The following is a 230,686-nucleotide window of genomic DNA, read 5'->3' on the forward strand; positions in this document are numbered from 1 at the left end:
CCCTCCGCAAGGCCGGCTGCCTCGCCGAGGGCTTCTGGCTACGCGATTTGTTAGAGAACTTCTGGCGACCTACTTAGAGGCGGATGCCGAAGTGCTCCGCCAGTACCCGGGCGCGAGCGTCCTCGCCCTCCACGGGGTGCTCCTCGCGGGTGGTGCCCCGGGTGAGGACGAGGGCGCCTTCCTTGAGGGTGACGCGGCCCTCCCGCGTCGCCCGGGTGCACAGGCGCCCCCGCGTGAAGATGGACTGGGGCGACGTCTGGTGGTGGTGGCACATGTCCACGAAGTCCCCGAGCGCGCGCGGGACGAGGGACAGGGAGTACTGCGGCTGCCAGCCGGAGTCGTCGCGCCGCAGGAGCATGAGCCGGTCGCCCTCGGGCGCCAGCCGGAAGTCGCGGCCGGCGCGTGTCTGCACGCCTCTCTCGTCCAGGCGCAGGGGCTCGAGGAAGCTGTCGCCGAAGCCCACGTCGACGAGCCACGTCCCCTCGCGGTCCTCCACCTGGAGCGTCAGGTGGTCGAACTCCGGGCCGAAGGTGCCGTCCCGGGGCTCGGTGGCTACGCGCGCGGACAGCGGCGTCACGCGCAGGCCGCGCGCGGTGAGCAGGCGGGAGAACAGCCCGTTGAGCTCGTAGCAGAAGCCGCCGCGCCGCCGGACGACGACCTTGTCGAAGAGCGCGTCCGGGTCCAGCTGGATGGGCCGGCCCAGGTGGATGTCCAGGTTCTCGAAGGGCACCGACTCCAGGTGGGCGCGCTGCAGCTCGGCGAGCGATGCGTGCGCGGGGGCGCCGATGCGTTCGAGGTAGCGGGCGGAGTCGAGCATGGCCCCATGTCTAGCGCGCTCGCGGGGCGCGCGCACCGTCTGCCCGCGTGGAGCGGGCTCCCTCTTGAACACGAGGGAGCCCGCACGGGCCCTCAGCGGGTGGGCGCCGCGGTGACCTGGGGCAGCTTGCCGATGAACGCGCGCACGCTGTCCTGGTGGAGGCGGTTGGACTCCACGCACAGCCGCACGGACTCCAGCGCCCGGGCGTAGGCGCGCGGCGCGCCCTCCAGCTTGTCGACGCGAGGCCCGAGGAAGGCCTCCATCTGCGCGCGGCTGGTGTCGTCGCACAGCGAGCCCGTCATCGCGATGAGCCAGCCCAGCTCATCCGAGCGGACGCGCGAGGCCAGCGCGTCGAAGTGCTCGCGGTAGAACTGCCACGCCACCGCCCGCGTCTCCGGCCCGCTGAACGCGCCCGCGAACAAGGGCCGCGCGTCGCGCACGTCGAACTCCGTCATCGCCAGCGTCAGGTTCTGCTTCACCAGCTCCGGGTCGCGGAAGGCCGACAGCGCGTTGATCATCTGGTTGCGCTCGTTGCGGTCCTCCGCCTTGCGCGCGCGGGTGAGGAGCTGCTCGTGGAGCGCGCGGTCGGAGTTGCGCGCCGCCACCGCCAGCGCCACCGGCACCGCCTCCGGGCTCACGCTGTCGCGCTGCGCCAGCCACTTCGTCACCAGGGCCTTGGCCTCGCGCGTGAGCGTGGGCTCGTCACCCATCATCGTCGCGAGCGACAGGAACAACGAGCGCGTCTGCTTCACCTCGTCGCTGTCGCCCTTCGCCGGCTGCCAGCCCAGCGCCCGGGCCCGCGCTCCGTAGAGCTTGCCCACCCAGGCGCGGAAGCGCTGCCGCTCGGCGGGCGTGAGCGAGTCCTCGCCCACCAGGTGCAAGAGGCGCGCGCCGCTCAGCGCGATGCCGCGGTCCGGGTCCTTCGCCGTGTCGTTCACCAGGGACAGCACCTCCCCGAGCCGCACGTCGCCCCGCTGCACCGCGCCCTCGATGTCCGCGAAGAAGGCCAGCCGCTCGGGCACCGTCAGCGACTTGCTGGCCACGCTGTTCACCTGCTGGAACTGCCGCAGCGTGTAGCTGGCGCGGTAGTAGCCCATGCCGCCCGCGTTGAGCAGCACCCACTGGGGGCAGCTCTTCATGGGCAGCTCCATCTCGCCGGTGCGCTCGGAGAGCAGCTGGCAGGCGCGCACGTCGCCCGCGCGGTCCCCGGCGCGCACGCACACGGGAACGGACCAGGTGGCGTCCTTGGACGCGGTGGAGCCCGCGGGCAGGAAGCGCTCCTGGGACAGCTTCAGGCGCGGCGCCTTGCCCGCGTCGCACACCAGCTGCGCGGAGATGTGGGGCGCGCCGGGCTGGTCGATGAAGTTGCGGAAGGAGCGCGCGACGTCGGGGCTCGCGGCCTGGGCGAGCGTGGCGGCGAAGTCATCCGACGTCGCCGTGCCCCACTCGTGCTTGCGGATGTGCGCGCGCAGGATGTCGCGCATCGTGTCCTCGCCCAGCCACGACTCGAACATGCCGATGATGGCGGAGCCCTTGGCGTAGGTGGTGGAGTTGTCGAACGAGCCGATGACCTCGTCATGCGTGTTGGCGGGCTTTCGCACCGGCAGCGCCGCGGCGAGCGCGTCCGCGCTCATGGCGCCCGCCAGCGCGTTGGTGCTCGCGTCCCGGCCGAAGCCCCAGCTCGGGTCGAACCCGTCCATCTGCTTGCGGTCCAGCCACGAGGTGAGCGACTCGTTCAGCCAGATGTCGTCCCACCAGCGGCAGGTGACGATGTTGCCGAACCAGTAGTGCCCCAGCTCGTGGCCCGCGATGTTGACGTACCACTTGCGCCGCTGGAGCGTCTCCTCGCCGGGGCGGATGAGCGTCAGGGGCTGCCCCAGGGCGACCAGGCCCGGGTGCTCCATGGTGCCCCAGTAGCGGGGCACCACCGCGACGTCGAGCTTCTCGTACGGGTACGCCTGGTCGAAGAAGTCCTCGAGCACGGTGACGATGCGCGGGGTGACGCTCGCGGCGTACGCCGTCTCCGCGCCGCGGCCCTTGGGGACGACGAAGCGCAGCGGCACCCTGTTGCGCCCGGTGGTGCCCGCGTCCACCACGTCGAACGGGCCCACCACGAAGGCGACGAGGTAGCTGGGCATGGGCTTGCTGTCGCGGAAGGTGATGCGCTGCAGGCCGTCCGGCAGCGTCTCCTTCGCCTCGATGGCGTGGTTGGCCAGCGCCACGTCCTCGGCCTTCACCGTGAAGCGCAGCTGCCAGGGCACCTTGAAGCCCGGCTCGTCGAAGCACGGGAAGGCGCGGCGCGCGTCCACCGGCTCGAAGAAGGTGTAGAGGTAGTTGTGGCCGCCCTCCTCCTGCGAGTACAGGCCCCGGCTGCGCTCCTTGTCGATTTGACCCGTGAAGGCGATGACGATGCGCGCCTTGCCCGCGGGCAGCGTCTCGGGCAGCAGCAGGCCCAGCCGGCCCTCGCTCGCGGTGACGGGCCTGGCCTCGAGCGCGCGGCCCTGCGTCTCGATGCGCGCGGAGGTGACCTCCAAATCCTGTCCGTGCAGCCAGACCTGGCGCACCGGCTCGCGCACGTCCACGTCGATGGTGACGGTGCCCGAGTGGGTGGACTCGGTGGAGATGAGCTTCAGGTCCAGCAGGTAGTGCAGGGGCTGGACGGTGTCCGGCAGGCGCAGCGCGGGGGGCTGGGCCTCGGGCCACTCGGGCGCCGCCGCCACCGTGGCCTCGGGCTTGGACGGCCCGGCGGACCCGGTGGCGTGGGTACAGTGGAGTGAGAGCAACGCGGGGACGAGGAGGAGGGAGTGCCAGCGCATGCCGCGAGGCTATCGCGCCCTCGACGATTGGCCACCGCGAAGCTTCCGTCCTGGATTCCGCGTGAGACAGGCAACGAACACCTGTCCCACGTCCGGACACGGAATGCGGGCCTGTCTCAGAAGCGGACGAGGAACGCGTCGTAGCTGCCCGCGTTGGTTCCGCCCAGGCTGCCGTAGGTGGAGCCCGTCACGTAGGCATTGCCGCTGGTGTCCACCGCCACGCCGCTGCCGACGTCGGGCAGGTGGGTGCCGACGACGCGCGTGCCCAGCTTGGTGCCCGAGCCGTCGTAGCGGGTGAGGAAGGCGTCCTGGCTGCCGGCGTACGGCTGGCCGTCCAGGGCGTTGGCCGTGTAGCCCGTGACGTTCACGGTGCCGTTGGCGGCCACGGCGACGCTGCTCGCGTAGTCGGGCTGCGCGCCGCCGAGCAGGCGGCTCCACTGGCGGTTGCCCACGGCGTCATAGCGGGCGAGCACCACGTCGATGGTGCCGGCGTTGGTGTGGCCGTCGATGGCGCCGAAGGTGTCGCCGACGAGGTAGGCGCCGCCGTCGGGGCTCACCGCCACGCCCTTGGCGTCATCGAGCTCGGAGAGGTCCAGCTGGCGCACCCACTGGGTGGCGCCGAGGATGTCCAGGCGCAGCAGGAACATGTCCGTGCCCGTGGGCGTGGTGGCGCCGTCGAGGCTGCCGCTCGTCTGGCCCACGACGTACACCTTATGGTCCGGCGTCACGGCGATGCCTCGCGCGATGTCGCTGCTCGTCGAGCCCAGCTGCCGGAGCCAGTACGGGTTTCCGGCGGAGTCGTAGAGGCCCACGAGGGCGTCGTAGTGGCCGGGGTTGCCGCCGTTGGCGAAGCTGCCGCCGGTGTAGCCGGAGAAGTACAGCGTGTCGTCCGCGCCGATGGCCAGGCCCGTGCCGAAGTCATCCATCTGCGTGCCCTGCTGGCGCACCCAGAGCTGCTGGCCCTGCGGGCTGTACTTGGCGATGAAGAAGTCATAGCCGCCGGCGTTCGTGTGGAAGCCCATCGAGCCGTACGTCCGGCCCGTCACGTACACGTTCCCCTCGGAGTCGGTGGCCGCGGCGGCGGGGCGGTCATCCTCGGGCGTGCCGAACTGGTGCACCCACTGCAGCGCGCCCGCGGTGTCGTACTTCGCGACGAAGACGTCGTTGCCGCCGGCCTTGGGCTCGGGGCCGAGCTGGCTGGTGGTGTTGCCCACGACATAGACGGCGGTGCCCGCGACGGCGACGGCGCGGGCCTGCTCGTCGAGGTTGGCGCCGAACTGCCGCGTCCACGAGGGCGCGGGGACCTGGGCCTGGACGGGGGCGGGGAGGCCCAGCGCGCACACGGCACCGGCGAGGGCGAACGAGCTCAACACGGGGAGCTTCATCACGGACTCCGTTTCGAAGAGGGGGGAAGCGAGCCGTGAAACGCGACGCGAAATGTCTCGTGACACGGCACTGATGCAAGAACACGGGACGGAAAGTCGCGGAAGATGGGTAATGAAAGACACGCGGGGTCCGCGCTGAATCCGGGCGTGAGTTGTCGTGGACCCGGTTGCAGTTGACGCGCTGTGACAGTTGCTGCGTCAGGTGGTGTTCAGGTCACGGTGAAGGCGCGGGCGAGGGTGAGGACCTCGACGCGGGTGGCGCCGGCGTCCAGGAGCGCGGTGGCCGCGGCGCGCGCGGTGGCGCCGGTGGTGAAGACGTCATCGAGGAGGAGCACGTCGTGCCCCGCGAGGTCGTCCGAGGCGACGAAGGCGTCCGCGACGTTGTCGGCGCGCTCGGCCTCGGTGAGGCCCACCTGTCGTTGGGTCTCCCGCGTGCGCGTGAGCAGCCCGACGGGGGCGCGCAGGCCCAGGTGTTTCGCCAGCGCGCCCGCGAGCAGTTGGGCCTGGTCGTACTTGCGCGCGTGGTAGCGGCGGGTGTGGAGCGGCAGCGCGACGACGAGGCGGGGCGCGCGGGTGAGGAAGCGGTGGGCCTCGGCCGCGAGCATCTCGCCGAGGGGCGCGGCCAGCTCCGGGTGGTCTTCGTACTTGAAGCGGTGGACGGCGCGGGCCACGGGGCCTTCGTGCGCGAACGGGGCCCAGGCGCGAGAGAAGGGTGGGGGAGCGGCGCGGCAGCGTGGGCACAGGCCGGCGGGGAACGGACCCGGCTCCGCGCAGGTGCGGCAGCACACGGGCGGCAGGCGCTCCACGGCGGTGTCGCAGGGCTCGCAGAAGAAGGCGCCGGGACCTGGGAGGACCTTCGCGCAGGCGATGCACGCGGGAGGGTAGAGCACGTCCAGCAGGGCCCTCAGCATGGGCGCGCGCTCGTGGACGCCCGCTGCGTGGAACCCCTGCTCCCGACTCGTGTCGTCCCCATCCCCATCGCCCGTTCCCCCACCGCCCGCTTGGGAACGCTAGGCGGCGGTGGAGGGGAGCGTCGAGTGGATTCGTGGGGCCCGGAGGGGCCGCGTGCTCAGGGCAGCACGCCCTGCCGGTTCATCTCCTTCGACTGCGGCAGGTTCATCACCTTGCACAGCGTGGGCGCGATGTCCGCGAGGATGCCGGGGCGCAGCTTCTGTCCCCGGAACGCCGGGTGGATGAGGTGGAAGGGCACCGGGTTCAGCGTGTGCGCCGTGTGCGGCTCGCCCGTCACCGGGTCCACCATCTGCTCGCAGTTGCCGTGGTCCGCCGAGATGGCCATCACCCAGCCGTTGCGCTCGCACGCCTTGCCGAGCACGCCCAGGCACTCGTCCACCACCCGCACCGCCTGCATCGCCGCGTCCAGCCGGCCGCTGTGCCCCACCATGTCCGGGTTGGCGAAGTTCGCCAGCGCGAAGTCATACGTCCCCGAGTCCAGCCGCCGCACCAGCTCCGCCGTCACCTCGCGCGCCGCCATCTCCGGCTTCAAGTCGTACGTCTTCACGTCGCGCGGACTCGGCACCAGGTGCCGGTCCTCACCCGGGTAGACGACCTCGCGCCCACCGTTGAAGAAGAACGTCACGTGCGCGTACTTCTCCGTCTCCGCCGTGCGGAACTGCCGCAGCCCCTGCCGCGCCAGAATCTCCGGGAAGATGTCCTGCGGCTGGTCCGGCGCGAACGCCACCGGCAGGTCGAAGGTCTCGTCGTACTGGGTCATGCACACGTACCGCCCCAGCCGGAGCCCGCCCCGGTCGAACTCCTTGAACGTCGGATACGCCAGGGCCTGCGTCAGCTCCCGCGCCCGGTCCGCGCGGAAGTTGAAGAACACCACCGTGTCCCCATCCTGGATGCGGCCCACGGGCGTCCCATCCCCGCTCGCCATCACCGTGGGCTTCACGAACTCGTCCGTCACCTTCTCCGCGTACGACGCGCGGATGGCGCTCAGCGCGTCCGGAGCCTTGGGGCCGCGCGTGTGCACCAGCGCCTCGTACGCCAGCTGCACCCGGTCCCACCGCTTGTCGCGGTCCATCGCGTAATAGCGCCCGCTCACCGTGGCGATGCGGCCCGTGTGCGTCTCGTGGAGGAAGCGCTCCAGCGCCTCCACGTAGCCCAGCGCGCTCTGCGGCGGTGTGTCACGCCCGTCCAGGAACGCGTGCACGTACACGTGCGGCACACCCCGCTCCCGCGCCGCCTTCAGGAGCGCGTACAGGTGCTCCATCGACGAGTGCACCCCACCCGGCGACACCAACCCCAACAGGTGCAGCGCCTTGCCGTCCGCCTTCACGCCGTCCATCGCCGCGCGGAGCACCGGGTTCTGCGCCAGCTCCCCCGACTCGGCCGCGCGGTTGATGCGCACCAGGTCCTGGTAGACGATGCGACCGGCGCCGATGTTGGTGTGGCCGACCTCCGAGTTGCCCATCTGCCCCTCGGGCAGACCCACGGCCAGCCCCGAGGTCTGTAGCTCGGTGAACGGGTAGGGGCTCGTCAGCTTGTCCAGGTTCGGCGTGCCGGCCAGGAGGATGGCGTTCGCCTCTCGCTCGTGGCGGATGCCCCAACCATCCAGGATGCAGAGCAATACCTTGTGCGCGGGAGTCATGCCCGAACCCTAACCACGCACCCGCCGGACGCGGAGGGGAAAAACGCGCTGCGACTCCAGGGCCGGCTTCTTCCCGCGGGCCCGCGCTACTCCTCGTGGGAGCGCGTCTTGTACGTCAGCACCGGCGCCAGCGTGGCCACCACCTTCACCAGCCCCGCCTCCACCAGGTCCGTCACCACCCGGTCGATGGCCTTGTACGCCTGCGGCGCCTCCTCGAAGAGCAGGTCCTTGTTCTCGCAGACGACGTGGCTCTTGAAGCTCGTCCGGGTGAGCGACTCCGCCGTGAAGCGCTCCTTGATGCGCTCCCGGGCCGCCGTGCGCGTCCACTTGCGCCCTGCGCCGTGCGCCAGGCTGTACGCGCTGCCCGTCCCATCCCCCACCGGCGCCACCAGATAGCTCAGCGCGCCACGACTGCCCGGAATCACCACGGGCCCCTCGTCCGCCGGCGCCGCCCCCTTGCGATGCAACCACCTCAGGGCCCCGTCCTCGCGTCGTGGGGTGACGCTGTTGTGGCAGACATCCAACACTCGCCGCGCCGGAGCGCCGATGCCATCCAGCACCCTGCGCGCCACCAGCGCCCGGTTGGCCCGGGCCCACGCCACCGCGTGGTCATGCCGCGCCAGGTACGCCCGCGCCTCGTCCGAGTCCGCCACCAGCCCGCCCGCCGCGTGCCGGTCCACGTGGGCCCGCAGAATCGCCTCGCCCAGTCCGCGCGAGCCCGAGTGCACCAGCAGCAGCAACCGGTCCGCCTCCAGCCCCAGCTCGGCGAAGGCCCGCGTGTCGTGCACCGCGTCCACCCGCTGCAGCTCGGCGAAGTGGTTGCCGCCGCCCACCGTGCCCAGCGTCCCCTCGAAGCCCGAGGGCTTCACCCCTTGCTCCGCCAGGAACCCCTCCACGTCACCGTTCCAGGGTCCCTCCACATCCAGCTTCGAGGCCCAGCGCTCGGCCTTCGACTTTCGCGCCAGCATCCCCACGTCCCACAACCCCATCCCACAGCCGATGTCGTTGCCCACCAGGTAGGGATAGAAGAGCCCCTCCGAGGTGAAGGCCGCGCCCACCGGCGCGCCCTTGCCCGGGTGCAGGTCCGGAAGTCCCACCGCGGCCTTCATGCCCGGCAGCCGCGCGACGGCCTCGAGCTGTCGCACCGCCTCCCCCTCCACCCACGACTGGGGCGAGGCGATGACGCGCACGGTGGCGGCGGGGGAGGGAAGGGAGGTCTCGGTGCTGGCGGTGCTCATGGGGCCCGTTGACGCCTCCTGTCCGACGGCCCTGACGCCAGCGCGCAAGGGGGCCAGGGAGGCCCGCCTGCCTACTTGTGGTACGGCTCACCCTTGAGGATGGTGAAGGCCCGGTACAGCTGCTCCACGAGCACCACGCGCGCGAGCCGGTGGGGCAGCGTCATCTTGGACAAGGACAGCGTCAGGTGGGCCTGGGCCCGCACGCTCTCGTCCAGGCCCTCGTCGCCGCCGATGACGAAGAGCAGGTCGCGCGAGCCCGTCTGCGCCTTGCCCACGTAGCGGCCCAGCTCCACCGAGTCGATGAGCGAGCCGCGCTCGTCCAGCGCCACCAGCCAGTCCTGCGGCTTTCGCTTCGCGAGGATGGCCTGGGCCTCCGCGGTCTTGGCGTCGCCGGGCTTGAGCTTCTTGCCGCTCGCCTCGGCGAGCTCCACCAGCTCGAAGCGGGTGTAGTGCCCCAGCCTCCGGGCATACTCCTGGACCGCCGGCTCGAAGAGGCCCGAGCGGTCCTTGCCGATGGAGAGCAGGCGGACCTTCAGGACACCTTCTCCCGGGCGGCGTCCGCCCAGAGACCCTCGAGGTCGTAGTGCGCGCGCAGGTCCGCGAGGAACAGGTGCGCCACCACCTCGCCGTAGTCGAGCAGCACCCACTGGCCCGTGTCCACGCCCTCGGTGCCCAGCGCGCGCTCGGGCGCGTCACCCTGCTTGAGCTGCACCTGGACGTTCTCCGCCATGGCGCTCACCTGGCGGTCGCTCTCGCCGGAGGCGATGACGATGTAGTCCGCGTACGACGTCATGCCCCGGACATCCAGGATGACGACGTCCAGCGCCTTCTTGTCGATGAGCAGCTGCGCCATGCGGCGCGCCAGGGCCTGCGCCTGGGGGTTCTCCGCGGGGCCCGTCTTCTGCTGCGGGGCGGCTGGCAGCTTCGCCTTCTTCTTGGGCCGCAGCGGCGTCTTGCCCGTCGTCTTCTTGCGCGCCGGGGCCTTGGCCTTGGCGGGCGCCTTGCTCGCGGCGACCGTCCTGCCCGTCGCCGACTTCTTGCCGCGCGCCGGCGCCTTCTTGGCCGCGCTCTTCTTCTTGGGGGTCGTCTTCTTCTTCGTTGCCATGTGCGGCGCACCCTACCGCACCCTTGGCAACACGCCATGGGTCCTCTAAGGGTCCTGTCCATGAGCGACGCCCGGCTGGAACAGTTCAAGAAGATGGTGGCGGACTTCCCCGACTCCCCCATGAGCCACTTCTCCCTCGGCAAGCTGTACTTGGACCGCAAGCAGTACGCCGAGGCCGCCGCCGCCCTGGAGCAGGCGGTGCGGCTGGATGGGACCTACGCGGCCGCCATGGTCTCCCTGGGGGACGCGCTGTCGGGCGCCGGGCAGTCCGAGCGCGCCCGCGAGGTGCTCACCCGGGCGAAGGAGCACGCCCTGGCCCAGGGACACCCGGGGCTCGCCGAGGAGATCGACGAGCGCATCTCCGACCTGGGCTGAGCCTCAGTCGCGCCAGGTGACGCCCACGCCGAACACCTGGCGGGAGTAGCTCAAGTCGTTGCGCGGCAGCCGCGTGCTCCACAGGCCCCAGGACAGCTCCAGGTCCACGCGCTCCGAGACGGGGCGCGCGAGCTTCAGGGACAGGGAGTTCTGCCCCTCGTCCTCCTCCACGAGGATGATCTCCGGCGACAAATAGATGCCGTCCGGGTAGCGCGTCACGCCCAGCGAGCCCTGAGCCAGCAGCGTCATCCGCCAGGGCAGCCGCACCCCGGCGTTCGCCGACACCCGGTGGCGCAGCACCGTCTCCCCGTAGCTGTTGGAGGAGACCTCCTGGTACGTGTAGCGCAGCCCCAGGGTCAGCGGCCCCCGGTAGTTGTAGCCGAAGCCCGCGGTGAGGGCGCCGTCCTCGCGCCGTCCCGGGGAGCTCTCCACGCCCGGGCGCGGGCGCGCCAGCGGCCCGTAGCGGCGCGCGCCCCAGTCGCCGAAGACGGACAGGCTGTGGCGCCGGTCGAAGCGGTAGCGCCCCAGCACCCCCAGCTCCAGCCCGCCGAAGTTCGCCGTGGGGTCCGGCCGGTAGACGAACCTGCGCGCGCCCGCGCGCACCCGCAGCGCCAGCCGCACGTCCGGGGCGTACTCCGCGAAGGCGCTCGCGCCCAAATCCGAGTACGCGCGGGTGCCGCCCCGCCGGTCCTTCGCGTGCCCCTCCGCGCCCAGGCCGAACTCCGTGCCCAGCGCCAGCGAGGCCTCGAGCGCGCCGGCCTGGATGAGCGTGTCCTCGTCGGAGAAGCCCGCGTACTTGCGCGCGCCCAGCTCGTAGCGGCCGACGAGCTGCGTGCGCTCGAACGTCCCCTTCCCCTCGGCCGAACCCAGCACGCTCAGCGCCGGGTCCACTCCGGGCGAAGGCGTGCTGCCGTCGGTGAAGTCGCGCGGGGCGTTGGTGTCCGCCAGCAGCCGCAGGGTGCCCTTGAGCGCGCCCTCCCACTCGGCCGCGGACGCGGGGCGGGCGGTGGCGAGCACCAGGAACACCAGGAGGGTAGGGCGGACGCGGGACACGACGCGGGGCACCATACCCGGCCTCGTGCCTGCACGCCCCACTCGCGGGAGGACGGGCCCGGCCGGTTGGCTGGCGACGGTGACGACACGGCTCGCGCCCGGTACATTGCTGGAATGCGCCCTGCCTCACTTCTCGCCGCGGCGGTCGGCCTCGGGCTGGCCGCCTGCGCCCAGTCGACGTTCATCACCGAGGTGAGGGGCGAGACGACCGTGCCCGCGAGCCTGCCGGGCGGCAGCACCGAGCTCAACGCCTTCCCCCCCATCAGCAGCTTCGCGGGGATGGACTTCGACCAGAACCAGGACTTCAAGAACCAGGGGCTCTCCAAGAGCGAGGCCACCTCCGTCCACGTCGACTCGCTCTCGCTCCAGATTCTCAGCCCCAACGACGTGGACTTCACCTTCCTGGACAACGTGGAGTTCTTCGTCCGCGCCGGAGACCGTGAGTCGCGCATCGCGTGGAAGAACGACCTGTCCCGTGGCAGCCCGCGCGCGCCCAACCCCACGCTGCGGCTGGACCTGGCGGACGTGGAGCTGCAGCCCTTCGTCGCCGCGCCCACCATGAGCATCATCATCCGCGGCAAGGGCCGGACGCCCGAGCGCGAGGTGCGGCTGCGCGCGGTGGTGCGGCTGGAGGTCGAGTCCGGGCTGCTCTAGCCCGAGGGCGGCCCTACTTCGTCAGCTCCTGCGCGCGGCGCTCCAGCGCGCCGGCCCGGCCATCCAGCTCCCCGGCCAGGGCCTCCAGGCGCCTGGCCTCGGCCTCCATCGCCGTGAGGTCCACCGGACCTCCGGCGGCCAGGTCCTGGGCGCGCACCCCGTCCACCAGGGGGCGGCGGTCCGTGGCGCGGACGGACATGGGCTCGGGGCGGCCCGTGGTGGGCGTCCCGGGGGTGTCCGGCATGGAGGGCTCCGGGGGCGCGCCCGTGCCCGGGTTGCCCGACATGGGCGGCGCGTCGCTGTCGCCGCTGGCCTCCTGGAACAGGCCACCGCCGCGGTCGCTGGGCTCCACCCGCAGGCTCCGGTCCGAGCTCATCCTGAGCCGCAGCCGCCGGTCCTGCTCGTCGAACATCGACTCCTCGCCCAGGAAGTCGCTCATCCGGCGGTCCAGGTCGCGCTCCTCGCGTGCCTCGGTGATTCGCGCGCGCATCAGCTTGAGCCGCTCGCGCACCTTGTCCTCGGCGTCGCGCAGGGTGTCCGCCTGCTCCAGCAGGTCCTCCGGGTCGTCGCCGCCCGTCGTCGTCCTGTCCAGCGTGGGGACCTTGGAGGCCGGCAGCGCCAGGCGCACCGAGTCGCGCTCGGTGCGCGTGGTGCGCATCACCTCCAGCAGCGTGGCTCGCTGGGCGCGGTCCACCGTCTTGTCCCAGGCCGTCATCAGCCGCCCGAGCTCCTCCGACAGCGCCTGGTGCAGCGCCACGTGCGCGCGCTCCGACTCGCCCTCGGCCGTGGACACCGCCTGCGCCAGCTGGGTGAGCGAGCCGCTCAGCTCCTGCGAGCGCCTCAGCGCCGTCTCCAGCTCCGTGCCCGTGGTCAGCCGCCCCTGGGCACGGGCCTTCAGCGCCTCGATGCGCTCGGCCACGCCCTGCAGCTCGTCGCGCAGCGTCTGCTGCTGGGTCCTCAGCGCCCGCGCTTCCGTCCTCGCCACCTGCGCCCGCGCGCGCGCCGCCTCCAGGCCGGACGCGGCCCAGGCGGGCACGCCCACCAGCAGGCACAACGCGAGGACGAGGGAGCGGGGGTTCATCAACACGCCCCCAGGAGCAAGGCGGATGCCAGCCCCGTGGCGCCCCCGTGTCCCCGCCTCGCGCGAAAAGCGCTGGGATTCCAGGCGTCTGGGCGCGCCGGGTGGGACGGGGTGGGGAGGGGGGGCCGGTGGAAAGTCATGGGGCGTGGGCCTGGGGTCACGGATTTCCGAGGATCACCCCTCCTCGGGCGCGGTGCCCTTGGGGAGGAAGCCATACTTCTCCAGCTTGTAGTACAGCGCCGACGTCTTGATGCCCAGCAGGCGGGCGGTCTCCGTCTTCACCCCGCCGGCCTTCTCGTAGGCGCGGGCGATGAGCTGCCGCTCCAGGTCCTCCAGGATGTCCGGCAGGGGCCTGTCGCCGTGCGGCACCGGCAGCCCCGCGTCCATGCGCGGCGTGCCGCCGGTGAGGTGGCCGGGCAGGTCCTGGGCGGTGAGCACCTCCCCTTCCGCGAAGACGAGCGCCTGCTCCACCACGTTCTCCAGCTCGCGCACGTTGCCGGGCCACGCGTGGCGGGCCAGGGCGCGCAGGGCGCCCTCGTCCAGCCCCGTCACCCGGCGGTTGACGCGCACCGCGTGCTTGGCGACGAAGTGGCGCGCCAGCGCGGCGATGTCCTCTGGGCGCTCGCGCAAAGGCGGCAGCACCAGCGGGACGATGTGCAGCCGGTAGTACAGGTCCTCGCGGAAGCGGCCCGCCTTCACCTCGGCCTGCAAATCCCGGTGCGTGGCGCTCACCACGCGCACGTCCACCTTGAGCGTCTCCTCGCCGCCCACGCGCTGGATCTCCTTCTCCTGGAGCACGCGCAACAGCTTGGTCTGCACCGCGTGGGGAATCTCCCCGATTTCGTCGAGGAAGAGGGTGCCGCCGTCGGCCAGCTCGAAGCGGCCCAGCTTGCGCTTCACCGCGCCGGTGAAGGCGCCGCGCTCGTGGCCGAACAGCTCGCTCTCCAGCAGCGTCTCCGCCAGCGCCGCGCAGTGCACCACGACGAAGGGCCCGTCCTTGCGCGGGGACTGCTGGTGCAGCATGCGCGCGATGAGCTCCTTGCCGGTGCCGCTCTCGCCGCGAACGAGCACCGTGGCGTCGCTCATCGCCGCCTTGCGCGCCTGGGAGAGCAGCTTCTGCATGGGCTCGCTGTCGCCCACCAGGCTGCCGTGCGTCAGGGCCGCGTCCGCGTCGTGCGCGGCGGTGCGCCCCTCCAGCTTCTCCACGCGCCGGCGGGTGCTCGCCAGCTCCAGCCCCTTGTCCACCTTGGCGCGCAGCACGTCGGGCGTGAAGGGCTTGGTGATGAAGTCGTAGGCGCCCTCCTGCATGGCCCGCACGGCCGTCTCAATCGTGCCGAAGGCCGTCACCACCATGACGACGGCGGAGGCGTCCAGCGCCTTGAGGGCCTGGGTGACGGCGATGCCGTCCATGCCGTCCATCTTCAAATCCGTGACGACCAGGTCGAACGGGGCCTTGCGGTATGCGGCCAGCCCGTCCGCGCCGCCGCGCACCGCGGACACGGCGTGCCCGGAGCGCGTGAGCGTGACGGTCATCCCCTCGCGGAGGGTGTCGTGGTCGTCGATGACGAGAATGCGCGCCATGCAGGTGCTTGCCCTCAGGTCCTCATGCCAGCGGGGCCGGCCGCCCCGGGTGCGTCCGCATGAGAACACACCCGGCCAGAACCCTACACCGCCCCGGGCGGGCCGGCCGCTTCCAGAAGGCGCTGGCGTGTGAGGGCCCGCCGGGGATACGTGGTCGCGCATGGAATCCCAGAACGCCCACGCCCTGCGGGAGCTCCTGGCGCGCCACGTCCCCGGGGACGACAAGGAGCGCCAGGACCTGGAGCGGATGCGCCACCACGCGGCCACGCTCGCCTCGCCCTTCTCCCGCGCGCAGGCCACGGCGCACTTCACCGGCAGCGCGGTGGTGGTGGACCCCCGGGGCGAGCGCGTGGTGATGGTGCTGCACGGCAAGCTCCACCGGTGGCTGCAGCCGGGCGGACACGCGGACCCGGCGGACGGCGGCGACATGGAGGCCACCGCCCTGCGCGAGGCGCGCGAGGAGACCGGCTGCCGCGTGGTGCTCCACCCCACCGCGCCCCGCCCGCTGGACGTGGACGTCCACACCATCCCCGCGCGCCGCGACGAGCCGGAGCACCAGCACCTGGACGTGCGCTACCTCGTCGTGGCCGAGGACCCGGAGTCGCTCGCGCACGACCCCCACGAGTCCTCCGGCGCGCAGTGGCTCACCTGGGACGAGGCGCTCGCCCGCGCGGACGAGGCGCCGCTCCAGCGCATGCTGGAGAAGGCGCGCCGCCAGGTGGCCCGCACCCCGTGACGGCGGGCGCGAGTCGCCGTCGGTCGGAGAGACAGGCCCGCTGTGGGGCACGCGACGCCTCCAGGTGCCCCCGGCTGAAATCTGAAACAAGGCGGTGAGAAAAGCGTCGGGCGACGACAGTCGCGTGGCCCCGTGGAGGTGCTGTCACCACTATGGGGCCGCCCTGGCGGGTGAGGGGGGCCATGTCGGTCTGGAACCCGCCGGGTGCAGGAGCCTCGTGCCGCCATGTCGTCTTCCGAGCAGGAAGTGCGCAGCCTCACGTCTCGTGTGCCCGTGCGTCGCTATGGGCCTCCGCCGCTGAACCCGTCGGCGCATCCCCGCTGGCTCGAGTCCATGCTGGATGCGACCCGCCGGGACTGGGACGCGGCGTGCTGGCCTCCGCTGTTCCGCGCCACCGCCGAGGGCCGGCGCCCGCCGTTGGTGTACTGGCGCCGCGTGCTGTCGCAGTTCTTCCTCATCGTCGAGTCCTTCCCCAAGTACATGGCCCTGTCGCTGGCCAAGACGACATACGGCCGCTCCGAGGGGGACGCGAGCATCCGCCGCTGGCTCCTGCAGAACCTGGCCGTGGAGGCGCGCCACGCGGAGTGGTTCATCGACTGGGTGCGCGCGCTCGGCCTGGAGCCGGAGGCGCTCTTCCAGGTGCGGCCGCTGCCGGAGCTCCAGGCGCTGCACGCGCACCTGCGAGACACCTGTGCCCGGGGCACGCTGGCGGAGGGCATCGCCGCGTCCAACTGGGCCATCGAGGGCATCACCGGCGTGTGGACGCGCGACGTGGTGGAGCCCTTCCGCGCCTATGCCGCGGACGGCGCGCGCATCGACGCCAGCGCGATGATGTGGCTCAAGGCGCACGCTCGCTATGACGACCTGCACCCGGTGGAGGCGCTCGAAATCCTCAAGCTCTGCACGGACCCCACCGGGGACGAGCCTGCCCGGGTGCTCGACGCCACGCGCAAGTCCCTGCGCCTGTATACCTCCGCCATCCGCGCCTGCTGTGTGGATTGAGGCTGAAATCGCCGCGTCTGTCTTCTTGCTCAACCTTTCCGGGGGAGGTTGATTTCCAGATTGTGTATGCCTTTCGACGAGCGCCCGGCTGACGGGAGTGCAATGTCTGGAACCGGGCGTGCGCCGCTCGCTTTCGTCTCGACGACGTGCGGAGAATGGGGTCGTCCGCCATCCCTCCATTCCTGGACTCACCGCGTCCCCTGGCCGGAGGCGCGGGAAGGCAATCCCGCATGAGCATCGAAGATTCGTTGATTCGCGAGTATCGCTGGCGCGCGCTCAGGGTGTTCATGTCCTGGGTGGTCCCCGCGGCGCCCATCGCGGCGTACCTCAACGGCATGTCCATGGGCGTCGCCGGGTGGGAGGGCGTGAGGGCGGTGGCGTGGGTGCTGCCGCCCATCCTGGTGGGCCTGGGGATGCTCTACCCCGCGCTGCTGATGCGGTGGATGGTGGGCAACGCGCTGCGCTCGCGCGCGGGCGACAAGCCGGGTGAGCGACTGGAGCGCATCCTGCGGCTGCCGTGGCGCGTGGCGGTGGGGACGTCGTGGGTGGGGTGGACGCTGGGGGGCTTCTGGTTCAGCCTCCACGTGTGCCTGACGTGGCACAAGGATTTGTCGCAGGTGGTGCTGGGGACCATCATCGGCGTGTGCTGTGGCGTGCTGCTGGGCTTTCCCATCAGCGTCTCGCTGGAGCGGATGTTGTTGCCGCTGGCGCTGGAGGAGCAGCGCAAGCACGCGACGGTGGCGCTGGCGGGCGGCGGCTTCTCGTGGCCCCGGCAGGCGTGGTTCCTGCCCTTCACCTTCGGCGGCTCCATCATCTCCGCGCTGGTGCTCAGCGGCTGCGTGGTGGTGGTGAAGCTGGAGGCCATCCGGGACACGCTGGCGCTGGAGCTGGAGTCGGAGGGCGCGCGGCGCTCGGCGCGGATGCTGATGGAGCTGGGCGGGGTGCTGGCGGGGGAGCTGACGTTCAGCCTGGCGTGGGTGGGCGGGCTCCTGCTGCTGCCGGGCATCACCATGTGGATGCTGGCGCGCAGGCAGGCGCGGGCGGCGGACGCGGTGGGGCAGGCGATTGAGTCCGTGGCGGCGGGGCGCGTGGTGGCGCCCGCGTGGGTGTCCACGGACGAGATGGGGGACCTGGCCGAGGGCATGAACGCGGTGCTGGCGCGGCTGCGTCAGCTTCCCCTGACGCTGCAGGCCTCGGCGGCGCGGCTGGGAGAGGCGGGCGGGCACCTGCGCGCGGCGAACGACGCGCAGCAGCAGAGCCTGTCGAAGCAGTCGGCGGCGCTGCACCAGGCGCAGGTGACGTCGGAGGAGATACGGCGCACTTCGAGCATGGCGGCGGACCGGGCGGAGGCGGTGCTGCAGGTGGCCCGGCGCGCGGAGGCGCTGGGGCTGCAGGGCGAGGCGGCGGTGGAGAAGAGCGTGGCGGGGCTGGCGGACATCCGCGGCGCGGTGGACGGCATCCAGCAGCGGCTGGACAAGCTGGCCCGGAGCGCCTCGCTGATTGGCGACATCACGGAGACGGTGAAGGACCTGGCCGCCCAGTCGCACCTGCTCGCGGTGAACGCGGCCATCGAGGCGGCGCGCTCGGGGGAGCAGGGCAAGGGCTTCGCGGTGGTGGCCCGCGAGGTGCGGGCGCTGGCGGACCAGTCGCTGCAGTCCACGCGGCGCATCCGCGACGTGCTCCAGGACGTCAGCGTGGGCATCCAGGACGCGGCCCGCATGGGCGAGCAGGGCGTGCGCACCATCGGCACGGGGCTGGACCAGATGCGGGCGTCGGGCGACTCGCTGCGGGCCTTGTCGCTGATGTCGCAGGAGAACTCGGCCGCGGCCCGGCAGATTGCCGCCGCCGTGACGCAGCAGAACGCGGGCATCTCGCAGATCTCCATCGCCGTCTCGGACCTGTCGCAAATCATGGACGAGACGATGAAGCGCCTGGAGTCCACGCAGGAGGCCACGAGCACGCTCGCGCAGGTGTCCGGCGAGGTGGGGCAGATGGCGCGTCAGTTCAACGAGGCGGGCTGACGGCGCCCAACGGCAGCGTCAGGGTGAAGGTGGTGTCGCCCGGCGTGGACGTCAGGTGCAGCTCGCCCCCGTGGGCGCGGGCAATCTTGCGCGCCAGGGGCAGGCCCAGGCCGGTGCCCTTCTCCCGGGTGGTGAAGAAGGGCTCGAAGATGCGCTCCTTCTGGAGGTCGGGCACGCCCGCGCCGACGTCGTGGACCTGGATGGCGTAGCGCCCGTCGCGCACGGCGCCGTGGATGCGCACGTGGCCTCCGGATGGCGAGGCCTGCACGGCGTTCTTCACCAGGTTCAAGAGGGCGGCGGTGAGCAGGCTGCCGTCGGCCTCCAGCAGGGCGGGAGAGGCGTCCACGTCCAGGACCACGTTCCGGGACTGGGCCTCCGCGGAGGACAGCTCGCTGACGATGGACAGCAGCGCGGGGGCCTCCACGGGCGCGCGGGCCAGGGGCTGCTCGCGGGCGAAGGCGAGGAAGTCCTCGACGATGCGCTGCAGGAAGGCCACCTCGCGCTGGATGCGCTCGACGTGCGCGCGCGCGTCCTCGTGGGCGCCGGCGCGGAGGTCCTCCTGGAGCAGGCCGGAGAACAGGGCGATGCCGCCCAGGGGGTTTCGCACCTCGTGGGCGACGCCCGCGAGCATCATCTTGAGCTGTCTGTCCCGGCCCTCCAGCGCGCCGCGCATCTCCTCCAGCTCGCGCGCGAGCACGCCGATTTCGCGCGTGGGCTCGGGCGGCACGGGCGTGGTGAGGTCGCCCCGGCCGATGCGCAGGGCGGAGTCCATCAGCCGGCGCAGGGGGCGCGCGAGGCCCCGCGCGGTGAGCAGCGCGACGACGGCGAGCGCGGCCAGGGCGAGCGCGCCCATGATGGCGAAGGTGCGCGACAGCCGCTGCAGGGGGCCGAAGAAGGCCGCGCTGCCCTCCACGCCCACCGCGCCCACCACCTGGCCCGCCAGGGTGATGGGGGCATAGCCCGTCTTGTAGAGGCGTCCGTCGGAGCCGGTGAAGAGCACCTGGCTGGCGGCGTGCTGGCCGGCGAAGACGCGCGCCAGCTCCAGCCTGTCGCGCGCGAGCTCCGGCACCTCCGCGCCCACGGGCAGGCCGCCGCCCACGTCCGCGCGGACGCGGCCCTGGACGTCGACGGCGAAGACGCGGCGCACGTTGCTGGCCTCGCGCACGCCCTCGAGCAGGCGCACCACGTTGCGCCAGGTGCGGGTGCCGCCCACGTCGTCGCCGGGTTCGATGGTGAGCATGCGCTCGCCGTTGAGCTGGCTGGCGGTGGCGGCGGCGATGTTGGAGAGGCTGGTGCCCAGCTCCTCCTCGAGGATGGCGCGCGCCAACTGGTACACCGCCGTGCCCGTCACCGCGAGGATGAGCAGGGTGGGGACGAGGAACGCCGCCAGCAGCCGCGTCGACAACAGGTGCGGGACGTCCCGCCAGCGGAAGGTGTCTCGGCGCTCCGGGCTCATGCGTGGGCCGGACTCTAGCCGAGCCCTGCTTCGAGGGCCCTTCCTCCTCTGCTAGAAGGCGGAGCACCGCATGTCCTCTCCTCTTTCGACCCGCGCGCGCGAGGGCCTCCTCATCCTGGGGGCCTCGGTCCTCGGGACGCTGCTGTTCTTCCATCGGCTGCTCGCCTCGGGGGGCGTGTTCTGCGAGCGGGACATGCTGCGCGTGTACGCCCCGACGCGGGAGTACTGGGCGGCGTGTGTAAGCCAGGGCGCGTGGCCTGGCTGGTATCCCTTCAACGCGCTGGGGCAGCCCTTCGCGGGCGCCACCGTCACGGGCGCGTTCCACCCGGCCAACGTGCTGATGCTGCTGTTCGACGGCCCGGTGGCCCTCACGGTGATGGTGCTCGCGTGTTATCCGCTGGCGGCCACGGGCACGTACCTGTTCCTGCGGGCGCGGCGGGCCAGCATCGAGGCCTCGGTGCTGGGGGCGCTCGCCTTCACGCTGAGCGGCTATCTGGTCAGCCTCACCAGCAACCTGCTGTACCTCCAGGCCGCGGCCATGCTGCCGTGGCTCCTGCTGTTCTCCGACGCGGTGCTGACCCGGGCCTCGCGGGCGGCGGCGGGCGCCCTGGGGGTGACGTTGGCGCTGGTGCTGCTCGCGGGCGACCCGCAGGGCTTCACGGTGGGCGGCGCCACGGTGGCGCTGGTGGTGCTCCTGGGGCCGCTCGGCGAGGGCGTGTCCCGACGGCGCGCGGTGCTGGTGGCGGGGGCGGGGCTCCTGCTCGCGGTGGTGGTGTCCACGGCGCAGCTGTGGGCCTCCGCGTCGGTGTTGCCGGAGACCTTTGCGCAGCGGCGCACCGCGGAGGCCGCGCAGCTGTGGTCCGTGCATCCGCTGCGCGTGCTGGACCTGGTGGTGGGCAATGTCCTCGCGCTGGAGCCGCCGCTCCGGGGCGCGGTGGCCCAGGGGTTGTTGGGCCTGGGGACGGCGGACTTCTGGGCGCGCTCGCTCTACGTGGGCTTGCCGGTGGTGTTCCTGGCGGGCGTGGCGGCGTGGGCGCGGCGTCGGGAGCGCTGGGTGCAGCTGGCGCTCGGGTTCGTGGGGCTGGCGGGACTGTTGATGCTCGGCCGGCACACGCCGCTCTACGGATGGGTCTACGAGCTGCTGCCTCCCTGGAGGGCCTTCCGCTATCCGGAGAAGCTCACCGTGCACGCCGCGTTCTGGCTGGCGGTGCTGGCCGCGTGGGGCGCGGACGTGCTGCTGGGGCGCACGCGGGACGAGCGTCGACGCACGGCGTGGGGCCTGCTGGCCACGGGCGTGGGGGTGTTGCTCCTGGCCATGACGGGGACGGGGCTGTGGCTGGCGGAGTCCTTGCGCGGGCTCTACGCGGGGCCCGCCGAGGTGTGGCGGGAGGTGTCGCGACAGTTGGGCGAGCGACTCACGGTGGAGGCGGCCTGCATGGCCGTCACCTGCATCGCCATGGGCGGCGTGGCCCTGTTGCGCGTGCCCTCGCGGCGGGTGGGCGTGGCGTGGGTGGCGCTGCTGGCCGTCGACCTCGGGCGCGCCACGGAGCCCGCGTATGTCTCCTGTGCGCGGAGTCTGCTCGATGCGCCGCCACCGTTCGTCGAGACGCTCCAACAGCGCGTGGGGGAGCCGTTGCAGGGACGGGCGCGGGTCTTCACGGCCGCCGGCATCGCCCTGCCGGAGACGATGGAGGGGCTGACCCCGGACGAGACGCAGGTGGCGGGCGCGCGCGTGGTGCTGGCGGCGGACTCGGCCGCGTCCTGGGGCGTGGAGAGCGCGAACTGGTATCTGCCCGCGCTGTCCGCCCGCGTGGCGGACCTGCTCAAGGACCCGCAGCCGTGGTGGAACCGCTTCGGACCGCTCGCGGGCGTCGGGTACTTCGTCGCCGACGAGCAACAGGTGAAGGCCCGGGGACTTCAGAGCACCGTGCTCGCCACGAGCGAGCCGTTCCGCGTGGCGCTGCTCGCGCACCCCCGACCGCTGTCGCGGGTGTATCTCGCCGCGCCTCGCTGCGTGGCGAGCGCGGAGGAGGGACTGGCGCTGCTCTCCTCGCCCGGCTTCGTTCCCGGACTCCAGGCCGTGGTGGAGTGCCATGCGCCGTTGCCCGTGCCACCCGAGGGTGAGCCCCTGGGGGAGGCCAGGCTCGAGCGATACGGCGTGGACGAGGTGGAGGTGACGGTGCAGGCGAAGCACCCGGCGGTCCTGGTGCTGTCGGATGCGTACTTCTCCGGCTGGAGCGCCACCGTGGACGACGTGCCGACGGAGGTCCTCGTCGCCAATCACGCCCTGCGCGCGGTGGCAGTCCCGCCGGGGGCCCACCGCGTGGTGTGGCGCTACTCACCGCCGGGCGAGGGCGTCTCGATGGCGGTGAGCGGCCTGGGGTTCCTCGTGTGCCTGCTCCTCATGGTGCCCTGGCCGCGCCGCCCGCGGCCTGCGCCCGGAGTCACGCTCCCCGGGCGCTCACCCACCCCTCACTGACACGAGAACGTGTACGAGCCGGGGGTGCTCCAGGTGCCGTCCGCGTTGATGTTGCGCACGGTGTAGCCGCTGAACGGATAGGGCGAGTTCCAGCAGTCGCTGGCGCGCACGTCGTTGCGCACGGCGGCGGACAAATCCCAGTTGCCCCGGCGGCGCAGCTTCTCGTACGCGGCCACGCGGTCGATGGCCTGCAGCCACGTGGCGTCCGCCGCCAGCACGTCGCGGCGCTTCTCCAGGAAGCGCTGCAGCCACGAGGACTCGGTGATTCCGTTGTAGCCCACCGCCGGTGCCACCTGGGCCGTGTTGCCCAGCGCGTTGTTCGCCGCGCGCACCAGGCTCTTCACCCCCGACTCGCCGTGGTTGATGTACGCGTCATACAGCGCCATCTTCGACAGCGCGCTCGTGGCGCCCCACTTGTTCGCCTCCGCCATGGCCGGCGTGTAATAGAACTGGTCGCTGACCTGGTCCTGGCACGCCTTGAAGTCCGCGCGCGTGGTGGTGTTGTTGTAGCTGGCGGCCCAGTCCGCCCGCCAGTTGCCGATGACATCCAGCTCCGACGTGGATGGCTGCGATTGCCCCGTGGACAGGAAGCGGTTGTTGATGGTCGTCAGCCCCGGCATGTACTTGGCCATCAGGTTGCCATTGGCCGCGCTGCGCCGCGCGTTGTAGCACTGGATGACCTGGATGGCGTCGCCCGTGCCCGTGCAGAACCCCGCGCGCCCGCTGGTGTACCCGCGCCCGTCCTGGATGTTCTCCGAATACGCATACGCGAGCACCGGCGTGTCGTTCTCCCAGATGCTCGTGAGCCCCTCCGACACCTTCTTCTGGTTCTCCGTCAGCCCACCTCCCGGAGGAGGCGGCGTGCTCCCGCAGCTCGGGTCGCTGATGACGATGTTGCTCGCCGTCCACGACGTGTTCGAGTTCGTCGAGTAGTAGAACGTGTAGGACGCGTTCACCCCCACCGTCAGCCCCGAGGTGCGCGAGTACGTGCACGTACTCCCGCTCTGCGTGTGCGTCCAGCCCGGCTCGTCGTGGTCGCACGTCACGCCGCTGGGAACCCCGAACGCAATCGTCGGGCTCGTCATCGCCGCCGCGCCCGTGTTCTTGAAGACGATGGTGCCCCACCAGTCCGCGCCCACGTACGTGTTCGTCGTAATCACATACGCGCAGGCCGCGAGCCCCTGCTCCCCACGGGCCTCCTCCACCGGCCCACCTCCCACCTCCGCCCCACCACACCCCACCAGGGCCCCCGCCCACAGCAGGGCTCCGCACTTCATCCACAGTGAATCATTCCGATGACGACCCATGGGCGCTCTCCTTTGCGCGGTGTCTTCCTTCAGCTACCTCCGAAAGAGCGGAAAGTCAGTCAAAACCGGCTCGACGCCCGCTTGCCTGCCCTGCGAACGGACCGGCCTCCGTTCGAACGCGAACCGGCGTGCTTAGGTTTGCGCCAGACACATCAGTGCGACCCGAGGAGGAAGAGATGTCTTTGGAAACGATTCTAGTGTGGGCGGTCATCGGCCTCATCGCCGGGTGGTTGGCGTCGGCCGTGGTCGGCGGGGGCTACGGGCTCATCGGCGACATCGTCGTGGGTGTGGTGGGAGCGTTCCTGGGCGGCTTCATCTTCCGTGCACTGGGAGCGGGCACGCCCTTCGGCGGCCTGGCCGGGACCATCTTCGTGGCCTTCATCGGAGCGGTGGTGCTGCTGCTCATCCTGAGAGCCATCCACTCGACACGCGTCCGACGCACATGAGTGGGCGGCTTCAGGTGCCGCGCCAGCCCTCGAGGGCGGTGACGACGGCGGCGAGCACCATGAGGCCTCCCACGGCCTGAGCCACGCGCGCGCTGGCGGAGGGACGTGACTCCAGCCAGCCGCGCGCGCGGTCCGCGACCAGGGTGATGGCGCCGTACACCGCGCCCTGGGTCAGCGCGATGATGGCCCCCAGGACCAGGGCCTGCAGCCACAGCGGCCCATACTCCTTCCGCAGGAACTGGGGGAAGACGGCGAGCATGAAGACGTAGGCCTTCGGGTTGAGCAGGTTGGTGAGCGCTCCCCGGCGGAACGTGGCCAGGGCGGAGCGCTGGCCGGCCTGCGAGGACGGGGAGAAGGTGGACGGGCTTCGCACCAGCGCCACCCCCATCCACGCCACGTAGAGCGCCCCCACCCAGAGCAGCACGTTGAACGCGGCGGGCATCACCGCGAGCAGCACCGCCACCCCCGTCGCCCCCACCGCCACGTGACACACGCCGCCGCAGATGATGCCGCCCACCGCGGCCAGCCCCGAGCGGCGTCCTCCCACCAGGGAGCTGGCCAGGACGAAGGCCATGTCCAGCCCGGGGAGGATGACGATTCCGGACACGAGCACGAAGAACAGCCAGAGGTGGGACGTCTGCGTCATGGGGGCGCCCTCCAGGGGAGCGGGGAGGGCGGCACCGTACGGAGCATGTAGGGCGGAATCGGCCCTGATTCGAGCGCGCCTGGCGTTAGGTTCCCGACCTATGTCCCGGCCCACCACGCGCGTGCTCACCGTGCTCGAGTTGCTGCAGACCCATGGGCGGATGAGCGGCTCGGAGCTGGCGCGGCGGCTGGAGGTGGACCGGCGCACCGTGCGCCGCTACATCCTGAAGTTGGAGGAGCTGGGCATCCCCATCACCGCCGAGCGCGGCAGGGACGGCGCCTACATGCTGGTGGCGGGCTTCAAGCTGCCGCCCATGATGTTCACCGAGGACGAGGTGCTGGCGCTGTCGGTGGGGCTGCTCGCCTCGCGCGGGCTGGGCCTGGCGGAGGCGGCCCCCGCGGTGGAGAGCGCCCAGGCGAAGCTGGAGCGGGTGATGCCCGCGACGCTGAAGCGGCGCGTGCGCTCCGTGGACGAGTCGGTGACGCTCGACATCTCCCGCGCCCGCGAGATGGCGGACAACACCGCGCTCGTCGCCCTGAGCTCCGCGGCCCAGCTGCGCAAGCGCGTGCGCCTGGGCTACCGGGGCGCGCGCGAGGAGGACACCGAGCGCGACTTCGACCCGTATGGCCTCGTCTGGCGCGGCGGGCGCTGGTACGCGGTGGGCGTCTGTCACCTGCGCGAGGATTTACGCACCTTCCGGTTGGACCGGGTGCGCGCGGTGCTCCCGCTCGACGTCCACTTCACGCGGCCGGACGGCTTCGACGCGCTGGCGCACGTGGAGGCCGCGGTGGCGTCGCTGCCGCGCGCGTTCGCCGTGGAGGTGCTGCTCGACACGGACCTGGCCCGGGCGCGCCAGCACCTGTTCGCCACGCTGGGCGTGCTGGAGGCGGTGCCCGGCGGCGTGCGGCTGTCGGGGCAGACGGATGACCTGGACTGGTTCGCGCGGGAGCTGTCGCGGCTGCCCTTCGCGTTCCACATCCAGCGCCCCGACGGGCTGCGCGCCGCGCTGGAGGCCCGCGCCCAAAAGCTGCTGGCCCTGGCGCGCGGGGGTGGCTAGCGGGCCTCCTGCCGCTGCCGACGCCGGAACTCGGCCACCTTGGCCTTGTTGCCGCAGCCGGACATGGAGCACCAGCGCCGCAAGCCCGAGCGCGAGGTGTCCACGAAGAGCAGGCCACAGTCGCGCTGCTCACACGTGCGCACGCGCTCCGCCAGCTCGCCGCCGAGCAGCTCCGCGCCGTCGCGCGCCACCGTCACCAACAGCCCCCGGATGTCCGCGCCCGCCCAGAACAGCCCGCGAGGCCCCAGCTGGGGCGCGGGCGGCGGCTCCGCGGCCCAGCGGTTGAGGATGGAGCGGTCCCTCGCGGAGAAGTTCTCCCCGCGCGCGCGGGCCAGGGCCAGCCGGTGGAGCGCCTCGCGCAGCTCGCGCGCCTGGGCCAGCTCCTCCGCCGTGGGCTCCTGCACCTGCGCCGCCAGTCCCGCGGCGATGAGCCACCGGCCCAGGTCCTTCGGCGTCTGGAGCAGCTCCTGGGGCGTGTCCTTCAGCCGCCCCGCCAGCGTCGCAGGCAGGTCCAGCGACACGCGCCCCGCCCGGAACGCGAAGCCGTCCCTTCGCTCTCCCTTGGAAATCGGCGGGGAGGGGGGAGCAGCGCGTTGCCTGGCGACCATGGAGAGACCTCGAGGAGGGGGGAACCGCAATGGCAAACTACCTGGAATGCGCGCCAACGCACGCGTGAAGTTGGTAACCCTTCCATGGGGTTTCATTCCGACGCATGCATGGTTTTCACCCCGTGTCTGGCTTCGGAGCCAGGCGCGCGCGGGTCACTAGAGGAGATGCGCGAGGGCGCATGCACGCATCGTCCTGGTGCGGGCGCGCGCCGTCACCCCGTCGTCATCGGCTCCAGAGGAAGTCGACGAGCACGAGGTAGTGCGTGGAGGCGGCGGCGATGACCATGAGGTGGAAGACCTCGTGGTAGCCGAAGACGGCGGGGCTGGGGTCCGGCCACCGGCGCGCGTAGACGACGGCGCCCACCGCGTAGAGCAGGCCGCCCAGGAGGAGCCAGGTCGCGCGAGTCGAGCCCACCACCGAGGGCAGCCGCAGCATCACCGGGGCGGAGAGCGCGCCCAGGATGACGTAGAGCACCGAGCGCACGCCCCGCGTGCCGGAGATGCCGAGGAGCGACAGCCCCGCGCCCGTGAGCGCGCAGCCCCACATCACCCAGAGCAGGTGCCGCGTCCACGCGTCGGGTGCGTCCAGCGTGGCCAGCGGCGTGAAGGTCCCCGCGATGAGCAGGTAGATGGCGGCGTGGTCCATCCGCCGCAGGCGCTGGTACGCGGCCGGGCTCCAGGTGGGCACGTGGTAGGTGGCGCTGGTCCCGAACATCAGCACCAGCGACAGGCCGAAGACGCAGTCGGCGAAGTGCTGCAGGCCCTTGGCCGGCGCGAGCGCGAGCGCGATGAAGCCGCCCAACGCCGCGAGGAATGCGAGCGCGTGCGACACGCCTCGCAGCCGGGGCTTCACCTCCGCGACCACGGCGCGGAGCTCGGGAGGGACGATGGACGCCATGCCCCCTGTCCTAGTCACGCCCGGTCACCGGCGCGTCAGCGCCCCGGACATCCCGTCCACCCGTGGACGGCGGTCCCGCCCCGAGCGTCGACTGCTCCGCACTCGAAGGGCCCCGCGACGTCCAGGAGCCCACGCCGTGTCCATGGCTCCGACGCGAAGCGTTGCCCGTGCGCGCGGGCGGTCCGCGAGCGCTCGCCCGTCCGTCTGGGTTTGGGTCTTCGATTTGAGAGGAATTGGCCGCGCCCCGCCGGGCTGACTGCGCTTCCCAGGGAGTCTGTTCTCTCTCTGGAGAGGCGGGCTTTTCAATGTTTCATCCGGGTCGATGTCCACCCATTTGAAGCGTTGAGAGGTTTTGGGCATACCCTGATGTGTCGAATCCGTTTCGGGCCGTCCAACGCCAACTCCCTCGTCCACGGCCCGGGCCTCATCGCCCATGAATCAGTCGCAACCGCAGGTCATCGAAATCAACCTCGAGCGTCTCGAGCGCATCCGGGACGTGCTGGCGATGATTTCGCTCGGGGAGTTCAACCCGGACGAGCATCTCATCGCGGTGGAGAACCATGACGTGTTCTCCTCGTTCGAGGACACCATCAACCTCTTCGCCCGCCAGCTCCACGCGTCCGTGCAGGAGAGCGAGCAGTCGATGCTCAAGCTCGACGCGGCCCGGCGCGAGCTGGAGGAGAAGCTCTCCACCATCGAGAAGCAGCGGCTGGCCATCCGCGACTTGTCCACGCCCATCATCGAGCTGTGGGAGGACGTGCTCACGCTGCCCATCGTCGGGGTGGTGGACACGCAGCGCTCGCTGGAGATGACCGAGCGGCTGCTCCACCGCATCTCCCAGGGCAAGGCCCGCTGCGCCATCATCGACATCACGGGCGTGGAGGTGGTGGACACCTCCACCGCGAACCACTTCGTGAAGATGGTGAACGCCGCCCGCCTGCTCGGCACCTACTGCGTGGTGACGGGCATCAGCCCGGTCATCGCCCAGACGCTCACGCAGATTGGCGTCGACCTGCGGGACGTGAAGACGCTCGGCAGCCTGCGTGACGGGCTGAAGGAGTGCTTCCTGTACCTGCGCAACCACACCGCCCACCGCGCTCTCGACGCGGGCGGCCGGTAGCCCTCCGAACCCTCTTTCCGGAACCCAGACTCACATGTCCCAAGTCACCCACGAGCCCGGCGTCACCGTCACGGGCGCGAGCGTGGCCTCCATCGTGGAGGCCATCCAGTCGTTCACCGTCCTCGTCAACGCCCTGCTGGACGTGATGAAGGTCCCCGCGCGCGGGGCGGGCGCCGAGCGCGCCATCGACGTGACGGCCTGGTACCCGCTGGAGGACTACCTCCAGGCGTACCGGAAGATCGACTCCCTGCTGGGCGGGCGCGGCCTGGAGAAGGTCGGCTCGATGATTCCCAAGAACGCCGTGTTCCCCTCGGACATCACCGACATCCACAAGGGGCTCGCCTCCATCGACATCGCCTTCCACATGAACCACCGGAAGAACGGCCGGTCCATGTTCAATCCCCTCACGGGGGAGATGGCGGACGGCATCGGTCACTACTCTTACAGCGCCGTGCCCGGGAAGAACGAGGGCCACGTGGTGTGTGGCAATCCCTATCCGTGCCGGTTCGACCAGGGCCTCATCAAGGGCATGGCCCAGCGCTTCATGCCCCACGCCGTCGTCACGCATGACCCGGACCAGGGCTGCCGTCAGAAGGGCGGCGCCTCCTGCACCTTCATCGTGACCTGGTAGCGGAAGGACACCTCCGCCGCGCCCCCGTCGGGAACGAGGGCGCGGCGGCTTGCAGGCAGGAGGTGGTTCCTAGTTCGGGCCGCGCAGGGGCAACAGCGCCCGCACGCGCGCATCCCTGAGGAACAGGCCGCCCCAGGCGATGACGCCCAGCAGCACGGGGATGAGGAACGAGTCCCCCTGCCGCACGTGCGTCACCGTGGCGCCGCCCAGGTAGCCCGTGACGAGGATGGCCCCCAGCACCGCCGTGCGCGGCACCGCGTAGAGCAGCGCCGAGAGCAGCTCCGCGATGCCGATGGGCACGAGCACCGACGCCGGGAAGCCCGACTTGGCGAAGCCCTCCACCACCTCCGGGGGCTGCCGCAGCTTCATGGACGCGCTGGCGACCAGCGCCAGCACGACGAGGCCGGAGAAGACCCGGCCCGTCCAGAGGGCCCAGGGTTTGGAGGCGGGGACGGCGGTGGTGGCGGCGGTCGTCATGGGGGGACGGCTCCTGATGGGAGTGGGTTCCGAAAGGTTCGTCGGTTACAACCCGTAACCGGCGCTCGTGTAACGGGGGCCCGTTTCGTCCGCAAGAAGGCACATCCATGTCACCACCTCCCGCCAAGCGTCCCCGCTCGAAGAATCCCCATGGCGCCACCGAGTCCTGTCTGGCCGTGCGCGACGTCCTCACGCGCGTGGGCGACAAGTGGAGCGTGCTCGTCGTGGGCAGCCTGGGAGACGGGCCGCTGCGCTTCAGTGACTTGAAGCGCGGCATCGAGGGCATCTCCCAGCGCATGCTGACGCTCACCCTCAGGGGGCTGGAGCGGGACGGGCTGGTGACGCGCACCCAGTACCCCACGGTGCCGCCCCGCGTGGAGTACGCGCTGACGCCCCTGGGGCACACGCTCTTGGACCCCGTCCAGGAGCTGGCGAAGTGGGCGCTGCAGAGCCGCGCCGCCATCCAGACGGCCCGGGGCCGCTATGACAAGAAGCCCAAGCCACCTCCTCCGACGGGGCCCACGCGGAGGTAGGGCCCGTCAGTCGAACATGGCCCGGAGCGCGTCGCCCAGGGTCTCCACGCCCACCACGCGCAGCTTCGTGGCCTCCATGCGCCGGGCGCTGCCCGCGGGCATCACCACCCGCTTGAAGCCCATCTTCGCCGCCTCGATGAGCCGGGGTTCCACCTGGCCCACCGCGCGCACCTCACCCGCCAGGCCCACCTCGCCCAGCACCAGCGTGTGCGGGTCCAGCGGCCGGTTCTGCAGGCTGCTCACCAGCGCCGCGCAGACAGCCAGGTCGCACGCGGGCTCGTTGAGCTGCATGCCGCCCGCGACGTTGACGAACAAGTCACACCCGACGAGGGGAATCTCCTCCTTCTTCTCCAGCACGGCGGCGAGCAGGGCCACGCGGTTGCTGTCCACGCCGATGGCGGTGCGCCGCGCGGTGCCGTAGCCGGTGGGGGCCACCAAGGCCTGCACCTCCACCAGGAGGGGGCGGGTGCCGTTGAGCGTGCTGGTGACGACGCTGCCGGACTTGCCCGCGGGGCGCTCCGACAGGAAGAGGGCGGACGGGTCCGAGACCTCCACCAAGCCCGCGCCCTTCATCTCGAAGACGCCAATCTCGTTGGTGGAGCCGAAGCGGTTCTTGTGCGCGCGCAGGATTCGGAACGGGTGGCCGCGCTCGCCCTCGAAGTAGAGCACGGTGTCCACCATGTGCTCGAGCACGCGGGGGCCCGCGATGGAGCCCTCCTTCGTCACGTGGCCCACGATGAAGGTGGGCACCCCCGTGCGCTTGGCGTAGGCCATCAGCCGCCCGGCCACCTCGCGCACCTGGGTGATGCTGCCCGGCGCGTTGCCCAACTCCGGCAGGTACATGGTCTGGATGGAGTCCACCACCAGCGCGCGCGGCTGGAGCGATTCGGCGGCGGCCAGCACCCGCTCCGCGTCCGTCTCCGCGAACAGGTGGATGGAGTCGCCCTCCACGCGCAGCCGCTCGGCGCGCATCTTCGTCTGGCGCAGGCTCTCCTCGCCGGAGACGTAGAGCACCGCGCCCTGGCGCGCGAGCCGGTCCAGGGCCGCGAGCAGCAGCGTGGACTTGCCGATGCCCGGGTCGCCGCCCAACAGGACGACGGAGCCCGCCACCACGCCGCCGCCCAGCACCCGGTCGAACTCGGCGATGCCGGTGCGCTGGCGCACCTCCGCGTCCCCGCTGACGTCCTTGAGCAGCATGGGCTTCGCCGCGCCGCCCGAGGCGCCCCAGGCCGGGCGTTTCTCGTCCTGCTTCGCCCCGGCTTCCTCCAGGAGCGAGCTCCATGCGCCACAGTCCGGGCACTTCCCCAGCCACTTCGCCGTCTGGTACCCACACGCCTGGCAGGTGTAGTGCGTCTTCGCCTTCGCCATGGGTCGGGTGTGTATCGCACTACCCTGACGTCGCCACGGGCGGACGAGCAGGCACGTCTGGAGAGCAGGCAGGCTTGGTGTCAAGACCCATGCCGTCGAGTTGTACGTTGGGGAGGGGCGACCCAGCTTCATTCCCACGGGCGGCGCGAAGGGCGCTGACCCTCGCACAAGCCGGGTGGGCGCCACACCGTGCGCCCCCTTCACCACTCACTGTGAGGTCGTGTCATGGGGATCATCGCTTTCCTGGTCATCGGTCTTCTCGCCGGTCTTCTCGCTCGGGCCCTGATGCCCGGCAACCAGTCCATGGGTCTGGTGGCCACGACGCTGCTGGGTATCGTCGGCTCCTTCGTGGGTGGCTTCATCGGCTCGCTGTTCCGCAGCGACGGCCGCGTCTTCGACCTGCACCCGTCCGGTCTGCTGTTCTCCGTGCTGGGCGCGCTCCTGGTCCTGTTCCTGGTGGGACTGGCCGGCCGGCGCCGCGTCCACGTCTGACGCGAGCCCGCATGACATGAAGGGTGGAAGGCCGGCGCTCCAGGGTTCTCCTCGGGCGCCGGTCGTCCGTTCGGGGGTGGGAGGGCAGTCGTCAACCTGTTCTCGCTGAGTGGTTGACAAGTCTCCGCCGCCCGCGCACGTTCGCGCTCCTCTTGCCGTCTGTCGAGGAGCCCATGTCCGACGTCGCCACCGAGTCCTTCCACGGCCATGCCCACCACGCCGAGCCCGCTCCCGAGGGAGTGGCGGTGCGGCACGACTGGACGCTGGCCGAGGTGAAGGCCGTCTACGCGCTGCCGCTGTTGGACCTGGTCCACCGGGCGCAGACCGTGCACCGCGCGGTGTTCCAGGACAACAAGGTGCAGCTGTGCTCGCTGTTGTCCATCAAGACGGGCGGGTGCTCGGAGGACTGCGCGTACTGCCCGCAGGCGGCGCGCTACAAGACGGGCGTCAAGGCGGAGAAGCTGATGGCGGTGCCGGAGGTGCTGGCCGCCGCCCGGAAGGCCCGCTCCGCGGGGGCCACGCGCTTCTGCATGGGGGCCGCGTGGCGCGAGGTGAAGGACGGCCCGCAGTTCGACAGCGTGCTGGAGATGGTGCGGGGCGTGCGCGAGCTGGGGATGGAGGCGTGCGCCACGCTCGGCATGCTGACGGACAGCCAGGCCAAGCGCCTGAAGGACGCGGGGCTGTCCGCGTACAACCACAACCTGGACACTTCCGCCGAGCACTACGGGGACATCATCTCCACGCGCCTGTATGAAGATCGGCTGCGCACGCTGGGGCGGGTGCGGGACGCGGGCATCTCCGTGTGCTGCGGCGGCATCATCGGCCTGGGCGAGTCGGTGGATGATCGCTGCAACCTGCTGCGCACGCTGGCCAATCAGGATCACCACCCGGAGTCGGTGCCCATCAACGCGCTGGTGGCGGTGGAGGGCACGCCGCTGGCGGAGCAGCCCCGGGTGGAGACGGTGGACATGGTGCGCACCATCGCCACCGCGCGCATCCTGATGCCCCAGTCGATGGTGCGGCTGTCGGCGGGCCGGCAGCAGATGAACGAGGAGGCGCAGCTTTTGTGCATGATGGCGGGCGCGAACTCGCTGTTCTTCGGCGAGAAGCTCTTGACCACGGGCAACCCCGAGTACACCCAGGACATGGCGCTCCTGGAGAAGGCCGGCATCCGTCCGCTGGAGCCCCGGCAGGACCGGTAGGGTGAGTGGGCCGTGAGTGATTCGACGCGCGACGTGGCCTCGGAGTGGGCGCGCGAGGATGTGTCGGCGCTGCAGGCGCGGGGACTTCGGCGCGGGCTGGAGCCCCTGGACTCGGCGCAGGGGCCGGTGGTGACGGTGGGGGGCGAGACGCTCGTCAACTTCTCGTCCAATGACTACCTGGGGCTCGCGGCGTCCTCGGCGGTGAGGGCGGCGGCGATTGCCGCGGTGGAGCGGTACGGCGTCGGCACGGGCGCGAGCCGGCTGGTGGTGGGCGACACCCTGGCGCATCACCGGCTGGAGGCGCGGCTCGCGGCGTTCGAGCGGGCGGAGGCGGTGCTGCTGTTCAACAGCGGCTACGCGGCGAACACGGGCATCCTCCCCGCGCTGGTGGGACCGGGGGACGCGGTGTTCTCGGACGCGCTGAACCATGCGTCCCTGGTGGATGGGTGCAGGCTGTCGCGCGCGAAGGTCATCGTGTACCCGCACGCGGACGTGGAGGCGCTCGCGGGCGCGCTCGCGTCGACGACGGCGCGGCGCAAGCTGGTCGTCACGGACACGGTGTTCTCCATGGATGGGGACGTGGCGCCGCTGCGTGCAATCGTGGAGGCGTGTGAGGCGCACGGCGCCGCGCTGATGGTGGACGAGGCGCACGCGACGGGGGTGCTCGGCGCGCGGGGCGCGGGGCTGTGCGAGGAGCTGGGGCTGGAGTCGCGGGTGGCGCTGCGCATGGGGACGCTGAGCAAGGCGCTGGGAGGGCAGGGGGCCTACGTGGCCACGTCGCGCGTGGTGGTGGACCTGCTCACGAGCCGGGCGCGGCCGTTCATCTTCTCCACGGCCTTGCCGGCGGCGCTGTGCGTGGCGGCGGAGGTGGCGGTGGACGCGGTGGAGAAGGACGTGGAGCTGCGCGAGCGGCTGTGGCGCAACATCCGTCGCTTCGCGGAGGGGCTGAGGGGCCTGGGCCTGCGCGCGGAGGCTCGCAGCGCGGTGTTCCCGGTCATCCTGGGCGAGCCCGGGCGCGCGCTGGACGCGGCGAGGCGGCTGCGCGAGGCGGGGGTGCTGGTGAAGGCCATCCGTCCGCCCACGGTGCCCGAGGGGACGAGCCGGCTGCGCTTCTGCCTGTCGGCGGGCCATACGCTGGGGCACGTGGACCTCGCGCTCGAGGCGCTGCGGCACGTGGGCGTGCATGACCGTGGCACGTCGTGGTGAGGGCCTCGGGCCACGCCTCTCGCGCGCGGCGCGCCCGCGGACCAGACGCCCTCGTCATTCTGTACGTCGCGCGAGCGTGCCTCGGTCCGCGGCGGCCTTCGCGCGAAGGCCCGGGGATGATCCACGGAGACAACACCGCATGAGCCGACCGTTCCAGATTTTCGTCACCGGCACGGACACGGGGGTGGGCAAGACGCAGGCCTCGCGCGCGCTCCTGTCCCTCCTCGCCGACGCGGGCCTGTCGCCCCAGGGCTTCAAGCCCTATGAGTCCGGCTGCGCCTCCCTGCGCGCCCCCGCCGACGCGCTCTCGCTGCGAGAGGCCGCCGGCAGCACGCTCCCGCTGGATGTCCTGTGTCCGCACCGCTTCCGCCTGCCCGTGGCCCCGGGCGTGGCCGCCGCGCGCCTGGGCCGCGAGCCGGACTGGAAGACCACCCTGTCGGCCTGGAGGCAGCTGAAGGGCGGCCCCGCCGTGGTGGAGGGCGCCGGGGGGCTCTTCGTCCCGCTCGACTCGCGCCACGACGTCATCGACCTCATCCAGACGCTGCGGCTGCCCGTGCTGCTGGTGGCGCGCGCGGGCCTGGGCACGCTCAACCACACCGCGCTGTCCCTCCAGGCGCTCGCCGCCCGGCGCATCCCCGTGCGCGCCGTGCTGCTCTCGCGGAGCACCTCCACCCGTGACGTCTCCGAGCGCGACAACCGCGCGCTACTGCAGGCGCGCCACGGTGTTCCCGTGCTCGGGCCGGTGCCGTTCGAGCCCGACGCGCGACGTCGGCACGCCGCGTTCCGGCGCGCCCTGCGTCCTCTGATGCCGTGAGCGCCGGGGCCGAGAATTCGGCCTCCCGCGCGTTCGGCCGGACAGACGGGTGCTACAGGTCGCGCAAGTTTTCGGGTGACGCGGCCGTGAAATGGACGGGCCGATTTTTCCGCGCGAGAAAGCCGTCACGAATGGCGGACATCATCGACCTCACGTTCCTCGCGGACGTCCGACGCTTCTTCCACAAGCTCATCGACCAGAGGGGGCTGTCCTACTTCCTCCAGAAGGACGGGGCTCGGCTGTTCCACATCGAGCCCACCAAGGTGGAGCTCGTCCTCCGTACCGCCCTGCGAGCCAGGGACCCGGAGCTTCCCAGGCCTCATGAGAAGGCCATCGAGCACTGCCGCAAGGAAGTGCGTCGCGAGCTCATCCGCCGCGTCGCCAACGCCATGCTGCAGACGGGGCTGTGAGCCGCTTCTCCCTCCGCTCGGACTTCTCCCGCACCCCGAATCCACTGGCGGAAGCGCTCGCCGGGCTCCGCGCCCAGGGCCTCCCCCCACTGGACCTCACGGTTTCAAACCCCACCCGCGTGGGGCTCCCGGCGCCCGACGCCGGCGTGCTCCACCCTCCCGGCGCCTTCGACTACGCGCCGGAAGCACTCGGCCTCCCCTCGGCTCGCGAGGCGGTGGCCGGGTACCTCCGCTCCCGGGGCACCGCCGTCTCCCCGGAGCACCTGGTGCTCAGCGCGAGCACCAGCGAGTCCTACGGCTGGCTCTTCAAGCTCCTGTGCGAGCCGGGTGACGACGTCCTCGTCCCCGCGCCCTGCTACCCCCTCTTCGAGCACCTGGCGCGTCTGGAGGCCGTCCAGACGCGCTCCTACCGCCTTCCGCTCGCGCACGGCTTCGGCCTGGACGCGGGCGAGGTGGAGGCGGCCCTCGGCCCGCGCACCCGCGCCGTGCTCATCATCAACCCCGGCAACCCCACCGGCCACTTCCTGCACGAGGGCGAGCTCTCCGCGCTCGCCGACGTCTGCGCGCGCCACCAACTGGCCCTCATCAGCGACGAGGTGTTCGCCGATTACGCCTGGGCCCCGGCGCCCGGCCGCGTGACGACGGTGGCCGGCCGCGCGCTCCCCATGCCCACCTTCAGCCTGTCCGGCCTGTCCAAGGTGGCGGGCCTGCCCGGCCTGAAGCTTGGGTGGATGCACGTGGGCGGGCCCGAGGCCGCGCGCGACGAGGCCCTGGCCCGCCTGGAGTGGGTGGCCGACACGTACCTGTCCGTGGCCACGCCCGTGCAGCTCGCGCTGCCCCGACTGCTCGCCCATGCGCCCGTGTTCCAGGCGGCGCTGCTCGAGCGCGTGCGCGCCAACCGCGAGCACCTCCTGCGGGCCCGCCCCCCGGGCGCGACGTGGGACGTGCTGCCCGCGCACGGCGGCTGGAGCGCGGTGCTGCGCATTCCGAGGGAGCCCGGCGAGGAGGCCACGTGCCTCGCGCTGCTGGAGGCGGGGGTGCTCGTCCAGCCCGGCTACTTCTACGACTTCGGCGGGGGCGCGTTCCTGGTGCTCTCGCTGCTCTCCCCGCCCGAGGACTTCCTCGCCGCCCTGGCGCCGCTGACGCGGGTGCTCGGGGCGACGGGGTAGCACGCTCCCTCGGCTGGGGGAGCGCTCCTTCCAGGCACCGGCGCTTCTTCAGTCCTCGGCCGGAGCGATGAGCTCCACCGTCCTGACGCGGGTGCTCGGGGCGGCGGGGAAGAGCGCGCCCTCGGCTGCGGGAGCGCTCCTTTCACGCACCGGCGCTTCTTCAGTTCGCGACCGGAGCGATGAACTCCACCGTCCATCGCCGCCCTGACGCGGGTGCTCGGGGCGACGGGGTAGCGCGCTCCCTCGGATGAGGGGGCGCTCCTTCAGCCCAGGCTTCTTCAGTCCACGGCCGGAGCGATGAACTCCACCGTCCATCGCCGCCCTGACCCGGGTGCTCGGGGCGACGGGGGCGCACGCTCCCTCGGCTGCGGGAGCGCTCCTTCCACGCACCGGCGCTTTCAGTCCGCGGCCGGAGCGATGAGTTCCACCGTCCATCGCTGCCCTGACGCGGGTGCTCGGGGCGGCGGGGTAGAGCGCTCCCCCGACCGAGGGAGCGCTCCTTCAACCCGGGGATGCTTCAGTCCGCGGCCGGAGCGATGAGCTCCACCGTCTGGAAGGCGCCGTCGACAATCTGGAACAGCTCGTACTCGGACGGCGCCTCGCCCGTGGCATCGAAGTCCAGCGGGCCGCTGGCGCCCTGCACGTTGATGAACTTGCCCGCGCTGATTTCGCCGCGCGCCTCGGTGAAGCGGCTGAAGCCCAGCGCGTAGGTGGTGGCCGGGGTGGCCGGAGGCGGCGTCACCTTGGCCAGTCCCTGGGCGATGCGGTCGCCGGTGATGGGCTGCGGGTTGTTGACCTCCGCGCCCGCCGCGTACGCCGCGCCCAGCGCCACCAGGTACATCGAGTCGTACGCGTGCGCCGTGAAGGAGAACTGGCCCGGGTCCGTGCCGTTGTAGGCCGTGCGGAAGCGCTCCTTGAACGTCGTGTAGACCGCGTCACCCGGGCGCGCCTGCGCGGGCGCGGTGCCATAGGCGCCCTCGACGATGCCCTTCGAGGTGCCCAGCGACGTGATGAGGTTCGAGTCCTTGCTCGCGTCCGTGAAGAAGTAGCGCTGGGTGGTACGGCCCTGGGCGGCGGCCTGGGTGATGATCTTCGCGTTGTCCTCGGAGAAGCCCATCATCACCGCGATGCTCGGCGCCGGGTTGGTCGCCAGGTGCGTCACCGCCGCGCTGACGTCGCCGTTGCGCGCGTAGAACGCGGAGGAGGGCGTCCGGCCGTTGCTCACCCGGCCGAGCACGGTGTCGAACAGGCCCTGACCGTAGGCGTCGTTCACGTAGACCAGGCTCACCGTCGTGGTGTCGGCGAAGGGGCGCTGGTCCCCGCTCACCGCGCGCACGTTGCTCACCAGGTCCGCGATGATGCGGCCCTGCAGCCGGTCCGACGGCGCCGTGCGCCACACCAGGCCCGCCTCACCCGACGCCGCCGTCTTGTCGCTCAGCGTGGCGATGTCGGGGCTGGTCGCCGTGTGCGTCATCAAGAGCACGTTGCGCGGAATGGTGATGGTGCTGATGGCGATGGTCTGCGCGCTGCCCGAGGAGAAGATGGCGGGCACGCCGCGCTCGGTCACCAGCCACTCGGCCTGCTCGCGGGCCCGGGCGGGCTCCGAGCGCGTGTCGCAGATGAGCAGGTTGAACCGCCGGCCGCCCACACCCTCGCGCTGGTTGATCTCCTCCATCGCCAGCTTGAGCGCGTTGAGCGCCTGCCGCTCCGACACGTCCTCTCCGGTGGACGTCGTCAGGGGCAGCGCCGCGCCCAGGATGATGGGGTTGCCCGTGGTGGGGCCCACTATTTCGCCGCAGCCCTCCGGCTGGGGCAGGCAGAAGCCGCCCGCGGAGCAGACCTGGTTGGTGTCGCAGTCCGCGCTGGTCTCGCACTCGTCGAGCCCGCCCGCGGTGGTGAAGCTGCAGCCGGCCAGGAGCGCCGCGCAGCACGACATGAGTCGCAGGGTCTTCATCAGAAGCTGACCTCCAGACCCGCGCCGGTGCCACGAGGCGCCAGGGTCATCCGGACCTCGCCTTCCGCCGGGGGGCCGTCTTTCGGATACAGGATGATGGCGGTGATGGCGCCGGCCAGGCCCACGCCGAAGCCGATGTCCGCGAGCAGCGCCTTGGTCTTCGTGTTGTCCGCGAAGGTCTGCTTGGTGTCCTCGGTGCGCGCCGCGTCGAACTTCTCGCGCTCGTCGCGCGCCTGCAGGCCGAACAGCACGCCCGCGCCCACGCCCAGCACCGCCACGCCGCCCACCGCGTAGGCGGCGATCTTCTGGCGCTGGTAGGACTTGATGGCCCGGTCCAGCTCCGCCTGGCGCTGGCGCAGGTTCTCCTCCTCGGCGCGCTGCGCGGCGAGCTGCTCCTCCTCCGCGCGCTTCTTCGCCGCCTCCGCCTCGCTCTGCAGCTTCAGCCGCTCGGCCTCCGCGGTGGCCTGGGCCTGGTTCTCCTTGTCGAGCAAGAGCCGCAGCTTGTCGATGCTGCGCGCGCTGCGCTTGAGCAGCGCCGGGTCCGTGCCCTCGGTGTTGCCCACGTATTGCTGGTACCAGGAGAGCGCCTCGCGCAAATCCCCGGCGTTCTCCAGCGCCACGGCGATGTTGAAGATGAGCCGCGGGTTGGGCTGGGCCTCGTGGGCCTTCTTCAGCGCGTCCGCTGCCTCCTGGTACTTGCCGGCTTGATACAGCCGCTCGCCTTCCTTGATGAGGGCCGCTGGATTCTTGGCGCGCTGGGCGAACGCCACCGGGGGCGACAGCGCGAGGGCCGCCGACAATACGAAGACCAGTCTCATGATGAACACGAGACTAGCGCGCCTTCGGCCCCGGGGCGAAGAGGGTGACCTCACACCTCGTGAAACGAGGTCGGGGCCGCTTCCACCCCCAGACTGGGAGAGGGAGCGACCCCGACGGGTGCTTCAAGGCGCTACAGCCGACGGGCGCCTCAGTGCTCCAGGCGCGAAATCAAGAGCTTGCGCTGGAGCATGAGCGCCTCCGGCGCCTTGGTGCCCAGCTGCTCGAAGAACACCTCCTGGCTCTTGAGCTCGGTCTTCCACTCGTCCTCCTTGATGGAGGTGGCCTCGGCGACGGCGTCCGCCGACATGTCCAGGCCCTTGAGGTTGAGGCCCTCGTCCTGACGGGGCACCCAGCCCAGCAGCGTCTCCTTGGTGGGGACGCGGCCGTGCACGCGGTTCACCACCCACTCCAGCACGCGCATGTTCTCGCCGAAGCCCGGCCACAGGAACTTGCCGTCCTTGTCCTGGCGGAACCAGTTCACCTGGAAGATCTTGGGCAGCTGCGGAATGGTCTTCTGCATGTCCAGCCAGTGCTGGAGGTAGTCGCCCATGTGGTAGCCGCAGAAGGGCAGCATGGCCATGGGGTCGCGGCGCACGACGCCGACCTTGCCCGTGGCCGCCGCCGTCGTCTCGCTGCCCATGGTGGCGCCCAGGAACACGCCGTGGGTCCAGTTGAAGGCCTGGAGCACCAGGGGGACGGTGCTGGAGCGACGGCCGCCGAAGATGAGCGCGGAGATGGGCACGCCCATCGGATCATTCGCCTTGGGGCTGAGCACCGGGTTGTTGGACATGGGCGCGGTGAAGCGGCTGTTCGGGTGCGCCGCCTTCTCCGTGCTGCCCTTCTTCCAGGGCCGGCCCTGCCAGTCGATGAGCTCCTCGGGGACCTCGCCGTCCTTGCCCTCCCACCACACGTCACCATCCGGCGTCAGCGCCACGTTGGTGAACAGCGTGTCCTTGGAGATGGTCTCCATGGCGTTGGGGTTGGTCTTGTTGTTGGTGCCCGGGACGACGCCGAAGTAGCCGGCCTCCGGGTTGATGGCGTACAGCCGGCCGTCCGGGCCCGGGCGCATCCAGGCGATGTCGTCGCCCACCGTTTCGATCTTCCAGCCCTTGTACTCGGCGGGCGGAATCATCATCGCGAAGTTCGTCTTGCCGCACGCGGACGGGAAGGCGGCGGCGACGTAGGTCGTCTCGCCCTTGGGGCTCGTCACGCCGAGGATGAGCATGTGCTCGGCCAGCCACCCCTCCTCGCGGCCCAGGAAGCTGCCGATGCGCAGCGCCAGGCATTTCTTCCCCAGCAGCACGTTGCCGCCATATCCCGAGCCGAAGCTCCAGATGGTGTTGTCGTGCGGGAAGTGGCAGATGTAGCGGCGGTCCGGGTTGACGTCGCCCGTGCTGTGCAGGCCGCGGTTGAAGTCGTCGCTGTCGCCCAGCATGTCCAGCGCCTGCTGACCCATGCGCGCCATGATGCGCATGTTCAGCACCACGTAGATGCTGTCGGTCAGCTCCACGCCAATCTTCGTGAAGGGGCTGCCGATGGGGCCCATGGCGTAGGGCACCACGTACATGGTGCGGCCCTTCATGCTGCCGGCGAAGAGCTGGCCCAGCTTGTGGTACGCCTCGTCCGGCTCCATCCAGTTGTTGGTGGGGCCCGCCTCCGCCTTGTTCGGCGTGCAGATGAACGTGAGGTGCTCCACGCGCGCCACGTCGTTCGGGTTGGAGCGGTGCAGGTAGCAGCCGGGCCGCTTCTGCTGGTTCAGCGGGATGAGGATGCCCTCACTCACCGCCTGCTCCGTCATCCGCTTCTTCTCGGACTCGGAGCCATCGCACCAGACAATGCTGTCCGGCTGGGTCATCTTGGCCATCTCGGCCACCCAGGCCAGCAGCGTGGGGTTGTTCGTGGGGGCCTTGGAGCCCTCCGCCGCCACTTGCGTCGAAGCCATGGAAGTTTCCTTGTGTTCTCTCAAGATAGGGGCTCCCCGTCCTGGTGAAGTAGGGCACGGCCCCTACCAGCGGGAGAGACGACAAAACTTCTGGAAGGGGCGCCTAAAAGCAACTGGCGTCCGACGATGCCCCGCCCCACCAGGCACAATCTCCTAATTCCTCTTATCAGCGCTCGGTCATCTAGTAGTTGACGACACGGTGCGGCAGGGGCTCGCCGCCCCGGCGGACAGGGCACAAGTTGGCGGCCCCCACTGGTTTTCCATGACCATCGCCATCGTCCTGGCCGTCGTCCTCGTCGCGCTGGTTCTGTTCACCATCGATAGCATCCCCATCGAGGTCAGCTCGCTGGTGGTGGTGTGCCTGTTGGCGCTGACGGGGGTGCTGACGCCCCGGCAGGCCTTCGAGGGCTTCAGCAACGACACCGTCATCTTCATCTTCACGCTGCTGGCGATGACGCAGGGGCTGGCGTCGACGGGCGTGGTGCAGCTGGTCGGGCAGCGGCTGGCCTTCTTCGCGCGCTTCGGCCACCAGACCTTCGTCCTGGCGATGATGGTGGTGGTGGCGGTGTTCTCGTCCGTCATCTCCAACACGGTGACGACGGCGGCCTTCCTGCCGGTGGCCATCGGCGCGGCGAACCGGGCGAAGGTGCCCAAGAGCAAGGTGCTCCTGCCCCTGGCGTACGCGTCGATGCTGGGCGGCATGGTGTTCCTCTACGGCACGTCCACCAACCTGGTGATGTCCGCGGCGCTCGAGCGCATGGGGATGCGGCCCATTGGCGTGGCGGAGCTGGCGCCGGTGGGGCTGCCGGTGGCGGTCATCGGCATCCTCGTCGTGGTGCTGCTCGGGCCGCTCCTGCTGCCCTCGCGGGTGGGCAAGGGGAGCGCGGACGAGTGGACGCTGCGCGACTACCTGACGGAGGCGGTGCTGCCCGCGGGCTCGCGCTACCTGGGCAAGCCGCTGGCCGAAATCACGGAAGGGCTGGGCCTGCGCGTCATCGGGCTGCTCCGCGACGGGAAGGCCACGTCGGCCACGCCCACGCAGGTGCTGAGCGGCGACGAGCGGCTGCTGGTCGAGGGCTCGCGCGAGGACATCCTCCGGGTGAAGGACCTGCAGGGCATCGAAATCCGTCCGGACCTGCGGCACGCGGACGAGGCGCAGCTCGACGAGGACACGGCGCTGGTGGAGGCCGCGGTACCGCCGGGCAGCCCGCTGGTGGGGCGCAGCCTGAAGGAGGCGCTCTTCGTGGAGCGCTACGGCCTGGTGGCGCTGGCCCTGCACCGCCACCCGAGCCTCCAGCGCGTCACCAAGCTCCAGCTGTTGGGCCGCACCTTCGGCGAGCGGCGTCTGTCGCTGCTGCCCCTGGCGGTGGGGGACGTGCTGCTCTTGCGCGGACCCCGCGAGAAGGCGGCGGAGCTGGCGGACGGGCTGAGCCTGACGGTGCTGAGCGGCCACGAGTACCAGCCGCCGCGCTACGGCAAGGCGCTGCTCGCGGTGGTGCTGTTCCTGTGCGCGCTCGCGGCGGGCTCGCTGGACATCCTGCCGCTGTCGGTGGCGGGGCTCACCGGCATGCTGGCGATGATCGCCACCGGCTGCATGGACGCGCGCAAGGCGTTCCGGGTGGACTGGCGGGTGGTGCTGCTCATCGGCTCCATGATGGCGCTGGGGCTGGCCATGGAGGTGAGCGGGGCGGGGAAGTTCCTGGGTCAGCGGGTGGCGGAGCTGGGTGACTTCGGCGGGCCGCGCACGGTGCTGGTGGCGCTGATGCTGCTCACCATCGTCCTGTCCGCGCCCATGTCCAACCAGGCCGCGGCGCTGGTGGTGCTGCCGGTGGCCGTGAACGCGGCGGCGCAGCTGGGCGTGGACGTGCGCCCCTTCGCCATCGGCGTGACGCTGGCGGCCAGCTGCTCGTTCATCACGCCGCTGGAGCCCAGCTGCGTGCTGGTCTACGGCCCCGGGCACTACCGCTTCACGGACTTCTTCCGGCTGGGCACGCCGCTCACCCTGCTGCTCGTGGTGGTGCTGACGGTGGCGGTGCCGTGGGTGTGGCCCTTCTGAGGCGAGGGCGTCAGTGGATGGCCGCGCGCACGCCGATGTCCTCGAGCACCCGCGCCTCGTGGTCGAGCATCCACTCCATCCGCTCGCGCACGGGCGCGTCGTCGCCTCCGGACGCGGTGACGGCCAGCCGGAAGAACAGCGACTGGTGGCCATCCTCGGACTGGGCCAGCTCCCCGTAGAAGCGCGCGAGCGCCGGGTCCGTCAGCCCCTCGGCGAGCAGTGACAGCCGCTCGCACGAGCGCGCCTCGATGATGGCGGCGACCAGGAGCCTGTCGGTGCGCCGCTCGGCGGCCGGGGTGCGCACCAGCTTCTGCAGGCCTTGGGCGTACGGGTCCCCGGCGTCCTTGGTGAGCGTGAGCCCCCGGGCCTCCATGAGGTCGAGCACGCGGGCCAGGTGCGCGCTCTCCTCGCGCGCCAGCCGGGCCATCTGCGCGGGCAGCCCCGGCAGGTCCGGGTAGGCCTGCAGGAGCGACAGCGCGTTGGCGGCGGCCTTCTTCTCGCAGTGGGCGTGGTCCACCAGCACGGCGTCGAAGTGCTCGAGCGCCAGCGGGAGCCAGCGCGGGTCCGTGGCCGAGTGGAGGATGACGGGGCCCTCTCCGGAGAGGGGGCGGCGGGAAGGCGTGGGACGGCTGCTCATGGAGGGCGCGGACTGTACGGCATCGCCCCCGGCCCGGGCGAGCTACTCCACCAGCACCAGCCGCCACGTGCGGCCGGCCAGGTAGCCGACCTTCCGGGCGATGCGGGCGGTGCTCTCGTCGCGCTCGTCGATGCGCATCGTCAGCCGGGGCAGCGAGGACAAGAGGTGCCGGGAAATCTGTCCCAGGCACAGCGTGGCGTGGCCCTTCTGGCGCTCGGAGGGCAGGGTGTAGAGGCCCTCCAGCTCCGCGCCGTACTGGGAGCGGCTGCCGATGTCGACCTTGAGCACCAGCGCGTCGTTCTCCTCCAGCACGTAGGTGCGCTTCTGGCGCACGCGCTGGACGACGCGGGCCTCGTAGCCCCGGGGGTCCTCGGAGAGCGGGTCTCGCTCCATGGCCTCGCGCACGTAGCCCTGCGCCAGCGGCAGCAGGCGGGGCAGGTCCTCCTCGCGCGCGAGCCGCAGGAGCGGGTTGGTGAAGGGGCCCAGGTCGTCCGCGGACACGCTGAACAGCCGCTGCGTGCGCGACAGCCGGGGCTTGCCGGGGGACAGGCTGCGCAGGAGCGCGTCCACCGAGGACTTGTCGCCCACCGCGGCCTTCAGGCTCAGCGAGGAGGCCAGCGCGTCCGCGATGACGCTCGTGGCGCTCGCGTCGCTGGCGCTGGGCACCACGAGGCCGCCTTCTCCGCCCACGAAGACGGCGGCCGTCAGCAGCTTGTTGTCGAAGCGGCCGTAGAAGGCGAAGGGGATGCGGCCCCGGGCGGCGATGCCGAACTCCTCCAGCAACCCCAGGAGGTAGAGGTTGTGGACCGGGTCCTTCGAGAGCAACGCCCGCAGGGCGTCCGCGTCCTGGGGGCCAAGCTGTTCGACGGAGACGGGCATTGAGGTGGGGGCGGGGGCCTTGCGACCTTACTCCAACGGTACGCGGAACTCGAAGGGGTACACCACCGTCGCCCGGCCCCCTCGGGACGGGGTCTTGAACCCGATGTCCAGGAGCGAGTCCACCACGCACGCCTGCACCATCGGGTCCGGGATGGTGCTCGCCAGCACTTCGCCCTTGTCCATCCGCCCCTCGCCCTCGCCGCGGGACTCCAGGTTGAAGCGCAGCTTCACGGCTTGTGGGCCCCGGTTTCGCTGTGCGGCATCCTGGAAACATTGCTGCACGAGCGGAGTCACCGCCTTGAGGGCGGCCTCGATGTCCTCGGGGCGGAAGTCGCCGTGGATTTCCTCGAGGGTGAACTCGCTCTGGATGACGCGGCGCTTGTCGGGCTGCTCGGGGACGGGCACCTCGGACTGGGGCGAGGGGAAGGCGGGGGGCGGCACCACGGGCGGCGGGGTGAGGCGGGGCGGCGGCGTGGGGGCCGGCGGGGGCGCCTGGGCGACGGGCTCCTCGGGCGGCGGTGGGGGCGGGGTGGTGGGTTGGGTGAGCCAGTAGGCCAGGGCGGCCAGGAGCAGCAGGAGGCTCAGGCAGACCAGGGGCAGGGCGAGCCAGCGGGTGGTGGAGCTCTGGGACATGGCGCACTCGGGTGAAGCGGGCGCGCGAGGATATGCCGACGCCGGTGCTCCGTGGGGCCCGCATGGCGCGGAGGCTGGCCGGGGAGCCCGGGGCTCGTGGCGACAGGAGCGGCGGTGGCCTGGGCGCTGAGGCCCCTCGTGGCGACAGGGGGCTCATGGCGACGGGAGCCGGGGCGCGGAGGGCGGCCCCGGCTCTCCTGGAGACTTCAATCGCAGGAGCGCTGGTCGGGCTTGCCGTCGGTGCACTGGCCCATCGGGGCGAAGCGCGACTCGGCCTCGGTGACGACGTCGTCGACGGGGCGGGCGCACTCGTTCTGGGCGAGCGTGCCGCGCACCTCGAACAGGCGCAGCACCTCGGCGCAGCGCTGCTGGAAGGACTTCACGCCCTCCTTGAAGAGCGGGCGCATGACCTGCGGCGAGAACGCGTAGCCGCTGGCGGTGGCGAGCTGCGACTCGGGCCGGAACATCCACGACGAGCGCCAGCTGGACGCGACCTGCTCGAAGCGGGCGGGGCCCAGCCACATGCTGGTGGCGGCCTGGAGCGAGCGCGGCTCGGTGGGGACGAAGCCCGTGCCGGTGCGGCGGCAGTAGGGCTCCGTGGCGGTGGGGTCCTCCACCTGGGCGAGCCGCAGCGCGCAGACGTTGTACTCGGCGAAGCGGCGGCCCACTGCGGCGAGCTCCGCCTGCTGCACCTCGCCCACGCGCGGCTGGGCGACGAACAGGTCGATGGTGCGCATCAGCGTGGTGACGGCGTTGTCCGGGGGCGGCACGGGCGTGGACTCGAGGTTGCCGGTGGAGATGACCAGCACGCGCTCGGCGCCGCGCTGCACGGCCTGGAGCACGGGCAGGCCCGAGCGCACGCCGCCATCCAGGAAGGTGCCCGCGTGGCGGCCCTTGCTGGAGGGAATCCAGGGGACGGGCTCGGCGAGCACGGGCTCGACGATGGAGGCGAGCACGGCGTTGATGAGGCCGTCCACGCGCTGCGCCTCGGTGGCGGTGGGCGGGAAGTCCGCGGGGTCCTGGTCGCTGACGCCGTGGACGTCACCGGTCTCGAAGTCCACGGAGACGGAGACCAGCTCCGTGCCGTTGGTGAGCTGCGCGGGGACGACCATGGCGCGCAGCTTGTTCTCGATGCCGTCGAAGCGGACCAGTCCCTTGAGGTCCGAGGCAATCTTCCAGACCCACGTCGAGTTGACGCAGTACAGGTCCGACTCCACCGAGCACGTGTAGTTGCCCAGGAGCACGTCGCGGGCCTTCTGCTCGTACCCGGGCGTGTGGAACAGGTCGACGAGCGTGCTGATGAGCGCGCCGGTGCTGGAGCCCGCGGCCAGGTCGATGCGCGCGTCGCCGCAGCCCTCGGGCTCGGGCTTGCCGCGGCACTGCTCGAGCACGCCGAGCAGGCGCCACAGGATGCCCGCGCTGAAGGCTCCGTTGGCGCCGCCGCCGCTGAGGACGATGGCGTTGGAGGGGCGCCCCAGCTTGCGGCTCCAGCGGCGGGCGCTCACGTACTGCGCGGCGGACTCGGCGCCCTCGCGCAGGCCCTGGTTGAGCAGGCTGGGGTTCACTGGGTCCGAAAGCGAGTCACCCAGCGCGGCGAGCGACGCGGCGATGCCCATCGCGTTGCCGAGGAAGCGCTGCGCGTCGACCTCCGCGGCGGTGGGCGCCGTGGGGTTGACGCTCCGGGGTTGGGTGGGCAGGCCCCAGATGCCTCCGGGGACGGTGGCGCGCAGGAAGGTGTCGTAGCAGGTGGCGTTGCTGCCGCCGGCGTGGGCGCGCAGGCACTCCACCTGCTCGACGATGGGGCGGGGGGCGCTGCCGAGGGCGGACATCCACTTCGCGACCTCGGCGGGGTCGGCGTAGGCGTCGACCAGGTGGGAGCGCGTCAGGCGGCCCACGCGCTCGCGGAAGGAAGGGGGAAGGGGAGGCGTCTTCGGCTCCGAGGGCTCGTTGAGCGCCTCGAGGATGTAGCCGGTGCGCAGGAAGCAGCCGCCACTGAGGGTGGCGAGCAGCACGAGACACAGCAGGGACGTCCGACTTCGGTTCACGAGCTTCCCCCGTCATGGAGCGTGACTGGGGGCCTGGAGGTGTGAGGGCGCCCCCCTGATGACGACTCGCGAGCAGGTTACCGCAGGAGGCCCACGGGGCAGCGCGTCGTCGTGCGGGGGACGGCGCATCGTGCGGTGCCTGGTGGACGCGAGCGACGCCCTGGCGTGGAGCGATGAACATCTCAACCCCGCGCCATTCCGGAGTGCGGACCGGCCGAGGGGCGGCGCGAGCGAGTCGTGCTCCGTGTGGCGCGGGTGCGCGCGAGGGCCCGCCGACCGACTTCGCGGGGGCCCTGCGTCACGCGACGCTCCGTCGGGCACGGTTCGCCGCCGTCAGGGCCTTGTGCGGGGCGAGCGCGCCTGGGGCTCGTTCTCGTGGCGAGATGGGGACGACGCGAGGCCCACCCCCGTGAAGGAGTGGGCCTCGCGTGTGCCGCAAGGGCGCTTCGTTGCCTTACGGATACACCTCACGGCGGGTCGTCGTTCCCGGCGTGGAGATGGCGCCCTCGGCGTAGACGCGCTGGCGCTTGCTCACGCCCAGGCCCGCGCCGAGCACGGAGGCGATGAGGCCCAGCAGCAGCGCGCCGAAGATGCCCCAGAAGACGCGGCCGGACTTGTCCGCGGCCACGAGCGCGCCCTGCTGCACCTGCTGGCCGACCTGGCCGACCTTCGTCTTGGCGGCATCGATCTGCACCTGCACGCGGTTGGCGACGTCCTCCGAGTCCTGCCGCGACAGGCGCGTGTTCTCCGCGATGGAGCTGACGAGCAGCTCGCGGTCCACGTTGCCCGTGCGCACGCCGGTGGTGACGATGTCCTTCGTCGCGGCCTCGAGCTGGTTGGCGGTGATGGCCGGCTTGCCCTCGGCGCGCAGCCGCTCGTTCACCGGACCGAGCGCGTCGTTGGCGTCGAGGCCGAAGGCGTTGGCGACCTGGTCACCCTGGGAGGCCGCGCCCGCGACGGCGGCGCCCGTGGCACCCACCACGCCGGTGGCGGTGCGCACCGCGGTGCCGACGATGGTGGAGATGACCATGCCCATGAGGGCAACGCCCGCGATGGTCGTCAGGCCCCACATCACGGCGCCGTGCATCGCGCCGCCGCCCTTGTCCACCACGCCCGCGGTGCGGGCGGCGACGAAGCCTCCCGCGAAGAGGGCGATGAGCGGAGCGATGAGGCCCCAGATGCCGGTGCCGATGCCCGCCGAGCGTGCACTGCCTGGGTTGCTCGGATCGACGGACGACAGTCCGAGCGCGAGGCCCAGGGAGTACAGGAGGATGAGCACGCCGAGCGCGACGAAGGTGCCGCCGAGGATGGCGCCCCAGCTGAGCTTGAAGGGCGTTCCCGCGCTGGCGGAGATGACGCCGGGTTTCTCTCTTTCCACGATGGTTGTTGCCATGGGCCGGGCCTCCTGCCGCGGTGAGCACCCCTGAAGCGGGCTGCTCGGGTTCCGCGGCAAACATGGGCATCGTCGGGCCGCGGACGATTCCACGGCTCCAGGACGCCTCCTCGGTGAGAGGGAGACGGCGGGGGCTCACCGCAGGTCGAGTGCCTTGAGGAGCACGGCTTCCTTCGCCACCACGGGCGAGCGGGGGAGGGCTTCGATGGAGAAGGCGCGCAGCAGCTCTTCGAGTGTCCTGGGGGTACCGTCTCCGAGTCCGCTCCACGCGGCGAGCAGGCCCAGCACGCGCTCGGGTGCGACGCCGCGCTCGCGCAGCTCAGCGAGGGCGAAGGCACCCTCGCGCTTGGCGAGGCGCTTGCCGTCCTCTCCGTGCACGAGTGGGACGTGGAGGAAGTCGGGCGCTCGTTTCGCCAGGGCGTCGTAGAGCTGGAGCTGGCGGGGCGTGGAGGAGAGCAGGTCGTCGCCGCGCAGCACGTGGGTGATGTCGGAGGCCGCGTCATCGACGACGACGGCGAGCTGGTAGCTGGCGACGCCGTCGTTGCGGCGCACGACGAAGTCACCGACCACGGCGTCGACGTCTTGGGTGTAGGGGCCCATCAGGGCGTCGATGAAGTGGACCTCTCCGGGACGGGCGCGGAAGCGGATGGCGGGGGCGCGAGTCCTGGCGCGCTCGGCGATTTGCGCGGAGGTGAGGTGGGCGCAGGTGCCGGGGTAGCGGGGGCCTTCCTCGGAGAGGCCGTGGGGGGCGCTGACGGCGCGGGCAATCTCCGCGCGGGTGCAGAAGCAGGGATAGACGAGGTCTTGTTGTTCCAGCGTGGCGAGGGCCGCGCGGTAGAGGTCGTCGCGCTGACTCTGGACGAGGGGTGTTTCATCCCAGTCGAGGCCGAGCCAGCGCAGGTCCTGCATCAGGTCGTCGACGTACTGGGGCTTGCAGCGAGCGCGGTCGAGGTCCTCGATGCGCAAGAGGAACCGCCCGTTGGCGGCGCGAGCCTGGAGCCAGCCGAGCAGCGCGCTGCGGATGTTGCCCAGGTGCATCCGGCCCGTGGGGCTGGGCGCGAAGCGTCCTCGGAAGGTGCTCATGGACGGACGAGCGGCTTGCGGATGGCATCCGCGGGCTTGCGGACGGGGGCCACGGGCTTCGCCGCATCCGCGACAGGCACGGCATAGACCGTCTGTGAGGTGCGTGTGTTGCGCGAGGCGCCGGGAGTCGGTGAGAGCGGAACGGACTCGGCGAGTCCCGCCTCCACGCCGCGCGAGGCGAGCTGTGCCGCTATCTCGCGCAACGGGTCACCCGCGTCGAGCAACTCCAGGTCCATGGCGATGCGCGGCAGCCTGCGTGGCGAGGTGTCGCCGGGCGCGAGGACGAACGCGTCGAGGGCGAGGCCCGAGCCCATGCGGGACAGGGTGCCGAGCACGACGAAGTCTGCGCCGAGGTCGCGACCGAGCTTCGACGCGGCCTTGATCGCGGACGCATCGAGCTGATTGTTGGAGAGGGACATCGCCAGCGACGCGGCGGGGCCATCGCCTGGAGGCATGAGGAGCACGGGCACCTCGCGCTCTGCCACGGCCTCCGCCACGCCCGCGACGCTCTCGCCCGAGGGAAGCGTGGCGCGCCACAGGTGCGCGCCCGGAGGCACATGCAGCACGCGCACTGGCGTGGTGCCGACGGCGATGCCATCGAGCGTGACCTCGACGCCGGAGGGGACGGACTCGAAGCGGAGCGTGGCGCGAGGCTGCGCGGCGTGGGTGGTGCGAACGCGCTCGACGGTGTGCGCGAAGAGCGGGGACGTAGCGGCCAGGGGGAGGGGACGCCCAGGCGCGATGGAGAGGGCGTGGGTGAGGGCCTGGGTGGCCTCGTCATCGCGGCCGACGGCGTAGCGCACGGCGGCGCGCAGGGCGTAGGTGTCCGCGAGCTCCGCGCCATCCGTGAGATGAACGGCGTTGTCCGCGTAGGCCTTGAGCGCGCGGCCGAGCGCGGCGTCTGCGCGGGAGAAGCGACGGGCGGCACGCGCGGTGGTCGCCTCCTGCACGGCGGCACGCGCGGCGGCGAGCGCGTCGACCGTGGTCTCGGCGGGCGGGGTCGCGGGAGTGTCGACGAGCGCCAGCCCCGCGGTGCCATGGAGCTCGGAGGCGAGCCGCGCGGCGAGCCGTGGGCCAGCGCGTGCGGGGACATCACCGGAGATGGCCTGGAAGGGCAGCACGGCCACCTTCTTCCGAGGCACGCGCGGCTGCGCGGCGAGGGAAGAGGCGCCCAGGACGAGGCAGAGCAGGAGCGCGAATCGCTTCATGGTCGGCAGTGACTCCGACCGTGTTCCTAGCACGGAGCGGAGTCCCGTGCCGCCGGCCCCTCCTGCCCGAGAGGGCTCCGGGAGAGCCGATTGCTTACTCGACGCGGAACGGGAAGTCCCTCGGAGAACGGTTGCCACGAGGAGGCATCCAGGATGAAGCACATCATGGACCCGAGGGCTGGGACCTGACGGGCAGAGACAATGGTCGAGGCTTCAGTCCATGGCGCTGCTTGAACGCGGTCCATTCGAGCTGTAGCGCCTGGAACCGCTGAGCGTTCATCTCGGCGCGGAGTACTCCCGGCTTGGGGACAAGCTTGGGAGGAGGATGGGGCGTCTCTCCATGCCTTGCCCGCATGAGGTTGAAGGCGGTGAATCCCCAGGGAGGCATCTGCCTGTCGAGGATGATGGTTTCCAGGACGCGTGTGGCCATCTGGTCGAAGTTCCGGTGCGGGACCTCTCGGAGAAGCATGAGCGTCATCACGAACGAGAGGTCCAGCGACGGCGCGCTCACGAAGTCCTGTGCCACTTGTCCGAGCTGTGCCGATGTGAGCGGAAGGGATGACGCGCTGGGAGGCATGAAGGCGCCGTACTGGAGCAGACTCGCCCTGGGAATCAGGTCATGCAGCCCGTCCCAGCGCGTCGCTGGAAAACGTGCGGCGAGCACGTGCCAGTCCTGTCGTGCTTTCGTCCGGACGGGTGACGTCTCTGGAAGCGATGCGGTGAGCGCATGTGCCTCCCGTGCGGCCTTCACGACCCGCCGGTACACATCCAGTTCGGGCGCGTTCTCCAAGGGGCGCACGCCGTAGGACATACCCACTGTCCACCATTCGCCCTCTTCCTCGAAGAGGAACGCGAGCACCCGCTTCCCGGTCGTATAGCTCGCGGGGGCTGGGCAAATGAATGCCGAGGAGGAGGGCACTTCGATCGTCATTCCTGGCCGGGCCGCGCCCATCAGTGACTCCAGGACCTTCAGCCGTGCGATATCTCCAGGGTCATCTGCCCAGGTATCGCCAGCGCGTCTCGGGGCCATGCGGACGCTCTCCACCTCCACCCAGACGATGCTGTTCGCTTCCTGCGTCAGCGACCAGAGTGTCCGCGGCGCAATGGGATAGGCGCTGGCCAGGGGGGCATGGAGCCACAGCACGAACACCAAGAGCCGCAGACGCACCATGTCGACCTCGCGGACGGTGCAGGGGCTCGAAGCATCTCGAAGCGCTCGCCGCGAAGGTCCATGGCCTGACCATCACTTCGCGGCGATTCCGTCACGCCTGTACACCCCACCGGCGTCGATGGCGCTTCCCCCCATTCGTCATCCGGAGAGAATGTCCGCACCCGGCCGCCCGTTCCCGGGCGGGAGTCTCGATGCGCTTCATCCACTGTTCCGACGTCCACATCACCGACGACTACTTCGCGCTGCCTCTGCACAAGCTCGGCTGGCGCCGCTGGGTCGCCCTGGCCGAGCTCACCGTCGGCGGCCGCGCGAAGCGCTACGCCCGCGCCCCTCACGCCCTCTCCGCCATCGCCCGCGAAGTCGACCGCCACACCGCCGACCACTTCATCCTCTCCGGTGACCTCACCGCGTACGCGCTCGACAGCGAGTTCAAGGGCGCGCGCCAGGCCCTCGGCCCCCTCGCCGACGACCCGAGCCGCTGCACCATCATCCCCGGCAACCACGACGTCTACACCCCCGGCAGCCACCAGAAGGGCCGCTTCGCCAGCCACTTCGGCCACCTGCTCCACAGCGACCTTCCCGAACACCGCCGCGAGGGCGCCTTCCCCTTCGTGCGCCTCGTGGGCTCCGAGGCCGCCGTCGTGGGCCTCCTGTCCGCCCGCGTCCCCGCTTCGCCCGGCCTCTCCTTCGGCGTCATCGGCGACGCCCAGCTCGACGGCCTCTCGGCCCTGCTGAAGGACCCCCGGTTGGACGGCCGCGCCATCCTCGTCGTCGTCCACCACGCGCCCCTCACGCGCAAGGGACGCGCCGACCGCTGGCACCACGGCCTGCGCGACGCCCAGGCCCTGCTGCGGCTGCTCCCTGGCCCCCGCCACGCCGTCCTCCACGGCCACATCCACCAGCGCTACCACCACCCCGCCACCGCCGAGCGCCCCCACATCTTCGGCGCCGGCTCCTCCACCGAGGCCGGCCACGAGGGCTACTGGCTCATCGAGGTGGCCCACGGTCAGGTCGTGGGCGGCCAGCCCCACACGCCGCCCCTGTGACAACGCCGCGTCCTCGGCGGTAGAACCCGCCTCATGACGCATCCGCTGGCCACGGACCTGAGCCTCGAGGAATACAAGACGCTGCGCGCGCTCCACCGCGCGGTGGATGACCTCCTCGAGGAGAGCCTCCGCGCGCGTGAGAACCTCACGCAGACCTTCCGCCGCTGCTTCCCGCCCATCCTCGCGCTCACCGGCGCCCGCGCCGTGGCGCTGACCACGCGCGACGAGGACCTGCGCACCCGCACCTGGCAGGAGGGCGACTGGGGCGGAGACTTCCCCGGCCCGCTGCTCGACGGCGCCCCCGGACCCCAGCGAATCGGAGACGCGACGCTCGTCACCCAGCCGCTCGACGTCGCCGGAGACCCCGTGGGCTCCTTCGGTCTGCTCTTCTCCGGAGACCACACGTCACCGGAGGCCTCCGCCCGCGCCCTGCGCCTGCTCGACACCATCGCCGAGCAGCTCGACACCGTGCTGTGCCTGGTCCACACCGCGTCGGAGAAGCACCAGCTCATCATCCAGTGCAACGCGCACCTGGCCAACCCCGTGTTCGAGGTGGGCATGGACCAGGCGGTGCTCACGCTGGCCCAGCGCGTGCGCGTGCCCTCCTTCCTCCTGCTCTACCGCGACGCCGTGCGCCCCCAGGTGCTCCACTACCGCCTGTACCGCAACGGCCACCTGGAGTTCGAGAGCGGCGAGCAGCCCAGCCAGGACGTGGAGCGCGCCCTGCGCCAGCACGGCCACCGCCTGCTGTCCGAGGAGGTCTCCGCCCTGCGCCAGCTGCTCCCCGGCCGCACCACCGAGGCGGTGCTCATCTCCGGCTCGGCCTCCAGCGAGCCGTTGGGCAAGATCGCGGTCGCCTGCGACGAGGGCTTCTCCGCGTACACGATGGACCTCTTGCGCGTGCTGGCCTCCACGCTCAGCCAGCGCCTGCTCGACTACAACCGCGAGCGCATCCACCTGTCGCAGTTCTTCCCCACCAGCATCATCGACGCGCTCCTGCAGGACCCCAACTACGCGCAGCACCTGCGCGCGCAGGACCAGGAGGTGGGAATCCTCTTCGCGGACATCAACGGCTTCACGCGCATCTGCGAGCACGGCTTCGACAGCCCGCGCAACATCGGCCGCTTCGTGGACGAGTGGAGCGCGCGCGCCGTGGACTGCATCTGGGAGCACGGCGGCGTGTTCGACAAGATGGTCGGCGACTGCGTCATCGGCCTGTTCGGCCCGCCCTTCTTCAAGTCCAGCCGCAAGGAGCGCGCCGAGGCCGCCGTGCGCGCCGCGTGTGACATCCAGGCGCTCACCGCCAGGCTCGGCGCGCGTGAAGAGGTGGCCGCGCTGTGCGAGCGCGTGAAGCTCCCGGGGCTGGGCGTGGCCGTGGGCGTCAACCTGGCCCACGTCAACTGCGGCCTCTTCGGCCCCAACCGTCAGTACACCGCCTTCTCCAGCGGCATGAACCAGGCGGCGCGCCTGCAGTCACTGGCGGGCTTCCGCGAGACGCTCGTCATGGCGAGCGCCCGGGACGTGCTGGTGGACTCCACCGAGCCCTTCATCCAGGGCCTGCGCTTCGGCGCGCTCACCGAGACGCCGGTGAAGAACGTGGCGCAGCCCCTGCGCCATCACCGACTGGACAGCCTCACGCCGTGAGGTGCGAGGCCGCGTAGCGCCGGGAGAAGTGGATCCACCGGCGCTCGTCCACCTCCACCTGCCACTCGGAGTTGGGCGTGAGCGGCAGCCGCTCCTTGAGGAAGCTCTCCAGCTGGTCCGCCGCCTTCACGGGCGTGAGCCCCGGCGCGCGGAAGGCGATGTGCAGCAGCACCTCCAGCCCCGCGGAGACCTCCACGCACGCGCTGATGCGCAGCGGGCCCACCCGGCGCTGGTAGAGCGTGTTCTGACCCGGCCATACGGCAGGGTCCGTCTCCCGGCGCGCGGCCGAGAGCCAGTTGGACGGCTGGAGGATGAAGTCGAGCAAGTCGCTGCTCGCTTCTTCCGTCGTCGAATGCTCCTGGATGGAAAGCATCGCCCACCTCCCCGGGGAAGCCGATGGAAAGAATGTGCCCACGGCCATGGAGCGTGCAAGAGCCCCCCCGCGGAAACCTCGCGGGTGTCCTCCAGCGACACAAGATGAGGGTGTGGGTCCGGAGCTCGGCACAAGGCCTCCGGCGGCGCGACGTTAACGGGCGCGGCTGACATGCGCGCGCGAGCGCGTCACGGGCTGGTGGGAAGTGAACGGCGCGAGCGTCGCTCCACGGCGGACTTGAGCTGACCACAGCCCGCGTCGATGTCGATGCCCCGGCGTTGACGCACGGTGCTGGGGACACCGTGCGACATCAGCACGTCCTGGAAGGTGCGCACCGACTCGGGGCGGCTCGGCCCGCCGTCGTAGCCCACCGTGGGGTTGAGGGGGATGACGTTGACGTGCGCGTCCATGTCACCCAACAGCGCGCCCAGCGTGTGGGCGTGCTCCACCGTGTCGTTGCGGCCCTCGATGAGCGTCCACTCGAAGAAGATGCGGCGCTTGCGTCGGGCGATGTAGTAGCGGCACGCGTCCATCAGCTCCGCCAGCGGCCAGCGTCGTCCCGCGGGCACCAGCGCCGCGCGCTCCGCGTCCGTCGCGCCGTGCAGGCTCACCGCCAGCTGCACCGGTCGGTCCTCGTCCGCGAGTCGACGGATGCCCGGCACCACGCCCACCGTGCTCAGCGTGATGAAGCGCGGCGCCATGGCCAGGCCCAGCGGGTCCACCAGGACATCCACCGCGGCCAGGGTATTGTCGTAGTTGTGCAACGGCTCGCCCATGCCCATGAGCACGACGTTGCGCAGCGTCTCGCCCGACTCGCGGAGGATGCGCTGCACGTGCAGAATCTGTCCCACGATTTCGCCGGGCGTCAGGTGACGCGACAGGCCCATCTGCCCCGTGGCGCAGAAGACACAGCCCATGGCGCACCCTGCCTGGGTGCTGATGCACACCGTCGCGCGGCCCTTGAAGCGCATGAGGACGGTCTCGATGGTCTGTCCGTCCTCCAGCTTCATGAGCAGCTTGTGGGTGTGGCCGTCGGAGCTGAACGCCTCGTGGTGCGTGGTGAGCTGTCCCAGCCGCGCGCGCTCGCGCAGGGCCTCGCGCAGGTCCGCGCGCAGCCCCTCCACCTCGTCCAGCGCCCGGGCCTGTTGTCGGTACAGGCCGGACCAGAGCACGTCGCGGTGGTGGGGCCGGTAGCCCCAGTCGGACAGCAGCGCGCCGAGCGCGGGCCGCGTCAGGTCGTAGAGGTTGGTGGGCGTGTCGGACGGCATGGCCAGGACGCCAGATAACACACCCGGGCCCCTCGTCACCCGGGTGCCCCGGGGTGGAAGACGGGCGTGCCTCCGGAGCGGACGGCCCGAGGCAGTCCCGGCGGCCGGGCCGGCGAGCCCCTGGCGAGTGCTGCCGGTGCGGGCGACCGTGCACAGGTTGTCCGCGCATGGGGCTCTCCATCCAGCAGGAGCAGTTCGGTCCGGAGGACTTCGAGCGCTTCTCGCGCAGGCTCGACGAGAGCCTGGAGGCGCTGCGCGTCGTCCTCGCCAGGCCCGGCTTCGGCGAAGGACCGACGACGATTGGCGCGGAGCTGGAGTTGTTCCTCGTGGACGACCGGGGCTTCCCGCTGCCGATGAACCAGCAGGTGCTCGCGCGCACGAAGGACCCGCGCGTGACGCTGGAGATGAACCGCTTCAACCTGGAGGTCAACCTGCGCCCGGGGCCGCTGGCGGGGCGGCCCTTCACCGCGCTCCGGGCGGAGCTGGAGGACGCGCTCGCGGAGGTGCGGCGCGCGGCGGCGGCCGAGGGCGCGCGGGTGGCGGTGATTGGAATCCTGCCCACGCTGCGCGAGGCGGACCTGGGCAAGGGCGCGCTGACGGCCCAGCCTCGCTACCGCGCGCTGAACAACGCCATCCGCCAGCGCCGAGGCAAGCCCATCGAGGTCGCCATCCGGGGCGACGAGGAGGCGCTGACGCTCGCCTGGGACGACACGACGCTCGAGGGCGCGAACACGTCCCTCCAGTTCCACCTGCGCGTGACGCCCGCCGACTTCGCGCGCCTGTACAACGCCGCGCAGTTGGCCACCGCGCCCGCCTTGGCCATCAGCGCCAACTCGCCGCTGTTCCTGGGGCGCAAGCTCTGGGACGAGACACGCGTGGCGCTGTTCCGTCAGTCCGTGGATGACCGGGGCGAGCCGGGCGAGGGCGGCTTCCAGCCCCACGGGCGCGTGACGTTCGGCCACGGCTGGGTGCGCGAGGGCGCCTACGAGCTGTTCGCCGAGTCGGTCGCGCTGCACGCGCCGCTGTTGCCCGTGGTGGGGCACGAGTCCCCGCTGGAGCACGCGGCCTCGGGCCGTCCGCCGGGGCTGGAGGAGCTGCGGCTGCACCAGGGCACCGTGTGGTCCTGGAACCGGGCCGTCTATGACCCGAAGGACGCGGGGCACCTGCGCATCGAGCTGCGCGCGCTGCCCGCGGGGCCCTCCGTGGTGGACATGGTGGCCAACGGCGCGTTCCTCCTGGGCCTGACGCTGGGGCTCGCCGAGCGCATCGACGCGCTGCTGCCCGCGCTGCCCTTCGCGCACGCCGCGGGCAACTTCATCCGCGCCTCGCGCAAGGGGCTGGACGCGGAGCTGCTGTGGCCGGGTGAGTCCGCGCCGAGTCCCCGCGTGGTGCCCGTGGTGGACCTGGTGCGCAGGCTCATCCCCGTGGCGCACCGCGGGCTGGTGTCCGCGGGCGTGGAGGCACAGGAGGCGGACCGGATGATGGAGGTCATCTCCCGCCGGGTGGACACGCGCAGGACGGGGGCGCGCTGGCAGCGGCAGGTGCTCACGCGGCTGGAGGCGGGCATGCCCCGCAGGGACGCCCTGGCGGCGATGCTGGAGCGCTACCTGGACCTCACGGCCTCCGGGGCGCCCGTGCACGACTGGCCGGTGGAGTAGGCGCGGGCGGGCGGCCTCGGGAGGACCCCTGCCGTTGCGAGCCGGGCGCGGCTGGGGCGAATATCCGGGCGCCCGCCACGTCAGCGGCAGAGGTCCTGCTCTTCGCGCCCATGTTCCGACTCCTTCCTCCGCTGTTGCTGCTCGCTCTTTTGGGAAGTGCCTGCTCCACCCTGCGAGGTCGCGCCGACGAGCTGGCGCGCAACGGCCAGTTCGTCGAGGCCGCCAGCCTCTATGACGACCTCGTCGCCAAGGACCCGCATGACAAGTCCCTGGTCATCGAGCGCGATGGCCTGCGCGGCAAGGCGCTCAGCCAGTTGCTCGGCAACGCGCGGCGCTTCCGGTTGGACGGCATCGACGAGAAGGCCGAGGACGACCTGTTGCGCTTCCTCGACCGGCGCGTGCAGTGGAACGCGAAGCTCAGCGGCGGCCTGGAGAGTTCGCTCCTGGAGGAGATGGAGGGCACGCACCGGCACCTGCGCGCCGTCATCGTCGCGCCCGCGAGCCAGGGCCACGCGCTGACGGCGGAGGAGGCGCTCATCCGCAAGCGCCCGCTGCTCGCGCACAAGGAGATGGTCGGCATCCAGCGCGAGATGGAGTCCTCCGTGCTCCAGAGCGGCAAGGACACCTGCGGGCGCCTCAAGGCCGTGACGTCCGACACCGGCGCGCACTGGCGCGAGGTGGTGTCGCGCTACTGCCGCCACTGGCGCGAGCCCGCCCCCGAGCCCGCTCCGGCCCCCGAGCTCACCGGCGTGCCCACGTGGGAGGGCCAGGTGTCGGGCCTCGACTCCGCGCGCATGGCGCTCCTGCGCTCGCGGCTCGCGCGCGCCTACGAGCTGTCGCCCTGGTACTCGCCCGCCGCGAAGCCCCAGCCGGAGCTCTTGCTCGCCGGCCGCTTCGACACGCGCCGCGGCAGCGAGAACGTGGCCATGACGGCGCCGTACACGGAGCGCGTCCCCTACACCGACCACGAGGAGCGCAAGGAGACCATCGAGGAGCCGTTCGAGGCGGACGAGACGTACACCGACAAGGACGGCAAGACGCAGACGCGCAAGGTGACCAAGGTGCGCACGTACACGCGCAACTTCACCGTGCCCGTCACGCGCTACAGGGATGTGGCGCGCACCTTCGAGTACCACGCCCTGCGCCTGTCGGTGGAGCACCAGCTCACGCTGTCCTCCTCGGGGGTGCTGGACGCGCGTCGGGCCCCGCTGGCGACGGTGCTCCAGGACCACCTGTCCGAGTCCTCGCTGGAGCACGACGTCCACTTCGAGCCCGGTGAGATTCGCCCGCGCCGCGCCAGCTTCACCTCGCCCGAGGGCTGGCTGGAGCAGCGCGTGGAGCTGATGGCCCGCCGCTTCGCCGAGTCCCTCTCCGTCCACTGGCGCGAGTCCTACTGCGACGTGCCCATGCGCACATTGGACGAGGCTTCCCGCTGTGCACGCGCCGGCACCACGCTTCCCACCCCTGCCCACCAGCTCCTCTCGGAAGTGCTGGGCGACGACGCGGCGCGCATCCCGGCGCTGTTCGTCAACCGCTGACGCGGTGCGAGAGGCGCGTTGGGTAATCGGCGGGTCAATTGAGACTGGGTGGATTGTTCCAGCAGTCTGACGTGAAATACCCGTGAGTGCGGGTCAGACTCCTTTGTCAGTATTCGTACTCGGCAGCGGAAATTTTCACACAGAGGACCGTATGCATCCGAATGAAGTCCGAAGCATCGCTCGTCGCGGGACACTCGTGATGTGGATGGCTTCTTCTCTGGCGCTGACCGCTTGCGGTGGCGCGGACATGGAGGCCGCATCCTCCGGCGGTGACGCCACCGTGGCGGAGCAGTCGCAGAGCGCCGTCGCGGACCGACGCATCATCGTCTACCTCACGCCGAGCCAGCAGCTGTACGGCGTGAAGGACGGCAAGTCGACGCTCATCGCCGAGCGCGCGAGCGCCCCGTCGGTGTCGCCGGACGGCAGCCAGGTGGTGTTCGCCAAGCTGCCCTCCTCGTGGAACGTGGGCGAGCCGGTGAAGAGCGCGGAGCTCCACCTCTACAAGGCGAGCAACGGCAAGACGGAGCGGCTGACGACGGGCCATGACGACCAGAGCCCGTCGTGGACGCCGGACGGCAAGAGCATCCTGTTCCAGTCGAAGCTGCGCTCGGGGCTCGCGTCCTTCTGGCGCGTGAAGGCCAACGGGAAGAACCTGATGCAGGTGACGAACCGGAGCACGTCGCTCGCCACGGACCCCGCCTACGTGCCGGCCCCGGTGAGCAACACCCCCGTGCAGTGGGGGCCCAACCAGCGGCGCATCATCGTCTACCTCGCGCCGCAGACGACGACCACCACCGAGGTGCGGGTGATGAAGCTCGACGCCCAGGACAACGTCGCGTCGGCCTACAGCCTGGGACAGGGCACCTCGCCCGCGTGGACCGAGGAGGGCAACGTGCGCTTCCAGCGCGAGGAGAACGGCCAGCTCGTCGATGTCGAGGTGAGCGTGCAGTAGTCGCAGGTGAGGTGCGGCGCGAGCTGGGCGCGCCGCGACACGCGAGGGGGACCTGCGGTCAGCCCTCGTCCTCGGCGCCCTTGCGCAGACCCAGCATCCTTCGCAGCTCGCGCGCGGACTGGCGGCTGACCTCCACCGCGTGGCCCCGCGACGTGCGCGCCAGGTAGCCCCCCGTCTCCAGGGGCTCCAGCCTGGCGACGTGGCGCAGGTTGAGCAGCGCCCGGCGGTGGACCCGTTGGAACAGGTCCTGGGGCAGCTTCTCCGCCAGCTCGTTGAGCGTGAAGTCGGTGAGGAACTCGCCCTGCGCGGTGAACACCGTCACCAGCTCGTCATCCAGCGCCGCGTGGGAGATGGTCTCCGGGTCCACCAGGACGATGCCCTGCCGCGTGGGGATGGGCAGCCGCGCCAGCGCCCGGGCCTGCTGCGGCGGCTTCTCCGTGGGGGCGCCGTCCCCGCGGGCGCGGGGCTCCGCGCCGATTCTCGCGCGCACGCGCTCCAGGGCCTTCTGCAGCCGCGCGGGCTCCACGGGCTTCAAGACGTAGTCCACGGCGCCGTGCTCGAAGGCGTCCACGGCGTGCTCGGCGTGCGCGGTGCAGAGCACCACGCGAGGGCCGTCTTCCGGCAGCAGCGCGAGCGCGTCCAGGCCGCTGAGGCCGGGCATGTGGATGTCCAGCAGCACCACGTCCACGCCGCCCGCGCGCACCGCGGCGAGCACCGCCTCCCCGTCGGCCGCCTCGCCGCACACCCGCACGTCGGGCAGCGCGCCCAACAGTCGCGACAGGCGCTTGCGGGCGAGCAGCTCGTCGTCGGCGATGAGGACACGCAGGGGAGGGCTCACGTGATGACTCCTGGCAGGGGGCCCGAGCGGGGCAGGGTGACGGTGACACGGGTGCGCTCCGCGTCACTGGTGAGCGACAGGCGCGCCTGTTCGCCATAGGCCAGCGCGAGCCTGCGCTCCACGGTGGGCAGGCCCGCGCTGCCCTCGCGCGGCCCCCGGGAGGCGCCGGGGTTCTCGATGGCCACCGCCACCTGGCCGTCGCGCACCTGCACCTCCAGCGACAGCCGGCCCCGGTGGCCCGCGGCGGGGCCGTGCTTCACCGCGTTCTCCGCGAGCGGCAGCAGCACCAGCGGCGGCACCGGCACGTCCTCGGCGCCGGGGCGGATGTCCACCGCGAGCTGGAACAGCTCCGGGTCCCTGAGCAGGTGGAGGTCGAAGAGGGTGCGCATCAGCGCCAGCTCCTCGGAGAGGGGCCAGGTCGCCTTGCGCACGCCGGCGAGCACCGAGCGCAGCATGGTGGACAGCCTGAGCACCGCCGCCTCCGCCACCGCGCCGTCCTCGCGGCACCACTCGGCGATGGCGTTGAGCGTGTTGAAGAGGAAGTGCGGGTCCAGGTGGCTCCGGAGCGCGAGCAACTGCGCCTGCTCCGCCTCCAGCGCGAAGCGGGCCGCGCGGGCGCGCTCCTTGGCCAGGGACTCCTCGAAGCCGATGTCCCGCCCCAGCCCCCAGCCGCCGACGAGGAACAGCGCGTTGCACACCATGAGGTTGGTGCGCTGGGTGAGGAACGTGGGCCCCATGTCCAGGAGCTTGGGCAGCACGATGCCCATCATCAGCACCACGCCGCTGCCCAGCGTGCCGTACATCAGCACGCGCACGCCGCCGTGGCTCAAATCCAGCCCGCTGGGGAAGAGGACCCGGTAGGTGACGGGGGCCACGCCCACGAAGACCAGGCACATGAGCACGCCCAGGTGCGGGGCGAGCGGCTCGCGGCTGAAGCTCACCTGCGCGGCGACGAGCGGGGCGCAGACGAGGAGGATGGGCACCAGCCTGCGGGGCTCCGCGAGGGCCCGCAGGGTGGCGCGGACGATGGACCCTTCGGGCTTCTCCGACATGCGCCCGGCGGAGCCTACACCGTCGGAGGCGTCACTGCTCGGGGGCCTTGTCCACGTCGAGCTCGAGTGCGTCGACGAGGATGCTTCCGGCGAGGACGACGGGGAACAGGACGATGGCGGCGGCGACGAGGAGGGTGGGGGGCATGGGGGTCTCCGGAGGCTGCGCAGCATGCATGCCCAGTCTGACGTGCCCCTCGTGCCCCACTGACCCGGTGGCGCCGGACGGTCGCCGCCCGGGGCCGAGCCGTCGCTTTCAGGCCCCCGCGTCCACCAGCGCGTCCGCGAGCGAAAGCCCGTTGCGGATGCAGTCGTTGAGGCCCACGCCCTTGTAGGCGTTCCCCGCCAGGTGCAGCCCGGGCAGGCGCGTGAGCGCCCGGTCCACGCCGTCCATCCGCTCCAGGTGGCCCACGTTGTACTGGGGGATGCCCCGCTTCCAGCGGAAGACCTCGGTGAGCGTCGGCGTGGCGGTGACGCCCGCGAGCGCCCGCAGCTCCTCGCGCGCCAGCGCCACCAGCGCGGCCTCGTCCAGCGCCACCAGGTCCGGCCGCGTCGCGCCGCCCACCATGCACGTGTACAGCACCCGGCCCGCCTCCACGCGGAAGGGGAACACGGTGGACGCGTGGATGGCGCCGAGCAGCCGGCGCTTCTCCATCGGCGGCACCAGGAAGCCGAAGCCGTCCGGCGCGGGCGTCGTCCCCGCGTCGAAGCCCAGGTGCACCACGGCGATGGGCGCGTAGTCGATGCCGCCCACGCGAGAAGCCAGCTCCGCGTCCAGCGGCTCCAGGAGGCCCCGCGTCACGTATGCGGGCGCGGCCAGCACCACGTGGGACGCCTTCAGCTCCGAGCGCTGTCCCCGCTCGCTCACCGCGAGCCGCCAGCCGTCGTCTCCCCGCGTCAGGCCCTCCACCGTGGCACCGGTGTGCGCCGCGTCCCCGAGCGCCGTGCCCAGGGCGTCGATGAGCGTGCCGAGTCCGCCCTCGAAGGTGCTCAGCGCGCCGCTCAGCTTCGGCGCGGTGCTGCCCGCGGGCAGGGCCTTCTGCGCCTTCGCCTGGGCCTTCTGGGCGTGGATGGCGCCGAGCAGGAGGCTGCGGTGCTCGCGCTCCAGCTTCACGAGCTGCGGGAACGTGGCGCCCACGCTCAGCTTCTCCACGTCGCCCGCGAAGATGCCCGTCTGCACCGCGTCCAGCAGCACCCGCGTCGCCGTGGGCCCCAGATGCCGGCGCCCGAAGTCCGCCAGGGATTCGTCCACACCAGCCGCCGCGCGGCCGCTGAACAGCTCCCCCATCACCCGCAGCTTCGCGCCGAAGGGGAGGATGTCCGACTTCAGGAACGCCGGCGGCGATGCGGGCACCGAGCGCAGCTTCCCCCGCGTGTAGACATACCGCCGCTTCGCCGCCCCATCCGCCGCGCGAATCCTGTGTTCCAGATTGAGCGCGGATGCCAGCTCTCGCATGGCGGGCTCGCGGTCCAGGAAGCTGTTGGGGCCCGTCTCCAGGAGGAAGCCCTGCTGCGCGCGCGTTCCCACCGCGCCACCGAGCCGGGGGGTTGTCTCCAGGAGAACGGCATCCCTACCGCGGGAGCGCAATCGCCAGGCGACGACCAGACCTGAAATCCCACCTCCTACGACGGCGACAGTCATGGGTTGTCTCTCCTGAATCAAATTTTCCGGTGACCAGCGTGCACTCACTCGCGTCATTCGTCCGTGTTTTGCCAAGGACATCCATTCGGCGCGTTAATGAAGAGCATGCGCTACGTCATCACCGGAGCGAGCAGGGGCATTGGGTATGAGTTCGTCCAACAGCTCCTCGAGCGCGGCGACATCGTCGACGCCGGGGTGCGCACCGAGGAGGGGCGGCGGCGGCTGGAGCCGCTGAAACACGGCTGTGCGGGGCGCTTGAGAGTCCATGCGCTGGACGTGGCCGACGAGGCGAGTGTCAGGGATTTCGCCGACGAGGTGCTGCTGGAGCCGGTGGATGTCCTCATCAACAACGCGGGCGTGCCAGGGTTGTGGTGCGCGCTGACGGACGTGGACTACGCGGACGTGGTGCGCACCTTCGCCGTCAACGCGCTGGGGCCGCTGCGTGTCACCAGCGCGCTGCTCCCGGGGCTCCTGCGGGGCCGCTCGCGCAAGGTGGCCTACGTCACCTCGCGCATGGGCTCGCTGTCGTCCAACAGCGACGGCGGCGCTTATGCCTATCGGATGTCCAAGGTCGCGTTGAACATGGGCGTGCGCAACCTGTCCAATGACTTGCGTGCCCAGGGAATCGTGCCCGTGCTGCTGCACCCCGGCTGGGTGAAGACGGACATGGGCGGGCCGGACGCGCCCTTGCCGCCACGCGACTCGGTGCGAGGGATGCTCAACGTCATCGATGAGCTGCGCGCGGAGCACAGTGGTCGCTTCTTCGACTACCAGGGCGCGGAGGTGCCCTGGTAGCACGAGGGGCCGCGTCGCTACGGGTAGAGCATCTGCGTGCGCCACGCGTCGCCGTCGCGCAGGTAGACGTGCCGGTCATGCAGCCGGCTGGGCTGGGCGTGCCAGAACTCGATGCGGTCGGGCACCACGCGGAAGCCGGACCAGTGCGGCGGGCGCGGCACGTCCCCTCCCGCGTAGCGCTTCTCCACGTCCTCCACGCGCGACTCCAATTCATCGCGCGAGCCCAGCCGCTGGCTCTGGAGGCTGGCCCACGCGCCCACCTGGCTGCCGCGCGCGCGGCTCCTGAAGTACTGGTCCGCCTCCTCGGGTGACACCACCTCCACGCGGCCCTCCACGCGGACCTGCTCGTCCAGGGGCTGCCAGTAGAAGCACAGCGCGGCGAAGGGGTGCGCGCGCAACTCCTGGCCCTTGCGGCTCTCGTGGTTGGTGAAGAACACGAAGCCGCGCGCATCGAAGTCCTTGAGGAGGACGACGCGCGCGCTGGGGCGGCCGTCGGCGCCGACGCTGGCCACCACCACCGCGTTGGGGTCCACGGGGATGGCCTTCTTGGCGCGCTCGAAGACGTCCGCGAAGCGCTGGATGGGGTCGGGAGGTATCAGCACGGGCGCACCATAAGGGACGCGGACAGTGGGCGCACGTTCACGGTTGACTCATCCGGCGCAACCGTCATGGTTGTCACATGAAGATTCTCTTCATCTCCTCGGAGGTGGCGCCCTTCTCGAAGACGGGGGGACTGGGGGACGTGGCCGGCGCGCTGCCCGCCGCGCTCGCCTCGCTGGGTCACGACGTCAAGGTCGTCACCCCGCGCTACCGTGACTTGCGCGACGCCGGACGACTCGCGCCCACCGGACAGTCGCTCCAGCTGCGCTTCCCCTTCGGCGAGGTGGGCGGGCCCATCCTCTCCGCCCGCGTGGCGCAGGGGCTGGAGGTCCTCTTCCTGGAGAACGAGCACTTCTTCGGCGGCCGCCACGGGCTGTACGGCGACGCGGCGGGTGAGTTCGGCGACAACGCGCGGCGCTTCGCCTACCTGTCCGTGGGCGCGCTCCAGGCGGCCCAGCGCGTGGGCTTCCAGCCGGACATCATCCACGCGAACGACTGGCAGACGGGGCTGGTCCCGGTGGCGCTGCGGCGCGGCTTCCAGTCCACGTCGCTGTCGCGCGCCCGGAGCGTGTTCACCATCCACAACCTGGCCTACCAGGGGCAGTTCCAGAAGGACGCGATGACGGACCTGGGGCTGCCGTGGGATTTGTTCACCTCGGAGGGTGGCCTGGAGTTCTACGACACCGTCAACCTGCTCAAGGGGGGCCTGGTCTTCTCCGACGCGCTCACCACCGTGTCGCCCACGTACGCGCGCGAAATCCAGACGCCCGAGCAGGGCTACGGCCTGGACGGGCTCTTGCGCCGCCGCGCCCACCGGCTGCACGGCATCCTCAACGGCGTGGACGTGCACGAGTGGAACCCCGTCACGGACCCCTACCTGCCGGCACGCTTCGGCCCTCGGGAGATGGAGGGCAAGGCGGTGTGCAAGCGGGAGATGCTCCAGCGCTTCGGCCTGCCGGAGGGGGACGCGCCCGTGTTCGCCATCGTCAGCCGGCTGGCGTGGCAGAAGGGCATGGACCTGCTCCTGGAGGCGCTGCCCACCGCGCTGCAGGCGGACATCCGCTTCGTGGGCGTGGGCAGCGGCGAGGGCCCCCTGGAGGAGGGCCTGCGCGCCCTGCAGGTCCGCTTCCCGCGCCAGGTGTCCGTGCACCTGGGCTTCGACCCGGCCCTGTCACATCTGGTGGAGGCCGGCGCCGACTTCTTCCTGATGCCCAGCCGCTACGAGCCGTGTGGGCTGAACCAGATGTATTCGCTGCGTTACGGGACCGTTCCCATCGTCCGGGCCACCGGGGGGCTGGTGGACACCGTGGAGGGGGGGCTGGACGGCAACGGCATCCTCTTCGAGGCCTTCCACAAGTCGGCGCTCCTGGCCGCCTTCCGCCGGGCCCAGGCCCTCTACGCGGACCCGCCCCGGCTCGCGGATTTCCGGCGGCGGGGCATGGAGAAGGACTTTTCCTGGGATGTCTCCGCCCGGCGATACGAGGCCCTGTATTCAGCCTTGATGGCTGAATAGTGGGTGCCTGCGGAAAATCGCAGTAGGCTTGTGTCGTGGCGGATGCTCCGGACCTGGGTGGCTACGAGGTAGTCGGCCGACTGGCCGTTGGCGGCATGGCGGAGGTGTACCAGGCGCGAGCCCGGTCCACGACGCAGCGCTCGCCCGGCGAGCCTGACGAAGTTGTCATCAAGCGGTTGCACCCGTCGTTCCGCAACGACACGGCCTACGTGAAGGCCTTCGTCGACGAGGCGAAGCTGACGGTGCGCCTGCGACACGCGCACATCGTCCGGACGTTCCGCCTGTTCAAGGCGGGGCCGGACTACCTCATGGTGCAGGAGCTCGTCAGTGGCCGGACGCTCGGCTACATGCAGGAGCTCTTGCTCAAGGCCGGCGCGGCGATGCCGCCCGAGGCCGCGTGCTACATCGCGTGGTGCCTGCTCAAGGCGCTCGACTACATCCACCGGGCGAAGGTGGGGGAGAACGGCGCCACCATCGTCCACCGCGACCTCAACCCGGCCAACGTGCTGCTGGGCATCAACGGCGACGTGAAGCTGACGGACTTCGGCGTGGCGGAGGTGGAGGGGATGATGCGCGGCGACGCGGGCGCGCTGCGCGGCACGCTGCCGTACATGAGCCCCGAGCAGGTGCTGGGGCAGGCGGTGGACGCGCGCACCGACTTGTTCGCCGTGGGCATCATCCTGTGGGAGCTGTTCGCCAGCCGGCGGCTGTACTCGGGCGACAACGAGGCGGACCTGATGCACAAGGTGCGCGACGCGCGGGTGCCGCTGCTCTCCTCGGTGACGTCGGACCTGCCGGACTACGCGGGGCTGGTGGTGCGCAAGGCGCTCTTCGCGGACCGGGCGCGGCGCTTCCAGTCGGCGGCGGAGTTCATCAAGGCGCTGGAGGCGCTGGCCCGCCGGGCGGGCTGGCCCCTCACGGTGGAGGCGCTCCAGCCCCTGTTGGGCGGCTGATGCGCGCGCGGCTCCTCGTCCTCGGGGCATGGGCGGCGCTCGTCGGCCCGGGCTGCCTGGGCGCGGTGCCCCTCAAGCCGCGCGCCTACGACGAGGCGGTGCGCGTCGAGTCGCTGGACGTGGACTTCCAGGCGGACGGCTCGGGCCTGCTCGATGTCGGGCTCCAGGTGAGGAACCCCGCGTCGGACCCGGCGACGCTCACCGCGGTGGACTTCGAGCTGTGGGTGGACGGACGGCGCGTGGCCACCGGCCAGCAGCACGTGGACGCGGCGCTGGCGCCCCAGGGCGAGGTGCCCCTGCGCGTGCTCTTCCCGCTGGCCGCCGAGCGCGTCGTGCCGGTGACGGGGGCGGTGCCGGTGCGGCTGCGCGGCGGGGTGGTGCTGCGCTTCGGCGGCACGGAGCGGCGGGCGTCCTTCCGGGCCCAGGGCTCGCGCAAGCTCACGCACGTGCCCCCGCTGGAGGGCATGGCGGAGTGACGCTCAGGACTTGGCCGCGGAGGCCTCGGAGCGAGGCTCCTTGGGGCGCGTGTCCTTGCCCGGCGTGGCGCTCTTGAGCCGGGACATGCGCACGCGGTCGATGCGGGCGCCTTCCTTGTTGGCCACGACGAACTGCCAGCCGTTGTAGGTGAAGCGCTCGCCCACGTCCGGCAGGTGGCCGGCGAGCGACGACAGGTAGCCGCCCAGCGTGTCGAAGTCGCCCTCGGGCAGCGGGAAGCCGAACGCCTGGGTGAAGCTGTCCACCTCCATGGCGGCGTCCACCATGAAGCTGCCGTCCGCCATCTTCTCGACCTGCTTCTCCTCCACCTCGAACTCGTCGCCGATGTCGCCGACGATTTCACGCAGGATGTCCTCCAGTGTGACGACGCCCATGAAGCCGCCGTACTCGTCCACGACGATGGCCATGTGGATCTTCCGCTTCTGCATGTCGCGCAGGAGGTCGCCGATGGGCTTCATCCACGGCACGAAGTGCGCGGGGCGGATGATGTCCTGCAGGACGATGAGCTCCGGGTGCTGCAGGAGCGGGATGATGTCGCGCGCGTGCAGCACGCCGATGATGTGGTCCACGTCGTCCCGGTACACGGGGATGCGCGAGTGGTTCTCCTCGGCGAGCAGCCGCAGCAGGTCCTCGGAGGAGATGGTGCTGTCGACGGTGACGACCTCGGTGCGCGGCACCATGACGTCGCGGCAGCGCTTGTCGGACAGCTCGAAGATGGAGCGGATGAGCTGGGGCGCGCTCTTGTCCACCTCGTTCTTCGCGGCCTGCGCGGCGAGCAGCTTCTCCAGCTCCTCGAGCGGCGGCGGCGGCGGCTCGAAGCGCAGCGTGCGGCCGAAGGTGCGCGCCATCAGGTTGAGCACGCCGAGCACCACGCGCATGGGCGGGTAGAGCACCGCCACCAGCAGCGACACCACGCCCGACAGCCGCAGCGCCCAGCGCTCCGGGTTCGCGTTGGCGAGGCCCCGCATGGTGACCTCCATGAGGCTGGCCAGCACGCCGACGAACAGTGCGCCCGCGGCCACGGTGGCGACGGGCAGCCACGCGGCCTCACCGTAGCGCGTCAAATCCAGCATGCGCGGCGGGACGAACGCGCCGATGGCGGCGGCGAGGAACCCGCTGAGCAGGGTGCCCAGGCGCAGCGCGGTGGCGGTGGCCTCGCGCTCGGTCTTGTGGCGCAGCACGCGTCGGCTCGACGCGCCCTTGTGGGACTCGGCCAGCTCCTGTGCACGCAGGTCCGACGTTCCGTAGAGCGCGGATTCGGCCGCGGCGACCAGCGACCTGACGAAGCACAGCGCCAGGCAGGCGACCCAGAGGGCCCAGGTAGGCATAGAGCACCGTTCTTATCCCGTGCTAAGGGTCCGTTCCACCCCGCCGGAGCCCCGATGCCCGCTCGCATGTATTCCCTTGGAGCACTCCTGGCCCTCCTCGTCCCCGCGCTGGCCCTGGCGTGGCCGGTGGACCTGGTCCGTCCCCTGGACGTCGACAAGGAGCAGTTCCAGAAGCTGGCGGCCGTCGAGTGGGTGGAGGTGGAGGACCCCTCCGTGGCCCACGTGGAGGTGCTCCAGGGCAGCAACGAACTGTTGCTCAGTGGGCGAAAGCCCGGGCGCACGCTGATGCTCCTGTACGCGGAGGGGCGCTTCGCCGTGTGGCGGCTCACCGTGGGCAACCCCCCGGACGAGGACGTCACGCCCCGGCTGGCGGCGGCGCGCAAGGCGTGTCCGGACCTGAAGGCCACGCAGGGTGCGGAGCGCGCGCTGACGGCCACGGTGAAGGACGCGGCGTGCCGCGCGGCGCTGCTGGAGGTGCTGCGCACGGACGCCTTCGTCGCGCGGGACCTGGAGCTGACGTTCGACGTGCCGGCGCTGCAGGAGCAGCTCACGTCGTTCACCACCGCGCTGCAGCCGCTGGGCCTGGAGGCGCGCTACAGCGGCGCGGGGCTGGTGGTGTCGGGCTCGGCGAGCCGCGAGGACTGGCACAAGGCGCTGTGGGAGCTGTTCCGCCGCTCGGCGGGGCGGGTGCCGCTGGAGGACCGGGTGGAGGTGAAGGCCCCGGAGCCCTCGGCCGCCACGCCGGACGCGGGCCCGGACGTGAAGCCGGAGCCCCCGGTGGAGATTGAAATCCTCAAGCCCGCGCCGAAGAAGCCCACGCGCAAGAAGGCGCAGTGAGGCTCAGGGCGTCTCGCGCAGGATGAGCAGGCCGCGCGAGGTGTCCACGGCGTAGACGAAGCCATCCCCGGGCACGCGCATGCCGATGGCGCCGTCGTAGAAGCTCTCGCCGCGCATCGGGTCGTCCGGACGGAAGGTGTTGTAGTGGGCCACCTCGCGGGGGCTCTCCGGGGTGGACACGTCCAGCACGCGCACGCCCTCGTGGTACCAGGCGACGTAGAGCTTCGTGCCGGACAGCACCATGTTGTGGATGGAGACGTGCTGGCGCAGGCGGTACTCGCCGATGCGCTTGGGGTTCGCGGTGTCCGTCACGTCCAGCACGCGCAGGTGCGCGCCCCAGTCCTCGCCGCCCTCGAAGGCGATGAGGCGCTCGCCGTAGCGCGCGACGGCGCTGGCGTGGCTGTTGGAGTGCTCGTAGCGGTACGCGCCGAGCTGCCGGGGCGCGGCGTCGTCCTGCAGCGACGCGATGACGTAGCCGGCGCGCCAGAAGTTGACGTAGAGCCGCCCCTCGAAGGCGAACATGTCGTGGGGGCCGTAGGACGTCGCCGCGGTGAAGCCCGTGGCCTGGAAGGTGCCCGTCAGCTGGGGGTCGAGCGGCTGGGAGATGTCATAGACGAGGACTTCTCCGGTGGGCGCGGGGGACGCGGCGAACAGGCGGTTTCCCTCGACGAACACCGTGTGCACGTTGGTGCGTGAGGTGCCCATCGCGCGCACCTCCAGGGGCTCGCCCGGGGTGCTGATGTCGAAGACGATGACGCCGCGCGAGTCGCTGGCGATGTAGAGCGCGTCGTCCTTGGCCCACACGCCGTTCCAGTAGTTGTCGTTCGTGCGGCGGATGTTGCGGGTGAGCCGGGGGTGGGCCGGGTCGCTCACGTCGTAGACGAAGAGGCCGCCGTACAGGGACACGACGTAGGCGTGGCCCTTGGTGACGTAGACGTCGGCGGCGAGTCCCGCCGACACGGCGGTCTCGGACATCAGCTCCAGGCCGGAGGACACCGGCTCGCCGTCGCGAGGCGTCACCTTCCACGCGTCGAAGGTGCCCTCGCTCTCGAGCCGGCCGTTGATGCAGTCCACGTAGCAGCCCTGCAGGCGGTTCGGAGCGGGGGACTGGCAGCCGATGAACGAGCGGCGTCGGGAGGTGGTGCCCGAGGTGAACGAGCCGGAGGCGAAGACGACGCCACCGGCATGCACCTGCCGCGTGTCGAGGGGCAGGCCGCCCGCGTACTGGTCGCCCGCGTCCGCCAGCCGCATCGACTGCGACGAGAAGGCGTAGGTGTTGCTGTAGCGGGGCGTGCGCGCGCGCACGTGAATCGTGTAGACGCCGTCGGGGTCCAGCGAGGCGAGCTGCCCGGGGGTGCAGCCGGTGACGTCGAAGCTGCCCAGGCTGCCGCAGGCGTTGGAGGCGGCGTCCACGCCGCAGGTGGCGAAGGGGCCCGTGTCCTCCCAGTCGCCCTCGTCGGCATCGCTGACGGGAGGTTGGGGCTCGGGGTCGGGCTTGTCCTTGCCGCAGGCCATCAAGGCCAGTGTCATCGCGGCCAGCATCGACAGGGCGCGCATGGGCTCATCCTGGTGAGTGGGTGTCGGGGTGTTCATATCGCGAAGGTGCTGGCCGTGCTTCGGGCGCGGTGCGTCGAGGTGCCGCCAGGCGCCGGGCTTGGGGTATGAACGCATCCAGGATTCGAGTCGCCTGGAGGAGAGCGGATGCGATTGTCGATGCGGTCGACTGCGTGGGTGTTGGGATGGGCGCTGCTCGCGCCGTGGAGCGCGGGGGCGCAGGACGATGATGGCTCGGTGAAGTTCATCGTCCCCTCCGACGTGGAGCGGGGCTGTCCGAAGCGCCCGGACGTGGTGCCCTTCACCCAGCGCTCGCAGGCGGGGCTGGAGGGCTCGGGCTGGTTGGTGCACCAGGCCATCATCCCCGAGTCGAAGGACCCCTACTTCAAGGGGCTGGAGCGGGAGCGCGCCGGCGTCAAGCGGGTGGACGAGCTGGACATCCGGAAGCTGGGCGCGCCGGACCCGACGATTCCACTGTGGATCTACGGCAAGACGGACGCGGTGCCCTGTCGCGCGGTGCCGAGCGCCTGGTGGGCCGTGCGCATGGGCGCCACGGACGCGGAACGCAAGACGTTCCTCATGGCGGAGGTGCAGGCGGAGTGCGACCTGCTGCCGCCGGGCAGGTTGTCCGGCACGCCGGTGGCGCTGCGGCAGAAGGACGAGCCCACGGGCTGCAAGCTGCGCCGACCGACGGAGCGCGAGACGGGCAAGGAGGCGGAGGGGCTGCCCTCGGACGTGATGGAGTACGTGCCCGCGCGCGACTGCGACATGCCGGAGTGCGGACGGCTGTGGGAGCGCATCGGCGCGAGCTGGGAGGATGGCACCACGGTGAGCGACTTCCTGGTGACGTGGATGGAGCGCGCCGGGAAGAAGAACCCGTGTGACTGGGCCACGGAGGACCTGTCCCTGGTGCTGCACAAGCCCATCGGCGCGCTGACGCCCGTGCAGCTTCGCAATGGCGGCTCGGTGTTCTTCGGCGGCCTGCACGACAGCGGCGGGCTGAAGTTCATCCTCACGCGGGACTTGATGTCGCTCTATGTGCACGAGGTGGCGAAGCCCAAGGCCGCGCCGAAGGCCGTGCGCTACAGCAGCCCCTCGGAGGAGGACCTGATGATGCAGCAGCGCACCCTGTCTCCGTGCAAGGTGAAGCGCTGAGGGAGTTCGTCGTCTCCGGTGACCGGGTCGTCGCGGTGGCTTCGTATCGGATGGGTGGGGCGCGGTCAGGCCTCCGCTCCCGCCCCGTCGGCCGAGCATCCCCATGCGAGCTTCCCGTCCCGTCATCACCGAGTCCAACGCAGAGAGCCTCAAACCGGTGGCAAGGCTCGGTCCCGCTGTGCCGGACTTGTTTGCCTGTGGCCAGCGGCTCGTCTTCGACCCGACGGGTGCCCGGCTCGGCGCGCTGGCGCGGAGGGGACAGCCCCTGCGGTGGTGGGATGTGGAGACGCTCTCGCCGGAGCCGATGGGCACCCACGAGTCCGCGTCCGGAATGCACTCCCTGGCGTTCCCTGACGCCGAGCACGTCTTGACGGTGGTGTCCGCGAACCGGTCGCCCCAAGGACCGTGGCGGCCGAGGTTGGTGGCCTTCTGCGCGACGGACGGTGCACAGGTGCGTGAGCGGCACCTGACGCACGCGGTGACCCGGCTCGCCGTGTCCTCGGATGGCGCGCGGTTGCTGCTGATTCCGTTGGAAGGTGACTCGCCCGAGGTGTGGGACCTGAAGTCCTGGCGGCCGCTTCGTGAGCTCACGCCGATGGACCTGGGCGTGTCGGTGACGGCGTGCGCGCTCTCTGCGGAGGGCCGCTACGCCGCGGTGACCTTCCACGCCGATGACCGACGCAGCGAGAACCTGTGGCTCTGGGACGTCGCCTCCGAGGCCCGCCCCGTGGCGCTCTCCATCGACGCGTCCACGGTGTGGAGTCTCGCCTTCCATCCGACGCAGCCGCTGCTCGCCGTGGGCGGAATCACGGAGGAGGTCGCCGTGGTGCACGTGGGCGAGCGTCGCCAGGTGAAGTCGCTTGCGGGCTTCCAGGGCTACGCGTGCAACCTGAGCTTCAATCCCGAGGGCACACTGCTCGCCGCCTCTCGCGATGGCCGAGGTTTCGGCGTGCATCGCTTCGACACGGGCGAGGCACTGTTCAGCCATGGCGACGGCGAGGACCTGCACACGAGCGACGCGGTGTTCTCGCCCGACGGGCGCCTGGTGGCGTGGGGCAGGGCGGACGGCACCGTGGAGCTGTGGGGCGTGGAGGACTGACGCTCGCGCTCGTCACTCGGACGCGGGCTGGGTCCACTTCCCCTGCCGCGTCGGTTGGCGCAGGGCCTCGCGCAGCGCGGTGAGGAAGCGCTTCCGGGGCCAGGACTCCGCGCCGAAGCGCGACAGGTGCTCGGTCTCCACCTGGCAGTCCACGAACTGGAAGCCCCACGCCTTGAAGCGCTCCACCGCGGTGACGAAGGCCACCTTCGACGCGTCCGGCGCCAACGCGAACATGCTCTCGCCGAAGAACGCCGCGCCCAGCGACACGCCGTACAGCCCGCCCTTCAACTCGCCTCCCGCCCACGCCTCCACCGAGTGCGCATAGCCGCGCTCGTGCAGCGCGACGTACGCCTCCAGCATCTCGTTGGTGATCCACGTGCCGTTCTGCCCGGGGCGCGTCACGCGGCCGCACTCGGTGATGACGCGCGCGAAGGCCGTGTCGTAGCGCACCTCGTACTCGCCCCGCGCCAGCGTCTTCCTCAGGCTGCGGCCCACGTGGAGCTTGTCCGGCTCCAGTACGAAGCGCGGGTCCGGCGAGTGCCACAGGATGGGGTCCCCCTCGCTGAACCAGGGGAAGATGCCACGCGAGTACGCCGCCAGCAGCCGCTCGGGGCTCAGGTCCCCGCCCACGGCGAGCACGCCGCTCTTGTCCGCGCGGTCCGGAGGAGGGAACAGCTCCGGGTGCTCTTCACTCAACAGATAGATGGGCACGCATCGCCCATCCTAGCGGGACACGTTCAGCTTCACCTCGCCCGTCAGCGAGTACGGCACCCGCATCAGTGGACCCGTCAGCTCTCCTGTCACCCCATAGGGCAGGATTCCCCGTGAGATGAGGGACTTCACCTCCGGCCCCCACGAGTCCTTCGTCACCGCCACCTCCACCGGGTACACACCCGTGGCGGACGCATCCACGCTGTCGGCCTGGGCCAGCGTCCCGCTGTCCAGCGCCTTGCCCGCCACCGCCACCTGCCACGTCAGCCCATCCAGCTTCAGCGGGAAGGGGTTGGGGTTGCGGATACCCAGCCGGAGGTTGAGCTGCACCTCCTCGGCCGAGTAGCGCGCCCCATCCAGCTCCTCCACCACCACGGTGGGGAGGCGGGGCACGCGCACCGCGCGGCTCGCGGCGAAGGGGACCTGCTGCTCGGAGTCGCCGGAGCGCACCACCAATACGCCTCGGAGGGCGAGCAGCACCGTGCCGCCCTGGGCGCTCAGGCGCGCGAGGTCCTCGGGGCTCTGGACGTAGGCGGCCTTCTCCTCGAAGGAGACCTCCGTCGCGGTCCCGGGCTGGAGGGCTGTCTCCAGCCTGGCGGAGCCCTTCTTGAGGACCTTCCCGTCGGAGACGAGCTCGTAGTCGGCCCGCTCCACCATGCCGGGGCCGGCGCTCTCGAGCTGGGCGCCGAAGCGCAGGGTGGCCTCGGTGAGGCCCTGGGATTCCACGGAGGTCTGCTGGCCTGTCAGCGAGGCCGAGGCCGACGGACGGGAGGGGGCCGAGGCGCACCCCAGACCCAAGCAGACGAGTGCCGCGAGCTGGACGACGAGCGAAGTCTTGCGCATGACGCTAGACATTGTGTGCACCCTGGAGGGCCTCCCCAAGGGCTTTTCCGCTAGACTGTCCACCACTCGTGGTCCGACGCCGCCCCAACTTCAACAAGACGGTCCGCGCCCTCATCCGGGACATCGCGACGAAGCTGCCGGAGTTCGCCCACGTGAAGGCGGGCCGCATCCTGGTGGTGGCGGGTGAGGCGCGCCGAGCCTCCCGCGGCACCGTCAAGCCCCTGTGCTTCCGGGGTGGCAAGAGCAAGGACCGCCGGGGCCGGCGCAAGCCCGTCATCCGCATCCGCGGCCGGCGGATGCTCTACTGCATCACCCTCCGGCCGCTGTTCTTCCGGGGGTCCACCGCCCGGGCCCGACTGGAGACGGTGATGCACGAGCTCTTCCACATGTCGCGCCGCTTCGACGGCACGCTGCACTCGGGGCGCAGGCACGCGGTGCTCGGCAAGGACTTCTCCCGGAAGCTGCGCCCCCTGGTGCGCCGCTACCTCAAGCAGTGCCCTCCGGAGCTGCTCTCCGCCCTGGCCCTCACCGGCGAGGTGCGCGTGCTCCAGTGGCTGGAGCGTCCCGGCCCCGCCTACGTCCCCGGCACCCACCGGCGCGTGCGCAAGGTCTACACCGAGGACCAGCTCTATTACGGCATCGCCCGCATGGTGACGCCCAAGCCTCGCATCCAGCGCGAAGCCGCCGCGCGCCCCAAGCTTCACTAGGTCGAGGGGAAGCGCCCGGCGCTCGCCTCGACGGCGAGGCCGCCAGTTGTGCGAAGCGCCGCAGCGCCGAGGGTTAGCGCCGGGTTCCCTCCTCGGCGGCGAGGCCATCCGCGCCAGCCTCCACGGCGCGCGCGCCCGCGCTGTGCCGCCTGGGCCGAGCCCTCATCCAGAGGCCGTCTGCGCCGAGTTCCACGGTGCCCCGCCCGCGCGGTGCCGCCTGGGCCGAGCCCTCATCTCGAGGCCGTCTGCGCCGAGCTCCACGGCGCCCCCGCCGCGCTGAGCCGCCTGGGCCGAGCCCTCATCTCGAGGCCGTCTGCGCCGAGCTCCACGGCGCCCCGCCCGCGCGGTGCCGCTCCTCATCGAGAGGCCGTCAGCGCCCGTCTCCAAGGCGCCCCGCCCACGCGGTGCCGCTCCTCATCCAGAGGTCGTCTGTGCCCAGCTCCACGGTGCCTCCACCCGCGCGGTGCCGCTCCTCATCCAGAGGCCGTCTGTGCCCAGCTCCACGGTGCCTCCACCCGCGCGGTGCCGCTCCTCACCCAGAGGCCGTCTGTGCCCAGCTCCACGGCGCCCCGCCCGCGCGGTGCCGCTCCTCATCCAGAGGCCGTCCGCGCCCAGCTCCACGGTGCCCCCGCCCGCGCGGCATGGCCCTGGCCGCGCGCCCTCCGCTCGCCCCGGGCCCCACGGAGTGTCCGCCCCGGACTGTCCCTGGGTGCGCCAATCCCCACTCACCGTCCTCCTGGAACCCGCACTTGTCCGCCCCGGGACAGAACCTGGGAGAGAAGATTGACTTTGATAATGAGTATCAATATCGTCAGTCGCGTTTCAGACACCGGGGTGGAGATGCGCGACGGATGCCAGCGGGAGGGCGAGGCGGGCGAGCTGCGGTGTCTGTGCGGAAGTCTGCTGGCAAGGCGGGTGCCCGAGGGCGTGGAGCTCAAGTGCCGGCGGTGTCATCGGACGCGGGTGGTGCCGCTGGAGCGGCCGCCGGGTGATGGGAGCGCGAAGGGCGCGCACGGTGGAGCGGTGGGAGTTCCGGGGCGCTCGTCCCGGGGTGTCACAGGTTTGGACTTTGAGGCCCGAGGCCGTTGAGCCCAGTGCCCCGTGGGGACTCCAGGACGCTGGGGAGTCTCGACCGGTCGCGGGCCGGAGGACGTTGTATGCGCGGCAGTTGGTGTCTCTTCGTGTTGGCCTGTGCCGCGCCGTCGATGGCGTGGGGCTCGATGGCGTCGGAGCCCGGGGCTGTCACGGCCCAGGCACCCGGGGACGCCGCGCCCCAGTTCTCTGTCCCTTCTGAAGTTCAGTCCGCCGGGGAGCAGGTCCCGGCGCAGTCGGAGTCTTCCGCGTCGGGCGTCACCGAGGATGCGGCGGAGCAGTCGAAGCAGGCCGAGGTCGTCGCGGGTCCAGGGGCCTCGACGACCTCGGCATCTTCGACGCCCGTGCCCGCGCCGACGGACGCGTCGTTCGACGAGGTGCCCACGGCGCGCACGGTGGTGACGGCGTCGCGCAGGCAGGAGCGGCTGAGCGAGACACCGGTGGCCACCGAGGTCATCACCCGCGCGGAGATCGTCGCCAGCGGCGCGCGCGACGCGTCGGAGTTGCTCGCAGCGCACCCGGGCCTGGTGGTGAACCAGACGTTCGCGGGCGCGTCGCTCCAGGTGCAGGGCCTGGGACCCGAGTACGTGCTGGTGTTGGTGGACGGCGAGCGCGTCGCGGGCCGCGTGGCCGGCAGCGTGGACCTGTCGCGCCTGTCCCTCGAGGACGTGGAGCAGGTCGAAATCGTGAAAGGTCCCTCGTCCGTCCTCTACGGCAGCGACGCGGTGGGCGGCGTGGTGAACTTCATCACGCGGCGCGCGCGCAGGCCGCTCGGCGGAGAGCTGCGGCTGGCATACGGCCAGCTGGACCGGCTGGACCTGGACGCCACGGGTGAGGCGCGAGGCGAGAACTGGGGTCTGCGGCTGAGCGGCGGCCTGCAGCGCCGCGCGTCCTACGATTTGGACACGACGGACGTCGGCACCAGCGGCAGCAGCCTGGACGGCTTCGACGTCTCGGCGAGCGGCGACCTGAAGAACCAGGGGGCGATGTCGCTGGAGGCGTCCGCGGGCGTCTCGCGGCGCACCCAGCGCGGCATCGACCTGGGCGCCACCGGCGCGGTGTTCGACCGGGCCAGTCGAGACACGTCCATCAACTCGCGCGTGGCGCCGTCGTGGAAGCTGAGCGACGACGCGTCGCTGCGCGTGGAGGGCTCGTACTCGCGCTTCCAGCGGACGTACCTGCGCGACCAGCGCCGCTCCTCCGCGCTGGACACGGTGGAACAGACGCGCGACCAGCAGGCCCGCCTGGGCACGCAGCTGGACGCGCGCCTGGGTGAGCGGCACGCGCTCGTCGTCGGCGCGGAGGCGCTGGGCGAGTGGCTGACGGCGGACCGGCTGGAGACGGGCACGGGCGAGCGGGGCCGAGGCTCTCTGTACGCACAGGACAGCTGGACGCTCCTGACGGAGCCCAGGCTGGTGGTGGTCCCCGGCGCGCGCGTGGACGTGGACACGCAGTTCGGCTCGGCGGTGACGCCCCGGCTCGCGGCGAAGGTGGACCCGCTGTCGTGGCTCACCGTGCGCGCCAGCTACGGCTGGGGCTACCGGGCGCCGGGCTTCCAGGAGCTGCTCATCGACTTCGAGAACCCCTCGGTGGGCTACGTCGTGCGCGGCAACCCGGACCTGAAGCCGGAGCGCTCGCGCAGCTTCAGCGTCGCCACCGAGGTGCGCCCCACGGAGCGCTCGCTCTTGTGGGTGAGCGCGTTCCAGCACTCGCTGCGCGACATGATTGGGACGTCGGTGGAGCAGGGCGGCGAGCAGCAGCAGTTCTCCTACGTCAACGTGGCGCGCGCGCGGGTGCGCGGCGGCGAGCTGGGCCTCCGTCAGCAGTTCCCGTGGCGACTGTCGGGGGAGCTGGCGTACTCGCTCACCGACGGCCGCGACCAGTCGCAGGAGCGCGCGCTGGAGGGCCAGGCGCGTCACCGGCTGACGGCGCAGGTCACCTGGCGCCACCGCGAGTGGGGCCTGGAGACGTGGGTGCGCGGCGCGCTCGTCGGTAAGCGCCCCTTCTATCCGGACACGGATGGGGACGGCGTCGCCAACCCGTACGACTCGGACGCGTACCTCTCCCTGGACGCGCGCATCGCGTGGCGTCCGCGCGAGGCGCTCCAGTTCTTCGTCATCGGCTCCAACCTGGCCGATGCGGGCAACCCGACGGACCTGCCCATTCCTCCGCGTTCCTTCCAGGCCGGCGTCGCTGTCCGGCTGTGAGCTTCCACCCCCACTTCCCAGGAGCCCGTATGTCCCGTCCCACCTTCCTCTCCGCGTCCCGCGTCGCCGCCGCGCTGTGCCTGTCCGGTCTGCTCGCCGCCTGCGGTGACGACCTGGAGCCCACGCCGGGCGAGGACCTGGACCCGACGGACGGCACGCACATCAGCCACGTGAGCAACGCGGACGGCTCCATCTCCACCACGGTGAACGCCACGGACTCGTCGGTCTGGATTGGCCTGGACCTGGACGAGGGCGCGCAGGTGCCGCCGGAGACGGACGCGCTCTGGGACCTGTCCTTCAATCGCTACCACATCCGCTCGCGCGGCGGCGTCAACGGCACGGGCGGCGTGGAGGTGGCGGTGGTGTCCGGTCAGGACTTCGCGGGGCTGACCCAGGCGCCCGCGAGCGGCTACGCGGTGGACCAGGACGACGGGGACGACGAGGGCTCGGACCCCGACACCGTCTTCGAGGCGAACGGCGCCTGGTACTCCTATGACGTGTCCACGCACAAGCTGACGCCGCGCGCGCAGGTGTACGTGGTGCGCACCGACTCCGGCGCGTACGTCAAGGTGAAGATGGAGTCCTACTACGACGACGCCGGCACGCCCGCGATGCTGAAGCTGCGCTGGTCGAAGCTGACGGCGCCCACGGGTGGCGCGGCCGTCGATGACGTGCCGTCCGAAGAAATCTCCGCCGAGGCCTCGCGTTGATGTCGCCGTCCTGTTCCCCCCTTTCCAGGTGTCCGCCATGATTTCCAACCCTGCCTCCACGGCCTCCTCCTCCGAGCCCACCGCCCTCCTCCAGCGTTGGAACGCGCTGCGCGAGGCCGAGCCGCGCACGCGCATCCGCGACGCGGCCCAGCAGTTGGGCGTGAGCGAGGCCCAGCTGCTCGCCACCGGCGTGGGCGGCGACGTCGTCCGGTTGGACCTGCGCCTCGATGCCCTGCTGCCCCGGCTGGACACGCTGGGCAAGGTGATGACGCTCACGCGCAACGAGAGCGCGGTGCACGAGAAGCGCGGCCTGTATCGCAACATCGAGGTGAACGGCGCCGTCGCGCTGGTGCTCGACGAGAACATCGACCTGCGCCTGTTCCTGACGCGCTGGCGCTTCGGCTACGCGGTGCGCGAGACGCGGCCCGAGGGCATCCGCCGCAGCCTGCACTTCTTCGACGCCACCGGCATGGCCCTGCACAAAATCTATCTGGAGGACGAGCAGGGCGTCTCCGCGTTCGAGCGCATCGTCGAGGACTTCACCCACGCGGAGCAGACGAAGGTCGTCCCCGTGGAGGCGGCCACCGCTCCCGAGGCGCCGCGTCCGGACGCGGACATCGACGTGGCGGGCCTGGTGGAGGGCTGGCGCGGGCTGCAGGACACGCATGACTTCTTCCCGCTGCTGCGCCGCTTCAAGGTCGCGCGCACCCAGGCGCTGCGGCTGGTGGGCAAGGAGTTCGTCACGCCCGTGGCGCCCGCGTCGCTGACGTGGGTGCTGGAGAAGGTGGCGGCCTCGGGGCTGGCCATCATGGTGTTCGTGGGCAACCCCGGCGCCATCCAGATCCACACCGGCCCGGTGCACACGGTGAAGGCCATGGGCCCGTGGATGAACGTGCTGGACCCCAGCTTCAACCTGCACCTGCGCACCGACCACATCCACTCGGCCTGGATCGTCCGCAAGCCCACGCGGGACGGCGTCGTCACGTCGCTGGAGCTGTTCGACAAGGACGGCGAGAACATCGCGCTCATCTTCGGCAAGCGGAAGCCGGGCGTGCCCGAGTCCACCGACTGGCGGGCCCTGGTGGAAGAGCTCGTCGCCGTGCTGCCCGCGCCCGGGGTGGTGTCATGAAGCGCTGGAGCCTGGGGCTCGCCGCGCTGCTCCTGTCGCAGGGGGCGCTGGCCGCCGCGCCCGCCGCCGCCGCGAAGAGCGCGCCGGTGAAGCTGGTGACGGTGGGGCCCGCCGTCACCGAGACGGTGTTCGCGCTGGGGATGGGCGAGGCCGTGGTGGGCGTGGACGACACCAGCCTCGCGCTGCCGGTGGCGCGTGGCCGTCCCAAGGTGGGCTACCAGCGCGCGCTCGCGTCGGAGCCCCTGGTCGCGCTCGGCGCCACGGCGCTGCTCGCGTCCGAGGAGGCGGGGCCTCCGGGCGTGCTCGAGCAGCTGCGCTCGGCGGGCATGGACGTCGTCATCCTGTCCAACAAGCCGACGCTGGACGAGGCGCGCAACCGCGTCCGCGTGCTCGCCAGGAAGCTGGGGCGCGAGTCCCAGGGCGAGGCGCTGGTGGCGGACCTGGAGAAGCAGCTCCAGGACGCGGCGGCGCGGGCCGCGAAGGGCAAGCAGAACAAGCCCGTGCGCATCCTCGCGCTGTACGCGCGGGGCGCCAACGCGCTGATGGTCGCGGGCAAGGAGACGCCCACCGACGAGCTCATCCGTCTGGCGGGGGGCGTCAACGCGGTGACGGAGTACTCGGGGCACCGGCCGCTCACGGCGGAGGGTGTCATCCTCGCCGCGCCCGACATCATCCTGGTTCCGGATGGCACATTGACGGCCATTGGCGGGGAGGCAGGGCTGCGCAACGTGCCGGGGCTGTCCCAGGCGAAGGGCTGGAAGGCGACCACCGTCGAGGACGTGCACTTCATGAGTCTGGGGCCGCATCTGGGCAAGGCCGTGCAGCGCATCCAGGACGGCATGGGGTTGCCGGCGCGGGACGCGAAATGAGCGCCTCGGACGTGGCACCGGCTCCCGCGAGCTATCCCGCGCGCGAGTCGGTGAATCCGGCCCGTCTCCGTCCACGTCCGTGGTGGGTGTTGGGCGCGGCGCTCGGGGTGGCCGCGCTGACGTCGCTCTCGGTGGGCTCGGTGCGGGTGCCGCTGTTGGGGCTGGCGGGCAGCGTGCTGGGAGCGCTCGGGGTGGAGACGGGGCATCGGCTGGAGGCCGTGCAGGAGGCGGTGTTGCTGTCCATCCGCCTGCCGCGCGTGGTGCTCGGGGTGATGGTGGGCGCGGTGCTGGCCACGTGCGGCGCCGCGCTCCAGGCCCTGTTCCGCAACCCGCTCGTGGAGCCGGGGTTGTTGGGCACCTCGGGCGGCGCGGCGCTGGGCGCGGTGCTGGCCATCATCCTGGACCTGTCCATCGATTCGAGGCTGGGCGCGTTCCGGCTGCTGGCGGTGCCGGGCATGGCCTTCATGGGCGCGCTGGGCGCGACGTTGCTCGCGCAGCGGCTGGGTACGGGAGGAGGACGTTCGGAGACGACGCGGGTGCTGCTCGCGGGCGTGGCGGTGACGGCGGGCGCGGGGGCGGGCATCGGCCTGCTCACGCACATCGCGACCGACGCGCAGCTGCGCACCATCACCTTCTGGACGTGGGGCAGCCTGAGCGGGTCCTCGTGGAGCGTGGTGGGCGCGGCCGCGGCGCCGCTCTTGGTGGCGCTGGCGCTGCTGTTGCGAGAGGCGCGCTCGCTCAACCTGCTGCTGCTGGGGGAGCGCGAGGCGTGGCACCTGGGCGTGGACGTGGAGCGGCTCAAGCGCAGGCTCATCCTGGCGGGAGCGCTCGGCGTCGGGGCGGCGGTGTCTGCGTCGGGCGTCATCGGCTTCGTGGGCCTGATGGTCCCCGCGCTGCTGCGGCTCGGGATGGGGCCGGACCACCGTCGGTTGATGGGGGCCTCGGCGCTGCTGGGCGCGGCGCTGCTCGTCGTGGCGGACACGCTGACGCGCACCCTGGCGGCTCCGGTGGAGCTGCCCGTGGGCGCGCTGACGTCGGCGCTGGGGGTGCCCGTCTTCATCGCTCTGCTGGCGCGCAGCAAGGGGACCCTATGAGCCTGGAGGCACGAGGAGTCGAGGTGTGGCGGGGCCGAGGGCGCACGCTGGGGCCGCTGTCCCTGGAGCTGGTGCCCGGCGAGGTGCTCGCCGTGGTGGGGCCCAACGGCGCGGGCAAGTCCACGCTGCTGTCCGCGTTCTCGGGCGAGCTGCCCTGCTCCGTGGGCGAGGTGCTGCTGGATGGGCGCCCGCTCTTGAAGTGGCCGTCTCGCGAGCGCGCGCTGCGGCTGGGCGTGCTCCCGCAGGAGTCGTCCCTGGGGTTCGGCTTCACCGTGCTGGAGGTGGCGCTGCTGGGACGCAGTCCGCATCCGATGCGCGGTGACAGTGGCGCGGACCTGGACGTGGCGCAGGCGGCGCTGGACGTGATGGACATCCGTCACCTGTCCTCGCGTCCGTATACGTCGCTGTCGGGCGGCGAGCGGCAGCGCGTGCAGCTGGCGCGCGTGTTGGCGCAACTCTGGGATGCGCCCGCGCATGGGGGCCGTTACCTGTTGCTCGACGAGCCCACGTCGAGTCTGGATTTGTCGCATCAGCACCTGGTGCTGGAAGAGGCGACGCACTTCGCGCGCAACGGTGGCGCGGTGCTCGCGGTGCTCCATGACTTGAACCTGGCGTCGCGGTACGCGCATCGCATCGCCGTCATCGCGGGAGGTCGGCTGGTGGAGCTGGGCCCTCCCGCGCAGGTGCTCCGCGCGGACCTCATCGCGAGCACCTTTGGTCTGCAGGTCCAGGTTGTCGAATGGCCGGAGGTGCCCGGTCCCTTCGTCATCCCCTCGGGCCGCGTCTCACCTCCCGCGTGAGCGGGAGTCTGGCAGTCGTTGTCTGAAGCTGCTTCTCGCGGGGGTGTGCGGCGAACCCGGCCTCCCTCCAGGCTGTACCGCCGGGCGCCCGCCCCCGCGAGGAGTGTTCTTGTCTGACCCCAGGCTGACCGCCCGTCCTCGGGCGTGGAGCAGCCGGGCAGGCGGTGTTCCAGCTGCTGTTGTCTCCTGATGGACAGAGTGCGCGCTCGGATGCGAGCGAGCAGGGGACCCCCGCGCTTCCTGCTCCTGCAGTCCTCGGAGGAGCGCGTGTTGTCCTGCCGCGCACCCGTCACCAGTGTGGCGGGCGTGGAGGATGTCCCCCTGGTGGGTTTCGAGTCCGCGGTGCGAGCGTGGGCGCTGGTGGTGTGGAGCGTGGGGTTGCTGGCGTGCGGCGCGGGCGCGCCCTGTGATTCCGCGTGCGAGCCCTCCGATGAGGCGTGCCGACAGAGCGCGTGCGGCGCCCTGCCCGAGGAGAGCCCCCGGATGCGCATCGCCTGTGACGCGCTTCCCCCCGAGGGGAGATGTCTGGGCCCTCGCGTGGTGGAGCGCTGTGTCGATGGACAGCTCCAGCAGCGGGACTGCGCGATGGGTGAGGCCTGTGTGGAGGCAGGTGGCGCACACTGCGAGGCCGCGGCGGCCTGTGTGGAGGGCACGTCCCGTTGCTCCGACGCGGGCGCGCTGGAGCGCTGCGCGGATGGGCGCTGGGCATCCGCCGCGTGTGACGCGGGCTGTGTGGCGGAAGGGAACCGCGGCTTCTGCGGCGCTCCCGGGCGGACGCTGAGCGGCATGGCCCGCTATGCGCGGCGACTGCCGGACGCGTCGTTCCGCGACTGGGCGCCGGAGGCGGAGTGGGTGTCCGCGCGGGGCTTCCTCGTCGCGTCGTTCGAGGGCGGGGCGCTCGTGGACCTGGCCGTGACGGATGGCTCCGGGCGGTTCACCGTGCGCGTGGCGCGGGAGGTGGGCGCGGAGGACGCCGTGGTGGTGTACGCGGCGGGGCAGGGGCAGACGGGGTTGGTGGAGTACGCGGTGGCGGACCCGGGACTGTCGGGTGCGCAGGGCGTGCCCGCGACGCCTGGTTCCTCGGCGCGCATCTGGAGCTGGTCGAGGCCGACGCGTGCGCTGCTCGATTCACCCGTGGTCGCCATCGAGGAGTCCGAGGGCTCCGGGGCCGCGGCGGTGTTCGAGGCGGTGAGCGCGGCGTGGCACGGGACGCGGGAGCGATATGGCGACACGGGGCTGCCGCTGGTGGCCTGGCTGGGCTTCGGCACGACGTGGTCCTGTGGGGCGTGCTTCGCGCCGTGGCAGGTGACGGCGGTGGGGCGCCGCTGGTCCGCGCAGCTCTGGCTGCCCGGGGACTCGGATGCGGCGTGGTGGTCCGAGGCGATGGTGCTCCACGAGCTGGGACACTGGGCCATGGCGAGCCATGGGACGAGCCCGGCCGAGGGCGGGCCTCATTTCCTGGGCGTGCCGACGTTTCCGGGGCAGGCGTGGAGCGAGGGGTGGGCCACATGGTTCAGCTCGGACACACGTGGCAGTCCCCGCTACTACGACCGCCAGGGCGGGACGATGTTCTGGCTGGACCTGGAGACACGCTCACCGGAGATGATTGCGTGGAGCCGGCCTCGTCCCGAGGACGGGCTGCTCCAGCCCATCGAGGAGAACGAGGTGGCCGCCATCCTCTATCGGCTGGGCACGAGCACGCCGTCGCGGCAGCTGTTGTACGAGTCGCTCGCGGCTCCGGCGATGAACCTGGCTCCGTGGGCGCGTGGCTATCGCAAGCACACGTGGCGCATGGAGGAGGGGACGCCCGTGGATGTGGCGGAGACGCTGGAGGCCGCGCCGTGTCTGGCGGACTTCCTGGATGCGCTCATGTGCGGAGGCTTTCCCCGCGAGCTGATGGACGCCGCCACCGAGCCCTCCGTGGCGTATCCGTATCCGAGCCACGCGCCCCTGTGCAGGTGAGCGGAGCATGTCCATGTTCGCGCCAGGGGCCGTAGGGAGTTCGTCGTGTCGATGATGGGAAGTGGACGCGGGTCGCCCATGAGGTGGCTCGCGAGTCCTCGACGGCGCATCGCGGGTGCGGTGCTGGCGCTGGCGTTGGTGGGAGCGCTCTCGGCGGGAGTGGCCTCGGGAGTGGAGCGAGCCCGAGGGCGACCGCGTAGGAGTCTGGAGCCTTCGCCGCCGCTCTCACAGCAGGAGGGCGCGGCCGTGGGCCATGGAGTGTCTTCACGTGTCGCGCCTCGGATGGCGCGCGAAGTGGAGGCACCTGCTCGGGCCTCGTCTCGCGGGAGCGTGTCGACGGCGACCGCCGTGGTGCGCGAGTCGGGTGCGCGTCATCAGGTGCGAGAGGCGCTCTTTCGGACACCTTCTTCGCGCGGTCGCGAGGAAGAACCCCGGACCTCGTCGGACGAACATGGCCACTCGGGAAGTGCCACGGGCGCGCCGAGGGGGCTGACGTCGCGAATGCCCGCGCCGATGCGGGTCGATTGGCGCGAGGTGGTGTCCGAGGACGGTGCTCTGTCACTCGTGGCCGAGGTGGAGCGACGCGCGGGTTTCGACGCGGACATCGAGGTGAGCATCGTGCTCCCCGAGGGTGCGCGTGTCGTCGAGGGCTCCACGGAGTTCGTGTTGCCGAGGAGCGCGGGGGCCCATGCTCGGGTGACGCCCTGTGTGGTGGCGGTTGCTCCCGGCGTGGTTCCGGAGACGGACCTGGTGTTGTCCGCGCAGGCTCGAGGCGGGTCCTTCGGGGCGCACGCGGAGGCGCGGTACACCTTCGGACGTGCGAGTCGGCTCGAGCGACCTCCCGCACCCACGGGGCCGGTGTTGCCGGCCCGGTTCCTCTCGGGGAGTGACTCCGACGTGCCGTGAGCAGATGAGGACCCGAGCGGGGTGGCTGGAGTAGATACGGGGCCTCGTCGTTCCGAGGTGCCTCGTTGCAGACCGCTGCCCTGGTGTTGGTGTTGCTGTCCGCGTTCCTTCACGCGTCGTGGAACGCGATGCTCAAGCGGCATCCGAACCCCGAGGCCGGGGTGGTGGGCGTCATCACCGTGGCGACAGTGGGCGGAGGACTGTGGGCGCTCGGGATGAGGGGCGAGGCGTTCCCGACGACGCGAGGATTGATGTGGGCGCTGTGCGCGGGAGCGTGCGAGAGCGTCTACCTGGTGGCGCTCGCGCGAGCCCTGCACCGAGCACCGCTGGGGCTCGCCTACACGGTGTCGCGCGGTGGCGCGATGTTGCTGGTGTGGCCGGTGTCGGTGCTGCTGCTGGCGGAGCGCGTGTCCGTGTGGTCACTGACGGGCGCGTGGGTGTTGGGCGCGGGGCTGGTGGTGATGCACGTGTCGCGTCCTCAGGGACGCGCGGCCTCGGGCGTCGCGTGGGCGGCGCTGTCGGCGGTGGCGATTGCTGGCTATCACCTGAGCTACAAGCTGGCGCTGGCGGAGCGCGCGCTGCCGCCCGCCCTGTTCACCACGGGCCTGCTCATCGCGCTCCCAGTGTTGATGGTGGAGCGCGGGCGACAGCTCGGCTGGATGGAACTCCTGCGACAGGCGTGGAGCCGGCCCTGGCTGGTGCTCATCGGGGGAACCATCAGCATGCTGTCCTTCTCGCTGCTGCTGACGGCGTTGAGTGACAGCGGGGCAGGGGTGGTGCTCACGCTGCGCAACACGTCCATCGCCTTCGCGCTGCTGCTTGCCGCGTTCCAGGGGGAACGGCTCGGACACCGTCAGCTCTCGGGCGCGGTGCTCGTGTCCGTGGGCGCGGTGCTGCTCGGCATCCCGGCGTAACAACCGCCCAGGCGGAGTGAGCTCAGGAGGAGGCGCTGCTGTGCCCGCTGGCGTGAAGCCGCTGGCCGGGGGGACGCGCCAGCGCGGACACGGTGCTCGCGTCAGTCGGTGCTGCTCGGCATCCCGGCGCGAATCTCCGCCACTCGGACCCGGGCCAGGGCCGTGGCCCCGGGTCGACGAGGGCGGGCATCCACCCGCCGGCTGACTACTCCGCCTTCGCGGACGCGGCACCACCCAGTCGCTTCAGGGCGATTTGCGCATCCTCGTGATTCGGCTGGAGCTTCAGCGCCGTCTGATACTCCTGCTTCGCCTCATCCACGCGCTTGGTCGCCTCGAGCAACTGCCCCAGGGCGTTGTGCGGCTCGGCGAACGTCGGGTCCATCTGCGCGGAGCCCCGGAAGGACTTCTCCGCGTCCTTCGTGTTGCCCTGCTGGTACAGCGCATGGCCCAGGTACAACAACGTCAGCGCGTTGCGAGGCTCCACCGCCAGTGCATCACTCAGCACCTTGCGCGCCTTCGCCCCATCACCACCACGCAGGTACAGGAAGCCCAGCTCCGCGCGCGCTTCAATCTGCGCCGGGTCCTTGGCCACCACCGCCTCCAGCTCCGTCACCGCCTGCTCCGGCCGCCCGCGCCGCGAGTGGACGATGCCCAGCCGCGCCAGCGCCGCCGTGTCGGCCTCCTCGCCCTCCTTCGGACGCAGGTACGTCTCCGCGCCAGGGTAGTCCCCCATCGCCATCAGCAGGTCCGCCAGCCCCAGCTTCGCCGCGCGGTGGTTCGGGTCCTCCTTCAGCACGCCCAGGAACAGGGGCTGCGCCTTCGCCGCCACGCGCTTCTTCGCGTACGTGTCCGCCAGCGCCAGCCGGTTCTCCACCGTCGGCGACAGGGCGACGCACTCCTCGTACTCCGCGATGGCGCCATCCAGGTCACCCTTGGCCTTGAGCGCCTCGCCGTAACCCGCGCGCGCCGCCGCGTCCTTGGGGAACGCCTCCACCGCCGTCTTCAGCGTGGCCACCGCCTCGTCCGCCTTGCCCAGCGAGAGGTACGCCCGGGCGAGGCCCTGGTACGCCTCCGTCGTCTTCTTGCCGTCGTCGGAGCTCTTCTCGATGGCCTTCTTGAACGCCTCCACCGCCTGCTTCTTCTTGCCCTGCTCCAGGTACAGGTGGCCCAGCTGCGTGTACGGGCCACTGGCCCGACGCGGCTCGAGCACCAGCGCCTTCTCGAAGGACTTGGTGGCGCGCACGTTGTCGCCCAGCTGGTAGTACGCGAGCCCCAGGTTGAAGTGCGCCTCCGCGTACTTCGGGTCCGCCGCGATGGCCTTGATGAACGCGTCGGTGGCCTTGCGCGGGTCGCCCTTCTCGTTGAGCGCCACGCCCAGGTTGTTCTGCGCGCGCGCGTGCTTCGGGTCCGCCGCGATGGCGCGCTGGTACTCGCCAATGGCGCCGTCGAAGTCGTTCTCGCGCAGCAGGATGACGCCCAGGTTGTAGTGCGCCTCCGCGTCGCCCAGCTTCTCGCGCGTGGCCTCGCGCAAGGTCGCCTTCGCCTCGCCGTTGAGCCCCTTCTCCGCCAGCGCCTTGCCCAGGTTGATGCGCGCGACGTTCAGCTGCGCGTTGAGCTTCAGCGCCTCGCGGTACGCCTCGATGGCGTCGTCCGTGCGGTTGGCGCGCTGCAGCGCCTCACCCAGGTTGAAGCGCAGCTCCGCGTCCTGCGGCGCCAGCTCCACCGCCACCGAGTACTGGCTGATGGCCACGTCCGTCTCGTCCAGCACGCGCGCCAGCAGCCCTCGCTCCGAGCGCAGCGTCGCGTCCTCGGGGAAGGCCGCGATGGCCTGATCCAGCAGCGTGCGCGCCTTCTGCGCGTCGCCCGCCAGCCTGAGCGCGCGTCCCAGCGCCAGCCTCGGCGGGACGAGCTCCGGCTCCAGCTCCACCAGCTTCGTCAGCGGCTCCACCGCCTTCTTCGGTTTGTTCAGCGCGAGGAAGGCCGTGCCCAGACGGTAGAGGGCGTCGGCGTCGTCCGGGGACGCGCGCAACCGGGCACTCTCCACCGCCGCGGTGCGTTCGAGCGCCGCCGCGTCGGGGGGAGGCGCCTGGGCGGTGAGCAACTGGAGGACTAGGACGCCGGCTTTCGTCATCACAGGTTCTCCACGTAGGGACTGGCGCGCGCGTCGAACGTCTTCTTGGCGAGGGCGGACTTCTTCGCCTCCCACGCCTCACGCGCCGCCTTCTCTTCCTTCTCTTCCTCGGCGAGCTCGGCCCTCTCCGACTTCACCTCCGCCTCGCACTCGGCCACCTGCTCCTCGTACTCCTTCGGGTCCAGCTCCTCGCTGCCCTGCACCTTCGCCTTGCGGGCCGACGTCAGCTTGGCCAGCTCGAACTTCGCGAAGGCGCAGTCGCGCGCCAGCTCCGACACGTCCCGCAGGCCCACCGACAGCCGCTGCTTCGCGCGCAGGTATTCCACGCGCGCCTCGGACTCCTCGATGGCCAGCTTCGCCACCTCGCGCGATACCTCGTCCGTGGCGCGGTCCACCTCGTCCTCGGCCGCCTCCTGGCGGTCCTTGGCGCGGCGGATGTTGTCGCGGGCCCGGTCGATTTCGTTGTTCGCCTCGTCCACCTTGTCGACGGCGAGCGCCAGCTCGTTCTCCGCCTCGAGCAGCTCGATGCGGACCTCGAACGGGAGCTTCTTCACCAACGAGTTGGGCACCTTCATGCCGTAGCTGGAGCCGCAGCCGGCGGCGAGCAGGGGAAGGGTGAGCAGGAGCAAGTGCTTCATGGAACGGTGGCCTCGAAGCTGCCGAAGATGGTGCGGCCGGAATAGATGTCGGTGCCGTTGACGAACGTGACGTGGAACTCGCCGCTGATGCGCTGGCCCTGCGCCGTGGGGATCCGCTGGACCACCAGCGAGCCCCGCTCGAGCGGAGGGAAGACGCGCGCCGGTTCGTCCAGCACGCTGCGGCCGATGGCGCCCCGCTGCGCGCCACCCTCCAGGACCTCCGCGAGGTTGATGTCCAACCCGCCCGTGTAGCCCTCGGGAATCATGTCCCCCACGCGCGCGCTGACCTTCAACAGCGTGTTGACGCCAGGGCCCTGCGGCTTGACGAAGTTGATGGACAGCTCACCCTCGGCCAGCACCGCCTCCGCGCGCGTGTAGCGCAAATCCAGGAGCGGAGAGACGCTGCCCTCCAGCCGGCCGCCCTCGTCGCCGCACGCGCACAGGCCGGCCACCAGCACGGCCGCCAGCGCCAGCCCCCGAAGGGACCGGACGCTGGAGATGGACGTAGCGTGGATGCCCGGGCTCACTTGCACGCCTTCCAGCCCGCGCTGTCCACGTCCGAGCCCGTGAGCGAGCCCACGTCCTTGAGGACCGCCAGCTCCCGCCGGGCCCCGTCCACGTCGCCGAAGCGGCAGCGCAGCGCGGCCAGGTTGAGGCGGGCCTTGTCGTAGGTGGGGTCGGAGTCCATCGCCTTGGCGTAGGCCTCGCGCGCGCCCATCGCGTCGCCCATGTTGAGCAGCGCCCAGCCCAGCGCCGAGTGCGCCGAGGCCTTGGTGTCCTGCAGCTCCGTCACGCGGCCGAACGTCAGCTGCGCCACGCCGAACTGCCGCGCGTCCAGGTACGCCATGCCCAGCGCCTCCAGCGCCTCCACGCTGAGCGTGCGCTCGGCCTTCTTGCGCAGCTCGTCCAGCGCGGCCGACTGCATCGGCGCGCCTGGCTGCGGCACCGGCAACGAGGCCTGCTCGGAGCGGGCACGGCAGCCCACCACCGCGGCGTTGAAGACCTCCAGCGACTCGGCGCGGGACAGACACGCCTTGAAGGCCTCTTCGGAGCGCGCCTTGAGCGGCCCGACCTGCTCCTTCACCGCCGCCTGGAACTGCTGCGACTCGGAGGCCGACAGCCCGCCCGGCACCGGCGTGGACTCGACCACGTCCGCGATGTGTCCGTACGCCAGCGCCAGCCGCCACAGCGACGCCACCGCCCACTCGGGATAACCCAGCGACGCGGCCTGCGTGTAGATGCCCTCCAGGCCCTGCAGCGCGGCGACCTTCTCCTCCACCTTGTCGGAGGGCAGGTCCTTGTAGCCGCGGTAGAGGATTTCGCCCAGGTACCACAGGCCCTTGGCCGCCTCCTCCGTCTGCCCGTTGGGGCCCTGCACCGCCGTGGTGAGCGTGGCCACCAGCGCGTCCGCGCTCGCCGTGGGCGCCGTGGTCGCCTGCACCTCGGCGAGCACCGCCGCCGCGCCCGCGCTCCTGGGGTCCTGCTTCAGCGCGGCCTCCGCCGCCAGCTTCGCGCGCGAGTAGTCCTTCGCCTTCAGCCGCGCCTCGGCCAGCAGCACCAGCACGTCGCCCTTGCGAGCGCCGGAGGACTCCGCCGCCGTCTCCAGGTTGCGCGCGGCCTCCTTGTACTCACCCAGCGCCATGCGCAGCCGCGCGCCCGCAAGCCACCCGTCCACGCCGGCCACGTCCGAGCCCAGCTTCTGGCCCACCTGCTCGAACCAGCTGGCCGCCTCGCCGAACGCCGCCGCCTCCGCCGCGTGACGGCCGAGCGTCAGGAGCACGTCCGACAGGTACTGGCTCTTGGGGTAGTCCTGCGACAGCTTGGAGCCCAGCTCGCGCTCGGCCTGCAAGTCCCTCTTCTCGCGCGCCGCCGTGAAGGCGCCGTACAGGGCCTTCTCGCCGATGTCGCTGTTCTTGTTCTCGTCGGCCACCTTCACGAGGCCCTGGATGACGTCGCCCGTCTCCTGGGCGCTCTGCAAGGCCAGCTCGTCGAGCGCCTCGGCGCGGCTCTGCGTGAGGATCTTCTGCACCTCCGCGCGGAAGTTGCCCGGCAAGGGCGCGCCGAGGAACTTCTTGCCCGTCTCGTCCAGGCCCTTGAAGTCGTTGACCTGCCGCAGGCTGTCCAGCGCCAGGTTGCCGGCGACGGTGGACTCCTTGTGCTGCGGGTGGGAGAGGGCGAAGGCGGTGAACAGCTCCGCGGCCTTGGGGTAGTCGCCGTCCTCGTAGAAGGCGCGCGCGATGTTGAACTTCACGTCCAGGGCGTTGGGGCTCTTGGGGTAGCGCGACACGTACTCCGCGCCGAGCAGCTTCATGGCCTGGCGCGCGTCCGCCACCTCATACGCGTTGCGCTTGAGCGCCTCCTCCGGCTTGAGCGTGGAGAAGTGCGCGAGCAGCGCCGCGTAGATGGCGTCCTCCTCGCCCTTCACGTCCTTGGCCTTGGCCTCGTAGCGGGCCAGCTCCTCGAACTGGCGCGCCGCCTCCGGGAAGGCCTTGGCGGAGAAGAGCGCCTCCGCGCGGTTCTTCATCATCGGCCGCACGTACTGCTCGGGACGGAAGAGGCTCAGGTACGCCTCGTACGCCTCGGCGGTGCTCAGGTAGAGCTCCTTCTCCTCCTTCTTCTGCGCCGCCAGGTGCAGCTGGGTGGCCAGGTCGCGGCCCATCTCCTCCAGCTCCGCGAGCTGCTTCTTGCGCTCGACCTCCACCAGCTCCGGGTCCGTCTTGCTCTGCACCGCCGCGCGCACCAGCACGCGCAGGTCCTCTGGCTCCGGCAGCACCTTGCCCTTGGCCGCCTTGAGCGCGTCGTAGAGCTTCTGGCTCCGCTCCAGGTCCAGCTCCGGGTCGTGCTGGATCTCCATCAGCTTGCGCAGCGCGGGGATGGCCCACTCGTACTGCTGCTTGATGAAGTAGCGGTTGCCCAGCTTGTCCAGCGCGAGCGCGTACGTGGCCCGGCTGTCGCTGAGCTTCTCGAAGTAGTTGAGCGCGCCCTTGGGCGGCTTCGCCTCGGTGTAGCTGTAGACCAGGTCCAGCAGCGCCTCGCGCTTGACGTTGAGCGCCTTCTTCACGTCCACGCCCGGCAGGGGAGCGCTGGCCGCCGCGGCCTCGAAGAACGTCACCGCCTCCGCGTGCTTGGCCTGGTTCACGCGAATCCAGCCCATCTTGTAGCGGGCCAGGTCGTGCACGGGGGAGGGCGGGGCCTCGAGGATGGCCTGGTAGTGCTTCTCCGCTTCGACGAGGTCGGCCTTGTCGAAGAAGTGGTCGCCGAGAATCTGCTCCGCCTCCAGCCTGAGCGGGCTGTTGGGGAACTTGCGCGTCAAATCGCCCAGCGTCTTGAGCATCTCGTCGAACTGGCCGAGCTCGCGCTGCTCGTGCGCCAGGTAGAACGTCACCTGGTCGCCGTCCTTGAAGTCCGGGTACTCGCGCAGCAGGCGGTAGTACATCTGCACCGCCTTCTGCTTCATCAGCCGCGTCTCGGGAGAGACGATGGCGCCCGTGGCTCCCTCGGGCCGGGACTCGGCCTGCAGGTAGTACACGTAGCGGCTCTTCTCCACGTAGAGCTCGGCCAGCCGGAACTGGAGGTCCGGCAGGTACGGCGCGTTGCGGCTCTTGGAGATGAGTTTCTCCGTCTCGCCGATGGCGCGGTCCACCTTGAAGATGTCGCGCTTGAGCTTGGCGATGAGCTCGTCGCGCTCCTTCGCCTTGGACACGATGGGGTTGAAGCCCGCGGCGTTGCGGCCCGGGCTTCCAGGGGCGGCCGCCAGCAGGGCGGCGGCAATCAGGCCGGTAAGCTGGCCGGTCATGGGGTCTCCTCGATGCAGCGGCTCTCGATGCTGACCCGGTACGACTTGAGCTCGTCGTTCCAGTACTCGCCGTCGAAGCGGAAGGCGACGCTGTCGGGCGTCAACAGGGGCTCGTCCACCGGCACCACCAGCTTGGAGCCCTTCTTCACGCGCTCGTACAGCTTCAGTCCCACTTCGTATTCCATCAGCCGCACCTGCTCGGCCGCGCGCAAGAGCGTGTCCGCCTCCTGCCGCACCGCCTTGGCCAGCCGCGCGTCGTACACCCGCACGGCCTCCGCGCGGGACAGGTCATAGAGCTTCGTCAGGTGGGTGAAGAGCCGGTCGCCGAAGCTGCCGGCGTAGCGGCCCAGGCGCTCGCCCTCCAAATCCAGCGTCTCCACGAAGCGAGAGGCGCGCTTCGTGCCGCCGTGCGAGTTGGCCGCGCGGCGCAGGCGGATGTCCTGCGTCAGGTCATCGCGGTTGCGCACCGCCTCCAGCGAGTCCGCGAAGCGGCGCGTGAGCTCCTTGGCGGCGCGCTTGGCGGGCAGGTAGTGGCACAGGTCGCGGTAGATGAGCGCGCGCAAGAGGTACTTGTCCGGCAGGAACTCGTCGCGGAAGGACGGCGCGTCCAGCGTGGTGAGGATGCCCAGCGACGCGCGCGGCTCACCCAGCTTGTAGCGGGTCCACGCCTCCTCCAGGTAGAGGCTGGCGCGGCCCGGGTCCAGCTGGGGCAGCTTCACCAGGTTGTAGGCCTCCAGCGCGCCCTTGTAGTCCTGGCGCTCGTAGCGCAGGCGGGCCACCGCGAGCGCCGCCTCGTTGCGCGCCGAGCGGGTGAGCTTCTCGTCCTTGGACAGCGTGAGGAAGTCCGAGATGAGCTCCTCGGACGGCTCCTTCACCTGCTTGAGCCGGGTGACGAGCAGCGCGAACTTCGCGTGGCTCGCCTCCGCGCTCGTCTCCGACAGCTTGGCGAAGTGCGTGTTGGCCCAGCGCTCGTTGCCCACGCGCAGGTCCACCAGGCCCTGCTGGTAGTGCGCGTACGCGCCCGTGTCCTCGGGCAAAAAGCCCAGGTCCAGCGCGCCGAACACCTGCTCGTCGATCATCACGTCATCGTGCGGCTGGTCCGTCAGCGCCTTGAGGGCGTCGAGCGCGCGCGGGATGACGTTGGGGTTGGAGCGCTCGCGCGCGATGCGCGCCAGGTACGACGCGCCCGCGTGCGTGAGCCCCAGGTCGATGAGGCTCCTGGCCAGGAAGTACTGGCCCCAGGCGTAGTTGTCGTCCGTCTTGGGCGCGGCCTCGAGCCAGGCGTACAGGGGGCCGGCGGCGTCGCGCGGCTTGCCGTCGAAGTAGTCCTGCAGCGCGCGGTCGAACGTGGCCGGGTCCACCTTCTGCGGGAGCGACGCCGGTGGGGCCTCGGCCTTCTTGTCGCCCTCGGGCTTCTTGTCGGCCCCGGGCGCGGCGGCGGGCGTTCCCGGCGCGGCGCTGCCCTCCGCGGGCTTGGCGGCGGGCGCGCCGGACGCGGGCGGCGTGCCGGCGGACGCGGGCTTCGCGCTCCCCGGCGGTGGTGGCATGGGCAGCGCGCCGGTGCCGGACTGGGCGCGGGCGGCCGCTGGAGACACGACGAGCGCGGCGCTGGCGAGCGCGGCGATGAGTGAGCGGGAAGTCATTCCGTGGCGCCGAAGTTGAACGCGGTTCCGAGCTGGACGACCGGGACGTTGATGATGCGCGAGGCGCCGGCGAAGACGACGTTGTTGGACACGTCCAACCGGAACGACACCGTCTTGCCGGAGAACATGCGCACGCCCAGGCCCAGGTTGACGGCGGGGCGGAAGCCGTCCTGCCGGTCAATCTTGACCACCGTGCCGCCGCCGAGCAGGAACGCCTCGAAGTGCAGCACGGAGCTGTTGAGCACCGCCGTCTTGCCGTACAGCGGGCTCCACACCAGGTCGGAGCCCACCATCCACTGCACCTGGTCCTCGAACGCGGACGCGGTGGGGGCCACGTCGAAGTCGCGCTCCAACTGGCGGCGCAGCGACGTCTGGATGTTGTAGCTGTACGTGCCCCGGCCCACCTGCCACGCGAACGTGTCGCTGAAGTGGTACGTGTACGAGACGCTCCCGGTGAGGCCCTTGTAGAAGGCGTCCGCCGGCAGCACGCCGACGCCGAGGTACAGCTCGTGGTGCATCCGGTACTGCCGCTCCTGGATGGCGGAGACGGAGCCGGGGTTCTCGAGCGCCTCGGCCTGCGCGCGGGCAAGGCCGGGCGCCAGGAACAAGAGGATGAGCAGGGCGTATCGCACGGTGGGGGCTTCCTGGCGGATGAGCGGAACGGAACGCGGGGGGAGGGGGTGGTCCCCCTCGCGTCAGTAGCCGACGGAGTTGAAGAGGAACGGGTAGGTGATGATGACCACGCCGCCCTTGGGGGCGGGGAAGGTCCAGGTCTTCAGGTTGGAGAGGATGCACGCCTCGACGGAGGCGTTGCGCAGCGTGGAGGACTTGGTCTTCGCCGCGGCCACGCGGCCGTTGGCGCCGATGGTCCACTCGAGCACCACCTTGCCGGCCAGGCCCGGGTCCTTGAGCAGCGCGCGCTCGTAGCAGCCGTGCACCTCGTTCAGGTGGCTGTTGATGACGCGCGCCACGGCCTCGCGGTCCACCGTGCCCTGCGTGGAGGCGATGCTGCGCGCGGTGGCGCGCGTGACGGTGCCTCCCACCTTGCCCTTGCCCACCGAGCCCGCGCCCAGGGCGCCGATGCCGCCGCCGCCCTTGCCGCGCAACAGCTCCGCGCCCAGCGTGGCGCCGCCGCCCTTGCCGCCGCCGCCCAGGCCGAAGGTGCCCAGGCCCGCGTTGGCGATGGGCGCCTTCCCGATGAGGCCCGACAGCTTGTAGTTGGAGTTCTTCACGTTCTTGCTGCCCGGCCCGCTGCCCAGCTTGTCCACCGCGGCCAGCAGGTCGTTGGTGGCGGGGCCCGCGGCCGACAGCTTCGCGAGCGCCTTGAGCGCCTTGTTCTCCGGCGGCGCGGCGGCCACGGCCTTGGCGGGCTGGGGAGGCGGCGGCGTCTTCTCCACCGGCTTGGGCGGCGCCTTCTCCGCCACCTTCGCCTCCTCCTTCTTCACCGGCTTGGCCTTCTCCTTGAGCGCCTCCAGCTTCTTCTTCGCCTCCTCCTTCTTCTTGGGCTCGGGGGCGATGAGGCGCAGCGCCACGGGCGGCAGGTTCTTCTGCGTGAAGTCCGCCGTCTCCGGCGTGGGCGGCTTGAGCGCGATGAACGCGCCCAGGCCCGACGCGAACAGCGCGAAGCACGTCAGCGCCAGCCACGGCAGGCCGCGCAGTGGGTTGACGAACACGCGCGCGGGCACGGGCGCCGCGTAGGCGACGAGCGACATCTGCCCCTGCGTCAGCCGGGCGCCCACGCCCTCGCGCAGCGTGATGAAGCGGCGGCTGCCGTCGGACTCGAGCGAGGCCCCGGTGACGGGCGTGAAGCGGCCGTCGGAGCCGCTCTTCTCGACCTCGGTGCCCGGGGGCACGAAGAGGCGGAAGGAGCCGCTGATGGACTCGGCCAGCGTGAAGGGCGCGCCGGTCTCCGGCAGCGTGAAGCCCCACAGCGGCATCGCCTCCGGCAGCTCGAGCGAGGCCACCACGGGCTTCTTCCTGTCCGGCGCGAAGCGGCGCGCGTCGCGGCGCACGGTGCCCCAGTACAGCTCCAGGTAGAGCTGGGAGGCGCCCTTGCCCGGGTCGATGCGCGGCGCGTGCGTGGGCCGGGAGGCGGTGACGCGCGGCTCTTGCAGCAGCGGGCCCTGGGCGACGGGGAGCGGGTCCAGCGCCACGTCCGCGAGCAGGTCGTCCGCCAGCAGCATGCCGGTGTTGACGGGCGCGGCGGCGGCGGGGGCGGGCTCCTGGGTCGCGCGGCGGCGCACGGACGGGACGGTGCCCGCGGGCACCGGCGCGTGCAGGGGGATGGGCTGCGCGGGCGGGGCGGCGTGCGCGACCGCGCCGTGGACGGACGCCTGCGGCGCGACGGGCGCCGGCATGGGCACCACCGCGGGCTGGGCCGCGTGCTGCGGATAGATGGCCTGCGTCGCGGCGGAGGGCGCGGTCTGCTGCGGCACCGCGCGCACCGCGGGGACGGTGGTGGCGAGCGGCTGCGTCGGCGCCGCCTGCACGGGGCGCAGCTGGCGCACGGGCGCGGCCTGCGGCGCGGGCGGCTGGGGCGGGGCGGGCTGCGGCGCGCCGAACAGCGCGGCGACCTCCGGCGGCGGCTGGGGCTTCACCTCCTGGGGGCGCTGCGCGAGCACGCGCGTCTTGAGGACGAAGGGACCGCAGAGCACCTCGTCCACCGAGCGGATCTCACACGCGGTGACGCGGTGGCCGTTGACGAACAGGCCCGTGGCGGTGCCCGCGTCCTGGATGGCCGCGCGACCGTTCTGGAAGTAGAGCAGCGCGTGACGCGGCTCCACGGCCGGGTCATCCAGGCGCAGGTCCGACGTCGGGTCCGACCCGAGCGCATACGTGCCGGGGACGAACACTTCCGTCCCAACGAGGAGTCCGTCGCGGAGGATGACGACTTGCAGGACGCTGGGCTGGCCGCTCAACGGTGACGCTCCCTTCAAGGGCGGGTGGGCGGTACTGCCCTACTGGTCGTACACGGTGGCGAGCGTTTCGGCGCGGAAGCTGTCGCGCTCGCGGATCATCGACCGGGTCTTCAATTCCTTGCGGTCATACAGATACACCGCGCCCGACTTGTTCGTCTGACCCTGGATGAGCCGGTCATCGAAGTCGATGCGCGAGGGCCCGCGCTGCGGCGGCGCCGCGGACGCGGTGGCGTCCGGCTCGCCCGTCACCGGGTCCGTCACCGGCGCGCCCTTGGTCTCGATCTTGGGCGGAGCCTTGGGGCCGGACTTCTTGCCCGCCGCCTTCTTGGCCTTCGCTGTTTTCGCGGAACGGCCGCGGCCCTGGGCCCATGCGTCGCTCGGGTGCAACAACGTACCGATGCCGAGGAGCTGGGCGACGACCATGCAGAGGAGGAAGCGTCGCATCATCAACAGGTTAAGCGATGCGCGTATGGACCTGTCAACGCACACTCCAGGGCCATTCACGAGGCGTGGTGCGACAGGTGTGGGGGGCACTCCACCCCATGTGGGGCGCGTGCTCCACGACTCGTGTCTCGCGTTGCCGGCCGACTGGAAATGTGGCGTGCCGCTCCGCATCCAAATCCAAGGAGGCGCCGTCCAACCGGGCGAGCGCCCGGAGAATCATCGCGGCGACGCGGGGGATGAGAGATGCTGCGCGCGTGACGAGCGCGCTGCGCAGATGGAGTCTCCTGACGGTGGGCGTCCTGCTCTGGTCCGCCGCGGGTGTCGTCGGATACCGGCTCAGCGCGCGGGAGCCCCGGGGTCAGCCGCCCCCGCGGGCACAAGGTCCCACTCCACCCACCACCGGGCCCCGACTCACCGGCGTGGGCCCCAGGCTCACCAGCAACGAGACCTCCCAGCCGCTCTCCGTGCATGGCGAGCAATTGGTGACCGGGTTGCGACTGTCACTGGGTCCACCCCTGTCACTGGAGCTGCCGCTGAGGGTGGTGGACTCGCGCCACGCCTTCGCGCGGCTGCCCTCCGGGCTGAAGCTGCCCGAGGACTCGCCCCAGGTCGTGGTGGAGGCGCGCCTGGTGTCGGAGCGGGCGGACTGCTGCGAGGGACAGGACGCGCTCACGGTGGTGAACGACACCGCCTTCCCGGACCTGACGGGCATGGTGGCCTCGCCCGATGGGCGCACGCTGTTCGTCGTCTCGCCGCCCACGGACACGGTGTACGCGCTGGACGTGGGCTCGGGCCACGTGGAGGCGCTCCCCGTGGGTGACGGGCCCTCCGCGCTGGCCACGTGGAAGGACGCGAGCGGCAGGGCCTTCCTGGGCGTGGTGCACCGCTTCCAGCCGGAGCTGTGGGTGTATGCGCTGGAGGCGCGCGGCGCGCCGCGGGTGTGGCCCGCACCGCTGGGGGCCTCGGGGCTGGAGGTGGATGGCGCGCGGGGCGTGGCCTACATCGCCGAGCAGGTGCGCGACACGGTGCGGGCGGTGTCGCTCGAGGACGGGCGCGAGCAGTGGGCGACGCCGGTGGACCCCAATCCGCGCGCGCTGGCGCGGTGGCGCGACGTGCTCGCGGTGGGCAGCCTCCAGACGGGGCAGGTGGAGCTGCTGCGGCTCCAAGACGGCACGCCCGTGTTCACCGTGGCGCCGGGGCCGGGCGTGGCCATCGTCGGCGGACGCACGGAGCCCTTCCGCGCGCAGGTGATGGGCGGCCACGCGCCGCGCTCGCTGGTGGCCAGCGCCCGGCTGGGGCGGCTGTTCATGGGGAGCCTGGGGCCGAACGTGGGCCCCATGCCCCAGCGCAAGGAGGTGCACGGCAGCAGCGGCGTGTCCGTCATCGACCCGGCCACCGGCGACTTCGTGCGCCACCGGGGCTTCGGCGTGGGCATGACGGAGGGGCTGGCGCTGGATGACGCGGCGGGGCTGCTCTACGCGGCGGACGTGGCGCTGGGCCAGGTGCGCGTGCTCGACGCGCGGGCGCTGGTGTCCAACGACGACCGGGTGGCGCGCGACGCGGTGTTGCAGGAGCTGGTGCTGGCGCCGCCCGAGGGCACGCCGCTGGTGCGCCCCGCGGAGGACTTCTCCGTCAAGGGCCGCGCGGGCCCGGAGCTGCACTCGGGGCCGCGCTCGCTGGTGCTGTCCCAGGACGGCCAGCGGCTCTACGTGCTCAACCGCTTCACCCGCGAGGTGGCGGTGGTGGACGCGCGCGAGGCGCGCGAGGGCGGGGCGGTGGTGGCGCGGCGGCTGCCCGTGGTGGCGCTGCGGCATCAGGCCAAGCGCCAGCTGGGGCAGGTGCTCTACTCCGCGGACCTGGGCCGCACGGGCATCACCTGCGACGGGTGCCACATCGAGGGGCACACCGGCGGGCTCTTCTACGCGAAGAAGTATCCTTTGCGCATCTACCGCTCGCCCACCGTGCAGGGCAGCCGCGACACGCCGCCCTTCTTCACGCCGGCCAGCCAGCACAGCCTCGCGGAGACGGCGAGCTTCGTCGGCGCGCGCAACCGCTTCCACAACCCGGACCCGTCGCCCTCGGAGGTGGAGGCGCTCACGCTCTTCTCGTCGTTGATTGCCACGCCGCCCAACCCGTACCGGGGCGGGGACGGCGCGCCGCCGCCGACGGTGACGCTCCCCGACGGAGCCGTGGGGCACCCGGCGCGGGGCCGCGCGCTGTTCGAGGGCAAGGGCGGCTGTGTCGCCTGTCACCCCGCGCCCCTCTACACGCTGGACCAGGACGCGGCGACGCGCGGCCAGTACCTGGACGTGGGCACGCCGGTGGCGCTGCCCTTGCGGCTGGAGCAGCAGGACCTGGTGGTGGGCGCGGCGCCTCCGTCCCTGGTGGGCACGTGGGATGTGTGGCCGCTGCTCACCAGCGCCTCGGCGGGTTACGGGGTGAAGGATGGCCGCCTGGTGGTGGACACGCGCTTCCCGTTGAAGAAGGTGTTGGAGATGGCGGGCCCCGCCCATGGAGACGCGCGCGCGTTCAGTCCCCAGGAGCGCGACGACGTGCTCGCCTTCCTGCTCACATTGTGAGCGCGAGGCCGAACCCCGCGCGTCCAGGTTCCGTGGCGGGGCGAAATCACCGCCATCGCTGTGTGCGAGCGCGGGGAGATTTCATCGCGGACGCGGCTGTCGCTTGCGTTGTCGTGGGGGGCTGCGGTCTACAATCCATCTGATGCGCCCCCTTCCGCGCTCCGCGTGGCCGCTGCTTCCGATTCTGCTCCTGTCCTGCTCCGACGCGGGCCTGTACGCCATCGACGGGCGTGGGGCCAACGGCGGAGACCGCGCCAACTTCTCCGGCAAGGTCTGCGTGCCGCTCGCCGGCGGCGATGCGTTCCCCACCAAGGTCCTCTTCGCGCTGCAGGGCGGCGAGGGCGTCGAGACGGAAATCGTGGGCTACGCCACCGACGGCCTCGCCACGCTCTCCAGCCGCTTCTCCGGGCCGTTCGTGAAGTTCGGCCTGGTGGCGTACCACTCGGTGGCCACCGGCATCCTGGGCGGCTTCTCCGACGCGGCGGACTTCCAGGCCGCGCTGCCGCGCTTCGCCACCTATCAGGAGACGGGGCCCGTCAGCATCCGCTCCTCGCTGCGGCTGGCCAAGACGCTGCTCGCCGGTGACATGCAGACGTCGTGTCGCGGCGAGGTGGCCCGCACGCGCTACGTCGTCGTCGTCGTCGTGCGCAGCCAGGACACCAGCTGCGCCAACCCGGCCTTCAACATCGGCCTGGACGCCACGTGCAACGCGCTGACGGACAAGGTCGCCTGCAGCCAGTGTGAGCTCACCGCCGTCACCGGCGAAATCAAGGCCCTGGCCCAGCAGTACGGCGCGGGCGAGGTGGTGGTGCAGCCCATCTACGTGCGCGACGTCGCGGACCCCAACACCCGCGCGCACGTGGCGGCCATCGCCCACGCGGGCGGCACCCAGGCGGTGGAGACGGACGCGGCGGGCCTGTCCCCCACGCTCTCCGGCATCCAGTACGCCGCGCGCACCAACACCCTCAAGCTCAAGCGCTTCCTCGCCTTCAACCGCAACGTGGTGGTGCGCGCCGGCCAGGTGCTCGTCGACAGCGACGGAGACGGCCTGCCGGACGTGGACGAGGTCGCCCTGGGCACGGACCCCACGGTGGTCGACTCGGACCAGGACGGGCTGATGGACGGCATCGAGGTCCGCGTCGGGTTGGATCCGCTCGTCCCCGACATCATCAACGGCTGCAACCTGTCGCTCGACGAGGATGGAGATCGGCTCAACACCTGCGAGGAGCGCGTGCTGGGCACCAACCCCTGCATCGGCGACAGCGACGGCGACACGATTCCGGACCTGGTGGAGGTGCTGTCGCAGACCAACCCGCTGGTGCCCGAGGACCTGCTCGACTCGGACCGCGACGGCATCACCAACGTCGCCGAAATCGAGGCGCATGGAGACCCGCTGAGCGCCGACCTCGACTTCCACCGCGAGCGCGCCTACGGCTACGACCTGGTGGAGTCCGAGCCCACCGTGGACGGACGCACCTGCTACGACTCGCGCGTGGAGAACATCACGCTGGTGCGCACGCTGGCGCGGCCCCACCCGCTCGTGCCCGGCGAAACCATCCCCGCGGGCACCAACGAAATCTACCTGTACCTCCAGGCCGGCCGGGACAACGACCCGCGCGGCGCCGGCATCGGCTCGCTGCTCATCCAGAGCATCCAGTACGACGAGAAGGAGGGACGCACCCCCTCCGGTACCCTCCTGTTGGACCCCGAGGCCTTCATCCTCGGAACCTGATCCACCCGTGGGTGTGGGGTCTTCCCCTCGCCCGGGCTGGGGAGTGCCCCCCACACTCCTCCGCCCAGTCCTCTTCACTCCATGCGCAACCCTCTGGAATCACGGATGTTTGATTCACGACGGGGAGCGGATCGACTCTTGCTAAGGGCTCGGGGCTGAAAGGAGTCACCATGTCACGCGTTCGATTCGCTCCGGTGCTGATGCTCGGGGCAATGCTGGTCGTGAACCCCGGTCTTGCCCAGGCACAGTCCAACGACAATCCCGACAACCCGGAGTGTCTCGGCGACAGCTGCGGCAAGCCCCAGGAGGAGGGCGGCGGGTGCGGGTGCGGGTGCGGCGGCTCGGTGTGGGTGAACTACACGGACGACGGCGACACGCTCGCCTACACGGACGACGCGGACGGCGACGGCCGCGCGGATGACCGCGACAACTGCCCGTTCGCGTCCAACCGCGACCAGGCGGACAGCGACGGCGACGGCGTGGGCAACGTCTGCGACAACTGCGCGACGCTCTCCAACTTCCAGCAGCGCGACGCCGACGGTGATGGCATCGGCGACGACTGCGACCCGGACCGCGACAACGACGGCATCGCCAACGAGCAGGACAACTGCCCGCTGATTCCCAACCAGGACCAGGCCAACCTGGACGGTGACGCGCAGGGCGACGTCTGCGACGCGGACGACGACAACGACGGCGTGGCGGACGGCACGGACAACTGCCCGCGCGTCGCCAACCCCGACCAGGTGATGCCGGCGGACGGCAGCCAGTGCCGCGTGGACGCGGACGGCGACAACATCGCCGACAGCAGCGACAACTGCCCCGGGCTCGCCAACCCCGAGCAGACCGACAGGGACAACGACGGCGTGGGTGACGCGTGCGACCCGGACGACGACGACGACGGCGTCCTCGATGACGCCGACAACTGCAAGGACGTGGCGAACCGCGACCAGGCCGACAGCGACGGCGACGGCGACGGCGACGCGTGCGACATCCTCTTCTGCGTCGTGGTGGACCCCACGCAGAAGCAGAACTGCCTGGACCCGAAGAAGGCCTTCGCGGTCAGCGCCGGCGGCACCATGAAGCTCTCCCGCTCCGGTGAGTCGCTGCGCCCGCCGCTGTTCGCCAACCGCAACGGCGCGGCCATGGAGTACCGCTGGACGGTGACCAAGCGCCCCTCGGGCTCCAACGCCGTGGTGGAGAACCCCCAGGGCGCGGTGACGCTCAGCCGCAACTGGCAGTACTCGTACGTGGACGGCAGCGTGCCCAACTTCGTGCCCGACACCGAGGGCACGTACGAGCTGACCGTGGAGGCCCGACTGGCCTTCGCCGACCGCGTCTTCCCCGAGCAGCGCGTCTCCACCAGCACCCTCGTGCTGACGGTGGGTGAGGGTGACGGCGAGGGCGGCAACTGCAGCTCCGTCCCCGCCGGCTTCAGCGCCACCGCGCTGGGCGCCGCGCTGCTGCGCATGCTGATGCGCCGTCGTCGCAGCGAGCAGTAATCTCGTCGTCCCCCTCGCCAGGAGGTCGTACCGCATGCGTCGCCTTGTCCGACTCCCGCTGCTGATGGCGGGCCTCCTGGCCACGGGGCTGTTGTCCTGTACCGACTCCATGTTGGAGCCCCGGACGGAGCAGCAGACCCACGTCGATGACCGCGTGATGCTCCAGGGGCGCGTGTGCACGCGCCCGCCCAACCCCTCCGGCTTCCCGGTGAAGGTGGTGGTGGTCATCGACGAGTCGGGCAGCATGTGCATCAGCGACCCACCGGGCGCGCAGACCGACAGCGGCTTCTGTCAGCGCGCCGAGGTGCAGGCCATCATCCCGCCGGGCGTCACCGAGCCCGCGCGCGTGCGGGCCCTCAAGCGCCTGGTGAACCAGTTCCGTCAGGTCAACGCGGCGGGCGGCAACGTGCAGGTGTCCGTGGCCCCCTTCGAGACGAACGTGCGCAACGTCTGGCCGCCGGCCACGACGGGCAACCGCTTCGCCCGGCCCGACACCAACATCGACAGCTACATCGACGGCCTGCAGAGCCAGCTGGGCAAGGGCACCGACTACCAGGGCGCGCTGTCGTACGCGTACAGCCTCATCGCCAGCGACATCAACGCCGTGGCCCTGTCCAACCCGGAGGTGCTGCCGCGCACCCGCTACGTCGTCGTCTTCCTCACGGACGGCACGCCGTACCCGCGCTGCTCGGCCACCGACAACCTCAGCGTGTACGCCAATCCGGACAACCCGGACCTGACGTGGGCGGACTCCATCGTGAGCTTCTGCAACGCCACGAACACCACGGACCAGATCGACGGGTTTGAAATCGGCACGGACCGCAACCAGAACTACCAGCTCTTCAGCTACGTGCGCCGGCTGATGGAGCTCAAGGACCAGTACAACGTCGGCGACGTGCGCATGCACACGGTGCTGCTCTTCAACCAGGAGGCGGTGCGCGCGTGCGGCCCCATCTGCCAGGAGATCTACGGCATCTACCCCGGCGTGCCGCAGGCCCAGTACCCGGAGGCCGCCAAGAAGATCGCCTCCTGGCTGCTCAAGCGCTTCGCGGACATGGGCAACGGCGTCTACCAGGAGTTCAACGACACGGCCGAAATCTCCAACCTGGGCCTGGGCGCGCTGGACTACTCGTCCTTCGCGTCGCGCAACGTGATGAAGACGCTGCTGGTGGAGCCGCTGAGCTCCTCGCCCGGACTGGATGGACGCGTCATCGACAGCGACGGCGACGGCGTGCCGGACGACGTGGACAACTCCTTCACGCTGAAGACCCACCCCTTCACCTCCGACAGTGACAGCGACTGCCTGGACGACGGCTTCGAGCACCGCCGCGAGGACCAGGGCTTCAGGGCCGCCAACGATTTGGACGCGCGCGGCTGCAACCCGAACTCGCCGCTGACGCCGCGCTGCACGTGCCGTGACACGGACGGTGACGGGCTGTCCCAGTTCGCCGAGGCCTACCTGCGCACGCGCGAGACCATCGTCGACAGCGACGGCGACGGCATCCCCGACAGCATCGAGGCGCGCTGGGGCCTGAACCCGCTGGAGCCCAGCGTGGCGGGGCTGGACACGGACGGTGACGGCCTGCCGGACGAGGTGGAGCTGCGCGCGGGCACGGACCCCACGCGGCGCGACAGGGCCTTCTTCGAGAAGAACGGCTTCCAGTACGAGACGCGCATCGCCGAGGTCCTCCCCAACGGGAGCATCTGCTACGACTACACCGTCTCGAACCTCCAGATGGTCGCCACGCCGGACCGGCCGGGCACCAAGCAGGGCTTCAACCTGTTCAAGCTGTGGTTCGCGGAGGCGCCGGAGAGCGGCGTGGCCACCGACTACGGCGTGTGGCGCGCGGCCTGCGCGTGGTCCCAGTACTCGCCGCCCAGCGTGCGCGTGCCGGTGGGGCCGGAGCTGACGTTGACGAACGACAACTTCATGGTGCCCACGGAATTGAGCAATCCCTGGGACAGCCAGGGCCGGTGCGTGGGCGCGCCGCCCTCGGGCCAGCAGGGAGGTCTGCTTCCGTGAGTGTGGCCGCACGTATCCTGGCGGGGCTGGTGGTCGCGGTGGCGGTGACGGTGGCCTGCACCGACTCGTATCTGTATGACCCGCGCCGCGACGTGGAGGTCCCCGTGGACCGCTCGGTGTCCATCCAGGGCCGCTTCTGCAGCACGGGCTCCAACGAGGTGGTGCGGCCCATCAAGCTGGTGGTCGCCATGGACGCCTCGCAGTCCATGCGCGTCAGCGACCCGGACGGCACCCGCGCCACCGCGCTGGTGGAGCTGATTGAGAACCTGCCCAGGGACCCGGAGGTCCACCTGGCGGTGGTGCTCTTCGCCGGCAGCACCACGGCGTTCCTCACCCAGACGCCGGGCAGCCCGCCGCAGGACGGCTTCGTGCAGGTGGCCAGCTTCGACGACGCGCGGATGCGCCAGCTCACCGAGCAGCTGCTCACCTTCCGCAACCCGGACAACTCCCCGAACCGCGACTCGACGGACTTCGTCAAGCCGCTGTCGGACATCTACTCGCTCATCAACACGGACATCGCGCGCAGCCGGCTGGAGCCGGGCGGCGCGCAGGCGCTGGCCCAGGCGCGCTACTCGGTCCTCTTCCTGTCCGATGGTCGGCCCACCACGGACCAGGACGACGAGCTGCTGCAGGGTGACGCGGTGGTGCGCATCCGCCAGCTGCGGGACCTGGTGGAGGACGTGCGCGTCAACACCGTGCACGTCTTCAACCCCACGCAGCCGGTGTCGTCGGTGTGTGATTTGTCGGGCGACGGCGGCTGCCCGCTGCTCATCATCAACCAGAACTCGGACCGGCTGGAGAAGATGGCGGCGCTGGGCGGCGGCAACTTCCGCGACTTCCGCAACAACGAGCCCATCAACTTCCTGGACTTCAGCTTCGGGCAGGTGCGCCGGACGTTCATCGTGAAGGAGGTCATCGCGACGAACTTCTCCTCGCCGCCGGGCAGCCCCTTCGACGAGGCGGACACGGACGGCGACGGGCTGTCGGACGCGCGCGAGCGGGAGGAGGGCACGGACCCCAACCGCGTGGACACCGACGGCGACGGCTTCAGCGACGGCGTGGAGGTGTACTTCCGAGACCGCGGCGTGGACTTCGACCCCACGCAGGTGGCGGACCCGGACGGCGGTGGCCTGGACAAGGGCTGCCCGCCGCTCCTGCGCGCGTCGGACTCGGACTGTGACGGCCTGCTCGACTGCGACGAGCAGTTCATCGGCACCAACGCGACGCTGGCCGACAGCGACCGCGACGGCGTGCCCGACGGAATCGAGTGGCGCGGCGGCACCCAGGGCGCCAGCGACGACCTGGACGAGGACCCGGACAACGACGGGCTGTCGAGCCGCGCCGAGCTGCGCCTGCACACCCGCCCGCTGGTGGTGGACACCGCGAACCTGGCGGCGGAGGGCTACCGCTACTCCTTCGAGGCGGACGGCCCTCCGGACGAGCTGGGCCGGCAGTGCTACACGCTGCGCGTGGACAACGTGCTGTTGGCGCCCACCATTGCCTCCGCGGACGACGCGGGCGTGGTGGTGCGGGGCGCCGGCTACAACGACATCGCCTTGTCGGTGGCCATGGTGCCCGCCGACGACCCGACCGCGCGCACGCAGGTGCGCACCTTCCGGGTGAACCACGTGCGCTACCCGGTGGGGGGCATCAAGTCCCCCGCCGACGGCATCATCCGCGTGAATCCCGAGGACTTCGTCGACGGCTGCCCCGGCCGTCCCGACGTCACCCTCCCGACGCCGTGAGAAACGACGCTGCCATGAAGACCCAAGCCCGACTGCTGTCGCTCGCGCTGCTCGCCCTCGCCGCCGCCTGCTCCTCCAAGGGTGATGACAAGGAGGACGCCGGCACCGTGGCGGTGGTGGATGTCTGCAACAGCCGCGAGGAGGCGCTGACGCTGGACGAGTGCGAGCTCAAGCCCGGTGAGACGCTGGAGCGCTTCCTGGCGAAGGAGGGCCCGCAGCGCGAGGGTGACCAGGACTGGTACCGCATCGTGCTGCCCGCCAACACCACCGCGCGCACGCTGCTCAACCTCAACGGCGTCTACGTGGCCTCCAGCACCGCGGTGCAGCTGTCGCTCACCGTGCTGGAGACGCTGCCGGACGGCAAGGAGGCGGCGCTCGCGAAGAAGGACGACAAGCATGGCCAGGGCGCGCCCAAGCCGGTGGACATGGTGCTGCCCCTGCGCGCGGACCTGGCGGGCAAGACGCTGCTGGTGCTGGTGCAGGACTCGCCGGACGTCGTCTCCCAGCCCAAGTTCGATGCGCGCAGCCCCTACCGGCTGACGGCGCGAATCACCGAGAACCCGGACACCAACGAGCCCAACGACGCCATGGCGGCCGCCACGCCGGTGGCGCTGACGTCGGCGGGCGGGGGGCTCACGGGCACGGCCACCGGCTACCTGGCCACGGACAACGACGTGGACCGCTTCACCTTCGACGTGCCACAGGGGAAGGTCCTCTACGTGGGCCTCACCGCGCCGGACCAGGGCTTCGTGCCCAACTGGCGGCTGTCGTACCAGCTCTTGCGTCCCGGCTTCCTCGTGAAGGAGGAGAAGGAGGACGAGGACCAGGTGCGCCCGAGCGTGCGCCCCGGCGTGCTGGCCACGGCGCGCAAGGTGAAGGAGGCGAAGTACGGCGGCAAGTGGATGCTGGTGGTGCGCGGCTACCGCGGCATCAGCGACCGGGACACCGCGTCGGGTGACATCCAGCAGGCCTATCAGGTGGACGTCCGGGTGCTGGACGAGGCCGACGCGCAGGACTCGCGGGTGGTGGACGGCGTGGTCGTGGGCAACGACAAGGTGGCGGACGCGCTGGCGCGCGGGCTGACCGCTCCGGCGCAGGACCTGGCCACGACGATTCCCTCGGGCGCGACGACGACCTTCACGGGGCGCCTGGGCTACATCGGCGACGAGGACTGGTACGAGGTGAGGCTGCCCGCCACCGCCGCGCCCACGCGGCTGCACTACCACCTGGTCCCCAAGAGCGAGGGGGGCCGCTTCCCGCCGCTGCCGGACATCCCGGACCGTCAGGTGCTCGTCTTCACGCTGGTGTCCAAGGGCGCCACCATCGAGGACTGGCGCACGGCGTGCGTCAACGACAGCACCGAGTGCCCCAAGGGCTACGGGGAGAACCCGGACATCGCCCCGCTGGTGCAGGACTACTGCCGGCGCACGGACTTGCCGGCGCCCATGTGCCTGCACTCGCTGCGCGAGGAGGTGTCGGAGAACCCGCGCTTCGTGAACCTGAGCAACTTCCGGGGCGTCATCCCGGTGCCGGTGTTCACCGGGGAGAAGCGCTACCTCTTCAACGTCCAGGACAACGGCGTGGGCTGGGCGGACGACAAGGACTACGACCTGGTGGTGACGTGGCGCGAGGAGGACGCGGACGAGCAGGGGCGCTACTCGGGCGGCGTCGAGCAGGTGGTGACCAAGGCCATGGCCTCCACCACCGCGTTCCCCGCGCCGCCGGACACCGCGGAGTACAGCGTCTCCGGCAGGCTGTCCCACGGCTACGGCCGGCTGCGCAGCGGTGACGACCGGGTGAACGGCCGCGGCGTGCGCGGCCCCATGGACTACGACGCGGTGCCTTCCGACGTGGACTCGTACCTGTTCACGCTTCCCTCCGTGCCCGCGCCGGAGGACCGCGCGTGGCTGGTGCAGTGGGAGGTGGCGAAGTCACCGGACGGTGGCACCGCGCACGGGCTCGCGCTGGATTTGACGTTCTGTGACGGCGACGCCCCGGCGACGCCGGACGCGGGCATCGAGAACTGCGCGGTGGTGCGCGCGGGCAGCCGCAACCAGGGGCTCACGCTGGGCTACCGCTCGGATGCGCTGAGGGCCTGGCACACGCCGGCGGGTGCTTCGGCCAGCACCCTGCAGCCGCTGTACACGCTGGAGGAGCGGCCCAACTCCACCGTCGTCACCCTGGCGCCGTATGCCTGCGGTTGCCTGGAGGGACGCTTCGTGCGCGGCGGGAAGATGCGCGTGGATGTCTCCGCGTCCGAGCGCAACTCCTACGAGCAGGTGGGCTACACGCTGCGCACCGGCTACGCGGACTACCCGCAATCCTATACGCGGGATGGCGGTGTCACCACGCAGTGCCCGGGGCCCGCGGATGCGGGCACGGACCCGGATGGCGGCGTGGCTCCGCTGAGTGGTGGCTGTGTCTTCACGCGTCAGCCTTGAGCGTCGTGGGGGGCGGGGGCCCACCTTCGGGTGGGCGCTCCCGGGCCGTCGTGTCCGGCGGGCGCGGCTCCCACCGGGACAAGGTCTCCCCCCACGCGAGCACGCCGTGTCTGGCCATGAAGGGGTCGTCCGGAACGACTCGCGCGTCCGCCGTCGGGATGCCGACGCGGTCGGCATGCAAGTCATTGCAACGGGGGCGCTCGCGCGAGGCCGCGGGCAGGGCCTCGTGGCGCAAACCCTGGCGGGCAGTCGACCGCACGGCGCCAGGGTGGATGGGGCGGTCAGGGCCGCCCGTCATCGCTTCGTCCAACGTGTCTCAGGGAGGCGCGATGCCCAGCCCGTTGAGCGTGATGCTCTTCTCGGGGAGGTTCGCCGCGTTCGACTTGATGACCAGCGCGCCCTGATACTGCTGGGCCTCGCGGGGGCGGAACGCCACCTCGACGAAGAAGCGCTCCTTGGACTTCACCTGGAAGGCCTCCTGGGGATTGAGGTCCTGGCCGTCCTTGGAGACCTTCATCGTGAAGACATTCGGACCGGAGAGGGCGATGCTGGAGACATCCAGCGTATCCTCGCCCATGTTCTTCACCTGGACGGAGTTGAAGCCCGTGGTTCCGACGTAGGTTCCGGAGCGGAACTCCTGGTCGAAAGCCATCTCGTCGCGGTCCGAGATGAGCTGCGGGGCCTTGGGGATTTCCTCGGCGCCTTCGCCGCAGGCGGCGAGTGAGAAGAAGAGAATGGGGAGCCACGGGGTGTGCAGTCGCATGGACGTTCACTCCTCGCTAGAGGGTCGATGATGATGAATGTTGTAACAGTGTTCTGTCGTAAGGCCCAGAGCGTCGGTGCATTCCTGCTCACGTTGCTGGCGGTGGGATGCGGAGACACTCGCGACGACTTCATCGGTCCGCGTGTGAAGGATGTGTGTGATGAGTCATGGCCCGTGTGTGGCCGCGTCGCCGGCTGCATCCTGGGCGAGGAAGGCTATTCGGAGGGTCGCTTCCCCGGCCGCAGCCAGTTCATCGTCCAGGTGCCGGAGGCGTCTCACATCAAGGTGAGCTTCTACCTGGATGAGGTCACCGCGGCGGGCGAGGAGACGGTGGTCATCTTCCACGAGGAGGGCTGTCGGGCGCGCATCCGGACCGCGGCGGACGGCCGCGCGGTGCTCGACTCGATGGAGAAGTTCAGCGTCTTCACGCGCGAGGCGGAGCTCACCGGCGTGGGAGACCACCTCATCGAGTTCGAGTCCGACATGCAGGCGCGCTACGCCGTGAAGGTGGACGTGACGCCCCTGCGCAATCGCTAGCCGCCGGAGGAGACGCCTTGCTTCAGCGTGCGCACCAGGTGGCTGGCCACCCGGAAGCTGTTGGCGGCGATGGTCAGCGTGGAGGGCACGCTGCCGCCGGTGGGCATGAAGCTGCCGTCCACGACGTAGAGGTTGTCCACCTCGTGCGCGCGGCAGTTCCGGTCCAGCACGGACTCGGCCGGGTCGTCGCCGAAGCGGCAGGTGCCGTGCTGGAGGATGGTCGTCTCGCCGGCGACGCTCTTGCGCTCGAGCGAGTCCGGCTCCAGCCGCAAGAGCACCTCCTCGCCGCGCTCGACCAGGAAGCGCGTCGCCGCCAGGTCCATGGGGTGGCGCTCCACGGTGATGGCGGCCACGGGGATGCCGTGCTTGTCCTTCACGTCGCCCTCCACGCTCACGTAGCTGCCCTGCGTGGGGAGGTACTCCGCGTAGACCTCGAACAGCAGGACGCGCGAGTCGCGGTACGCGCGCATGCGGTCCTTGAGCTCCTTGCCGAAGACGGCGGACGCGCCGCTGCCCGCCAGCCCCGACGCCGCGTGGATGGGATTGGGGTGCGTCCACATGAAGCCCAGGGTGCCGCCCTTGCGGAAGCCGAAGCGCGCGTCGGGCATCAGGTAGAAGTCCTGGAGGCTGCGGTTGACGAAGGGCCCAGGGTCCTTCAGCCACGGGCGCCTTTCCGCCTGCTTCGACAGCCGGAACGTCGCCTGGGACTCACCGAAGGAGCTGAAGATGAGGTTCCGCCCCACCAGGCCGTTGCCGTTGGCCAGGCCCCGCGTGAAGCGCCTGGACGTGGAGTTGAGCAGGAGCCGCGCGCTCTCCACCGCGGTGGCGGACACGACGACGACCTTGGCGGGCTGCTCCTGGGCCACGCCGTCCGCGTCCAGGTAGACGACGCTCTTGGCGCGCCCCTTCTTGTCCACCTCCACCGTGCGCGCCATGCAGCCGGGGCGCACCTGGACGTTGCCGGTGGCGACGGCGGCGGGGATGAGGCTGGCGTTGGTTCCGCTCTTGGCGCCCATCTCGCAGCCGTAGCTGCCGCACAGCGCGCAGTACGCGCACGGCGCGCGGCCCTTGTACGGGCGGCTGATGATGCCGCGCGCGGTGGGAATCGAGTGCCAGCCCATGGCCTGGCAGACCTTGTCGATTTCCGACGCCACCGGGTGCACGTCCAGCGGGGGCAGCGGAAAGGGGCCGCTCCGGGGCTCGGCGAAGGGGTGGGGCACGGCCTGTCCGGACACGCCCAGCTCCGCCTCGGCCTTGTCGTAGAAGGGCGCCAGCTCCTCGTAGGAGATGGGCCAGTCGGCGAGCGTGCTGCCCGGCACCGCGCCCAGCGTGGTGCGCAGCCGGAAGTCCACCGGCTTGAGGCGGTAGAAGAAGCCGCTCATGTGCACGGTGCCGCCGCCCACGCAGTTGGCGGTCCACGCCGCGGTGCTGCGCTCGTACTTCCCTTGGGCGCCCTTGCGCACCAGGTGCGGCTCCTCCCAGGGCAGCGGCATGAAGAAGTTGCGGCGGCTGTTGAGGATTTCGTCGTGGACGAAGTCCTGCGGCCGGTAGTGCGGCCCCTTCTCCAGCACCACCACCTTGAAGCCCGCGCGGCCCAGCTCCAGCGCCATGGGCGCGCCGCCCGCGCCGCTGCCGATGATGCAGACATCCACCGGGGGCAGGCTCACTTGTGAACCCCGCACTCGCGCAGGCACTTCGGGCCGTCGTAGCCCTCGGGGGGCGCCATCGCCACGGTGCCCACCGTGTCGAAGCCCATCAGCCTCCAGCCCACCTTGCCCTTGTTGCCGCCGTAGGACGGGTCTCCCAGGAAGCCCTCCAGCGTCAGCACGGTGAGCAGCTCCAGGAAGTGCGCCTCGCCGCTCCTGGGCGGGCTGTCCTTGAAGAGCGTGAGCAGCTCGTCCTGCTGCGCGGGCGTGAGCGACGCGAAGCCCTTCTGGAACATTCGCTGCGAGCGGTGCTCCAGCGCGGCCAGCCCCGACATGAAGTCCTCGCGCATGGGCTGCATCGAGGGTGTCTGGAGGATGCGGTCGATGTAGACGGGCACGTCCGCGTCGAGCGCGCCCGGGTCCTCGTCCTTGGGGAGGATGCGCTCGGTGGCGGCGGCCACGACGGCGAACTCGAAGGAGGAGAAGGTGTGCGTCGGCCGGCCTCCGGAGGTGGTGCCCAGCGGGCCGGGGTCCTTCGCGGGCTTGGGCTCCTCGGAGGAGCGCTTGCAGGCCAGGGGCCCCAGCAACACCACGCCTCCGCCGAGGAAGCTCAGCCGCTGGATGAAGGAGCGCCGGGTCAGGCGCCGACGAGCAGGACGCGCACGGGACATAGGCGCGGAAGCGTAACCCAGCGGGGGCATGCCTGGCGCGTGTCTGGATGCGCGCTGCTCGTCTGCTCCCTCGGGTGCGTGGGTGAACTAGGATGCGACGCAACGTTGTGCACGGCCGGAAACGCAAGGAGACCAAGATGAGACGTCATGCCTGGGCACTGGGATTGGCGCTGGCGATGGGCTGCGGCAAGGACTCGAAGCCGGACAACCCGGACGCGGGACGCCCGGATGGCGGCGGGGGCGGCACGGAGACGTTCACCAAGCTGGAGGTGGACGCGGAGCTGAGCGAGTTCAATCCCATCTCCAACATCGCCATGGCGGTGGGGCCGAACGACCGCATCGGCATGGTGTACTTCGTGAACAACGGGACGGCGACGGGGAGCGAGACGAACTACGACCTGCGCTACCGCGAGTTCGACGCGGGCGTGCTCGGGCCCGTGGAGAAGATTGCCACCGTGCAGCGGGTGTACGGCGTGTCGGTGGCCTTCGGCGCGAACGGCCAGCCGGCGGTGTCGTACCTGGGCGGCGGACGCGACAACTCCACGTTCTGGCTGCAGAGCGACCTGGCGGTGTCCTACCGCTCGGCGGCGGGCGTGTGGACGGAGAGCATCGTCGCCACGCGCTCCAACGCGGCGGCCATCAACAACCCGCTGAGCGACGTGGGCTTCCTGGTGGGGCTCAACTCGTCCATCGTGTTCTCGGGCAGCCAGGCGCTCATCGCGTATCGCGACGGGCACAACGGCAACTTCGGGCGCCAGGACTGGGAGTCGGCGGACCTGGAGCTGGCGAGCGGCGGTCCCCCGTCCAGCTGGGCGTTCCGCATGGTGGCGGCGTCGGGTGACACCAAGGCGGGCTACGGCGGACACATCGGGCTCATCATGGCGGGCGCGCAGCCGGCGGTGGTGCACGACTACGTGAAGGAGGGCGCGCAGGCGACGGGCGCCGGAATCGTGTTCCAGCGGCGCGCCGCGGATGGCGTGGCGTGGAGCGCTCCGGTGGAGGTCGCCACGGCGGAGAGCATCGGCAACACGCAGCTGGGGCCCTCCATGGCGTTCGACCCGGAGCAGGGCTTCGGCATCGCCGTGCAGAACCGCGGCTCCTCGTCGCGTGGCGACGTGCTGCTGTACCTGGACTGCCCGAGCCCCACCGCGACGAGCTGCAACACGAAGGGGGAGTGGTCCACGCCGGACCCGGTGTTCGGTCGTGGCACGGGTGGCTGGTATCCGTCGCTCGCGTTCGACCCCATCAACCACGAGCCCTCCATCGCGCACTACTTCTGCTCGTCGGAGTCGGGGAACAACGACACGGGCTGCAACCCGACGGAGGACCGGCTCCTCATCAGCACGCGCATCGGCGGCATCTGGCGTGAGACGGTGGTGGACGAGGACGGCGCGTGGTCCCCGAAGCTCGCCTACCTGTCCACGGGCAAGCGCGTGGTGCTGTACCGCCTGCCGGTGATGGCGCCGTCCAAGAAGGGTGTCCTGCGTCTGGCGGTGGAGCAATGAGGAGCGCGCTCCGCGCCCTCGCGGCGCTGACGCTCTCGGGTGTGGTCTCGGGCGCGGGGATGCTCGCGTGCGCGCGTCCGGACAATTCATTGTCCGGCAGCGTGTCGGAGCTGTTCCCGCTCGAGGTGTCGCGGGTGGAGATCCTCCGCAACGCGGAGGCGCTGCAGGTGAGCTACTTCCGCAACAACGACCTGGACGTGGACCTGGTGGTGCGGCTCACCGTGTCCACGGAGGGGTTGGACCTGCGGCCCGGCGCGAAGGTGAACCTGGCGGGCACGACGCCGTCGGGCGTGGCGCGCGCCACGGTGGTGCACCTCAACGCGGGCGAGCCGGCGCGTGTCTTCGCGCCGGTGGAGAAGGGGGACCTGCAACTGGAGTCGGGAGGCAACCCCGGCGAGCAGACGCGCGGGGACTTCTCCATGTCCTTCAAGAAGGGCGAGGGCTACGGCGCCGGTCGCAGCCTGGAGGGGACGTTCTCCTCCGAGGCGCGCGACGCGGGCTTCGGGCCGGAAGAGGGCGAGCCGCTCGACGCGGGCACGCCTCCGTAGGACCGAGGCGGAGGCGACGCCCGGAGGCTCGGGCGTCGCCTCGCGCGAGGGGCGCGGTCCGCTCGCGCGTCTCAAGTCGGCGCGTCGGCCCCGAGGAGCGCCGCCGCCGCGCCAGCGCCTGGCGCGAACCCTCCGCGCGTCTCGGGTCGGCGCGTCGGCCCCGAGGAGCGCCGCCGCCGCGCCAGCGCCTGGCGCGAACCCTCCGCGCGTCTCGGGGTCGGCGCGTCGGCCCTGAGGAGCGCCGCCGCCGCGCCAGCGCCTGGCGCGAACCCTCCGTCAGCGTGCGGGAGGGCCGCCGGGCGCGCTGCTCGCGGAGCCCCGTCAGTGCGCCGCGCAGGTGTTGAGCGCGAGCCCCTGGGACACGCGGGCCTGGTCCACGGTGTGGCGTGCGAGCGCCGTGGCGCCGCCCTCCTCGTAGATGCGCCGCGCGAGCGCCAGTGCCTCGCTGGCGTGCACCGTCAGCGTCTGGCCCGCGGCGTCCGTCACCGCCACCGTGCCGTCCGCGGCGCCCTCGGCGCGGACCAGCAGGGCGCCCGCGTCGTCGCGCACCGCCATGCCGTTCTCCAGCGGCTCGAAGTGGCGGATGACGGGCTCCTGGCCCTCGCGCTCCAGCTCCAGTCGCATCACGCCGCTCTGGGCGTCGCGCGACATGCGCAGCACGTCCGTGGGGCTCAGGCGCACCACGCGGGTGCCGTCGTCCTCGCCATCCACGCTGGACACGGGGTTGTTGCCGCTCCAGAACTCGATGCTGTTGATGATGAGCGCGTCGATGAGCGAGCCCAGTTGGTACACGGGCACGATGACGAGCACGAGGAACATCAGCCACTGCACGAACTTCTCGCCCGAGATGTTCTTGTTGAACTGCCAGATTTTCTGCGTGAGCTTGAAACTGCCGAAGCACCCGGTCGCGTGCATCGAGATGAAACCGGCGCACAGCACGGCGAGCCAGGGAGACGGACGCTTCATCGTGAACCCTCCTGGGGGGATGGAAGGACTGCGAAGGCAGACGCACCATGCCACGTCGGTTTTCCCCGGCACACCGTGTTCGCGGCTTCATCCGATGGACAGCACTTCCCAGCCCTTGGAGGTGCGAGGATGCGGGGGATGCCTTCCCCGCGTCAGTCATCGAAAGCCTTCGTCGCGTGGCTCCTGTCCCTGCCGGTGCACGCCGCCGAGCCCGTCGACGCCGGGACGCGCGCACAGCCCCGTGAGGCCGATGCGCCACCCGCCGCGCTCGTGTGTCTGGCCCGGTGGTATCCGGCGCTCACGCCCGTGCGACTCGACTCGGGCTGGGGCTTCTTGCTGCCCGACGGACGCTCCTTCCCGTTCGACGACGGACAGACGAAGTCGTTCGCCCGCAGGCTGGAGGCCCCGGACCTGGAGGACACGCTGTCCATTCCCTATCGAAAGGGGCCCATCACCCCGGTGACCCGCGAGGACGAAGACCCCGGGCGCATCCGCTTCGAGCCGCTGTTCGAGGCCACCTACGGCGCTGCCCGGGAGCAGGTGGACGTCATCCCCATCGACTTCCTGGGTCAGCGCTTGAAGGTGAACCGCAAGGTGGCGCCCGCCTTCGAGCGCGTCAGCGCCCGGCTGGCGTCACTCGTGGCGAAGGACGCCTCGCTCAAGCCCTATCTCCAGGGCGTGGGCGGCACGTTCGTCTGGCGCAACATCGCCAACACGAACCGACGCAGCGCCCACGCGTACGGCGTCTCCATCGACCTCAACGTCGCGCGCTCGCACTACTGGGAATGGCAGAAGCCTCGCAATCCCGTGCGCTGGCGCAATTCCATCCCCCAGGCCCTCGTGGACGCCTTCGAGGCGGAGGGCTTCATCTGGGGAGGCCGCTGGTACCACTACGACACGATGCACTTCGAGTACCGGCCGGAGCTGCTCGACGCCGCGTGTGCTCCGGTTCCGTAGCCGTCAGTCGCTCTCGCTCTGCACCAGCCCGTACTTGTGCAGCAGCGAGTAGAGGTGCTTGCGGTCCAGCTCCGCCTCGCGGGCGGCGCGGGCGATGTTGCCCTTGGCGCGGCCCAACAGGCGCGTGAGGTACTCGCGCTCGAAGGCGCGGATGAGCTCGTCCTTGCACACCTTGAACGGGCCGGTGAACTCGGCGGGCAGGAAGTCGCCGGCGGGGGCGGGGGGCTCGCGGGTGAACTCACGCAGCAGCGCGTCCCCGGCCAGCTCCGGGATGTCCACCATGTGCCGCGCGCGCTCGAGCGCGTTGCGCAGCTCGCGCACGTTGCCCGGCCAGGTGTGTCCGTTGAACTGCTCGCGAATCTTCTCCGGCAGCCGCAGCCACAGGCCCTCGCCCGCGAAGGCGTCCACCAGCAGCGGGATGTCCTCCTTGCGGTCTCTCAAGGGCGGCAGGCTGACGGTGAACACGGAGAGGCGGAAGTAGAGGTCCTCGCGGAAGCGGCCCGCCTGCGTCTCGGCCCAGAGGTCCTTCTTGCTCGCGACGACGATGCGCGCGTCGAACGAGATGGGCGTGGAGGCGCCGAGCCGGCGGAACTCGCGGTCCTCAATCGCTCGCAAGAGCTTGGGCTGGAGGTCCAGCGCCAGGTCGTCGATTTCGTCGAGGAACAGCGTGCCGCCGTTGGCGCGCTCCAGACAGCCGATGCGCTGGCTGACGGCGCCGGTGAACGCGCCCTTCTCGTGGCCGAACAGCTCGCTCTCGATGAGGGAGTCGGAGACGCTGGCGCAGTCGAAGACGACGAGCGGCCCGGGCGCGCGGGGGCTCAACTTGTGGATGGCCTTGGCGGCGGCGCCCTTGCCGGAGCCCGTCTCGCCCACCAGCAGCAGCGTCGAGTCCGTGGGGGCGATTCTCTGGAGCAGGGCGAAGATCTGCCGCATCGGCAGGCTGCGGCCCACCAAGTCTCCCAGCCGGTCCTCCAGCGTGGGCTCCACCTGCACGGGGGCCAGCTGGGGGCTGAAGCGCAGGCGGACATCGCCCACCTCGAGCAGCGCGCCGGGCCGCAGGTACGCCTCGCGCACCTGGGCGCCGTCCAGGAAGGTGCCGTTGGTGGAGCCCAGGTCCTGGACGAGGAAGCGGTCACCCTGGCGGCGCACCACCAGGTGGTTGCGGCTCACCGTGGGGTGGTCGATGACGACGTCGTTGTCGGCCGCCTTGCCGACGCGCAGCGCTTCGTTGGCGAGCGGAAAGACGGTGCCGGCGCGCTCGGTGTCGAGGAGGACGAGGTGGAATTGCTGCGCGGAGAGTCGCTCACCCTGGCCTCGCGCGTTGATGACGGTGTGCGAGGGGATGGGGGCTGGGGGCAGAGGGGGCATGACCGGGCGGGGATTCTAGACGGCTTCTCGTCGCGAGGTGACTTCCTGTCGGGTGGGGTTCAGGCCGCCCTCCAGGCGACCGGGCATGGTTGGAGCCCCAGGGGGCCGTGATACGACGGGCCACCCCTATGCGCTCCTCCTCCCTGCTCCTGCTGCTGGCCTCCGCCTGCGCCACCGTGCCGCGGGCTCCCACTCCCACCACCCCCGCCGAGGCGCCCCCCGGGGCCACGCGTGTCTGGAAGCAGACGCGCGCGGTGGTGGTGCGCCACGCCACGGTGCTGCCCGCCTCCGGCCCGGCCATCGAGGACGGCGCGGTGGCCTGGGTGGATGGAAAGCTGACGGCGGTGGGACGCAACGCCGAGGTCACGAGCCCCCCGGGCGCCGAGGAGGTGGACGGCACCGGCCTCTACGTCACCCCGGGCATCATCGACGCCCACAGCCACCTGGGCGTCTATGCGTCGCCCGACTCCTTCTCCAACTCGGACGGCAACGAGGCCACCGCGCCGGTGACGGCGGAGGTCTCCGCGGAGCACTCGTTCTGGCCGCAGGACCCCGGGCTTCGCCGCGCCGCGGCGGGCGGCGTCACGTCCCTGCTGGTGCTGCCGGGCAGCGCCAACCTGATTGGCGGCCGGGGCTTCCCGGTGAAGCTGCACTTCGGCCGCTCGGCGGCGGAGGTGCGCTTCCCGGGGGCGAAGGACTCGCTGAAGATGGCGTGTGGCGAGAACCCCCGGCGCGTCTACGGCGCGGGGCGCAACATGGCGCCCGCCACCCGCATGGCCAACGTGGCCGGCTACCGGCAGGCCTTCGCCCAGGCCCGCGACTACATGGCCAAGCGGGACGAGTGGACGAAGAAGAAGGAGAAGAGCCCGGACGAGGCGGGTCCGGAGCCGATGCGTGATTTGAAGCTGGAGACGCTCGCGGAGGTGCTGCGCGGCAACATCCTGGTGCAGAACCACTGCTACCGCGCGGACGAGATGGAGGTGATGCTCCAGGTGGCCCAGGAGGCGGGCTACACCATCCGCGCCTTCCACCACGCGCTGGAGGCCTACAAGGTCCGCGACAGCCTGGCCGCCAAGGGCGTGGCGGTGGCGACGTGGGCGGACTGGTGGGGCTTCAAGCTGGAGGCGTGGGACGGCATCCCGGAGAACGCGGGGCTGCTGTCGCAGGCGGGCGGCAAGGCCGTCATCCACTCGGACTCCGCCTATGGCATCCAGCGGCTGAACCAGGAGGCCGGCAAGGCGATGTGGCGCGCGCGGGAGTCGGGCATCCCGATTCCGGAGGACGAGGCGCTGCGCTGGGTGACGCTGAACGCCGCGTGGGTGATGGGCGTGGAGGGCGTCACCGGCTCGCTGGAGCCGGGGAAGATGGCGGACGTGGTGCTGTGGAAGGGCCACCCGCTGAGCGTCTACGCGCGGGCCCAGAAGGTGTGGGCGGACGGCGTGGTGACGTTCGACGCGGGCTCGGGCGCGGTGGAGGCGAGCGACTTCGAGGTGGGCGAGATGGCCCAGGGCCCGGCGAAGCTGGTGGCCGCGTCCGCGCCGGTGCCGTCGCTGACCGACCTGGGCCTCACCGAGCGCTGCGACGTGACGAAGACGCGCGAGTGCGCGCAGCCCCTGGCGCTGGGCGCCGAGGCCTGCACCGTGTTCCAGGGCGTGACGGCCTTCACGGGCACCACCTGGGTGAAGGGCGCCACGGTGGTGGTGGACGGCGGCAAGGTCGCGAGCGTGCGCCAGCATGGCGAGGGCGGCGCGGTGCCTTCGGGGTGCCGCACGGTGGACGGCAAGGGCCGCGTGCTGACGCCGGGCCTGGTGGACCCGCTCACGCAGCTCGGACTGGTGGAGGTGGGCGCGGAGGTGTCGACGCAGGACGACGGGCTGCGCGGCGAGGCGAACAAGCGCGACGTGCGCGCGGCGCTGGTGTCCGCGGAGGACGTCAACCCCGTGTCCGCCGCGTTCGCGGTGGCGCGGCTGGGCGGCGTCACCAGCGCGCTGACGGTGCAGCACGGCGGGCTCATCTCGGGACAGAGCGCGCTCGTGTCGACGGACGGCGCGGTTCGACGCACGCCCCTGGCGATGCACATCCACCTGGGCATCGGCGGGCGGGACGCGGTGTCGGGCTCGCGGGCGCTGGTGCTGGAGCGGCTGCGCGAGGTGCTGTCGGACGCGCGCGAGTACGGCCGGCGCAAGGGTGACTTCGAGCAGCGGCGCATGCGCGACGTGGGCGCGAGCCGCCTGGACCTGGAGGCGCTGCAGCCGGTGCTCGCGGGCAAGCTGCCGGTGGTGATGGTGGCGCAGAAGGCGTCGGACATCCGGGCGGCGCTGACGCTCGCGCGCGAGTACAACCTCAAGCTCGTCATCGCGGGCGCCAGCGAGGCGTGGCTGGTGGCGAAGGAGCTGGCGGACGCGAAGGTGCCGGTGATCCTGCAGCCCACGCAGAACCTGCCGCTGGACTTCGACCGGCTCAACAGCCGGCTGGACGCGTCGGCGCTGCTGGGCGCGGCGGGCGTGAAGGTGCTGTTCTCCGTGCTGGGCGAGCCCGGCATGGTGCGCACGCTGGCGCAGGAGGCGGGCAACGCGGTGGCCTGGGGCCTGCCGCACACCGAGGCGCTCAAGGCGATGACGTCGAACGTCGCGGACGCGCTCGAGCTGCCGGTGGGGCGGCTCGCCCCGGGCGCGACGGCGGACGTGGTGCTGTGGAACGGAGACCCGCTGGAGTCGGCCACGCGGCCTTTGGGCATGTGGCTGGCCGGACGGCAGGTGCCGCTGGTCAGCCGTCAGCAGGCGCTCTTCGAGAAGCACCGCGCGCTGCCCGCGAAGTAGCGCGGGACGTTCGCTGAAATTAACCACGCGGCGACCGCCCCCCGAGGAGGACGGCCGCCGCGTGCCTTCATCGGGACACGAGGCGCGGGCCCGACTCAGTTCCCTTCATAGATGCCGATGACCCCCGCCACCCACTTCTTGGTGGTGGAGTCCTGGTAGCCCAGGAAGGACACCAGCATCCGCCGGCCACTGCCGGAAGCATCCGCCTGGATGTCGCTCACCCGGGACATGCCGTAGCGGCGACCGAACACGTCCAGGCCATAGTTGGTGATGTTGCCGCCCTTGACGCGCGACAGACCGCCGCCCCACGACGCGCCCGTCCAGATGCTGCCGTCGGACGGGTCCTTGCCGAGCGCGGACAGGTACTTGTCCACCAGCCCCGAGCCCTTGCCCAGGTGGCCCAGCACCGCGCCGTTCGCGTCGATGCGCACCAGGCCGTTGCTGAAGGAGCTCAGCCACACCGTGCCGTCGTTGGCCACCACCGCGCCGGAGATGTTGTCCGGCACGCGCTCGGCGGGCGTGGAGTACTCGGGCTTGGCGTCCGGCCACAGGTCCAGCTTGTTGGTGGAGTCGTTCTCCGAGCCCGTCTGCGCGCGCCAGAAGTTGCCGCCCAGCGTGCCGTAGCGGAAGCGCGTGGTGCGGTCCGAGCCGCCGAACCAGACGTCGCCGCCCGGGTCCACCGCCACGCCGTAGTACGCGTCCGTCAGGAGAATCACCCGGCCGTTGGCGTCCAGCGCGTTGACGTGCGGGTGTACGTGCTCGAACACGCCGGTGCAGTTGAGCTGGCCGTTGCACATGGGCGCGCCGTTGAACTCCGCGTTGCCGCGCGCGAAGCCGTGGTTGCCGCCGAACCAGATGCTGTTGGTGCGCTTGTCGTAGCGCAGCCGCAGGATGTTGCAGAGCTTCTCGCGCCCGCGGGGCTCCGCGGCCACCACGTTGGGGCCGGAGAAGATGTCGTAGTGGATGACGTCCAGCGTGCCGTCACCGTTGAGCGTCACCTTGTCCGCGTCACCGCTCTTGTAGCGCGCGGGGTCGGGGCTGGGGCCGTCCCAGTTGTTCTCGCAGTGCTCGGAGCCCTTGCCGGGCATGCCCTCGTAGCCGACGAAGACGGTGCCCGCCTTGCCGCCCGCCACGGAGATGACCTTCAGGTACTTGGCGCCCGGCGGCGTGCTGCCGTCGTCCATGTACCCGTACGGACGCAGGCCGTCCTCCATGCCGTAGCGCACGAAGCGCTCCGCGCCGCGCTTGAGCAGGAACAGGCCCTCCTCGCCGCCGGCCACCCAGATGTTGCCCGCCTCGTCGGCGCTCACGCCGTACACGGTGAGCGGGCCGCCCTGGTCCGCGCCGTAGAAGCGCCAGCCGGGCGCCGAGGGCAGCGGCGGAATCTCCGCGTCCGCGCGCGGGTCCGGCGTCGTCGGGCCGCCACCGCCGTCCGGCGTGCCGGCATCCGGCCCGGTGGGCTCGCCACCCCCGCCGTCCGGCGTGCCCGCGTCGGGCTCGGTGGGCTCACCGCCCCCGCCGTCCGGCGTGCCCGCGTCCGTCCCGTCCGAGGGGCCCGGCCGCTCGGGCGGAGGACCCGGGTCGTCCATGCCTGGGTTGTCCTGCTGCGACTCGTCGCTGCTCTTGGAGTCGCAACCCGCCATGGTCCACATCGCGCCCGCCATGAAGAGCGCACCCGCCCAGCGCCATCCCCGCGTCATCCGCATCCACCCCGCGAAACCCGGACCGCCCCGGATGGGCGACCGTCGTCCGGGCACCTGCATCGCAAGGCCGATGCCAGGGTTTACCGCCGCTCCAAGCCGCCCTTCGTCCGCTCCCGGACAACGGGTGGGCAATCGGCTGCCCTGCCAGGGCAAGTCGCTGTCCCGAAGACCCCAGCAAACGTGCTAGTGGCTTGCCTCCATGGGTGGGAACGACGCGCGAGGTCGCACACCGCTGTCCCTGGTGGGCCAGGAGCCGGACCTCCTCTTCTACACACGGCAGGCGGCCGAGCACGGCGGGCCAGTGTTGGTCCTGGGCGCCGCCAACGGCCGGGTGGTCTGGGCCCTGGCCGAGCACGGCTACACCGCGGTGGGCGTGGACCCCTCCGAGGTGATGATCCGCTCCGCCGAGGAGCGCCGCGCCTCGGAGCCCGCGGAGGTCTCCAACCGCGCCCGCTTCCTCGTCGCGGACCCGCGCGCGCTGCGGATGCCGGACCGCTTCCCGCTGGTGCTCGCCCCCCAGCACGCGCTGGGGTTGATGCCGGGCAATGACGATTTGGAGGCGTTCCTCGCGACGGTGCGCCACCACCTCACGCCCGACGGCACCTTCGTCTACGACGTGCTCAACACGCCGCGCGAGCCGGTGCTCCCGCGCGATGATGAAGAGCCCAACGCGGGCCTGGAGCCGCGCCGCCCGCTGTTCGCCCTGCACCTGCGCGAGCGCAAGCAGCCGGGCGTGCCCAGCCCCATCCGCCGGCTCAAGCTGCGGCACTTCTCGCCCCAGGAGCTGGACAGCGCCCTCACCGCCGCGGGCTTCATCCCGCGCGAGCGCTACGGGCGCTTCGACGGCAAGCCCTTCGACCTGGAGGACTCGCGCCACATCGGCGTCGCGGGGCCGTGAGCTCCACGGCTACTTCTCGAAGCGGTAGCCCAGGCCCCGGACGGTGACGAAGTGGCGCGGCTCCTCGGGGTTCGGCTCGAACTTCAGCCGCAGCTGGCGCATGAAGTTGTCCACGGTGCGCGCGCTGCCCTCGTAGTGGTAGCCCCACGCGCCGGACAGCAGCTCCTCGCGGGTGAAGGTGCGCTCCGGGTGCGCCAGGAAGTGCGCCAGCAGCTTGAACTCCTGCGCCGTCAGCTCCACGGCCGCGCCGCCCCGGGCCACGGTGCGCGCGTTCATGTCCACGCTGACGTCGCCGAACGTCACCGGCGGCGCGCCCCCCGGCGTCGGGTAGCGCCGGCGCAGCACGGCCTTGATGCGCGCGAGCAGCTCCTGGAGGCCGAAGGGCTTCACCACGTAGTCGTCCGCGCCCAGGTTGAGGCCCAGAATCTTGTCGGTCTCCATGCCCTTGGCGGAGAGGACGACCACGGGCGTGTCCCGGCCGCGCTGGCGCAGCTCCTTGAGCAGCTCGAAGCCGTTGAGCTCCGGGAGCATCAAATCCAGCACCATCAGGTCCGGGTTGTCGTCCAGCGCGCGCTGCAGGCCGGTGCGGCCGTCCTGGGCCTGGAGCACCTCGTAGCCCTCGAAGCGCAGGTTCATGGAGAGGCCGGTGAGGATGGACAAGTCATCCTCCACCACCAGGATGCGCCGCGTCGTGTCGCTCATGCCTTCTGCACCGGAAGGTGGATGGTGAACCGGCTGCCACGGCCCAGCTCGCTCTTCACGGTGATGCTGCCGCCGTGGGCCTCGATGATACGCCGGGCGATGGCCAGTCCCAGCCCGCTGCCCTCCGTCTTTCGCGTCAGCAGGTTGTCCACCCGGTAGAAGCGCTCGAAGATGCGCTTGCGTTCCTTCGGAGCGATTCCCACGCCGTTGTCCTCCACCGTCAAGTCAATCCACCGGCCGGAGCGGTGCGCGCTCAGCTGGATGCGCCGGTCCGCCGGCCCGCTGTACTTGTAGGCATTCTGCAGCAGGTTGAGCAGCGCGCCCGCGACGGCTTCCTTGTCCACGTCCACGCGCGGCAGGTCGCCGGCCACGTCCACCTTCAGGTCCACGCCGCCCTCCAGCCGCTGGGCGCGGAAGGCGGACACGGCGGTGTCCACCACGTCCATCACCGGCAGGGGCTCGCGCTGGTACACCTTGCGTCCGCCCTCGATGCGCGACCAGTCCAGCACCCGCTCGATGAAGACGGACAGCCGCTCCGTCTCGCGCGTCAGCAGGGTGAGCACCTCCTGCATCTGCGCGGGGTCCTTGAGGCGTCCCAGGGCGAGCGTCTCGATGAACATGCGGATGGAGGTGAGCGGCGTGCGCAGCTCGTGGCTCACCAGGGACACGAAGTCCGTCTTCATGCGCGACAGCCGCGCCTCGCGGTACAGCACGCGGCCGGTGTAGACGACGCCGAAGGTGAGCGTCAGGTAGAAGAGCCCCAAGAGCACGCCGTACACGGCGCGGTTGCGCGTGGAGGCGCGGGCCACCGGGTCCTCGCCGGTGGGCAGCACCACCAGCCGGAAGTCCTGCAGGGGCGGGGACAGCACGCGCTCGGCGAGCACCTGCGGCCCCAGCGCGCTGGCGCGGGCCTGGGCCACCTCCGACACGAGCTTGCCCATGAGGCCGCCCTCGCCGGAGGACTCGCGGGGCACGGGCATCAGGCCGAAGCGCACCGGCTCGCTGGACACGGCGCGCGGCTCCACCTGCTCCGTCATCAGCGTCTCCAGGGCGCGCACGGACAGGCGGACGCCGCGCACGACGGCGCCGTCACGCTCGGCCACCACGACGACGGAGCGTCCACCGGTGGACAGGGAGAAGAAGGTGGGCGCCTCGGGGAGCGAGCCGACCTCTGGCAGCACGGTGCCCAGGGCCTCGGCGAGCTGGGGGTCCTCGGTGATGGCGCGACCGCCCTCCAGCTGGAAGGTGCCGTCGGGCTCGGAGAGGATGCGGCCGTCGGCGGCCTCCAGGCGCAGAATGCCGGCCTCCTGCTCCAGCCGGGCCTCGGCGAGCTGCCGGGGCAGCTCCTGGGAGAGCGTCTCCAGCGTCCCGCGCCAGGCGGACTCCAGGCGCTTCTCCACCGCGGCGCGCTCGTTGATGATGGCCACCACGCCGAAGCCGGACAGGCCGGCGGAGGGCAGCACCACCAGGATGATGAGCAGGGCGAAGGTGCGCCGGAAGCTCAGGATGACGGAGGACGAACGGGACACGTCCCACTCCTTTACTCCCACCCGGTGCGACACGCTCGGGCGTTTCGTCCTGGGGGGCGGCGAGGCCGTCTGTCCGGCACCCGGAGGCCGCCCCGGGAGGCCATCGACTTCGCGGGGGGTCTGGTGCAAGCATGCCAGGCTCGCGGGGGAGGCGAGCGACCAGGGCCGGGCGTGTCCTCCCCTCCGACACAGCGCGGCAACTTCCGACGACGAGGCACGGTGGGTGGGGTCCCGTCGGGGGACGCGAGAGGAGACTTCATGAAGCGGCATCTTCTGGCCGGGGTCCTGGCGGCGGCGCTCGGGCTGTGTGCGTGCGAGGACCGCTCCACGGGAGCGGCGTGGACCAACGCCTCGGGCTCGGTGGCGCTCAGCCGGGACGACGCCTTCCTGTACGTGGTGGACGCGGACACCGGCGTGCTCGCCGTGGTGGAGACCGCGAGCGGACAGAAGGTGGGCGAGGTGAAGGTGGGCGCGGGGCCGGAGCGGGTGGTGGTGGGCCCGGACGACACGGTCTACGTCTCCAACCGCGGGGCCCGCAGCGTGTCCGTCATCCGGCGGGGTGACTGGAACGAGGCCGCGCGGGTGGCGGTGGGCGTGGAGCCGATGGGGCTGACGGTGTCTCCCAACGGGGACACGCTCTACGTGGTGAACAGCACGGCGCTGGACTCCTCGGTGTACGGCACGCTGATGGCGGTGGACACGCGCACGTTGGAGGTGCGCTGGGAGCTGCCAGTGGGCGAGGAGCCGCGCGGTGTCGCGCTGGTGGACGGCGGGCGTCGGGCGCTCGTCAGTCTGTTCCGGCACGCGGACCTGGTGACGGTGGACCTGTCGGACGCGCACCAGCCGCGCATGCAGCGCGAGGGCACGGACCTGTACGCGCGGGCGAACACGCGGCAGGGTGTGGCGGCGGATGAGCCGATTCCCTTCCCCTCGTCGGACGTGCTGTTCCGTCCGCGAGGCATGGCGGACGTGGTGGTGGCACCGGACGGCGCGCGGGCCTTCGCGCCGACGTTGTGGGCGCGCGAGGACTCGCTCACGAGTGACGGGCGGGGGCCTGGGGGGTCGCTCTATGGCGGGGGTGGGCCGTGCAACACGGCGGGCGTGGTGGCGCCGGGCGTGTTGACGTTCAACACGGAGGACGGCTCGCCGCGGGTGGATGACCTGGACCAGTGCCGTCCGCCGCCGAGCGAGGAGCCGGACTTCCCGCCGTCGACCATCGTCAGCCCGGAGTCGAGTCACCCCATCCAGGGGCCGGTGGCGGCGGTGGTGGACCCGTCCGGGCAGTGGCTGTTCCTGGTGAACCGCGAGACGGACAACGTGGCCATCCTTCCGACGCAGCGGCGCACGGGGCTGGATTTGACGGGGGAGCGGGGCAGCACGGTGCGGCAGTTGGTGCGGGTGGGCTCGGGGCCCAGCGGCATCGCGATGACGCGCGATGGGCGCAAGGTGTACGTCTACAACGCGTTCGACCACACGGTGACGACGTTGGTGAACGACGGCTCGGGGAACGTGGCGAACGTGCGCACGCAGGGGGCGCCGATTCCGGTGGTGGGGGAGGACGTGCTGACGGCGCAGGAGGCGGCGGGGCGCAAGCTGTTCTATTCAGCGCTGGATTCGCGGATGACGAGCGCGGGGGTGGCGGCGTCGTGTGCGTCGTGTCACCTGGACGGGCGGGATGACGGGCACGTGTGGGGCTTCCCGGACGGGCCGCGGCAGACGCCGAGCCTGGCGGGGCGGAAGGTGACCGAGACAGGGCCGTTCCACTGGAGCGGGGAGTTCCCGTCGATGAGGGACTTCCTGGACGCGACGGTGCGAGGGCGGATGGGCGGCACGTCGCTGGATGGGGTGATGGTGGCGCAGCTGTCCGCGTTCATCGACGTGATTCCCACGCCGGACAATCCGTATCGGAGCGGTGTGCAGACGGCGGCGCAGGCGCGGGGGGAGCAGGTGTTCAAGAAGGCCGCGTGTGACACGTGTCACGAGGGCGCGCACTTCACGAACAACAAGCAGGCGGACGTGGGGACCTTCATCACCACGGGGCCGATGCGGGACGACGACAACACGCGCAAGCGCGGGTTGAACACGCCGTCGCTGTTGGGCCTGGCGCGCACGGCGCCGTACCTGCACGACGGCAGCGCGCTGTCGCTCAAGGGCCGGCTGATGCAGGGCAGGGCGTCCAACAAGCACGGCACCACCGCGGACCTCACGGAGGCGGAGGTCGACGACCTGGTGGAGTACCTGCGCACGCTGTGAGGTGACAGCGTTCGACGATGTGACGGAAGAACGCGAGGTCAACGATGCCGAAGGACTGGGCCAGCACCTTGGTCGAGCTTGTGACAACGCCTGTTTCATGGGTGAGCGATGTCATGGAGGCCTTGGTTGATACCCCGGTCCACGAGCGGTTCTCCAATTCCATCAAGTCCGATGTGTTTCAGGACTCGCACCTGCGAGACATCGATAAGGTCAGCAGCGGTCGAAAGCTCCGTGCCGGGACGATCCTTCGGGTAGGGAGAGTAGCCCCCTGTGTCAGGGAAGTTGTCGCCTCGGCGAACAAGCCGAGCTGACGACGCCTTGGGGGCGAGAGCAGGCAGGACTTGGTGCCGTACACGGATGCATTCAAGACGCAGATGGTAAAGCGGATGGTAGTCCCTGGCGCGGTGAGCGCGGCGGCGCTGGATCGCGCGTGGAGGCCTCGGCGGCGCCCGGAGGCTGACGAGCCCGGGATAGCGGCAGCCGACGAGGCCGCGGACCACCAGCTCACGGCGAAACGTCAACACCGGCTCGCCGGGCCGACGTCCTCGTCGGTCGGTCGCTGGTGACGTCCACCGCGAGAATCTCCGACTCCTCCAACTCGCGGCCCAGCCGCTCGAGGACGCGCTCGCTTACGACCACGACGGTCCGGAAGACTCTCGAAAAATCGACCGTTGGCACATTGTCCAGGCGCATCTCGTCGAACGGGGGCAGCGGCATCTCGGAGTCTCCGCGGCCGCACGTCCTGCAGGGCTCGCCGGCATCGACTCCCCGAATGCTCCCGCCAGGCTGAACCTCGAGTTCCAGCAGCTCTGCCACTCCCGGACGTGCCTTGAAGCGTGTCGGGACAGGGATGGCGCCGGTGAGCCCCGTGAGTCGCGCCGCCAATGCCGGCTGGATGAGGAGTAGCCACGGCATGTGGATGACCACCGGGGGGAACTTCCCCTTGGCCTTCCCCGTCAACGCGCCAAACCCAGTGCCCGGCTCAACGACGGCTCCGCGGGGCACCAGCGGCAACACCCGCTCCCTCAGCTTTACGAACTGCTCCCAGGGCACGCACTGCGCTCGTTCCAATTCGCGCCTCTCCGTCAGTGAGGAGAGGTCCACGGTCGGATAGTCGTAGCCGACACCAGCCCAAGTCTCCCGACAGGTTGGGCACTTCACTCCGGGCAATCCCCACTGCCGGTCGAGGTGGAAGCTCCCGCTCCATTTAGACCGCTCCACATCGCGTCGTTCCCTCAGCGCGTAGTAGCGCATTCACTCTCCCGCGGCAGCGGTCATCGCCAGCTTCTGCCAGTACGTCATTGGAACACCGATGAGCCCATAGCGCTCGACCATCACTCCGCCATGCCGGAAGTGCGCCGCTTGAGACGGTGGTGTTCGCTGACTCTCAATCCACATGCGCCAATCTCGATTCCATGGTCCGCCATCATTTCCGGCGTGAACCCTCCGATGCTCAGCAACGTCGACGAGCAGAGTGTACTTGTGGATGTCGATGCCGTTCCTCCGGAAGTACGCCTCGAAGGCGCGCGGAAAGATATGGTGTCGCTCCTTCTCACGGCGCTTCCACTCCGAGATTGCCTTCCGTGCAGCCTTGACGCTCGGCAGCTCCTCCTTTCGGTACCACGGGATGATGAAAACAGCCTCGCGGCCTGGAAGGGGAACCGCACCACCCCAGTACCGTTGGATACGTGCTGTCGCGGCGTCTGCGCTCCGGGCAGGTGCAACTCGAAGGGCATACGGCGGCGAGGCGAGATCCTCGCAGCGGAAGAGGCCGCACTCGTCCTCGCTGCACGACGGGGCATAGCAGCCCTCCTCGGACGCCCCTGCTGACGCGGCGCAGGACTCCGAGGAGTCTTCAACGTTGGCCGTGCGCAAGTCGTCGGTTCCAACATGTGCCGGCGCACCTGCGCAGCCAGCGGAGAACAGCAGCAGCAAAACCCACCACCTGAGCGTCTTCATGAGGTCCCCGGCCACGCTGAATCGCTGGATGCAGTCGTGTTGTGAGTGCATGTTTTTACGGATTTGCAGTCAGTGCTAGTGTTGCCCGGTCACATGAATCCAGGTGGCGGTCATGATCTTCGGTCGGGAAGACACCCGCACATCTGTGCAAGCTGGATGAAGCGCTGAGCGCCTACCTCGATGAGATGGTGGTCGGCATGGGACGGCTGGAGCGCCGCCGGGCCATGGAGGCGTATTTGACGGGCCTGCTGCTGGACGGGGAACGCAAGAGCGTCGAGCCGATGGCGTCCCGACTGGTTGAGGACACCCGCGAGGTGGAGGTGATGCGCCAGCGGCTGCAGCAGTGCGTCTCGCAGGGGACGTGGAGTGACGAAGCGCTGCGAGAGCGGCTGGCGAGGACACTGGAAACCGAGGTGCCGGAATTGGAGACCCTGGTGGTGGACGACACGGGGTTTCCGAAGAAGGGGCAGCACTCGGTGGGGTGGCCGGCAGTCCTCGGGCACGTTGGGGCGCACGGACAACTGCCAGGTGGCCGTCAGCCTGCATCTGGCAGGGCGGCGAGGCAGCGGATGCATCGGCATGCGGCTGTACCTGCCCGAGGACCGGGTCACGGACACAGTGCGGCGCAAGGCGGTAGGTGTGCCCGAGACGGTGGGAGCAGCGCGTAAATGGGAGCTGGCGCTAGGCCCTCCAGGAACTGCGCCGCACCTACCCGTGAAGAAGGGGGCGAGTAGGGGCGCCCTCGGACGCGCTTCGTCACCGACGGCAGCGCGCTGTCGCTCAAGGGCTGGCTGATGCAGGGCAGGGCGTCCAACAAGCACGGCACCACCGTGGACCTCACGGAGTCGGAGGTCGACGACCTGGTGGAGTACCTGCGTACGCTGTGAGGCGTGCGCTCAGCGGATGGGAAGCTCGCGGAACGTGATGCCGTCCAGTTGCAGGCGGCTCACGGTGTCCACGAGGCGCTCGGTGCCGATGAGCATGGTGGCGAAGTTGCCCAGCCTGAACAGGTCCAGCTCCGTGGAGAGTGAGGCCGCATCCAGGATGGGGGCCTCGGGCCACCGGAGGTTGAGGCGACCACACGTTGCGCAGGGCGGTGGATGGTCGGGCGGCATGCAGTCGAGGTGCAGTCGCCCTAGGGGGTTGAGCTGAATCTCCAGCAGCTCTGGTGGGTTCTTCTGCCGGAAGCGCAGCTCGGTGCGGCAGCCTCGGGGACCGCGGATGCCCTCGGCTTGAAGTCGCTCCAGCGCATCGGGCTGCATCAGCAGCCGGATTCCTCCGAGCCAGTCGATGGGGCCGAACCTGCCCGAGGCGCGTCCCACCAGGGGCCCAAAGGTCGTTCCTGGTGGAAGGGGCGTTCCGGGTGGGACGAAGGGGCGGGCCAACTCCCGCAGGCGCACGAACTCCGTGAAGGGCTCGGGTCTTGGTCGCTCGAACTCAGCGTGCTCGGTGATCCCCGAGAGGTCGACCTCGGGATGGTCATGACCCACGCTGCTCCAGGTCGCGCCACAGGCGTGGCAGCGGACACCGGGCAGTCGCCATTTGTGCATTCCATCGAGTTCGCCGCCGTGCCTCGCCGTGGCTGCTTTGTCCTCGTCCAACAAGAAGTAGCGGCTCATTCGTGGCGAGGCTCCCGGCCGGGAGTCGTATGGCTAGGGACGGGACGGGCCCAGTTCCTCGGGGAGCGGTGTCCGGAGGAATCGCTTTCCCGTGGGGAGGACCACGACCTGGAAGCCCTGTCCCTCGATGCGCACGAGTTCTCCGTCTGTACCCGCTCCGCTGGTGAGCCATTCATCCGCCAGTGCACGCGTCGCGAAGTCCTGGGTGATGCGAACCTCGGAGGCCGGGTCCGAGAACTCCGCTCGATATCGGAAGAACGCATCCATTTGATGCGTATGCCGGAGATAGAGCAGGGCGATGCCGGCCAGTTGAATGGCCTCGTCTTCCTTGGACCCAGGTTCGTAATGGCCACCGGCCTCGCCGAGGAGGCGCAGCGTCGTCTCCATGTCGAAGCTCTTGGGCGAGGTCATCGATTCCATGGATGCACGACGGGGTGACGCTCTCGGCTCACGGCGTCCCGGAGTCCACCTCGGGCTCCGGCGGCGTCGGCACGCGGAAGGAGTCCGGACGCGTGGCGCCGAGCGCGAGGCGCGCGACATCCAGCGCCTGCTCCGGCGAACCCCCGAGCCACGTGACGATGAGCGCGCACGGCGTGTCGTCGTCCCACGCCATCACCTGCAACATCCCCTGCGCCGGAGCCCTGCGCGCCGCCGCCTTGCCGAGCGCCGGAATCTCCTCGCCGCCCAGGTTCAACGTCGGCTGCAACAAGGCCTGCGTGTCCGCTTGTGAATAGTGCGGCTTGCAGTCCCACGTCACCGACACCGTGACGTCCTTCTCCGACGCCGAGCGGAACGTGCACAGCGGACCGCACGTGGGACACGCCCGGTCCTCCTTCATCGTGAAGCCCGGCAGCATCGACTCACGCACGTCCGAGGGCAGCAGCACCTCGCACGCGGGCAGCATCGCGTTGACCTGTGCCACCCGCGCCGCCACTCCCGCATCCGCGTCCGCCTCCGTCGCGCGCGAGCGACACGCCAACCCCATGGCCAGTGTCACCCACAACGCCACGCGCCCTCCTGCCCTCATCCCTTGGCTCTCCTCGGTCGCCCACCACCCGGCGCGCCGCGGATGGTAGACCGGTGCGGCGCTGGCGAGGACACGTTTCCCACCGCCCCCTGCCTACCAGCCGACGGGGCACACCCAGGGTCGCGCTCCGTCCCGCACCCGGCTCGTGTCCCTCCCGCGCCGTGGACTAAGCTCGCAGCCGTCTCCATGCCCTCCGTCCGCTTGCTCCTGGTGCCGCTCGCCCTCACGCTCGGGCATGCCACCGCCTGGGCCCAGGCCCCCGTGGTCCGCACCCCGCCGCCCGAGAAGCGACCGTGGGACCCCTCGGCCCCACAGCCCGCCGAGCAGGTGCCCGCGCCCTCCCGGAACGACTCCCCGGACGACACCTCCTGGACCGGCTTCCCGGGCGCCGCCACCGCGCCCACCGGACCGGACGCCGCGACGCTGCCCCGCCTGCCCGAAGTCCCACCCCTCGTCCCCGTGCCGGACGACGAGGAGCCCGTCCCCGTCGCGCCCTCGACGCCGCGCATCCCCGAGCCCCCACCCGGCCCGCCTCCCGTCCCCAACCGCGTCAGCCTCCTGGGCGCGCGCTCCGTGGGCCCGGGCGGCGTGGCCGTGGGCCTGTCGCTCGGCTTCCCCGTCGCCTCCGTCCGCGCGGCCTTGGGCGTGCTGCCCCGCGTCGATGTGCTCGCGGGCTTCGACACCCTCTACGGGATGATGAACGAGCCGCGCCTGGGTCTGCGCTGGACGGCGCTGGACGGCGGCCCGCGCTGGAGCCTGGGCTTGGTGATGGAGGGCAGCCACGCGTTCTTCCTGCGCTCGGCCAGCCTGGAGGACCGGGGCGCGCGCTACCTGAGCGGACGCCGCAACTGGAACCTCATGCCCGGCCTCGTCGGCACCTTCCAACTGCGCGGCCCACGCGCCACGCGCTTCTTCGCCGACGTGCGTTATCACGTGGCCCTGGACACCGAGCCCATCCAGCGCACGCCCCTGGGCGGACTGCCGCCGGACCTGGTGTCCTCCGGCTCCGTGCCCGTGCGCCTGGGCGCCGAAGTGCCGCTGAGCGAGAAAACGTCCTACTCTGTCTCCCTGGGCGGTGACTTCCGCAGCCGCCCCGAGGACGCGACCTTCATGCCGGTCGTCTCCATCGGCATCGTCACCGGCCTCTAGCGCCGGTGTCCTCCACCCCCTCGAAGCGAGGTCTTCATGCGTGGCAGTGTCATCGGCTCGGGTTCCTTCGGTACCGCCCTGGCGAACGTGCTGGCGGCGAACTGCGAGGACGTCCGCCTCTGGGGCCGTGAGCCGACGGTGGTGGACGCCATCAACACGCGGCACGAGAACCCCACCTACCTGCCCGGCATCCCCATCTCCGAGCGCGTGCGCGCCACGCTGGACCTGCAGGAGGCGCTCGACGGCTCGGAGCTGGTGGTGCTCGCCACGCCCAGCCACGCCACGCGCCAGGTGCTCGCGCGCGCCAAGGACTTCCTGCCGCGCAACGTGCCCATCATCACCGTGTCCAAGGGCATCGAGAACGAGACGCTCCTGACGATGACGGAGCTGCTCGAGGACTGTCTGCCCGAGGAGTTCCACCCGTACCTCGCCGTGCTCTCCGGCCCCAGCTTCGCCAAGGAGCTGGCGCGGCGCATGCCCACGGTGGTGACCATCGCGTCGCACTGGGACAAGGTGGCCGTGCGCTGCCAGAAGGCGCTGCAGACGGAGACCTTCCGCAGCTACACGTCCACGGACGTGGTGGGCGTGCAGTACGGCGGCGCGCTGAAGAACGTCATCGCCATCGCCGCGGGCATGGCGGACGGCCTGGGCATGGGCCACAACGCGCGCGCGGCCATCATCACGCGCGGCCTGGCCGAAATCACCCGGCTGGCGGTGCGCAAGGGCGCCAACCCCCTGACGCTGTCGGGCCTGTCCGGCATGGGCGACCTGGTGCTCACGTGCACCGGTGAGCTCAGCCGCAACCGGCACGTGGGCATGGAGCTGGGCAAGGGCAAGAAGCTGGCGGACATCCTCGGGCAGATGAAGGAGGTCGCCGAGGGCGTGAAGACGGCGCGCAGCGCCCGGGACCTGTCGCTCAAGACGGGCGTGGAGCTGCCCATCTGCCAGCAGGTCTACCTGATTGCCTACGAGGACAAGAACGCCAAGATGGCGGTGGTGGACCTGATGACGCGGCAGCCCAAGTCCGAGCTCGTCTGACACGGGTTGGGATGTGGGCCCCGCGCGCTGTTCCGGCGCGCGTCGGGGTGCTGTTAGAAACCGGGCTCAGCGTGTCCCTCTCGAGCCTGGCGAACCTGCCGTCCTTCCGTGCCTTCCGTCACCGGGAGTTCCTCGCGGTGTGGTCGGGGGCGCTCGTCTCCAACGTGGGCACGTGGATGGAGGTGCTCGCGCTGGGCGTCTTCGTCACGAAGGTCACGGGGCGCGCGGAGTGGACGGGCGGTGTGGCGGCGCTGACGTACCTGCCCTCGCTCATCCTGTCGCCGTTGGGCGGCGCGCTGGCGGACCGGTTCGACCGGCGCAAGTACGTCGCGGTGTGTGCGGCGTCGCAGGCGCTGCTCGCGGGGGTGCTGGCGACGCTGGCCTTCACCGGGAGCCTCACCGTGCAGGCGGTGGCGGGCATCTGCTTCCTCAATGGCTGCGTGCACGTGCTGTCGGGGCCGGCGTACACGGCGCTGGTGGCGGGGCTGGTGGCGAAGGAGGACCTGCACAGCGCGATGACGCTGATGTCGGCGCAGTTCAACCTGGGGCGCATCGTCGGGCCGGTGCTCGCGGCGGGGTTGCTCGCGGCGGGCAACGTGGCGTGGGTGATGGTGGCGAACACGCTGTCGTTCTTCGCGGTGTTGTTCGCGGTGGCGCAGGTGCGCGCGGAGCCCAGGGCCTCGCTGCCCGCATCCTCCCGGGGGCTGTGGGGCGACATCCTCGAGGGCGCGCGGCTGGCGCGCGGCGACTCGGGCATCCGCCTGTCGATGGTGGCGCTGTTCCTGCTCGCGCTGTTCATCTCGCCCTTCATCGCGTTGGTGCCGGTGTTCGCGCTCCAGGTGTTCGGCGCGGATGCATCCGCCGCGTCGGTGCTCATCGCGGTGCAGGGTGTGGGCGCGCTCGTCGCGTCGGGCCTGGTGGGCGGCCTCGCGGTGCGCTGGGGCAAGGACCGGGTGGTGGACCTGTCGATGATGTTGATGGGGCCGGTGACGATGGCGTACTGGCTGTCGCCCACGCTGCCCGTGGCGATGGGGAGCATGTTCGTGCTGGGCGCGGTGTACCTGGTGGTGATGACGGGGCTGAGCACGCGCAACCAGGAGCGCGCGCCGCGCGAGCTGCAGGGCCGGGTGAGCAGCCTCGCGATGATGCTCGTCAACGTGGGCTACTCGGTGGGCGTCTGGGCGCAGGGTGCGCTCGCGGACCGGGTGAGCGTGCGTGGCGTCACGGCGACGGCGGCGGCGCTGTTCTTCCTGTCGATGGTGGGGCTGCGCTGGCAGCGCCCGCGTACGGCGGACGTCGCGAGCACCTGACGTCTCAGCCCTTGTTCGGCAGGAGCGCGAGCACGCGGGCCAGCACGGCGACGCCCTCTTCGTACTCGCCCAGCTCGATGTGCTCGTCGGGCGTGTGGTCCAGCGCCGAGTCACCGGGGCCATAGGCGACGGTGGGCACGGCCCAGGTGTCCGCCACGGTGTTCCAGTCCGAGGTGCCCGTCTTCACGCGAAGGGTGGGGCGCGCGCCGCGCTCGCGGATGGACTGCTTGAAGGCGCGGGTGAGCGCGTCATTGCCCTCGGCGGACACGGCGCCCTTGCGGGACACCGTCTTCACCGAGACGTCGGGCACGCGGGTGAGACACGCGAGCAGGGCGTCCACGTCGCTGGTGGGGCCGGTGCGGATGTTGATGTTCGCGGTGGCCCACTCGGTGTCGTGGTCGGTGCCCGTGTGGAAGGACAGGAGCGAGGGCAGGTCCTGCTCGAAGAGGGTGCAGCCGGGGTTGCGCTCGTCGCAGCGGCGGCGCAGGGCGTTCCAGGCGTCGACGAGGTGCTCGGCGGGGGCGCGATAGTTGCGGCTCGCGGTGTGCTTGCGCGCGGCGCGGTACTCCAGCTCCAGCCGGACGAGGCCCTTGTAGCCCAGGGTGATGGCGTGAGCGCCGCTGGGCTCGCCGTTGACGACGAAGTCCGGGCGGTGGTGCTCGCGAGCGTGGAGCGCCCCCCGGGTGATGGCGACCTCCTCTTCCACACAGCCCAGCAGCAGGAAGCGCTTGCCGGCGCGCTCGGAGTCATCGAGCAGCTCCGCGGCCTCGATGAACGCGGCCAGCGCGCCCTTGGCGTCCACCGCGCCTCGGCCGAACAGGCGCGTGCCTTCGAGGCGCACGGGGATGTCGCCGGGCACGGTGTCGATGTGGCCCAGCAGCGCGACGCAGGTGTCGCCGTCGCCAAGGCTGGCCACGGTGTTGCCCATCTCGTCGACATGGGCGCGCCAGCCGCGACGCTCCAGCCGGTCCGCGAGCGCGCGGGAGAAATCGCGCTCCTGGTGACTGGGGCTGTAGTGCTCCAGCATCCACCGCAGCAATTCCGAGCTCGCCTCACGCACCCGCATCAGCCACCTTCACACCCGAAGAAGTGAGCTTCGTACCCGCCTCGCCCGCCAGCGCGGACAGCACGGGGCGGGGCGCCGCCGAGGCCGTGACGTGCGCGGACCGCACGCCTCCCGCGAGCGCGCGCCGAGCCGCCTCCAGCTTGTAGCGCATGCGTCCCCTCGCGAAGCCCATGACCCGCTCGACCTCATCGCTCTCACGGATGAGCGAGCTTGGGTCCGTGGGGTCCTCGAGCAGCCCCGCCACGTTCGACAACATCACCAGCGCGCGAGCCCCCAGCGCGGCGGCAATGGCGGCGGCCACCTGGTCCGCATCGACATTCACCAGCACCCCATCCTCCGTCACCGCCGGAGGACACACGACCGGAGTCTGGCCCGCGTCCATCAACATGCCGAGCAGCCGCGTGTTCACCTCGGTCATCTCCCCGGCCAGGTGCGTGCGGTCGATGCGCGTGCGAGTCCCGTCCTGAATCTTCAAGGGCGGCCTGCGCCGGGCCACGAGCACCCGCCCGTCCGCGCCGCACAGCCCCAACGCCGGCACTCCGCGCGACAGCAGCGCGAGCACCGCGCGCTTGTTGACGTCCCCCACCCACGCCATCGTCAGCACGCGCAGCGTGGCCTCGTTCGTCAGCCGCACCACGTTGCCCGAGGCCGTCAGCGCCTCCGTGCGCTCCATGCCCAGCGAGGCCAGCAGCGAGTCGCCCGCCTCCGAGCCACCGTTCACCACGACGACCCGCTCGCCACGCTGGCGCAGCTCCGCCACGTCGGCGCAGACGTTCTCCAGGTCCACGCCCGCGGCGCCGCCAATCTTCACCACCAGGGGCGCCGGCTGGGACACGGTGCTCATCCGATGACGCTCGCGCCGCCGTCGATGAGCTGCACGGTGCCGGTGATGAACGACGCGCGCTCACTGGCGAGGAACGCGGCCGCCGCGGCGAACTCCTCCGGCTCACCCACCCGCCGGAGCGGGATGTGCGCGGCCATGGCCCGAAGCCCCGCCTCGACATCGCCCGACGTATTGCTCCCCGCCGTGCGCTCCACGGGCGGCGTGCGCGTATAGCCCGGCGCGAGCACGTTGACGGTGACACCGCAGTCGCCCAGCTCCTGCACCAGCGCGGAAGCAAACCCCACGATGCCCAGGCGCGCCGTTCCGGACAGGGCGAAGCGCGCCACCGGCCGCACGACCGTCTCCGAGGTGATGAGCAAGAGCCGTCCCCACTTCGCGGCCTTCATGTACGGCAGCGAGGCCAGGGCCAGGTTGATGGCCGGCAACATCACCGTGTCGATGGCCTCCTGGTACGCGCTGATGTCGAACTTCGTCGCAGGCCCCGGCGGAGGCCCGGCGCTGTTCGTCACCACGATGTGGGGGCCGCCCAGCTTGCTGGCCACGTCCTCCACCCACGCCTTCGCGGCGCCGTGCTCCTTCAGGTCCACACGCGTGGCCAGGACCTTCCCGCCGCGCGACATCAAGCGCAGGTGCGCCTCGGCGCGAGCCAGCCGCTCGGCGTCGCGCGCGCCGATGGCGACATGCGCGCCTTCCTTCACCAGCTCCTCGGCCACGGCCAGCCCCAGTCCGCTGGAGCCACCGGCGATGAGCGCGACCTTATGGGTGAGTCCCAGTTCCAAGGTTCTTCCTCCGAATGTCCGACACGGTCCTGACGGGACCTGCTCCAGGGTCGGAGCTCACCACCAGCCCCAGCCCGCCGGAGCTTCCGGCAATGAGTGCGACCTCATGGATGAGTCCCGGTTCCAAGGTTCCGACACGTTCCTGACGGGGCCTGCCGCAGCGCCGGGCTCCACGGCCAGCCCCAGTCCACTGGCGCTACCGGCGATGAGCGCGACCTCCTGCATGAGTCCCAGTTCCACGGTTCTCCCTCAAGTGTCCGACATGTCCTGGTGGGGCCTGCACCATCGCGGGGCTCCTCGCCAGCCCCGGTCCCCGGGCTCCACCGTCGATGAGCGCGGCCTTATGAATGAGTCCCGGTCCCCAGGTTCCCACTCCGAGCGTCCGACACATTCTTCGCGGGCTCCGCTCCGGAGCCGACGTCCACGGGGGCTGGCGTTCCCCGGTACTGGTAGCGCCCCGTCAGCGGCCACGCGAGCGTGGACACCAGCGTCTTCACCTTCGCCGGAAGTTCCTTGCGCCACGCATCGTCGCCGGGCCGCAGCAGCGTGGAGCCACTGAGGAACCGGTCCGGGTTGCCGGTGACGGTGTGGTTGCGGCCCAGCACCACCGTGCGCCCCTTCACCGGATTCACCGAGCGGTCCACCTGGATGAGCTCCAGCAGCGAGTCGATGGTGGCCTGAGGCGACGCGATGAAGTCCTCGTAGCGCAGGAACAGCGAGCGCTCCGGGTGACGCCGGGTGACCAGCTCCGAGGCCACGTTGAAGCCCAGCCAGTATGCGGTGCTCCGCGCGGCGGACATCGGCACGACGTACTGCTTCGTCTTCGTCCACGAGTGCGCCACCGCGCGAGGGTCCCTCACCAGGTGCAGGTAGTACGGGGTGATTCCGTCCACGTGCGGCAGCAGCGCCGCCTCGGAGGGAAACTTCCCGCTGTCCACGATGATGTGGCTGCCGGTGGCGTCCGCGATGGTGCGGTAGGTCCGGGCGAGCAGCTCCGCGTGCTCGTACAGCGCTGGCGAGGGCGTGCCCTGCCGCAGCACGCGCCACGTGTGCCGCGTGCGCACCGTGTCCAGCTGTCGGCGCACCACTCGCGCGGCGTGGCCCTGCGCTGACTCACCCGGCGCCACGCCCTGCTCCAGCACCTTGGCCCACAGGGCGCACTGCACCAGCGGCGTGCCGCAGCCGCACATCGTGTTGGAGCCGTTCCCGTAGGCGTTCTTCCACAGGAAGCTCAGCTCACCGGTGTGGAAGCAACCCGCCACCTCGTTGAGCACGTTGCCGATGATGGTGCTGCCGCTGCGGCACCAGCCGGTGATGTAGAGGACGGTCAGCGTGCTCATGGGCGGGCACCGAGGGGGAGGTGGCGCATGGGGGGAGTCTTTCACGTCAGAGGGGGTGGAGGCCGCGGAAGCCGAGGCCCTCCGTTTCGGGCCTGCCCAGCATCAGGTTCAACGCATGCACGGCCGTACCCGCCGCGCCCTTCACCAGGTTGTCCAGCGCCGCGTTCACCACGATGCGCCCGCGCTCCGCGTCCACGTCCACCGACAAGTCACAGTGGTTCGTGCCCGACAGCGGGCCCGGCTCGGGGAACGGTGACGCGCTCGCGTTGGCGCGCAGCACGTTCACGAACGGATGCTCACGGTACGTCGACGCGAGCGCGCGCAGGGGCTCGTTGGCGTCCTCGAGCGGACGCGCGGCGAAGGCGTGCACGGTGGCGAGGATGCCGCGGACGCTGGGCACTGCTGTCGCGCTGAAGTGCACGGTGGCGCGCGTGCCGGTGAAGCGCTCCGTCGCGGCCTCGATTTCGCCCGTGTGCCGATGTCCCGTGGGCCGATAGCAGCGCAGGGCCGAGGCTCGCTCGGGATGATGCGAGGAGCGGTCCGGCGTCGCGCCGCCGCCCGACGAGCCCGTCTTCGCGTCCACCACCACCATCTCGGGACGCACCAGCCCCGCACGCACCAGGGGCAACAGCCCGAGCAGCGCCGCGTGGGCCATGCACCCGGGCACCGCCACCAGCCGCGCGTCCTTCAGTCGAGCGCCCGCCCACTCCGGCAGGCCATAGACGAACTCGGGCAGCTCCGTGGGCCGGGGCGCGCGGGGATACCAGCGCGCGTGCTCGACGGGGCCGAGCCGGAAGTCCGCGCTCAGGTCGATGATGCGCGCGGCGAGCGGACTCACCTGCGACCAGCGGCGGATGAGCTCGCCGGAGGGCATGCAGGAGACGAGCACGTCGCACGGCTCCAGCGCGTCGTGGGGCGCGAAGCGCAGCGTGCTCGCGCCGCGCAGGTGCGGGTGGGGGAAGTCGAGCCGCTTGCCGGCGTGCTGCTCGGACGTGGCCTGGGCCACCTCCACCGCCGGGTGCGCGAGGAGCAGCCGCAGCACCTCGCCGCCCGCGTAGCCCCCGGCCCCCAGCACCGCGACGCGCGTCATCGCAACGTCTCCCGCACGTAGTCCGCCATCAGCTCCGGCAGGGGGATGCCGGTGAACTCGATGCTCCGCGCGAACTCCACGCAGTGGTTGATTTCGTTCACCAGCACCTCGCCTGTCCGCGTCTCCAGCAGGTCCACCGCCACCATCTCCCCGCCCACGGCGAGCGCGGCCTGCTCGGCGAGCCGGGCGTGGGACTCGGGCACCTCGTAGCGCTCCGGCACCGCGCCCCGGGCGGTGTTGGTCACCCAGTGCTCGGAGCGTCGGCGCATCCCGCCCACCGCCTTGCCGATGACGTACACGCGCAAGTCGTAGCCCGGCTTGTCGATGTACTGCTGCACCAGCGCCACGTGGTCCTGCGCGCCGCCCATCTCGAAGCGCATGGACATCATGCCCTCCGCCGCGTGGACGCCGTCCACGCGCGCCACCATGCGTCCCCACGAGCCGAGCACGGGCTTGGTCACCACCGGGAAGCCGCGCTCCTGCATCTGCGCGACGCAGGCCTCCTCCTCGAAGCCCACGAAGGCCCAGGGGATGGGCACCTCGGCCCTGGCGAGCGCGAGCGTGGTGAGCGCCTTGTCCCCGCACGTGGCGATGCACTGCGCGGTGTTGAGCACGCGCGAGCCCTTCACCTCCAGGATGGAGGCCAGGTAGCGAGCCCGCGTGAAGGACATGCTGCGCATCAGCACGGGGCCGCCGTCCTGCCAGCGCTCGCGACTCAGCGGGAGCACCAGCTCCGAGTCCGCGTGCGTCCTCACCCCGAAGCCCCGCGCGCGCAGCGCGTCCGCGAGCATGCGCTCCTCGGTGCGCAGGCGGGTGTAGACCAGGTGGACCTCGTGGCCTTGCATCATCCCCTCCTGGCCGGTGCCAGCGCCGCCAGCCGGGGGCGGGGCAGGGCGCCGAGAATCGTCTCCACCAGCGCGCCCGCCTCCAGGCCGTGGCGCCGCAGCAGCGACTCGTGTGTGCCGGCCGTGGAGTCGTAGCGGTCCTGGATGCCCGCGCGCACCACGCGCCGGCCCAACCCATGACTCGCCACGCTCTCGCACACCGCGCCGCCCAGGCCGCCGAGGATGGAGTGCTCCTCCACCGTGACGAGCAGCCGGGTCCGCTCGGCCGTCTCCAGGAGCGCCTCCTCGTCGAAGGGCTTGAGCGTGTGCAGGTTCACCACGCGCGCACAGACGCCCTGGGTCTCCAGCCTCGCGGCCACGTCCAGCGCCACGCTCACGCCCACCTCGCCGTGCGCGATGATGCCCACGTCGCCGCCCTCGCGCAGGCACATGGCGCGCCCCAGCGCGAACGCGGGCCGGGCCACGTCCAGCCGCGTGACGCGGTTGCGGCCCAGCCGCAGATACACCGGGCCCTCCAGCTCCAGCACCGCCCGCGTCGCCTGAATCGTCTCCAACCCGTCCGCCGGCGACACCACCGTCATGTTCGGCATGGAGCGTAGGATGGCCAGGTCCTCGATGGCGTGGTGCGTGGGGCCGAAGAACGCGCCGGACAGTCCGCCGTAGTCGCACACCAGCTTCACGTTGGCGCGCGCATAGGCCAGCCCCAACCGCACCTGCTCGCACGCGCGCATCGCGCCGAAGGGCGCGAACGTGTGCGCGAAGACGACGTGGCCGGTGGCCGCCATGCCGCTGGCGATGTCCAGCATCGCCGCCTCGCAGATGCCCAGGTTGAGGAAACGCTCCGGGTGGCGCGCGGCGTACGGGTCTCCACCTCCCGCCAGGTCCGCCTCGAGCAGCACCACGCGCTCATCCTGGTCCGCGAGCCGGGCCAGCGCGTGCCGGAACACCAGCCGGTTGGACAGGCCCGGCTGCTCCGCGAGCCAGTCCGAGGGCGCCGTCAGCAGGTCCGCGCCGCTGGAGGTGGAGCTCGTCATGGCGTCACCTCCCCCAGCGACGCGAGCGCCCGCTTGAGCTGCTCCGGGTTGAACGTCGCGTAGTGCGGCCCCTTGCCGCGCAGCATCGGCACCCCCGCGCCCTTCTTCGTGTTCGCCACGATGGCGCGAGGCCCCTCGGCGGGCGCCTCCAGCGCGGAGGCCAGCGCGTCCAGGTCGTGCCCGTCCACCTCCACGGTGCCCAGGCCGAACGCGGAGAGCCGCTGCACCAGCGCGGCCTGGGAGAGGATGCTCTCCGTGGGCCCGTCGTTCTGTCCGCCGTTGCGGTCCACCAGCACCGTGAGCCCGCTCAGCTTGTGCTGCGCCGCGATTTGCAGCGCCTCCCAGTTGGAGCCCTCGCCCATCTCACCGTCTCCACAGATGACGAACACGCGGTTGGCGCGCTGCCGCAGCCGATGCCCCAGCGCCATCCCCACGCCCAGGCCCACGCCGTGTCCCAGGCTCCCCGTGGGGAACTCGACACCCGGCACCGCCGCGCTCACGTGTCCGGTATAGGGACTGCCCTCCGCGTTGTAGCGCTGCACCAGTTCTTCAGCGTCGATGAAGCCGAACTCGGCCAGGGCGGCGTAGAGCCCCGCGGCGGCGTGGCCCTTGGAGAGGATGAGCGAGTCGCGCTCCTCCCAGCGGGGCTCCTGGGGCCGCACGTTCATCACGCGGCCGAGCAGCACCACGAGCAGCTCCACCATGGAGAGCGAGCCTCCCAGGTGGCAGCCCACGGGCGTGGCGGCGAGCCGGAGGATGGTCCGGCGGATGCGACGGGCGCGCTCCTCGAGGGGTACCTGGACCATGGGTGTCATGCCGGTGGAAGCGTGCCCGGTGTCATCATCGAGTGGGACGCACAATCCTGGCTATTCATTCCAAAGTAGGAAACCGAGAGCGGCCCCGTCAATGTGAGTGAGGGTCCTTGGGGTGCAGACATGTGAGCTTTCGCAGTCTTGCTGGTTTTACATGCGAATCGGTATGGTTCGCGCGGTCCGGAAAGTCACGCGGTCCATGGAGGATGTGGACGATGGACGCACGGTTCGGAAGCGGCCCCACGCGGGAGCAGGCGGCGCTGTACCGGAGCAGGGGCTGGTGGCGTGACGAGACGGTGCTGGACGACCTGCGTCGTGCCATCCAGAAGCACCCGGACAAGCCGGCCATCGTCGCGGCGCGCTACTTCGCCAAGGACGTCACGCGCATCAGCTACGCGGAGCTGGGACGGTACGCGGAGCGCTTCGCGGGCGCGCTCGTGTCGCTGGGCGTGGCCCGGGGCGAGCTGGTGGCGGTGCAGCTTCCCAACTGGTGGCAGTTCACCGCGCTGGCGCTGGCGTGCGCGCGCATCGGCGCCGTCATCGCGCCCATTCCTCCCGACTACCGACGCCGCGAGGTGGAGTTCATCCTCGGCAGGACGGAATCCTCCGTCTACATCGGACCGCCGAGCTGGAGCGGCCACTCGCACCGGGACATGCTGCGCGAGGCCGTGTCGTCGCTGCCGGCGTTGAAGCACCGCGTCTTCCTCGGCGCGCAGGGCGCCACCCAGCCGGGCGAGCTGGACTTCGAGGCGTACTTCGTCGAGCGGCGCTGGGAGGACGAAGTCGCCCCGGCGACGTTGGACGCCAGGTCCGCGCGCGCCGACGACATCTGCAATGTCCTCTACACCTCCGGGACGACGGGCGAGCCCAAGGGCGTGGTCCACTCGCACAACACCAACTACGGCATCACCCGCGCCATCGCGGACGTCATGGCCCTGGGCGAGGACGACGTGGTGTGCCTGCCCTCGCTGCTCACCGCCTCCAGCGGATTTACCTACCTGTACTTGATGGCGGTGAACCTGGGGGCGACGGCTGTCTACATGGACGTGGGGGACCCGGAGCTCACGCTGCGCTGCATCCAGGAGCACGGCGTCACGTTCATGTATGGGATTCCCACGTATGTGATGAACGTCATCGCGGCGAAGAAGAAGCGCGGCGGTGAAACATCCTCGCTGCGCCGGCTGTCCACCGGCTCCATCCCCGTGCCGCCGCACCTCATCGCCGCGGTCCGCGAGAGTTTTGGCGTGCCACTGCACACGCTGTGGGGGATGACGGAGAACGGCGCGGTGACGATTACGCGGCGCGACGACCCGCCGGACTGGCCGTCCCACAGCGACGGGCGCCCGGTGGAGTGGATGGAGGTGCGAATCGTCCCCGCGCTGGCGGAGGACGGCTCGCCCTATCCGGAAGGGACGGGACGGCTGCTCGTCCGGGGCGCGAGCCAGTGCCTGGGCTACTTCAAGCGGGAGGACCTCTACCGCGCGAGCGTGGACGCGGAGGGTTGGTTCGACACGGGGGACCTCGCGCGGGACGACGGGCGCGGGGGCATCCGCATCGTCGGGCGGCTCAAGGACGTCATCTTCCGCTATGGCCAGAAGGTGCCGGTGGTGGAGGTGGAGTCGGCGCTGTACTCGCATCCGAAGGTGAAGGAGGTGGCCGTCATCGGTCACTCCGACGACCGCATCGGCGGCGAGCGGGTGTGCGCGGTGGTGGTGGCGCGCGACGAGGCGCCGACGCTGGACGAGCTGCGCACGCACTTGAAGGGCCTGGGCATGTCCAACCAGTACTGGCCGGACCGGCTGGAGGTGGTGGAGGAGATGCCCAAGACGCCGTCGGGAAAGATTCGCAAGTACCTGCTGCGCGAGCGGCTCAAGGGCCCCACCGCCAAGGTGGGCTGAGGCGTCACCATGAGGAGCACACGTGAGCACTGACACGAGCACCACGCCCCTTCAGCGCCAGCTCGCCGCGTACTGGCGCGAGCTGCTCGGGGCCGAGGTGGTGAGGCCGCAGGACCACTTCCTGGAGGTGGGCGGCAACTCGCTGATGGCGACGATGCTCGCCAACCGCATCGAGGAGGAGCTGGGCGTCCAGCTCTCCATGGTGGACCTGTTCGACACGCTGGAGCACGTCACCGAGGTCTGCGAGGAGCAGCTGCGCGAGCAGGGCCGCACCTTCCCCGCGGCTTGAAGTCCCGCCCGGGCAGTCCCCGGGCACACGCCTCACGCCTCACGCCTTCGCGAAGTGAAGCGACCTGTCCGTGTCGTGGGGCTTCGTGTCTTCGAGATCTGCTTCCTTGAGTTGAGGTGTCGACATGTCCGCGAATGAGTCGAAGCCCGCGAGCCCCCGTGCTCGCAGGCCGCCCCCCGTGGTGCCGGTCCGCCGCGAGGGCGCGCCGCCGCTCTCCTTCGCCCAGCGCCGCATGTGGTTCCTCTCGCGGCTGGACCCCTCGGGCTTCGCCTACAACGCGCCGTTCTTCTCGCGGCTGAAGGGCAGGCTGGACGTGGCCGCGCTGGAGCGGGCGCTGACGGAGGTGGTGCGCCGGCACGAGGCGCTGCGGACCACCTTCGCCGAGGTCGCGGGCGAGCCGGTGCAGCACATCTCGCCCGAGGCGACCGTGACGCTGCACGCGGAGCGGGTGCAAGGGGAGAAGGAGGCGCGTCGGCACGCGGAGGAGGAGGCGAGGCGTCCGTTCGACCTGCGCACCGGGCCGATGCTGCGCGCCCGGCTCCTGCGGCTGGGCGAAGACGACCACGTGCTGCTGCTGACCCTGCACCACATCGCGTGCGACGGGTGGTCGCTGTCGCTGCTGGAGCGCGAGCTTCGCGAGCTGTACGGCGCGCTCGTCGAGGGGCGCGAGCCCGCGCTGCCGGCGCTGACGGTGCAGTACGCGGACCACGCGGCGTGGCAGCGGGAGTGGTTGACGGGCGAGGTGCTGGAGACGCAGCTCGCATGGTGGCGAGAGCACCTGGCGGGGGCCTCGCCGGCGCTGGAGCTGCCCACGGACAGGCCGAGGCCCGCGGTGCAGTCGACGCAAGGCGCGGTGCTGGGCGTGCCGCTGCCCGCGGAGCTGATGCGGGCGCTGCACGAGCGGTGCAAGCAGGAGTCGGTGACGCCGTTCATGTGGCTGCTCGCGAGCCTGCAGGTGCTGCTGTCGCGGCACAGCGGCCAGCCGGACGTGGTGGTGGGCACGCCCATCGCGGGGCGCACGCGGCGCGAGGTGGAGGGGCTCATCGGGTTCTTCGCCAACACGCTCGCGCTGCGCACGGACGTGGATGGACACGAGTCCTTCAAGTCGCTGCTCGCGCGGGTGCGCCGCTCGTGCCTGGGGGCGTATCAGCACCAGGACGTGCCCTTCGAGCGACTGGTGGACGCGCTGCGGCCGGTGCGTGACCTGAGCCGCTCGCCGCTGTTCCAGGTGCTGCTCGTCCTGCAGAGCGCGCCGCCGCTGGTGCGACTGCCGGGGCTGGAGTCGCGCGACGCGGACTTCGAGCCCGGCGTGGCCAAGTTCGACCTCACGCTCTTCGTGCGCGAGACGCCGGACGGCTGGATGGGGTTGTGGGAGTACAGCACCGCGCTCTTCGACGAGGCGACGGTGCGCAGGCTCGCGGGGCACTTCGTCCGCTTCCTGCAGGGCGTGGTGGGCAACCCGGAAGCTCGGGTGGGAATGGTGCCGCTCCTGGATGACGAGGAGCGGGGGGCGGTGGTGCGGGAGTGGCACTGGAGGCAGGAGTACCGGTCTCCCTCCTGGTTGCTGCATCGGCGCGTGGAAGCCCAGGTGGCGCGCGCGCCGCACGCGGTGGCGGTGACGGATGGACGCGAGTCGTTGACGTACGCGCGATTCGAGGCGCGGGCCAATCAGCTCGCGCACCACCTGCGGACGCTGGGGGTGCTCCCGGGTGACGTGGTGGGTCTGTGCTTGGAGCGGGACAGCCTGGACCTGCCCGTGGCGGTGCTGGCGACGTTGAAGGCGGGCGCTGCGTGCATGCCCCTGGATGCGAGCTACCCACGGGAGCGACTGGCCCGGATGCTCGAGGACGTGGGCGCGCCGGTGGTGCTGGCGCACTCGTCGCTGGAGGCCGTGCTTCCTCCGGAGGGTGCATCGCGTCGGGTGCGATTGGATGAGCAGGCCGAGCGAATCGCCGAGGCGTCCACGCTGGCGCCCGCGTGGGTGCTGTCTCCCGTCACGCCCTGCTACGTCCTCTTCACGTCCGGGAGCACGGGCCGGCCCAAGGGCGTGACGATGTCCCACGGCGCGCTGGACACGCTGGTGCGCTGGCAGCTCAAGAGCACGGCGGCGCCGCGCGCGCGGACGTTGCAGTTCAGCGCATTGAGCTTCGACGTGTCGTTCCAGGAGATGCTGTGCACGTGGTGCGAGGGCGGGACGCTGGTGCTCGTCTCCGCCACGACGCGGCAGGACCCGGCCCTGTTGCTCGCGCACATGCGGGAGCATGGCGTGGAGCGGCTCTTCCTGCCGTACGTCGCGCTCCAGTCACTGGCCGAGCGAGCCCGGCACGAGCCGGCGCTCCCTCCGTTGAGGCAGGTGGTGACGGCGGGCGAGCCGCTGCAGGTGACGCCCGCGGTGGTGTCGTTCTTCGAGCGGCTGCCCGGGTGCGTGCTGGAGAACCAGTACGGTCCGACGGAGTCGCACGTGGTGACGGCCTGGAGGGCGGAGGGCCCGCCGTCGACGTGGCCCGCGCTCCCCCCGGTGGGCAAGCCCATCACGCTCGCGACGGTGTTCGTGCTGGATGCGTTCGGAGAACCGTGTCCCATCGGCGTCACGGGGGAGCTGTACCTGGGAGAACGGAGCCTCGCGCACGGCTACTGGGGACGTCCGGAGTTGACGGCGGAGCGCTTCGTCCCCAGTGCGGTGCAGGGTCATCGAGACGGGAGGCGCCTGTACCGCACGGGTGACCGGGGACGGTGGCTCGCGGATGGGAACCTGGAGCTCCAGGGGCGCTCGGACGAGCAGGTGAAGGTGCGTGGCTTCCGCGTGGAGCCCGGCGAGGTCGAGGTCGCCCTGAAGGAAGTGGAGGGCGTGGAGGACGCGGTGGTGGTGGCGCGTGTCTCCGAGCGGGGTGGGAAGCAACTGGTGGGCTACGTCGTCGCGACGGGCGCCTGGGATGCCGAGGCGCTGAAGCGTCGTCTCGCGAAGCGGCTGCCCGAGTACATGGTGCCCTCGGTGCTGGTGCCGCTGGAGGCCCTGCCGCTGACGCCGAGCGGGAAGGTGAATCGCCGGGCATTGCCCCAGCTGGAGTCAGCACGAGAAGAGCCGGGTACGCGCTACGAAGCGCCGCGCACCGCGATGGAGGAGATGCTCGCGAACGTGTGGCGCGAGGTGCTGGGCGTGCCGCGTGTCGGCGTGCGAGATGACTTCTTCGCGCTGGGTGGACACTCGCTGCTGGCGACGCGCGTGGTGTCGCGCCTGCGGGACGAGCTGGGCCACGACGTCCCCGTGCGACTGTTGTTCGAGGTGCCCACGGTGGAGGCGCTGGCCGAGCGACTGGGCACGACGGCGGGCGGGAGTCCGCGGCGCCCCTCGCTGACTCGCGGGGACCGACCGGTGGACCCACCGCTGTCGTTCGCGCAGCGACGGCTGTGGTTCCTCGCGCAGCTGGATGCGGGCGGACACTCGTACAACCTGCCCTTCGTCGTCCGGCTCCAGGGGGCGGTGGACGCGCGTGTCCTGGAGCAGGCCCTCACGCAGGTGGTGCGCAGACACGAGGCGCTGCGCACGAGCTTCGTGGAGGTGGGCGGAGAGCCCGTGCAGCGCATCGCCCCGGACGCGGCAATCTCCCTGTGCGTGACGTCCGTCGAGGACGCCGTCGACGTGGAGGCGGCGGTGCATGAGCAGGTGGTTCGCGAGGTCCAGTCGCCCTTCGATGTGACGCGAGGCCCGCTGCTCCGGGCGAGCCTGTTGAGGGCGGGCCGGGACGAGCAGGTGCTGGTGGTGGTGCTGCACCATCTGGTGGCGGATGGCTGGTCGCTCGGCGTGCTTACGCGGGAGCTGGAGTCGCTGTACGTCGGGGCGGAGCTGCCTGAGTTGCCGGTGCAGTACGCGGACTATTCGGCGTGGCAGCAGGACTGGTTGAAGGGCGAGGTGGAGTCCGCGCAGCTCGCGTGGTGGGGCGAGGGGTTGAAGGGCGCGCCGCCAGTGTTGGAGCTGCCCACGGACAGGCCGAGGCCGCCGGTGCAGGGCTACCGGGGCGCGAGCGTGCCAGTGCGGCTGTCCGCGGAGCTGAGCGAGTCCCTGCGACAGCTGGGGCGGCGCGAAGGTTCGACGCTGTACATGACGCTGCTGGCGGGCTTCCAGGTGCTGCTGGCGCGCTACAGCGGACAGTGGGACGTGGTGGTGGGTTCACCGGTGTCGGGTCGCTCGGCGAGGGAGACGGAGGGCCTCATGGGCTTCTTCGTCAACACGCTGGCCCTGCGGGGGCAGCCGGATGCGGCGCGCTCCTTCGAGGTGTTCCTGCGTCAGACGAAGGAGTCGGTGCTCGGGGCGCTCGCGCACCAGGACGTGCCCTTCGAGCGACTGGTGGAGCACCTTCGTCCGGAGCGGGACCTGAGCCGCTCGCCGCTGTTCCAGGTGCTCTTCACGTTGCAGGACGCCGCGCCGCTGTTGTCGTTGCCCGGTGTCACCGCGAGCCCCTGGGACTTCGCGAGCACCATCGCCAAGTTCGACCTGGAGTTGTTGCTGGTCGATGCCCCCGGCGCGAGCGTCGAGGGCCAGTTCATCTACAACGCGGACCTCTTCGATTCGTCCACGGTGCAGCGAATCGCCGCGTGTTTCCTGGAGCTGTTGTCGAGCCTGTCCGCCCGTCCCCAGGCTCGACTGTCGACGCTGCCCCTGCTGCCCGCGGAGGACCGTGCGCGACTGTTGGTCGAGTGGAACCAGACGGCGGTCGAGTTCCCGCGTGAGGCGTGTGTCCACCACCTCTTCGAGGAGCAGGTGGCGCTGCGCCCCGACGCGGTGGCGCTGGAGTTCGGTGACGAGCGGCTCACCTATCGGGAGCTGGAGGCACGAGCCAATCAGCTCGCCTGGGCCTTGAGGGCGCGCGGCGTCGGCGTGGACGTGCTGGTGGCGGTGTGTCTGGACCGCTCGGTGGAGCTCATCGTGTCGCTGCTGGCCATCCTCAAGGCCGGTGGCGCGTACGTGCCGCTCGACCCCAGCTACCCGGCGAAGCGACTGGAGCAGATGCTGGAGGACTCGGCGCCGCGGTTGCTCATCACCACCCGGGTCCTCCTGGAGCAGCTGCCTCGGGAGGGACGTCCCGAGCTGATGTTGCTGGAGGAGGAGCGGCTGGACGGACAGCCGACGACGGCGCCGCGCATGCCGGTGTCGGGACGCAATCTGGCGTACGTGGACTTCACGTCCGGGAGCACGGGCCGTCCCAAGGGCGTGGCGGTGGAGCACCGGGGCGTGCTGCGGCTCTTGTACGGCGCGCCCTACGCGAAGCTGGGACCGGAGGAGACGTTCCTGCTCATCGCGCCCATCTCCTTCGACGCGTCGACGTTGGAGGTCTGGGGTCCCTTGTGTCTCGGCGGAAGGTTGGTGGTCTTCCCGCAGCGCTCGCCGAGTGACCTGGACCTCCTGTCCGAGGTGCTCCGACGTCACTCGGTGACGCTGCTGCATCTGACGTCGGGTTTGTTCAGCCAGATGGTGGAGCTGGGCTTGGAGGGGCTGAAGACGGTGCGTCAGCTCCTGACGGGCGGCGACGTGGTGTCCGCGCCCCACGTGAGGCGCTCGCTGGAGGAGCTGTGCATCCCGGTGACGGCCTGCTACGGGCCCACGGAGAGCACGCTCTTCACCTCGACGCATCGGATGACGCGGGTGGAGGACGTGGGGACGTCGGTGCCCATCGGCCGGCCCATCGGCAACACACAGGTCTACATCCTGGACGAAGGGATGGAACCGGTGCCCGTGGGCGTGGCGGGAGAGCTGTTCATCGGTGGCGATGGACTGGCCCGAGGCTATCTGCGCCAGCCCGACGTGACGGCGGACCGCTTCATCCCGAATCCCTTCAGCGCGGCGCCGGGAGAGCGCCTCTACCGCACGGGGGACCTGGCGCGGTGGCGCCCGGACGGGGTGCTGGAGTTCCTGGGGCGACGCGACAGCCAGGTGAAGGTGCGGGGCTATCGCATCGAGCTGGCCGAGGTGGAGGCGGCGTTGCTCGCGCATCCCTCGGTGAAGGAGGGGCTCGTGGTGGTGCGCGACGGAGCCGGCGGCAAGCGGCTGGTCGCGTACTACGTCGAGCAGCAAGGGCCCGAGACGCTGAAGGTGCGCGACTGGCTGAAGCAGAAGCTGCCCGAGTTCATGGTGCCCTCGGCCTTCGTGCGACTGCAGGCGTTGCCGCTGACGGCCAACGGGAAGGTGGACCGCAGGGCCTTGCCGTCGCCGGACCAGGAGGGGCCGGGCATCGAGGAGGTGCAGAGTCCTCGGACGGTGATGGAGTCACTGGTCGCGCGCATCTGGACACCGCTGCTCGGCGTGGCGCGGGTCGGCGTGAAGGACGACTTCTTCGCGTTGGGGGGCCACTCGCTGCTGGCGACGCGCGTGGTGTCGAGACTGCGGGAGGCACTGGGGCGTGACGTGCCGGTGCGGTGGTTGTTCGAGACGTCCACGGTGGAGGCGCTGGCGGAGCGACTGGAGGGGCTGACGGCGCGAGGCTCCGGTGCGAGCCTCTCCGTGCCGTCGCGCGTGCCGAGGCTCGCGGGGATGCCGCTGTCGTTCGCGCAGCAGCGTCTGTGGTTCCTGGGGAAACTCGACGCGGGCGGGTATTCGTACAACCTGCCGTTCGTCGTGGGCCTGAGTGGCCCGCTGGACGTGGAGTTGTTGGAGCGGTCGCTCGCGGAGGTCGTGCGGCGACACGAGTCGCTGAGGACGACATTCGAGGAGGTGGAGGGACAGCCGGTGCAGCGCATCGCCTCCGAGGCGGTGGTGCGGCTCGCGGTGGCCTCCGTGCAGGGCGAGCTGCGTGACGCGGTGGAGAAACTCGCGCGCGAGCCGTTCGACCTGGGCGCGGGGCCGCTGCTGCGGGCGACGCTGTTGGAGTCGAGCGAGCGTGAGCACGTGCTGGTGCTGGTGGTGCACCACATCGTGGCGGACGGCTGGTCGATGGGGGTGCTCGCGAAGGAGCTGGAGTCGCTCTACGGCGTGAGCGCTGAGCCGCTGCCGGAGCTGCCGGTGCAGTACGCGGACTACGCGGTCTGGCAGCGCGAGCGGTTGCAGGGCGAGGTGCTGGAGGAACAGTTGTCCTGGTGGAGGGCGAGGCTGACAGGAGCGCCCGAGGTGTTGGAGGTGCCGACGGACCGGCCGAGGCCCGCGGTGCAGCGCTACCGAGGGGCGACGGTGGAGGTGGGCCTGCCCTCCGAGCTGAGTGAGAAGCTGAAGCGCCTGAGCCGACAGGAGGGCGCGACGCTGTACATGACGCTGCTGGCGGGCTTCCAGGTGCTGCTGGCGCGCTACAGCGGACAGTGGGACGTGGTGGTGGGCTCACCGGTGTCGGGCCGCACGGTGAAGGAGGTGGAGGGGCTCATCGGCTTCTTCGTGAACACGCTGGTGGTGAGGACGGAGGCGGCGGGAGAGCTGACGTTCCGGGAGATGTTGGGACGGGTGAAGGAGTCGGTGCTCGGTGCGTTCGGTCACCAGGAGGTGCCGTTCGAGAAGCTGGTGGAGGCGCTGCAGGCGACGCGTGACACGAGTCGGGCTCCGTTGGTCCAGGTGGCCTTCGGATTGAACGGGCCGGCGCGGCTGCCCGCGTTGAGAGGCCTGAAGGCGTCGGAGGTGAAGTACGAGCCCGGGATGGCGAAGTTCGACTTCGCGCTCTCCGTCCGGGAGGACGCGGAGGAGCTCACGGGCTTCTGGGAGCTGAACACGGACCTGTTCGAGGTCTCCACCGTGGAGCGGATGGCCGCGCACTATCAGCAGGTGCTGGAGGCGGCCGTGGCGGACCCCGAGGCGCGAGTGGGGACGCTGCCCCTGTCGGGACATCGCGAGGTGCCGGAGAAGGTGGACGTCGCGCGCATCCAGGCGCGTCGGCTCGAGCGTGTGGCGCGCGACTCCGTGCCCGAGGGTTTCATCGCGCCTCGGACGGGCTTCGAGGAGCTGGTGGCGGGCGTCTGGGCGCCGCTGCTGGGCGTGAAGCATGTGAGCGCGGAGGCCCACTTCTTCGAGCAGGGGGGGCACTCGCTGTTGGTGATGCAGGTGGCCTCTCGGCTGCGTGACGTGCTCGGGCGAGACGTCCCCGTGCGGACGCTCTTCGAGAACCCCACGGTGTCCTCGCTCGCGAGGAGCCTGGAGACCCTGGTCCGTGGAGGGACTGGAGCGGAGCGTTCCGCGCTGCTGCCCGTGCCGCGCATCGGCGCCTTGCCGCAGTCGTTCGCGCAGCAGCGCCTGTGGTTCCTGGACCGCCTTGAGCCCGACAGCCCGCTCTACAACATCCCGCTCGCGCTGCGACTCGAAGGCGCGCTCGAGGTCAGTGCCTTGGAGCGTGCTTTCGCGTCGCTGGTCCGCCGCCACGAATCCCTGCGGACGACCTTCCATCAAGAAGGGCAGGGTGCGGTTCAGTCCATCCAGGCCGCAGGCCCCGTGGCGCTGCCTGTGGTGGACCTGGGTGGCGTGTCCGGGGTTCGTCGTGAGCAGGAGGCGCTGCGGCTGGCCGTCGAGGAAGGACGTCGCCCGTTCGACCTGGGCAGGGGACCGCTGCTGCGAGCGACGTTGTTGAAGCTGGGCGAGCACGAGCACGTATTGGTGCTGGTGGTGCACCACATCGTGGCGGACGGCTGGTCGATGGGGGTGCTCACGAAGGAACTGGAGGCGCTCTACGGCGCGCATGTGAGAGGCGAGGCCGCGACGTTGCCGGAGCTGCCGGTGCAGTACGCGGACTACGCCGTCTGGCAGCGAGAGTGGTTGCGGGGGGAGGTGTTGGAGGAGCAGCTGTCCTGGTGGAGGGCGAGGTTGGCTGGAGCACCGGAGGCGCTGGAGGTGCCGACGGACCGTCCGAGACCGAAGGTGCAGAGCTACCGAGGCGCGAGCGCTCCGGTGCGATTCTCGCGGGAGCTGAGCGAGAAGCTGAAGCGCCTGAGCCGACAGGAGGGCGTGACGCTGTACATGACGCTGCTGGCGGGCTTCCAGGTCTTGCTGGCTCGCTACAGCGGACAGTGGGACGTGGTGGTGGGCTCGCCGGTGTCGGGGCGCACGGTGAAGGAGGTGGAGGGACTCATCGGCTTCTTCGTGAACACGCTGGTGGTGCGCACGGAGGCGGCGGAGGAGCTGACGTTCCGGGAGATGCTGGGACGGGTGAAGGACGCCGTCCTCGGAGCGCTGACGCATCAAGAGGTCCCGTTCGAGAAGCTTGTGGACGCGCTGCAGTTGAGCCGTGACCTGAGCCGCTCGCCGTTGGTGCAGGTGTCCTTCGCGCTCCAGACGGCGCCCGTGGGTGAGCTGTCCTTGCCGGGGCTCACCGCGCGCACGCTGGACCTGGGAACGAGGACCGCCAAGTTCGACCTCGCCCTGGCCCTGCGGGAGGACGAGGAGGGACTGGTCGGCGCCTGGGAGTTCAACACGGACCTGTTCAAGACGGCGACCGTGGAGCGGATGACGGCGCACCTCCTGCGCTTGCTGGACGTGGCGGCGGAGGTGCCGGAGGCGAAGCTGAATGCGCTCCCGATGCCGGGCCATCGCGAGCCGTCACGGAAGGTCACGGGCGCGCGCATCTCCGCCCGGGGCAAGGCGCAGGGCTCCCAGGCGGAAGGCTTCATCGCGCCGAGGACGGCGATGGAGGCGCGGGTCGCGGAGGTCTGGGAGCCCCTGCTGGGCGTGGGGCGCATCGGCGCCGAGGACCACTTCTTCGAGAAGGGTGGACACTCGTTGCTGGTGATGCAGGCGGCGTCCCGTCTGCGCGAGGCGCTGGGGGTCGAGGTCCCGGTGCGGATGCTGTTCGAGTCCCCCACCGTGTCCTCGCTCGCGGAGAGCCTGGAGGGATGGGTCCGAGGGGGCACGACGCCTCGAAGCCCGGTGCTCGTCCAGTCGACACGAGACGAAGCCCCGCCGCTTTCCTTCGCCCAGCAACGCCTGTGGTTCCTCGACCGACTGGAGCCGAACAGCCCGCTCTACAACATCGCCCTCGCGTTGACGCTGGAGGGGGCGCTCGAGGTCGGAGCGTTGGAGCGCTCGTTCCAGGAACTGGTCCGGCGCCACGAGTCTCTTCGGACCACCATCCGCCAGACCGAGCAGGGCGCGGTGCAGCACATCGACCCCGCCGCCTCCATCCAGGTGTCCCGGGTGGACCTGACGGGCCTGCCCCCGGAAGAGCGAGCACGAGAAGCCCTGCGACTGGGGACCCAGGAGGAGCAGCGTCCGTTCGACCTCGTCACGGGGCCGTTGCTGCGAGTGACGCTGCTGAAGCTGAGCGAGCACGAGCACGTGCTGGTGCTGGTGGTGCACCACATCGTGGCCGACGGCTGGTCGATGGGGGTGCTCACGAAGGAGCTGGAGGCGCTCTACGGCGCGGACGTGAGAGGCGAGGCCGCGACGCTGCCGGAGCTGCCGGTTCAGTACGCGGACTACGCCGTCTGGCAGCGGGGACGACTGGAGGGCGAGGCGCTGGAGGAGCAGCTGTCGTGGTGGAAGGAGCAGCTGACGGGCGCGCCCGAGTACCTGGAGGTCTCGACGGACCGTCCGAGGCCCGCGGTACAGAGCTTCCGCGGCGCCGCCGTGCCGGCGCGACTCTCTCCGGCCTTGAGCGAGAAGCTGAAGCACCTGAGCCGACAGGAGGGCGCGACGCTGTACATGACGCTGCTGGCGGGCTTCCAGGTGCTGCTGGCGCGCTACAGCGGACAGTGGGACGTGGTGGTGGGCTCACCGGTGTCGGGCCGCACGGTGAAGGAGGTGGAGGGGCTCATCGGCTTCTTCGTGAACACGCTGGTGGTGAGGACGGAGGCGGCCGGAGAGCTGACGTTCCGGGAGATGTTGGGACGGGTGCGGGAGTCGGTGCTCGGCGCGTTCGGTCACCAGGAGGTCCCGTTCGAGAAGCTGGTGGATGCGTTGCAGTTGAGTCGCGACCTGAGCCGCTCGCCGTTGGTGCAGGTGTCCTTCGCGCTCCAGACGGCGCCCGTGGGTGAGCTGTCCTTGCCGGGGCTCACGCAGCGACCGTTGGACCTGGGCTCGCAGGTGGCCAAGTTCGACCTCGCCCTGGCGATGCGCGAGGACGCGGAGGGGCTGGCGGGGTACTGGGTCTTCAACACGGACCTGTTCGACCGCGCGGCCATCGAGCGCATGGCGGACCACTTCCAGTCGCTCCTGGAGGCTGCGGTCGAAGTGCCGGAGACGAAGCTGAGCGAGCTGGCGATGCCGGGGCATCGCGAGGTGCCGGTGAAGCACCCTGTGTCGCGCATCCAGGTCGGACGCTCCACGAGGTCGGAGTCGCGACAGGTGACGGAGGGCTTCATCGCGCCGAGGACAGCGATGGAGGAGTTGGTCGTGGAGACCTGGGCCCCGCTGCTGGACGTGAAGCGAATCAGCGCCGAGGACAATTTCTTCGAGCGCGGTGGACACTCGTTGCTGGTGATGCAGGTGGCCTCGCGCTTGCGCAAGGTGCTGGGGCGCGACGTGCCGGTGCGCCTGCTCTTCGAGGCGCCCACGGTGTCCGCCCTCGCCGCGAAGCTGGAGTCGCTGGTGCGCGGCGGAGGCGGGACGGGGCGGCCGGAGCTCGTCCCCGTGACGCGGGTCGAGGGGATGCCGCAGTCCTTCGCGCAGCAGCGCCTGTGGTTCCTGGACCGCCTGGAGCCCGGGGGCTCGCTCTACAACATCGCCTTCGGGATGCGTTTGGAGGGAGACCTCGACGTCGCGGCGCTGGAGCGCGCCTTCAACACGCTCATCCAGCGTCACGAGTCGCTGCGAACCACCTTCCAGCAGGAGGCACGGGGGGCGGTGCAGCACATCCACGCCTCCGCGGCGCTGGTGCTGCCGGTGGTGGACCTGAGTGGGCTGACGCTTGAGGCCCGCGAGCAGGAAGCCCTGCGTCTGGGCGCGGAGGACAGCCGTCGTCCGTTCGACCTCGTCACGGGCCCGCTGCTGCGCGTGACGCTGTTGAAGCTGAGCGAGCGGGAGCACGTGCTGGTGCTGGTGGTGCACCACATCGTGTCCGACGCCTGGTCCATGAGTGTGCTCGCGAAGGAGCTGGAGACGCTCTATGGCGCATACGTGAGGGGGGAGTCCGCGACGCTGCCGGAGCTGCCGGTGCAGTACGCCGACTACGCGGTCTGGCAGCGTGAGTGGTTGAAGGGTGAGGTGCTGGACGAGCAGCTGTCGTGGTGGAAGACGCGGCTGTCGGGAGCGCCGGAGTACCTGGAGGTCCCGACGGACCGCCCGAGGCCGCCGGTGCAGAGCTACCGGGGCGCGAGCGTCCCGGTGCGGTTCTCGCGGGAGCTGAGCGAGAAGTTGAAGCGCTTGAGCCAGAAGGAGGGCACGACGCTCTTCATGACGCTGCTGGCGGGGTTCCAGGTGCTGCTTGCGCGCTACACCGGACAGTGGGACGTGGTCGTGGGCTCGCCGGTGTCGGGCCGCACGGTGAAGGAGGTGGAAGGACTCATCGGCTTCTTCGTGAACACGCTGGTGCTGCGCACGGAGGCGACGGGGGCGCTGACGTTCCTGGAGCTGTTGGGGCGCGTGAAGGAGTCCGTGCTCGGTGCGTTCAGCCACCAGGAGACGCCGTTCGAGAAGCTGGTGGAGGCGCTGAGCCCGAAGCGGGACATGAGCCGCGCGCCCGTGGTCCAGGTGGTGTTCCACCTGCTGAACACGCCGTCCGGAGACCTGTCCCTGCAGGGACTCACGCAGCGTCCCCTGGACCTGGGACTGAAGGCCGCGAAGGTGGACCTGTCGCTGGGCCTGCGGGAGACGGCCGATGGAATCGACGGCCTCCTCGAGTTCGGCGCGGACCTGTACGACGTCTCGACCATGGCCCGCTTCTCCGAGCACCTGGTCCGGTTGATGGAGGCCGCGGTGGAGGCGCCGCGGACGCGCCTGTGGGACCTCCCGCTCCTGTCCGGGGCCGCGCACGGTGAGCTGCTCACCCAGCAAGGCCACGCGGAACCCTCCGAAGGCGAGTGCCTGCATCGCCTCTTCTCTGCCCAGGCCGCGCGCACGCCCGACGGCGTCGCGGTGGAGATGGACGGACAGCGGCTGTCCTACGCGGAGCTCGACCTGCGCTCCCAGGCGTTGGCGGTGTTGCTGCGCGAGCGGGGTGTGAGGCCCGACATGGTGGTGGGCCTGTGTCTGCGGCCGGGCTTCGAGTGGGTGGTGGCGATGCTCGCCATCCTCAAGGCGGGAGGCGCCTACATGCCGCTGGACCCCGACCATCCGACGGAGCGGCTCGCTTACCTGCTGAACGACTCCGGAGTGCGGCTGCTGGTGTCCCGCTCGGAAGAGGCTTCGCGGCTCGACTACTCGGGAGACACTGTGTTGTTGGACCGGGTGGTGGTGCCGGAGGGCCGCGCGGGCGAGGTGGCGCCCGAGGTCACGGCGCGAAACCTCGCGTATGTCATCTACACGTCCGGCAGCACGGGCCGCCCGAAGGGCACGCTCCTGGAGCACCGCGGCGCGGCGAATCTGGCGCGGTCCTTCCCCACGGTGCTCGGAGGGCTGGGGCCAGGAGACCGCGTGTTGCAGTTCGCGCCCGTGAGCTTCGATGGCTCGGTGGCGGAGCTCATCCCCACGTTGTTGAACGGGGCGACGTTGTGCCTGGCGCGTCGCGAGCAGATGTCACCCGGCAGCCCGTTGACGGAGCTCCTCGCGCGGGAGCGAATCACGGTGACGATCCTCCCGCCCTCCGTGCTCGCGGTGTCCCCGGTGGTGGAGTTGCCCGCGCTTCGGGTCCTGCTCTCCGCGGGCGAGGCGTGCAACGCGGAGTTGGTGGCGCGCTGGAGCCCCGGGCGTCGCTTCGTCAACGGCTATGGCCCCACGGAAGGGACGGTGTGCGGCACCTGGGGTGAGTGCTTCGCGGGCGCCCGGCTCACGATTGGCCGGCCGTTGCACAACGTGGTCGTGAGGGTGATGGACGAGGCGGGGCACCTGGTGCCGCCCGGTGTCTGGGGTGAGCTGTATCTCGGAGGGATGGGGCTCGCGCGAGGCTACCTGGGCCGACCCGACCTGACGGCGGAGCGCTTCGTCCCGGACCCGTACGCGGACGGAGGCCGCCTGTACCGCACGGGCGACGTGGTGCGCATGCTGGAGGACGGACGGCTCGAGTACCTGCGTCGAGCCGATACCCAGGTGAAGGTGCGTGGCGTGCGCATCGAGCCGGGCGAGGCGAACGCGGCGCTCGCGACGTGCCCGGGAGTGCGGTCGTCCGTCGTCATGGGCCGCGCGGACACTCCGGGGGACATGCGACTGGTGGCCTACGTGGTGCCCGAGGAGGACGTCACGCTGACGGTGGACGTGCTGCGAGCGTGGATGAAGCGCACGCTCCCGGAGGCGCTGATTCCGTCAGCCTTCGTGCTGTTGCGCGAGCTGCCCCTCACGCCGAACGGGAAGCCGGACTGGAAGGCGCTCCCCGCGCCGGAGTCGAGTCGCCCGGAGCTCAGTGGCGGCTACGTGGCGCCCCGGGAGGGACTGGAGGCCGTGCTCGCGCGACTCATCGCGGAGGTGCTGGGGCTGGACCGCGTGGGCGCGGGAGACAACTTCTTCGACCTGGGTGGCAACTCGCTGCTGTTGCAGACGCTCCAGGTGAAGGTGGAGGCGGAGCTGTCGCGCAAGGTGCCGTTGGTGTCCCTGCTCCAGTTCCCCTCCGTGCGAACGCTGGCCGAGCACCTGTCCCCGACGCAGGCGGCGCCGAAGTCTCCGTCGACGGCGGAGAACCGGCGCGAGGGACTCCAGCGGCTCGCGCGCCAGCGGCGTCAGCGGCCGGGTTCGGATTAGGGCAGCAGCCGCGCCAGCTTCGCTCCGAGCACCTCGACGTGAGGTGCCTGGAGCATCGTGTAGTGGTCGCCAGGAGTGATGTCCACGCGCGTCGCCGCGCCCAGGTCCAGCCAGCCCAGCTCGGGGTGTGGAGGGAACCCCGGGGGCGGACGTCGGGCGCGGAAGTACTGGACCTCTCCTCCCTCCCAGCGCGGTGGCGTGTAGAGGCTCAGGGCCCGGGAGTTCGCTCGCAGCACGTCGAGCTGCCGACGCGCGTCCTCGACGGTGGCGAAGGGCGGCGCGAGACCTTGGCGCTCCGCCTCCTCCTGGAGCCTGCGGAACTGCTCCTCCACGGGGAGGTCCTCGGGCCACTTCGCGGCGGGGTCGAACATCTCCCCCGCGCGGAAGGCGAGCAGGGATATCCGGTCGGCGAGCTCGGTGGAGAAGGAGCCAGGAGGCGGCGTGTCCAGGAGCGCGCACAGGGGCACGGCCTCGCCTTCGGCCGACAGGCGCCGCGCCATCTCGTAGACGATGGTGCCGCCCAGTGAGGCGCCGATGAGCAGGTAGGGGCCTGTCGGTCGGATGACTCGGAGCGCGGCGACATAGTGCGCCGCCATCTGCTCCACAGTGGTGAGGCAGGGCTCGTCGCTCTCGAGGCCCACGGCGGAGAATCCGTACACGGACCGGTCGGGCGCGAGCTGTCGGGCCAGCTCCCGATAGAAGAGCACCTGTCCGCCCGCGGCATGCACGAAGAACAGGGGGGCCTTCGAGGACGTGCCGGTCTGAAGCTGGACGACACAGTCGGGGCTCGTCTTCGGTGTCGGGCGAGCACCGCTGATGCGCTCGGCGAGTCGGGCGACGGTGGAGGCTTCCAGCACGGCCTTCAAGGGCAGCTTCGCGCCGAGGCGCTCCTGGATGCGGGCGCTCAGGCGCAAGGCGAGCAGGGAGTCGCCACCCAACGCGAAGAAGTCATCGTGGATGCCGATGTTGTCGAGGTGGAACGTGAGGCGGAAGCACTCCAGCAGCGTGGCCTCCGTGTCGTCGCGAGGTGGCGCGGCGCGCGAACCCTCGGGCCGTGGTGGCGCGGGCCTGGGTTCTTCACGGGGCCCCACGGAGCGCGGAGTGGCCGTGACGGGTTCAATCCAGTACCGCTCGCGGTCGAAGCTGTAGCCGGGGAGGGTGACACGCCGCCGCTGGTCGCCCGCTCGGAAGCGCTCCCAGTCGATGGTGATGCCCGCGAGCCACGCCTCGCCGAGTGACGCGAGCGGATGCGTCGGCTCCTCGGAGGTGTACGGCAGCGTGGAGACCACGGGCTGGGTGGAGCGGCTCGGGTGGCGTCGGGTGAGCGAGGACAGGGCCGTTCCGGGGCCGACCTCGATGAAGGCTCGCTCCTTGCCCGAGAGCAGCAGGTGCAGGGCCTCCGAGAAGCGCACCGTCTCTCGCAGATGCCGGCACCAGTAGTCGACGGTGACGGCCTCGCGCTCGGTGAGCCAGTCTCCGGTGAGGCTGGAGACGATGGGGAGCTTGGGCGCGCGCGGCTTGATGCGGGACACGACGCGCGCGAAGTCCGGCAGGTGCGGCTCCAACATGAACGAGTGCGCGGCCTGTCCCAGCCGGAGCCGTCGGGCCTCGATGCCTCGCGCGCCGAGCTCCGACTCGAGGGCGTCGAGCGCCTCCAGTGCGCCGGCGATGACACAATCGGAGGGCGTGTTCAGCGCGGCCACGGACAGTCGTGGATGGAGCAGGGCCTCCACCTGGGCCACGGGCGCGAGGACCGCCGTCATCCCACCGGGCGGGAGCTGCTCCATGATTCTTCCGCGCGCGGTGACGAGCTCCAGTGCCTCCTCCAGCGTGAAGACGCCCGCCACACACGCCGCCACGTACTCGCCGAGGGAGTGGCCGAGCAGCGCCTCGGGCTGGACGCCTCGGGCGAGCCACAGCTGCGCGAGCGCCCAGTCGCAGGTGAAAAGCGCGGCCTGGGTCCAGAGGGGGCGTGACAGCTCTCGCGCCGCGGTGTCGTAGCGCTCGGCGGGGGCGAACATCACGTCGCGCACGTCGGCGCCGAGAGGACCTCGGAGCAGCGCCGCACAGCGGTCGATGGCCTGTCGGAAGACGGGTTCGTCGAGCAGCTCCGCGCCCATGTTCACCCGCTGGGAGCCCGCGCCGGGGAACAGGAAGACCGCGCCACGCTTCTCCGCCGGGTCGTGGCTCGTGCGTGGACGTTGTCCCGGGTCGCGCAGGCGCGCGGCCGCGTCCTTCGCGGTGCTCGCGGTGACGAAGCTCCGGTGCTCGAAGCGGTGACGTCCGACCTGGAGCGTGTGTGCGATGTCCGCGAGCGCGTCCTGGGTGTGCTCCAGGTGCTCGGCCAGCTCGGTGGTCATCCGCTCCAGCGCGGCGTCGGAGCGAGCGGAGAGCAGCAGCAGCTCCGTCCCGCGGGACGCAGGTGACGCGGGACTGACAGGGGCCTCCTCGAGCACCACGTGCACGTTGGTGCCGCCCATTCCGAACGAGCTCACGCCCGCGCGGCGCGGCCCGCTGGAGCTCCACGGACGCGGCTCGGCCACGACGTAGAAGGGACTGTCGTCGAGGCCCAGGAGCGGATTGGGCCGACGGAAGTGGACCGTGGGGGGGAGGTGGCGGTGCTCCAGTGCCAGCACGGTCTTGATGAGTCCCGCCACGCCGGCCGCCGAGTCGAGGTGGCCCAGGTTGCTCTTCACCGAGCCCAGGCCGATGGAGCCCGGCGCCACGCCCTCGAAGACCTGCTTGAGGGCGGTGACCTCCACCGGGTCACCCAGTGGCGTGCCCGTGCCATGCGCTTCGATATAGGAGACGGAGCCCGGCTCCACGCCCGCGAGCGCCAGCGCATCACCGATGGCGGTGACCTGTCCGGAGACGGAGGGCGCGGTGAACCCCGCCTTGCCGCTGCCGTCGTTGTTGGCGGCCGAGCCGAGGATGACCGCGCGAATGGGGTCGCCATCCGCGAGCGCGTCCTCCAGGCGCTTGAGCAGCACCACGCCCACGCCGTTGCCCGGCACAGTGCCAGCCGCCTGGGCATCGAAGGCGCGGCAGTGTCCATCGGGCGAGGAGATGCCACCCTCCTGCGTGGGGTAGGCGCTCAACTGCGGCGAGCGCACGGCCGCGCCACCGGCGAGCGCGAGCGTGCACTCGCCCGCGAGCAGCGACTGACACGCGAGGTGTACGGCGGTCAGCGACGTGGAGCACGCCGTCTGCACCGTCATCGCGGGGCCGGTGAGGTTGAGCTTGTAGGCCACGCGCGTCGCCAGGAAGTCGCTGTGCGTGCCGAGGACGCTCTCCGTCCAGTCGCTGGAGCGGCGCTCCATGTTGGGCAGGACGTTCGTCAGCAGATAGCTGCTGAGGGACGCACCGCCGTAGACGCCCACGTACAGGGGCCGGGCGCGAGCGGTGTAGCCCGCGGCCTCGAGCGCCTCCCAGCAACACTCCATGAAGAGCCGCTGCTGCGGGTCCAACTGCTCGGCCTCGCGCGGTGAGTAGCCGAAGAAGCGCGCATCGAAGAGGTCCGCGCCCTCGATGACACCCGCCGCCGCGACCCACCCCTCTTCCGAGGGATGGCCGGCCCTCGCCCGCTGCTCGGCGTCCAGCACCGTGACGCTGTCGACACCCGAGATGAGGTTGGACCAGAAGCTCCGCGCGTCAGAGGCGCCCGGAAAGCGGAGCGACAACCCGATGATGGCGATGGCGGACGCATGCTCACTCATCCCTGAAATAGAGCATGCCCCGCTCCGCGAGTTGAGCCCGCACCACGATATTTCCAGTGGAGTCCCGAGGGGGATGTGCCCCCGCTTGCCATCCCGCGCGGGAGCGGCGCACCCGTTCCGACGAGGTCGCCCAGGTTCCAGACCCGCGTTGTGTCGCGGGTCGTGCGTGGCCCGCAGGCGCAGGGAGGTGCGGGGTGTTGGATGAACTGTCTTTCAGCCCGAGAGGGCTTGCGGGACTGGGTATGCCGCGATGGGTTTGCGTCCGAGGGCTCGGGTGGAATGAGGCGCGGTTGTTGTGTGATTGTTGTGTGGGCCAGCGGTTGTGTCTTCCATTGCTGGCTCCTTCTCTGTCCATGGAGGCCTCTCGTGTCGAACAAATCCGTGCTCGACGGCTTTCGTCGTCAGTGTGCCCTCAATCCCAGTGCCCCCGCGGTGGTGGGGCTCCGTGAGCGCCTCTCCTATGCGGAGCTGGACGCGAGGAGCAGCAAGGTCGCGGCCCATCTCCAGGCGCGAGGTGTCGCCAGGGGCTCCTTGGTGCCCGTGGTGACTGAGCACTCGGAGAGCCTCATCGTCGCTTTCCTGGCCGTCATGAAGGCGGGCGCGGCGTACGTGCCCATCGACAAGGCCTTCCCGGACCGCCGCAAGCAAGCCATTGCCAGCCAATGTGATGCGCCCCTCGTGCTCTCCACCACGTCCTCGACCATGACGTTGCCGGGCTGGGAGGTGCAGTCCCTCGATGAGCTGCTGCGCCAGGCGCCCGTGAAGGCCTTCCGTGAAGTGGACATCCAGGGGCATGACGCGGCCTATGCCATCTTCACGTCGGGGACCACGGGGCAGCCGAAGGGCGTGGTCATCGAGCACCACTCCCTGGCGAAGCTGGTGCGGTGGCACAACGCCCGGTTCGACATGGGGCCTGGCAGTCACACGCTGTTGATGGCCAGCGTGGCCTTCGATGTCTCGCAATGGGAGGTGGGCTCCGCCCTGGCGGCGGGGGCTTGCATCCACGTGCTCACGGACGACATCCGTCTGGACGTGGGGGCCTTGCTGGCGTTCTACGCCGAGCACGGCATCACCCACGCCTTCCTCCCGACGGTGATGGTGCCAGACTTCGTCGGAAGGTCCGCACACCAGAAGCTGGCCCTGCGCTACCTCTTCACCGGGGGCGAGAAGCTCCATCCGGTGGAGACCGAGGGACTCTCCTACACCCTGGTGGACTATTACGGACCGACGGAGACCACCATCTTCGTCACCCACCGGGTGGTGGAGAGCAGGCGCCTGAACCGGCCCGCCTCCATCGGGACGCCCGTCGCCGGCGCCGAGGTCTTCATCCTGGATGAGCGACTGGAGGTGGTGCCTTGGGGGGAGGCGGGGGAGTTGTGCATCGCGGGTGACTGCCTGGGGCGCGGCTATCTCGGAGATGCCGCGCTGACGGCCGAGCGCTTCGTCACGCCGCCTTCGCTCGGTGGCCGCGTCTATCGCACGGGGGACCTGGCGCGTGGGCTGCCGGATGGGAGCATCCAGTTCCTCGGGCGACAGGATGAGCAGATCAAGATTCGCGGCAATCGCGTGGAGATGGGCGAGGTGGAGTCCGTCCTCATGCGCGGCCCGGCGCTCAAGGCCGCCGCGGTACTGGTCGATGACTCCGCGGGTCCCTCCAACAAGCGACTGGTGGCGTTCGTCTCGCCGCGTGACACCCAGGTCCCCACCTCGACGCTCATCGCGAGCCTGAGGGCGGCGCTGCGCGTGGAGCTGCCCGACTTCATGCTGCCTGGCCAGTACCTCTGTCTGGCCTCGCTCCCCACCACCGCCAATGGCAAGACGGACAAGCAGGCCCTGCGGGAGATGCTGCGGACCTCCACGGTGCGGACGCAGGGCGAGGAGGCGTTCTCCGGCGAACTGGAGAAGAGCCTCGCCAGCGCCTGGACGGAGGTCCTCGGCCACTCCGGGTTCACGGCGGACGACAGCTTCTTCGAGGTGGGAGGGCACTCGTTGCTGGCCTCCACGCTCGCCGCCAGCGTCTCCCGTCGTCTCGGGCTGAAGGCCTACATTCGTGATGTCTACGAGCACAGGACCGTTCGGAAGCTCGCCTCGGCGCTGGAGCCGCGAGCCGCGCACGGGGGCGCGATGCATGACCCGGAGCCCCTGCGCGCGCTCCGGGAGGATGTCTGGCTCCTGCCCGGCACGGACTTCTCCTCGGGCTTCGACCCCGGGCGGCTCGCGCGGCCGCGGCACATCCTGCTCACGGGGGCCACGGGCTTCGTGGGCGTCCACCTGCTGTCGGAGTTGCTCTCGCGCAACGACGCCGACGTCCATTGTCTGGTGCGCGATGTCAGCGACGCGCTGGGACGCGCGCGGCTGCGACAGGTGGTCGACCACTATCAGGTGCCGCTGAGCGAGCGTGACTGGGAGCGGGTGCGGGTCCATGCCGGAGACATCGCCGCGCCCCGCTTCGGGATGTCCGAGGAGGACTACCGCCAGCTGTCCGCGTCGGTGGACGTCATCTATCACTCGGCTGGCGCGGTGAACTTCATCGAGCCCTACTCCCAGATGAAGCGCGACAACGTCGAGGGCGTGCGGCAGGTGATTGCCTTCGCCGGCCATCAGCGGGTCAAGGCGCTGATGCTGTTCTCGACGCTCTCCATCCACAGCTGGGGCAACCGGCTCACCGGCAAGAAGGTGATGCGGGAGACGGACGACATCGACCAGAACCTCCCCGCCGTCATCTCCGACATCGGCTACGCGAGCAGCAAGTGGGTGATGGAGAAGATCGCCGACCTCGCGCAGTCGCAGGGCCTGCCCTTGATGACGTTCCGTCTGGGCTACGCGACGTTGCACAGCCGCACGGGCGCCTTCGCCAGCTACCAGTGGTGGGGACGGCTGGTCAGCACCTGCCTCATCCTGGATGCCGTCCCGGACCTGCGGGGGCTGCACGAGGGGTTGACCACGGTGGACTACATGACGTCGGCGATCGCCGTGATTGCCCGCGACCCGAAGGGGCTGGGCAAGAAGTTCCACGTCGCGCCCGCCCCGGAGCACGACCTGACGCTCCTGGAGTTCTTCGAGCGGGTGGGAAAGTCCCTGGGACGTCCCCTGCCGGTGGTGCCGTTCAAGGAATGGGTCTCCCTGTGGGACACGGACCCCGAGGCGCCCATCTTCCCGTTGCTGAGCATCTTCAGGGACCCGTTGAGTGGGGGACAGGCGATGGTGGAGCTGTACCAGGACAACTACGTCTGGGATTGCACCCACGTGCGCCAGCACCTGGCCGGCTCGGGGATTCAGGAGCCCACCTTCACCCCCGAACTGCTCGGCTTCTACCTGGACAAGGTGCGCGGCAGCCCGGGGATGATGTCCTGGCGTCCCAAGCAGCGGTGGAAGGCGGCGGGCTGAGGCCGTTGCTCGAACCCGCACGTCCCTTGGCGCTATAAGTGGCGGCGGAGGTGCTGCCATGGCCGCGCCCGAGCCGAAGCGAGTGGTGGGGAGGGGGCGGGGGCTCCCTCCTCTGGTGCCCGTGTCGAGGGACACGGCGCCTCCGCTGTCCTTCGCCCAGCAGCGCCTGTGGTTCCTCTCTCAGGTGGACGCGGGAGGCTTCTCCTACAACGTGCCCTTCTTCGCGCGGCTCCAGGGGCGCCTGGATGTCCCGGCGCTGGAGCGCGCGTTGTCGGACCTGGTGCGACGGCACGAGTCCTTGCGCACCACGTTCGGCGAGGAGGCGGGGCGGCCGGTGCAGCACATCCTGCCAGACGTCGCGGTGACGCTGCGGGTGGCGCAGGTCGCCGACGAGGCCGAGGCACGGCGCGAAGCGGAGGCGGAGGCGCGGCGCCCGTTCGACCTGGGCACGGGGCCGATGCTGCGCGCCCGGCTGCTGCGCGTGGCGGAAGACGACCACGTGTTGCTCCTGATGCTGCATCACATCTCCTGCGACGGATGGTCGCTGGGCGTGCTGGAGCGCGACCTGCGGGAGCTTTACGCGGCCCACACCGAAGGGCGCGCGCCCGTGTTGCCCGCGCTGCCCATCCAGTACGCGGACCACGCGGTGTGGCAGCGCGACTGGCTGAAGGGGGAGCTGCTGGATGAGCAGCTCGCGTGGTGGACGGAGCTGCTGACGGGAGCCGCTCCCTCGCTGGAGCTTCCCCTGGACCGGCCCCGACCTCCCGTGCAGACCTTCCTGGGCGCCACCGTGGCGGTGCCGCTGTCTCCATCGCTCTCCCAGGCGGTGAAGGCCCTGGGGCGCGCCGAGAGCGTGACGCCGTTCATGCTGCTGCTCGCGTGCTTCCAGGTGTTGATGTCGCGCTACAGCGGACAGCGTGACGTGGTGGTGGGGACGCCCATCTCGGGACGCAACCGGCGCGAGCTGGAGAACCTCATCGGGTTCTTCGTCAACACGCTCGCGCCCCGTGTGGACGTGGACCCGGAGGAGTCCTTCCGTTCGCTCCTGGGCCGGGTGCGGCAGGTGTGTCTGGGCGCCTATGCGCGACAGGACGTCCCGTTCGAGACGCTGGTGGAGGCGCTGCGCCCGCCGCGTGACTTGAGTCGCTCGCCGCTGTTCCAGGTGATGTTCGTCATCCAGGGGCCGCGCTCGCTGCCGTCGTTGCCGGGGTTGGTGGAGCAGGAGGTGTCCTTCGACTCCGGCATGTCGAAGTTCGACCTCATCTGCTTCCTGCGCGAGACGCCCGAGGGCTGGGTGGGCTTCTGGGAGTACAACACCGCGCTGTTCGACGCGGCGACGGCGCGGAGGATGGCGGGGCACTACGTGACGCTGCTGGAGGGACTGGTGGCTGACCCGAGCGTGCGCGTCGGTGATGCGCCGCTGCTCGCGGAATCGGAGCGGCGGCAGCTGCTGCGCGAGTGGAGTGGGCGCGAGACACCGGACGCTGTCGCGGGGCTGATGCACGCGTGGGTCGAGGCCCAGGTGGCGCGCTCGCCTGACGCCGTGGCGGTGACGGATGGCGTGGCCTCGCTGACGTACGCGGAGCTGGAGCAGCGCGCGAATCAGCTCGCGCATCACCTGCTCGCGTTGGGGGTGAAGCCTGGGAGCACGGTGGGCCTGTGCCTGGAGCGCGGCGACCTGGAGATGCCGGTGGCGGTGCTGGCCACGCTGAAGGCGGGCGCGGCGTTCCTTCCCCTGGACCCGAGCTATCCGGCCCAGCGGCTGGCGCAGATGCTGGAGGACACGGGCGCGCCGGTGGTGCTGGTGCAGGGAGAGCTCGGCCGCGCGCTGCCCGAGCATCCGGGGACGAGGCGGGTGCGCCTGGAGGACGAGGCCGCGCGAATCCGGACGAGGCCCGTGCACGCTCCGGCGCTGTCCCTGTCTCCCGAGACGCCCTGCTACTTCGTCTACACGTCGGGGAGCACGGGGCGTCCCAAGGGCATCCTCATGTCCCATCGCGCGGTGGGGAACATGCTGCGGTGGCTGCTCGCGCGCACCGTGGACCCGGGTGCGACGACGCTGCAGTTCGCGTCGCTGAACTTCGATGTGTCGTTCCAGGAGCTGTTCGGCACGTGGTGTCTGGGCGGCACGGTGTTGCTGGTGGGGGAGGCGGAGCGCAAGGACCCGGTGGCGCTGCTCGGGCGCATGGTGGCGCACGGAGTGGGGCGCTTGTATCTGCCCTTCGTGGCGCTCCAGGCGCTGTGCGAGGTGGCGCAGCATGAAGCGGAGCTGCCGCCCCTGCGCGAGGTGGTGACGGCGGGTGAGCAGTTGCAGGTGACGCCCGCGCTGGTGTCCTTCTTCGAGCGACTGCCGGGCTGCGTGCTGGAGAACCAGTATGGCCCGTCGGAGGCGCACGTCGTCACGGCCTGGAGGGCGCGTGGCCCGCCGTCGACCTGGCCCGCGTTGCCTCCCGTGGGGACGCCCATCTCCAACGTGAAGGTGTACGTGCTGGATGAGCGGGGCGCGCCGAGCCCCGTGGGCGTGGTGGGGGAGGTTTACGTCGGCGGCGCGAGCCTCGCGCACGGGTACTGGGGCAGGGCGGAGCTGACCGCGGAGCGCTTCATCCCGGATGCGCTGAGCGAGGTGCCGGGGGCGCGGCTGTATCGCACGGGCGACAAGGCGCGGTGGCTCGGCGACGGGAACCTGGAGTTCCTGGGGCGCGTGGACGGACAGGTGAAGGTGCGTGGCTTCCGTGTGGAGTTGGGTGAGGTGGAGGTGGCGCTGAAGGCGCTGCCGGGTGTGAGGGACGCGGTGGTGGTGGCGAGACAGGAGGAGGGCGGCGAGAAGCGACTGGTGGGCTACGTGGTGCACGAGGCGCCGTGTGACGTGGAGGTGCTGCGCGGGCGCCTCGAAGCACGGTTGCCGGAGTATCTGGTGCCGAGTGTGCTCGTGCGCCTGGACACACTGCCCCTGGCTCCCACGGGTAAGGTGGACCGCAAGGCGCTGCCCGCTCCGGGCTCGTTCCAACGCGTGGCTCGCGAAGGACACCAGGAACCTCGCGACGCACTGGAGCGCGCGCTGGTGGGCGTGTGGGAAGAGGTGCTGGGCGTCCGCCCTGTCGGCGTGACGGAGGACTTCTTCGCGCTGGGAGGTCACTCGCTGATGGCCATCCGGTTGCTCGCGCGCATCCGTGGCGTCGTGGGCAGGAGCCTGCCGGTGGCCGCGCTCTTCCAGCGCGCGACGGTGGAGCACGTGGCCTCGGTGCTGCGACGTGAGTCGTCGTCCTGGACGCCGCTGGTGCGACTGACCGAGGGACGTGGACGTCGGCCCTTCTTCTGCGTGCATCCGGTGGGCGGCACGGTGCTGAGCTACACGGAGCTCGCGAAGCACTTGGGGCCGGAGCAGCCGTTCCACGGGCTCGAGTCACGCGGGCTCGATGGTGAAGCGCCGCCCTGCGAGAGCATCCCCGAGATGGCGAGCCTCTACCTCGCGGCGATGCGAGACGTGCAGCCGCACGGGCCCTATCGGCTCGGAGGCTGGTCGATGGGCGCCAGCATCGCGTGGGAGATGGCGCACCAGCTCGAGGGGCGAGGAGAGCGAGTGGAGGTGCTCGCGCTCATCGACGGCTTCGTGCGCCCGTACGACGGGGAAGGCTCCGCGCCAGGGCACGATGAGGCACAGCGCTTCGGTGAGCTGTTCCAGCTCGACCTGCTGCGCGCGATGGGACACGGTGAAGCGGCGCAGAGCGCCGAGACACCCGAGGCGCTGCTGCGCATCCTGGAGACCCACGCTCGCGAGCAGGGGAGTGGCGTCACACCGTCACTGAGTGCCCTGCGCCGCGTCTTCGAGGTGAACCTGTTGGCCGCGTGGCGCTACGTGCCCAAGCCCTACTCAGGGCCTGTCGTCTCCATCGAAGCGACGGGCACGCGCCGTGTTCACGGCTGGGAGCAGGTGGCGACAGGCGCGCTCACCGTGCACGCGATTGAAGGAGACCACTACTCCATCCTGCGCGCCCCCGACGTGGGACAGGTGGCGTCAGTCCTTCGGGGCTACCTGGACGAGGTCGAAGACAGTCCGTAGCCGGAGCGCCTGGCGCCGCGACGCAGCCACCACACGAGCAACGGACCGAGAGTGATGACAAGGAAGAGGCTGAAGTAGAGGAACATCTCCCCGGAGCTGGGGTAGTCGCAGTGAGCAATCGTGAACTGCATGCTTCCCCCCTCGTTCACAGACGACCTCAGTAGCGCCGGGCGCTCGCCTCGGGGGCGGCGCCACGGATGCGCCAGACCGTCAGGCGCTGCGAGTTGGTGTGGCTCACCACCATGCCGTCCTGCTGCATCTGCTCCAGCAAACGGTGGGTCTTCAGTCGGTCCAGCCCCACGGCCTTCGCCAGCACGTCACCCGGCAGTCCGGTGATGTTGCTGCGCAGCTCGTTGACGATGGCCTTCTTGAACTCGCTCTTCTGCAGGCCGTCCAGGTCCTGCGTCCTCCACGCCTGGAGGATGCCCGCGGCGATGAGCACCAGCGTCAGTATCGCCACCAGCGGGTAGATGATGTGGCTGTTCTGCTCCAAAATCTCGAAGTACTTCGGAGACATGGAGGAGACGGGACGGGTGTAGTCCGGCACCGCCTGGGCGAGCAGGACCGACGACAAGGTGGACGCGAGGGAGATGGACACGGCCCCCCGACTCTAGGGGGAGCCATGCCACCTCGCAACCCGCACGCCGCGTCAGACGATGCCCATCGACTCGGACGCCCCTTCTGCGAACAGCGTGGTGTCCGCCTTCGCCAGGAGCGTCTGCAGCCCGTCGCGCGTCTGGGCGCTGATGGCCACCCCGCCCCGCGAGCGAAGCAGCGACTCCACCTCCTCCGCGGAGAGCAGGTCCGCCTTGTTCCACACCATCAACCGGGGCTTCTCCATCAACCCCAGCGACGACAGGATCTTCTCCACCGCCTCCACCTGGTCGTCGCGCGCCGGGTCGCCCGCGTCCACCACGTGCAGCAGGAGGCTCGCGTCGTACAGCTCCTCCAGCGTCGCGCGGAAGGCCGCCACCAGGTCCTTGGGCAGGTCCCGGATGAAGCCCACCGTGTCGGTGATGATGACCTCGCGCTCCTGCGGGAAGCGCAGCCTGCGGCTGGTCGGGTCCAGCGTGGCGAACAGCTTGTTCTCCGCCAGCACCTGCGCGTTCGTGATCGCGTTGAGCAACGTGGACTTGCCCGCGTTGGTGTACCCGACGATGGAGATGACCGGCAGCTCGCGGCGGTTTCGCTGCGCCCGCCGCACGCTGCGCTCCCGGCCAATCGTGTCGATGCGCTTCTCCAGATGCGTGATTCGCTCGCGCACCCGGCGTCGGTCGATTTCCAGCTTCGTCTCACCGGGGCCGCGCCCGCCGATGCCGCCCGCGAGCCGGCTGAGCGAGTCATCGCTCTGCACCAACCGCGGCAGCCGGTACTTCAGCTGCGCCAGCTCCACCTGGAGCTTGCCCTCGGCGCTCTGCGCGCGCTGCGCGAAGATGTCGAGGATGAGCTGGGTGCGGTCCAGGACCTTGAGGCTGGTGGCCTCGCCGATGTGGCGCCCCTGCGAGGGGGTGAGGTCCTTGTCGAAGATGAGCAGGTCCACCATGGACTGCATCGAGCGCAGGTTCAGGTCCTCCAGCTTGCCCCGCCCGATGAGGTAGCGAGGGTCCGCCTCGCGCTTCACCTGGAGCACGCTGTCCACCACCTCCACGCCCGCGGTGCGCGCCAGCTCCCTGAGCTCCGCGAGGCTCGCCTCCGCCTGCGCCCGGTTGCCGTCCAGGCACACCGCCACGAGGATGGCCTTCTCCCGCCCACTCACCGCGCGCGCCGCCGCCTTGCGGTTGAACTCCTCCTCCAGCGCGTCCAGCGTGTCGATGAGGTCCGGCTGCTCCAGGTGCACGGAGGGCAGGGTGGTGACCTGCCAGAACTCACCCGTGCCGTTCTCCGGCACGAGGTGGGCGTAGTGCAGCACGCCCGGCAGCCCCTCCTGTCCCACGCCCACCGCAGCCACGCAGTCCAGGCGCAACAGCGCCAGGTCCGTCAGGTCGTCCTTGGTGAGCGGCTCGCTCTTGAGGTGCGTGTGCACCAGCCGCAGGCCACGCAGACGCACCTGGCCCGCACGCGCGCGGCCGATGTCCGGCAGCTCCAGCTTGTGAGCATTGCCCACCACCACGTGCTCGATTTCCCCCTTGCGGTTGATGAGCACGCCCACCTGTCGGTTCGTCTCGTGGGACAGCTCGGTGAGGTGGCGGGCGAGCTCGGGCGACACGATTTCGTGAGGCGACACGCGCCGGCGGAAGGTGTTCCGCAGCCGGTGTTGCTCGTTCGCCTTGAGGCCCAGGGTGTTGCCGTAGATTTCCTTCAAACGCTTGCTCTCCTGACGGAAGCCGGCTGACCCCGTCCTTCCCGGCACTTTATACGGCGCCCCAACGATGTGGCTGACACGCCCCTCCGGCCCGGGTTGCCGGAACCGTAGTGAACACACGGCCCTTGCGCCCTGTTTCCTTTTCCGTCCTACGCTCGCGGACGTGACTCACTCGGGACGTAACGCCCTGCGCGCCGCGAAGCGCGTGGTGGTGAAGATCGGCACCAACGCCCTCACGCACGCCACCGGCCGCTTCAACCGCGAGCACTTCGTGGCGCTGGGGGAGGACCTGCTGTGGGCGGCCCAGGGCCGCGAGCTGGTGGTGGTGTCCAGCGGCGCCATCGCCCTGGGCATGGAGCGGCTGGGCCTGGGCTCTCGCCCTCGCGACATCCCGGGCAAGCAGGCGTGCGCCGCGGTGGGACAGAGCCGGCTGATGCAGGCGTACGAGGACGTCTTCGGCGCCCAGGGACAGGCGGTGGCCCAGGTGCTGCTCACCCACGAGGACATGCGGGACCGGCGGCGCTACCTCAACGTGAAGCACACCCTGGAGCGCCTGTTGTCCGCGTCCGTGGTGCCCGTCATCAACGAGAACGACACCGTCTCCGTGGACGAGCTGAAGTTCGGTGACAACGACACGCTGGCGGGCCTGGTGGCCGGCGTGGTGGAGGCCGACGCGCTGGTGCTGCTCTCCGACGTGGAGGGCCTGTTCACCGCGGACCCCCGCCGCGACGCGGGCGCGCGCCTGCTGGACACCGTGGAGGAGGTCACCTCCGACGTCCTCGCGCTCGCGGGGGGCACCTCCAGCGGCGTGGGCACCGGCGGCATGGCGACCAAGGTCCGCGCCGCCGCGAGCGCCGCCGAGCAGGGCATCCGGGGCGTCATCACCTCGGGCGCCTTGCCCGGCCGGCTGCGCGCCGTGCTGGAGGGTGAGCCCGTGGGCACCCTCTTCGAGCCCACCGGCGCGCGCCGGGGCTCCCGCGCCGCATGGATTGCCCATGCGCTGCGGCCCCTGGGCACACTCACCGTGGATGCCGGCGCGCGCGAGGCCATCGTCCACGGCAAGCGCAGCCTCCTGCCCAGCGGCGTGAAGCAGGTGACGGGCGACTTCGACCGGGGCGACCCGGTGGACCTGGCGGACGCGTCCGGCGAGGTGTTCGCGCGGGGGCTGGCGTCCTACGGCGCGGACGAGCTGCGGCGCATCGCCGGACGGCGCACGTCGGACATCGAGTCCGTGTTGGGGTACCGCTACCTGGATGAGGCCGTGCACCGCGACGACCTGGCGGTGCTGTAGCCGGCGTGGATCAGATGGAGCAGGAGGTGCCGCTCTTGCCGCCGTCGGTGCCCAGCTGCATGAGGGCTCGGAACTCGGGCGAGTCCACCTTCATCAGGAGCAGCGACACTTCCAGCTCGCCCGGCACGCGGCCGAGCTGCAGCTTGCGCTGCTGGCCGTGGAGCAGCGCCAGCTCCGAGTGGCCCTTGGCCTCCGGCAGCAGCAGGTCCAGCTGGAGGAGGAAGGACTCGCCCTCGGCGCGCGGCATCAGCACCAGTCGGTAGTCCGCCGTGGCGGCGCCCGGGCGACGGCGCTCGGCGCGCAGCGTGCGGCCCGTCTCTCCGAGCAGCTTGGGCTGGGCCACGAGCCGCCCGTCGCGCCAGACCTCCACGGCGAAATAGAGGGGCTCGGCTTCAGCGGAGGCAGGCATCATCCCGCAGAACAACCCCACCAGCAGTGCCAGCCCGGCGACCACGTCACGGAAGGTGCGGTTCATGGAGAGGTCCCTTCTGAAGCTGGCGCAGGAATATCCCAAGTCGCGCCCATAGTGCGAGCCCTCCTTGGCGGGTTCAACCTTCCCACCTGTGTCGCAACCATCACACAATTAATTACCTGCTTGCCTGTTCAGTCCTGGCTGGCTATCTGGCCTGGACGCGTGCGGGCCGGGCCGTTGTTTTCCTCCTGTCACGTGCCCCTTCCTTGACCCCCTGGGGTCCGCCCGGCATCGTCGCCGACCTTCCCGAATGGACCGCACCGAACGCATCCTCGACCTCGTGGCCCTCTTGCTCGACGCGCGCGAGCCCATCTCCTGGGCCGAGCTGCGCGAGCACTTCCCCGCTGATTACGGAGGCTCGGACGACGCCGCCGAGCGCAAGTTCGAGCGCGACAAGGCGGAGCTGGTGGAGCTGGGCTTCCCGCTCACCTACGTCCAGGGAGACGACGAGCGCCGCGACGGCTACATCGTCGACCGCGACGCCTACTACCTCCCGGAGGCGGACCTCACCAAGGAGGAGCTGGCCGTGCTCTACGCCGCCGGCTCCGCCGCGCTCACGTCCGGCGCCTTCCCCGGCCGCGATGACCTGGCGCACGCCCTGCGCAAGATTGGCTTCTTCGCCGGCCAGTCGCTGCCCACGCCCAGGGTCCGCATGGAGCTGGGCGCGGTGCAGGAGGGACAGGAGAAGGAGATCTCCGCCCGCCTGGAGCAGCTCTGGGACGCGTGCGCCGCGCGCAAGTGGGTGGAGATTTCCTACGCCAGCCCCAAGCACCCCCACGCCACCCAGCGCCGCGTGGACCCGTATGGCCTGGCGCTCCGGCGCGGCGTGTGGACGCTGGTGGGCCACTGCCAGTTGCGCGGCGGCCTGCGCACCTTCCATGTCCACCGCGTGCGCGAGCTGAAGGTGAACACCGCGCGCCCGCGCACCCCGGACTTCCAGGTGCCGGAGGACTTCTCGCTCGACAACCACGTGGCGTACTTCCCGTGGCAGCACCGCTTCCACGAGCCGCAGGAGGTGGTGCTGCGGCTGTCGGGCGCGCTGGCCTCGCGCGCCTCGGGCCTGTTCCCCGGCGCCGTGCTGGAGCAGGTGGCCGAAGGGGGCATCACCCGGGCCCACCTCAAGGTGAGCTTCCTGGATGGCCTGGTGCGCTTCTGCCTGTCGCTGGGGGCGGACTGCGTGGTGGAGGGACCCGAGAGCGCCTGTGCCCGCCTGCGGGAGATGGCCGCGCGCGTGGCCAACCGCCACGCGGACGCGCAGGAAGACAAGGTGAGCGCATGAGCAACGTCCACGAGCGGCTCCGCCGCCTGCTGTTCCTCGTCCCCTACGTGTCCAAGAACCCCGGCGTCACGGTGGAGGCGCTCGCGCGCGCCCTCAACGTCAGCCGGGAGGACCTGCTGGAGGAGCTGGACCTGCTCACGTGCGTGGGCCGGCCGCCCTTCAACCCGGACGACTACATCGACATCTACGTGGACAACGACCGCGTCTACGTGGACCTGGACCAGCGCCTGTTCGCGCCGCCCCGGCTGACGGCCGGGGAGGCCGCGGCCCTGGCCGCCGCGGCGGAGCTGCTCCGGCCGGCCTCCGGGGACGCGCTGCAGAGCGCCCTGCAGAAGCTGGAGCGCGTGCTGCCGCCCCAGGTGCGCGAGCGCTACCGGGAGATGTACCGGAAGATCGACGCCTCCGCCGAGGCGCCCCAGGCCCTGGGGCCGCTCACCCGTGCGATTCTCGAGCGGCGAGAAGTCACCTTCGGATATGCCAGCCCCGGACGCCCCGCCGAGCCCCGCAGGGTGCGCCCGTACGAACTGCTCAGTCACCGGGGGCAGTGGTATCTGCAGGGCTTCTGCCACACCCGGCAGGACGCCCGACTGTTCCGGCTGGACCGGATGGAGGACCTGGCCGTCACCGACACCCCCTTCCTCCCCCCGCCCGATGCCCGGGCGGATGTCCCCAATCCCGCCCGGAGCCGCTCCGAGGCGTCCGTCCGCGTGCGCTTCTCGCCCGTGGCGGCGCCCTACGTGAAGGAGCGCTTCGGCCAGGACGCCCGCCCGCTCGCTGACGGGGGCGTGGAGGTCCTGGTGGCCGGCGACAGCGAGCGCTGGCTCACGCAGTGGGTGCTGTCCTTCGGGGGCGAGGCGGAGGTGATGGAACCCGTCTCCGCGCGAGCCGCCGTTGCCCGAGCGGCGCGAGCCTCGATAGGATTGTAGAGCCCCATGCCTTTCCAGCTGACGATCTCCGAGGGAAAAGACGCCGGCAAGGAGTTCGTCTTCGACCAGGACTCCGTGCTCATCGGTCGTACGTCCGAATGCGACGTCGTGCTGTACGACCCAGGTGTCTCCCGCCGCCACTGCCGCCTGTTCCTCGACGGTGACGCCTACAGCGTCGAGGACCAGGGCAGCGCCAATGGCACCCTGCTCAATGGCACCTCCGTGCAGACGCAGGCCCTGGAGGACGGCGACAAGCTGACCCTGGGGCCGGTGACGTTCGTCTTCACGCTGATGACGGCCGACGCCGCCACCGGCGAGGAGGAGATACCCGCCGGCGCCGAGGACGGCGCGAACAGCACGCGCATCGTGTCCGTGGACGCGCTCAAGCGTCAGCGCAACAAGGGCGTGGCCCTGGCCCCCGAGGGCGCCGACGAGCAGTCCCTGGCGGAGATGCGCCAGGGCGCCACGCGCAACAACCTCCGGGCCCTGCGTCCGGCCGGCCAGAGTGGCGCGCGCGCCGCGCTGCCCGCGTCGGCGGAGGCCCCCGCGGCCATCGAGCGCGCCGCGTCCTCCGCCCCCGCGCGCGCCCGTCCCGGCACCGGGGCTTCAGCGCCCGTGCGCTCCAGGCCGACCTCCAACGCGGGCGCCGCCAGCGGCCTGTCCGCCGCCGAGCGCGCCCGCATCCGCCGCGAGTCGCCGGGCCTGGTCGCCAGCGCGAAGCTGTTCTGGGCGGACGCCACCAACATGGTGCGCGGCGGCATCATCGGCGGCGCCGTGGTGCTGGTGCTGGGCATCTTCGGCCTCCTGTACTGGCTGGTGCTCAGCGGCGTGGACACGGGCCCCGTGGGCGAGGAGCCCGCGATGCTCACCGGGCAGCCCATCCGCGACTCGTTCGGCCTGGGGCCGGACGTGACGTGGAACCGCCCGGACATGAAGATCTTCGAGTGGGAGTACACCGCCGCCACCCGCGCGGTGGTCATCCTCCACTACCAGGCGCAGGGCATCTCCAAGGACGAGGTGATGGTGAGCGTCAACGGCGTGGACGTGGGCAAGGTGCCCCCGGACACGCTGGCCAGCCAGGACCGCTCCCTGGAGCTGATGATTCCCGCCCAGCACCTGAAGAAGGGCGAGCCCAACCGCATCGTCTTCGACAACACGAAGAACCCGCCGGGTGAGGACCCCTGGCGCATCTGGAACGTGTGGGTGGAGCGCGCGCTCCTGCCGGACCTGCTCCCCGAGGAGCTGGTGCGCCAGGCCAGCGAGTCCTACAAGCGCGGCCGCAAGAACAGCGACACGCCGGACATCGGCGCGCGCAACCGCTACGAGGCCTGGAAGGGCTTCCGCGAGGCGTGGCTGATGCTGGAGGCCCACCCGGAGCCCAAGCCGGACCTCTACTACGAGGCCCGCGAGCGCATGCAGACCGCGCAGCAGGAGCTGGACCGCACCTGCGCCAAGCTCCTGCTCGAGGTGGAGAAGTACTACAACCAGGGCAACTACAAGGGCGCCGCCGCCACCCTGGACCACGTGAAGCAGTACTTCCCCGAGTACGACCAGCCGTGTGCCACGCGCGCCGAGAACAAGCGCGCCGAGTACGGGCTGTAGTCGTCGCGGGTTTTCGCCGGGATGCACCGTCCTGCACAGGACGGTGCATCACCCCGAGGGGCCGTCCGCGAGGCCCGTCGGGTTGCCGGCGCGAGGGGCCGTCCGCACCGTAAGGTCGCCATGCGCGACCTGGAGGTCATGAGCGAGAGGACGGGTGTCTCGGGTGAGGAGCCGCCCGAGGCCGGCTGTTCCCAGGGCCCCCTGCCGGAGCAGGCGCCCGTCTGGAGCCCTGGTGTCTCCAGCCTCCTGCTGGCGCGCTACTACCTGCCGCGCGGCCACTCGGTGGTCCGGGGCAACGCGTGCGAGCTGCTCCGCGACGGCGTGGAGGCCTATCCGGCGATGCTGGACGCCATCCGCCGGGCGCGGCGCTACATCCGCCTGGAGACGTACATGTTCATCACCGACGCCGTCGGTGAGCTGTTCGGCCAGGCGCTCGCGGAGGCGGCCGAGCGGGGCGTGCACGTGAAGGTGCTCTACGACGCGGTGGGCTCGTGGACCAGCCGCAAGTCGTACTTCGACACCCTGCGCCAGCGCGGCGTGGACATCCGCCCCTTCAAGCCCTTCAACCTGTCGCGCGGCTGGCGCCACCTGCTGCGCCGGGACCACCGGAAGATCCTCATCGTCGACGGGGAGGTGGCCTTCACCGGGGGCGTCAACATCTCCGCGCACTGGGCGCCGGCGGGGGAGGGCGGCGGCTGGCGCGATGACGTGCTGCGCATCGAGGGGCCCGCGGTGCACGCGCTGGAGCGCCGCTTCCTCGCCACGTGGAGGATGATGTTCCAGGACCGCTTCCACCGCTGGGCCACGGGCCTGGGGCGGCTGCGGCGCCGGCGCGGCGGGGGCGCGCGGGGCCAGGTGGGGCTGGCGGTGCTGTCCAGCCGCCGCAGCATCCACCGGGCGTACCTGCACGCCATCCAGCGCTCGCGCAAGAGCGTGCTCATCGCCGCGGCCTACTTCGTGCCGGACCGGCGGCTCGTCGCCGCGCTGCGCGACGCGGCCCGGCGGGGCGTGGAGGTGAGCCTCTTGCTCAACGCCCGCTCGGACCACCCCCTCCTCGAGTTCGTCACCCGCGCCTTCTACGAGAAGCTCCTGGGCGCGGGCGTGCGCATCTTCGAGTGGCAGCGCGGCGTGCTCCACGCCAAGACGGCCGTCGTGGACGGGGCCTGGGGTACCCTGGGCTCGTTCAACCTGGAGCGGCTGAGCCTGGCCTTCAACCACGAGGTCAACGCCGTCTTCGCCGACCCGCGCCTGGGCCGGCAGCTGGAGGAGTCCTTCCGGACGGACTGCGGCGACTGCCGCGAGGTGACGCTGGCGGAGTTCCGCCGCCGGCCCCTGTGGCGCAAGCTGCTGGAGCGCGCCCTGTACGCCCTGCGCAAGGTGCTCTGAGGGCCCGCCCCGGGGTTGTCCTGGGGCTGCCCCGCCGTGACGCAAGAGGTGTCGCGGACGACATTCCCCCAGCGGGACGCATGGTTCCGATGAGCGGGGCTGGACCCTTGCTGGGTCAACCGTCCATCGCCGGATGCGTGTGCAGGAACCCTTTGCAACGCGTCAAAGGCGAGCCTAGAAGTCCCCACATCCTGCGCACGGAAGGGCACCGCACATGACCGACAGTTTCGGCACGAAGTCCAAGCTCCAGGTGGGCTCGGCCACCTATGACTACTTCAGCCTGAGCAAGCTGGCCAAGGCCCACCCGTCGGTGGACCGCCTGCCCTTCTCGCTGAAGGTGCTGCTGGAGAACCTGCTGCGCAACGAGGACGGGCGCGTCGTCAAGCGCGAGCACGTGGAGAAGATGCTCGCGTGGGACCCCAAGGCCACCCCGGACGTGGAGATCTCCTTCCACCCGGCGCGCGTGCTGCTGCAGGACTTCACCGGCGTCCCCGCCGTCGTGGACCTGGCCGCCATGCGTGAGGCGCTCGCCTCCATGGGCGGCGACCCGTCGAAGATCAACCCGCGCAACCCCGCCGACCTGGTCATCGACCACTCGGTGCAGATCGACTCCTTCGCGACGACGGCGGCCTTCAAGGAGAACGCGGAGCTGGAGTTCGAGCGCAACCGCGAGCGCTACGCCTTCCTGCGCTGGGGCCAGAGCGCGTTCAAGGGCTTTGGCGTCGTCCCGCCGGACATCGGCATCTGCCACCAGGTGAACCTGGAGTTCCTGGCGCAGGTGACGTTCCGCCAGGGCAGCACCGTGTACCCGGACACGCTGGTGGGCACCGACAGCCACACCACGATGATCAACGGCCTGGGCGTGGTGGGCTGGGGTGTGGGCGGCATCGAGGCGGAGGCCGCGCTGCTCGGCCAGCCGATTACCATGCTCATCCCCCAGGTGGTGGGCTTCAAGCTCACCGGCCAGCTGCCCGCGGGCGCCACGGCGACGGACCTGGTCCTCACCGTCACGCAGATGCTCCGCAAGAAGGGCGTGGTCGGCAAGTTCGTGGAGTTCTACGGCAGCGGCCTCAAGGGCCTGTCCCTGCCGGACCGCGCGACCATCGCCAACATGGCGCCCGAGTACGGCGCCACCATCGGCTTCTTCCCGGTGGACGAGGAGAGCCTCAACTACCTGCGCTTCACCGGCCGCCCCGAGGCCGTCGTGGCCCTCACGGAGGCGTACGCGAAGGAGCAGGGCCTGTGGCTCAAGGCCGACGCGCAGGACCCCCTCTTCAGCGACACGCTGGAGCTGGACCTGTCCACCGTGGTGCCCAGCCTCGCCGGCCCCAAGCGCCCGCAGGACCGCGTGCCCCTCAAGGACATGAAGTCCGGCTACGAGAAGTCGCTCGTGGAGATGCTCTCCGCCGGCAAGAGCAAGGGCGAGGATGACGAGGGCGGCGGCAAGGCCAAGGCGGCCCCCGCGGCCGAGGTCCCCGCCGAGCGGCTGGCCCAGAGCGTCACCGTGAAGCAGGGCCGCCAGAGCTACCAGCTGGGCCACGGCGCGGTGGTGATTGCGTCGATCACGTCCTGCACCAACACGTCCAACCCGGCGGTGCTGGTGGGCGCGGGCATCCTGGCCAAGAAGGCCGTGGAGAAGGGCCTCAACCCCAAGCCCTGGGTGAAGACCAGCCTGGCGCCGGGCAGCCGCGTCGTCACCGAGTACCTGCGTGACTCCGGCCTGCTGCCGTACCTGGAGGCCGTGGGCTTCCACGTGGTGGGCTACGGCTGCACCACCTGCATCGGCAACTCGGGTCCGCTGACGGAGCCCGTCGCCAACGCCGTCGTCGAGGGCGACCTCGTGGTGGCCGCGGTGCTCTCCGGCAACCGCAACTTCGAGGGCCGCATCAACCCGCACGTGCGCATGAACTACCTGGCGAGCCCCCCGCTCGTGGTGGCGTACGCGCTGGCGGGCGAGGTGGGGCTGGACCTGGACACGCAGCCCTTGGGCACGGACCCGAACGGCCGCGAGGTGTTCCTCAAGGACATCTGGCCCACCAACGACGAAATCAAGGCGGTCATCCGCGCGTCGGTGAAGCCCGAGCAGTTCCGCAGCCAGTACGCCAACGCCATGGAGGGCGACGCGCTCTGGCAGCAGCTGCCCGTGGGCAAGGGCTCCACGTTCCAGTGGGATGAGAAGTCCACCTACGTGCGCAAGCCGCCCTTCTTCGAGAACCTGCCGAAGGAGCCCAAGGCCACGCAGGACATCAAGGGCGCGCGCGTGCTGGCGCTCCTGGGTGACTCCGTGACGACGGACCACATCTCGCCCGCGGGCAACATCGCCAAGACGAGCCCGGCGGCCAAGTACCTCATGGCCGAGGGCGTGGAGCCCAAGGACTTCAACTCCTACGGCGCGCGCCGCGGCAACCACGAGGTGATGGTGCGCGGCACCTTCGCCAACATCCGCCTGAAGAACCTGCTGGTGCCCGGCGTGGAGGGTGGCGTCACCGTCCACATCCCCACCCGCGAGCGGATGAGCATCTACGACGCGTCCATGAAGTACCAGGCGGACGGCACGCCGCTGGTGGTGCTGGCCGGCGCCGAGTACGGCACGGGCTCCAGCCGTGACTGGGCCGCCAAGGGCACGCAGCTGCTCGGCGTGAAGGCCGTCATCGCCAAGAGCTTCGAGCGCATCCACCGCTCCAACCTCGTCGGCATGGGCGTGCTGCCCCTGCAGTTCGAGGCGGGCCAGGACGCGCAGTCGCTCGGCCTCACCGGCCACGAGGCGTTCGAAATCACCGGAGTCGCGCAGGACCTGGCGCCGCAGAAGAAGCTCACCGTGAAGGCCACGGGCGAGGGCGGCGAGAAGAGCTTCACGGTGGTGTGCCGCATCGACACGCCCAACGAGCTCGACTACTACCGCCACGGCGGCATCCTGCAGTACGTGCTGCGCCAGCTGGCGAAGGCGTAGCGCGCCGCGAAGACGAAGACGAGACGGGCCCCGCTTTCCTCGGCGGGGTGCCGGCTCACACGACGGCCCGGAGTGCCCGCTGCGGCGCTCCGGGCCGTGGTGTCTTCAGAGCTGCTTCAGGCGCGCCCAGGCGGCGCGGTAGCGCGCCAGCCGGTCCATGTCCTTCGCCGTCACCTGGGTGAGGCGGCGCACGTCCATGTTGTCCTCCAGGTCCGCCAGCTTCACCCGGCGCGCCAGCGGGTCCGGGCGCAGCCGCTCGATGAAGGCCTCGTAGGACTCCTCCTGGCGGCGGGTGAGGCCCTCCAGCGCGCGCAGGACGGGCTCCGCGTAGCCCTGCTCGCGCAGGCGCTCAATCGTCCAGGGCGTGTCCTCCACCACGTCGTGGAGGATGGCGACGGTGCGCTCCTCCTCCGTCTCCAGCTTCAGCATCAGCCGCAGCGGGTGCAGGATGTAGGGCTGTCCGGCCTTGTCCCGCTGCCCGCGGTGCGCCTCCACCGCGAGGGCAATCGCGTCTTCGAGCGTGCGCATTCCAGGTGTCCTCCGTGACGGGAGGCCCAGGATGTCGCCGCGGGAGGCCGGGGCGTCGCGCGTGGGTGGGCCCCCTCGCGCGACGCGTCGTCAGTTGCAGTTGCCGGAGCCCGAGCCCGCGGTGCCCTGGGCGCAGTTGGTGCCGCCTCCGCCGTTGTAGCTGAGCAGGCCCTCGAGCGCGAGCTGGGTGGGCGTCTGGGCACCGTCCGCGCGGCGGGGGCGCAGCGTCTCGGAGATGCAGATGGCGCCCACCAGCGCCACCTGGTCGTTGTCCCGCCGCCAGTCGACCGTCAGTGGCGCGAACTCGTCCTCGTTGTCGCGGATGTAGATGTAGACGTCGGGCTTGCCGTCGCCGTCCACGTCCGCGAAGAGCTCCGGGTGGTTGGAGCGCAGGGTCGGGTCGGCGGGGTTGGCCGGGTTCGGGTTGAAGCTGGAGCGCACCGGGTCATAGACGGCAGGCTGGGACAGGTAGGTGTTCCAGCTGGGGTAGTTGCGCCCGAAGTAGCTGCGCGCGAGCTGCAGGCCGCTGTCCGCGCAGCTCTGGCGCTGGCTGGCGCGGCTGCTGGCCACGGCGCGGATGCGCTCGCCGCCCGCGTACATCATCAGGCTGGCCACCAGGCCCAGCAGCACGGTGACGAGCAGGACCACCACCAGCAGCGTGGCCCCGCGAGGGGAGGGAGGGGTGCGCATGGGAATCCTCGGGCTCACAGGTTGGCGGCCGCCAGGTTGGGCAGCTCCATGCGACGGGTGAAGAGGCTGCGGTAGTAGCCGTCCGCGGCCACCGTGGGCGCCCGGACGTTGTTCTCCACGGTGACGGGCTTGTCGTCCGCCAGCACCGCGGAGCTCTGGCTGTTGCGGCGCGGGTTGCGGCCGGTGGCCACCACGCTGATGCGCAGCGTGCGCAGCCCCGACTGATGGTCGGCGCCCTGGCCGTGCCTCCAGGTGTACTGCGCCGGGTCATCCATGCCCGTGGTGTCGAACCCGAAGGCCACCTGGAAGTCCTCCACGTTCTCCTGCACGACGAAGGGCGTCGCCCCGGCCATGTCGGAGAAGGGGCGGCCCAGCGCGTCCGCCACCAGCCGGCCCTCGGTGCGCAGGAGCGACGGGCGCCTGGAGACCGGATGCGGGCCGATGAAGAAGTGCACCAGCCGCACCGGGTACACCAAATCCCCCTTCTGGAAGCCGCCCTTCTCCGGGGCGTTGGAGAAGCCCGGCGTGCCGGACTCGGCGTAGTTCACCCGGCCCGGCACGCCCGGCGTGGACGGGACGATGTTCAGCTCGGAGATGAGCGCCGCGGAGGTCATGTTGCTGACCAGGTGGAGCTGCGGGGCCTTGAGGCTCTGGGTGCAGTTGACCTCGAGCTCGCCGGTGCCGGGGCGCACCACGGACACGGCGGCGCCCGGGGTGACGCAGGGCTCGCCCAGGTAGTCGCGGTCCGGCACGACCAGCCACAGGTCGTCGCTGCCGTCGGCCGTGGTGACGTTGCCGGAGGTGCCCGCGCCGGTGGTGCCGTCGCGTCCGAAGAAGGCGCTGGTGCGCACCGGGACGCCGTTGCGGCGCACCCAGATGCCGTTGGGCGCGCCCGCGCCCGCCTGCCGCACCAGGCTCATGATGGCCTCGCCCGCCAGGCGCGCCGAGTCGTGGCTGTCCGTCGTGTGCTCCGTGTTGTGGACCACGCGGCTGCCGGCCACCATCAGCGCCGCGGCGGCCGCGATGATGATGCTGGTGAGCGCCAGCGCCACCATCGTCTCCAGCAGCGTCATGCCTCGCGTCTTCATTGGACGAACACCTCGCTGTGCGCCTGCGCGCGGGCGGCCGTGTCGCCCTTGCGCACGATGCGGGCCCAGACCGTCACCGGCTGGGCGCCCGGGGGGAGGACTCCGGGGACGGCGGGCTCCCTGGGCAGCCCCTTCGTCACCAGCATCTCCCGGCAGTACGTGCCGTCCGGCAGCGCGGGGGCGTTGCACGGCGTGCCGGCGGGGATGCCCGCCAGGGGCTCCACCGTGCCGTCGGCGGACAGCTTGAAGTAGGCGCCGGAGGAGGGGTCCCCCGGCACGTGCGTGCTCACGTCCGCCTTCCACGGCGCCGCGCCCGGGGCCAGCTCCGTGGGGAAGGTGGCGGGGCGCTCCACCGCGTCGACGATGAGCCTCGACTTCGAGGCCAGCCGCAGCCGCTGCATGCTGGCGTCGAGCATCATCCGCTTGGCCTGCAAGAGCTGCCCGTCATGGACGTCGCGGGAGGCGAACACCATGCCTCCCACCGCGCCCGCGGCGGCCAGGGCCAGCACGCCCATGGACACGAGCACCTCGACGAGACTTGCGCCGCGGCGCGCGGCGAGACGTTGCGAGCTCATTCGAAGAACCTCTGGCTCCAGTTGAGCAGCCGGAAGACGAAGCCGTTCTGGCCGTTGACGCGCATCTGCTCCTTCGCCTCGGGGGTGTTCGCCCCCGCCGGGTCGTTCATCGTGTGGCGGGCAATCTTGCTCACGCCCAGGCCGATGACGTGGCTCTGGGACGACGCGCCGCTGCCCTGCTGGAACACCGCCACGCCGCCGAAGTTGGCCACCGTCATGGAGGACAGGCTGCTGACGGCCCCCGTCCCCGACGTCGCCGTGTTGCCCAGGTCCAGCGCCCACGTCTTGCCGCTGATGTTGCCCTCGACGGACATCAGGTCGGAGCCGATCTTCCCGTTCGCGGTGGAGAAGTACGCGGTGCGCCCCGCGACGGTGATGGTGCCGTACACGTGCTGCGGAGCGCCGAACGTCAGCGGGAAGGGCGTGGGCTCCTGGAGGATGCCCTGCTGGGTGGCCAGCCCCTTGGCTTCCGAGGCGCTGATGTTGGTGCCGTCCAGCTTGAGGCCCGCGGTGCCCAGCGGCAGCCGGCGCGAGGTGCCCAGCAGCGCCAGGTGCAGCTGGCCCGCGTCGTCGGCCGGCACCCAGTCCACGCCGCCCGTGCCCACCAGGGCCACCAGCTCGCCCTCGTAGTTCTTCAGGGCGCTGCCCGCGGTGATGTTCTGGGGCAGGCGCGCCAGCGCCACGTTGGTGGAGAGCGGCCGACGGTCACCGGTGACGGACTGCGCGTCCAGTCCGGTGAACTTGCACGGCGTGGCGCACGGCGGGTTGGCGCGCGCCACGTTGACGTTCTGCCCGGTGGCGCCGTCCAGCTCCCACAGCTTGCCCTCCATGTCGCCCGTGTACACGCGCGCCGCGCCGCCGGTGTCCGTCAGGACGGTGGGCGCGTGGGGCGGCGTGTTGTCCACCCAGGCCTGGGTGTAGCCGCGCTCCCACTGCCACAGCTTCTGGCCGGTGGCGATGTCGATGGCGAACACCTGCATGCCGAAGGTGGGCGAGCCCTGCGCGCCGGAGCTGCTGGCGCCGACGAAGACGGTGTACGTGGGCTCCAGGCCCTGGCGCACCACGCCCACCGACAGGCCCCGGGTGCCGCCCATCTCCGTGTAGTTGTAGAGGCCCGTCGGGTGGCGGCCCGGGTCGTCCAGGGGCGCCATGACGAAGTGGGCCGTCTCCTCGCGCCACTTCGCCGCCCACTGGGTGCCGCCCGTGTCGCGGTCCGCCAGCTCCACCGGCGCGTGCGGAGGGAAGCTGCCCGCCTGGAAGTGGCTGCCCACCAGGTGCCACAGCAGCACGGGCCTGAGCGGGTTGGTGATGTCGAGCGCGAACAGGTCCCGCCCCTTCTGGCCCGCGTTGGCCACCAGCACCGTGTGCCACTCGCGCTTGCCGCTGCCCACGAAGTCCGCGAAGACGTCCAGCACCACCGGCGCGCTGTTGACGGCCGCCGCGTTGCTGCGCAGCCACGGCAGCTGGGTGGCGGGCAGGAAGCTCCACAGCTCCGTGCCCGGCGGGGGCGTGGAGCCGCCCTGGAAGCTGGCGCTCCAGTTCTTGGGGAAGGCCGTGTCCGCGGGGCTGACGTTGGGGAAGGACAGGTTCTCCGCGGGGCCCGCGTAGCGCGCGCCGCCGGACACGTAGAAGGCGTGGAGCTGACCGTCCAGGCCCGCGGCGTAGGCCACGGTGGGCCGGGGCGCGACCTTGTCCGGGATGTACCCGCTGGGCTTCACCACCGCGGGCGAGGAGTGCACGAAGCCGCCCAGGCGCGCGCGGTTCTCCGCGTCCTCGTTGTTGCACTGGCTGTCGGAGGGCTCGAGCACGGGGCTGCCCGAGCCGTCGTTGCCGGTGGAGGTGGCGTAGCAGAAGCCGCGCACGCGCTGGAGCATCTGCGCCACCGCGTTGAAGTCGTTGGCCAGCTTCGCCTTGTTGATGGCGGCGGTGCTCTGGCCGAAGTCGGTGCCCGCGAGCTGCTCGGTGAACTGCACCGCCTGCTGCAAATCACACACGCCGTCGCCGGTGGGCGTGGTGACGAAGTCGAAGCGCGAGGTGTCGTCGGGGTTCTTGACCTCGCCCAGCTTGAGCACGTCCACGCAGTGGGGGTTGGGGCCCGAGCCGTAGTTGGCGTTGATGGCGGTGCCGGCCACGTTCTGCGGCTTCCAGCCCACCTGGAGCACACCGCGCGGCGCGCGCAGGCCGGTGCCCAGGGACGGGTTCTCCTTCACCTGGCCACCGAAGTAGGTGAACAGGTTGCGCTCGCGCGGGTGGGGCATGACGGTGTCCGCGTCCCACAGGGTGGCCTCGTCCAGCGCGCTCTCGCCGGTGGCGAGCGCGTTGCCGCCGATGAGCGAGTGGGCGCGCAGGTGGCCCGGGTAGTAGGGGAACACCCAGTGGGAGCCCTGCGTCGGCAGGAACGTGTCCGCGCCGGGCGGGTAGCCCCTCACCGCGTCGTACGTGGCCGCCATCACCAGCGCGCGCGAGCCGTCGCCGTCACTGCCGTTGGGGTCCTCGAAGGCCACGGGCGCGGAGAGGGCGCGCTCGTTGCTCAAGGGCTCCGAGCCCAGGTTGAGCAGCGTGTTGAGCACGATGCGCGTGCCGGGGACGCTCGCCTTGAAGTCGTGCCCGGCGAGGTAGACGATGGTCGCCTTCTTCGGGTCGTTGTCCTTCTGGTTGAAGGAGAAGAAGTCGTGACCGCGCCGGGCGTCCTGGCCGACGTGGGTGGCGTTGTCGTAGACGTGCTCGTCCTTGTGGCCGTACCAGCTCACCGCGAGCCGCCGCACGCCGTCCTTGTACGTCGCGCGGTAGTTCTCCGTGTGGCCCACCACGTTGTTGAAGCGGAAGTCGCCCATCTGGGAGAACGGGTCCCCGGCGTTGGGGTAGATGACGCACTGGCCGCGGTTGCGCTCCGCCTGCGCCATGTAGTCCGGGTCCGTGCAGTTGCGGCCGTCCCAGCTCCTGCCGCCGCTGAGCTGGTTGATTTGAAAGCCGGACTCGGCCTGGAAGCGCGAGGAGAGCACGGGCGTGCGGTCCGGCTTGAGCGTCGCCTCGTAGGACCAGATGCTCGCGCACTCGGCGAACAGGCCGTTGCCGCGCTGGTTGGTGAAGTACTCCACGTTGTTGAGGGCGTTCTCGCGCTGGGTGGTGGCGCCGTCGCCGTTGGGCACGTACTCGCGGCGGGCGATGTTCCCGATTTCCCAGTGGGGCGCCCAGAACACCTTGTAGCGGGGCTTCTTGGTGACGGGGTCCACCGCGTTGAGCAGGCCGTTCTTGAAGGTGGCGGTGGAGACCAGGTCCGCGTTGGCGTGGAGCGCGTCGTAGATGAGGCCGGGCTTCTTGCCGTTGAGCGTGCAGCCGGACGTCGTGCCCTCGGGGCAGCCGCCCGCGCCCGGGAAGTCCAGGCCGGCGTTGCGCAGGTAGTCGTCCAGCATGCCGCCCTTCACCAGCGGGTCGCCGGCGCTGTTGAAGCCGTCCGACAAGTCCAGCAGGGCGATCTTGGGCGGGACGCGGTTGATGCGGCGGGCCACCGGCGCGGTGAACTCGATGGTGGCCTGGTGCATGCGCACGTGGTGGCAGCCGCTGTTGTTGGTGAAGGTGGCGCAGCCCCGGGCGCAAATGGTGCGGAACTTCTCAGGGGACAAATCACCGGAGCCCGAGCGGATGAAGTCGATGGCGTTCTTCGCGTCCTCGGCGGCGATGATGAAGGCGCCGCCCGAGTAGCGCGCGGTGGTGAAGCGCGGGTTGGCGACGGTGTGGTTCAGCGTCACCGCCGTGAAGTAGGGCCGGGCCTGGGTCGCGGTGGTGGTGAAGTTCTCGATGGCGGCGTTGGGATAGACGCCGCTCGCGGGGAAGGGGACCCCGTAGTTCACCGGCACCACGGGCTGCTCGTTCTCCTTGGTGTTGGTGATGGTGAAGTCGCAGCCGTCGTTCCACCGGTCGTCATTGGCGGGCGCCGGCGCGGTGTGACGGTTGGTGGGCACGCACCGGTTGGGGGACGTCTTCTGGTCGTTGATGGCCAGATACACCGTCACCGGGTTGTTGGCGTTGAAGCCGCCCGGCTGGTTCGCCTGGAGGATTCGCCACACCAGACCGTACGCGGACAGCGAGCCGCAGCCCTGCTGGAAGGTCGCGTTCTCGGGGATGATGAGCGAGCCGCGACTGAAGGTGACGAGGTCCGCCGCGGACGCGGGGAGCGCCAGCAGGACGCACATCGCGAGCAGCGCGCGACGCAGCAGCAAGGAGGGGGGCCGAGGGCTCATGGGGTGCTCCCACCGGGGGGTGAGCCGACCCGGGACAGGGTCAGCCTGGCCACCCGAGTGCACACCCTGTGCCCGTCTCCGACGCCCGCTTGCTCCCAGTGGAGTGCTGGAAACTTCTCCTCAGCCCTGAATGCTCGGGGGACGAACGGCTATGAAAACTTTGCGACTCCGCAAGGGCTTGCGTAGCCAGGCGCCCGGGAATCCCGAGCTACCAGTCGCCCTTGCCGCGCAGGGACTTCTTCTCCGACGTGCGCTTCTTTCCTTCGAGTCTGCGTCGCTTCGCACCGGCGGAGGGGCGCGTGGGCCGGCGCACCTTGGGGACGATGGTGAGCGCCTTCAGGCCCTCGCGCAGTCGCTCCAGGGCCACGCCCTTGTTCTGCGTCTGGCTGCGCCGCTCGGTGGCGGAGACGGACAGCTCGGTGGCCGCGTGCGTGAGGCGCACGCCGCTGGCGGTGGTGTTGCGGTGCTGCCCGCCGGGACCGGAGGCGATGAAGTAATCCACCTCGCACGTCTTCAGCAGGGCCTCGTCGTCGAGCGCGAGGGCCTCTCGCGCGGCTTGTCGGCGGGTGGGTGAGGTCGTGGTGGTCATGGCGTCTCTCGAAAGGTAGCCCTCGACGCCGGTGTCTTGCACCGACTGACTCGGCGCCCTCGCGCTCCTGCTCCGGCCCAGGCCGCCCCCGCCCTCCAGGTGGCCGGGCAGGCTCTCGGGGTGAGAGGGTGGTTGTGTCAATTTGAGAGGGTTTGCGCTGGCTCAAGCTTGAGTTCGAAGTGATTCCAGTGGGTTACGGGTTGGCCTGACGGTTGCTCTAGGGGTGGTCAGACGCGGTAACCCAAGGAGACACGGACATGGCCCTCAAGACCTGGCAGTTGGACGCGGCGCACACGACGGTCGGCTTCATGGTTCGCCACATGGTGGTGGCGAAGGTGCACGGCCGGTTCACGAAGTTCGAGGGGAAGGTGGTGGTGAACGGGGATGACCTGTCGCAGGGCTCGGCGGAGGTGAAGATTGAAGCGGCGAGCATCGACACGGGCGTGGAGCAGCGTGACAACCACCTGCGCTCGCCGGACTTCTTCGACGCGGCGGCGTTCCCCAAGCTCATCTTCCGCAGCAAGCGCGTGCAGGACGCGGGCAAGGGGCACTACCGCGTGGTGGGCGACCTGACGATTCGCGACGTCACGCGCGAGGTGACGCTGGACACGGAGTTCCTGGGCAAGGTGAAGGACCCGTGGGGCAACGAGCGACTGGCCTTCCAGGCGAGCACCAGCATCGAGCGCAAGGAGTTCGGGCTCTCGTGGAACCAGGCGCTGGAGGCAGGCGGGCTCCTGGTGGGTGAGCGTGTCGATATCACCCTGGACGTGCAGGCGGTGGCGGTGGCGGCGGAGCAGGCGGCGTGAAGTGGCATGCGGCGGGGCGCCCGCTGTCCCGCAGGTCCGTGACGGGCGGGCTGTTGGTCGGAGCCTCGGGCCTGGTGGGTGGCGGGCTCCTGTCGCGCCCCGCAACGCGGGGCGAGGTTGATGCATCTGAGTTGCAACTCGAAGGGAAAGGGAGGCAGGCGATGATCTACGTCCGGAATGCAGAGGAGAGGGGCCATGCCAACCACGGCTGGCTGGACACGCATCACACGTTCTCGTTCGCGGACTACTACGACGCGGACTTCATGGGGTTCCGCACGTTGAGGGTCATCAACGAGGACACCGTGGCGCCGCAGCGCGGGTTCGGCATGCACCCGCACCGGGACATGGAGATCATCACCTACGTGCTGGGCGGGAAGGTGGAGCACCGCGACAGCATGGGCACCCAGGCGGTCATCCAGCCGGGTGAGGTGCAGCGGATGAGCGCGGGGACGGGCGTGGTGCACAGCGAGATGAACAACTTCTCGGAGCCGCTGCACATGCTGCAGATCTGGATCCTCCCGAAGGAGAAGGGCCTGAAGCCGGGCTACGAGCAGAAGGCGTTCGACGCGAAGGAGCGTCAGGGGCGCTTCCGGGTGGTGGCGTCGCCGGACGGGCGGGAGGGCTCGCTGACGGTGCACCAGGACCTGCTGCTGCACGGCACGCTGCTGGGCAAGGGCGAGTCCGCCGAGTACGCGCTCTCGCCGGGGCGTCACGCCTGGGTGCAGGTGGCGCGGGGCTCGGGCACGCTGAACGGCGTGAAGGTGAAGGCGGGTGACGGCGTGGCGGTGTCGTCCGAGGACAAGCTGGTGCTCACCGCCGACACGCCGGTGGAGGCGCTGCTGTTCGACATGGCCTGAGCGCGTGAGCGCCGGGCGTTCGCGAGTCGCACCCGGGCCGGGTGGCGAGGACCTGGATGAAGGTCCCTGCTCCCCGGCCCTCGTGCGTCCTGGGACTTCAGCGCATGTCGAGCGTGAGGCTGGTCCTGGCCGTGCGCCCGTCCTCGGCGGTGGCGACCACGGTGACGGCCACGGGGATGCGGGCGACGCTCGTCGTGGTGGCGATGAGGATGTTGGCGGATGCCTGGTCACCGGGGACGACGACGGGCTGGGCGGTGATGCGCCGCGAGTCGGACTCCAGGCTGAGCGTCAGCGGGCCGGTGAAGCCCTCGGCGCGCGTGAGCTGCACGGGCGTGAGCTCCGACTGTCCGACGAACAGGGTGAGCTGCCGCTGCGCGAGGGCGATGGAGAAGTCGGGCTGGCTGGTGGTGGCCGGGAGGACCACGACGTAGAGCTCGGCGCCGGAGACCAGGTCCTTGCCGGAGTCGTTCGCCAGGAGCAGCGTGCGCTGGGCGCCGGTGACGGCGATGTCCTGCGCGACGCTGACGGTGACCATCTGGGTGGTGATGCCCTCGCCCTCGGGGACGATGATTTCGGGCGCCATGGTGATGCCCTCGGGCGCGGACTCCATGTTCACGCGGAGCTCCCCGGGCTGGTCGCCCACGCGGTTGAGCGTCACCTCGAACTGGGTGGACTGGCCGGGCTCGAGGCTCACGGCCCAGGGCATGGTGAACTGGAGCCGGTAGTAGGGCGAGTTGCTGTTGCACGAGGCGACGAGCAGACAGCCGAGGAGGAAGAGGCTTCGGCGGAGGACGGGCATCATGGGCGTGGTTCTCCCGGGAACGGCTCAGCATGAAACCGCCGCCCCCGTGGAGCAAGCCGCCTGGATGGACAGCGTGCGCGGAGCGACATCGGCGGCGTGAAGGAAGCAGGACATCCCAACGTCCGGGATTCAGGGGCATTCCTCGGCGAAATGTGGGGGGCGTAGACCTTTGGACGGGCTGGTCCGTTCATGGAGGGGAACGCGCGCGCAGCCACCCCTTTTTCCACGCAGACCCTTCCTCCGGAGTTCGCCATGGACCTTTCGTCCCTGTCGCGGGCCGTGCTGTCGGCCGCGCTCGCCCTCACCCTGTCCTCCACCCCCGCGCTGGCCGAGTCGCTGCCGAGGGCCGCGGTCACCACGCCTGCCCTGCCGCAGGGCGACGTGGCGCCCAAGGTCCAGGACGTCGTGGCGCCCAAGGTCCCCGACAAGGTCGAGGTGAAGGCGGCCCGGCCCGAAATCGAGGTGGTGTTCGTGCTGGATACGACGGGCTCGATGAGCGGCCTGTTGGAGGGGGCCAAGCAGAAGATCTACTCCATCGCCTCGCGCATCGCGCAGGGTCGGCCCACGCCGCACCTGAAGGTCGGCCTGGTGGCGTACCGGGACGTCGGCGATGACTACGTGACGAAGCGCTTCGACCTGAGCGACGACCTGGACACGGTGTTCGCGAACCTGCGTCGCTTCCAGGCGGGCGGTGGAGGAGACACGCCCGAGCACGTGGGGCGCGGGTTGGGTGAGGCGGTGTCGAAGCTGTCGTGGAGCCAGGACCGCACGGTGATGAAGGCCATCTTCCTGGTGGGGGACGCGCCTCCCGCGGCGCGCAACGACGACTGGGACTTCAATCACTGGGCGCAGCGGGCGCGCGACAAGCACATCGTGGTGAACACGGTGCGGTGCGGCCTGGATGCCGAGACGCAGAAGTCGTGGAAGTTCGTGGCGAAGCTGACGGACGGCACCTACGACTCCATCGACCAGTCCGGCGGCATGGTGGCGGTGACCACGCCCTATGACGCGGAGCTGGCGAAGGTGAATTCGGAGCTGGCCTCCAAGACGCTCTACACCGGCAAGGCGGCGGTCCAGGCGAAGAACAAGGAGCGGGCCAAGGCGATGGCGGAGCTGGCGCCGGAGGCCGCGTCGGAGCGCATCAGCTACATGCGCAAGACGGCGGACAAGGGCTCGTCCGGCGCCGCCGCTCCGAGCAGCGCGCCCGTCGCGGTGGAGGGCGCGGTGGACCTGGTGGTCGCGCCGGGGGCGCTCGCTCGGGTGAGCGCCGACGAGCTGCCCGATGAACTCAAGGGCCTGGATGACAAGGCGCGCGCGGCGAAGGTGAAGCAGCTGGGCGAGGAGAAGAAGGTGCTGGAGGCGAAGGCCTCCAAGCTGGCCGCGGAGCGCGAGGCGTGGCTCGCGAAGAACCGCTCCGAGAAGGAGGACGCCTTCGACGCCAACGTGATGAAGGGCGTCAAGGCGCAGGCCGCGCGGCACGGCGTGACGTACTGAGGTCGCTGGGCGGCCGCTCCGAGAAGGAGGACGCCTTCGACGCCAACGTGATGAAGGGCGTCAAGGCGCAGGCCGCGCGGCACGGCGTGACGTACTGAGGTCGCTGGGCGGCCGGAGCGGGGGGCTCCGGCGCCAGAGGCGCATGCGTGTCGGCGCGGCGTGGCGACGCTACTTGATGTGGTGCCGCACGAGACGGGCTGCCCCTCGCAAGGCCGATGCTTGCGACGCCGCCCGGTGCGATGCGTCCGGAAAAGGACCCGCTCCTTGCGTGGAGTCTGCTCGCGTCGCGGGGCTCGTCGGCGCGACGAGCTACTCGCGCGTCACCGCCTGGAGGATGGCCTCGCGCCGCCGGTCCAAGAGGCGCAGCGCCAGCGGGAGCGAGGCCCGGTAGATGGCCAGGTAGAGCCCCGCGCACAGCGCGATCATCATCGCGGACTGCCAGGTGGGCCCGTCCTTGCCGGCGAGCTTCAACGTCCAGCCGAAGGGCATGCACCCGATGCTGGCCGCGACGATGCCGAGCATCGACGCCGTCAGGGGCACCTTGTCGCGCCGCTTGAGGTTCGCGTGGAACTTCACCGGGAAGTAGAGCGACAGGAAGTTGCCCGCGGCCATCAGGATGGGCAGCACGCCCACCACCGCGGCGAGCGCGCACGCGATGTCCACCCACGTGCCGAAGCCGAAGTACACCCGGTAGAACAGCGCCACCAGCACCGCCATCCCGAGCGCGGCCGCCGCCTGCACCCGGTTCTTCGCGTGCAGCACCTCCGCTAGGTTCAGCGGCGCCGCGAGGAACGCCGCGAAGCCCTGCCCGTCATAGGCGAATGTGTTCTGCGAGAACGTGGACGCAATCACCACCGCGCCATAGATGCACAAGCCGCCCATCAACCACGTGTCCGCGGAAGCCCCCAGCAGGAACACGAACAGGTCCCGCCCGGACAGCAGCTTCAGCAGGATGGCCAGGATGAAGGGCACCGACGCGAGCAGCCTCGCGCGCGGGTTTCTCCACAGGTCCAGCGCCTCGCGCGTCACCAGCGTGGAGAAGCGCGTGCGCGTGCGCGCGAACGGGTTCCCATCCTGCGAGTCCTTCGACTGCGGCCCCGCGCGCCCCGCCTGCCGGTGGAAGCGCATGAGCAGCGCGTACGCCACGCCCATGCCCAGCGCGGCGAAGAACAACAGGCCCACCGCCTCCGCCATCGCCACGCGCGGGCGGAACCATGCGAGCTGCCCCAGCCCGTCCCCGAAGAAGCCCGGCGGCACGCGGCCCAGCGCCACCGCCGCGTTGATGATGAGGCTCATGTCCAGCGCGTCCACGCCCTCGGTGCCCACCGCCGTCAGCCACGACGTGTCGATGGGCGGGATGAACGACGCGGCCACCAGGAAGGCCAGCAGGCCGCCACCCATGATCTCCGCGCTGCGCTTCTCGCGCAGCACGTTGATGACGGCGTACAGCGCCACCCGGCTCCACGCGGCGCACAGGAGCGCGAACAAGACGTACAGCACCACCGCGAGCCACGGCGCCCACAGCCGGTTGACCGACGCGAAGCCCAGCGCCGCGCCGGTGAGCGGCGCGTAGAACACCAGCGCGCGCGGCTCGAAGAGGCTGGCCACCGTGGAGGCGATGAGCAGCCGGAATGGCGAGATGGGGAAGGCCGCGTACCGGCTCAGCTCCGAGTGGTCATCCACGCCCGCGGACAACAGCGGCCACGTCACCCAGACGGAGAAGGTGACGAAGCACAGCAGGTTGAGGATGAAGTACGGCCACACGTCGCTCCGGGCCACCGGGCCCAGCCGCATCAGCCCGAAGAAGAACAGGCCGAAGAACACACCCGGCGCGCTGGACGCGAGGAACGCGCCCACCGCCAGGAGCCGGCTCTTGCCCGGCCCCTGGTTCAGCCCGATGTCGAAGCGCAGCCCCCACAACAACAAGAGGTGCCGGAAGAAGCCCGGGACGGCGGGGCGGCTCATGCCGGCTCCCGCAGCGCGACGACGGGCGCGGGCGCCTCACCGTAGAAGGACAGGCGCGCGTTGCGCGAGGCCGGCACCGCGATGAGCTTCTCGAACACCGCCTCCAACGAGGGACAGTCGTAGCGTCCGAGCAGCGACGACACCGTCCCCTGGTCCAGCATCCGCCCGCCCTGGATGATGCCCGCGTGAGTCGCCAGCCGCTCCGCGATTTCCAGCACGTGCGTGGTGAGCAGCAGCGTCACCCCGCGACGCGACAGCTCGCGCAGCAGCTCCCGGATGACGCCCGCGGCCAGCACGTCGATGCCCTCGAAGGGCTCGTCGAGCAGCACCAGCTCCGGCGCGTGGATCAACGCCGCGGCGATGGCGAGCCTGCGCCGCATCCCCTTGGAGTACTCGGCGACGAGCGCGCCCGCCTTGTACGTCAGCTCCGTCAGCTCCAGCAGCTCCGCCGCGCGCGAGGCCGCCTCGTCACCGTCCAGGCCGTACATGCGCGCGCAGAACGTCAGGTACTGCCGGCCGGTGAGCCGCTCGAAGAGGCTCAGCTCCTCGGGCACCACGCCCACCCGGCGCTTGACCTCCATGGGCTTGTGCACCGCGTCCACGCCCAGCATGCGGATGCTGCCCGCGTCGGGGCCATACACGCCCGTCAGGAGCGCGATGCTGGTGGACTTGCCCGCGCCGTTGGGGCCCAGGTACGCGTAGAAGGCCCCCTTCGGAATCTGGAGGTCCAGGCCGTTGAGCGCGGTGAAGGAACCGAAGCGCTTGACGAGTCCGCGCGCGTCGACGGCCAGTTCATCGGAAGGGGAGGGCGTCATGAAGTGGCGCCATCTCACCCGAGCCGGCACCCCGCCGACAACCCCACCCGGGGCCCGGAGGCGTCAGTGCACGAACGTCATCTCCGGCATGCCGACGATCTGCTGCACCGTCTGGCGGACCTTGTCCAGGTCCACCGGCTTGGAGATGTAGCCGGCGGCGCCCACCAGCTCCGCCTCCCACTCGAAGCCGTAGCCCGAGATGATGATGATGGGCAGTCCCCGAGCGCGCGGCATCTTCTTCAGCGCGTCGAGCAACCCCCAGCCGCTCATCACCGGCATTCGCAGGTCCAGCAGCACGGCGGCGGGCATGTCGCCCTCGAGATGATCCAACGCCTCCCGGCCATTGGCGGCCTGGGCGGTTTGGTAACCCATCTCCTCGAGGGCATCGCAGATGAGCGTGCGGTGACTCGCGTCGTCATCGACGACCAGGATGTGGGACATGGCAGGGCCTCAGAGGGGAGCTGCGGCGTCTCTAACCGCGGGATTCTATGGGCCGCAAGATGGGAACGGCTGCGGGATTCCGGAAGGGGGCACGCGACTTTTCAACAGCCAACCACCCTCGGGATACAGCCATCCTCGGGACCCGCGTCACTCGTGCGTCTTCTTCGGCACGTCCGCGTCGCCGGGCGCCTGGGCGGTGTCCGTGCGGCGCAGGTACGTGTTGTGCGCGTAGCCCTGGCGAGACAGTCGCTGGGACTCGATGGCGTCCGCGACCTTGGTGCACACCTGGCTCAAGAGCCTCAAGGACTCCGCCAACAACTTCTCGGCGTGGTCCTGGGCATCGGCGTTCTTGATGGTGGTTCGCTCCTTGCGGAACAGCCCTGGCAACCTCATTCCTCCAAATCTAGGAGACCCCGACGCCCCGCGCCACCGCCCCCACGGGGCCCGGGCGCCGCGCGGGCCTCCAGACCGGGCGCCGCCAGGCCCCTTAACCGGATTGACGGCCCAGCAAATTTACATTTTTGAGCAGTCACCGCGGACCTCGCTCGCCCGCACCCCCTGACTGTCGCGTAACCCACGGATATCAAAGGCGCTTAACGAATTTTCAAGAGGGGGGATGACAGGAAGTTAATTGATCCCTACATTGCCCACGTCGCATTGGACGCAAAGGAGCTGCGCATGGCTTACGACGGCGAGCTGGTGAAGATGCAGAACGGTCGCTGGGCGCGGTTCCAGCGGTGCCAGGTGTACCGCCCGGGCGTGGCGGACGCGGGTGAGACCATGTTGCTCATCGCGGTGGAGCTGGAGGAGCGCTACCAGCTCCTGCTCGACGGGGCGGCGGACTCGCTGGCCCAGTACCGCTACCAGGGCGTGCCCGTGCAGGTCCGGTTGGATCCGGAGGCGCAGGCCATCACCCTCCAGCCCGAAGTGGCTCCGTCCGCACCCGCGGTGCACTGACTCCCACGCTCCTCGTGAGCGCGGCGGAGCCGGTTTGACGGATTCACAACACAAGGGGCCTCGCGATTCACATCGCGGGGCCCTTTGAATTTACAGCCGCCGGCGTGACGCGTCAGCGGCCCTCCAGCCAACGCGAGTAGGCCCCGAAGTCGTAGCCCCGTCCCAGGAAGTCGCGCACCAGGTCCGCGGCGTCCTCGGAGCCCCCGGGCGCCAGCACCTTGTCGCGGTATCGCCGGGCCGTCTCCACGTCCATCAGCCCGTGCGCCTCGAACGGGGTGAGCAGGTCCCGCGCGATGACGAGCGACCAGAGGTACGTGTAGTAGAGCGCCGAGTAGTCCCCGTCGAGCTGGGTGAAGGCCAGGTGGGCGTAGGTGCCGTCCACGGCGCGGAAGGGCAGGTAGCGCTCCTGGAGCGCCAGCACGCGCGCGGTGGAGTCGCGGCCGGCGGGGTCCCCGTCGTGCAGGTGGAGGCTGACCGCGGCGTAGAAGAGCTGCTGGCGCACCCACAGCCCCTTGCCGAAGGAGTCCGCGCGGCGCATGCGCGTGATGAGGTCCTCGGGCAGCGGCGCGTCCGTGTCGATGTGCCGGGCGAAGCGCCGCAGCGTCTCCACGCTCCAGGCCCACTCCTCCAGCACCTGGGCGGGCGCCTCCACGAAGTCCACCTCCGTGCGCGTGCCGGACAGCCCCGCCCAGCGCGTGCGGCCGCCCAGGAGGTGGTGCAGCAGGTGGCCGAACTCGTGGAAGAAGGTGCGCACCTCGGAGTGCTGCAAGAGCGCCGGGCGCGCGCCGGGGCGGGGGAAGTTGCACGTGAGCACGCCCTCGGGCAGCGCCTTGCCCGCGCGGCCCACGGCCAGGTCCCACTGCGCCGCGTGGGTGTACTTGCCCGGGCGCGGGTGCATGTCCAGGTAGAAGCGGCCCAGGCGCACGGGGCCCTCGAGGACGTCGTAGACCTCCACGTCCGGGTGCCACACGGGCGCGTCGACCACGCGTTGGTAGGTGAGCCCGAAGAGGCGCGCGGTGAGGTCCAGCACGCCCTCCTTCACGCGCGTGTATTCGAAGTAGGGCCGCAGCTCGCGCGAGTCGAAGCGGAAGCGCTCGGCGCGCACCCGGTCCTCCAGGAAGGCCTGCTCCCAGGGCTCCACGCGCGTGGCCTCGGGCTCGTCGCGGCGCTTCCTCTCGAGCAGCGCGTCGTACTCCTCGCGCACGCGCCCGGTGACGGTGGTGGAGAGTGACTCGATGAAGTCCGCCGCCACGTCCTGGCGCTTCACCATCTTGTCCTCGGCCGCGTACGCCGCCCACGTCGGGTAGCCCAAAAGCGTCGCCAGCGCGTGGCGCGCCTGGAGCATGCGCGCGAGCGTCACCAGGTTGCGCGGGTGGCCGCGGCGCCGGCCCAGCCGCCACAGCGCCTCGCGCGTGGCCGTGTCGCGCGCGTACGTCATGAAGGGGCCCAGGTCCGACGTGTCCGTGCGCAGCCGCACCCGCCCGTCCGGGCCCGGCGGGTGCGCGCGCACGTAGTCCTCCGGCAGGCCCGCGAGCGCCGAGGGCGCCACGTCCAGGTGCCGCACGTCCTCGTGGATGTGCCGGCTGAACTCCTGGCCCAGCAGGATGAGCTCCTCCTGCAGTTGCCGCACGCGCTCGCGCGTCGTCTCGTCGCGGTCCACCCCCGCGCGCTTGAAGCCGCGCAGCACCCGCGCCATCCAGTGCCGCGTCACCGCGTCCTGGCCCGCGAGCGTCAGCCCCGACAGCACGTCGTAGACGCGCCGGTCCAGCGCGATGTCCGTGCGCACCCGCTCCACCGCCTGCTCACACCGCTCGGCGGCGGCGCGGAAGGCCGCGTCCGGATGCACGTTGGCGCCGATGCCCGAGCGCCCCACGACGTCGTCCAGCAGCGCCATCGCGTCGTCGTACGTGGTGAGCACCTCCACCTCGGGCGCCGCTCGCGTGGACGGCGCCGTCAGCTTCGCCACCGCCGCGCGCGCCGTCTGGATGTCGCGCCGACACGCCTCCATGAACCGCGAGGGGCTCACGGCCAGCAGTCGCCCCGCGTCCGGCACCAGCAGCGCGCCTCGTGCGTCGCCCGCGCGGACAGGGCCCTGCCGGGACGGGCCCGTACAGCCCGCCAGCAGCAGCGTGACGACGATGACGAACCTGAAACGCAAAGGCCCTCCCGAACCGGCAAGTGTGGAAGCGGAGCGCGCCACCTGGGGGCTAACCCGTACCCGCTTTCGCAAAGAGGACGGATGGGAGTCCAGTTTGTTGCAAAATTTCAGTGAAAGCGGAGTCGTGCGGGCCACCCCGCGTGGGGCCTGAGGCGCCGCCGAGGGCCGCTCAGGGGGTGATTTGGAAGAAGCGGGCGGCGTTGTCGCGGGTGACGCGGCGCACGAGGCGCTCGGACAGGCGGGCCTTGGACAGGAGGTTGGTGACGCGGGCCAGGCCCAGGATGTCGCCCGCGCCGTCGCCGGCGTCGGAGTTGAGCACCAGCCGCTCGCTGCCGAGCCTGCGCACGAGGATGACGGCGCGCTCGGCGACGAGCGCCTCGGGGTGCAGCGTCAGCCCGGCCCAGTGGCCCACCTCCAGGATGGTGCGCACGGTGCGCGCGCTGGCGTGGTCCACCAGCACGCGCGAGGGCAGCACGCCGGACTGGCGCAGCAGCGTGAGGATGCGGCGCGTGTGTCGCTCCTTGTCGGCCAGAGGCGTGTGCACCACGACGCGCAGCTTGAGGCGGCGCGCCAGGGCGAGCTGCTCGAGGAAGGCCTCCTCCTCCTCCTCGCCGCCGGCGTGCAGCCCCGTCTCGCCGAGCGCCACGACGCGGCCGCCCTGGAAGTAGTCGGGCAGCGTGGAGAGGACCTCCGACAGCCCGCGCCGGGGGATGCAGCGCGGGTGGACGCCCAGCGCGGCGTACGCGCGGATGCCCAGCTTCTCCAGCCGGGGGAGCTGCCGCTCGACGATGTCGTCGAAGTGGCGCAGCAGCGCCTTGGACGTGGGCTCCGGGAAGTGGTGCGCGACGACGAGCGCCCGCTCCACCCCGAAGAAGCGCATCGACTCCAGGTCCTGGTCGCTCAGGCTCTCGGGGTGCAGGTGCGCGTCGAAGATGGGGAGGGGCTCGGCCACGGCGTCAATCCTGTCCCAGGGAGACACCTTCGTTGCGAGGGTCGCTCGCGGCGAAGCGCAGCCCCGTCTTGGGGTCGACGAAGACGGCCTCCGCGTCGCCCCACTGCTCCACGCGGCGCACCTTGTGGCCCTTGGCCTCCAGCGCCGACAGCGTGGCGGGCTCCAGCCCCCAGCGGTCCACCCACAGCTCGTCCGGCAGGTACTGGTGATGGACGCGGCCCTCGTTCACCGCGCGCACCACGTCCATGCCGCCGTCCACCACGTTGCTGATGACCTGGATGACGGTGGTGGGGATGGTGGAGCCCCCGGGGCTTCCCACCGCGAGCATCACCTTCTTCGGGTCCTCCTTGGAGAACACCAGCGTGGGGGACATGGAGGACTGGGGCACCTTGCCGGGGTGTACGGCGTTGGGCTCGCCGGTGACGAGGCCGTACGCGTTGGGCACGCCAGGCTGCGCGGCGAAGTCGTCCATCTCGTCGTTGAGCAGCACGCCGGTGCCCTTGGCCACCACGCACGAGCCGAAGCTGTAGTTCACCGTGGTGGTCAGCGCCACCGCGTTGCCCTGCTTGTCGACGATGGAGATGTGCGTGGTGTTCTTGCGCTCCGGCTCCGGCGTCAGCGTGGCGGGCTTGTCCGTCAGCGTGGAGCCCTGCTGCGTGCCCGCCGCCTGCGGCAGCAGCGCCAGGCTGGAGGTGGCCTTCTTCGGGTCGATGGAGCCCGCCAGGTCCGCGATGTGTCCCTTGGAGATGAGCCGCTGGGTGGGCACGTCCGCGAAGTCCGGGTCGCCCAGGTACTTGGCCCGGTCCACGTACGCGCGCCGCAGCGCCTCCACGTACAGGTGCACGCTGTCCGGCTCCCGCCAGGTGAAGCCCTGGGGCTTGAGCTGCTCCATGGCGCCCAGCACCTGGAGCACCGCCACTCCGCCCGCGCTCGGCGGCGGCATGGTGAGGATGCGGTGGCCGCGGTAGCTGCCCTCCAGCGCCTGACGCTCGCGCGTCTTGTACGACGACAGGTCCTCCAGCGTGACGATGCCGCCGCCCGCCTTCACCGTGTCGACGATGCCCTTGGCCACGCTGCCCGCGTAGAAGCCCTTGGCGCCGCTCTTTGACACGGCCGTCAGCGTGCGCGCCAAATCAGGCTGGCGCACCAGGTGGCCCACCGGCGGGATGATGGCCTCGCCCTGCTCGTTCTTGGTCAGGAAGATGCGGCGGGCCTCCGGGTCCTTGCGCAGGCACTCCAGCCGGCCTTCCGCCAGCGCGCGGTAGCGGGGCGTCACCCACAGGCCCTTCTTCGCCGCCTCGATGGCCGGCGCCAGCACCACGGCGCGCGGCAGGGTGCCGTGCTTCTCGAGCAGCTCCAGGTAGCCCGCCACCGCGCCCGGCACCGCGACGCTCAAGACGCCGTCGGTGGACAGCCCCGGCACCACCTTGCCGTCCCTGACGAACATGTCGCGCGTGGCCGCCTTGGGCGCCACCTCGCGGAAGTCCAGCACCCGGGTGGTGCCCGTCTTCGCGTCGTGCACCAGCGCGAAGCCGCCGCCGCCCACGCCCGAGTGGTAGGGCCCCACGACGGCCGCCACGAAGGCCGCCGCCACCGCCGCGTCCACCGCGTTGCCGCCGCGCTCGAGCATCTTCAGCGCCGCCTCGCTCGCGGGCGGGTACGCCGTGGCCACCGCGCCACCCCGGTACGGCCGCGCCGCCTGGGCCACGCCCGCCACCAGCATCAGCACCACCAGCGCCGCCGCCTCCAGCACCTTCGCGCGCGTGCGCGGGGCCTGCTTCTCGAAGCTCGTGTCGTTCACGGAATCCACCCCTCCTCGGGGCGCAATCAATACCTTGTGGCTGGCATTCGTCGCAGGGGATGTGTTACCCGGCGGACACTCACCCACACCTTGGGGCCGGGACTCGGGGGCGCCTGAGCGACTACACCTCTCCCGGTATGCACGAACTGTCCGCACCGGACCATGATTTCAACTCGGCAACATTTTTCCTCTTGGATTGTTCCTCCAGAGGGAGCATCCTTCCCCCATCATGAGCCGCGAGTGGGGGAGCACATGAGCGCACCGGTCATCCCAGACAAACAGCCCCGACCCGGGTCTGTTCCGCCCTCCGGCCGGGTCACCCTCTTCCTCAAGCCCAGCTTTGGAATCACGGTGAAGAGCAACGCGCTGTGTGTCGCCGTGCAGGCAAAGCCCCGACCCGACAACACCTCGGAGACTTCGGAGCTTCGCCCGGTTGACGACTCGAATCCCGGTCCCTAATCCTCCGCCGCATGACAGCTCTGTCGGCGGTGGTGCTGTGTGCGGGCAAGGGCACGCGGATGAAGTCGAAGAAGGCCAAGGTCCTTCACGCCATCCTCGGAAAGCCCCTGTGCGCGTATCCCCTCAAGCGAGCGCTCGAACTCGGTGCCACGTCGGTGGTGCCGGTGGTGGGCCATCAAGCGGAGAGCGTGGAGAAGGAGGTCCGCGCCCTGTTCCCCCAAGCGCCCCTCACCTTCGCGCTCCAGCGTGAGCAGCGGGGTACGGCGGACGCGGTGCGCTCCGCGGAGGAGGCCCTGAAGGGGTTCTCCGGGCGCGTGCTCATCCTCTACGGGGACGTGCCGTTGCTGCGCAAGGAGACCCTGGCGTCGCTGTTGGCCGCGCATGACGCGGCGGGCGGCGTGCTGGCGATGGTGACGACGGTGCTCGAGGACCCCACCGGCTACGGGCGCGTCCTGCGCGAGGGCGGCCGGGTGACGCGGGTGGTGGAGCAGAAGGACGCCAGCCCCGAGCAGCGCGCGGTGAAGGAGTGCAACGCGGGCATCTACTCCGTCGACGCGGCCTTCCTCTGGAAGGCGCTGGCCGATATCAAGCCGAACAACGCGCAGGGCGAGTACTACCTCACGGACCTGGTGGAGCTGGCCGCGAGGCAGGGCCCGGTGGGCACCGTCGTGGCGGACGCCACCGAGACGGCGGGGGTGAATGACAAGGTGGAGCTGGCGGCGCGGGCCAAGGTGCTCCAGCGGCGCATCAACGACGCGCACATGCGCGCGGGCGTCACGCTGCACGACCCGGACACCACCTTCATCGAGGAGGACGTGGTGGTGGGCTCGGACTCCGAGGTGGGCCCGGGTGTGTCGCTGACCGCGGGCAGCGTCATCGGCGAGGGCGTGGTGATTGGCCCCGGCTGCGTGGTGAGCGCCTCCACGGTGGCGGACGGCTCCGTGCTCAAGCCCTACTCCGTGCTGGAGGAGGCGAAGGTGGGAGTGCGGAACGTCATCGGCCCGTTCGCCCGCCTGCGCCCGGGGACGGAGCTGGCAGAGGACGTGCATCTGGGCAACTTCGTGGAGACGAAGAAGGCGCAGATCGGCAAGGGCAGCAAGGCCAACCACCTGACTTATCTGGGGGACGCCCGGATTGGCGCGGGCTGCAACATCGGCGCGGGCACCATCACCTGTAATTATGACGGGGTGAACAAGAGCCTGACGGAGCTGGGCGACGGGGTCTTCATCGGCTCCGACACGCAGCTGGTGGCGCCCGTGAAGGTGGGCGACGGGGCCTATGTCGGGGCGGGCACCACGGTGACGAAAAACGTGCCTCCTGGGAGCCTCGCTGTGTCACGTGCGCCACAGGTGACGAAGGAAGGTTGGGTGGCCGCGAAGAAGGCGCGTCGCGCGGCCAAGGGTGGTTGAGCCAGGGCGTGGCTCTTGCTTGGGGGGCGGCCGGACTGCCGCTCCCGGAGATGTACGGGTATCCCTCGGTTTGCTCCGGCGGGCGTGGGCGTGAGAGAGAGGTCAGAACATGTGCGGGATTGTTGGTTACGTCGGTGACAAGGAATCGGCTCCCATCCTCGTTTCCGGGCTGAAGAAGCTCGAGTACCGGGGGTATGACTCGGCGGGCGTGGCGGTGGTGAACCGCAACGAGCTCAACGTGGTGCGCGCCACGGGCAAGCTGCGCAACCTGGAGAACCGCGTGGTGGCGGACCAGCCGAAGGGGAACATCGGCATCGGTCACACGCGCTGGGCCACGCACGGGCGTCCCTCGGACGAGAACGCGCACCCCCACACGTACAAGAACGTCGCGGTGGTGCACAACGGCATCATCGAGAACCACCTGGCGCTCAAGGAGCAGCTGCGCGCCAGGGGCCATGTCTTCTCCTCGGAGACGGACACGGAGGTCTTCGCCCACCTCATCTCGGACGAGCTGGAGAAGGGCAAGGACCTGCCGGACGCGGTGCGCGGCGCGATCGAGCAGGTGAAGGGCACGTACGCGCTGGCGGTGGTGAGCGCGACGGACCCCAACCGCATCGTCGCGACGAAGAACGCGTCGCCCATGGTGCTGGGCCTGAGCGAGGGCCAGAACTTCATCGCCAGCGACGTGCCCGCGGTGCTCGAGCACACGCGCGACATCGTCTACATGGAGGAGGGTGACCTGGCCATCGTCACCGCCGCCAAGGTGGACATCTTCAACCGCCAGGGTCAGCCGGTGAACCGCGCCACCCGCCGCATCGACTGGACGCCGATGATGGCGGAGAAGGGCGGCCACAAGCACTTCATGCACAAGGAGATCTGGGAGCAGCCCCGCGCGGTCGCGGACACGCTGCGCGGCCGGATGCTCCTGTCCGAGGGCGACGTCCACTTCGAGGGCTGGAACCTGACGCCCGAGAAGGTGCGCTCGCTCACGAAGATCACGATTCTCGCGTGCGGCACGTCGTGGCACTCGGGCGTGGCCGGCAAGCACATGATTGAGACGCTGGCGCGGCTGCCGGTCGAGGTGGAGCTGGCGAGCGAGTTCCGCTACCGCGACCCCATCGTCGAGGGCACGCACCTGGCCATCGCCATCAGCCAGTCGGGTGAGACGGCGGACACGCTGGCGGCGTTCAAGGAGGCCAAGGCGCGCGGGGCCACGGCGATGGCCATCTGCAACGTCATCGGCAGCGCGATGACGCGCGAGGCGGAGTTCTCCGTCCTGACGAACGCGGGCCCGGAGATTGGCGTCGCGTCCACCAAGGCGTTCACCACGCAGCTGGTGGCGCTCTACCTGCTGGCGGTGAAGCTGGGCCGCATGCGTGGGACGTTGTCGGTGCAGGCGGCGCAGGAGCACCTGACGCACCTGACCGAGATCCCGAAGATGATCGAGGACGTGCTCAAGTGCGAGCCGGCCGTGAAGCGCGTGGCGCGTGAGTTCATGAACGCGCAGGACTTCCTCTTCCTCGGCCGTGGCCCCATGCACCCGGTGGCGCTCGAGGGCGCGCTGAAGCTGAAGGAGATTTCGTACATCCACGCGGAGGGCTACGCGGGTGGCGAGATGAAGCACGGCCCCATCGCCCTCATCGACGAGAAGATGCCGGTGGTGGTCATCGCGCCGAAGCAGCCGCACGTGGCCTACGAGAAGATCATCGGCAACGTGGAGGAGGTCCGCGCGCGCGGCGGCAAGGTCATCGCCGTCATCGACGAGGACGACAAGCAGGTGGACGGCCTGGCGGACCACGTCATCCGGATTCCGGCGGCGTGCGCGCTGCTGGCGCCGGTGGTGGCCACGATTCCGCTGCAGCTCCTCGCGTACCACGTGGCGGAGATGCGCGGGAACGACGTGGACCAGCCGCGCAACCTGGCCAAGAGCGTGACGGTGGAGTAGCCGTCGCTCGCGCCTCCTGATGCACGCGGAGCCCGGGTTCCCCTGATGGGGCCCGGGCTCCTGTCGTTCCGGGGCTCGGGCCTCCCCGGTGGGCCGGCATGCTGTCGCCCGGAGGAAGTCGCGGGCGCCTCGCGCTTTGATGCCCACCCGCTTGCGTGGATACAGTCACCGGGTGTCGGACGCCACGCGCACCCAGCCTCCCCTGCACCAGACCGAGCAGGAGCCCGGCGAGGGGCGTCTGGCGGACCTGGCGCCCTGGACGCCCCCTGGCGCCGAGGTCGGGCCCCAGGGCCTGACGGACCTCTCCTCCTGGGCCGCGCCCGCCCCGGCGCACCTGGTCCGGCCCACGCCTCCGGTGGAGCTGCCCCTGCCCGTCCTCGTCCGGGTGGAGCAGGCCGTGGCCGCGCCCGAGGCGGAGCGCCCCGAGGCCGCCTCGCGGCTCAATGAAGTCCTCGCCCAGCTCGCCCAGGGCGGCGGGGAGCGTCAGGTGGCGGACACCCTGCACCGGCTGCTCGACAGCGGCCGGCTGGAGGGACTGGTGGACGCCCGGGGGCGCTCGTGCCGCGCCGTGGCCGTGGAGGCGCTCCTGTCCCTGGGCTTCCCCTACGCCCTGGAGGTCCAGCCCGAGGACCTCAAGCACCTGCGCGCCAACCACGCCTCGCGCCCCCAGGGCCGCCCTGGCGCGCTCGACTTCGGCCCGGAGGTCCCCGCCCTGGTGCTGGGCGGCGGCCTCTTCGCCCAGATGGTGGAGGAGTTCCTGCGTCCCGGCGTGGTCGAGGGCACGGTGACCTTGCAGGTGGGCCTGTGCGTGCTGGCCATGCTGGCCTTGTGGCTTGCCCCGCCTCGGACTCCCGTGTACCGCCTGGGCCTGGGATTGCTGGCCCTCGTGTCGGGCTACGGGCTGCTGCTGGCCCTCGGCTCGGCGGGGCATGCCGGGGGGCTGTGGGCAGGTGTGGCAGGCGCGGTGGCCGTCCTCCTGGCTGCCCTCCGCGAGAGCTGACCGGCAGGATTCAACACGGATGTCAGAGGGGTGGACTAGGGTCTACCCATCGCGTACTAAAAGCGCGTTCAGGTGAGCCGGGGTGGCTCGCCAATACAAGGAGCCAAGAGAAATGGCCGTGAATCAGGAGAAGGAAAAGGCGATCGAGCTGGCGATGTCCGCGGTGGAGCGCCAGTTCGGTAAGGGGTCCATCATGCGGCTCGGCAACGACGAGCCGCTGATGCGGGACGTGCAGGCCATTTCGACGGGCTCGATTTCGCTGGATATCGCCCTGGGCGTGGGCGGCGTGCCCAAGGGCCGCATCATCGAGATCTTCGGACCGGAGTCCTCCGGCAAGACGACGCTGTGTCTGCACATCGTCGCCGAGGCGCAGAAGCGCGGCGGCATCTGCGGCTACGTGGACGCCGAGCACGCGCTGGACGTGGGCTACGCGCGCAAGCTGGGCGTGCGCACCGACGACCTGCTCCTGAGCCAGCCGGACACCGGTGAGCAGGCGCTGGAAATCGCGGAGATGCTGGTGCGCTCGGGCGCCATCGACGTGCTGGTGGTGGACTCGGTGGCCGCGCTCGTTCCCAAGGCGGAGCTCGAGGGCGAGATGGGCGACGCGCACATGGGTGTGCAGGCCCGTCTGATGAGCCAGGCTTTGCGCAAGCTCACGGGCACCATCGCCAAGAGCCAGACGTGCGTCATCTTCATCAACCAGATCCGCATGAAGATCGGCGTCATGTTCGGCAACCCCGAGACGACCACGGGCGGCAACGCGCTGAAGTTCTACGCGTCGCAGCGCCTGGACATCCGCCGCATCGGCGCCATCAAGAATGGCGAGAACGTGGTGGGCAGCCGCACCCGCGTGAAGGTGGTGAAGAACAAGGTGGCGCCTCCGTTCAAGGAGGTCGAGTTCGACATCATGTACGGCACGGGCATCTCCCGTGAGGGCGACCTCATCGACCTGGCCTCCAACGACAACATCGTGGAGAAGAGCGGCAGCTGGTTCTCGTTCAACGGCGAGCGCATCGGTCAGGGGCGGGAGAACGCGAAGGACTACCTGCGGGAGCACCCGGAGGTGGCGCGCGACATCGAGACCCGCGTGCTGGAGAAGTACGGCATCGCGAAGGGCGCGCCCCTCTCCGCGGCCCCCGCGGAGGAGGCCCCCGCCGAGGGTGCCAGCGAGAAGCGTCAGCGCGTGAAGGCCGTGAAGTAACGCCTTCCCTCGCGGAACTTCGACAGACGGGGTCGTCCTCCTTCGTGGGGGCGGCCCCGTCGTCGTTGCCGGCCCCACGCATGCGGGGCGCACGGGTGGCCCCGGGCGCCGAGTGCTGACACGACGCGTTGTGTCCGGCGTGTGGCGGGGATGTTGCCGGAGTGATGGACGAGGGCCGTAGACTCCCGGGCGTTTCGTTTCGCTAGCGCTTGCCCCTGGGAGTGTCACCTTGTTCGACCGTCTGAATCGTCGCAGCTTCCTTCAGGCCGTGGTCGCCGTCGCGGCGAGTACCTCATTCGGGTGCTCGGATGATGACGACACGAAGAAGCCCACCGCCGATGCGAAGTACTTCCCGCAGTCGGTCTGCTCGGGAGACCCGAGGCCGGACAGCGTCATCCTGTGGGTGCGCGCGTGGGACCCGGACAACGCGGGCGCGGACGCGCCGGTGCGGCTGGAGGTGTCCACCCGCGCGGAGTTCAGCGACTTCGTGTTCCGGGGCGACTTCACGGCGCTGGCGGCGAACGACCACGCGCTCAAGGTCAAGGTGACAAAGCTGTCAGCGCGCACCACGTACTACTACCGCTTCGTGCTGACGAAGAACGGGACGGAGTACACGACGGCGACGGGCCGGACCCGCACGGCGCCGGCGGCCGGGGCGGACGTGGCGGTGAAGTTCGCCTTCGCCAGCTGCCAGGACTACATCGGCCGTTACTACAACGCGTGGCAGCGGCTGCTGGAGCTGGACGAGGACCTGGACTTCATCGTGTTCCTCGGCGACTACATCTACGAGACGACGGGGGACAAGTCGTTCCAGTCGGGCAACACCGAGCGGCGCGTGGTGTTCAGCGAGCCGGACAAGGCGCTGCAGCTGGGCTCGGGTGAGTCGACGTATTACGCGGCCAACGCGCTGTCGAACTACCGCGACCTCTACAAGACGCTGCGCACCGACAAGCTCATCCAGCAGGTGCACGAGCGCTACCCGTTCATCATCATCTGGGACGACCACGAGTTCTCCGACGACAGCTGGGGCTCCAACGCGACGTACCTGGACGGGCGCGCGGCGGAGAACCAGATTGAGCGCAAGCGCAACTCGGAGCGCGCCTTCTTCGAGTACATCCCGCTGGACAACACGGCCTCGGCGGAGGGCGCCATCGACGTGGCGAGCGCGCCGGTGTTCCCGAACACGCGCGTCTACCGGGACTTCGACTTCGGCAAGCACCTGAAGCTGGCGGTGTCCGACTACCGCACCTACCGCCCGGACCACCTCATCCCCGAGGACGCGTACCCGGGCAAGGTGGCGGTGGAGGCGTCGGTGCTGGGGTTGGCGCTGCCGACGCTGCCGGCGCCGGTGCAGGCGCTGCTCCAGTCGGAGACGTTCGCGTACACGAGCCTGGACCTGCCGGAGCACGCGACGCAGAAGGCGGTGCTCCAGGGCGCGTACGTGCAGCAGGCGGTGGCGGCGGGCCTCACCCAGGACGCGGCCACGGTGAAGGCCCAGACGTGGGTGTCCGGGAACGTGTCGCTCTTCTACGCCAACCAGGTGCTGACGGCGGTGAACGCGGCGCGCGAGGCTGCGGGGCAGCCCGCGATTCCGCTGCTCTCCACGGCGGGCACGCTGCGAGGGCTCGCGTACGTGCACCTGGGCAAGGGCTCGCTCTTCAACATCCAGGGCTCGCGCTACATCGTGGTGAAGCCCATCTACGACTTGTTCTCCGCCCTGCGCTACGCCACCTCGGCCGGGCTGAGCGAGGACGCGCTGGGCGCGACGCAGCAGGCGTGGCTGCAGAACCAGCTGAAGGCGGCGAACACCTGGAAGATTGTCGTCAGCTCCGTGTCGATGACGTCCATGGTGTTCGACCTGTCGGCGAAGACGGACATCCCGGACCCGACGCTGCGCCAGGTCTTCTACTTCAACGCGGACCAGTGGGACGGCTTCCCCGCGAAGAAGAAGGAGCTGCTGGAGTTCATCGCGCAGAACCAGGTGAAGAACGCGATGTTCATCTCCGGCGACATCCACGCGTCGTTCGCGTCCGTGGAGGGCGGCGTGCCCGCGCTGACGGCGCCCGCGATCACCTCCGGCTCCATCAAGGAGCTGGCGGGGCTGGCCGTCATCGGCGCGGGCTACGGCCCGGGCAGCGCCGTCTACAAGTACGTCGTCACGGAGCTCAACGAGTCGCTGGCCGCGGGCAACCCCGGCATGCGCTACGTGAACGGTGACGCGCATGGCTTCGTGGTGCTGGAGGTGAAGGGCGACGAGGCCCTGGCCGCCTTCCACCTCATCCCCAGCACCGAGGTGACGAAGGACTACTCGGTGCGCGGCGCCGCGGAGCTGCAGGCGCAGTTCACCCGCGTGGACTTCCGCGTGCAGAACGGGGCGATCACGAAGCTCTGAGCCCACGGGCACCGAAGCGCTCCCACGCTCACCCGTGGGAGGACGAGGGCCGCGCCGGAAGCCCAGGGCTTCTTCCGGTGGCGGCCCTTGCCGCTTTGGTGGGATTGGAAAATTTCCTAGGGACTGGCGTTTTCCGTGAATTACCCTCGAGTCCTCCGTGTCGTCGTCCGGCACGGTGAGACACCTGGCGGGTTCACCTGGAAAGGAAGGCAGCACGATGAGCGCTCAGTCCCCGAAGAAGAAGCTGACCCTGAAGAAGGAGACGCTCCGCGCGCTCGAGACGGTGGAGCCGTCGCTGCTGGAGGGCGTCGTCGGTGGCGCGGGCCTGGGGCTCGAGAACGCCGTCACGCTGACCGCCACGCACGACCCCAGCCGCCTCACACTGAAGACGCGCTGAGCTCCGCGGGAAGTGTCCCGCTCGCCGGAACGGGTTAGAAGTCCGGGCATGGTGACTGGCGCTGTGGCCTCGGACCTGTTGCTCGTTCCGGCGCATCCCGAGCACGTGGACTTCTGGCTGGCGCTGCGCGCCGAGGCCGGAGCCCGGCGCTACGTGGACACGGAGGACGACTCGCGGGAGGTGCTGGTGAAGCGCATCCTGGAGGCGGGCACGCTGGAGGAGCCCCGCGCGAAGGGGTTCCGCTGGTTCGTGCGCCTGGGGGACGCGTGGGTGGGCACGGTGTCCGCGCGCGACGTGTCCCGGGAGCACGGGCGCCTGCAGATTGGCTACATGATGGCGGAGGCGTACCACGGGCGCGGGCTGGGCTCGCGCGCGGTGGGGATGATGCTGGAGCGCCTGTTCACGCTGCCGTTCCTGCACCGGGTGTGGCTGACGACGCTGTCGGAGAACCTGGGCTCCCAGGGCGTGGCGCGCAAGCTGGGCTTCTCGCTGGAGGGGACGATGCGGGGGCACAGCGTCCTGCGGGGGGAGCGCAAGGACCAGCAATTCTGGGGAATGTCGCGCAGTGACTGGGAGGCGCGCCGGCGCGGGTGACGCGCGCTGGGAGCCGTGTGGGGGGCGGGTTATAGAAGCGGCGTCATGCACGCCTACGCCGCTGAGCTGTCGCAGGAACTGGGGCTGAAGCCCGAGCAGGTGGACCGCACCCTGGCGCTGAACGCCGACGGAGCCACCGTCCCCTTCATCGCGCGCTATCGCAAGGAGGTCACCGGAGGGCTGGACGAGGTGCAGATCCAGACCATCCTGGACCGGGCCGGCGAGCGCGCCGAGCTGGACTCGCGTCGCGAGACGATTCTGCGCTCCGTGGAGGAGCAGGGGAAGCTGACGCCGGAGCTGGCGAAGGCGCTGAAGGCGGCGAAGACGCGCACCGAGCTGGAGGACCTCTACCTGCCGTACCGGCCCAAGCGCCGCACGCGCGCGGCGATTGCCCGGGAGCGCGGGCTGGAGCCGCTGGCGGACCTCCTGTGGAAGCAGGATGGCCGCAAGGGCGAGGCCGCGGACGCGAAGGTGCGGCCGTTCGTGAACGCGGAGAAGGAGGTGCCGGACCTGGCGGCGGCGCTGGCGGGGGCTCGGGACATCTGCGCGGAGCGGGTGAGCGAGGACGCGGGGCTGCGCCGCGAGTCGCGCGAGGTGTGCGCGAAGCGGGGCACGCTGCGCTCGGACGTGGTGCCGGCGAAGAAGGGCGAGCCCACCAAGTTCGAGAACTACTACGGCCACGAGGAGCCGCTGTCGCAGGCCCCGTCCCACCGCGTGCTGGCGCTCCTGCGGGGTGAGGAGGAGGGCGTGTTGAAGGTGCGGCTGAACCTGCCGGACGACGAGGTGAAGGCGCTGCTCGCGAGCCGGGTGGTGACGAAGCCGCAGGCGCTGTTCGCCTCGGAGCTGCGCGCGGCGGTGGAGGATGGGTGGGAGCGGCTGATGGGGCCGTCGCTGGAGTCGGAGCTGCGCGCGGAGCTGAAGGAGCGCGCGGACAAGGGGGCCATCGGTGTGTTCGGAGAGAACCTGCGGCACCTGTTGTTGACGGCGCCGGCGGGGGCTCGGGCGGTGCTGGCGTTGGACCCGGGGCTGCGCACGGGCATCAAGCTGGCGATGCTGGATAACACGGGGAGCGTGGCGGAGACGCTGACGCTGTACTCGGAGCGGAGCGCGGACGAGCGGGTGCGCGCGGCGAAGCTGTTGTCCGCGGTGGTGCAGAAGCACAAGCCGGAGCTCATCGCGGTGGGCAACGGGACGGGCAGCCGCGAGGCGGAGACCTTCGTTCGCGACACGCTGAAGGCGCTGGGCGTGCAGGTGCCGGTGGTGTCGGTGAGCGAGCAGGGTGCGTCCATCTACTCGGCGTCGGAGGTGGCGCGTGACGAGTTCCCGGAGATGGACGTCAGCCTGCGCGGCGCGGTGTCGATTGGGCGGCGGTTGCAGGACCCGCTGGCGGAGCTGGTGAAGATCGACCCGAAGAGCATCGGCGTGGGGCAGTACCAGCACGACGTGGACCAGGGGTTGTTGAAGAAGAAGCTGGGCGAGGTGGTGGACTCGTGTGTGAACGCGGTGGGCGTGGATGTGAACACCGCGTCGCCGCAGTTGCTGGAGCACGTGTCCGGCGTGGGGCCGTCGCTGGCGAAGAAGCTGGTGGCGCACCGCGCGTCGAAGGGGCGCTTCACCACGCGGCGGGAGCTGTTGAAGGTGAGCGGGCTGGGGCCCAAGACGTTCGAGCAGGCGGCGGGCTTCCTGCGCGTGCGAGGGCCCGAGCCGCTGGACGCGAGCGCGGTGCACCCGGAGCGGTACGCGGTGGTCGAGCGCATGGCGAAGGATCTGGGCGTGGAGGTGGGAGCGCTGGTGGGCAACGCGTCGCTGGTGCGGAAGATCGACCCGAAGAAGTACCTGGGCCCGGACCTGGGCGAGATGACGTTGAAGGACATCCTGGCGGAGCTGGAGAAGCCGAGCCGGGACCCGCGTGGAGACTTCTCGGCGCCGACGATGCGTGACGACCTGCGCACGCTGGAGGACGTGAAGGAGGGGATGGTGCTTCAGGGCGTGGTGACGAACGTCACGGCGTTCGGCGCGTTCGTGGACGTGGGCGTGCACCAGGATGGCCTGGTGCATGTGTCGCAGATCTCGACGAAGTTCGTGAAGGACCCGTCCGAGGTCGTGAAGGTCGGGGACCGCTTGACGGTGCGCGTGCTGAGCGTGGATTTGCAGCGCAAGCGCCTGGCGTTGTCGGTGCGCGCGGCGCAGGAGGGCGGAGCGGCGCAGCCCTCGGGCAGGCCCGCGGTGGGCGGGGCTTCGGGAGCGGGGCGGATGACGGACCGGGGTGGGGCAGGGGCGCCTCGGCCGGGTGGTGGAGCGAGCGCGCGGCCTGCGGGACAGCAGGGCCCGGGCTCCTCGTCAGGTGGTCAGCGGCCGGGTGGTGGTGGTGGTGACAAGAAGGGCCCGGAGCCGTTCAACAATCCGTTCGCGAAGCTGAAGCGCTGAGGCGGAGCCCCCGCTCGATGGCGCGGGTGCTCGAGATGCCCCCGCGCCCATGGGCCCCTTCTTTTGGACCTTGTGTGCCTGTGGGCCGGCCCGCATTTGCGAATTTGGTTCATGCGCGTTAACTATATGGGCGCATGAACCAACGGCTCGGCAGCCTCCTCGAATCCTTCCTGGGCCACGTGTCGCACTCGCGTGGCCAGGTGCTCTCGCTCCTCTCAGAGCACGGCGTCACGGCCGACCAGGGCATCCTGCTGCGCCACGTGCGCGAGCAGCCGGGCGAGCCCCTGTCGAGCCTCGCTGAGCGGATGGGCCTGTCCCTTCCCTCGGTGAGTCAGATGGCCGAGCGGCTGGTGAAGCTCGGCTATGTGACGCGGCGGGAGGACCCGGAGGACCGCCGGCGCAAGTCGCTCCAGGTGACTCCGAAGGCGAGCCGCTTCCTCACCGCATTCAAGAAGGTGCGCGCCGAGGAGCTCGCCCTGGGCTCCGCTCGCCTCTCGGAGCCCACGAAGCAGCGGCTGGTGTCCGCGCTCGAAGCCGCCCTCACAGAGCTCGAAGGAGAACCATCATGATGCAGCTGGACCACCTGGCCGTGGACGCACGCGACGTCGACGCGTCCTCCCGATTCCTCGCGCGGATCCTGGGCGCGCAGGCCCCCGTCCCCGAGGGCGCCGATGACGACATGCGGCGCATCGACCTGGACCACGGGTGCTTCGTCCTGTTCTCGGCCTCGTCCGAGCCGCGCTTCTCGCACGTGGCCTTCCGCGTCGACGCGAAGCGATTCGCGGAGGTCGTGGAGCGGCTCCAGGCCGAGCGCGTCCCCTTCGGCAATGACCACTTCGACACGGCGAACGGGCAGACCCAGGACCCCCTCGGTGGCGCGGGCCGCGTGTACTTCAATGACAGCAATGGCCACCTGTGGGAGGTGACGTGCTGAGCCCAGGCTCGTGCGCCACACCCCACCACTGAAACGTGGTGGGGCATGACGTCTGTTCATGTGCGGCGAAGCAATGACTGACGATTAGTAGCCCCAGCAGGCGCCGTTGTGGCCGTTGTAGCCAAGGGACCGGCAGAAATCGAACGCCGCCGAGGCGCAGTTGCCATAGCCCACCACGGAGACGTGGCCGACGACGTACCAATAGCTGACGGAGTCGTTGCACTCGGCCAGACAATAGTTGTTGCCGTCATAGCCGGTACACGTGGCGAACGCGCTGACCCGGCCGTCCTCGGACGACGTGTCGGGCGAAACCTGCTCCTCGGCGGGCGGCGTGACGGGCTCGGTCGCGCCACCCTCGTCCAACTCCATACCGCCACCACAAGCCGTTGCGACCACTGCGAACATCGTCAGAAGGGAGTGCCTCGCGAGATGCATGGTGGGTCCTGTCTGGCTTCGAGTGCCCGGACGAATGACAAGCATCCGCCGGGGGCGCCTGGGATGGGCGCAGGACCCTTGTAAGGGAAGTCCATCCGGCCAGGGTATGGGCTGTGTCTGGATTGCCGGCTGCTTCACAGACACCGCGAGACAAACGCAGGATTCCAATCAATCCCTGGTGGATTCCCACGAGGCCGTGATGACCCCGTGGGCGCCTCTCACCATCAATCGAGCGGGAACTCGCGCACTTCCTCGGTGAGCCGCTGGATGCGCGCGAGCCTGCGCGCGTAGCGGTCCGTGCCGTTGCGCGTGTCGAACCGCGTGGCGATGGCCTGGGCCTGCTGGCGCATCCACGCGTGCAGCGCCTTCACCTCGTAGCCGCCGTCCGCTCGGTGCTCGGGGAACGACTTCGTCAGGCGCAGGCTCACCACGTCCCGGTCTCCCGCCGCCAGCACGCGCTCCAGCAGGAACGTCGCCGCGACCAGGAAGATGAACCGGTCATTGTAGCTGCCGTGGTCCAGCGTCCACTCCAGGTGCTTCTCCAGCACCGTCAGCCCTCGCGCCAGGTTGCCCGTCAGCGTCAGGAACTCCAGGTGGTCTCCCACCGTGGCCAGGAAGTCGCGGTTCTTCGACGTCAGCGCGTAGCCACGCCGGTGCAGCTCCGCCGCGCGCTCCAGCTCCCCCAGCTTGAACAGGGGATAGAGCAGCGTGCCCAGCGTCAGGTGCGGAATCTCCGCGCACTTCACCCGCCCGTCCAGGATGGGCTTCGCCTTGCGCAGCGCCTGCTCCCACTCGCCCTTCTCCACGTGGTGGTCCAGCTCGTCGTCCAGCTCACACGCCCGGCAGTCCGTCAGGTGGTCCCGGGGCGCCGCGAGCCACGCCTCCCACAGCCGGTCCACCTCCGCCGCGTCATCCCCCATGTCCCGCGCGGCCTGGTAGCGCAGCTTCAGTACCGAGCGCTTGCCCGCGTCCACCTTGGTGAAGCACTGCTCGATGTCGTCCAGCGCGTCGACGATCTGCTTGCGGGAGATGTGCGGGAACTCCTTGATGCGCCCCACCACCCACTTCTGCTTCCAGAGCATCGCCTCCGGGTCGAAGCGCTCCGGGTCCTTCTTCTGCTGACCCCGGCACCACGCGAAGGCCACCAGCGCCTTGTCCGGGTAGCCACCGAAGGTCGCCGCGTCGATGAGGTCGTCACGCAGCTCGTAGCCCAGCTGCACGTCGCCGTGCGAGTCGGCCATCCGCACCGCTTCCTCCAGCAGCCGCACCTTGCTCTCGCTGGAGCGCTGCCGGCTCGCCCTGTCCCAGAGCGCCTGGGCCTCCTCGCGCCAGTCCGTCGACATCAGTGCAGCCCTCCCGAGCTTCCGCCTCCGTCACTCTCGCCGCCGCCACCCGTGCCCAATTGCGCGGAGATGAGCCCCAACAGTCCCTGGTTCAGCAGCGTCATCTCCTGCGCGTTCAGCGGGTGCTGCCCGAGCAGCAACGCCTGCACGTAGAGCATCTCCACCGACAGCTTCATCATGTTCCGGTCCGACACCGCCGCCAGCCGCCGCACCACCGGATTGTGCAGGTTGAAGCACAGCTGCACCGGCTCGCCGCCCGCGGCGGCCATGACGCCCTCCAGCACGCTGGCGTACAAGTCGTCGGACTCGTCGCGGGCCCGCTCGGCGTCACGCCGGAACGAGCCCTCCTCGTCCGAGCTGTAGAGCGTGGGCACTTCGGCCGGGAAGAACTTCTTCACCGCCACGCCGCAGTGGAACGGCGCCAGCACCTGCTCGGCCGTGCGCAACAGCGGGAACACCGCGTCGCGCTCGTCCAGCGTCAGCTCCTCGAAGCTCTGCGGTAGGTCGGACGAGGAGAACGGCTCCACCTGCGCGTCCTGGATGACGTGCGGCAGCTTCTCCAGCAGCGCCGCGTCGTGCGTGTAGGCCGCGTTGATGATGCACAGCCCCTGCGCGCCCGCCACCCGCGCCACCTGCCGGAAGCCATCCAGCGTGGACGTGTAGCGCACCACCGGGTACGCCCGGCGGTACTCCGAGAGCGTCGTCACGCCCAGCGACGTCTCGAACGGCAGCCACCCGATGACCAGCCGGTAGAAGTCGTCGTCGTCCAGCGCCAGCGCCTTGACGCTCAGCCCATGCAGGCCGATGAGCCGCTGGAGCGCGCGCGGGTCCTCGTGCGCCAGGTCCATCAGGTACTTGCGCAGCCCCTGTCCCAGCGCCACGCGGGCCTGGGCGAGCGAGTCATCCTCGTAGAACGACTCGCGGCTGGCGGTGGGCCTGAGCGCGTTGGCGTTCACCACGCACTTCACGAAGAAGGCCCACTCCGGCAGCAGGTTCTCCGCGCTCTCCGAAAGCAGCATGTGCTTCAGGTACACGCGGTGCTTCTGCTTCGCGTTGAAGTGCGGCGACGCCGGCAGCACGAAGGCCACCCCGTCCACGTCGCCCGCCTCGGAGCGCAGCGGGATGCAGTCGATGAAGTCCGTCTCGAAGACCTCGCGCCCGTAGTCGAGCAGCGCCTTGCGACGCTCGGCCGCGCTCGCGTACTCGCGCCTCCACGGCGGCCCGTCGGCGTCCAGCCGCTCCATCTCGCCGCCCACCGACAGCTGGATGGGGAAGGGCAGCAGGCCGCCGTAGTGCCGCGCCAGCTGGCGCACCCGCTCCGCCGCGAACCACTCCGCCATGTCCGCTCGGGCCACCAGGAACACCTGCGTGCCCGGCTTCTCCAGCGGGTGCGCGGACTCCTGGACCGCGTAGGTGCCGTCGTGCCGGCCGCGCCACTCCAGCGTCCGCCCGTCCCCGCGTGCCGAGCGCGTCACGAGCAGCAACTCGTCGCACACCATGAAGCACGACAGCAGGCCGATTCCGAACTGGCCGATGAAGTCCTTGCGGCGGGCCTCCAGGGCCTCGCGCTTGGAGGACTCGCCGATGGTGGCCAGGAAGCGGTGGATTTCTTCTTCCGTCAGGCCTACCCCGTCGTCGCTGAAGACCAGGGTGGGGGGGCCTCCGTCCTGCTTCTCCACCAGCTCCAGACGCACGGTGCCGGTGTGGGAGGGCTCCAGGTGCTGGCGGGCCCGGATGGCGTCGGTGGCGTTCTGGAGCAGCTCTCGGAGGTAGACGCCGGGGGAGCTGTACAGATGGTGGGACAGGAGGTCGATGACCCCACGGAGGCTGACTTGGAATCGGTGGTCCACGCTGGGTCCACCATCCTTCCCGGAGGGCGTCATGTCGACCGTTCTTTCGAGATTGCGGCCTTCGCGCCGCCGGGGCATCTGTCCGCCCCGGGGCAGGCGATGTGCGCAGGCCCTTGATTGGCCGCCCGGACAGTGCCAAGCGGCGGCCCGGCCGGGGGTGTGCCCTCGTGGCAACCCGGCGACACGTCGAGACTTTCGACCCGAGAGAGGACAACCATGCGGAACGAGCTCAGGGCAGTCGCGGTGGGGGCGCTGTTGACCTTCGGTGGCACGGCCATGGCGCAGGACGCCGCCACGCCCCCGGCGGCCCCGGCCCCGAAGAAGGCGGACGCCGCGAAGCCCGCGGCCACCAAGGGCAAGGTGGAGGTGACGTGGTGGGGCCACGCGGCCTTCGTGGTGCGCACCCCGGGTGGGGCGGTGATTGCCATCGACCCGTGGCTCACCAACCCGAAGGCGCCCAAGGACGCCCCGCAGCCGGAGGCGCTGGACGCCATCCTCCTCACCCACGGCCACTTCGACCACGTGGGCGAGGCCAAGGCGCTGGCGCAGAAGACGGGCGCCAAGGTGTTCGGCTCGTTCGAGCTGGTGAACCAGCTGGGCCTGCCGGAGACGCAGGCGGTGGGCGCCAACGCGGGCGGGACGTTCCAGGTGAAGGACGTCACGCTGCACCTGGTGGAGGCGGTGCACTCCAGCAGCTACCAGGCGGACCCCAAGGCCCCGGCGCAGTACGCGGGCGCGCCGCTGGGCTACGTGCTGAAGGTCGACAAGGGGCCCACGCTGTACCACGCGGGTGACACGGGCGCGTTCGAGTCCATGTCGCTCATCGCCACCCAGTTCAAGCCCACGGTGGCGATGCTGCCCATCGGCGGGCACTTCACCATGGGGCCCGCGGAGGCGGCGCAGGCGGCGCGGCTGCTGAAGGTGCAGAGCATCGTCCCCATGCACTTCGGCACCTTCCCGCTCCTGCAGGGCACGCCCGATGCGCTGCGTGGCGAGCTGAAGAAGACGCGCCCGGGCACGAAGGTGCTGGAGCTGGAGCCGGGCAAGTCCACGGCGCTGTAGGCCCGGGTCTGCGTCCGGGGTGGGACTCTTCCGGCGCCGTAGAAGTCTGGGTTCTGGAGGGGCTGACTCCGGGCGGTCGAATCTCCCGAAGGCCGGGTGGCGTCGCGGAGGCCCCCTGGGTTACATCCGGCGGACCGTCTCCAGGCGTCCGTCGGCGGGTCCGGGGGTGTTCCGGTGTTGGATTTCAGCAAGGCGGGGTGGTTGACCCCGCTCCTCAACGAGGCGGTCGCGGCCCATCTGGGGTCGCCCGCTCCGGAGGAGAGCGCCTTGCGGCTGGGGCCCGGGCGTGCCCGGGCTCGGGCGTATCTGCGGCGCACCCTGCGCGCCAGCGGGTTGTTGTACGGCACTCCCGCGGACGCGCCCACGGCGCTGGACGCGATGCCGGACACCGAGTTCCAGGCGCAGGCGCTGGAGGACCAGCTCTTCCACGCGGTGCTGCGCACGCTGGCGGCGCTCGCGCTGGAGCTGGCGCGGCAGGTGGGCGCGCCCGAGGGGCGCCGGGTGGAGCAGCTGCTGGTGCTCTTCTGCGTGCTGGGCGGGGAGCTGGTGCTGGCGGAGGTGCTGGCGGAGCAGCTGGCCCAGGGCACGCCGGTGACGAAGCGGCAGGTGGCCAAGGTGGAGATGGCGCTGCGCAAGCGCGAGCCCACGCTGGCCGGTGACCCCGTGTACGGGCTGGTGCTGCACAACGGCGCGCAGTACGCGGACGCGCAGCTGTTCTGTCGGCAGGCCATCGACTACTTCGCGAGCGGGCGCTTGTCGCGCGAGCAGACGCGGCGGCGGCTGGACTTCGCGTCGAAGCAGAAGGCGCTGCTGGTGGAGGTGCTGACGGGGCTGGCGTGCGTGGACCGGTTGCCGGGGACGCCCGCGCGGCGGGCCATCCTCAAGCAGGTGGAGGACCTGCGGCTGCCGGCGGCGATGGCGTCCGAGCTGAAGTCAGCGGTGAAGCAGTCCTTCGAGCGGCGGCGCTCGGTGCGGGACGTGGTGCGCCAGGTGCGCAGCGTGGACATGCGCCACTTCCTGCTGGAGCAGACGCTGCTGGCGGCGCTGGTGGACGGGCGGCGCACGCGGCGGGAGCGGGCCTTCATCGACACGCTGGCAGACGCGCTGCACGTGTCGAAGGAGGAGCTGCATCGGCTGGAGCTGGAGATGGCGGAGTTCTACGCGCGCCATCGCTCCATCGTGGATGTGTTCACGGTGCGGGACGCGGCCAGCGCCATGGGTGACGACATGGTGGCCGGCATGCAGGAGACGCTGGAGAAGAACTTCTACCGGCTGATGCAGGAGGTCCGCGAGACGGGGGACCTGGCGGTGCTGGTGGCGAAGGTGGCGCGGCGTCAGAAGCTCACGGAGGACGAGCGGCAGCGCATGCGCGCGCAGCTCATCGACGTGGCGAAGGCGATTCCCGCGCTCGCCATCTTCGCGGCGCCCGGTGGGTTGCTGCTGTTGGCGGCGCTGGCCAAGTTGCTGCCGTTCAGCCTGTTGCCCAGCGCGTTCCAGGACGACGACGTGCCTGACGTGCTCCCCGACGATGTCGAGGACTTCGGCCCGGAGCGCGAGGCGGGGTGAGACGGGAGGTCGGCCGCTTGGATGTCGGCCTGCCCTGGCTCCTGGCGTGAAGGCGCTGCCATCGGCGCGGACGGTCCCCAGCTTCAGTGGGCGGACCGGGCCCGCGTGGCGCCCATTCCCCGCGGGAGGAAGGCCGATGCGCGTCCATCAGCGTGATGTGGAGGTCGGCGTCGCCGGACGCCTGCTGGCGGGGTTCCTGTGTGTCCCCGAGCGGGCGAGCGGCCTGGTGATGCTCGTGGGGGACGAGGAGCTGGCGAAGGACTCCTCCGTGCGCGAGGTGCTGCACGCGGCGGGGCTCGCGACGCTGGGGCTCGACTGGCGCACCGCGGACGAGGAGCAGGCCGAGGACTGGACGGTGCGCGAGGGCGCGCACGTGGAGCTCATCGCGCATCGGCTGGAGGTGGCGCGCGACTGGTTGCAGCGTGACGACGTGTTGTCGCTGTTGCCCGTGGGATTCTTGGGGATGGGATTGGGCGCGGCCGCGGTGCTGGTGGCGGCGGCGCATCAGCCTCGGGGTGTGCAGGCGGTCGTCACGCTGGGGGGCAGACCGGACAAGGCGGGCTCGGTGGTGGCGGAGGTGCGCGTGCCCACGCTGGTGCTCGGGGCAGGGGAGGACGCGGACCGGGCGATGCTCGCGCGGCGGGTGTTCGATGGATTGGCGCCGGGGGTGCGCAAGGGGCTCCAGTTGGTCGAGGGCGCGAGCCGGCGGTTCGAGGAGGCGGAGCCACGGGCGCGCGCGGCGCGCATGGCGGCGGCGTGGTTCTCGGATTGCTTCCGCGCGGTCGCGGGGCCCGGGGTCGTCGAGTGGAGCGAGGGCACCGCGTGACGTGGGTCGGAGCTCAGGCTGCGTCGGATTGCGCGAGCGCTCCTCCTGAGGGCGCGCGCTTCTGGGGGCTGCGTCGGTGCGCGGACTGTCCAGGTGTCTCCGCGCAAGCGATGGGATGGACAGGTGCGGCGCGAGGGCGCCGCGTGGCGTGTCCCAGTGAAGAGGGCGCGTCGGGCAGCGCAAGTACCTCGCATGGGGGCTCGCCCCACTGCGTGAAGTGGCGGGGTGCGAGCGGCCCAGGCGCCTCCGCGCGTGCGATGAGAAGGACGGGTGCCGCGCGAGTCCCCTGCGTGACGTGTCCGGGTGAAGAGGATGCGTCGGGCGGCGCGAGTGCTTCTCATTCGGGCTCGCCCTACTGCATTCAGTGGCGGTGTGCGAGCCGTCCAGGTGCCTCCACGCAAGCGACGGGACGGACAGGCGCGATGGCGCTGCCCGGGTGGTTCGGCGGTGGCCTCTCTCTCGTCACACGTTGGACAAGCGGGGACACCGCGACTGCGGGAGGTTGTCGGTGGATGTTGTTCCTCTCGACGCGCCATCCGGCCATGGCGGAGCCGGATGGGCGCAGGGGGCTTGAACGGAACGTGCGTTGGACCGCGCAGCGCTCGTCCGCACGGCGTTCCTCATCTCCGTGGCTTATCGATGCCTCACGTATGGGGCGATGGCGCTCGTCGCCTCGCATGGCGGGCGTTGTGCCCGGGCGTTACTCCGGGGATGTGGCGTGGAGGGGCGTGATGAGGGAGTCGCGAGGTCCATGAATGTGTTCCGGCGCCACTTGGAGTCGTTCGTCCGGGTGGAGCCCGTGCGCCCCGCGCTCGGTGCGGGCCTGCGCGCGGCGCTCGCGGTGGGCCTGCCCATGGTGGTCGCCGCCACCCAGCACCTGCCCGCCGTGACGTGGGTGGGCATGGCGGGCCTCTTCGTCACGCTCGTGGACCGCGGCGGTCCCTACCGCGACAGGGCCATCAACATGGGCGCGATGACGCTCCTGGGCGCAGTGATGGGGCTCGTGTCCGCGCTGCAGCTCCCCGACTGGGCCGATGTCCTGCTCACCCTCGCCTGGGTGACGGCGTGCGGCTTCGCGCGCTCCTATGGCGACACCCCCGGACTCATGGGCGTGGTGCTCGCCAACTACACGGTGGTCTCACTGGCGCTGCCCGCGCAGGGCTTCGCCGACGCGCTGTCCCGCTCCGGGTTGTTCATCCTCGGTGGCCTGTGGGCCATGATGCTCGCGCTGGTGCTCTGGCCGCTGCGCCCCTATCGCCCCGCGCGCCTCGCCATCTCCCGCTGCTACCGCGCGCTGGCCTCCCGCGCCGAGGAGGTCGGTCGCTGGCCACTCGAGGGTCCGCCTCCCCCCGCCAACCTGGTGGAGGTCGTCGACTGGGAGTCGCGCGTGCGCATGTCGCTCGAGGACGCGCGAAGCGTGCTGGCCTCCACCCGCCGCAACCGCGCGGGTGAGAGCAACCGGGGTGAGCACCTGCTCGTGTTGCTCGAAGGCGCGGACGCGCTGCTCGCGATGCTGGTCGCGCTGCCGGAGACCCTGGAGCTCGCGCCCCGCGAGCCTCGCTTCCACGCCCTGCGCGCCGAGATCCAGCGAGCGCTCGCGGACCACTCGCGGGACCTCCTGCACATCGCCCGCGCGCTGGAACAGGAGAAGCGCGAAGTGGAGTCCTCGGTCTGGAGCACGGACCGGGTCCGTCGCGCGCTCGCGTCCCTTGTCACCGAGGGCCGGTTGCCCGACTCCGCGCGCGCCGCGTACTCACATGCGGAGGCCCTGCTGGTCCGTCTGCGCGAATACTCGGAGGCCCTGCTGGAGGTGGCCAACCACCTGGAGGACGGCGGCCCCGTCGAGTCGGACCTGCCCATGGGGCCGCATCCCGCGTCGGCGCGGAGCCGTCCCCTGCTCGAGCCCCTGCGCGACAACTGGGGCACCGACTCCGTCATCTTCCGCCACGCGATTCGCCTGGGCATCACCGCCGCGCTCGCCACCGCGCTCGTGCGCGGACTCGGGCTGAATCACGGCTATTGGGTCATCATCACCGTCATCGTCGTACTCCAGCCCTACTCGGGGATGACCTTCGAGCGCGGGGTGCAGCGCGCCGCGGGCACGCTGCTCGGTGGCGCGCTGGCGGCGGGGCTGGTGGCGCTCGTGAGGGACCCGGTGGTGCTGCTCGGCGCCATCATGGCGTTCTTCGCCGTGGCCATCGCCGTGAAGCCCATGAGCCTCGCGGCCTTCCAGGTGCTGCTCGCGCCCGCGCTGGTGCTGCTCGCGGAGATCCAGACCGGAGACTGGGAGCTGGCCGGAGTGCGCGTCATCAACACGCTGCTCGGCGGCGTGCTGGCCCTGGTGGGCGCGTGGCTCCTGTGGCCCAGCCCCGAGCACTCGCGCTTCCCGGAGGAGGTGGCCAACGCGCTGCGCGCCGACCGCGACTACCTGTTGAGCGTGGCCTCCGCGCGCTCGGACGCGGAGCCCCAGGTGCGCGAGGCGCGGCGCAAGCTGGGCCTCCAGTTGCTGTCCGCGGAGGCCTCCTTCCAGCGGCTGCTCTCCG

General features: G+C 70.8%; 175 protein-coding genes and 1 pseudogene (1 of these 176 cut by a window edge). 87 read left to right on the forward strand and 89 right to left on the reverse strand.

Annotation, left to right across the window (positions count from 1 at the left end; translation table 11 throughout):
- Positions 1–73: 73 nt before the first annotated feature.
- The 8 genes from K8625_RS31240 to rsfS all read right to left on the reverse strand — a co-directional run bounded on the left by K8625_RS31240 (position 74) and on the right by rsfS (position 9,972).
- On the reverse strand, positions 74–817 hold the full coding sequence (locus tag K8625_RS31240; protein WP_223784768.1) for an arylamine N-acetyltransferase: 744 nt from the start codon (positions 815–817) through the stop codon (positions 74–76).
- A gap of 92 nt (positions 818–909) precedes the next feature.
- On the reverse strand, positions 910–3,633 hold the full coding sequence (locus K8625_RS31245) for a M1 family metallopeptidase (protein ID WP_223784769.1): 2,724 nt from the start codon (positions 3,631–3,633) through the stop codon (positions 910–912).
- A 116-nt stretch (positions 3,634–3,749) separates the two neighbouring features.
- Positions 3,750–5,018, reverse strand: coding sequence for an SBBP repeat-containing protein (locus tag K8625_RS31250; RefSeq protein ID WP_223784770.1), 1,269 nt, complete (start codon positions 5,016–5,018; stop codon positions 3,750–3,752).
- A 209-nt stretch (positions 5,019–5,227) separates the two neighbouring features.
- On the reverse strand, positions 5,228–5,929 hold the full coding sequence (locus tag K8625_RS31255) for a ComF family protein (RefSeq protein WP_223784771.1): 702 nt from the start codon (positions 5,927–5,929) through the stop codon (positions 5,228–5,230).
- Between the two features lie 158 nt (positions 5,930–6,087).
- A complete protein-coding gene (gene gpmI / locus K8625_RS31260; RefSeq protein ID WP_223784772.1) occupies positions 6,088–7,629 on the reverse strand; it encodes a 2,3-bisphosphoglycerate-independent phosphoglycerate mutase in 1,542 nt (513 codons plus the stop codon).
- Positions 7,630–7,715: 86 nt separating this feature from the next.
- Positions 7,716–8,867: an RNA ligase RtcB family protein gene (locus tag K8625_RS31265; RefSeq protein WP_223784773.1), complete on the reverse strand. Its 1,152-nt coding sequence runs from the start codon at positions 8,865–8,867 to the stop codon at positions 7,716–7,718.
- A gap of 71 nt (positions 8,868–8,938) precedes the next feature.
- Complete coding sequence (locus K8625_RS31270; protein WP_370642004.1) at positions 8,939–9,403, reverse strand: 23S rRNA (pseudouridine(1915)-N(3))-methyltransferase RlmH; 465 nt, start codon at positions 9,401–9,403, stop codon at positions 8,939–8,941.
- Positions 9,400–9,972 carry a ribosome silencing factor gene (rsfS, locus tag K8625_RS31275; RefSeq protein WP_223746282.1) on the reverse strand — a complete coding sequence of 191 codons (573 nt, stop codon included), beginning with the start codon at positions 9,970–9,972 and terminating at the stop codon, positions 9,400–9,402. The genes K8625_RS31270 and rsfS overlap by 4 nt, the downstream gene beginning before the upstream one ends.
- 60 nt (positions 9,973–10,032) lie before the next feature.
- Between rsfS and K8625_RS31280 the strand changes: the two genes are divergently transcribed.
- Entirely contained in the window at positions 10,033–10,347 is a 315-nt protein-coding gene (locus tag K8625_RS31280; RefSeq protein WP_223784775.1) for a tetratricopeptide repeat protein, read from the forward strand.
- A gap of 3 nt (positions 10,348–10,350) precedes the next feature.
- Here the strand turns inward: K8625_RS31280 and K8625_RS31285 are convergent, their stop codons facing one another.
- Positions 10,351–11,415, reverse strand: a complete 1,065-nt coding sequence (locus K8625_RS31285; RefSeq protein ID WP_223784776.1) for a hypothetical protein — start codon at positions 11,413–11,415, stop codon at positions 10,351–10,353.
- A 99-nt stretch (positions 11,416–11,514) separates the two neighbouring features.
- Here K8625_RS31285 and K8625_RS31290 point away from each other — a divergent pair, with 99 nt between their 5' ends.
- The gene (locus tag K8625_RS31290; RefSeq protein ID WP_223746285.1) at positions 11,515–12,054 is read left to right on the forward strand and encodes a hypothetical protein; all 540 of its coding nucleotides are present in this window, start codon (positions 11,515–11,517) and stop codon (positions 12,052–12,054) included.
- A gap of 13 nt (positions 12,055–12,067) precedes the next feature.
- On the opposite strand, the gene K8625_RS31295 is transcribed toward K8625_RS31290, so the two are convergent.
- Both K8625_RS31295 and K8625_RS31300 read right to left on the reverse strand, forming a co-directional pair.
- The gene (locus K8625_RS31295) at positions 12,068–13,135 is read right to left on the reverse strand and encodes a TetR family transcriptional regulator (protein ID WP_223784777.1); all 1,068 of its coding nucleotides are present in this window, start codon (positions 13,133–13,135) and stop codon (positions 12,068–12,070) included.
- A gap of 174 nt (positions 13,136–13,309) precedes the next feature.
- Positions 13,310–14,716, reverse strand: a complete 1,407-nt coding sequence (locus tag K8625_RS31300) for a sigma-54 dependent transcriptional regulator (protein ID WP_223784778.1) — start codon at positions 14,714–14,716, stop codon at positions 13,310–13,312.
- 160 nt (positions 14,717–14,876) lie between these two features.
- Here K8625_RS31300 and K8625_RS31305 point away from each other — a divergent pair, with 160 nt between their 5' ends.
- The 3 genes from K8625_RS31305 (at position 14,877) to K8625_RS31315 (ending at position 18,475) form a co-directional block, all read left to right on the forward strand.
- Positions 14,877–15,452, forward strand: a complete 576-nt coding sequence (locus K8625_RS31305) for an NUDIX hydrolase (RefSeq protein WP_223746288.1) — start codon at positions 14,877–14,879, stop codon at positions 15,450–15,452.
- Positions 15,453–15,677: 225 nt separating this feature from the next.
- The gene (locus K8625_RS31310) at positions 15,678–16,454 is read left to right on the forward strand and encodes a TenA family transcriptional regulator (protein ID WP_223746289.1); all 777 of its coding nucleotides are present in this window, start codon (positions 15,678–15,680) and stop codon (positions 16,452–16,454) included.
- A gap of 230 nt (positions 16,455–16,684) precedes the next feature.
- A complete protein-coding gene (locus K8625_RS31315; RefSeq protein ID WP_223746290.1) occupies positions 16,685–18,475 on the forward strand; it encodes a methyl-accepting chemotaxis protein in 1,791 nt (596 codons plus the stop codon).
- Here the strand turns inward: K8625_RS31315 and K8625_RS31320 are convergent.
- Positions 18,459–19,931, reverse strand: coding sequence for an ATP-binding protein (locus K8625_RS31320; RefSeq protein ID WP_223784779.1), 1,473 nt, complete (start codon positions 19,929–19,931; stop codon positions 18,459–18,461). The two genes, K8625_RS31315 and K8625_RS31320, sit on opposite strands and share 17 nt — an antisense overlap.
- 70 nt (positions 19,932–20,001) lie before the next feature.
- Between K8625_RS31320 and K8625_RS31325 the strand changes: the two genes are divergently transcribed.
- Entirely contained in the window at positions 20,002–22,410 is a 2,409-nt protein-coding gene (locus tag K8625_RS31325; protein WP_223784780.1) for a YfhO family protein, read from the forward strand.
- Here K8625_RS31325 and K8625_RS31330 read toward each other — a convergent pair.
- Complete coding sequence (locus tag K8625_RS31330; RefSeq protein ID WP_223784781.1) at positions 22,404–23,717, reverse strand: chitosanase; 1,314 nt, start codon at positions 23,715–23,717, stop codon at positions 22,404–22,406. The genes K8625_RS31325 and K8625_RS31330 overlap by 7 nt on opposite strands.
- 176 nt (positions 23,718–23,893) lie before the next feature.
- Between K8625_RS31330 and K8625_RS31335 the strand changes: the two genes are divergently transcribed.
- Positions 23,894–24,163, forward strand: coding sequence for a GlsB/YeaQ/YmgE family stress response membrane protein (locus tag K8625_RS31335; RefSeq protein ID WP_046711358.1), 270 nt, complete (start codon positions 23,894–23,896; stop codon positions 24,161–24,163).
- A 10-nt stretch (positions 24,164–24,173) separates the two neighbouring features.
- On the opposite strand, the gene K8625_RS31340 is transcribed toward K8625_RS31335, so the two are convergent.
- Positions 24,174–24,809, reverse strand: a complete 636-nt coding sequence (locus K8625_RS31340; RefSeq protein WP_223746293.1) for a LysE family translocator — start codon at positions 24,807–24,809, stop codon at positions 24,174–24,176.
- Between the two features lie 100 nt (positions 24,810–24,909).
- Between K8625_RS31340 and K8625_RS31345 the strand changes: the two genes are divergently transcribed.
- Positions 24,910–25,866 (forward strand): YafY family protein, encoded by a 957-nt coding sequence (locus K8625_RS31345; RefSeq protein WP_223784782.1) that lies wholly within the window; start codon positions 24,910–24,912, stop codon positions 25,864–25,866.
- On the opposite strand, the gene K8625_RS31350 is transcribed toward K8625_RS31345, so the two are convergent.
- Both K8625_RS31350 and K8625_RS31355 read right to left on the reverse strand, forming a co-directional pair.
- A complete protein-coding gene (locus K8625_RS31350) occupies positions 25,863–26,387 on the reverse strand; it encodes an ABATE domain-containing protein (protein WP_248542229.1) in 525 nt (174 codons plus the stop codon). The genes K8625_RS31345 and K8625_RS31350 overlap by 4 nt on opposite strands.
- A gap of 310 nt (positions 26,388–26,697) precedes the next feature.
- On the reverse strand, positions 26,698–27,372 hold the full coding sequence (locus K8625_RS31355) for a hemolysin III family protein (protein ID WP_223784783.1): 675 nt from the start codon (positions 27,370–27,372) through the stop codon (positions 26,698–26,700).
- 433 nt (positions 27,373–27,805) lie between these two features.
- Between K8625_RS31355 and K8625_RS31360 the strand changes: the two genes are divergently transcribed.
- Together K8625_RS31360 and K8625_RS31365 are read left to right on the forward strand one after the other, a co-directional pair.
- Positions 27,806–28,492, forward strand: coding sequence for an STAS domain-containing protein (locus tag K8625_RS31360; protein ID WP_141328814.1), 687 nt, complete (start codon positions 27,806–27,808; stop codon positions 28,490–28,492).
- A gap of 34 nt (positions 28,493–28,526) precedes the next feature.
- Complete coding sequence (locus K8625_RS31365; RefSeq protein WP_223784784.1) at positions 28,527–29,123, forward strand: hypothetical protein; 597 nt, start codon at positions 28,527–28,529, stop codon at positions 29,121–29,123.
- Between the two features lie 69 nt (positions 29,124–29,192).
- On the opposite strand, the gene K8625_RS31370 is transcribed toward K8625_RS31365, so the two are convergent.
- On the reverse strand, positions 29,193–29,600 hold the full coding sequence (locus K8625_RS31370; RefSeq protein ID WP_141328818.1) for a DoxX family protein: 408 nt from the start codon (positions 29,598–29,600) through the stop codon (positions 29,193–29,195).
- A gap of 107 nt (positions 29,601–29,707) precedes the next feature.
- Between K8625_RS31370 and K8625_RS31375 the strand changes: the two genes are divergently transcribed.
- Positions 29,708–30,133, forward strand: coding sequence for a helix-turn-helix domain-containing protein (locus tag K8625_RS31375; RefSeq protein ID WP_223746298.1), 426 nt, complete (start codon positions 29,708–29,710; stop codon positions 30,131–30,133).
- A 6-nt stretch (positions 30,134–30,139) separates the two neighbouring features.
- Here the strand turns inward: K8625_RS31375 and radA are convergent, their stop codons facing one another.
- Positions 30,140–31,501: a DNA repair protein RadA gene (radA, locus tag K8625_RS31380; RefSeq protein WP_223746299.1), complete on the reverse strand. Its 1,362-nt coding sequence runs from the start codon at positions 31,499–31,501 to the stop codon at positions 30,140–30,142.
- A 225-nt stretch (positions 31,502–31,726) separates the two neighbouring features.
- On the opposite strand from radA, the gene K8625_RS31385 reads away from it, so the two are divergent.
- From K8625_RS31385 to K8625_RS31410, 6 genes are all read left to right on the forward strand, one after another.
- Complete coding sequence (locus tag K8625_RS31385) at positions 31,727–31,993, forward strand: GlsB/YeaQ/YmgE family stress response membrane protein (RefSeq protein WP_141328824.1); 267 nt, start codon at positions 31,727–31,729, stop codon at positions 31,991–31,993.
- Between the two features lie 173 nt (positions 31,994–32,166).
- Positions 32,167–33,195 (forward strand): biotin synthase BioB, encoded by a 1,029-nt coding sequence (bioB, locus tag K8625_RS31390; protein ID WP_223784785.1) that lies wholly within the window; start codon positions 32,167–32,169, stop codon positions 33,193–33,195.
- A gap of 12 nt (positions 33,196–33,207) precedes the next feature.
- Positions 33,208–34,401 (forward strand): 8-amino-7-oxononanoate synthase, encoded by a 1,194-nt coding sequence (bioF, locus tag K8625_RS31395; protein WP_223784786.1) that lies wholly within the window; start codon positions 33,208–33,210, stop codon positions 34,399–34,401.
- 139 nt (positions 34,402–34,540) lie between these two features.
- Positions 34,541–35,215, forward strand: a complete 675-nt coding sequence (bioD, locus tag K8625_RS31400) for a dethiobiotin synthase (RefSeq protein WP_223784787.1) — start codon at positions 34,541–34,543, stop codon at positions 35,213–35,215.
- Between the two features lie 131 nt (positions 35,216–35,346).
- Positions 35,347–35,625, forward strand: coding sequence for a hypothetical protein (locus tag K8625_RS31405; protein WP_046711372.1), 279 nt, complete (start codon positions 35,347–35,349; stop codon positions 35,623–35,625).
- Complete coding sequence (locus K8625_RS31410; protein WP_223746303.1) at positions 35,622–36,794, forward strand: pyridoxal phosphate-dependent aminotransferase; 1,173 nt, start codon at positions 35,622–35,624, stop codon at positions 36,792–36,794. Before K8625_RS31405 ends, K8625_RS31410 begins: the two co-directional genes overlap by 4 nt.
- A gap of 517 nt (positions 36,795–37,311) precedes the next feature.
- Here the strand turns inward: K8625_RS31410 and K8625_RS31415 are convergent.
- The 3 genes from K8625_RS31415 to K8625_RS31425 form a co-directional block, all read right to left on the reverse strand.
- Entirely contained in the window at positions 37,312–38,748 is a 1,437-nt protein-coding gene (locus K8625_RS31415) for an ABC transporter substrate-binding protein (protein ID WP_223784788.1), read from the reverse strand.
- Complete coding sequence (locus K8625_RS31420; protein ID WP_223784789.1) at positions 38,748–39,566, reverse strand: tetratricopeptide repeat protein; 819 nt, start codon at positions 39,564–39,566, stop codon at positions 38,748–38,750. Before K8625_RS31420 ends, K8625_RS31415 begins: the two co-directional genes overlap by 1 nt.
- Before the next feature lie 149 nt (positions 39,567–39,715).
- The gene (locus tag K8625_RS31425; RefSeq protein WP_223746306.1) at positions 39,716–41,509 is read right to left on the reverse strand and encodes a phosphoenolpyruvate carboxykinase (GTP); all 1,794 of its coding nucleotides are present in this window, start codon (positions 41,507–41,509) and stop codon (positions 39,716–39,718) included.
- A gap of 262 nt (positions 41,510–41,771) precedes the next feature.
- Here K8625_RS31425 and K8625_RS31430 point away from each other — a divergent pair, with 262 nt between their 5' ends.
- A complete protein-coding gene (locus tag K8625_RS31430; RefSeq protein WP_223784790.1) occupies positions 41,772–43,565 on the forward strand; it encodes an SLC13 family permease in 1,794 nt (597 codons plus the stop codon).
- 10 nt (positions 43,566–43,575) lie between these two features.
- Here the strand turns inward: K8625_RS31430 and K8625_RS31435 are convergent, their stop codons facing one another.
- From K8625_RS31435 to K8625_RS31470, 8 genes are all read right to left on the reverse strand, one after another.
- Positions 43,576–44,202, reverse strand: a complete 627-nt coding sequence (locus tag K8625_RS31435) for a tRNA-(ms[2]io[6]A)-hydroxylase (RefSeq protein ID WP_223784791.1) — start codon at positions 44,200–44,202, stop codon at positions 43,576–43,578.
- Positions 44,203–44,244: 42 nt separating this feature from the next.
- Positions 44,245–45,081 carry a GNAT family N-acetyltransferase gene (locus K8625_RS31440; protein WP_046711379.1) on the reverse strand — a complete coding sequence of 279 codons (837 nt, stop codon included), beginning with the start codon at positions 45,079–45,081 and terminating at the stop codon, positions 44,245–44,247.
- Positions 45,082–45,108: 27 nt separating this feature from the next.
- Positions 45,109–45,714, reverse strand: a complete 606-nt coding sequence (locus K8625_RS31445) for an AgmX/PglI C-terminal domain-containing protein (RefSeq protein ID WP_223784792.1) — start codon at positions 45,712–45,714, stop codon at positions 45,109–45,111.
- 206 nt (positions 45,715–45,920) lie between these two features.
- Complete coding sequence (locus K8625_RS31450) at positions 45,921–47,759, reverse strand: patatin-like phospholipase family protein (RefSeq protein WP_223784793.1); 1,839 nt, start codon at positions 47,757–47,759, stop codon at positions 45,921–45,923.
- Between the two features lie 454 nt (positions 47,760–48,213).
- Positions 48,214–49,152: a hypothetical protein gene (locus K8625_RS31455; protein ID WP_223746312.1), complete on the reverse strand. Its 939-nt coding sequence runs from the start codon at positions 49,150–49,152 to the stop codon at positions 48,214–48,216.
- 135 nt (positions 49,153–49,287) lie between these two features.
- The gene (gene gluQRS, locus K8625_RS31460; RefSeq protein ID WP_223746313.1) at positions 49,288–50,235 is read right to left on the reverse strand and encodes a tRNA glutamyl-Q(34) synthetase GluQRS; all 948 of its coding nucleotides are present in this window, start codon (positions 50,233–50,235) and stop codon (positions 49,288–49,290) included.
- Entirely contained in the window at positions 50,232–51,443 is a 1,212-nt protein-coding gene (locus K8625_RS31465) for a PEGA domain-containing protein (RefSeq protein ID WP_223784794.1), read from the reverse strand. The genes gluQRS and K8625_RS31465 overlap by 4 nt, the downstream gene beginning before the upstream one ends.
- Positions 51,444–51,606: 163 nt before the next feature.
- Positions 51,607–52,614 carry a hypothetical protein gene (locus tag K8625_RS31470; RefSeq protein ID WP_223746315.1) on the reverse strand — a complete coding sequence of 336 codons (1,008 nt, stop codon included), beginning with the start codon at positions 52,612–52,614 and terminating at the stop codon, positions 51,607–51,609.
- Positions 52,615–52,805: 191 nt separating this feature from the next.
- Here K8625_RS31470 and K8625_RS31475 point away from each other — a divergent pair, with 191 nt between their 5' ends.
- On the forward strand, positions 52,806–53,660 hold the full coding sequence (locus tag K8625_RS31475) for a metallophosphoesterase (RefSeq protein ID WP_223784795.1): 855 nt from the start codon (positions 52,806–52,808) through the stop codon (positions 53,658–53,660).
- Positions 53,661–53,693: 33 nt separating this feature from the next.
- Positions 53,694–55,304 (forward strand): adenylate/guanylate cyclase domain-containing protein, encoded by a 1,611-nt coding sequence (locus K8625_RS31480; RefSeq protein WP_223784796.1) that lies wholly within the window; start codon positions 53,694–53,696, stop codon positions 55,302–55,304.
- On the opposite strand, the gene K8625_RS31485 is transcribed toward K8625_RS31480, so the two are convergent.
- Together K8625_RS31485 and rlmN are read right to left on the reverse strand one after the other, a co-directional pair.
- Positions 55,294–55,677 (reverse strand): hypothetical protein, encoded by a 384-nt coding sequence (locus K8625_RS31485; RefSeq protein WP_046711388.1) that lies wholly within the window; start codon positions 55,675–55,677, stop codon positions 55,294–55,296. The two genes, K8625_RS31480 and K8625_RS31485, sit on opposite strands and share 11 nt — an antisense overlap.
- A gap of 188 nt (positions 55,678–55,865) precedes the next feature.
- Entirely contained in the window at positions 55,866–56,945 is a 1,080-nt protein-coding gene (gene rlmN / locus K8625_RS31490; protein WP_046711389.1) for a 23S rRNA (adenine(2503)-C(2))-methyltransferase RlmN, read from the reverse strand.
- Between the two features lie 167 nt (positions 56,946–57,112).
- Here rlmN and K8625_RS31495 point away from each other — a divergent pair, with 167 nt between their 5' ends.
- From K8625_RS31495 to K8625_RS31505, 3 genes are all read left to right on the forward strand, one after another.
- A complete protein-coding gene (locus K8625_RS31495) occupies positions 57,113–58,603 on the forward strand; it encodes a glutamate--cysteine ligase (protein ID WP_223784797.1) in 1,491 nt (496 codons plus the stop codon).
- 110 nt (positions 58,604–58,713) lie between these two features.
- Positions 58,714–60,141, forward strand: coding sequence for a hypothetical protein (locus K8625_RS31500; RefSeq protein WP_223784798.1), 1,428 nt, complete (start codon positions 58,714–58,716; stop codon positions 60,139–60,141).
- Between the two features lie 205 nt (positions 60,142–60,346).
- Positions 60,347–61,093, forward strand: coding sequence for a hypothetical protein (locus K8625_RS31505; protein ID WP_223784799.1), 747 nt, complete (start codon positions 60,347–60,349; stop codon positions 61,091–61,093).
- A 58-nt stretch (positions 61,094–61,151) separates the two neighbouring features.
- Here the strand turns inward: K8625_RS31505 and K8625_RS31510 are convergent, their stop codons facing one another.
- The 3 genes from K8625_RS31510 to hemG all read right to left on the reverse strand — a co-directional run bounded on the left by K8625_RS31510 (position 61,152) and on the right by hemG (position 64,622).
- On the reverse strand, positions 61,152–61,931 hold the full coding sequence (locus tag K8625_RS31510; RefSeq protein WP_223784800.1) for a LytTR family DNA-binding domain-containing protein: 780 nt from the start codon (positions 61,929–61,931) through the stop codon (positions 61,152–61,154).
- The gene (locus tag K8625_RS31515) at positions 61,928–62,983 is read right to left on the reverse strand and encodes a sensor histidine kinase (protein WP_141324242.1); all 1,056 of its coding nucleotides are present in this window, start codon (positions 62,981–62,983) and stop codon (positions 61,928–61,930) included. The genes K8625_RS31510 and K8625_RS31515 overlap by 4 nt, the downstream gene beginning before the upstream one ends.
- A 253-nt stretch (positions 62,984–63,236) precedes the next feature.
- Positions 63,237–64,622, reverse strand: coding sequence for a protoporphyrinogen oxidase (hemG, locus tag K8625_RS31520; RefSeq protein ID WP_223746322.1), 1,386 nt, complete (start codon positions 64,620–64,622; stop codon positions 63,237–63,239).
- A gap of 96 nt (positions 64,623–64,718) precedes the next feature.
- On the opposite strand from hemG, the gene K8625_RS31525 reads away from it, so the two are divergent.
- On the forward strand, positions 64,719–65,417 hold the full coding sequence (locus K8625_RS31525) for an SDR family oxidoreductase (protein WP_223746323.1): 699 nt from the start codon (positions 64,719–64,721) through the stop codon (positions 65,415–65,417).
- A 17-nt stretch (positions 65,418–65,434) separates the two neighbouring features.
- On the opposite strand, the gene pdxH is transcribed toward K8625_RS31525, so the two are convergent.
- Entirely contained in the window at positions 65,435–66,019 is a 585-nt protein-coding gene (gene pdxH, locus K8625_RS31530) for a pyridoxamine 5'-phosphate oxidase (RefSeq protein ID WP_141324240.1), read from the reverse strand.
- Between the two features lie 77 nt (positions 66,020–66,096).
- On the opposite strand from pdxH, the gene glgA reads away from it, so the two are divergent.
- The 3 genes from glgA to K8625_RS31545 are packed head-to-tail and all read left to right on the forward strand — an operon-like array spanning position 66,097 to position 68,959.
- Entirely contained in the window at positions 66,097–67,530 is a 1,434-nt protein-coding gene (gene glgA / locus K8625_RS31535) for a glycogen synthase GlgA (protein ID WP_223784801.1), read from the forward strand.
- Between the two features lie 35 nt (positions 67,531–67,565).
- Positions 67,566–68,483: a serine/threonine-protein kinase gene (locus K8625_RS31540; protein WP_046711397.1), complete on the forward strand. Its 918-nt coding sequence runs from the start codon at positions 67,566–67,568 to the stop codon at positions 68,481–68,483.
- Positions 68,483–68,959, forward strand: a complete 477-nt coding sequence (locus tag K8625_RS31545; protein WP_223746326.1) for an LEA type 2 family protein — start codon at positions 68,483–68,485, stop codon at positions 68,957–68,959. The genes K8625_RS31540 and K8625_RS31545 overlap by 1 nt, the downstream gene beginning before the upstream one ends.
- 3 nt (positions 68,960–68,962) lie before the next feature.
- Here K8625_RS31545 and K8625_RS31550 read toward each other — a convergent pair whose 3' ends face one another.
- The gene (locus K8625_RS31550) at positions 68,963–70,306 is read right to left on the reverse strand and encodes a hemolysin family protein (protein ID WP_223746327.1); all 1,344 of its coding nucleotides are present in this window, start codon (positions 70,304–70,306) and stop codon (positions 68,963–68,965) included.
- Positions 70,307–70,360: 54 nt separating this feature from the next.
- Here K8625_RS31550 and K8625_RS31555 point away from each other — a divergent pair, with 54 nt between their 5' ends.
- Positions 70,361–71,143 (forward strand): pilus assembly protein N-terminal domain-containing protein, encoded by a 783-nt coding sequence (locus K8625_RS31555; RefSeq protein ID WP_223784802.1) that lies wholly within the window; start codon positions 70,361–70,363, stop codon positions 71,141–71,143.
- 3 nt (positions 71,144–71,146) lie between these two features.
- Here K8625_RS31555 and K8625_RS31560 read toward each other — a convergent pair whose 3' ends face one another.
- On the reverse strand, positions 71,147–72,700 hold the full coding sequence (locus K8625_RS31560) for an LVIVD repeat-containing protein (RefSeq protein WP_223784803.1): 1,554 nt from the start codon (positions 72,698–72,700) through the stop codon (positions 71,147–71,149).
- A gap of 144 nt (positions 72,701–72,844) precedes the next feature.
- Here K8625_RS31560 and K8625_RS31565 point away from each other — a divergent pair, with 144 nt between their 5' ends.
- Positions 72,845–73,852 carry a hypothetical protein gene (locus K8625_RS31565; protein WP_223784804.1) on the forward strand — a complete coding sequence of 336 codons (1,008 nt, stop codon included), beginning with the start codon at positions 72,845–72,847 and terminating at the stop codon, positions 73,850–73,852.
- A 103-nt stretch (positions 73,853–73,955) separates the two neighbouring features.
- Positions 73,956–74,951, forward strand: a complete 996-nt coding sequence (locus tag K8625_RS31570) for a WD40 repeat domain-containing protein (RefSeq protein ID WP_223784805.1) — start codon at positions 73,956–73,958, stop codon at positions 74,949–74,951.
- 12 nt (positions 74,952–74,963) lie between these two features.
- Here the strand turns inward: K8625_RS31570 and aat are convergent, their stop codons facing one another.
- Both aat and K8625_RS31580 read right to left on the reverse strand, forming a co-directional pair.
- Complete coding sequence (gene aat, locus K8625_RS31575; RefSeq protein WP_223746332.1) at positions 74,964–75,662, reverse strand: leucyl/phenylalanyl-tRNA--protein transferase; 699 nt, start codon at positions 75,660–75,662, stop codon at positions 74,964–74,966.
- A 12-nt stretch (positions 75,663–75,674) separates the two neighbouring features.
- Complete coding sequence (locus K8625_RS31580; RefSeq protein ID WP_223784806.1) at positions 75,675–76,517, reverse strand: LEA type 2 family protein; 843 nt, start codon at positions 76,515–76,517, stop codon at positions 75,675–75,677.
- A gap of 56 nt (positions 76,518–76,573) precedes the next feature.
- On the opposite strand from K8625_RS31580, the gene K8625_RS31585 reads away from it, so the two are divergent.
- From K8625_RS31585 to K8625_RS31630, 10 genes are all read left to right on the forward strand, one after another.
- The gene (locus K8625_RS31585) at positions 76,574–77,212 is read left to right on the forward strand and encodes a hypothetical protein (RefSeq protein ID WP_223746334.1); all 639 of its coding nucleotides are present in this window, start codon (positions 76,574–76,576) and stop codon (positions 77,210–77,212) included.
- Positions 77,213–78,369: 1,157 nt separating this feature from the next.
- Entirely contained in the window at positions 78,370–80,511 is a 2,142-nt protein-coding gene (locus tag K8625_RS31590) for a TonB-dependent siderophore receptor (protein WP_223784807.1), read from the forward strand.
- A gap of 29 nt (positions 80,512–80,540) precedes the next feature.
- Positions 80,541–81,221 (forward strand): HmuY family protein, encoded by a 681-nt coding sequence (locus K8625_RS31595; RefSeq protein WP_223746336.1) that lies wholly within the window; start codon positions 80,541–80,543, stop codon positions 81,219–81,221.
- 37 nt (positions 81,222–81,258) lie between these two features.
- Positions 81,259–82,350, forward strand: a complete 1,092-nt coding sequence (locus K8625_RS31600; protein ID WP_255652692.1) for a hemin-degrading factor — start codon at positions 81,259–81,261, stop codon at positions 82,348–82,350.
- A complete protein-coding gene (locus K8625_RS31605; RefSeq protein WP_223746337.1) occupies positions 82,347–83,219 on the forward strand; it encodes a hemin ABC transporter substrate-binding protein in 873 nt (290 codons plus the stop codon). The genes K8625_RS31600 and K8625_RS31605 overlap by 4 nt, the downstream gene beginning before the upstream one ends.
- A complete protein-coding gene (locus tag K8625_RS31610) occupies positions 83,216–84,313 on the forward strand; it encodes an iron ABC transporter permease (RefSeq protein WP_223746338.1) in 1,098 nt (365 codons plus the stop codon). Before K8625_RS31605 ends, K8625_RS31610 begins: the two co-directional genes overlap by 4 nt.
- Positions 84,310–85,113 carry a heme ABC transporter ATP-binding protein gene (locus K8625_RS31615; protein ID WP_223746339.1) on the forward strand — a complete coding sequence of 268 codons (804 nt, stop codon included), beginning with the start codon at positions 84,310–84,312 and terminating at the stop codon, positions 85,111–85,113. The genes K8625_RS31610 and K8625_RS31615 overlap by 4 nt, the downstream gene beginning before the upstream one ends.
- 210 nt (positions 85,114–85,323) lie before the next feature.
- Positions 85,324–87,075, forward strand: coding sequence for a hypothetical protein (locus K8625_RS31620; protein ID WP_223784808.1), 1,752 nt, complete (start codon positions 85,324–85,326; stop codon positions 87,073–87,075).
- Positions 87,076–87,588: 513 nt separating this feature from the next.
- Entirely contained in the window at positions 87,589–87,981 is a 393-nt protein-coding gene (locus tag K8625_RS31625) for a hypothetical protein (protein WP_223746341.1), read from the forward strand.
- A 65-nt stretch (positions 87,982–88,046) separates the two neighbouring features.
- Complete coding sequence (locus K8625_RS31630; RefSeq protein WP_223746342.1) at positions 88,047–88,895, forward strand: DMT family transporter; 849 nt, start codon at positions 88,047–88,049, stop codon at positions 88,893–88,895.
- A gap of 205 nt (positions 88,896–89,100) precedes the next feature.
- Here K8625_RS31630 and K8625_RS31635 read toward each other — a convergent pair whose 3' ends face one another.
- The 8 genes from K8625_RS31635 to K8625_RS31670 all read right to left on the reverse strand — a co-directional run bounded on the left by K8625_RS31635 (position 89,101) and on the right by K8625_RS31670 (position 100,468).
- The gene (locus tag K8625_RS31635) at positions 89,101–91,026 is read right to left on the reverse strand and encodes a tetratricopeptide repeat protein (protein ID WP_223784809.1); all 1,926 of its coding nucleotides are present in this window, start codon (positions 91,024–91,026) and stop codon (positions 89,101–89,103) included.
- Entirely contained in the window at positions 91,026–91,664 is a 639-nt protein-coding gene (locus K8625_RS31640) for a hypothetical protein (RefSeq protein ID WP_223746344.1), read from the reverse strand. The genes K8625_RS31635 and K8625_RS31640 overlap by 1 nt, the downstream gene beginning before the upstream one ends.
- Positions 91,661–92,191 carry a hypothetical protein gene (locus tag K8625_RS31645; protein ID WP_223784810.1) on the reverse strand — a complete coding sequence of 177 codons (531 nt, stop codon included), beginning with the start codon at positions 92,189–92,191 and terminating at the stop codon, positions 91,661–91,663. The genes K8625_RS31640 and K8625_RS31645 overlap by 4 nt, the downstream gene beginning before the upstream one ends.
- The gene (locus tag K8625_RS31650) at positions 92,188–95,460 is read right to left on the reverse strand and encodes a tetratricopeptide repeat protein (RefSeq protein ID WP_223784811.1); all 3,273 of its coding nucleotides are present in this window, start codon (positions 95,458–95,460) and stop codon (positions 92,188–92,190) included. The genes K8625_RS31645 and K8625_RS31650 overlap by 4 nt, the downstream gene beginning before the upstream one ends.
- Positions 95,457–97,103, reverse strand: a complete 1,647-nt coding sequence (locus K8625_RS31655) for a hypothetical protein (protein WP_223784812.1) — start codon at positions 97,101–97,103, stop codon at positions 95,457–95,459. The genes K8625_RS31650 and K8625_RS31655 overlap by 4 nt, the downstream gene beginning before the upstream one ends.
- A complete protein-coding gene (locus K8625_RS31660; protein WP_046711417.1) occupies positions 97,100–97,735 on the reverse strand; it encodes an outer membrane beta-barrel domain-containing protein in 636 nt (211 codons plus the stop codon). The genes K8625_RS31655 and K8625_RS31660 overlap by 4 nt, the downstream gene beginning before the upstream one ends.
- Positions 97,736–97,798: 63 nt before the next feature.
- Positions 97,799–100,021: an AgmX/PglI C-terminal domain-containing protein gene (locus K8625_RS31665; RefSeq protein WP_223746348.1), complete on the reverse strand. Its 2,223-nt coding sequence runs from the start codon at positions 100,019–100,021 to the stop codon at positions 97,799–97,801.
- 39 nt (positions 100,022–100,060) lie between these two features.
- Positions 100,061–100,468 (reverse strand): hypothetical protein, encoded by a 408-nt coding sequence (locus tag K8625_RS31670; protein WP_223746349.1) that lies wholly within the window; start codon positions 100,466–100,468, stop codon positions 100,061–100,063.
- Positions 100,469–100,701: 233 nt separating this feature from the next.
- Here K8625_RS31670 and K8625_RS31675 point away from each other — a divergent pair, with 233 nt between their 5' ends.
- The 6 genes from K8625_RS31675 (at position 100,702) to K8625_RS31700 (ending at position 112,484) form a co-directional block, all read left to right on the forward strand.
- Positions 100,702–103,044: an MtsA protein gene (locus tag K8625_RS31675; RefSeq protein WP_223784813.1), complete on the forward strand. Its 2,343-nt coding sequence runs from the start codon at positions 100,702–100,704 to the stop codon at positions 103,042–103,044.
- Between the two features lie 142 nt (positions 103,045–103,186).
- Positions 103,187–104,776: a thrombospondin type 3 repeat-containing protein gene (locus K8625_RS31680; RefSeq protein WP_223746351.1), complete on the forward strand. Its 1,590-nt coding sequence runs from the start codon at positions 103,187–103,189 to the stop codon at positions 104,774–104,776.
- A 170-nt stretch (positions 104,777–104,946) separates the two neighbouring features.
- Positions 104,947–106,275, forward strand: a complete 1,329-nt coding sequence (locus tag K8625_RS31685) for a thrombospondin type 3 repeat-containing protein (protein ID WP_223746352.1) — start codon at positions 104,947–104,949, stop codon at positions 106,273–106,275.
- Between the two features lie 34 nt (positions 106,276–106,309).
- Complete coding sequence (locus K8625_RS31690) at positions 106,310–108,298, forward strand: vWA domain-containing protein (RefSeq protein ID WP_223746353.1); 1,989 nt, start codon at positions 106,310–106,312, stop codon at positions 108,296–108,298.
- Complete coding sequence (locus K8625_RS31695; protein ID WP_223746354.1) at positions 108,295–110,043, forward strand: VWA domain-containing protein; 1,749 nt, start codon at positions 108,295–108,297, stop codon at positions 110,041–110,043. The genes K8625_RS31690 and K8625_RS31695 overlap by 4 nt, the downstream gene beginning before the upstream one ends.
- Before the next feature lie 14 nt (positions 110,044–110,057).
- Positions 110,058–112,484, forward strand: a complete 2,427-nt coding sequence (locus tag K8625_RS31700) for a hypothetical protein (protein WP_223784814.1) — start codon at positions 110,058–110,060, stop codon at positions 112,482–112,484.
- A gap of 316 nt (positions 112,485–112,800) precedes the next feature.
- On the opposite strand, the gene K8625_RS31705 is transcribed toward K8625_RS31700, so the two are convergent.
- Positions 112,801–113,247 carry a hypothetical protein gene (locus K8625_RS31705; RefSeq protein WP_223746356.1) on the reverse strand — a complete coding sequence of 149 codons (447 nt, stop codon included), beginning with the start codon at positions 113,245–113,247 and terminating at the stop codon, positions 112,801–112,803.
- 48 nt (positions 113,248–113,295) lie between these two features.
- On the opposite strand from K8625_RS31705, the gene K8625_RS31710 reads away from it, so the two are divergent.
- Entirely contained in the window at positions 113,296–113,784 is a 489-nt protein-coding gene (locus K8625_RS31710; RefSeq protein WP_223746357.1) for a hypothetical protein, read from the forward strand.
- On the opposite strand, the gene K8625_RS31715 is transcribed toward K8625_RS31710, so the two are convergent.
- Both K8625_RS31715 and K8625_RS31720 read right to left on the reverse strand, forming a co-directional pair.
- The gene (locus K8625_RS31715) at positions 113,781–115,451 is read right to left on the reverse strand and encodes a GMC family oxidoreductase (RefSeq protein ID WP_223784815.1); all 1,671 of its coding nucleotides are present in this window, start codon (positions 115,449–115,451) and stop codon (positions 113,781–113,783) included. The two genes, K8625_RS31710 and K8625_RS31715, sit on opposite strands and share 4 nt — an antisense overlap.
- The gene (locus tag K8625_RS31720) at positions 115,448–116,101 is read right to left on the reverse strand and encodes a gluconate 2-dehydrogenase subunit 3 family protein (protein WP_223784816.1); all 654 of its coding nucleotides are present in this window, start codon (positions 116,099–116,101) and stop codon (positions 115,448–115,450) included. Before K8625_RS31720 ends, K8625_RS31715 begins: the two co-directional genes overlap by 4 nt.
- 137 nt (positions 116,102–116,238) lie before the next feature.
- On the opposite strand from K8625_RS31720, the gene K8625_RS31725 reads away from it, so the two are divergent.
- Positions 116,239–117,606, forward strand: a complete 1,368-nt coding sequence (locus tag K8625_RS31725; protein WP_223784817.1) for a hypothetical protein — start codon at positions 116,239–116,241, stop codon at positions 117,604–117,606.
- Positions 117,603–118,154: a hypothetical protein gene (locus tag K8625_RS31730; protein WP_223746361.1), complete on the forward strand. Its 552-nt coding sequence runs from the start codon at positions 117,603–117,605 to the stop codon at positions 118,152–118,154. Before K8625_RS31725 ends, K8625_RS31730 begins: the two co-directional genes overlap by 4 nt.
- A 321-nt stretch (positions 118,155–118,475) precedes the next feature.
- On the opposite strand, the gene K8625_RS31735 is transcribed toward K8625_RS31730, so the two are convergent.
- Positions 118,476–119,120 carry a DUF3332 domain-containing protein gene (locus K8625_RS31735; RefSeq protein ID WP_141328777.1) on the reverse strand — a complete coding sequence of 215 codons (645 nt, stop codon included), beginning with the start codon at positions 119,118–119,120 and terminating at the stop codon, positions 118,476–118,478.
- A gap of 138 nt (positions 119,121–119,258) precedes the next feature.
- On the opposite strand from K8625_RS31735, the gene K8625_RS31740 reads away from it, so the two are divergent.
- Complete coding sequence (locus tag K8625_RS31740; RefSeq protein ID WP_223784818.1) at positions 119,259–120,077, forward strand: M15 family metallopeptidase; 819 nt, start codon at positions 119,259–119,261, stop codon at positions 120,075–120,077.
- A 3-nt stretch (positions 120,078–120,080) separates the two neighbouring features.
- Here K8625_RS31740 and K8625_RS31745 read toward each other — a convergent pair whose 3' ends face one another.
- Positions 120,081–121,445 (reverse strand): sigma 54-interacting transcriptional regulator, encoded by a 1,365-nt coding sequence (locus K8625_RS31745; RefSeq protein WP_223784819.1) that lies wholly within the window; start codon positions 121,443–121,445, stop codon positions 120,081–120,083.
- Between the two features lie 128 nt (positions 121,446–121,573).
- Here K8625_RS31745 and K8625_RS31750 point away from each other — a divergent pair, with 128 nt between their 5' ends.
- Entirely contained in the window at positions 121,574–124,264 is a 2,691-nt protein-coding gene (locus K8625_RS31750; RefSeq protein WP_223784820.1) for an amidohydrolase family protein, read from the forward strand.
- 95 nt (positions 124,265–124,359) lie between these two features.
- Here the strand turns inward: K8625_RS31750 and K8625_RS31755 are convergent, their stop codons facing one another.
- Positions 124,360–125,964 (reverse strand): hypothetical protein, encoded by a 1,605-nt coding sequence (locus K8625_RS31755; RefSeq protein ID WP_223784821.1) that lies wholly within the window; start codon positions 125,962–125,964, stop codon positions 124,360–124,362.
- A 202-nt stretch (positions 125,965–126,166) separates the two neighbouring features.
- Here K8625_RS31755 and K8625_RS31760 point away from each other — a divergent pair, with 202 nt between their 5' ends.
- Positions 126,167–126,865: a bifunctional 2-polyprenyl-6-hydroxyphenol methylase/3-demethylubiquinol 3-O-methyltransferase UbiG gene (locus tag K8625_RS31760; protein WP_223746365.1), complete on the forward strand. Its 699-nt coding sequence runs from the start codon at positions 126,167–126,169 to the stop codon at positions 126,863–126,865.
- Between the two features lie 9 nt (positions 126,866–126,874).
- Here the strand turns inward: K8625_RS31760 and K8625_RS31765 are convergent, their stop codons facing one another.
- On the reverse strand, positions 126,875–127,567 hold the full coding sequence (locus K8625_RS31765; RefSeq protein ID WP_141332557.1) for a response regulator transcription factor: 693 nt from the start codon (positions 127,565–127,567) through the stop codon (positions 126,875–126,877).
- Complete coding sequence (locus K8625_RS31770) at positions 127,564–129,096, reverse strand: ATP-binding protein (RefSeq protein ID WP_223784822.1); 1,533 nt, start codon at positions 129,094–129,096, stop codon at positions 127,564–127,566. Before K8625_RS31770 ends, K8625_RS31765 begins: the two co-directional genes overlap by 4 nt.
- A gap of 258 nt (positions 129,097–129,354) precedes the next feature.
- Here K8625_RS31770 and K8625_RS31775 point away from each other — a divergent pair, with 258 nt between their 5' ends.
- Entirely contained in the window at positions 129,355–131,349 is a 1,995-nt protein-coding gene (locus tag K8625_RS31775) for a c-type cytochrome (RefSeq protein ID WP_223784823.1), read from the forward strand.
- A gap of 504 nt (positions 131,350–131,853) precedes the next feature.
- On the opposite strand, the gene K8625_RS31780 is transcribed toward K8625_RS31775, so the two are convergent.
- Positions 131,854–132,603, reverse strand: coding sequence for a double-CXXCG motif protein (locus K8625_RS31780; protein WP_223746368.1), 750 nt, complete (start codon positions 132,601–132,603; stop codon positions 131,854–131,856).
- Positions 132,604–133,308 carry a TIGR02269 family lipoprotein gene (locus tag K8625_RS31785; RefSeq protein ID WP_223746369.1) on the reverse strand — a complete coding sequence of 235 codons (705 nt, stop codon included), beginning with the start codon at positions 133,306–133,308 and terminating at the stop codon, positions 132,604–132,606.
- Positions 133,309–133,532: 224 nt separating this feature from the next.
- On the opposite strand from K8625_RS31785, the pseudogene K8625_RS43945 reads away from it, so the two are divergent.
- Together K8625_RS43945 and K8625_RS43950 are read left to right on the forward strand one after the other, a co-directional pair.
- A pseudogene (locus K8625_RS43945) lies at positions 133,533–133,697 on the forward strand (transposase); the annotation flags it as partial.
- Positions 133,675–134,103, forward strand: coding sequence for a transposase (locus K8625_RS43950; RefSeq protein ID WP_370640322.1), 429 nt, complete (start codon positions 133,675–133,677; stop codon positions 134,101–134,103). The pseudogene K8625_RS43945 and the gene K8625_RS43950, both read left to right, overlap by 23 nt.
- Positions 134,104–134,204: 101 nt before the next feature.
- On the opposite strand, the gene K8625_RS31795 is transcribed toward K8625_RS43950, so the two are convergent.
- The 3 genes from K8625_RS31795 to K8625_RS31805 all read right to left on the reverse strand — a co-directional run bounded on the left by K8625_RS31795 (position 134,205) and on the right by K8625_RS31805 (position 135,954).
- The gene (locus K8625_RS31795; protein ID WP_223784824.1) at positions 134,205–134,927 is read right to left on the reverse strand and encodes a double-CXXCG motif protein; all 723 of its coding nucleotides are present in this window, start codon (positions 134,925–134,927) and stop codon (positions 134,205–134,207) included.
- 33 nt (positions 134,928–134,960) lie between these two features.
- A complete protein-coding gene (locus K8625_RS31800; protein ID WP_223784825.1) occupies positions 134,961–135,314 on the reverse strand; it encodes a hypothetical protein in 354 nt (117 codons plus the stop codon).
- Between the two features lie 61 nt (positions 135,315–135,375).
- The gene (locus K8625_RS31805) at positions 135,376–135,954 is read right to left on the reverse strand and encodes a hypothetical protein (protein WP_223746371.1); all 579 of its coding nucleotides are present in this window, start codon (positions 135,952–135,954) and stop codon (positions 135,376–135,378) included.
- A 186-nt stretch (positions 135,955–136,140) separates the two neighbouring features.
- On the opposite strand from K8625_RS31805, the gene K8625_RS31810 reads away from it, so the two are divergent.
- The 3 genes from K8625_RS31810 (at position 136,141) to K8625_RS31820 (ending at position 139,451) form a co-directional block, all read left to right on the forward strand.
- Positions 136,141–137,103 (forward strand): hypothetical protein, encoded by a 963-nt coding sequence (locus K8625_RS31810; protein ID WP_223784826.1) that lies wholly within the window; start codon positions 136,141–136,143, stop codon positions 137,101–137,103.
- Positions 137,104–137,139: 36 nt separating this feature from the next.
- Positions 137,140–138,141: an NAD(P)H-dependent glycerol-3-phosphate dehydrogenase gene (locus K8625_RS31815; protein WP_141325653.1), complete on the forward strand. Its 1,002-nt coding sequence runs from the start codon at positions 137,140–137,142 to the stop codon at positions 138,139–138,141.
- Positions 138,142–138,212: 71 nt separating this feature from the next.
- Positions 138,213–139,451: an MFS transporter gene (locus K8625_RS31820; RefSeq protein WP_223746374.1), complete on the forward strand. Its 1,239-nt coding sequence runs from the start codon at positions 138,213–138,215 to the stop codon at positions 139,449–139,451.
- 4 nt (positions 139,452–139,455) lie between these two features.
- On the opposite strand, the gene K8625_RS31825 is transcribed toward K8625_RS31820, so the two are convergent.
- The 8 genes from K8625_RS31825 to K8625_RS31860 all read right to left on the reverse strand — a co-directional run bounded on the left by K8625_RS31825 (position 139,456) and on the right by K8625_RS31860 (position 147,255).
- The gene (locus K8625_RS31825; protein WP_141325651.1) at positions 139,456–140,517 is read right to left on the reverse strand and encodes a M20/M25/M40 family metallo-hydrolase; all 1,062 of its coding nucleotides are present in this window, start codon (positions 140,515–140,517) and stop codon (positions 139,456–139,458) included.
- Positions 140,504–141,361 (reverse strand): [LysW]-aminoadipate kinase, encoded by an 858-nt coding sequence (locus K8625_RS31830; protein ID WP_223784827.1) that lies wholly within the window; start codon positions 141,359–141,361, stop codon positions 140,504–140,506. The genes K8625_RS31825 and K8625_RS31830 overlap by 14 nt, the downstream gene beginning before the upstream one ends.
- Positions 141,358–142,140, reverse strand: coding sequence for an SDR family oxidoreductase (locus K8625_RS31835; protein WP_223746376.1), 783 nt, complete (start codon positions 142,138–142,140; stop codon positions 141,358–141,360). Before K8625_RS31835 ends, K8625_RS31830 begins: the two co-directional genes overlap by 4 nt.
- A gap of 341 nt (positions 142,141–142,481) precedes the next feature.
- Positions 142,482–143,480: a sulfotransferase gene (locus tag K8625_RS31840; RefSeq protein WP_223784828.1), complete on the reverse strand. Its 999-nt coding sequence runs from the start codon at positions 143,478–143,480 to the stop codon at positions 142,482–142,484.
- Positions 143,481–143,526: 46 nt separating this feature from the next.
- Complete coding sequence (argC, locus tag K8625_RS31845; protein WP_223784829.1) at positions 143,527–144,570, reverse strand: N-acetyl-gamma-glutamyl-phosphate reductase; 1,044 nt, start codon at positions 144,568–144,570, stop codon at positions 143,527–143,529.
- Positions 144,567–145,415, reverse strand: coding sequence for a RimK family alpha-L-glutamate ligase (locus K8625_RS31850; protein WP_223784830.1), 849 nt, complete (start codon positions 145,413–145,415; stop codon positions 144,567–144,569). Before K8625_RS31850 ends, argC begins: the two co-directional genes overlap by 4 nt.
- Positions 145,415–146,449, reverse strand: coding sequence for a transketolase family protein (locus tag K8625_RS31855; protein ID WP_223784831.1), 1,035 nt, complete (start codon positions 146,447–146,449; stop codon positions 145,415–145,417). Before K8625_RS31855 ends, K8625_RS31850 begins: the two co-directional genes overlap by 1 nt.
- On the reverse strand, positions 146,446–147,255 hold the full coding sequence (locus K8625_RS31860; RefSeq protein WP_223746381.1) for a 1-deoxy-D-xylulose-5-phosphate synthase N-terminal domain-containing protein: 810 nt from the start codon (positions 147,253–147,255) through the stop codon (positions 146,446–146,448). The genes K8625_RS31855 and K8625_RS31860 overlap by 4 nt, the downstream gene beginning before the upstream one ends.
- Before the next feature lie 221 nt (positions 147,256–147,476).
- Between K8625_RS31860 and K8625_RS31865 the strand changes: the two genes are divergently transcribed.
- The 3 genes from K8625_RS31865 (at position 147,477) to K8625_RS31875 (ending at position 164,173) form a co-directional block, all read left to right on the forward strand.
- Entirely contained in the window at positions 147,477–149,159 is a 1,683-nt protein-coding gene (locus K8625_RS31865; RefSeq protein WP_223784832.1) for an AMP-binding protein, read from the forward strand.
- Positions 149,160–149,181: 22 nt separating this feature from the next.
- On the forward strand, positions 149,182–149,448 hold the full coding sequence (locus K8625_RS31870) for a phosphopantetheine-binding protein (protein WP_223784833.1): 267 nt from the start codon (positions 149,182–149,184) through the stop codon (positions 149,446–149,448).
- A 124-nt stretch (positions 149,449–149,572) separates the two neighbouring features.
- The gene (locus K8625_RS31875; RefSeq protein WP_223784834.1) at positions 149,573–164,173 is read left to right on the forward strand and encodes a non-ribosomal peptide synthetase; all 14,601 of its coding nucleotides are present in this window, start codon (positions 149,573–149,575) and stop codon (positions 164,171–164,173) included.
- Here K8625_RS31875 and K8625_RS31880 read toward each other — a convergent pair.
- The gene (locus K8625_RS31880; RefSeq protein ID WP_223784835.1) at positions 164,170–167,889 is read right to left on the reverse strand and encodes a type I polyketide synthase; all 3,720 of its coding nucleotides are present in this window, start codon (positions 167,887–167,889) and stop codon (positions 164,170–164,172) included. The two genes, K8625_RS31875 and K8625_RS31880, sit on opposite strands and share 4 nt — an antisense overlap.
- Positions 167,890–168,255: 366 nt before the next feature.
- Here K8625_RS31880 and K8625_RS31885 point away from each other — a divergent pair, with 366 nt between their 5' ends.
- Together K8625_RS31885 and K8625_RS31890 are read left to right on the forward strand one after the other, a co-directional pair.
- A complete protein-coding gene (locus K8625_RS31885) occupies positions 168,256–171,276 on the forward strand; it encodes an amino acid adenylation domain-containing protein (RefSeq protein WP_223784836.1) in 3,021 nt (1,006 codons plus the stop codon).
- Between the two features lie 58 nt (positions 171,277–171,334).
- Complete coding sequence (locus tag K8625_RS31890) at positions 171,335–175,336, forward strand: amino acid adenylation domain-containing protein (protein WP_223784837.1); 4,002 nt, start codon at positions 171,335–171,337, stop codon at positions 175,334–175,336.
- A 157-nt stretch (positions 175,337–175,493) separates the two neighbouring features.
- Here the strand turns inward: K8625_RS31890 and K8625_RS31895 are convergent, their stop codons facing one another.
- Both K8625_RS31895 and hflX read right to left on the reverse strand, forming a co-directional pair.
- The gene (locus K8625_RS31895; protein WP_223746388.1) at positions 175,494–175,934 is read right to left on the reverse strand and encodes a hypothetical protein; all 441 of its coding nucleotides are present in this window, start codon (positions 175,932–175,934) and stop codon (positions 175,494–175,496) included.
- Positions 175,935–175,985: 51 nt separating this feature from the next.
- Positions 175,986–177,638, reverse strand: a complete 1,653-nt coding sequence (hflX, locus tag K8625_RS31900) for a GTPase HflX (RefSeq protein ID WP_141332144.1) — start codon at positions 177,636–177,638, stop codon at positions 175,986–175,988.
- A 163-nt stretch (positions 177,639–177,801) separates the two neighbouring features.
- Between hflX and proB the strand changes: the two genes are divergently transcribed.
- Complete coding sequence (gene proB, locus K8625_RS31905) at positions 177,802–178,929, forward strand: glutamate 5-kinase (protein ID WP_223784838.1); 1,128 nt, start codon at positions 177,802–177,804, stop codon at positions 178,927–178,929.
- Positions 178,930–178,939: 10 nt separating this feature from the next.
- On the opposite strand, the gene K8625_RS31910 is transcribed toward proB, so the two are convergent.
- Positions 178,940–179,404 carry a hypothetical protein gene (locus tag K8625_RS31910; RefSeq protein WP_141332142.1) on the reverse strand — a complete coding sequence of 155 codons (465 nt, stop codon included), beginning with the start codon at positions 179,402–179,404 and terminating at the stop codon, positions 178,940–178,942.
- Positions 179,405–179,651: 247 nt separating this feature from the next.
- Between K8625_RS31910 and K8625_RS31915 the strand changes: the two genes are divergently transcribed.
- The 5 genes from K8625_RS31915 to acnA all read left to right on the forward strand — a co-directional run bounded on the left by K8625_RS31915 (position 179,652) and on the right by acnA (position 187,544).
- Entirely contained in the window at positions 179,652–180,680 is a 1,029-nt protein-coding gene (locus K8625_RS31915; RefSeq protein ID WP_223746390.1) for a YafY family protein, read from the forward strand.
- Positions 180,677–181,606, forward strand: coding sequence for a YafY family protein (locus K8625_RS31920; RefSeq protein WP_141332140.1), 930 nt, complete (start codon positions 180,677–180,679; stop codon positions 181,604–181,606). The genes K8625_RS31915 and K8625_RS31920 overlap by 4 nt, the downstream gene beginning before the upstream one ends.
- A 6-nt stretch (positions 181,607–181,612) precedes the next feature.
- On the forward strand, positions 181,613–183,208 hold the full coding sequence (locus K8625_RS31925; protein ID WP_223784839.1) for an FHA domain-containing protein: 1,596 nt from the start codon (positions 181,613–181,615) through the stop codon (positions 183,206–183,208).
- Positions 183,209–183,346: 138 nt separating this feature from the next.
- Entirely contained in the window at positions 183,347–184,594 is a 1,248-nt protein-coding gene (locus K8625_RS31930) for a phosphatidylserine/phosphatidylglycerophosphate/cardiolipin synthase family protein (RefSeq protein ID WP_370640318.1), read from the forward strand.
- 214 nt (positions 184,595–184,808) lie between these two features.
- Positions 184,809–187,544: an aconitate hydratase AcnA gene (acnA, locus tag K8625_RS31935; RefSeq protein WP_223784840.1), complete on the forward strand. Its 2,736-nt coding sequence runs from the start codon at positions 184,809–184,811 to the stop codon at positions 187,542–187,544.
- 105 nt (positions 187,545–187,649) lie between these two features.
- Here the strand turns inward: acnA and K8625_RS31940 are convergent, their stop codons facing one another.
- The 6 genes from K8625_RS31940 to K8625_RS31965 all read right to left on the reverse strand — a co-directional run bounded on the left by K8625_RS31940 (position 187,650) and on the right by K8625_RS31965 (position 195,255).
- Positions 187,650–188,072 (reverse strand): HD domain-containing protein, encoded by a 423-nt coding sequence (locus K8625_RS31940; protein WP_046711464.1) that lies wholly within the window; start codon positions 188,070–188,072, stop codon positions 187,650–187,652.
- Between the two features lie 90 nt (positions 188,073–188,162).
- On the reverse strand, positions 188,163–188,762 hold the full coding sequence (locus tag K8625_RS31945; protein WP_223746394.1) for a hypothetical protein: 600 nt from the start codon (positions 188,760–188,762) through the stop codon (positions 188,163–188,165).
- A 14-nt stretch (positions 188,763–188,776) separates the two neighbouring features.
- Positions 188,777–189,850, reverse strand: coding sequence for a PilW family protein (locus tag K8625_RS31950; protein ID WP_223746395.1), 1,074 nt, complete (start codon positions 189,848–189,850; stop codon positions 188,777–188,779).
- Entirely contained in the window at positions 189,847–190,425 is a 579-nt protein-coding gene (locus K8625_RS31955) for a type II secretion system protein (protein WP_223746396.1), read from the reverse strand. The genes K8625_RS31950 and K8625_RS31955 overlap by 4 nt, the downstream gene beginning before the upstream one ends.
- A complete protein-coding gene (locus tag K8625_RS31960; RefSeq protein ID WP_223784841.1) occupies positions 190,422–194,666 on the reverse strand; it encodes a hypothetical protein in 4,245 nt (1,414 codons plus the stop codon). The genes K8625_RS31955 and K8625_RS31960 overlap by 4 nt, the downstream gene beginning before the upstream one ends.
- Before the next feature lie 208 nt (positions 194,667–194,874).
- Positions 194,875–195,255 carry a peptide chain release factor-like protein gene (locus tag K8625_RS31965; RefSeq protein ID WP_223746398.1) on the reverse strand — a complete coding sequence of 127 codons (381 nt, stop codon included), beginning with the start codon at positions 195,253–195,255 and terminating at the stop codon, positions 194,875–194,877.
- 257 nt (positions 195,256–195,512) lie between these two features.
- Here K8625_RS31965 and K8625_RS31970 point away from each other — a divergent pair, with 257 nt between their 5' ends.
- On the forward strand, positions 195,513–196,061 hold the full coding sequence (locus K8625_RS31970; RefSeq protein ID WP_223746399.1) for a YceI family protein: 549 nt from the start codon (positions 195,513–195,515) through the stop codon (positions 196,059–196,061).
- Between the two features lie 161 nt (positions 196,062–196,222).
- A complete protein-coding gene (locus K8625_RS31975) occupies positions 196,223–196,918 on the forward strand; it encodes a pirin family protein (protein WP_223784842.1) in 696 nt (231 codons plus the stop codon).
- A 97-nt stretch (positions 196,919–197,015) separates the two neighbouring features.
- Here K8625_RS31975 and K8625_RS31980 read toward each other — a convergent pair whose 3' ends face one another.
- Complete coding sequence (locus K8625_RS31980) at positions 197,016–197,720, reverse strand: hypothetical protein (protein WP_223784843.1); 705 nt, start codon at positions 197,718–197,720, stop codon at positions 197,016–197,018.
- A gap of 252 nt (positions 197,721–197,972) precedes the next feature.
- Between K8625_RS31980 and K8625_RS31985 the strand changes: the two genes are divergently transcribed.
- Positions 197,973–199,214, forward strand: a complete 1,242-nt coding sequence (locus K8625_RS31985) for a VWA domain-containing protein (RefSeq protein ID WP_223784844.1) — start codon at positions 197,973–197,975, stop codon at positions 199,212–199,214.
- Positions 199,215–199,523: 309 nt separating this feature from the next.
- Here the strand turns inward: K8625_RS31985 and K8625_RS31990 are convergent, their stop codons facing one another.
- The 4 genes from K8625_RS31990 to K8625_RS32005 all read right to left on the reverse strand — a co-directional run bounded on the left by K8625_RS31990 (position 199,524) and on the right by K8625_RS32005 (position 202,828).
- Positions 199,524–201,179, reverse strand: coding sequence for a hypothetical protein (locus K8625_RS31990; protein WP_223784845.1), 1,656 nt, complete (start codon positions 201,177–201,179; stop codon positions 199,524–199,526).
- Positions 201,176–201,994 (reverse strand): ABC transporter ATP-binding protein, encoded by an 819-nt coding sequence (locus K8625_RS31995; protein WP_046711475.1) that lies wholly within the window; start codon positions 201,992–201,994, stop codon positions 201,176–201,178. Before K8625_RS31995 ends, K8625_RS31990 begins: the two co-directional genes overlap by 4 nt.
- Positions 201,995–202,057: 63 nt before the next feature.
- Entirely contained in the window at positions 202,058–202,435 is a 378-nt protein-coding gene (locus tag K8625_RS32000) for a response regulator (RefSeq protein WP_046711476.1), read from the reverse strand.
- 147 nt (positions 202,436–202,582) lie between these two features.
- Positions 202,583–202,828, reverse strand: a complete 246-nt coding sequence (locus tag K8625_RS32005) for a hypothetical protein (protein ID WP_223784846.1) — start codon at positions 202,826–202,828, stop codon at positions 202,583–202,585.
- A 285-nt stretch (positions 202,829–203,113) separates the two neighbouring features.
- On the opposite strand from K8625_RS32005, the gene K8625_RS32010 reads away from it, so the two are divergent.
- Positions 203,114–203,392 (forward strand): hypothetical protein, encoded by a 279-nt coding sequence (locus K8625_RS32010; RefSeq protein WP_046711478.1) that lies wholly within the window; start codon positions 203,114–203,116, stop codon positions 203,390–203,392.
- Between the two features lie 112 nt (positions 203,393–203,504).
- Here the strand turns inward: K8625_RS32010 and K8625_RS32015 are convergent, their stop codons facing one another.
- The 3 genes from K8625_RS32015 to ggt form a co-directional block, all read right to left on the reverse strand.
- Entirely contained in the window at positions 203,505–205,400 is a 1,896-nt protein-coding gene (locus tag K8625_RS32015) for a M3 family metallopeptidase (RefSeq protein ID WP_370642006.1), read from the reverse strand.
- A 319-nt stretch (positions 205,401–205,719) separates the two neighbouring features.
- Positions 205,720–206,502, reverse strand: a complete 783-nt coding sequence (locus K8625_RS32020) for a TatD family hydrolase (protein ID WP_223746405.1) — start codon at positions 206,500–206,502, stop codon at positions 205,720–205,722.
- Between the two features lie 4 nt (positions 206,503–206,506).
- Positions 206,507–208,303, reverse strand: coding sequence for a gamma-glutamyltransferase (gene ggt, locus K8625_RS32025; RefSeq protein WP_223784848.1), 1,797 nt, complete (start codon positions 208,301–208,303; stop codon positions 206,507–206,509).
- A 458-nt stretch (positions 208,304–208,761) separates the two neighbouring features.
- Between ggt and glmU the strand changes: the two genes are divergently transcribed.
- The 10 genes from glmU (at position 208,762) to K8625_RS32075 (ending at position 221,061) form a co-directional block, all read left to right on the forward strand.
- A complete protein-coding gene (gene glmU / locus K8625_RS32030) occupies positions 208,762–210,171 on the forward strand; it encodes a bifunctional UDP-N-acetylglucosamine diphosphorylase/glucosamine-1-phosphate N-acetyltransferase GlmU (protein ID WP_223746480.1) in 1,410 nt (469 codons plus the stop codon).
- Between the two features lie 109 nt (positions 210,172–210,280).
- The gene (gene glmS, locus K8625_RS32035; RefSeq protein ID WP_223784849.1) at positions 210,281–212,116 is read left to right on the forward strand and encodes a glutamine--fructose-6-phosphate transaminase (isomerizing); all 1,836 of its coding nucleotides are present in this window, start codon (positions 210,281–210,283) and stop codon (positions 212,114–212,116) included.
- 172 nt (positions 212,117–212,288) lie between these two features.
- Positions 212,289–213,116, forward strand: a complete 828-nt coding sequence (locus tag K8625_RS32040) for a hypothetical protein (RefSeq protein WP_223784850.1) — start codon at positions 212,289–212,291, stop codon at positions 213,114–213,116.
- Between the two features lie 112 nt (positions 213,117–213,228).
- Entirely contained in the window at positions 213,229–214,317 is a 1,089-nt protein-coding gene (gene recA / locus K8625_RS32045; protein WP_141325914.1) for a recombinase RecA, read from the forward strand.
- 229 nt (positions 214,318–214,546) lie between these two features.
- On the forward strand, positions 214,547–216,709 hold the full coding sequence (locus K8625_RS32050) for an alkaline phosphatase (RefSeq protein WP_223746409.1): 2,163 nt from the start codon (positions 214,547–214,549) through the stop codon (positions 216,707–216,709).
- A gap of 217 nt (positions 216,710–216,926) precedes the next feature.
- Positions 216,927–217,106: a hypothetical protein gene (locus tag K8625_RS32055; RefSeq protein WP_223746410.1), complete on the forward strand. Its 180-nt coding sequence runs from the start codon at positions 216,927–216,929 to the stop codon at positions 217,104–217,106.
- A gap of 48 nt (positions 217,107–217,154) precedes the next feature.
- Entirely contained in the window at positions 217,155–217,700 is a 546-nt protein-coding gene (locus tag K8625_RS32060; RefSeq protein ID WP_223746411.1) for a GNAT family N-acetyltransferase, read from the forward strand.
- Positions 217,701–217,745: 45 nt separating this feature from the next.
- Positions 217,746–220,127 carry a Tex family protein gene (locus tag K8625_RS32065; protein ID WP_223784851.1) on the forward strand — a complete coding sequence of 794 codons (2,382 nt, stop codon included), beginning with the start codon at positions 217,746–217,748 and terminating at the stop codon, positions 220,125–220,127.
- A 134-nt stretch (positions 220,128–220,261) separates the two neighbouring features.
- Positions 220,262–220,696: a MarR family winged helix-turn-helix transcriptional regulator gene (locus K8625_RS32070; RefSeq protein WP_223784852.1), complete on the forward strand. Its 435-nt coding sequence runs from the start codon at positions 220,262–220,264 to the stop codon at positions 220,694–220,696.
- On the forward strand, positions 220,693–221,061 hold the full coding sequence (locus tag K8625_RS32075) for a VOC family protein (protein ID WP_223746414.1): 369 nt from the start codon (positions 220,693–220,695) through the stop codon (positions 221,059–221,061). The genes K8625_RS32070 and K8625_RS32075 overlap by 4 nt, the downstream gene beginning before the upstream one ends.
- Before the next feature lie 84 nt (positions 221,062–221,145).
- On the opposite strand, the gene K8625_RS32080 is transcribed toward K8625_RS32075, so the two are convergent.
- The 3 genes from K8625_RS32080 to K8625_RS32090 form a co-directional block, all read right to left on the reverse strand.
- Positions 221,146–221,430, reverse strand: coding sequence for a hypothetical protein (locus K8625_RS32080; protein ID WP_223746415.1), 285 nt, complete (start codon positions 221,428–221,430; stop codon positions 221,146–221,148).
- 290 nt (positions 221,431–221,720) lie between these two features.
- Complete coding sequence (locus K8625_RS32085) at positions 221,721–222,839, reverse strand: hypothetical protein (RefSeq protein ID WP_223746416.1); 1,119 nt, start codon at positions 222,837–222,839, stop codon at positions 221,721–221,723.
- Entirely contained in the window at positions 222,839–224,689 is a 1,851-nt protein-coding gene (locus K8625_RS32090; protein WP_223784853.1) for an HSP90 family protein, read from the reverse strand. The genes K8625_RS32085 and K8625_RS32090 overlap by 1 nt, the downstream gene beginning before the upstream one ends.
- Positions 224,690–224,905: 216 nt before the next feature.
- Between K8625_RS32090 and K8625_RS32095 the strand changes: the two genes are divergently transcribed.
- The 4 genes from K8625_RS32095 to K8625_RS32110 form a co-directional block, all read left to right on the forward strand.
- Complete coding sequence (locus tag K8625_RS32095) at positions 224,906–225,751, forward strand: metal-dependent hydrolase (RefSeq protein WP_223746418.1); 846 nt, start codon at positions 224,906–224,908, stop codon at positions 225,749–225,751.
- A 201-nt stretch (positions 225,752–225,952) separates the two neighbouring features.
- Positions 225,953–227,317 (forward strand): LETM1 domain-containing protein, encoded by a 1,365-nt coding sequence (locus tag K8625_RS32100; RefSeq protein ID WP_223746419.1) that lies wholly within the window; start codon positions 225,953–225,955, stop codon positions 227,315–227,317.
- A 136-nt stretch (positions 227,318–227,453) separates the two neighbouring features.
- Positions 227,454–228,143: a dienelactone hydrolase family protein gene (locus K8625_RS32105; RefSeq protein ID WP_223746420.1), complete on the forward strand. Its 690-nt coding sequence runs from the start codon at positions 227,454–227,456 to the stop codon at positions 228,141–228,143.
- A gap of 751 nt (positions 228,144–228,894) precedes the next feature.
- Positions 228,895–230,686, forward strand: partial view of an FUSC family protein gene (locus tag K8625_RS32110; protein ID WP_223784854.1) — the 5' portion only. Its footprint extends 320 nt past the window's final position; the window shows 1,792 of its 2,112 coding nt (coding positions 1–1,792); its start codon is at positions 228,895–228,897; its stop codon lies off the right edge, out of view.

It is taken from the genome of Myxococcus sp. AS-1-15, from assembly GCF_020037055.1.
Classification (GTDB): domain Bacteria; phylum Myxococcota; class Myxococcia; order Myxococcales; family Myxococcaceae; genus Myxococcus; species Myxococcus fulvus.

Coding starts and splice junctions, on each gene's coding strand:
- K8625_RS31620 (WP_223784808.1), top strand. CDS start 85,324: ATGCGAGCGAGCAGGGGACCCCCGCGCTTCCTGCTCCTGCAGTCCTCG.
- K8625_RS31890 (WP_223784837.1), top strand. CDS start 171,335: ATGGCCGCGCCCGAGCCGAAGCGAGTGGTGGGGAGGGGGCGGGGGCTC.
- K8625_RS31590 (WP_223784807.1), top strand. CDS start 78,370: ATGCGCGGCAGTTGGTGTCTCTTCGTGTTGGCCTGTGCCGCGCCGTCG.
- K8625_RS31985 (WP_223784844.1), top strand. CDS start 197,973: ATGGACCTTTCGTCCCTGTCGCGGGCCGTGCTGTCGGCCGCGCTCGCC.
- K8625_RS31295 (WP_223784777.1), bottom strand. CDS start 13,135: ATGAACCCCCGCTCCCTCGTCCTCGCGTTGTGCCTGCTGGTGGGCGTG.
- K8625_RS31965 (WP_223746398.1), bottom strand. CDS start 195,255: ATGACCACCACGACCTCACCCACCCGCCGACAAGCCGCGCGAGAGGCC.
- K8625_RS31325 (WP_223784780.1), top strand. CDS start 20,002: ATGTCCTCTCCTCTTTCGACCCGCGCGCGCGAGGGCCTCCTCATCCTG.
- K8625_RS31855 (WP_223784831.1), bottom strand. CDS start 146,449: ATGACGAGCTCCACCTCCAGCGGCGCGGACCTGCTGACGGCGCCCTCG.
- K8625_RS31755 (WP_223784821.1), bottom strand. CDS start 125,964: ATGACGCGGGGATGGCGCTGGGCGGGTGCGCTCTTCATGGCGGGCGCG.
- K8625_RS31315 (WP_223746290.1), top strand. CDS start 16,685: ATGAGCATCGAAGATTCGTTGATTCGCGAGTATCGCTGGCGCGCGCTC.
- K8625_RS31680 (WP_223746351.1), top strand. CDS start 103,187: ATGCGCCCCCTTCCGCGCTCCGCGTGGCCGCTGCTTCCGATTCTGCTC.
- K8625_RS31290 (WP_223746285.1), top strand. CDS start 11,515: ATGCGCCCTGCCTCACTTCTCGCCGCGGCGGTCGGCCTCGGGCTGGCC.
- K8625_RS31995 (WP_046711475.1), bottom strand. CDS start 201,994: ATGACGCCCTCCCCTTCCGATGAACTGGCCGTCGACGCGCGCGGACTC.
- K8625_RS31560 (WP_223784803.1), bottom strand. CDS start 72,700: ATGCGCGCCCTGTCGATGCTGGCCGCGATGACACTGGCCTTGATGGCC.
- K8625_RS31950 (WP_223746395.1), bottom strand. CDS start 189,850: ATGAAGACGCGAGGCATGACGCTGCTGGAGACGATGGTGGCGCTGGCG.
- glmS (WP_223784849.1), top strand. CDS start 210,281: ATGTGCGGGATTGTTGGTTACGTCGGTGACAAGGAATCGGCTCCCATC.
- K8625_RS31370 (WP_141328818.1), bottom strand. CDS start 29,600: ATGACGACCGCCGCCACCACCGCCGTCCCCGCCTCCAAACCCTGGGCC.
- K8625_RS31300 (WP_223784778.1), bottom strand. CDS start 14,716: ATGGCGCGCATTCTCGTCATCGACGACCACGACACCCTCCGCGAGGGG.
- K8625_RS31625 (WP_223746341.1), top strand. CDS start 87,589: ATGCGGGTCGATTGGCGCGAGGTGGTGTCCGAGGACGGTGCTCTGTCA.
- K8625_RS31880 (WP_223784835.1), bottom strand. CDS start 167,889: ATGAGTGAGCATGCGTCCGCCATCGCCATCATCGGGTTGTCGCTCCGC.
- K8625_RS31355 (WP_223784783.1), bottom strand. CDS start 27,372: ATGGCGTCCATCGTCCCTCCCGAGCTCCGCGCCGTGGTCGCGGAGGTG.
- K8625_RS31605 (WP_223746337.1), top strand. CDS start 82,347: ATGAAGCGCTGGAGCCTGGGGCTCGCCGCGCTGCTCCTGTCGCAGGGG.
- K8625_RS31650 (WP_223784811.1), bottom strand. CDS start 95,460: ATGACCGGCCAGCTTACCGGCCTGATTGCCGCCGCCCTGCTGGCGGCC.
- K8625_RS31730 (WP_223746361.1), top strand. CDS start 117,603: ATGAGGAGCGCGCTCCGCGCCCTCGCGGCGCTGACGCTCTCGGGTGTG.
- K8625_RS31480 (WP_223784796.1), top strand. CDS start 53,694: ATGACGCATCCGCTGGCCACGGACCTGAGCCTCGAGGAATACAAGACG.
- K8625_RS31610 (WP_223746338.1), top strand. CDS start 83,216: ATGAGCGCCTCGGACGTGGCACCGGCTCCCGCGAGCTATCCCGCGCGC.
- K8625_RS31565 (WP_223784804.1), top strand. CDS start 72,845: ATGCGATTGTCGATGCGGTCGACTGCGTGGGTGTTGGGATGGGCGCTG.
- K8625_RS31830 (WP_223784827.1), bottom strand. CDS start 141,361: ATGAGCACCGTGTCCCAGCCGGCGCCCCTGGTGGTGAAGATTGGCGGC.
- K8625_RS31975 (WP_223784842.1), top strand. CDS start 196,223: ATGATCTACGTCCGGAATGCAGAGGAGAGGGGCCATGCCAACCACGGC.
- K8625_RS31280 (WP_223784775.1), top strand. CDS start 10,033: ATGAGCGACGCCCGGCTGGAACAGTTCAAGAAGATGGTGGCGGACTTC.
- K8625_RS31500 (WP_223784798.1), top strand. CDS start 58,714: ATGTTCCGACTCCTTCCTCCGCTGTTGCTGCTCGCTCTTTTGGGAAGT.
- K8625_RS31485 (WP_046711388.1), bottom strand. CDS start 55,677: ATGCTTTCCATCCAGGAGCATTCGACGACGGAAGAAGCGAGCAGCGAC.
- K8625_RS31760 (WP_223746365.1), top strand. CDS start 126,167: ATGGGTGGGAACGACGCGCGAGGTCGCACACCGCTGTCCCTGGTGGGC.
- K8625_RS31775 (WP_223784823.1), top strand. CDS start 129,355: ATGAAGCGGCATCTTCTGGCCGGGGTCCTGGCGGCGGCGCTCGGGCTG.
- K8625_RS31725 (WP_223784817.1), top strand. CDS start 116,239: ATGAGACGTCATGCCTGGGCACTGGGATTGGCGCTGGCGATGGGCTGC.
- K8625_RS31720 (WP_223784816.1), bottom strand. CDS start 116,101: ATGTCCCGTGCGCGTCCTGCTCGTCGGCGCCTGACCCGGCGCTCCTTC.
- K8625_RS31465 (WP_223784794.1), bottom strand. CDS start 51,443: ATGAAGCGATTCGCGCTCCTGCTCTGCCTCGTCCTGGGCGCCTCTTCC.
- gpmI (WP_223784772.1), bottom strand. CDS start 7,629: ATGACTCCCGCGCACAAGGTATTGCTCTGCATCCTGGATGGTTGGGGC.
- K8625_RS31765 (WP_141332557.1), bottom strand. CDS start 127,567: ATGAGCGACACGACGCGGCGCATCCTGGTGGTGGAGGATGACTTGTCC.
- K8625_RS31685 (WP_223746352.1), top strand. CDS start 104,947: ATGTCACGCGTTCGATTCGCTCCGGTGCTGATGCTCGGGGCAATGCTG.
- gluQRS (WP_223746313.1), bottom strand. CDS start 50,235: ATGAGCACCTTCCGAGGACGCTTCGCGCCCAGCCCCACGGGCCGGATG.
- K8625_RS31735 (WP_141328777.1), bottom strand. CDS start 119,120: ATGAAGCGTCCGTCTCCCTGGCTCGCCGTGCTGTGCGCCGGTTTCATC.
- K8625_RS31440 (WP_046711379.1), bottom strand. CDS start 45,081: ATGCCCGTCTCCGTCGAACAGCTTGGCCCCCAGGACGCGGACGCCCTG.
- K8625_RS31670 (WP_223746349.1), bottom strand. CDS start 100,468: ATGATGCGACGCTTCCTCCTCTGCATGGTCGTCGCCCAGCTCCTCGGC.
- K8625_RS32095 (WP_223746418.1), top strand. CDS start 224,906: ATGCGGAACGAGCTCAGGGCAGTCGCGGTGGGGGCGCTGTTGACCTTC.
- K8625_RS31570 (WP_223784805.1), top strand. CDS start 73,956: ATGCGAGCTTCCCGTCCCGTCATCACCGAGTCCAACGCAGAGAGCCTC.
- K8625_RS32000 (WP_046711476.1), bottom strand. CDS start 202,435: ATGTCCCACATCCTGGTCGTCGATGACGACGCGAGTCACCGCACGCTC.
- rsfS (WP_223746282.1), bottom strand. CDS start 9,972: ATGGCAACGAAGAAGAAGACGACCCCCAAGAAGAAGAGCGCGGCCAAG.
- K8625_RS31425 (WP_223746306.1), bottom strand. CDS start 41,509: ATGGCTTCGACGCAAGTGGCGGCGGAGGGCTCCAAGGCCCCCACGAAC.
- K8625_RS31600 (WP_255652692.1), top strand. CDS start 81,259: ATGATTTCCAACCCTGCCTCCACGGCCTCCTCCTCCGAGCCCACCGCC.
- K8625_RS32010 (WP_046711478.1), top strand. CDS start 203,114: ATGGCTTACGACGGCGAGCTGGTGAAGATGCAGAACGGTCGCTGGGCG.
- K8625_RS31310 (WP_223746289.1), top strand. CDS start 15,678: ATGTCGTCTTCCGAGCAGGAAGTGCGCAGCCTCACGTCTCGTGTGCCC.
- K8625_RS31305 (WP_223746288.1), top strand. CDS start 14,877: ATGGAATCCCAGAACGCCCACGCCCTGCGGGAGCTCCTGGCGCGCCAC.
- K8625_RS32055 (WP_223746410.1), top strand. CDS start 216,927: ATGAGCGCTCAGTCCCCGAAGAAGAAGCTGACCCTGAAGAAGGAGACG.
- K8625_RS31635 (WP_223784809.1), bottom strand. CDS start 91,026: ATGACGAAAGCCGGCGTCCTAGTCCTCCAGTTGCTCACCGCCCAGGCG.
- K8625_RS31335 (WP_046711358.1), top strand. CDS start 23,894: ATGTCTTTGGAAACGATTCTAGTGTGGGCGGTCATCGGCCTCATCGCC.
- K8625_RS31915 (WP_223746390.1), top strand. CDS start 179,652: ATGGACCGCACCGAACGCATCCTCGACCTCGTGGCCCTCTTGCTCGAC.
- K8625_RS31265 (WP_223784773.1), bottom strand. CDS start 8,867: ATGAGCACCGCCAGCACCGAGACCTCCCTTCCCTCCCCCGCCGCCACC.
- K8625_RS31980 (WP_223784843.1), bottom strand. CDS start 197,720: ATGATGCCCGTCCTCCGCCGAAGCCTCTTCCTCCTCGGCTGTCTGCTC.
- K8625_RS31690 (WP_223746353.1), top strand. CDS start 106,310: ATGCGTCGCCTTGTCCGACTCCCGCTGCTGATGGCGGGCCTCCTGGCC.
- K8625_RS31865 (WP_223784832.1), top strand. CDS start 147,477: ATGGACGCACGGTTCGGAAGCGGCCCCACGCGGGAGCAGGCGGCGCTG.
- K8625_RS31815 (WP_141325653.1), top strand. CDS start 137,140: ATGCGTGGCAGTGTCATCGGCTCGGGTTCCTTCGGTACCGCCCTGGCG.
- argC (WP_223784829.1), bottom strand. CDS start 144,570: ATGACGCGCGTCGCGGTGCTGGGGGCCGGGGGCTACGCGGGCGGCGAG.
- K8625_RS32085 (WP_223746416.1), bottom strand. CDS start 222,839: ATGTCGACGGACTGGCGCGAGGAGGCCCAGGCGCTCTGGGACAGGGCG.
- bioB (WP_223784785.1), top strand. CDS start 32,167: ATGTCCGACGTCGCCACCGAGTCCTTCCACGGCCATGCCCACCACGCC.
- K8625_RS31920 (WP_141332140.1), top strand. CDS start 180,677: ATGAGCAACGTCCACGAGCGGCTCCGCCGCCTGCTGTTCCTCGTCCCC.
- K8625_RS31925 (WP_223784839.1), top strand. CDS start 181,613: ATGCCTTTCCAGCTGACGATCTCCGAGGGAAAAGACGCCGGCAAGGAG.
- K8625_RS32075 (WP_223746414.1), top strand. CDS start 220,693: ATGATGCAGCTGGACCACCTGGCCGTGGACGCACGCGACGTCGACGCG.
- K8625_RS31850 (WP_223784830.1), bottom strand. CDS start 145,415: ATGCAAGGCCACGAGGTCCACCTGGTCTACACCCGCCTGCGCACCGAG.
- K8625_RS31675 (WP_223784813.1), top strand. CDS start 100,702: ATGAGAGATGCTGCGCGCGTGACGAGCGCGCTGCGCAGATGGAGTCTC.
- K8625_RS31340 (WP_223746293.1), bottom strand. CDS start 24,809: ATGACGCAGACGTCCCACCTCTGGCTGTTCTTCGTGCTCGTGTCCGGA.
- K8625_RS31930 (WP_370640318.1), top strand. CDS start 183,347: ATGAGCGAGAGGACGGGTGTCTCGGGTGAGGAGCCGCCCGAGGCCGGC.
- K8625_RS32080 (WP_223746415.1), bottom strand. CDS start 221,430: ATGGAGTTGGACGAGGGTGGCGCGACCGAGCCCGTCACGCCGCCCGCC.
- K8625_RS31345 (WP_223784782.1), top strand. CDS start 24,910: ATGTCCCGGCCCACCACGCGCGTGCTCACCGTGCTCGAGTTGCTGCAG.
- K8625_RS31960 (WP_223784841.1), bottom strand. CDS start 194,666: ATGAGCCCTCGGCCCCCCTCCTTGCTGCTGCGTCGCGCGCTGCTCGCG.
- K8625_RS31455 (WP_223746312.1), bottom strand. CDS start 49,152: ATGGCAACAACCATCGTGGAAAGAGAGAAACCCGGCGTCATCTCCGCC.
- K8625_RS31495 (WP_223784797.1), top strand. CDS start 57,113: ATGGGGCTCTCCATCCAGCAGGAGCAGTTCGGTCCGGAGGACTTCGAG.
- K8625_RS31435 (WP_223784791.1), bottom strand. CDS start 44,202: ATGAGCAGCCGTCCCACGCCTTCCCGCCGCCCCCTCTCCGGAGAGGGC.
- K8625_RS31505 (WP_223784799.1), top strand. CDS start 60,347: ATGGCTTCTTCTCTGGCGCTGACCGCTTGCGGTGGCGCGGACATGGAG.
- K8625_RS31825 (WP_141325651.1), bottom strand. CDS start 140,517: ATGCGGGTGCGTGAGGCGAGCTCGGAATTGCTGCGGTGGATGCTGGAG.
- K8625_RS31320 (WP_223784779.1), bottom strand. CDS start 19,931: ATGAGCCCGGAGCGCCGAGACACCTTCCGCTGGCGGGACGTCCCGCAC.
- K8625_RS31805 (WP_223746371.1), bottom strand. CDS start 135,954: ATGAGGGCAGGAGGGCGCGTGGCGTTGTGGGTGACACTGGCCATGGGG.
- K8625_RS31595 (WP_223746336.1), top strand. CDS start 80,541: ATGTCCCGTCCCACCTTCCTCTCCGCGTCCCGCGTCGCCGCCGCGCTG.
- acnA (WP_223784840.1), top strand. CDS start 184,809: ATGACCGACAGTTTCGGCACGAAGTCCAAGCTCCAGGTGGGCTCGGCC.
- K8625_RS32065 (WP_223784851.1), top strand. CDS start 217,746: ATGCACGCCTACGCCGCTGAGCTGTCGCAGGAACTGGGGCTGAAGCCC.
- K8625_RS31795 (WP_223784824.1), bottom strand. CDS start 134,927: ATGAGCCGCTACTTCTTGTTGGACGAGGACAAAGCAGCCACGGCGAGG.
- K8625_RS31550 (WP_223746327.1), bottom strand. CDS start 70,306: ATGCCTACCTGGGCCCTCTGGGTCGCCTGCCTGGCGCTGTGCTTCGTC.
- K8625_RS31475 (WP_223784795.1), top strand. CDS start 52,806: ATGCGCTTCATCCACTGTTCCGACGTCCACATCACCGACGACTACTTC.
- K8625_RS31860 (WP_223746381.1), bottom strand. CDS start 147,255: ATGGTCCAGGTACCCCTCGAGGAGCGCGCCCGTCGCATCCGCCGGACC.
- K8625_RS31705 (WP_223746356.1), bottom strand. CDS start 113,247: ATGCGACTGCACACCCCGTGGCTCCCCATTCTCTTCTTCTCACTCGCC.
- K8625_RS31375 (WP_223746298.1), top strand. CDS start 29,708: ATGTCACCACCTCCCGCCAAGCGTCCCCGCTCGAAGAATCCCCATGGC.
- K8625_RS31515 (WP_141324242.1), bottom strand. CDS start 62,983: ATGTCGGAGAAGCCCGAAGGGTCCATCGTCCGCGCCACCCTGCGGGCC.
- K8625_RS31740 (WP_223784818.1), top strand. CDS start 119,259: ATGCCTTCCCCGCGTCAGTCATCGAAAGCCTTCGTCGCGTGGCTCCTG.
- K8625_RS31555 (WP_223784802.1), top strand. CDS start 70,361: ATGCCCGCTCGCATGTATTCCCTTGGAGCACTCCTGGCCCTCCTCGTC.
- K8625_RS31810 (WP_223784826.1), top strand. CDS start 136,141: ATGCCCTCCGTCCGCTTGCTCCTGGTGCCGCTCGCCCTCACGCTCGGG.
- hemG (WP_223746322.1), bottom strand. CDS start 64,622: ATGACTGTCGCCGTCGTAGGAGGTGGGATTTCAGGTCTGGTCGTCGCC.
- K8625_RS31990 (WP_223784845.1), bottom strand. CDS start 201,179: ATGAGCCGCCCCGCCGTCCCGGGCTTCTTCCGGCACCTCTTGTTGTTG.
- K8625_RS31330 (WP_223784781.1), bottom strand. CDS start 23,717: ATGGGTCGTCATCGGAATGATTCACTGTGGATGAAGTGCGGAGCCCTG.
- recA (WP_141325914.1), top strand. CDS start 213,229: ATGGCCGTGAATCAGGAGAAGGAAAAGGCGATCGAGCTGGCGATGTCC.
- K8625_RS31940 (WP_046711464.1), bottom strand. CDS start 188,072: ATGCGCACGCTCGAAGACGCGATTGCCCTCGCGGTGGAGGCGCACCGC.
- K8625_RS31255 (WP_223784771.1), bottom strand. CDS start 5,929: ATGCTGAGGGCCCTGCTGGACGTGCTCTACCCTCCCGCGTGCATCGCC.
- K8625_RS31640 (WP_223746344.1), bottom strand. CDS start 91,664: ATGAAGCACTTGCTCCTGCTCACCCTTCCCCTGCTCGCCGCCGGCTGC.
- K8625_RS31910 (WP_141332142.1), bottom strand. CDS start 179,404: ATGAACCGCACCTTCCGTGACGTGGTCGCCGGGCTGGCACTGCTGGTG.
- K8625_RS31955 (WP_223746396.1), bottom strand. CDS start 190,425: ATGAGCTCGCAACGTCTCGCCGCGCGCCGCGGCGCAAGTCTCGTCGAG.
- K8625_RS32070 (WP_223784852.1), top strand. CDS start 220,262: ATGAACCAACGGCTCGGCAGCCTCCTCGAATCCTTCCTGGGCCACGTG.
- K8625_RS32015 (WP_370642006.1), bottom strand. CDS start 205,400: ATGGAGGCGTGTCGGCGCGACATCCAGACGGCGCGCGCGGCGGTGGCG.
- K8625_RS31800 (WP_223784825.1), bottom strand. CDS start 135,314: ATGGAGACGACGCTGCGCCTCCTCGGCGAGGCCGGTGGCCATTACGAA.
- K8625_RS31545 (WP_223746326.1), top strand. CDS start 68,483: ATGCGCGCGCGGCTCCTCGTCCTCGGGGCATGGGCGGCGCTCGTCGGC.
- K8625_RS31785 (WP_223746369.1), bottom strand. CDS start 133,308: ATGAAGACGCTCAGGTGGTGGGTTTTGCTGCTGCTGTTCTCCGCTGGC.
- K8625_RS31415 (WP_223784788.1), bottom strand. CDS start 38,748: ATGAAGACCCTGCGACTCATGTCGTGCTGCGCGGCGCTCCTGGCCGGC.
- K8625_RS31655 (WP_223784812.1), bottom strand. CDS start 97,103: ATGACTTCCCGCTCACTCATCGCCGCGCTCGCCAGCGCCGCGCTCGTC.
- K8625_RS31700 (WP_223784814.1), top strand. CDS start 110,058: ATGAAGACCCAAGCCCGACTGCTGTCGCTCGCGCTGCTCGCCCTCGCC.
- K8625_RS31445 (WP_223784792.1), bottom strand. CDS start 45,714: ATGTCCCAGAGCTCCACCACCCGCTGGCTCGCCCTGCCCCTGGTCTGC.
- K8625_RS31525 (WP_223746323.1), top strand. CDS start 64,719: ATGAAGAGCATGCGCTACGTCATCACCGGAGCGAGCAGGGGCATTGGG.
- K8625_RS31780 (WP_223746368.1), bottom strand. CDS start 132,603: ATGCGCTACTACGCGCTGAGGGAACGACGCGATGTGGAGCGGTCTAAA.
- glgA (WP_223784801.1), top strand. CDS start 66,097: ATGAAGATTCTCTTCATCTCCTCGGAGGTGGCGCCCTTCTCGAAGACG.
- K8625_RS31840 (WP_223784828.1), bottom strand. CDS start 143,480: ATGAGCACGCTGACCGTCCTCTACATCACCGGCTGGTGCCGCAGCGGC.
- K8625_RS31945 (WP_223746394.1), bottom strand. CDS start 188,762: ATGCGCACCCCTCCCTCCCCTCGCGGGGCCACGCTGCTGGTGGTGGTC.
- K8625_RS31405 (WP_046711372.1), top strand. CDS start 35,347: ATGGCGGACATCATCGACCTCACGTTCCTCGCGGACGTCCGACGCTTC.
- K8625_RS31285 (WP_223784776.1), bottom strand. CDS start 11,415: ATGGTGCCCCGCGTCGTGTCCCGCGTCCGCCCTACCCTCCTGGTGTTC.
- K8625_RS32005 (WP_223784846.1), bottom strand. CDS start 202,828: ATGAGGTTGCCAGGGCTGTTCCGCAAGGAGCGAACCACCATCAAGAAC.
- K8625_RS31250 (WP_223784770.1), bottom strand. CDS start 5,018: ATGAAGCTCCCCGTGTTGAGCTCGTTCGCCCTCGCCGGTGCCGTGTGC.
- K8625_RS31745 (WP_223784819.1), bottom strand. CDS start 121,445: ATGCCCCCTCTGCCCCCAGCCCCCATCCCCTCGCACACCGTCATCAAC.
- K8625_RS32105 (WP_223746420.1), top strand. CDS start 227,454: ATGCGCGTCCATCAGCGTGATGTGGAGGTCGGCGTCGCCGGACGCCTG.
- K8625_RS31615 (WP_223746339.1), top strand. CDS start 84,310: ATGAGCCTGGAGGCACGAGGAGTCGAGGTGTGGCGGGGCCGAGGGCGC.
- K8625_RS31470 (WP_223746315.1), bottom strand. CDS start 52,614: ATGGTGCGTCTGCGGCTCTTGGTGTTCGTGCTGTGGCTCCATGCCCCC.
- K8625_RS31360 (WP_141328814.1), top strand. CDS start 27,806: ATGAATCAGTCGCAACCGCAGGTCATCGAAATCAACCTCGAGCGTCTC.
- K8625_RS31240 (WP_223784768.1), bottom strand. CDS start 817: ATGCTCGACTCCGCCCGCTACCTCGAACGCATCGGCGCCCCCGCGCAC.
- K8625_RS32060 (WP_223746411.1), top strand. CDS start 217,155: ATGGTGACTGGCGCTGTGGCCTCGGACCTGTTGCTCGTTCCGGCGCAT.
- K8625_RS31365 (WP_223784784.1), top strand. CDS start 28,527: ATGTCCCAAGTCACCCACGAGCCCGGCGTCACCGTCACGGGCGCGAGC.
- radA (WP_223746299.1), bottom strand. CDS start 31,501: ATGGCGAAGGCGAAGACGCACTACACCTGCCAGGCGTGTGGGTACCAG.
- K8625_RS31750 (WP_223784820.1), top strand. CDS start 121,574: ATGCGCTCCTCCTCCCTGCTCCTGCTGCTGGCCTCCGCCTGCGCCACC.
- K8625_RS31430 (WP_223784790.1), top strand. CDS start 41,772: ATGACCATCGCCATCGTCCTGGCCGTCGTCCTCGTCGCGCTGGTTCTG.
- K8625_RS31245 (WP_223784769.1), bottom strand. CDS start 3,633: ATGCGCTGGCACTCCCTCCTCCTCGTCCCCGCGTTGCTCTCACTCCAC.
- bioD (WP_223784787.1), top strand. CDS start 34,541: ATGAGCCGACCGTTCCAGATTTTCGTCACCGGCACGGACACGGGGGTG.
- K8625_RS31420 (WP_223784789.1), bottom strand. CDS start 39,566: ATGAGACTGGTCTTCGTATTGTCGGCGGCCCTCGCGCTGTCGCCCCCG.
- rlmN (WP_046711389.1), bottom strand. CDS start 56,945: ATGCCGTCCGACACGCCCACCAACCTCTACGACCTGACGCGGCCCGCG.
- K8625_RS31385 (WP_141328824.1), top strand. CDS start 31,727: ATGGGGATCATCGCTTTCCTGGTCATCGGTCTTCTCGCCGGTCTTCTC.
- K8625_RS31970 (WP_223746399.1), top strand. CDS start 195,513: ATGGCCCTCAAGACCTGGCAGTTGGACGCGGCGCACACGACGGTCGGC.
- K8625_RS31580 (WP_223784806.1), bottom strand. CDS start 76,517: ATGTCTAGCGTCATGCGCAAGACTTCGCTCGTCGTCCAGCTCGCGGCA.
- K8625_RS31875 (WP_223784834.1), top strand. CDS start 149,573: ATGTCCGCGAATGAGTCGAAGCCCGCGAGCCCCCGTGCTCGCAGGCCG.